171 protein-coding genes, 4 pseudogenes and 2 riboswitches are annotated in these 192118 nt (G+C 58.5%); of the genes and pseudogenes, 67 read left to right on the top strand and 108 right to left on the bottom strand.

The window, feature by feature from the left end; all coding sequences use genetic code 11:
* From CDA56_RS17050 to CDA56_RS17020, 7 genes are all read right to left on the bottom strand, one after another.
* A partial coding sequence (locus CDA56_RS17050; RefSeq protein ID WP_277949467.1) for an ATP-binding protein occupies positions 1–1284 on the bottom strand: 1284 nt, incomplete at its 3' end.
* Between the two features lie 168 nt (positions 1285–1452).
* A complete protein-coding gene (locus tag CDA56_RS17045; RefSeq protein WP_009652130.1) occupies positions 1453–2088 on the bottom strand; it encodes an urea amidolyase associated protein UAAP2 in 636 nt (211 codons plus the stop codon).
* A gap of 10 nt (positions 2089–2098) precedes the next feature.
* Positions 2099–2827, bottom strand: a complete 729-nt coding sequence (locus CDA56_RS17040; RefSeq protein ID WP_014838455.1) for an urea amidolyase associated protein UAAP1 — start codon at positions 2825–2827, stop codon at positions 2099–2101.
* Between the two features lie 4 nt (positions 2828–2831).
* Positions 2832–3608: an ABC transporter ATP-binding protein gene (locus CDA56_RS17035; protein ID WP_009652163.1), complete on the bottom strand. Its 777-nt coding sequence runs from the start codon at positions 3606–3608 to the stop codon at positions 2832–2834.
* Positions 3605–4420, bottom strand: coding sequence for an ABC transporter permease (locus CDA56_RS17030; RefSeq protein WP_009652192.1), 816 nt, complete (start codon positions 4418–4420; stop codon positions 3605–3607). The genes CDA56_RS17035 and CDA56_RS17030 overlap by 4 nt, the downstream gene beginning before the upstream one ends.
* Positions 4421–4444: 24 nt before the next feature.
* Positions 4445–5503, bottom strand: coding sequence for a putative urea ABC transporter substrate-binding protein (locus CDA56_RS17025; RefSeq protein ID WP_014838452.1), 1059 nt, complete (start codon positions 5501–5503; stop codon positions 4445–4447).
* Positions 5504–5560: 57 nt separating this feature from the next.
* Positions 5561–5659: riboswitch (guanidine-I (ykkC/yxkD leader) on the bottom strand.
* 212 nt (positions 5660–5871) lie between these two features.
* Positions 5872–6474, bottom strand: coding sequence for a helix-turn-helix domain-containing protein (locus CDA56_RS17020; protein WP_014229319.1), 603 nt, complete (start codon positions 6472–6474; stop codon positions 5872–5874).
* 43 nt (positions 6475–6517) lie between these two features.
* Here CDA56_RS17020 and CDA56_RS17015 point away from each other — a divergent pair, with 43 nt between their 5' ends.
* Positions 6518–7210: a B3/B4 domain-containing protein gene (locus tag CDA56_RS17015; RefSeq protein ID WP_014229318.1), complete on the top strand. Its 693-nt coding sequence runs from the start codon at positions 6518–6520 to the stop codon at positions 7208–7210.
* Positions 7211–7256: 46 nt separating this feature from the next.
* Here CDA56_RS17015 and CDA56_RS17010 read toward each other — a convergent pair whose 3' ends face one another.
* The 3 genes from CDA56_RS17010 to CDA56_RS17000 form a co-directional block, all read right to left on the bottom strand.
* Positions 7257–7889, bottom strand: a complete 633-nt coding sequence (locus tag CDA56_RS17010; RefSeq protein WP_014229317.1) for a LysE family translocator — start codon at positions 7887–7889, stop codon at positions 7257–7259.
* 20 nt (positions 7890–7909) lie between these two features.
* A riboswitch (ZMP/ZTP riboswitch) is annotated at positions 7910–7988 on the bottom strand.
* A 50-nt stretch (positions 7989–8038) separates the two neighbouring features.
* Positions 8039–8506 carry a DMT family transporter gene (locus CDA56_RS17005; protein WP_064374956.1) on the bottom strand — a complete coding sequence of 156 codons (468 nt, stop codon included), beginning with the start codon at positions 8504–8506 and terminating at the stop codon, positions 8039–8041.
* 9 nt (positions 8507–8515) lie between these two features.
* Entirely contained in the window at positions 8516–8950 is a 435-nt protein-coding gene (locus CDA56_RS17000; RefSeq protein WP_004850792.1) for a DMT family transporter, read from the bottom strand.
* A 99-nt stretch (positions 8951–9049) separates the two neighbouring features.
* On the opposite strand from CDA56_RS17000, the gene CDA56_RS16995 reads away from it, so the two are divergent.
* Both CDA56_RS16995 and katG read left to right on the top strand, forming a co-directional pair.
* Positions 9050–9982, top strand: coding sequence for a LysR family transcriptional regulator (locus tag CDA56_RS16995; RefSeq protein WP_064374955.1), 933 nt, complete (start codon positions 9050–9052; stop codon positions 9980–9982).
* 265 nt (positions 9983–10247) lie between these two features.
* The gene (gene katG / locus CDA56_RS16990; RefSeq protein ID WP_014838449.1) at positions 10248–12431 is read left to right on the top strand and encodes a catalase/peroxidase HPI; all 2184 of its coding nucleotides are present in this window, start codon (positions 10248–10250) and stop codon (positions 12429–12431) included.
* A 50-nt stretch (positions 12432–12481) separates the two neighbouring features.
* Here katG and mgtU read toward each other — a convergent pair whose 3' ends face one another.
* The 5 genes from mgtU to CDA56_RS16970 form a co-directional block, all read right to left on the bottom strand.
* Positions 12482–12568 (bottom strand): magnesium transporter protection protein MgtU, encoded by an 87-nt coding sequence (gene mgtU, locus CDA56_RS31510; RefSeq protein WP_251009858.1) that lies wholly within the window; start codon positions 12566–12568, stop codon positions 12482–12484.
* Positions 12569–12581: 13 nt separating this feature from the next.
* Complete coding sequence (gene mgtR, locus CDA56_RS16985) at positions 12582–12674, bottom strand: protein MgtR (RefSeq protein ID WP_014229313.1); 93 nt, start codon at positions 12672–12674, stop codon at positions 12582–12584.
* 18 nt (positions 12675–12692) lie between these two features.
* A complete protein-coding gene (mgtA, locus tag CDA56_RS16980) occupies positions 12693–15425 on the bottom strand; it encodes a magnesium-translocating P-type ATPase (RefSeq protein ID WP_025108278.1) in 2733 nt (910 codons plus the stop codon).
* 155 nt (positions 15426–15580) lie between these two features.
* Positions 15581–16276, bottom strand: a complete 696-nt coding sequence (locus CDA56_RS16975) for an MgtC family protein (protein ID WP_064374954.1) — start codon at positions 16274–16276, stop codon at positions 15581–15583.
* Positions 16277–16688: 412 nt separating this feature from the next.
* Positions 16689–17201, bottom strand: a complete 513-nt coding sequence (locus CDA56_RS16970; protein WP_048263050.1) for an anti-virulence regulator CigR family protein — start codon at positions 17199–17201, stop codon at positions 16689–16691.
* Between the two features lie 287 nt (positions 17202–17488).
* On the opposite strand from CDA56_RS16970, the gene CDA56_RS16965 reads away from it, so the two are divergent.
* A complete protein-coding gene (locus CDA56_RS16965) occupies positions 17489–18898 on the top strand; it encodes an MFS transporter (protein WP_025108275.1) in 1410 nt (469 codons plus the stop codon).
* Positions 18899–18915: 17 nt separating this feature from the next.
* Here CDA56_RS16965 and CDA56_RS16960 read toward each other — a convergent pair whose 3' ends face one another.
* A complete protein-coding gene (locus CDA56_RS16960; RefSeq protein ID WP_102802867.1) occupies positions 18916–20079 on the bottom strand; it encodes an MFS transporter in 1164 nt (387 codons plus the stop codon).
* Positions 20080–20183: 104 nt separating this feature from the next.
* Here CDA56_RS16960 and CDA56_RS16955 point away from each other — a divergent pair.
* Positions 20184–21083, top strand: a pseudogene (locus CDA56_RS16955) (LysR family transcriptional regulator).
* On the opposite strand, the gene CDA56_RS16950 reads toward CDA56_RS16955, so the two are convergent.
* Positions 21080–21985 (bottom strand): LysR family transcriptional regulator, encoded by a 906-nt coding sequence (locus CDA56_RS16950; RefSeq protein ID WP_014229305.1) that lies wholly within the window; start codon positions 21983–21985, stop codon positions 21080–21082. The pseudogene CDA56_RS16955 and the gene CDA56_RS16950 sit on opposite strands and share 4 nt — an antisense overlap.
* Positions 21986–22141: 156 nt before the next feature.
* Between CDA56_RS16950 and CDA56_RS16945 the strand changes: the two genes are divergently transcribed.
* Together CDA56_RS16945 and CDA56_RS16940 are read left to right on the top strand one after the other, a co-directional pair.
* On the top strand, positions 22142–22942 hold the full coding sequence (locus CDA56_RS16945; RefSeq protein ID WP_103814502.1) for an AraC family transcriptional regulator: 801 nt from the start codon (positions 22142–22144) through the stop codon (positions 22940–22942).
* An 85-nt stretch (positions 22943–23027) separates the two neighbouring features.
* On the top strand, positions 23028–23645 hold the full coding sequence (locus CDA56_RS16940) for a LysE family translocator (protein WP_014229303.1): 618 nt from the start codon (positions 23028–23030) through the stop codon (positions 23643–23645).
* Between the two features lie 44 nt (positions 23646–23689).
* On the opposite strand, the gene CDA56_RS16935 is transcribed toward CDA56_RS16940, so the two are convergent.
* The 7 genes from CDA56_RS16935 to CDA56_RS16905 form a co-directional block, all read right to left on the bottom strand.
* Positions 23690–25990 (bottom strand): FdhF/YdeP family oxidoreductase, encoded by a 2301-nt coding sequence (locus tag CDA56_RS16935; protein WP_102802865.1) that lies wholly within the window; start codon positions 25988–25990, stop codon positions 23690–23692.
* Positions 25991–26182: 192 nt separating this feature from the next.
* Positions 26183–27100 carry a bestrophin family protein gene (locus CDA56_RS16930; protein WP_014229301.1) on the bottom strand — a complete coding sequence of 306 codons (918 nt, stop codon included), beginning with the start codon at positions 27098–27100 and terminating at the stop codon, positions 26183–26185.
* 203 nt (positions 27101–27303) lie between these two features.
* Positions 27304–28212: a cation diffusion facilitator family transporter gene (locus CDA56_RS16925; RefSeq protein ID WP_038424484.1), complete on the bottom strand. Its 909-nt coding sequence runs from the start codon at positions 28210–28212 to the stop codon at positions 27304–27306.
* A gap of 198 nt (positions 28213–28410) precedes the next feature.
* Positions 28411–29280, bottom strand: a complete 870-nt coding sequence (locus CDA56_RS16920) for an oxygenase MpaB family protein (RefSeq protein WP_025108268.1) — start codon at positions 29278–29280, stop codon at positions 28411–28413.
* Between the two features lie 114 nt (positions 29281–29394).
* A complete protein-coding gene (locus tag CDA56_RS16915; RefSeq protein ID WP_004138064.1) occupies positions 29395–29826 on the bottom strand; it encodes an OsmC family protein in 432 nt (143 codons plus the stop codon).
* Positions 29827–29906: 80 nt separating this feature from the next.
* Complete coding sequence (locus CDA56_RS16910) at positions 29907–30386, bottom strand: GNAT family N-acetyltransferase (RefSeq protein ID WP_025108267.1); 480 nt, start codon at positions 30384–30386, stop codon at positions 29907–29909.
* Positions 30386–31288 carry a LysR family transcriptional regulator gene (locus CDA56_RS16905; RefSeq protein WP_102802864.1) on the bottom strand — a complete coding sequence of 301 codons (903 nt, stop codon included), beginning with the start codon at positions 31286–31288 and terminating at the stop codon, positions 30386–30388. The genes CDA56_RS16910 and CDA56_RS16905 overlap by 1 nt, the downstream gene beginning before the upstream one ends.
* A gap of 114 nt (positions 31289–31402) precedes the next feature.
* Between CDA56_RS16905 and CDA56_RS16900 the strand changes: the two genes are divergently transcribed.
* The 4 genes from CDA56_RS16900 to CDA56_RS16885 all read left to right on the top strand — a co-directional run bounded on the left by CDA56_RS16900 (position 31403) and on the right by CDA56_RS16885 (position 36547).
* Positions 31403–32254, top strand: a complete 852-nt coding sequence (locus CDA56_RS16900) for a Vmh family MBL fold metallo-hydrolase (RefSeq protein WP_103814499.1) — start codon at positions 31403–31405, stop codon at positions 32252–32254.
* 236 nt (positions 32255–32490) lie between these two features.
* Positions 32491–32631 (top strand): stationary-phase-induced ribosome-associated protein, encoded by a 141-nt coding sequence (gene sra / locus CDA56_RS16895; RefSeq protein WP_004101955.1) that lies wholly within the window; start codon positions 32491–32493, stop codon positions 32629–32631.
* A gap of 184 nt (positions 32632–32815) precedes the next feature.
* On the top strand, positions 32816–34513 hold the full coding sequence (locus tag CDA56_RS16890) for an NAD-dependent malic enzyme (protein ID WP_049083649.1): 1698 nt from the start codon (positions 32816–32818) through the stop codon (positions 34511–34513).
* Positions 34514–34834: 321 nt separating this feature from the next.
* Positions 34835–36547, top strand: coding sequence for an ABC-F family ATP-binding cassette domain-containing protein (locus CDA56_RS16885; RefSeq protein WP_102802863.1), 1713 nt, complete (start codon positions 34835–34837; stop codon positions 36545–36547).
* Between the two features lie 37 nt (positions 36548–36584).
* Here CDA56_RS16885 and CDA56_RS16880 read toward each other — a convergent pair whose 3' ends face one another.
* Together CDA56_RS16880 and CDA56_RS16875 are read right to left on the bottom strand one after the other, a co-directional pair.
* On the bottom strand, positions 36585–37553 hold the full coding sequence (locus CDA56_RS16880) for a bifunctional helix-turn-helix transcriptional regulator/GNAT family N-acetyltransferase (protein WP_102802862.1): 969 nt from the start codon (positions 37551–37553) through the stop codon (positions 36585–36587).
* Positions 37554–37754: 201 nt separating this feature from the next.
* Positions 37755–38354, bottom strand: a complete 600-nt coding sequence (locus CDA56_RS16875; protein ID WP_014229291.1) for an inorganic diphosphatase — start codon at positions 38352–38354, stop codon at positions 37755–37757.
* Positions 38355–38610: 256 nt separating this feature from the next.
* Here CDA56_RS16875 and adhP point away from each other — a divergent pair, with 256 nt between their 5' ends.
* Positions 38611–39621, top strand: a complete 1011-nt coding sequence (gene adhP, locus CDA56_RS16870; protein WP_004120604.1) for an alcohol dehydrogenase AdhP — start codon at positions 38611–38613, stop codon at positions 39619–39621.
* A 42-nt stretch (positions 39622–39663) separates the two neighbouring features.
* Here the strand turns inward: adhP and CDA56_RS16865 are convergent, their stop codons facing one another.
* Complete coding sequence (locus CDA56_RS16865; RefSeq protein ID WP_025108261.1) at positions 39664–40233, bottom strand: hypothetical protein; 570 nt, start codon at positions 40231–40233, stop codon at positions 39664–39666.
* Positions 40234–40440: 207 nt separating this feature from the next.
* Here CDA56_RS16865 and CDA56_RS16860 point away from each other — a divergent pair, with 207 nt between their 5' ends.
* Genes CDA56_RS16860 through CDA56_RS16835 form a run of 6 tightly spaced genes read left to right on the top strand, consistent with a single transcriptional unit; the run spans position 40441 to position 47554 of the window.
* Complete coding sequence (locus tag CDA56_RS16860; protein WP_025108260.1) at positions 40441–42063, top strand: TIGR04028 family ABC transporter substrate-binding protein; 1623 nt, start codon at positions 40441–40443, stop codon at positions 42061–42063.
* A gap of 10 nt (positions 42064–42073) precedes the next feature.
* Positions 42074–43018 (top strand): ABC transporter permease, encoded by a 945-nt coding sequence (locus tag CDA56_RS16855; RefSeq protein ID WP_102803938.1) that lies wholly within the window; start codon positions 42074–42076, stop codon positions 43016–43018.
* A complete protein-coding gene (locus CDA56_RS16850; protein WP_047723864.1) occupies positions 43015–43866 on the top strand; it encodes an ABC transporter permease in 852 nt (283 codons plus the stop codon). The genes CDA56_RS16855 and CDA56_RS16850 overlap by 4 nt, the downstream gene beginning before the upstream one ends.
* The gene (locus CDA56_RS16845; RefSeq protein ID WP_102803939.1) at positions 43863–45467 is read left to right on the top strand and encodes a dipeptide ABC transporter ATP-binding protein; all 1605 of its coding nucleotides are present in this window, start codon (positions 43863–43865) and stop codon (positions 45465–45467) included. The genes CDA56_RS16850 and CDA56_RS16845 overlap by 4 nt, the downstream gene beginning before the upstream one ends.
* Positions 45464–46453 carry a putative FMN-dependent luciferase-like monooxygenase gene (locus CDA56_RS16840; RefSeq protein WP_102803940.1) on the top strand — a complete coding sequence of 330 codons (990 nt, stop codon included), beginning with the start codon at positions 45464–45466 and terminating at the stop codon, positions 46451–46453. Before CDA56_RS16845 ends, CDA56_RS16840 begins: the two co-directional genes overlap by 4 nt.
* 9 nt (positions 46454–46462) lie before the next feature.
* Positions 46463–47554 (top strand): alkylhydroperoxidase domain protein, encoded by a 1092-nt coding sequence (locus CDA56_RS16835; RefSeq protein ID WP_004850720.1) that lies wholly within the window; start codon positions 46463–46465, stop codon positions 47552–47554.
* A 16-nt stretch (positions 47555–47570) separates the two neighbouring features.
* On the opposite strand, the gene araJ is transcribed toward CDA56_RS16835, so the two are convergent.
* The 4 genes from araJ to fdnG all read right to left on the bottom strand — a co-directional run bounded on the left by araJ (position 47571) and on the right by fdnG (position 53659).
* Positions 47571–48722, bottom strand: coding sequence for an MFS transporter AraJ (gene araJ, locus CDA56_RS16830; RefSeq protein ID WP_102803941.1), 1152 nt, complete (start codon positions 48720–48722; stop codon positions 47571–47573).
* Between the two features lie 344 nt (positions 48723–49066).
* Complete coding sequence (fdnI, locus tag CDA56_RS16820; protein ID WP_004120645.1) at positions 49067–49723, bottom strand: formate dehydrogenase-N subunit gamma; 657 nt, start codon at positions 49721–49723, stop codon at positions 49067–49069.
* Positions 49716–50600 carry a formate dehydrogenase subunit beta gene (fdxH, locus tag CDA56_RS16815; RefSeq protein ID WP_014838425.1) on the bottom strand — a complete coding sequence of 295 codons (885 nt, stop codon included), beginning with the start codon at positions 50598–50600 and terminating at the stop codon, positions 49716–49718. The genes fdnI and fdxH overlap by 8 nt, the downstream gene beginning before the upstream one ends.
* An 11-nt stretch (positions 50601–50611) precedes the next feature.
* Entirely contained in the window at positions 50612–53659 is a 3048-nt protein-coding gene (gene fdnG, locus CDA56_RS16810; RefSeq protein WP_139153608.1) for a formate dehydrogenase-N subunit alpha, read from the bottom strand.
* Positions 53660–53885: 226 nt separating this feature from the next.
* Between fdnG and yddG the strand changes: the two genes are divergently transcribed.
* Entirely contained in the window at positions 53886–54764 is an 879-nt protein-coding gene (gene yddG / locus CDA56_RS16795; protein ID WP_064357529.1) for an aromatic amino acid DMT transporter YddG, read from the top strand.
* Here the strand turns inward: yddG and benD are convergent.
* From benD to CDA56_RS16760, 7 genes are all read right to left on the bottom strand, one after another.
* Complete coding sequence (gene benD, locus CDA56_RS16790) at positions 54761–55534, bottom strand: benzoate diol dehydrogenase BenD (protein WP_025108252.1); 774 nt, start codon at positions 55532–55534, stop codon at positions 54761–54763. The genes yddG and benD overlap by 4 nt on opposite strands.
* 9 nt (positions 55535–55543) lie before the next feature.
* Positions 55544–56560 (bottom strand): benzoate 1,2-dioxygenase electron transfer component BenC, encoded by a 1017-nt coding sequence (gene benC, locus CDA56_RS16785; protein ID WP_047723861.1) that lies wholly within the window; start codon positions 56558–56560, stop codon positions 55544–55546.
* A gap of 9 nt (positions 56561–56569) precedes the next feature.
* Positions 56570–57055 (bottom strand): benzoate 1,2-dioxygenase small subunit, encoded by a 486-nt coding sequence (gene benB, locus CDA56_RS16780; RefSeq protein WP_102803943.1) that lies wholly within the window; start codon positions 57053–57055, stop codon positions 56570–56572.
* Positions 57055–58437 (bottom strand): Rieske 2Fe-2S domain-containing protein, encoded by a 1383-nt coding sequence (locus CDA56_RS16775; protein ID WP_046878380.1) that lies wholly within the window; start codon positions 58435–58437, stop codon positions 57055–57057. Before CDA56_RS16775 ends, benB begins: the two co-directional genes overlap by 1 nt.
* Before the next feature lie 105 nt (positions 58438–58542).
* Complete coding sequence (gene catA, locus CDA56_RS16770; RefSeq protein ID WP_046878381.1) at positions 58543–59469, bottom strand: catechol 1,2-dioxygenase; 927 nt, start codon at positions 59467–59469, stop codon at positions 58543–58545.
* Positions 59470–59539: 70 nt separating this feature from the next.
* Positions 59540–59830 (bottom strand): muconolactone Delta-isomerase, encoded by a 291-nt coding sequence (catC, locus tag CDA56_RS16765; RefSeq protein WP_004101911.1) that lies wholly within the window; start codon positions 59828–59830, stop codon positions 59540–59542.
* 12 nt (positions 59831–59842) lie between these two features.
* Positions 59843–61009, bottom strand: a complete 1167-nt coding sequence (locus tag CDA56_RS16760) for a muconate cycloisomerase family protein (protein ID WP_165795113.1) — start codon at positions 61007–61009, stop codon at positions 59843–59845.
* A gap of 212 nt (positions 61010–61221) precedes the next feature.
* Between CDA56_RS16760 and CDA56_RS16755 the strand changes: the two genes are divergently transcribed.
* Positions 61222–62019, top strand: a complete 798-nt coding sequence (locus tag CDA56_RS16755) for an IclR family transcriptional regulator domain-containing protein (RefSeq protein ID WP_103814495.1) — start codon at positions 61222–61224, stop codon at positions 62017–62019.
* 3 nt (positions 62020–62022) lie between these two features.
* On the opposite strand, the gene CDA56_RS16750 is transcribed toward CDA56_RS16755, so the two are convergent.
* On the bottom strand, positions 62023–63513 hold the full coding sequence (locus tag CDA56_RS16750; RefSeq protein WP_103814493.1) for an MFS transporter: 1491 nt from the start codon (positions 63511–63513) through the stop codon (positions 62023–62025).
* Positions 63514–63631: 118 nt separating this feature from the next.
* Between CDA56_RS16750 and CDA56_RS16745 the strand changes: the two genes are divergently transcribed.
* From CDA56_RS16745 to narI, 6 genes are all read left to right on the top strand, one after another.
* Positions 63632–64207: a TetR family transcriptional regulator gene (locus tag CDA56_RS16745; RefSeq protein ID WP_103814491.1), complete on the top strand. Its 576-nt coding sequence runs from the start codon at positions 63632–63634 to the stop codon at positions 64205–64207.
* Positions 64208–64396: 189 nt separating this feature from the next.
* Complete coding sequence (locus CDA56_RS16740) at positions 64397–65785, top strand: NarK family nitrate/nitrite MFS transporter (RefSeq protein ID WP_103814489.1); 1389 nt, start codon at positions 64397–64399, stop codon at positions 65783–65785.
* Positions 65786–65878: 93 nt separating this feature from the next.
* Positions 65879–69619 carry a nitrate reductase subunit alpha gene (locus CDA56_RS16735; protein WP_103814487.1) on the top strand — a complete coding sequence of 1247 codons (3741 nt, stop codon included), beginning with the start codon at positions 65879–65881 and terminating at the stop codon, positions 69617–69619.
* Entirely contained in the window at positions 69616–71160 is a 1545-nt protein-coding gene (narH, locus tag CDA56_RS16730; protein ID WP_004101903.1) for a nitrate reductase subunit beta, read from the top strand. The genes CDA56_RS16735 and narH overlap by 4 nt, the downstream gene beginning before the upstream one ends.
* Positions 71160–71855: a nitrate reductase molybdenum cofactor assembly chaperone gene (narW, locus tag CDA56_RS16725; RefSeq protein WP_102803946.1), complete on the top strand. Its 696-nt coding sequence runs from the start codon at positions 71160–71162 to the stop codon at positions 71853–71855. The genes narH and narW overlap by 1 nt, the downstream gene beginning before the upstream one ends.
* The gene (narI, locus tag CDA56_RS16720) at positions 71852–72532 is read left to right on the top strand and encodes a respiratory nitrate reductase subunit gamma (RefSeq protein WP_014838419.1); all 681 of its coding nucleotides are present in this window, start codon (positions 71852–71854) and stop codon (positions 72530–72532) included. The genes narW and narI overlap by 4 nt, the downstream gene beginning before the upstream one ends.
* A gap of 148 nt (positions 72533–72680) precedes the next feature.
* Here the strand turns inward: narI and nhoA are convergent, their stop codons facing one another.
* The 4 genes from nhoA to CDA56_RS16700 form a co-directional block, all read right to left on the bottom strand.
* Positions 72681–73526, bottom strand: a complete 846-nt coding sequence (nhoA, locus tag CDA56_RS16715; RefSeq protein WP_014229271.1) for an N-hydroxyarylamine O-acetyltransferase — start codon at positions 73524–73526, stop codon at positions 72681–72683.
* Positions 73527–73602: 76 nt separating this feature from the next.
* A complete protein-coding gene (locus CDA56_RS16710) occupies positions 73603–75258 on the bottom strand; it encodes an ABC transporter permease (protein ID WP_102803947.1) in 1656 nt (551 codons plus the stop codon).
* 280 nt (positions 75259–75538) lie between these two features.
* Positions 75539–76507 (bottom strand): ABC transporter substrate-binding protein, encoded by a 969-nt coding sequence (locus CDA56_RS16705; protein ID WP_102803948.1) that lies wholly within the window; start codon positions 76505–76507, stop codon positions 75539–75541.
* On the bottom strand, positions 76504–77208 hold the full coding sequence (locus tag CDA56_RS16700; protein ID WP_165795117.1) for an ABC transporter ATP-binding protein: 705 nt from the start codon (positions 77206–77208) through the stop codon (positions 76504–76506). Before CDA56_RS16700 ends, CDA56_RS16705 begins: the two co-directional genes overlap by 4 nt.
* Positions 77209–77418: 210 nt before the next feature.
* Between CDA56_RS16700 and CDA56_RS16695 the strand changes: the two genes are divergently transcribed.
* The gene (locus CDA56_RS16695; RefSeq protein ID WP_004850682.1) at positions 77419–78000 is read left to right on the top strand and encodes a flavin reductase family protein; all 582 of its coding nucleotides are present in this window, start codon (positions 77419–77421) and stop codon (positions 77998–78000) included.
* A gap of 145 nt (positions 78001–78145) precedes the next feature.
* Here CDA56_RS16695 and CDA56_RS16690 read toward each other — a convergent pair whose 3' ends face one another.
* Entirely contained in the window at positions 78146–78967 is an 822-nt protein-coding gene (locus CDA56_RS16690; RefSeq protein WP_014229266.1) for a helix-turn-helix domain-containing protein, read from the bottom strand.
* A gap of 203 nt (positions 78968–79170) precedes the next feature.
* Between CDA56_RS16690 and CDA56_RS16685 the strand changes: the two genes are divergently transcribed.
* Genes CDA56_RS16685 through CDA56_RS16675 form a run of 3 tightly spaced genes read left to right on the top strand, consistent with a single transcriptional unit; the run spans position 79171 to position 83800 of the window.
* Complete coding sequence (locus tag CDA56_RS16685) at positions 79171–80742, top strand: alpha-L-rhamnosidase-related protein (RefSeq protein WP_102803949.1); 1572 nt, start codon at positions 79171–79173, stop codon at positions 80740–80742.
* Between the two features lie 26 nt (positions 80743–80768).
* Positions 80769–82151 (top strand): glycoside-pentoside-hexuronide (GPH):cation symporter, encoded by a 1383-nt coding sequence (locus CDA56_RS16680; protein WP_014229264.1) that lies wholly within the window; start codon positions 80769–80771, stop codon positions 82149–82151.
* A 44-nt stretch (positions 82152–82195) separates the two neighbouring features.
* Positions 82196–83800, top strand: a complete 1605-nt coding sequence (locus CDA56_RS16675) for a carbohydrate porin (protein WP_102803950.1) — start codon at positions 82196–82198, stop codon at positions 83798–83800.
* A gap of 126 nt (positions 83801–83926) precedes the next feature.
* Here the strand turns inward: CDA56_RS16675 and pptA are convergent, their stop codons facing one another.
* The 3 genes from pptA to CDA56_RS16660 form a co-directional block, all read right to left on the bottom strand.
* Positions 83927–84154 carry a tautomerase PptA gene (gene pptA / locus CDA56_RS16670; RefSeq protein WP_004850668.1) on the bottom strand — a complete coding sequence of 76 codons (228 nt, stop codon included), beginning with the start codon at positions 84152–84154 and terminating at the stop codon, positions 83927–83929.
* A gap of 69 nt (positions 84155–84223) precedes the next feature.
* Complete coding sequence (locus CDA56_RS16665) at positions 84224–84841, bottom strand: glutathione S-transferase family protein (RefSeq protein ID WP_102803951.1); 618 nt, start codon at positions 84839–84841, stop codon at positions 84224–84226.
* Positions 84842–84966: 125 nt separating this feature from the next.
* Positions 84967–85971: a LacI family DNA-binding transcriptional regulator gene (locus CDA56_RS16660; protein WP_029946962.1), complete on the bottom strand. Its 1005-nt coding sequence runs from the start codon at positions 85969–85971 to the stop codon at positions 84967–84969.
* Positions 85972–86275: 304 nt separating this feature from the next.
* Here CDA56_RS16660 and CDA56_RS16655 point away from each other — a divergent pair, with 304 nt between their 5' ends.
* Together CDA56_RS16655 and CDA56_RS16650 are read left to right on the top strand one after the other, a co-directional pair.
* Positions 86276–87472, top strand: coding sequence for an L-talarate/galactarate dehydratase (locus tag CDA56_RS16655; RefSeq protein ID WP_057174140.1), 1197 nt, complete (start codon positions 86276–86278; stop codon positions 87470–87472).
* Positions 87473–87690: 218 nt separating this feature from the next.
* A complete protein-coding gene (locus CDA56_RS16650; RefSeq protein WP_064357552.1) occupies positions 87691–89001 on the top strand; it encodes an MFS transporter in 1311 nt (436 codons plus the stop codon).
* A gap of 65 nt (positions 89002–89066) precedes the next feature.
* Here CDA56_RS16650 and CDA56_RS16645 read toward each other — a convergent pair whose 3' ends face one another.
* From CDA56_RS16645 to CDA56_RS16600, 8 genes and pseudogenes are all read right to left on the bottom strand, one after another.
* Complete coding sequence (locus CDA56_RS16645) at positions 89067–89960, bottom strand: ABC transporter substrate-binding protein (RefSeq protein WP_029946963.1); 894 nt, start codon at positions 89958–89960, stop codon at positions 89067–89069.
* Positions 89957–90736, bottom strand: coding sequence for an amino acid ABC transporter ATP-binding protein (locus CDA56_RS16640; protein WP_014229256.1), 780 nt, complete (start codon positions 90734–90736; stop codon positions 89957–89959). The genes CDA56_RS16645 and CDA56_RS16640 overlap by 4 nt, the downstream gene beginning before the upstream one ends.
* Entirely contained in the window at positions 90720–91646 is a 927-nt protein-coding gene (locus tag CDA56_RS16635) for an amino acid ABC transporter permease (protein ID WP_014229255.1), read from the bottom strand. The genes CDA56_RS16640 and CDA56_RS16635 overlap by 17 nt, the downstream gene beginning before the upstream one ends.
* Before the next feature lie 9 nt (positions 91647–91655).
* On the bottom strand, positions 91656–92165 hold the full coding sequence (locus tag CDA56_RS16630) for a GNAT family N-acetyltransferase (RefSeq protein ID WP_102803953.1): 510 nt from the start codon (positions 92163–92165) through the stop codon (positions 91656–91658).
* An 11-nt stretch (positions 92166–92176) separates the two neighbouring features.
* A pseudogene (locus tag CDA56_RS31280) lies at positions 92177–94450 on the bottom strand (NtaA/DmoA family FMN-dependent monooxygenase).
* Positions 94451–94480: 30 nt separating this feature from the next.
* A complete protein-coding gene (locus CDA56_RS16615) occupies positions 94481–95602 on the bottom strand; it encodes an amidohydrolase (protein ID WP_049080892.1) in 1122 nt (373 codons plus the stop codon).
* The gene (locus CDA56_RS16610) at positions 95599–96600 is read right to left on the bottom strand and encodes an LLM class flavin-dependent oxidoreductase (RefSeq protein ID WP_102803954.1); all 1002 of its coding nucleotides are present in this window, start codon (positions 96598–96600) and stop codon (positions 95599–95601) included. Before CDA56_RS16610 ends, CDA56_RS16615 begins: the two co-directional genes overlap by 4 nt.
* A 958-nt stretch (positions 96601–97558) precedes the next feature.
* Positions 97559–98098 (bottom strand): AAA family ATPase, encoded by a 540-nt coding sequence (locus CDA56_RS16600; RefSeq protein WP_032749200.1) that lies wholly within the window; start codon positions 98096–98098, stop codon positions 97559–97561.
* A 268-nt stretch (positions 98099–98366) separates the two neighbouring features.
* Here CDA56_RS16600 and ansP point away from each other — a divergent pair, with 268 nt between their 5' ends.
* A complete protein-coding gene (gene ansP / locus CDA56_RS16595) occupies positions 98367–99827 on the top strand; it encodes an L-asparagine permease (protein WP_025107878.1) in 1461 nt (486 codons plus the stop codon).
* A 45-nt stretch (positions 99828–99872) separates the two neighbouring features.
* Here ansP and CDA56_RS16590 read toward each other — a convergent pair whose 3' ends face one another.
* Both CDA56_RS16590 and yncE read right to left on the bottom strand, forming a co-directional pair.
* Entirely contained in the window at positions 99873–100094 is a 222-nt protein-coding gene (locus CDA56_RS16590) for a YgdI/YgdR family lipoprotein (RefSeq protein ID WP_009652277.1), read from the bottom strand.
* 232 nt (positions 100095–100326) lie between these two features.
* Positions 100327–101388: a 7-bladed beta-propeller protein YncE gene (yncE, locus tag CDA56_RS16585; protein ID WP_048262996.1), complete on the bottom strand. Its 1062-nt coding sequence runs from the start codon at positions 101386–101388 to the stop codon at positions 100327–100329.
* Between the two features lie 263 nt (positions 101389–101651).
* On the opposite strand from yncE, the gene pqqU reads away from it, so the two are divergent.
* Positions 101652–103763, top strand: coding sequence for a TonB-dependent receptor PqqU (gene pqqU, locus CDA56_RS16580; RefSeq protein WP_165795105.1), 2112 nt, complete (start codon positions 101652–101654; stop codon positions 103761–103763).
* Positions 103764–103836: 73 nt separating this feature from the next.
* On the opposite strand, the gene CDA56_RS16575 is transcribed toward pqqU, so the two are convergent.
* On the bottom strand, positions 103837–104136 hold the full coding sequence (locus tag CDA56_RS16575; RefSeq protein ID WP_025107880.1) for a DUF406 domain-containing protein: 300 nt from the start codon (positions 104134–104136) through the stop codon (positions 103837–103839).
* A gap of 293 nt (positions 104137–104429) precedes the next feature.
* Here CDA56_RS16575 and rihA point away from each other — a divergent pair, with 293 nt between their 5' ends.
* The gene (gene rihA, locus CDA56_RS16565) at positions 104430–105365 is read left to right on the top strand and encodes a pyrimidine-specific ribonucleoside hydrolase RihA (RefSeq protein ID WP_025107881.1); all 936 of its coding nucleotides are present in this window, start codon (positions 104430–104432) and stop codon (positions 105363–105365) included.
* A 42-nt stretch (positions 105366–105407) separates the two neighbouring features.
* Here rihA and CDA56_RS16560 read toward each other — a convergent pair whose 3' ends face one another.
* The 3 genes from CDA56_RS16560 to CDA56_RS16550 form a co-directional block, all read right to left on the bottom strand.
* A complete protein-coding gene (locus tag CDA56_RS16560) occupies positions 105408–106445 on the bottom strand; it encodes an NADP-dependent oxidoreductase (protein WP_103814202.1) in 1038 nt (345 codons plus the stop codon).
* Between the two features lie 65 nt (positions 106446–106510).
* Positions 106511–107086, bottom strand: a complete 576-nt coding sequence (locus tag CDA56_RS16555; protein ID WP_025107883.1) for a helix-turn-helix domain-containing protein — start codon at positions 107084–107086, stop codon at positions 106511–106513.
* A gap of 162 nt (positions 107087–107248) precedes the next feature.
* Positions 107249–108544, bottom strand: coding sequence for a porin (locus CDA56_RS16550; protein ID WP_102803917.1), 1296 nt, complete (start codon positions 108542–108544; stop codon positions 107249–107251).
* A gap of 511 nt (positions 108545–109055) precedes the next feature.
* Here CDA56_RS16550 and CDA56_RS16545 point away from each other — a divergent pair.
* Entirely contained in the window at positions 109056–109574 is a 519-nt protein-coding gene (locus CDA56_RS16545; protein WP_014838395.1) for a GNAT family N-acetyltransferase, read from the top strand.
* Positions 109571–110020, top strand: a complete 450-nt coding sequence (locus CDA56_RS16540) for a DMT family transporter (protein WP_025107886.1) — start codon at positions 109571–109573, stop codon at positions 110018–110020. The genes CDA56_RS16545 and CDA56_RS16540 overlap by 4 nt, the downstream gene beginning before the upstream one ends.
* Positions 110021–110028: 8 nt before the next feature.
* Here CDA56_RS16540 and CDA56_RS16535 read toward each other — a convergent pair whose 3' ends face one another.
* Complete coding sequence (locus CDA56_RS16535; RefSeq protein WP_014229241.1) at positions 110029–110262, bottom strand: DUF2526 family protein; 234 nt, start codon at positions 110260–110262, stop codon at positions 110029–110031.
* Positions 110263–110279: 17 nt separating this feature from the next.
* A complete protein-coding gene (locus CDA56_RS16530) occupies positions 110280–111878 on the bottom strand; it encodes an ABC transporter substrate-binding protein (protein ID WP_048263602.1) in 1599 nt (532 codons plus the stop codon).
* A gap of 269 nt (positions 111879–112147) precedes the next feature.
* Here CDA56_RS16530 and CDA56_RS16525 point away from each other — a divergent pair, with 269 nt between their 5' ends.
* A complete protein-coding gene (locus tag CDA56_RS16525; protein ID WP_102803919.1) occupies positions 112148–113581 on the top strand; it encodes an aldehyde dehydrogenase in 1434 nt (477 codons plus the stop codon).
* A gap of 3 nt (positions 113582–113584) precedes the next feature.
* On the opposite strand, the pseudogene CDA56_RS16520 reads toward CDA56_RS16525, so the two are convergent.
* The 3 genes and pseudogenes from CDA56_RS16520 to CDA56_RS16510 form a co-directional block, all read right to left on the bottom strand.
* Positions 113585–114840 (bottom strand): annotated as a pseudogene (locus CDA56_RS16520) (putative acyl-CoA thioester hydrolase).
* 80 nt (positions 114841–114920) lie between these two features.
* Positions 114921–115691: an alpha/beta fold hydrolase gene (locus tag CDA56_RS16515; protein ID WP_047723843.1), complete on the bottom strand. Its 771-nt coding sequence runs from the start codon at positions 115689–115691 to the stop codon at positions 114921–114923.
* A gap of 71 nt (positions 115692–115762) precedes the next feature.
* Positions 115763–115936: a GhoT/OrtT family toxin gene (locus CDA56_RS16510; protein ID WP_004850604.1), complete on the bottom strand. Its 174-nt coding sequence runs from the start codon at positions 115934–115936 to the stop codon at positions 115763–115765.
* 197 nt (positions 115937–116133) lie between these two features.
* Here CDA56_RS16510 and yncL point away from each other — a divergent pair, with 197 nt between their 5' ends.
* Positions 116134–116226: a stress response membrane protein YncL gene (yncL, locus tag CDA56_RS16505; RefSeq protein ID WP_004101822.1), complete on the top strand. Its 93-nt coding sequence runs from the start codon at positions 116134–116136 to the stop codon at positions 116224–116226.
* 52 nt (positions 116227–116278) lie between these two features.
* Here the strand turns inward: yncL and CDA56_RS16500 are convergent, their stop codons facing one another.
* The gene (locus tag CDA56_RS16500) at positions 116279–116563 is read right to left on the bottom strand and encodes a hypothetical protein (RefSeq protein WP_014229236.1); all 285 of its coding nucleotides are present in this window, start codon (positions 116561–116563) and stop codon (positions 116279–116281) included.
* Positions 116564–117122: 559 nt separating this feature from the next.
* Here CDA56_RS16500 and CDA56_RS30735 point away from each other — a divergent pair.
* Positions 117123–117245, top strand: coding sequence for a small membrane protein (locus CDA56_RS30735; protein ID WP_139153617.1), 123 nt, complete (start codon positions 117123–117125; stop codon positions 117243–117245).
* 356 nt (positions 117246–117601) lie between these two features.
* Here CDA56_RS30735 and patD read toward each other — a convergent pair whose 3' ends face one another.
* From patD to CDA56_RS16465, 6 genes are all read right to left on the bottom strand, one after another.
* Entirely contained in the window at positions 117602–119029 is a 1428-nt protein-coding gene (gene patD, locus CDA56_RS16495) for an aminobutyraldehyde dehydrogenase (RefSeq protein ID WP_102803921.1), read from the bottom strand.
* Between the two features lie 22 nt (positions 119030–119051).
* Positions 119052–119858 carry an ABC transporter permease gene (locus tag CDA56_RS16490; protein ID WP_014229233.1) on the bottom strand — a complete coding sequence of 269 codons (807 nt, stop codon included), beginning with the start codon at positions 119856–119858 and terminating at the stop codon, positions 119052–119054.
* Positions 119848–120777 (bottom strand): ABC transporter permease, encoded by a 930-nt coding sequence (locus tag CDA56_RS16485; protein WP_042945096.1) that lies wholly within the window; start codon positions 120775–120777, stop codon positions 119848–119850. The genes CDA56_RS16490 and CDA56_RS16485 overlap by 11 nt, the downstream gene beginning before the upstream one ends.
* A 1-nt stretch (position 120778) precedes the next feature.
* Positions 120779–121789, bottom strand: coding sequence for an ABC transporter ATP-binding protein (locus CDA56_RS16480; RefSeq protein ID WP_047723840.1), 1011 nt, complete (start codon positions 121787–121789; stop codon positions 120779–120781).
* 19 nt (positions 121790–121808) lie between these two features.
* Entirely contained in the window at positions 121809–122954 is a 1146-nt protein-coding gene (gene ydcS / locus CDA56_RS16475; protein ID WP_049079816.1) for a putative ABC transporter substrate-binding protein YdcS, read from the bottom strand.
* A 443-nt stretch (positions 122955–123397) separates the two neighbouring features.
* Positions 123398–124810 (bottom strand): aminotransferase-like domain-containing protein, encoded by a 1413-nt coding sequence (locus CDA56_RS16465; RefSeq protein ID WP_004850592.1) that lies wholly within the window; start codon positions 124808–124810, stop codon positions 123398–123400.
* Between the two features lie 784 nt (positions 124811–125594).
* Here CDA56_RS16465 and CDA56_RS16460 point away from each other — a divergent pair.
* From CDA56_RS16460 to CDA56_RS16445, 4 genes are all read left to right on the top strand, one after another.
* Complete coding sequence (locus tag CDA56_RS16460) at positions 125595–126992, top strand: cytochrome ubiquinol oxidase subunit I (protein ID WP_014229228.1); 1398 nt, start codon at positions 125595–125597, stop codon at positions 126990–126992.
* The gene (gene cydB, locus CDA56_RS16455) at positions 126992–128002 is read left to right on the top strand and encodes a cytochrome d ubiquinol oxidase subunit II (protein ID WP_004850589.1); all 1011 of its coding nucleotides are present in this window, start codon (positions 126992–126994) and stop codon (positions 128000–128002) included. Before CDA56_RS16460 ends, cydB begins: the two co-directional genes overlap by 1 nt.
* A complete protein-coding gene (locus CDA56_RS16450; RefSeq protein WP_004850587.1) occupies positions 128002–128127 on the top strand; it encodes a DUF2474 domain-containing protein in 126 nt (41 codons plus the stop codon). Before cydB ends, CDA56_RS16450 begins: the two co-directional genes overlap by 1 nt.
* 169 nt (positions 128128–128296) lie before the next feature.
* Positions 128297–128530, top strand: coding sequence for a DUF2554 family protein (locus CDA56_RS16445; RefSeq protein ID WP_004850586.1), 234 nt, complete (start codon positions 128297–128299; stop codon positions 128528–128530).
* Positions 128531–128541: 11 nt separating this feature from the next.
* Here the strand turns inward: CDA56_RS16445 and CDA56_RS16440 are convergent, their stop codons facing one another.
* A complete protein-coding gene (locus CDA56_RS16440) occupies positions 128542–130506 on the bottom strand; it encodes a peptidase U32 family protein (RefSeq protein ID WP_103814230.1) in 1965 nt (654 codons plus the stop codon).
* Positions 130507–130672: 166 nt separating this feature from the next.
* Positions 130673–131285: pseudogene (locus CDA56_RS16435) on the bottom strand (helix-turn-helix domain-containing protein).
* Positions 131286–131464: 179 nt separating this feature from the next.
* Here CDA56_RS16435 and CDA56_RS16430 point away from each other — a divergent pair.
* Positions 131465–132631 carry a benzoate/H(+) symporter BenE family transporter gene (locus CDA56_RS16430; RefSeq protein ID WP_103814204.1) on the top strand — a complete coding sequence of 389 codons (1167 nt, stop codon included), beginning with the start codon at positions 131465–131467 and terminating at the stop codon, positions 132629–132631.
* Here CDA56_RS16430 and CDA56_RS16425 read toward each other — a convergent pair.
* On the bottom strand, positions 132611–133477 hold the full coding sequence (locus CDA56_RS16425; RefSeq protein WP_049084358.1) for an AraC family transcriptional regulator: 867 nt from the start codon (positions 133475–133477) through the stop codon (positions 132611–132613). The two genes, CDA56_RS16430 and CDA56_RS16425, sit on opposite strands and share 21 nt — an antisense overlap.
* A gap of 182 nt (positions 133478–133659) precedes the next feature.
* Here CDA56_RS16425 and CDA56_RS16420 point away from each other — a divergent pair, with 182 nt between their 5' ends.
* Positions 133660–134577 (top strand): DMT family transporter, encoded by a 918-nt coding sequence (locus CDA56_RS16420; protein WP_048263595.1) that lies wholly within the window; start codon positions 133660–133662, stop codon positions 134575–134577.
* A 75-nt stretch (positions 134578–134652) separates the two neighbouring features.
* Here CDA56_RS16420 and CDA56_RS16415 read toward each other — a convergent pair whose 3' ends face one another.
* Both CDA56_RS16415 and CDA56_RS16410 read right to left on the bottom strand, forming a co-directional pair.
* Positions 134653–135321: a DUF3313 domain-containing protein gene (locus CDA56_RS16415; RefSeq protein ID WP_025107899.1), complete on the bottom strand. Its 669-nt coding sequence runs from the start codon at positions 135319–135321 to the stop codon at positions 134653–134655.
* A 139-nt stretch (positions 135322–135460) separates the two neighbouring features.
* Complete coding sequence (locus CDA56_RS16410) at positions 135461–137053, bottom strand: ABC transporter substrate-binding protein (protein WP_025107900.1); 1593 nt, start codon at positions 137051–137053, stop codon at positions 135461–135463.
* Positions 137054–137166: 113 nt separating this feature from the next.
* Between CDA56_RS16410 and pepT the strand changes: the two genes are divergently transcribed.
* On the top strand, positions 137167–138396 hold the full coding sequence (gene pepT / locus CDA56_RS16405; RefSeq protein WP_032749237.1) for a peptidase T: 1230 nt from the start codon (positions 137167–137169) through the stop codon (positions 138394–138396).
* On the opposite strand, the gene tehB is transcribed toward pepT, so the two are convergent.
* Together tehB and tehA are read right to left on the bottom strand one after the other, a co-directional pair.
* Positions 138393–138989, bottom strand: a complete 597-nt coding sequence (gene tehB, locus CDA56_RS16400) for a tellurite resistance methyltransferase TehB (RefSeq protein WP_049084356.1) — start codon at positions 138987–138989, stop codon at positions 138393–138395. The two genes, pepT and tehB, sit on opposite strands and share 4 nt — an antisense overlap.
* 2 nt (positions 138990–138991) lie before the next feature.
* Positions 138992–139990, bottom strand: a complete 999-nt coding sequence (gene tehA, locus CDA56_RS16395; RefSeq protein WP_046877284.1) for a dicarboxylate transporter/tellurite-resistance protein TehA — start codon at positions 139988–139990, stop codon at positions 138992–138994.
* Between the two features lie 110 nt (positions 139991–140100).
* Between tehA and ydcK the strand changes: the two genes are divergently transcribed.
* Positions 140101–141081 carry a YdcK family protein gene (ydcK, locus tag CDA56_RS16390; RefSeq protein WP_064404823.1) on the top strand — a complete coding sequence of 327 codons (981 nt, stop codon included), beginning with the start codon at positions 140101–140103 and terminating at the stop codon, positions 141079–141081.
* Between the two features lie 123 nt (positions 141082–141204).
* Here ydcK and rimL read toward each other — a convergent pair whose 3' ends face one another.
* From rimL to hglS, 5 genes are all read right to left on the bottom strand, one after another.
* Entirely contained in the window at positions 141205–141789 is a 585-nt protein-coding gene (gene rimL / locus CDA56_RS16385; RefSeq protein ID WP_004850562.1) for a 50S ribosomal protein L7/L12-serine acetyltransferase, read from the bottom strand.
* A 75-nt stretch (positions 141790–141864) separates the two neighbouring features.
* The gene (locus tag CDA56_RS16380) at positions 141865–143520 is read right to left on the bottom strand and encodes a glucan biosynthesis protein D (protein WP_004850560.1); all 1656 of its coding nucleotides are present in this window, start codon (positions 143518–143520) and stop codon (positions 141865–141867) included.
* Positions 143521–143770: 250 nt separating this feature from the next.
* A complete protein-coding gene (gene ycaC / locus CDA56_RS16375; protein ID WP_004850558.1) occupies positions 143771–144394 on the bottom strand; it encodes an isochorismate family cysteine hydrolase YcaC in 624 nt (207 codons plus the stop codon).
* Positions 144395–144567: 173 nt separating this feature from the next.
* Complete coding sequence (locus tag CDA56_RS16370) at positions 144568–146076, bottom strand: carboxylesterase/lipase family protein (RefSeq protein WP_032719017.1); 1509 nt, start codon at positions 146074–146076, stop codon at positions 144568–144570.
* A 42-nt stretch (positions 146077–146118) separates the two neighbouring features.
* Complete coding sequence (gene hglS / locus CDA56_RS16365) at positions 146119–147462, bottom strand: 2-oxoadipate dioxygenase/decarboxylase HglS (protein WP_048263586.1); 1344 nt, start codon at positions 147460–147462, stop codon at positions 146119–146121.
* Between the two features lie 239 nt (positions 147463–147701).
* On the opposite strand from hglS, the gene pcaH reads away from it, so the two are divergent.
* The 5 genes from pcaH to CDA56_RS16340 all read left to right on the top strand — a co-directional run bounded on the left by pcaH (position 147702) and on the right by CDA56_RS16340 (position 153259).
* A complete protein-coding gene (pcaH, locus tag CDA56_RS16360; protein WP_103814206.1) occupies positions 147702–148442 on the top strand; it encodes a protocatechuate 3,4-dioxygenase subunit beta in 741 nt (246 codons plus the stop codon).
* Complete coding sequence (pcaG, locus tag CDA56_RS16355; protein WP_103814208.1) at positions 148439–149059, top strand: protocatechuate 3,4-dioxygenase subunit alpha; 621 nt, start codon at positions 148439–148441, stop codon at positions 149057–149059. Before pcaH ends, pcaG begins: the two co-directional genes overlap by 4 nt.
* Before the next feature lie 172 nt (positions 149060–149231).
* A complete protein-coding gene (locus tag CDA56_RS16350) occupies positions 149232–150155 on the top strand; it encodes a LysR substrate-binding domain-containing protein (protein WP_004850547.1) in 924 nt (307 codons plus the stop codon).
* Positions 150156–150447: 292 nt separating this feature from the next.
* Entirely contained in the window at positions 150448–152820 is a 2373-nt protein-coding gene (locus CDA56_RS16345) for a membrane-bound PQQ-dependent dehydrogenase, glucose/quinate/shikimate family (protein WP_103814210.1), read from the top strand.
* A gap of 163 nt (positions 152821–152983) precedes the next feature.
* The gene (locus CDA56_RS16340; protein ID WP_025107907.1) at positions 152984–153259 is read left to right on the top strand and encodes a hypothetical protein; all 276 of its coding nucleotides are present in this window, start codon (positions 152984–152986) and stop codon (positions 153257–153259) included.
* A 52-nt stretch (positions 153260–153311) separates the two neighbouring features.
* Here CDA56_RS16340 and CDA56_RS16335 read toward each other — a convergent pair whose 3' ends face one another.
* The 3 genes from CDA56_RS16335 to cybB all read right to left on the bottom strand — a co-directional run bounded on the left by CDA56_RS16335 (position 153312) and on the right by cybB (position 155424).
* Positions 153312–154430 (bottom strand): S-(hydroxymethyl)glutathione dehydrogenase/class III alcohol dehydrogenase, encoded by a 1119-nt coding sequence (locus CDA56_RS16335; RefSeq protein ID WP_103814212.1) that lies wholly within the window; start codon positions 154428–154430, stop codon positions 153312–153314.
* 22 nt (positions 154431–154452) lie between these two features.
* On the bottom strand, positions 154453–154728 hold the full coding sequence (locus CDA56_RS16330; protein ID WP_004101746.1) for a metal/formaldehyde-sensitive transcriptional repressor: 276 nt from the start codon (positions 154726–154728) through the stop codon (positions 154453–154455).
* Positions 154729–154896: 168 nt separating this feature from the next.
* Positions 154897–155424, bottom strand: coding sequence for a cytochrome b561 (gene cybB, locus CDA56_RS16325; RefSeq protein ID WP_064375231.1), 528 nt, complete (start codon positions 155422–155424; stop codon positions 154897–154899).
* A 225-nt stretch (positions 155425–155649) separates the two neighbouring features.
* On the opposite strand from cybB, the gene CDA56_RS16320 reads away from it, so the two are divergent.
* Positions 155650–155892, top strand: a complete 243-nt coding sequence (locus CDA56_RS16320) for a DinI family protein (RefSeq protein WP_004101739.1) — start codon at positions 155650–155652, stop codon at positions 155890–155892.
* 21 nt (positions 155893–155913) lie between these two features.
* Positions 155914–156078, top strand: coding sequence for a hypothetical protein (locus CDA56_RS30950; protein ID WP_004850538.1), 165 nt, complete (start codon positions 155914–155916; stop codon positions 156076–156078).
* A gap of 120 nt (positions 156079–156198) precedes the next feature.
* Here the strand turns inward: CDA56_RS30950 and CDA56_RS16315 are convergent, their stop codons facing one another.
* The gene (locus CDA56_RS16315) at positions 156199–156396 is read right to left on the bottom strand and encodes a hypothetical protein (protein ID WP_048263583.1); all 198 of its coding nucleotides are present in this window, start codon (positions 156394–156396) and stop codon (positions 156199–156201) included.
* Positions 156397–156687: 291 nt separating this feature from the next.
* Between CDA56_RS16315 and ydfZ the strand changes: the two genes are divergently transcribed.
* Positions 156688–156891 (top strand): putative selenium delivery protein YdfZ, encoded by a 204-nt coding sequence (ydfZ, locus tag CDA56_RS16310; protein ID WP_004850536.1) that lies wholly within the window; start codon positions 156688–156690, stop codon positions 156889–156891.
* A 65-nt stretch (positions 156892–156956) separates the two neighbouring features.
* Here ydfZ and CDA56_RS16305 read toward each other — a convergent pair whose 3' ends face one another.
* Positions 156957–157928 (bottom strand): GGDEF domain-containing protein, encoded by a 972-nt coding sequence (locus tag CDA56_RS16305; protein ID WP_014229205.1) that lies wholly within the window; start codon positions 157926–157928, stop codon positions 156957–156959.
* A gap of 132 nt (positions 157929–158060) precedes the next feature.
* Complete coding sequence (locus tag CDA56_RS16300; protein ID WP_162557344.1) at positions 158061–158984, bottom strand: LysR family transcriptional regulator; 924 nt, start codon at positions 158982–158984, stop codon at positions 158061–158063.
* An 89-nt stretch (positions 158985–159073) separates the two neighbouring features.
* On the opposite strand from CDA56_RS16300, the gene CDA56_RS16295 reads away from it, so the two are divergent.
* Complete coding sequence (locus CDA56_RS16295; RefSeq protein WP_014838362.1) at positions 159074–159568, top strand: GNAT family N-acetyltransferase; 495 nt, start codon at positions 159074–159076, stop codon at positions 159566–159568.
* 255 nt (positions 159569–159823) lie between these two features.
* Complete coding sequence (gap, locus tag CDA56_RS16290; RefSeq protein WP_004850532.1) at positions 159824–160822, top strand: type I glyceraldehyde-3-phosphate dehydrogenase; 999 nt, start codon at positions 159824–159826, stop codon at positions 160820–160822.
* 165 nt (positions 160823–160987) lie between these two features.
* Here gap and aldA read toward each other — a convergent pair whose 3' ends face one another.
* Both aldA and CDA56_RS16280 read right to left on the bottom strand, forming a co-directional pair.
* The gene (aldA, locus tag CDA56_RS16285) at positions 160988–162427 is read right to left on the bottom strand and encodes an aldehyde dehydrogenase (protein ID WP_032693447.1); all 1440 of its coding nucleotides are present in this window, start codon (positions 162425–162427) and stop codon (positions 160988–160990) included.
* Positions 162428–162698: 271 nt separating this feature from the next.
* Positions 162699–163490, bottom strand: coding sequence for a YdcF family protein (locus CDA56_RS16280; RefSeq protein WP_032749261.1), 792 nt, complete (start codon positions 163488–163490; stop codon positions 162699–162701).
* Positions 163491–163901: 411 nt separating this feature from the next.
* Here CDA56_RS16280 and CDA56_RS16270 point away from each other — a divergent pair, with 411 nt between their 5' ends.
* The 6 genes from CDA56_RS16270 (at position 163902) to CDA56_RS16245 (ending at position 170594) form a co-directional block, all read left to right on the top strand.
* On the top strand, positions 163902–165176 hold the full coding sequence (locus tag CDA56_RS16270) for a Glu/Leu/Phe/Val family dehydrogenase (RefSeq protein ID WP_014229200.1): 1275 nt from the start codon (positions 163902–163904) through the stop codon (positions 165174–165176).
* A 175-nt stretch (positions 165177–165351) separates the two neighbouring features.
* On the top strand, positions 165352–165783 hold the full coding sequence (locus CDA56_RS16265; protein ID WP_014229199.1) for a MarR family winged helix-turn-helix transcriptional regulator: 432 nt from the start codon (positions 165352–165354) through the stop codon (positions 165781–165783).
* A complete protein-coding gene (locus CDA56_RS16260; RefSeq protein ID WP_014229198.1) occupies positions 165783–167435 on the top strand; it encodes an MFS transporter in 1653 nt (550 codons plus the stop codon). Before CDA56_RS16265 ends, CDA56_RS16260 begins: the two co-directional genes overlap by 1 nt.
* 22 nt (positions 167436–167457) lie before the next feature.
* The gene (locus tag CDA56_RS16255; protein ID WP_025107914.1) at positions 167458–168543 is read left to right on the top strand and encodes an HlyD family secretion protein; all 1086 of its coding nucleotides are present in this window, start codon (positions 167458–167460) and stop codon (positions 168541–168543) included.
* Positions 168540–169919 carry an efflux transporter outer membrane subunit gene (locus CDA56_RS16250; RefSeq protein WP_025107915.1) on the top strand — a complete coding sequence of 460 codons (1380 nt, stop codon included), beginning with the start codon at positions 168540–168542 and terminating at the stop codon, positions 169917–169919. The genes CDA56_RS16255 and CDA56_RS16250 overlap by 4 nt, the downstream gene beginning before the upstream one ends.
* Positions 169920–169934: 15 nt before the next feature.
* Entirely contained in the window at positions 169935–170594 is a 660-nt protein-coding gene (locus CDA56_RS16245; protein ID WP_014229195.1) for an O-methyltransferase, read from the top strand.
* Between the two features lie 48 nt (positions 170595–170642).
* Here CDA56_RS16245 and hrpA read toward each other — a convergent pair whose 3' ends face one another.
* On the bottom strand, positions 170643–174545 hold the full coding sequence (gene hrpA, locus CDA56_RS16240; RefSeq protein WP_075912613.1) for an ATP-dependent RNA helicase HrpA: 3903 nt from the start codon (positions 174543–174545) through the stop codon (positions 170643–170645).
* A gap of 204 nt (positions 174546–174749) precedes the next feature.
* On the opposite strand from hrpA, the gene azoR reads away from it, so the two are divergent.
* Positions 174750–175355, top strand: coding sequence for an FMN-dependent NADH-azoreductase (gene azoR, locus CDA56_RS16235; protein WP_014229193.1), 606 nt, complete (start codon positions 174750–174752; stop codon positions 175353–175355).
* Between the two features lie 37 nt (positions 175356–175392).
* On the opposite strand, the gene CDA56_RS16230 is transcribed toward azoR, so the two are convergent.
* From CDA56_RS16230 to paaA, 14 genes are all read right to left on the bottom strand, one after another.
* Positions 175393–175803, bottom strand: a complete 411-nt coding sequence (locus CDA56_RS16230) for a GFA family protein (protein WP_086074107.1) — start codon at positions 175801–175803, stop codon at positions 175393–175395.
* 7 nt (positions 175804–175810) lie between these two features.
* The gene (gene paaY / locus CDA56_RS16225) at positions 175811–176407 is read right to left on the bottom strand and encodes a phenylacetic acid degradation protein PaaY (RefSeq protein WP_014229191.1); all 597 of its coding nucleotides are present in this window, start codon (positions 176405–176407) and stop codon (positions 175811–175813) included.
* Between the two features lie 9 nt (positions 176408–176416).
* Positions 176417–177343 (bottom strand): phenylacetic acid degradation operon negative regulatory protein PaaX, encoded by a 927-nt coding sequence (paaX, locus tag CDA56_RS16220; RefSeq protein ID WP_165795106.1) that lies wholly within the window; start codon positions 177341–177343, stop codon positions 176417–176419.
* 1167 nt (positions 177344–178510) lie between these two features.
* A complete protein-coding gene (gene paaK / locus CDA56_RS16215) occupies positions 178511–179827 on the bottom strand; it encodes a phenylacetate--CoA ligase PaaK (RefSeq protein WP_004850513.1) in 1317 nt (438 codons plus the stop codon).
* Between the two features lie 28 nt (positions 179828–179855).
* Entirely contained in the window at positions 179856–181061 is a 1206-nt protein-coding gene (gene pcaF / locus CDA56_RS16210; RefSeq protein WP_103814214.1) for a 3-oxoadipyl-CoA thiolase, read from the bottom strand.
* The gene (gene paaI, locus CDA56_RS16205; RefSeq protein WP_025107920.1) at positions 181061–181483 is read right to left on the bottom strand and encodes a hydroxyphenylacetyl-CoA thioesterase PaaI; all 423 of its coding nucleotides are present in this window, start codon (positions 181481–181483) and stop codon (positions 181061–181063) included. The genes pcaF and paaI overlap by 1 nt, the downstream gene beginning before the upstream one ends.
* On the bottom strand, positions 181473–182894 hold the full coding sequence (locus CDA56_RS16200) for a 3-hydroxyacyl-CoA dehydrogenase (RefSeq protein ID WP_102803557.1): 1422 nt from the start codon (positions 182892–182894) through the stop codon (positions 181473–181475). The genes paaI and CDA56_RS16200 overlap by 11 nt, the downstream gene beginning before the upstream one ends.
* Positions 182895–182897: 3 nt before the next feature.
* The gene (gene paaG / locus CDA56_RS16195; protein WP_025107922.1) at positions 182898–183686 is read right to left on the bottom strand and encodes a 2-(1,2-epoxy-1,2-dihydrophenyl)acetyl-CoA isomerase PaaG; all 789 of its coding nucleotides are present in this window, start codon (positions 183684–183686) and stop codon (positions 182898–182900) included.
* A gap of 2 nt (positions 183687–183688) precedes the next feature.
* Positions 183689–184456, bottom strand: a complete 768-nt coding sequence (paaF, locus tag CDA56_RS16190) for a 2,3-dehydroadipyl-CoA hydratase PaaF (RefSeq protein WP_025107923.1) — start codon at positions 184454–184456, stop codon at positions 183689–183691.
* Positions 184453–185523 carry a 1,2-phenylacetyl-CoA epoxidase subunit PaaE gene (gene paaE / locus CDA56_RS16185; RefSeq protein ID WP_102803559.1) on the bottom strand — a complete coding sequence of 357 codons (1071 nt, stop codon included), beginning with the start codon at positions 185521–185523 and terminating at the stop codon, positions 184453–184455. The genes paaF and paaE overlap by 4 nt, the downstream gene beginning before the upstream one ends.
* Positions 185524–185530: 7 nt before the next feature.
* Positions 185531–186028, bottom strand: a complete 498-nt coding sequence (paaD, locus tag CDA56_RS16180; protein WP_014229182.1) for a 1,2-phenylacetyl-CoA epoxidase subunit PaaD — start codon at positions 186026–186028, stop codon at positions 185531–185533.
* 12 nt (positions 186029–186040) lie between these two features.
* A complete protein-coding gene (gene paaC / locus CDA56_RS16175; RefSeq protein ID WP_046877270.1) occupies positions 186041–186796 on the bottom strand; it encodes a 1,2-phenylacetyl-CoA epoxidase subunit PaaC in 756 nt (251 codons plus the stop codon).
* 7 nt (positions 186797–186803) lie between these two features.
* Entirely contained in the window at positions 186804–187091 is a 288-nt protein-coding gene (paaB, locus tag CDA56_RS16170) for a 1,2-phenylacetyl-CoA epoxidase subunit PaaB (protein ID WP_004850493.1), read from the bottom strand.
* Positions 187092–187102: 11 nt separating this feature from the next.
* Positions 187103–188032, bottom strand: coding sequence for a 1,2-phenylacetyl-CoA epoxidase subunit PaaA (paaA, locus tag CDA56_RS16165; RefSeq protein ID WP_025107926.1), 930 nt, complete (start codon positions 188030–188032; stop codon positions 187103–187105).
* Between the two features lie 286 nt (positions 188033–188318).
* Here paaA and paaZ point away from each other — a divergent pair, with 286 nt between their 5' ends.
* Together paaZ and CDA56_RS16155 are read left to right on the top strand one after the other, a co-directional pair.
* Complete coding sequence (gene paaZ, locus CDA56_RS16160) at positions 188319–190364, top strand: phenylacetic acid degradation bifunctional protein PaaZ (protein WP_102803560.1); 2046 nt, start codon at positions 188319–188321, stop codon at positions 190362–190364.
* Positions 190365–190554: 190 nt separating this feature from the next.
* Positions 190555–192118: copper amine oxidase (locus CDA56_RS16155; protein WP_104011380.1), on the top strand; the 1564-nt coding region annotated here is incomplete at its 3' end.

Below are 192118 nucleotides of genomic sequence, written 5' to 3'. Positions count from 1 at the left end.
TTGTTGCAGGTACACGCGGTTAGTTTCTACGCCGTACAGGCGGGTCTCCGCCAGCGCCTGCGCCAGGCCGGCGATAGCCTCATCGCGGCTGGGGCGCCAGGCGATCGCTTTCGCCAGCATCGGGTCGAAGAACGGCGGGACTTCGCACCCGGCTTCCACCCAGCGGTCAATACGCAGGGCTGCGCCGTCCGCCGGCGGAAAGAAGACGTCCGTTAACAGGCCGGGAGAAGGCTGGAATTGCCGCCCCGGATCTTCGGCGTAAATTCGCGCCTGGATAGCGTGGCCCTGGGGCCGTAACCCGGCGGCCAGCTCAGGTAGCGGAGGCAGTTCCCCCGCCGCCAGTTCAATCATCCAGCGCACCAGGTCAACGCCCCACACCTGCTCCGTGACGCCGTGTTCGACCTGAAGCCGGGTATTTACCTCGAGGAAATAAAACTGCCGCGCCGCGCTGTCATAGACAAACTCCACCGTCCCGGCGCTGCGGTAGCTCACCGCTTTACCCAACGCGATAGCCGCCGCGCATAGCGCCTGCGCCATCCCGTCAGGCAGATTCGGCGCGGGCGTCTCTTCAATCACTTTCTGGTTACGCCGCTGGACTGAACAGTCGCGCACGCCGAGCGCGATGACCTCTCCCCGCCCGTCGCCGAAGATTTGTACCTCCAGATGGCGGGCGCGTTCGATATATTTTTCGAGAAATACCCCGCCGTCGCTGAAGTTGTTTTGTCCCAGCCGCTGCACCGCGGCAAACGCCTCAATCAGCTCACGGGCGTCGCGACAGACGCGCATGCCAATCCCGCCGCCGCCGGCGGTGCTTTTGAGCATGACCGGATAGCCCACCGCCTCAGCCGCCCGGCAGGCTTCGCCGCTATCGGCCAGCAGCTCGCTGCCTTCCAGCAGCGGCACGCCCTCGGCTTTGGCTAAGGCGCGAGCGGTATGCTTCAGGCCGAAGGTGCGCAGCTGTTGCGGAGTGGGGCCGACAAACGCCACCCCCGCCGCCTCGCAGGCCTCAGCGAAGGCCGCGTTTTCAGACAGAAAGCCGTAGCCGGGGTGGATCGCTTTGGCGCCGCTCTGCTGCGCGGCGGCCAGGATCTTCTCCGTCACCAGATAGGTTTGCGCCGCCGGGCCGTCGCCGAGGCTTAACGCTTCATCCGCGTCGCGGATATGCAGACTACTCAGGTCGGCTTCGGAATAGACGGCGACGCCCTTCACCTGCATCGCGCGCAGGGTGCGCAGAATGCGGCAGGCGATGGCGCCGCGGTTGGCAATCAGTAAGGTATCAAACATAAGCGGAACTCACAGGGTCGCGGGTCGTCCCGCAATAATTCGATGTTCCCCTGAGGTCGTCCCCGGGGTGAACCGGCGCTTAAGGTTTGCGCGTCGGCGTACTGTTCAGGCGGTCTGCGCGGACGGCGAAGAGCCGAAAGGCCAGCAGACGCCAGCGCTGCCAGCGGGTCAGTTCCATACCAGCACCTCGGCGGGCGTGGGGTTCCAGCCGTTGCAGGGATTATTTAACTGCGGACAGTTGGAAATCAGCACCACGGCGTTGCACTCGGCGCGCAGCTCAACGTATTTCCCCGCCGCCGATATCCCGTCCTCAAAGGTCAGACCGCCTTCCGGCGTTACCGGGACGTTCATGAAAAAGTTAATGTTGGCGCCGATATCGCGTTTATGCAGGCGGCCATCGTGCAGGCAGGCGCAGAGGAAATTATCCCGACAGCTGTGCATATAGCGTTTATCCTGGGCGTAGCGCACGGTGTTGCTCTCCTGGGCACAGGCGCCGCCGAGGGTATCGTGGCGACCGCAGGTGTCGGCAACGATGGTCAGCAGTGGATTGCCCAGATTGGAATAGAGTACGCTGCCGGTGGTCAGATAGGCATTGCCCTGGCGGCGCAGCGTGCGCTGCGGATCGTAGCGTTCTCGGGGGTTATCGGCGTTGTAAAACAGGGTATCAATGGCCTGGTTGCCTTCGAGGTCAAGCAGGCGCAGGGTTTGCCCTTTTTGTACCTCAAACAGCCAGGGTTCCCCTGCCGGGATCACATGGCGATAGACGGCATCTTCGGGACGACGGTTACTGGCGATCAGGGTCATCGCAGCCTCCTTACAGGGCAAAAAGTTGGGTGTTGAGGAACGCGCGCTGGTTTTCATCGCGGGTAAAGAGCGCTTCCGCGGCCGCCTGCGCATCGTCAGCCTGGTACCAGCTCAGCTGGATCGGCCGCGGGGCGTACTCAGCGGCAGGGTCCTGAGGATGCGGCAGCGCGGTCAGCACCATGAGGACATCCATCGGCGCAAACAGCTCAACGTAATCTCCGGCGCGGCTGTTGGCGGAAATAAACTGAAAACGGCCATCCTCATCGACGGTGACTTTGCTGAAGAAGTTAACCACCATCAGCAGGTCCTCCAGGCCCAGATCCCATTTACCCATTTCAACCAGCAGGTTATCGACGCCGTTGCGGTAGAAGCCGTTTCGCAGCTCCTGGTAGCGTCCTGCGCCATATTTTTCACGCGTCTCGTCGGCGTTGAGTATCCCGCCGAACGGGTCGTGCCAGCCGCAGCTGTCGGCAACAATCCCGGCCAGAACGCGCCCCATATCGGAGTAGAAACAGTGCCCGGCGGTCAGGCGCGCGGTGTGCTGCCCCTTGAGGGTATCCGGCAGATTCAGGCGCTCACTCTTCTCATGGGGATTCAGCATCATCATGCTGACGTTGGCTCCGCCGTCGATATCGGTCAGGCGCAGGATCTGCCCTTTGCGCAAAATCAGCGAGGTGTGCGCCCCGCCGGGTAGCCGCTCTTCGCGCAGGCTGGGGGATGAGTGAAAAAGTGCGGTCATCAAACTATCTCCTTAATGCGTAAACGTTATTGTCGCTGCCGGTGGTTATCTGCGACATCCGCGCTTCATTGAGCGGAATATCGTAGGTAACGCGCGCCCCCCAGGCGTTGGGCGCCTGCGGATCGATGCGCACTTTGTCGAAAACCAGCAGCCGGGTGCCAAGGTTGAAGCCCTCCGCGAGGTCGTGGGTGACCATAAAAACCGTCATCCGCGTTTCGCTCCACAGCTGGAGCAGCAGCCCGTGCATATCCTTGCGAATACCGGGATCCAGCGCGCCGAAGGGTTCATCAAGCAGCAGTACGCGCGGCTGCATGACGAAAGCCTGGGCGATCGCCAGCCGCTGCTGCATCCCGCCGGAGAGCTGCGCCGGATATTTATTCAGCGCGTGCCCCAGCCCGACTTTCTCCAGCATCCGCTGCGCCCGTTCGCGCGCGTCGCGTTTCCTGCCGGCAAACAGCCGGCCAAACAGCGGTGACGCCGGGAGTTCGAGGCCAATGGCGACGTTATCCAGCACGTTGAGGTGCGGGAAAACCGAATAACGCTGAAACACCACGCCGCGGCTGCGGTCCGGCTCCGCCGCCAGCGGCTGGCCGTCGAGGGTGATTTCCCCGCGAGTCGGCTTTTCCTGGCCGAGCAGCAGGCGTAAAAACGTCGACTTCCCGCAGCCGGACGCGCCGACCATCGAACAGAACTCGCCCTCTTTCACCTGCAAATTGATGCGCTCCAGCACCACGTGGTCGCCGTACTCCTGCCAGATATTTTTTATGTCGATAAAGCTCATGCCCGGCCTCCTTCCGCCCACGGGAAACAGGCTTTGTGCAGCTGGCGCAGCGCCAGATCCATCAGCCATGCCAGCAGGGTTATCCAGATGACGTAAGGAATAATCACGTCCATCGCCATATAGCGGCGGACGAGGAATATGCGATAGCCGAGACCGGCGGTGGCGGAAATGGCCTCGGCGGAGATCAAAAACAGCCATGCGGAGCCCAGCAGCAGGCGCAGGGAGGTTATCAGCCGCGACAGCAGCTGCGGCAGCACTACCCGCAGCACCACCGTCCAGCTATTGGCGCCGAGGGTTTGCGCTTTGATAAACAGCTCCGCCGGGATCTCCCGCGCCCGCTGTTCAAGGTCGCGCGCCAACATCGGCGTAATGCCAATGACGATAAGCATCACTTTTGATAGCTCATCCAGGCCGAAGACGATAAACAGCACCGGCAGGATCGCCAGCGGCGGGATCATCGACACCACGGTCATCAGCGGCGACAGCGCCGCGCGGTACATCGGGAACACGCCGGCGGCGATGCCGATGCCCAGGCCAATCAGCGACGAGAGCGCCAGACCAATCAGCAGGCGGCTCATACTAATCAGCGTGTCGGCCCACAGCAGATACTCGCCGCTGCGTTTATCCGGGGTGAAGGCCATCCGATCGATGGCCGCGATCATCTGCGACAGGCCGGGCAGCAGCTTATCCTGCGGGTTGGCTTCCAGCCGCACCGCCGAACCGATAAACCAGGCGGCGATCATCAGGACGAAGGGCAATAGCATCAGCGTCAGGCGCATACCCTGCCGGGGATAGCGGTTAATGTGGCGCATGGCGTGGACTCCCAAGGTCAATCATTACAGCTGCCCCGCCGCCGCCAGCTTCAGATAGCTGTCGTCAAAGCGCAGTTTGCTGTTGGCGGTATCGCCGACGGTGACGCCGCCGGGGAAGGTCATGCCGATAAAGTCAGCGCTCTGCGCTCCCTCTCCCAGCAGCCCTTTATCAAAAGAGAACTGCGCCACCCGCTGCATGGTTTTTGCCAGCGCCGGCGAGGAGATAAACGTCAGGGTATCGGCAGGCGTCCAGAAGAGATGGGTTGTTTTTAGCTGCGCCCGGTAGCCGGCGAGGTCGGTGCCGGAATCGGCGGCCATTGCGCTTAGCGCCTGCGTATCTCCGGCCTGCATTTTGGCCATCATCTCGAACCAGGCGCCGGTCAGGGCTTTACCCAGCGCCGGGTTATCTTTCAGGGTCTGAGTATTCACCACCATCATGTCGATCAGCTCGCCGGGAACCTGCGAAGAGCTAAAGACCTCCGTGGTTTGCGGCGTCTTTTTGATAACCGAAAGCTGCGGATTCCAGGCCACCGCCGCGCGTACGCCGCTGGTGCCAAAAGCCGAGACGATATCCGCATCCGAGGTATTGACCACTTTGACGTCTTTTTCCTGCAGCCCGGCTTTTTCCAGACCGCGAACCAGCAGGTAGTGCGATACCGAAAGCTCCGGGAGATACACCGCCATGCCTTTCAGATCGCTGAGCTTTTTATCCGCCCCCTTCAGCACCACGCCGTCGTTGCCGTCGGAGTAGCTGCCGGTAATGAGCGCCGTGGTATCAACGCCCCCCGCCGCCGGAATGGTCAGGGCATCCATGTTGGTCATGGTGCAACCGTCAAACTGGCCCGCGGTGTACTGGTTAATGGATTCGATGTAGTCGTTCAGCTGAACGATATTGATTTTGATGCCGTATTTGCTGGCCCATTTATCGATGATCTTTTCGTTGCTGATGGTGCCCCAGGGCATCCATCCGGCATAGATAGTCCAGCAGATGTTGAACTCTTTTTTGACGGCGGCAAACGAGGGGACGCTGGCCAGCAGCGCCAGCGACAGGATAAGAGAGCGGAGGATCGGCGGTGTCTTCATGGTGGACCTCTGGTTAGCACGAGAAACGGGAGCAGCGCGACACCCAACGGTGCTGCTGTCTCCCGGGCTTTTGTCCCGCCGTGTAACCTCGCAGAGGTCGCCAGCTCTCGGACCAGACGTTCACCTGAGTGAACCGGAACCCTAGCCAGCTATTGTGTTATCTCAATTGTCTGTTGCGCTGCCTTCTGAACAGGAGTTTGCAAGGTCTATGCCAGGCGCGCAGCGCGCGTAAAATCAGCCCTACGGCGGCAGGCGCCGCCGCGGCTCCCAAAAATGGGGAGTGATGATGGGGCATTGCATGGATTTGGTGCGTATGGCGTGAAGGCGGCGAGCGGTCGGGACGATAGCCGCTCGCCGGGAAACGCTTGCTAGCGCGCTTTTTCGCTCACCGTCATGGTGAATCGCGCGATCTTATCCCCGGCGTTAGCGTAGCTATGCGGGGCGTCGGTACGCGCGACGGCGGAATCCCCCTCTCGAATCAGATAGACCCCGTCGTTAACCGTCAGGGTTAAGGCGCCCTCGGTCACGAAAAGCAGCTCAGTCGTCCCCTCCCCGTGCCCCGGCGATGTGAACATTTCTCCCGGATTGAGGCTCCACTGCCAGAGCTCAACCATATCCGGACCGCTGGTACCGGCAAGGAGCCGCGCCTTGCCGCCCTGCTCGCCCTGCCACAGCGTGGGAATCTCGCCTTCTGCAATCACCTTTACCGGCGGCGCGGTGGCGACATTGACAAAATCGGCCACGGAAACGCCCAGCGCCGAGGCCAGACGGCACAACAGCGCAATGCTGGGATTGGCCCTGCAGGCTTCAATGTCTACCAGCATACCTTTGCTGACGCCCGCGCGTCGCGACAGCTCATCCAGGGAGATCTTCTTTTCCGCCCGGTAGCGCTTAATGCGCGCCGCAACGGCTTCATTAATCATGGCGGCATCGGCGCCCGCGTCGGTCGTTATATTGACTTTATTGGTCATCGGTCGATATTATGCTTTAAAATGGTCGTTACAGGATTATCCAATGAATAGCGTATTACCGTCAATCAGCCCGCAGGTCTCCGCGCTGGCCCCCGGCTTTCGCGCCCTGAGCATTGATGTCGTTTCCGCCGCCGTACGCGCCCCCCTGGTCGGGTCCGATGCGCTCCGCTCCGCCTGCCAGGCGGTTATCGCCGGCGAGCCGCAGTGGGCGGAGGCGCACCTGCAGGCCTGGAACGAGGTATTCCGCGCCTTTGGCGCAAAACCCAAGCGGACGCCCTGCTCGGCGGAAGCCTTGCGCAGGCGGGTGCTGCGCGATGGCGAGATGGCTGCGATCGATCCCATCGTCGATCTCTATAATGCGGTGAGCCTGCGCTACGCCGTGCCGGTCGGCGGCGAAAACCTGGCGGCTTACGTTGGCGCCCCGCACCTCAAGCTCGCGGACGGCAGCGAACCGTTCGATACCGTCAAAGAGGGGCAGATCGTTCACGAATATCCCGATGCGGGAGAAGTGGTCTGGGGCGACGATCGCGGCGTGACCTGCCGACGCTGGAACTGGCGACAGGGAGTACGTACTCGTCTGAGCGTGGAGAGTCCGCGGATGTGGTTTATTCTTGAAAGCCTGCCGGAAATGCCGCTTAGCGCGCTGCAGGAGGCGGGAGAGATGCTGAGCAACGGCCTGCTGGAGATGATGCCGGAGGCGACGATCCGCTCACAGCTGATAGGGCCAGGGGCCTAAAGCCATTCCCCTGCGCCCGGCAGCGTAGCACCGCCGGGCGCAGCGATTACTTCCGCGCCTCGAAGGCAATTTTCACCGCCATCCCCGCCAGCACCGTCGCCATCAGCCAGCGCTGAAACTGCTGCCATAACGGGCGCCCCGCGAGAAACAGCGACACCTGCCCGGCCATCACCACAATCAGCGCATTAACCGCTACGCTAATGAGCGCCTGCGTCCCTCCCAGCACCAGCGACTGCGCAAGGATGCTGCCGTGTCCGGGAGAGATAAACTGCGGCAGCAGTGAGAGATACATGATGGCGATTTTAGGGTTCGCCAGGTTAGTAATAAAGCCCATCATAAACAGCTTACGGCCGCTATCGGCAGGCAGGTCGCGCACCGCAAAGACCGAGCGCCCGCCGGGCTTCACCGCCTGCCAGGCCAGATAAAGCAGATAGACCACGCCGCTGATGCGCAACGCGTCGTAAGCGTAGGGAACGGCGAAGATCAGTGCGGTAATACCGAAAGCGGCGCACAGCATATAAAACACAAACCCCAGCGCCACCCCGCCGAGGGAGACCAGTCCGGCCCTTCTTCCCTGGCAAATCGAGCGCGAAATCAGATAGATCATATTCGGCCCCGGGGTCAATACCAGGCCAAGGGCAACAAGCGCGAAGGTCAGCAGCGACGGTATCTCAGGCATAGCGTATCTCCGGTAAAGTGATGTGATGCCCAGGCGCGCGGCGGCGATCCCCATGCTCCCCGACAGTTCCTGTCTAAAGCGCCAGTCACAGGGTGACGAACAGTATGACCGCGGTTGGCGATGCGCGACAACTCACCTGAACAGGTGGGCTAACTCTCCTTATCTTCAGCTTTTGCCGCCGCGCTGGAGCGGTAAATAAAGAACAGCGCCAGCCCCAGACAGACGATGGCCCCCAGCCGCCCCGCTGAAAAGGCAATGGCGTCGTTACCCAGCCAGCCAAAATTATCGATCAGCAGACTCATGGCCAGTTGGCCAAAAATCACCGCCACCGTGGCCGTCGCGGTACCGATACGCTGCACCGCCACCACCATAATTACGATATAGGGAACCCCGCAAAATGCGCCCAGCAGCTGCCATTTCGGCACATCCAGCAGCGTTGTCGACTGATGGGGGGCAAAATAAAAAATCAGCAGCGCCGTGATCAAGGCGCCCATCGCAAACGTGAGAAACGCGCTGCGAAATACGCCCACCTGGCTGCCCAAACGGCCATTAATCGCCGCCTGCATACTCAGCATCGCGCCGCCGACCAGCGCCAGCAAAATCATTATGCTACTCATGTTAACTCCTCAGCTTGTGGCGATCAGAATCAGGGCGACGATGATAAACAGCAGCGCGATAACCCGCCGTCCATCGATTTTACGTTTTGCCGAACCAAACAGACCGTAGTGGTCAATCAGCAGGCTTTTGCATACCTGACCGGCCAGAATGCCGATCATCGTCATGGCGATACCGATAACCGGTACGGCAATGGTTAAGATGACGACGTAAATGGGCCCCAGTACGCCCCCGGTAAGCTGCCAGCCCGGTAAGGAGAAGAACGAGGGACCCTGCCTGGGGCCAAACAGCAGCATCAGCAGAAAGGTTAGCGCGCTCCCGACGCTAAAAATGCTGAAGGTGGCCCACAGGTCCCCTACCTGACCGGCAAGCGGCCCGAGTAGTCCGGCTTCCACGGATAACCCCATGCCGCCGGCAATCACAAGAAAAATAAGTAATAACTGCATCGTTGATATCCGATTATTGATTGGGTGGCAGAGCATAAAGCAGCGAAGTAATGTGAAAAACGATACAATCAGGGAAACACTTTTGCGGATATTGCATTAATGAGCGATGCGGGTAATGTAAATTTTCGGGCGCTACAGCTGTTTATCGCCGTCTATGACAGCCAGAGTTTCTCCGTGGTGGCGAGGCGGGAAGGCGTTTCGCCCTCGATGGTGTCGCGCGTCATTCACCAGCTTGAGGATGCGCTCGGCCAGCAGCTCTTTTATCGTAATACCCGGGCGGTGGTTCCCACCGAAGCGGGACGCCTGTTTGCCGAACATGCCAGAGGGCTCGGCGAACGGTTCAGCGTTGCCAGGCGCGACCTGCAGGACCGTCGTCTTGAGCCGGGTGGACTGGTGCGGATCAACGCCCCGGTCTATTTTGGCCAGCGCCATATCGCGCCGTGGCTGCCGGGGCTGACGCAGCGCTATCCACAGATGCAAATTGCGCTGGCGCTGACCGATGATTTTATCGATCCGCACCGCGAAGCGACCGACCTGATTTTCCGCATCGGCAGCCTGCCGGACTCCAGCGTTCATGCCAGAGTACTGGGTATGCAGCATCACTATCTGGTTGCGGCTCCGGACTATCTGCAGCGCTGCGGCACGCCGGAGAAACCGGAAGATCTTTGCCATCACAGCACGCTGGTCTACAGCGGTTCAAATGGACCTAACCGCTGGCTGTTCCGCCTCGCGGAGGGAGAATGGGTTCACTATCCGCAAACGCCGCGGCTGGCATCAAATAACGCCGATGCGCTGCTGACCGCTGCGCTGGGAGGCATGGGGGTGGTGCTCTTTCCCGATTGGATGGTCAATGAAGCCATGGGGGCTGGAAGGCTGGTTCAGCTGATGCCTCACTACAGCGCGGCGATCGGCAGCAGCCCCTCGCCGGTGTCGGCGATCTACCCTCACGCCCGTCATCCTTCGTTAAACGTACGTGCGGTAATAGACTATTTTATCGACGTTTTTGGTACGCCTTTATACTGGCAGCGCTAAGCCGTTTTACGCACTAAAATTGTCGTAACTCAAACAATCGGTCTTCGCTGGCGGGGATGATGTCTTAACGATTCCTTTACGCGTATGTTACGACTATTGTGGTTGAGTCAATACTGAACAATCAATCATTGAACAATGATATATGTTCGGTTTTTACAAAGGCATTGAACGGAAATAACTATTAAATCCGTAGACTCATTCAAATATCGCTTATTGGTAGCAGTGTATATCGTAATGGCATTCACAAAAGCAAACGGAGCCTGATATGAGCACGTCAAACGATCCTTCGAATACCCCGTCGGCAGGGAAATGCCCTTTCCACGCCGAGACGGCGACGCCCACCCAGAGCGCGGGCGGTGGCACCGGCAACCGCGACTGGTGGCCAAATCAACTACGGGTGGATCTGCTGAATCAGCACTCCAATCGTTCAAACCCGCTGGGCGAACACTTTAACTACCGCGAAGAGTTTAAGAAGCTCGACTACTCGGCCCTGAAGGCCGATCTGCGCGCCCTGCTCACCGATTCTCAGGAGTGGTGGCCAGCGGACTGGGGTAGCTATATCGGGCTGTTTATTCGTATGGCGTGGCACGGCGCCGGTACCTATCGTACCGTTGACGGGCGCGGCGGCGCGGGCCGCGGCCAGCAGCGTTTCGCACCGCTCAACTCCTGGCCGGATAACGTCAGCCTCGACAAAGCCCGTCGCCTGCTGTGGCCGGTAAAACAAAAATACGGGCAAAAAATCTCCTGGGCCGACCTCTATATGCTGGCAGGCAACGTGGCGCTGGAAAATGCCGGTTTCCGTACGTTTGGCTTCGGTGCCGGTCGTGAAGACGTTTGGGAACCGGATCTGGACGTCGACTGGGGTAACGAAACCGAATGGCTGGCCCATCGTCATCCGGAAAGCCTGAATCAGCAGGCCATTGGCGCGACCGAAATGGGGCTGATTTACGTCAACCCTGAAGGCCCCAACGCCAGCGGCGACCCGCTCTCCGCCGCCTCCGCGATTCGCGCGACCTTCGGCAATATGGCAATGAATGATGAAGAGATCGTCGCGCTGATCGCCGGCGGTCATACGCTGGGCAAAACCCACGGTTCCGCGGTGACCAGCCACGTTGGCGCAGAGCCGGAAGCGGCGCCGATTGAAGCGCAGGGACTCGGCTGGGCGAACAGCTACGGCAGCGGCGCGGGCGCCGACGCGATCACCTCCGGTCTGGAAGTGGTCTGGACGCAAACGCCGACCCAGTGGAGCAACTACTTCTTCGAAAACCTGTACAAATATGAGTGGGTGCAAACCCGCAGCCCGGCAGGCGCGATTCAGTTCGAAGCGAAAGACGGCCCGGAAATTATTCCAGACCCGTTTAATCCGGAGAAAAAACGCAAGCCGACCATGCTGGTCACCGACCTGACGCTGCGCTTCGACCCGGAGTTCGACAAGATTTCCCGCCGCTTCCTTAACGACCCGCAGGCCTTTAACGAAGCCTTTGCCCGCGCATGGTTTAAACTTATCCACCGCGATATGGGGCCGAAGTCCCGCTACATGGGCCCGGAAGTGCCGAAAGAAGATCTGATCTGGCAAGATCCGCTACCGGCGGCGGTCCACACCCCAACCGCAGAGGATATCGCGACGCTGAAAACCGCTATTGCCGACGCCGGCCTTTCGGTCAGCGAGCTGGTTTCCGTTGCCTGGGCATCGGCCTCCACCTTCCGCGGCGGCGATAAACGCGGCGGCGCCAACGGCGCGCGTCTGGCGCTGGAACCGCAGAAATCCTGGCCGGTAAACGCCATCGCGTCCCGCGTGCTGCCGACCCTGCAGGGGATTCAGCAGGCATCCGGTAAAGCGTCGCTGGCCGATATTATCGTTCTGGCCGGCGTGGTGGGCATTGAGCAGGCTGCCGCGGCGGCGGGCGTTCAGGTTAGCGTTCCCTTCGCCCCTGGCCGCGTCGATGCGCGTCAGGATCAGACCGATGTGGAAGCGATGGATCTGCTGCAGCCGCTGGCCGATGGTTTCCGCAACTATCGTCGCGTTGGCGGCGGCATCTCCACCGAAACGCTGCTGATTGATAAAGCGCAGCAGTTAACGCTGACGGCGCCGGAAATGACGGTACTGGTGGGCGGTCTGCGCGTGCTGGGCGCGAACTTCGACGGCAGCCGACACGGCGTGTTCACCGACCGCGTGGGGGTGTTGAGCAATGATTTCTTCGCTAACCTGCTCGATATGGGGACCGTCTGGAAAGCCGCTGACGAGCACGCTGAGCTGTTTATCGGCCGCGACCGTAAAAGCGGCGAAGAGAAATATACCGCGACCCGCGTTGACCTGGTGTTTGGCTCCAACTCCGTCCTGCGCGCCCTGGCTGAAGTGTATGCCTGCAGCGATGCGCGGCAGAAGTTCGTGAATGACTTCGTTGCCGCATGGACCAAGGTGATGAACCTCGACCGCTTCGATCTGTAATCCTTTCCCCGGCAGAAATGCTAAACCCGGGCCAATGGCCCGGGCTCCTCTTATCTAATCCAGATTGTCAGCAGAATAATGATGGCCGCAATAATCGCCACCTGAATAAAGACTTTATCCAGCGATCCTCTGCGCATCGCGCCCCCTTTTTCAGAACAGGATTTGCCAGATAGCCAGCAACAGCACCAGCAGACCCACCAGGAAAAATATCAGCGCGATGAGGGTGTCCGGAGAACGATTCATCTCTGCGCCTCCTTATCATCAGAACCACTGACCAAAGCGTTTGATATAGAAACGCTTCATGCCCTGCGCGACCAGGCAGTAGCTGAGCAGCGTCGCGATCAGCCACGGGAAGTAGCTCAGCGGCAGCGGCTCCAGCCCGACCATCGCCCCCAGCGGCGAGAACGGAATGTAGATGCCCATCGCCATAATGACCGCGGTGGTGAGCAGCACCGGCAACGTCGCCCGACTCTGGATAAACGGAATTTTCTGCGTTCTCAGCATATGCACCACCAGCGTTTGCGACAGCAGCCCTTCAATAAACCACCCGGACTGGAACAGCGCTTGGGCTTCAACGTGATTCGCCGCAAACACGTACCACATCAGCGCGAAGGTGGTGATATCAAAAATGGACGACGTCGGGCCAATCCACAGCATAAAGCGGCCGATATTTTTCGCATCCCACTTGCGCGGCTTACGCAGGAATTCCTTATCCATCTTGTCCCACGGCAGCGAGAGCTGAGAGAGATCGTACATCAGGTTCTGGATCAGCAGATGAATCGCCAGCATCGGCAGAAACGGAATAAACGCGCTGGCCACCAGTACCGAGAAGACGTTGCCGAAGTTAGAGCTGGCGGTCATATTCAGGTACTTAATGATATTGCCAAAGGTCTCACGCCCTTTGATCACCCCTTCTTCCAGCACCATCAAATCCTTTTCCAGCAGGATGATATCGGATGCCTCTTTGGCGATATCCGCCGCGCTGTCGACGGAAATACCGACGTCCGCATCGCGCAGCGCCGGCGCATCGTTGATGCCATCGCCGAGGAAGCCGACGGTGTGGCCGTTTTTCTGCAGCGTTTTCAGGATGCGCGACTTCTGCAGCGGCGTCAGTTTGGCGAATACCGAACGCGTTTCCACTTCGCGCTCCAGTTCGTTATCCGTCATCGCTTCAATCTGTGCGCCGGTCAGGATACCGTGGGCATCAATCCCCACTTCCAGGCAAATACGCGCCGTGACCACCGGGTTATCGCCGGTCAACACTTTGACCGCCACGCCGTTATCGCGCAGCGCGGTAATCGCTTTTCCCGCGCTCTCCTTCGGCGGATCGAGGAAGGTCAGCATCCCTTCGACCGTCAGCCCCTGCTCATCCGCGGCGCACAGCGGGGTTGTCAGGGCGGAGTCATCCAGCTTGCGGGTCGCGACCAGCAGCACGCGGAAACCCTGGGCGTTGTAATCCTGCGTTTTGGCTAACAGCAGATCGCGGCGGGTTTCATCCAGCGCAACCACGCGGTCGCCTTCGCGCAGATGCGTGGCCACCATCAGCATCTCTTCGACCGCGCCTTTGCAGATCAGGCTTTTATCGCCGTGGCGGACATCTTCCACCGACACCGAGACCCGACGGCGGACAAAATCAAACGGCAGTTCATCAAGCTTTACGAAGCGCTCTTTGGTCGCTGGCGCAATCCGCCCCTCGCCAAAGCGCAGCACCGCCCGGTCCATCAGGTTGCGCGCCCCGCTCTGGCTGCTGCTGTTGAGCCACGCCAGCGTCAGCACCCGGTCGCTCTCGCTGCCGCTGACGTCAAGATGATGCTCAAGAATGATATTGTCCTGCGTCAGCGTGCCGGTTTTATCGGTGCACAGCACGTCCATGGCGCCAAAGTTCTGAATAGCGTTCAGCCGCTTGACGATCACTTTGCGCCGCGACATGGCGATAGCGCCTTTCGCCAGGTTTGAGCTGACGATCATCGGCAGCATTTCCGGCGTCAGGCCCACCGCGACCGCCAGGGCAAACAGCGATGCCTCAACCCAGTCTCCTTTGCTGAAGCCGTTAATCAGCAGCACAATCGGCACCATCACCAGCATAAAACGGATCAGCAGCCAGCTGACGCTGTTTACCCCACGGTCGAACGCCGTCTGGGTGCGCGTACCGACAATGGACTTCGCCAGCGAACCAAACCAGGTGCGGTTTCCGGTAGCCACCACCACCGCCTGCGCCCTGCCGCTGGTCACGTTGGTGCCCATCAGACAGATATTGCCCATCTCCAGCAGGCTTTTATCTTTGTTCGGCTCGGGAAGCCTGTCGCACCCTTTGCCGGACACGCTGGCCAGAACGTCATACTTTTCCACCGGCAGCGATTCGCCGCTAAGTATCGACTGGCTGACGAACAGGTCCCGGGACTCCAGCAGGCGGACATCCGCCGGAACCAGATCCCCCGCAGCCAGGAAGATGATGTCACCGGGCACCAGTTCCTCAATGGCAATCTCCTCCTGCGCTGGCCCCATGTTACCAGGACCGCGACGCAGTACCGTCGCCGTGGTGCGAACCATGGATTTCAGCGCCTGCGCCGCTTTGTTGGTGCGAAACTCCTGCCAGAAACGCAATAACCCGCTCAGGCTGACCATCGTGACGATAATGATAATCCCGGTCAGATCGGTCTCTTCGCCGTTACGCAGCGGTAGCCAGTAATCGGTCACGAAGCTGACGGCGGCCAGCGCCATCAGGACATAGATAAACGGGTTATTGAATGCCTGCAAAAGCTGGATTAGCGCCGGCGGCGCCTGCTCGTGCGCGACTTCATTGCGGCCATATTCATTCAGCCGTTCAAGGGCATCTTCGGTGGTGAGCCCCTGACGGCTGCTGTTGAGCCGCGCCAGCGTATGATCCGGGCTGTTAAATGCCTCGGTTTCAATGGCGAAGCTTTTTTTATGCTGCTTATCATTTTCTGACGCAGACCGGTTTATTTTCCGGTTTTCTATTTTCATGTCAGTCATGATTATTCCTCAAATTTAAGACGTCGTTATCCCTGCATAATTGACTTATGCATAATTCATTTTTACGTTATTAAACGCTTATTACTTTAATTGCCTGGGAATATCCATCATTCCCTCCTTAGATAAATCATTGCCAGAGTAGAATATCAGGGAGGCTAACTCCCCTCGACGCACCAGCGCACTGACGTAATGTTTTCGTCACCGCCAATTCTTGACATAATAAGATCTCGCGCTTTGCGGGAGTCGGTATTACCAACCAGTTCGATGCGGATTTCTTTATGTCCTTGTTCTTTTGCTGCTATCGACACCAGCCCCTGCAAGCTGAGCGTCATATCTTTACTGATATTAAGCAATAGCTGACGAATCGCGTTTTCATGTTCGCTATGACAGATAATATTCAGGACGTAGCATTTTTCTTCTTCTGTCGCGCCGGGGATCTGATTAATTCTCTGCGCCGCTTCGCGCAGTAGAATATTGGCGCACAGGATGATCAGCGTTGCCGCCGCCGCTTGCCAGAACTGGCCTAAGCCACACAGTACGCCAATCGCCGCAGAGCACCACAGGGTTGCCGCGGTATTCAGGCCGCGCACGTTCATGCCTTCCCGCATGATGACCCCGGCGCCGAGAAAACCAATTCCGGAAACCACCTGCGCGGCAATACGTCCCGGACTATCCGGCGATGTGGAGATAGAGCTCAGAATAAAAACCGCCGCGCCGGTGGCGACCAGCGCATTGGTGCGCAGGCCAGCCATCCGCTGACGCCACTGTCTTTCGGCGCCAATCAGCGCGCCCAACAGCATCGCGGCGAGTAAATTTGCGATATAAGGAAACATCAACATAGCTTCCTCCATTTTTGCTGGAAGAATTAACTACGTGCTTTATTAAGCACACGACAAATTGTCGCCAGAGAGGCGATTAACGTCGCGTTGACGGTGGAGGAAATAATGTATTTTTAAACATGAACATGACGATTATCCTCGCAGCCATGCTGCGTTATTTTTTATGGGATGCAATCGTCTGGATGAGGAGATTGCTGCCCGCCGGTTGGCAAGCAGCGCAGAAAAAATAGCGTCAGCTTGCCTTGATGTTTAAGTAAGGGTGACTGTCCAACATATTTCTCCTGTGTGAATTTGTGCTCATTATAGTCATTCAATTATTTGAGTAAAGTTAAAATCTCGCTTTAGTGACGATTTGTTTAGAATGACCTTAATGCGCTAAGCCTGCCCGTCAGGATTAACCCCGGCGCGAACCGGGGTTAATTCACTAGTCAAAGACGCCATTAATTATCGACGTCACGATCGCCGTACTCAGCGCGATCAGCACTAAATCCTGGCCCACCACGCGCCATTCATAGCCAGGATAGTAAGGCAGTTCGTTGAGCATCGATGCCGGAACCGCTTTTTTTGCAATCCCCGGAGGTAAGGGTTTACCGCGAGCCAGATTTTTGGCGATTCCCGGCGGCAGCGACTGATAGCCGGTTAAACCGTAGTTTACCGCCAGCGAACGCGCTCTGGAGAAGCTGATATCAGCGGAGACATGATCGGGTTTGCCGTAGTTTTTTCTCTGCCCCGGATTTCCTTCTTTATGACCCTGGTTGCCCTTATCAACGTTGTTTTTACCGCTATTGCCGTTGTTACCGTTATTGCCATGGTTACCGCTATTACCATGATTACCGCCGCCGTTGCCATTACCCGGGTTGGCGAAAACCGGCGTGGCCATCATTGACAGCGAAAGCGCCGCGGCCAGCGCTGCCTGTAGGACTTTCTTACTGGACATGATTTTTTCCTGAGTGGGAGTACTCGCTTTGAATGTAGGTGAATAACCTGAGCGCAACAATCTCTCGTTATCTTAAATTTATTTCAGGTCAAACTTGGCGGCCCGATGGTGAATTCCTTCACTCTGCGGCCGGGCCACAGGCGAAAACCAGCACACAACGCCAGCCAAACCACATTGGCATTATTTTATTCTGCAAATCTCTCTCCCCCGATGCGATTAAAAATTTAAAACCATTAACAATCAAATAACATTAGCAGGCAAACATTTTATCTGAGGAAAATAATAATATGTCTACCACCCAGGTTCTGGGCGACGCCGCGTTCGCCTCCCCAGGACATCCCCACTCCAGCCTGACCGCTCGCATCGATGCGCTCCCCGCCTCCGTTGGCCTGTGGTCTTTTATCACCCTCCTGGCGCTGGGCGGCTTCTTCGAGCTGTACGATCTTTTTCAGACCGGCTATATCAGCACCGGGCTGCTGGCAGAGGATATTTTCCATACCGGCGAGCAGGGTATCTTCGGTATCTCCGACCAGGCCGCCTTCGCGTCGTCCACCTTTATGGGGCTGTTTATTGGCGCCAGCCTGCTTGCGCCGCTGGCGGATAAGCTGGGCCGCCGCCTGACGTTTATGTTTGCCCTCGCCTGGTACGGCGTATTTTCGCTGATGATGGCCCTGCAAAGCAGCGCTGAAGGGGTTATCTTCTGCCGCTTTCTGGTCGGCGTCGGTCTCGGCATTGAGCTGGTGACCATCGACACCTATTTAAGCGAATGGGTGCCGACGCATCTGCGCAATAAAGCCTTCGCTTTCGCCTTCTTTATTCAGTTTTTATCGGTTCCCGCCGTGGCGCTGATGTCGTGGCTGCTGGTGCCGATTACCCTTTTCGGCCTGACCGGCTGGCGCTGGGTGATCATCTTCGGCGCGCTCTGTTCGCTGATTATCTGGGTTATCCGCAAGAAGCTGCCGGAGTCGGCGCGCTGGCTGGATGAAAAAGGCCGCCACGAGGAAGCCCATAAGGTGATGTGCGAAATGGAACAGCGCTGCGGCGTTTCTCCCTCGCCACGCCACCAGGTTGAGAGGCAGGATAACCCGCGCAGGCTGGGAAGCTTTAAAGCGATCTGGGCGCCGCAGTACCGCAAACGTACGATCATGCTGATGGTAATGAACTTCTTCCAGGCCATCGGCTTCTTTGGCTTCGGCAACTGGCTACCGGCCCTGCTTTCCGGCCAGGGGGCGAGCATCACCCACAGCCTGCTGTATGCGTTCTTTATTACCCTCGCCTATCCGATTGGCTGTCTGTTCTGCACCCGCTTCGTTCATCGTTTTGAAAACAAATGGCAAATTGTGCTTTCCGCGCTGATGACGGTGGTGTTTGGCACCCTGTTTGCCCTGCAGAACAGCCCGGTGCTGCTGGTGATCTGTGGGTTTATGATCACCTGGTCAAACGCCTGGCTGACCATTAGCTATCACGCCTACCAGGCCGAAGTTTTCCCGACCCACATTCGCGCGCGGGCGGTCGGCTTCTGCTACTCCTTTAGCCGGCTGTCGACGGCGATCACCAGCATTTTGATCGGCATTATTTTGCAATACGCCGGTACCCCAGGCGTGATTAGCTTTATCGTCGCCAGCATGCTGATGGTGATGCTGTCGGTGGGCATCTTTGGTCCGAAAACTCGCGGGATCAGCCTGGAGAATATTTGATGGTAGCCGCCGCCGGGTTAGCCGGCGGCGCGCGTGGCTAATCTTTTCTCCTGAACCCGCAGCAGCCACGGCAGCGGCAATGCGCTCAGGGCGCAGAGCAGCAATATCCCCTGCATCGCCCGCTCGCCGTTGCCGTCAACCGAGAGCACCCACGACGAAAGCAGAAAGGCCGCTGCCGTACTTAATGACATCAGGGTATTCTGTAAAAGCGTAAACCCGGACCTGGCGCTATCCGCTGGAAAACGCATTGCCACAGCCGATGAGGCCACCAGACGACAGTAGGCGGCGGCCAGAAACAGCACCATAAACAGTGCGCCGCCGCGGTTGCAGGTAAAAGCGATGCTCAGGCTCAGTATAAACAGCAGACTGGCCAGCAGGCTGATGCGGTAGCCGCTGTAATGCTGGCATAGCTTGCCGGTGAGTTTAGTTGCGCATAGTCCGGCCACGCCTCCGCCGAAAAAGAGCCACGGCAATTCATCGCCGCTGGCCCCCATTTTCACCGTCAGTAACGGTACCAGCAGCGGAATGATTAACATCGGACTGAACTGCGCGAGCGCGTTGCCGGAGGCGTAAAACAGCACCGATGACGACCAGCGCAAACCCGCCTGACGGCTCGCCTCGATGGGTTGCTCCGGCAGCGCCAGTTGTATCAGCGGTAACGCGATTAAGCAGAGTCCGCCGATCGTCGCGGGGGCTATCTGCCAGCCGATTTTTGCACTGAGAAATAGCATCGTCGGCATACCGACAATACTGACCAGCGAGAATGCGGCAATCGTGGAGGCCAATGCCCGCGGGCGCAGATGCGGCGGCATAATGTTGACTAACAGGCTGCTGCCCACGCCCATTGTGGTCCCGCCAACCAGACCGGCAAGAAAACGCCAGAACAACAATCCGTCAAAACGGGTGGTGGTCAGCGTCATCATCGTTAATCCCCCCAACAGGGCCATATTGCAGAGCAAAAAGCGCCGCGGTTTAACGTTACCGACCCATCGCCAGACGCTTACCCCAGCAATGACGGAAGCCAGCGTATAAACGCCGGTGACGTAACCCGCCTGGCTTACCGGCACCTGAAACGTCGGCGCCATCCAGGTAAATAAGGGATTAAAAATCATATATTCAAGGGCGTTGATGAATTGAACAAAGGCCACGATCAACGTTATTCGTACCAGATATCCGGGCATGTAAGACTCCTGACTATGTAATGCGGAGAGTCTAGCGTCTGGCAAAACCGGGCATAAGACGGTAAAAATGACGTTGTTAATTATCAAAATCGGGATAATCGAGAGTGAAAAAATTGGATCTCAACGCCCTGCGGGTCTTCGTCACCGTGGCGGAAAATGGCTCCTTTCGCGCCGGAGCAAAAGCGCTGCAGATGCCCTCATCGAACGTGAGCCGACAGATTTCGCAGCTTGAGGAGAGCCTTCAGCTGCGCCTGATACAGCGCAGTACCCGGCACATGAAGCTGACCCCTGCCGGTCAGACGCTGCTCGCCAGTATGCGCCCGGTGCTGGAGCAACTTGCCGCTACGGAAGCTGAACTGACGCAGCAGCAGGCCGAACCCGAAGGGCCGCTACGCCTGTGTCTTCCGAACGAAATTGGCCCCTAGCTGTTTGCGCCGCTGATGGCGCAATTTGCCATGCGCTACCCAAAAATAATCGTCAGCTGTACCACGAATCTGGCGGGAATGGAGGTGTTAAAAGAGGATGTGGATATTGCGGTGATTATCACCCGCGGCAAAATGGAAGACGCCAGCGTCATTGCGCGCCCGCTCTTTTCGTTTCCCTGCTGCGTGGTTGCTTCTCCGCAGCTGATTGCCAGAACGGGTATGCCGACACACAGCGAGCAATTAACCGCGCAGCCCTGCATTACCACCGTCAGCGCCCTCGCGGGGCAAGCCTGGCAATTTGCCGCGGCGGACGGTAGCTTTAAAAAGGTTAACGTCAACGTGCACTATCGCGTCAACAGCGGCGAAATGGCGCTGCATGCCGCGCTTGCCGGCGTTGGCTTCGCTATTCTGGGGGAGAAACCCTGCCGCCCGTTTATCGATCGCGGTGAACTCCAGGAAGTCACGCTGGAGCTGCCGCCGGCGCCGTTACAGCTCTCCGCCCTCTATCGGGAGCGCCACTTTATGCCCGCCAGAACGCGCGTCTGGCTTGAATTTATCCAGTCGCAGATGGCCAGCTAAGCGCCGTCAGCCGACTGGCGTTCGCTAAAAATCACCTGCGCATCGGCGAAGCATTTTTCCGCCAGCGACGACACCGGCTCTTTGTTGCGCATGATCAGCGCCAGCATCGAGTCGACCTCCGTCTCGGGGATCGGCCTGATTTCCAGATTATCGCTTAGCGCTTCGAGGCCGTTGTTCAGCGGCATAATCGCGCAGCAGATCCCGGCCTGCACCGCCTGGATGATCTGAAACGTGGAGTCGCTTTCAAAAACGTATTTTGGCGCCAGCCCCTTGGCCTTAAAGCTCATCTCAATCGATTCACGGTAGTACATGCCCTTGGTCAGAAAGCCCAGCGGCAGCGCGGCCAGGGTATCCCACTCAGGCGTCGCGTCGGCAAACTGATAATGACGCCTATCGTGCAGCAGCCCCATGCGGGTATTCGGCAGCCAGACCACGTTGAACAGTTGGCTATCGACGTGGTGCAGATAGCAGATCCCCAGATCCAGCTGGTTGCGGCTAACGCCGTCGATAATCTGTTCCGAGGTCATGGACAGCAGACTGAACTGCAGCTCCGGGTATTTATCCGCCAGCGGCTTAATCAGCTGCATCGGATTCAGGCTGGCTAAAGGCACCATCCCGACTCTTAGCTGGCCGACCATCTGCCCGCGACAGATAGCCGCCTCCGCCTCCAGCCCGTCGTGCGCCGCCAGCAGCGCTCGCGCCCAGGCCAGAATACGCTCGCCCTCTGGGGTAAACCCTTCAAACCGCTGCCCGCGCTGAATCAGCGTCAGATTAAGTTCTTCTTCAAGATTGCGGATACGCATCGATAGCGTGGGCTGGGTGATATGGCAGGCCGCCGCGGCCTGGCCGAAATGTCGTGTTCTGTCGAGCGCAATCAGGTACTTAAGCTGTTTAATATCCATTATCATCCACTGTTTGCGCAATCTGCTGGCAGCGCAGCAGGCAAAATGTTAGCTAAATGTTATGTTCTGCGTTGATGAAATTCAAGCACCGGTCGATCGTTGCTCGTCCCGCGTGCCTGAGGCTACACTCATGCTATGCCCCGGCAGGAGAAACCGTTGAAAACTTGCCTTCATAACGTTCAGCAGCACCGGCTCGCCATGCCGGGACTGGAAGCCATGTCGTTAGTCACGGAACAGAGTTTTCCGCGCCATTCCCACGACCAGTTCGGCATCGGGATTTTCACTCAGGGCGCGCAGCGTTCGTGGAGCCATCTGGGCAAAATTGAGGCCGCCGCCGGAAATATCATTATGGTTAATCCGGGGGAGATGCACGACGGTATCCCGCTGAATGGCCCGCGCAGCTGGCAGATGATCTATCTCGATCCCGAGCGGGTTGCCGCTGAATTTCAGGGGGCGATAAAGGCCGAAGATATTCTCCTGCGCCCGGTGGTCGAGGACCCGCAGCTGCGCGGACTGATGCTGCGGCTGTTTAGCGAGATTGTCGCCAGCGCCCCCGAGAATACCGCCGTAGAAGAGGCGCTACTGCTCTGCCTGATGCGGGTGAGCCGATACCATCTCTGCGCACGGCGGCCTGATAAAAGCGGTACCCCCTCCATCGCGCTGGCCAGGCAATATCTCGATGATGCCCCCGAAGAGAAAATCTCTCTCGAGGAGCTTGCTACCCTCTGCGGTCTCAGCCGCTTTCAGCTGATCCGCGGCTTCGCTCGCGAAACCGGCATCACGCCGCACGCTTATCTGGTACAGGCCCGCCTGCGCCTGGCGCGCCGCCTGCTCGCCGAAGGTCACTCCCCCGCCGATACCGCCTTCATGGCCGGCTTTGCCGATCAAAGCCATCTGACCCGCGCGTTTCAAAGGCAGTTCGCCATGACCCCAGGCAGCTATCAGGCGAGCCGCTAGCCGACGCTGTGCAATTTTGTTCAATACCGGCGCGCGGCTTTGCGAAATACTCAGGGCCTCGATTCTCTGCAACAGGAATGACATCATGGCGTTCATCACCCCTGAGTTTCTTTTGACTTCGCTGATTGTGGTCATCGCCCCCGGCACCGGGACGCTTTACACCATTGCCACCGGCCTGGCGGCGGGCAGAGGCATGAGTTTTGCCGCGGCCTTCGGCTGCACGCTGGGCATTATTCCGCATATGCTGGCAGCGATAACCGGGCTGGCGGCTATCCTCCACAGTACCCCCGGCGCCTTCGAGCTGGTGAAGTACGCCGGCGTCGCCTGGCTGCTGTACCTCGCATGGGCCACCCTGACCCAGCGCGGCAGCCTGAACGTGGAGGGCGTCGAGCAACGCAACCCGCGCCAGGTCATCAGCCACGCGATTCTGATTAATTTGCTTAACCCCAAGCTGCCGCTCTTCTTTCTCGCCTTTCTGCCGCAGTTTATCCAGCGCGGCTCGGCTTCGCCGATCGGGGAAATGCTGATCCTGAGCGCCGTTTTTATGCTGATGACGCTGCTGGTTTTTATGCTCTATGGCGCCTTTTCGGCGGCGATGCGCGGATACGTGCTGTCGCGTCCGCGGGTGTTACAGGGGCTGAGAGCCTGCTTTGCCGCCGGTTTTGTCGGGCTGGGGATTAAGCTGATTCTGGCGCAGAGGTAGCGATTTTGCCCACGACGCGACGATCGCCGCGGGCAAACGGCGCTTTAGCGAAGCCCCGCCAGCGCGCGGATCTCTTTCGAGCGCAGCGTTAAACGGACGGGCGCCGATTTATACGACGGCGTGCCGCTCTCTTTATCGAGATAATCCAGAGGGACCAGCACGTTGGCTTCGGGGTAATAGGCGGCAACGGTGCCCGGCGCGATGCTGTAGGCGACCAGCGTGATATCTTCCAACCGCTGATGGTGGCCCGGCAGCGCGGAGCTGATATCCACCCGATCGCCGTGTTCGAATCCCTGCTCAGCCATATCCTGCTCGTTCATAAACAACACGTCGCGACGGCCAAACACGCCGCGGTAGCGGTCGTCCATGGCGTAAATGGTGGTGTTGTACTGATCGTGGCTGCGCAGCGTCACCAGGCGCATCACGTCATGCCCTGCTACCTGCTGGTTTTCGTGCACCCCGTGAAAAACGGAAAACATCGCTTTGCCGGTCGGCGTCGGCCAGATACGCTCCGTCGGCGGCAGCGGCATGCGAAAACCGCCGGGATGGCGAATACGCTGGTTGTACTGGTCAAAGCCGGGAATGGTCTGCTCGATCAGATCGCGAATGCGATCGTAGTCGGCGACCAGCGACAGCCAGTCAACGTTGCTTTCCGGCAGCGTCGCCATGGCCATCCCCGCGACAATCGCCGGCTCCGATCGCAGCTCTGGCGAACCGGGTTTCAGCTTGCCCGACGACGCATGCACCATCGACATCGAATCTTCCACGGTGATCGACTGGCGTCCCGTCTCCTGAATATCGAGTTCGGTTCGGCCAAGGCACGGCAGGATAAAGGTCTCATTGGCCACCAGAAGATGCGAGCGATTCAGCTTGGTGCCAATATGCACGCTCAGATCCAGCCCCCGCATCGCCGGAAAAGCCCGTTCGCTATCCGGCATAGCCACCGCGAAGTTCCCGCCAAGGCAGAGCAGCGCTTTCGATTCGCCGTCGATCATCGCCTGTAGCGCTTTTACCGCATCGTGACCATGCTCCTGCGGCGGCGTAAAACCAAACACCCGCTGCAGGTTGGCGAGAAACGGGGGGCTCGGCTTTTCCGTTATGCCGACGGTACGGTTGCCCTGTACGTTGGAGTGTCCGCGCAGCGGGCAGATCCCGGCCCCCGGCTTGCCGATATTCCCGCGCATCAGCAGCAGGTCGGCTATCAGGCGTACATTAGAGGTGCCCTTATTGTGCTGGGTGATGCCCATACCGTAGGTGATAATCGTGGCGTTAGATTTAGCGTAAGCCGCCGCTACCCGTTCAAGATCGCCGCGCGTCAGGCCGGACTCGCGTTCAATATCCGGCCACGGCGTCGCGTCCACATCCTGCGCAAAGTCGGTAAAGCCCAGCGTATGCTCATCGATAAACGCCCGATCCAGCACCTCGCCCTGCTCTGCTTCCAGCCGGAGCAGCGCCTTCGCGATACCCTTAAGCGCCGCCGCGTCGCCGCCCGCTTTGACCTGGAAATAGGTCGACGCGATGTTGGTTGAGCCGTAGGTCGCCATCTCAATGACGTTCTGCGGATCGGCGAAACGCTCCAGCGCCCGCTCTTTTAGCGGGTTGAAGACGATAATCGGCACCCCCCGGCGCGCCAGTTCGTGCAGCGTGCCCATCATGCGCGGATGGTTGGTTCCGGGATTGTGGCCGATAGAGATAACCAGCTCGGTCTTATCAAAGTCATCGAGGGAGACCGTCCCTTTACCGATGCCGATGGACTGCGGCAGGCCGACGCTGGTCGACTCGTGGCACATATTGGAGCAGTCCGGAAAGTTGTTGGTGCCATATTCGCGGGCAAACAGCTGGAACAGGAAGGCCACTTCGTTAGAGGCGCGCCCGGAGGTATAAAACTCGACTTCATTGGGCTGCAGCGTACGAAGAATGGCGCCGATGTGGGTAAACGCCGCGTCCCATGAGACCGGACGCAGGGTATCGCTGGCCTTATCGTAGGCCAGGGGCTGGGTTAAGCGCCCGTAGCCTTCCAGCTCAAAATCGCTGCGCGCCAGCAGCGACGTCACGGTGTTAGCCGCGAGAAACTCAGCCGTGACCCGTTTACTGGTGGCTTCCCAGGTCACCGCTTTGGCGCCGTTTTCGCAGAACTGAAACGTCGATTTATGCTCTTTGTCGGGCCAGGCGCAGCCGGGACAATCAAAGCCATCCGGCTGATTGGTCCGCAGCAGCGTGGCGGGGGCATCGAGCGCATCCATTTGCGTACGAACGGCGATAGCGGTGGCTTTTAAGGCACCCCAGCCGCCCGCCGGACCATCATAGGGATGGACGCCGGGAACGACGCGTCTTCTGTTACTCATGTTCACTCCTGATGCGCTTTCGGCGGCGTATGGCAGGTGAAACGCCGCACGATCTCTTATCACCCGTTACCAGCCAGGATAACGGGCGTTTTTGTTAACGAAAGCATAACAATCAGGGCGGTGGCTGTATAATCAATGTTATCTATCACGCGTTAGATTTAACTTATTTAACGAATAATAAACATACAAAAATCAGGTCAGATTGTAGTGGCGGTCCGGCGCCAGTTTCTCCGGTAAGGGATGCTGGCCGGTCATATCCAGCAGGTTGCGCTCAATGGTGTTACACATCGCGTTCAGCGGCAAATCGTTGGCAGCGGTACCGAACGGGTCCTCCAGCTCTTCCGCCAGCGAATCCCACGACAGAAAGGTGTAGGAGATAAACACCGACACGAACGGCGTCATATAGTGAAGATCGCCGACCAGCGCAAACGGCAGCAGCGTACAGAACAGATACACGGTGCGCTGCAAAATGAGCGTGTAGGCAAAGGGCACCGGGGTGCTGGCGAGGCGCTCACAGCCGCCCAGGGCGTGCCCCAGCTCATCAAGCTTATTGTCCATCAGGCTGAAGGTGACATCGCCGATCTTCCCTTCTGCGCGCAGGCGCCCAAGCTCATCGCCTGCCAGCAGCAGAATGCGGTTGGTTGGCATCGAACTGGCGAGAATTTCCGCCACGCTTTGCGCCGGCAGCAGACGCGCTAAATCGGCGCTCGGATCCGTCTTGCGCAGCTGATGCTTCAGGCTCCAGCTAAACGCCACCAGGTAGCTCACCAGGCGTTGATGGGCTGCGCTTTCGGCCGGCAGGATATTCTTCAGCTGGCGCACCAGCGTTCTCTGGGCAATCAGCACCGTTCCCCACAAATTGCGCGCTTCAACAAAGCGGTTGTATCCGGCGCTATTGCGAAAGCCAAGAAAAATGGCAATGGCGATCCCCAGCAGGCTAAACGGCGCGACGGTAAGATGGATACCCAGCTGCTCGTACCATTGATAGCTGATGATCGCGATAATCGACATCATCAGGTTAAGCAGCAGGCGAAAGACGATTTTTGACAGCACGGAGCCGTGCCAGTCAAACAAGCGAAGGAACCAGTGTTGTTCTGGCCGGATAATCATTGTTTTACTTCCTGAAGTTTCGAACGAATAATAGATACTTTCTATTATCCGATTGCATTTTTATATTGTTTAAAAACACGACACGGCGGCAGCCGGCTATTTATCAGCGATGAAAGAATAGCCGCTGGATTATGGTCCTTTTTTATTTCACAGGCAATATTATCCGCAGGCTGACAAAGCCCTCAAGCGTTCAGGGGAATAACCTAAGCGATAATCGCGTCGCTATCCGCGCGGCAAGGGTCAATATGAATCATCATATGCAGCACGTTTTGGCTGTTTAGCACCCGCGCGCGGGCCAACAGCGCAATATCGTGCCCTTCCGCCACCGATAAATCTCCCGGCACCTCGATATGTACATCGACCAGGATCCCATCGCCGGCGCGTCGGGTTTTCAGGTCATGCAGCGCCACGACGCCGGGCGTTGCCAGAATAGTGGTGATTATCTGCTGCTCGCTGTCGCTATCCACTGACCGATCCATCAAGTCATGGAGGGCGTCATACGAAAAGGTATAGCCCATGCGGGTGACCAGCGCGCCGACGGCCAGCGCGGCCACCGGATCGAGCCAGGCGAAGCCGGCCAGGTTACCGATGATGCCGACCGCGACCACCACCGACGACGCGGCATCCGAGCGGGCGTGCCAGGCGTTGGCAATCAGCATGGACGACTGAATTTGTTTAGCCGCCCTGAGCATATAGCGGAATAACATCTCTTTGGCGGTCAGCGCGGCGAGCGCCACCCACAGAGCGGTAATATGCACGCTCGGGATAGACGCCGGATGCAGCAGTTTGCCGCAGGCGGACCACAGCATACCCGCGCCAACCAGTAACAGCAGCGCGCCAATCACCAGTGAAGCGCCGTTTTCATAGCGCCGGTGTCCGTAGTGATGATCGCTATCCGAGGGTTTGCCGCTTTTTTTATTGGCCAACAGCACGACGAAATCAGCGACTAAATCGGAAAGAGAATGAATACCATCGGCAATTAATCCCTGCGAACCGGAAAAAACGCCCGCCAGAACCTGGGCGCTGGATAAAAAAAGATTGACCACCACGCTGACCAGCGTCGTTTTACGCGCAACCTGGGCGCGCTGACCATCGTCAGTCATTTTCGCCATGATGACTCCCCCGTAAAAAAAGAAATAACGTACGCGATTTGGCTTAATTTTTCCTGAATAATCCGCCACCGTTAAGAGAATATTTACTTATTTTTATTGCTGTCAAATATATAAATGAGAATAGTTTGTTTTTAAAAAAATAGCCATGACAATAATAGCCATGGCTATATTTTTGGCGTAAAAACGCAGCCTGAATAATTAAAACTGATTCATCCGGCGCATTGCGCAATGATACGCGCCGTTACGCACCGACGCGCGCAGTACGCGGGCGACGCCGTGTACCGCAATTCGTGCGCTGTGCCGCTGCAGCGCGCTCATCGGCAAATTGAGCATCGCCTGCGCCCACGGCGGCAGAAGGTCAATCCCGGCGCGCATCATCATTCGCCCGACGGGCTGACTCAGGCGCCCCGGCAGGCGGGTCGATAGCAGGACGTCGGCAACTTCCTGCGTTCGCTCATCGCAGCGCAGCGTTGGGCGCATATCCTGCAGGTAGTCGGCAACCTGACGCGGCGTTACCGGGATATCCCGAGCGCCAAGGCGGCGGGCAATTTCGGCGGCCTCCTGATAATACTGCTCCTGGCGGGCGGCGCTGACCACGGTCCGCTTGTAGCGCAGGTGCGAGGCCATAAAGCTGCTGCATTCGGCGACATGAACCCAGGTGAGCAGCGCCGGGTCGCTGGCCTGATAGGGCGTGCCGTCTTTATCCTTGCCGCTCACCCGCAGGTGGATCCCCTGCACTTTTGCGATCAGCCGTTCGGCGTCGGCGGTGGTACCAAAGGTGGTGGCGGAAATAAACTGGCTGGTACGGCGCAGGCGGCCAAAGATATCTTCGCGGAAGTTTGAATGATCCCAGACGCCCGCCAGCGCCAGAGGATGCAGCATCTGTAACAGCAGCGCGCTGACGCCGCCGCAGAGCATGGAGGTAAAATCGCCATGAACCTGCCAGATGGCCGACTGCGGACCAAATAGCCCCGGTTCGCCTTTGGGGTGTTCAAAATCGATCTCTTTTAGCGCCATGCCGGTTAAGCCCAGAACCTGAGCTTCAATCATTCCGCGTATGCTGGTCATTACCCACCTGCTCTGTTCCGTGAGCGAGAAAGATAGCATTTATTAACGCCGGGGGCATTTGCCAACGATGGCTTTTAGGGCAGGAGCGCCCGCCGATAGCGGGCGCCAGTGAGCTTATGGATTGAGCTGGTAGTCGAGGCTTATCTCCGCGTTCAGCACCTGCGACACCGGGCAACCGGCTTTGGCTTTTTGAATGATGCCGTCAAACGCATCGGCCTCGATGCCTGGCAGCACAATTTTACTCTGCAGCGCGATTTGGGTGATGGCGAAGCCGCCGCCGGACTTATCCAGCGTCACCACCGCCACGGTATCAATGGAGGTGGCGGTGTAGCCCTCTTCACTCAGCATCAGCGAGAGCGCCATGGAGAAACAGGCGGCATGGGCGGCCCCGATAAGCTCTTCCGGGTTGGTGCCCTTGACGCCTTCGAAACGGGTGTTAAAACCATAAGGCTGCTGGTTCAGCGCGCCGCTCTCGGTCGAGACGGTTCCTTTTCCGCTTTTCAGATCCCCTTCCCAATGCGCCTGACCTTTCTTATGGATTGCCATAATATCGCTCCTTTTTTGATATGAAAGGGTTAAGTATAGAACCCCCTAAGGCATTTGGGCGGCGCGCGGCGTTTTTCAGATCAATCCGTCGGGATATTTTTACTCATATTAACGCCGGTAACGCGGAAACCCGCGGCGTCGTAGAGATGGCGCGCGCGCTGATTATCCCCGGCCACGCGCAGTTTAATTTGGCCGATCCCCTGGCTTTTCAGCGCATGCTCAAAAGCCGCCATCGCTTGTTTACCCAGGCCCTGTCCCTGAAACGCCGGATAAATATAAAAATCGCAGATAAAGGCGGAGCGCATTTCTTCGTCAGGCTTGTACCAGAGATAGCCGACCCGCTTTTCTGCGCCGTCACTGTCATCAAATAAGCAGCATAAAACCTGGCCGCGAGTATTGACGCCGTCGGGCAGATCCGCGGCGATTTCGCGCTGCGCCTGGGCTAACGCGGCCGCCGGCGAGAGCGCGTAATTGGCGGAGATTTCCGCCGCGTAGTCGGGGATAAAGTAGTCGAGATACGCGGGGTACTCCGTATCGCGCATTGGGCGAAGCACTATCATTAAAGGGTTCCTTTTATATCGTGAGTTTGCGCCAGTTTCTGCTGAATCTCACCGAGAAACAGCGGCAGCGCGCTTGGCTGATAGTCCCGTGAAAGGTAAATACCATATACGCTTAGCGCTTTTGGCCGCCAGGCCGGTAAAACCTGTTTCAGCGCCCCGCTGTTGAGCGCCCGCTGCGCCTCCAGCTCCGGCAGCATCGCGATGCCGCAGCCGGCGACCGCCGCCTCCATCAGCAGCGAGGAGATCCCGGCGCTAAGGTTGCCGGAAACCGCCACCGCCACGCTTTCGCCGCTGGCGTCGCTAAACTGCCAGGTCTGGCTGGCAAAATGGCTGTAATGCAGGCAGTTGTGACGAGTGAGATCTTCCGGCGTTTGCAGCGGACCGTTCTGCTGAAGCCAGCGCGGCGACGCGCACAGCACCGAACGACACACGCCAAGGCGGCGGGCGATAGCCCCGGGCTCCGGATTGTCGGTGATCCGAATCGCCACGTCGATCCGTTCGCCGATCAGGCTGACCGGGTGATTATTGATATCCAGCTCAAGGCGCAGCTGCGGATAACGGGCGAGAAAATCGGGGAGCAGCGGCGAAATCAGCTGCATCGCCGTAAAGTGAGCGCAGGCGACGCGCAGCGTCCCGCTGGGGATCGCACGCTCGCTTTGCCCGGCGATCTCATCCGACAGCTGCGTCAGGGTGCGCGTTTTTTGCAGCACCTTTTCCCCCGCAGCCGTGAGCGTCAGTTTGCGAGTTGAGCGATGGACCAGCCGGGTTCCCGCCCACTGCTCCATCTGTTCCAGATAGCGGCTGACCATCGGACGCGACATCCCCAGCGCGCGGGCGGCGGCGCTTAAGCTCCCCAGTTCACAAATGCGCATATACACCTGCGCGGCAATTACCCGATCCATAACTGATTTCCATCTGCACGTTTTATGAAACTCAGCATCTCTTTTTTCAGGAATTTTCGCAAATCATGAAATCCGTACAATAGCGCTCATTCACCTGACCAAGAGAAAACGAATATGAAATTATCTGCCCTTGCTATCGCGACCACGCTGTTCAGCACGTCAGTTCTGGCCGCGCCCCTAACGCTGCAAACCTACAACCCGCAGGAGAACGGCATTTTCGCGGTTAACTCCACCCTCGCCTCCGGCCCGCATGAAGCGGTGCTGTTTGACGCTCAATTCAGCGTCAAAGATGGCGAGAAGCTGGTTGAAATGATTAAGAAAAGCGGTAAAAAACTGACCCGCATCGTGATTACCTCCGGCGATCCGGACTTCTATTTCGGCCTCGAGCCGCTGGTGAAGGCTTTCCCGGATGTCAACGTGGTGGCGACCGCGGAAGTGGTTAAACACATTAACGCCACCAAAGCGGCCAAACTGGCCTACTGGGGCCCGCAGATGAAGGACGGCGCGCCGAAGCAGGTTTACGTCCCGCAAGCGCTGACGGCAAACACCTTCACCATCGACGGCGAAAAGGTTGAGATCCGCCAGCCGCAAAATTATGCCGCCTATGTCTGGATCCCGGCGAATAAAGCCATTCTTGGCGGGACCGGCGTGGCGTGGTGCATGCACGTCTGGACGGCGGATACCCAGAGCGTCGAAAGCCGCCAGCAGTGGATAAGTACGCTCGACGAGATGGCCGCGTTGCATCCGCAGCAGGTGATCCCCGGCCATTACCTGGGGACTCCGCCCGCAGGCGACCGCGCAATTACCTTTACCCGCGATTATCTGACCCAGTTCGAGCAGGCGCTCAACGCGCACAAAGATTCCGCCGGCGTTATCAAGGCGATGAAACAGCGCTGGCCAGGACTCGCGGAAGAGAGTTCGCTGGAACTGAGCGCCAAAGTGAATACCGGCGAAATGAAGTGGTAAGACTGGCTAACGTGCGGGCCTTTCTGCCGGATGGCGGGTGACCTCCTGTCCGGCCGACGAACCGGGGTTCGCTAAAAAGACTGTTCTTAATCTGCCGACTCAACGTTGCTAAACCCGGCAAAATGGGCCACGATGATTATCGCCGCGCTAAAAATGCGCGGCGTACTTAAGGGTTAAATTTCGTCCGACACCCGTCGGGCTTGTCCTTGAAACCGACACAGGATAAAGGAGTAAGAATGAAATCGAACCAACAGGCACGTCATCTTCTTGGTCTGAACTACAAGCTTTCTCAGCAGAAAAAAGTGCTGCTGGAAGGCGATGCGGAAACCACGGTTAACCATGTTCGCGCCACCGGCCGCAAGCGCCGCGGTGGCTAAATTTTCAGCTGAATGATGATAAAAACACCGTCCTCTCCCCGGGATGGTGTTTTTTTAAGACTATCGGCCTCATGTTTACCCTCCTTTGATGTCTTCTGCTTTATACTCTGCCCGCTGCCATTCCCTGCCAGCCCCCCGCCTGTCGCCGCGCCCGGGCTGAAGCGATTATCAAGGAGTTAGTGCGATGCAATTCACTCATAAGAAAAACCGCTCTCTATACATCCCTTACGCCGGCCCCGTGCTGCTTGAATTTCCGCTGCTCAACAAAGGCAGCGCCTTCAGCATGGAAGAGCGCAGCAGCTTCAACCTGCTGGGCCTGCTGCCGGAAGTGGTCGAAACTATCGAAGAACAGGCCGAACGCGCGTGGATCCAGTACCAGGGATTTAAAACCGAGATCGACAAGCACATCTACCTGCGCAATATCCAGGATACCAACGAAACGCTGTTCTACCGCCTGGTCGGCAACCACCTCGACGAAATGATGCCGGTTATCTACACCCCGACCGTCGGCGCCGCCTGTGAACGCTTCTCTGAGATCTATCGTCGCGCCCGCGGCGTGTTTATCTCTTATCAGAACCGCAATAACCTCGACGATATTCTGCAAAACGTACCGAACCACAACGTTAAGGTTATCGTGATGACCGACGGCGAACGTATTCTCGGCCTCGGTGACCAGGGTATCGGCGGGATGGGCATTCCTATCGGCAAACTGTCGCTGTATACCACCTGCGGCGGTATCAGCCCGGCCTACACGCTGCCGGTGGTGCTGGACGTCGGTACCAACAACCAGCAGCTGCTGGACGATCCGCTGTATATGGGCTGGCGCCACCCGCGCATCACCGACGACGAGTACTATCAGTTTGTCGACGACGTTATCCAGGCGATTAAAGCCCGCTGGCCGGACGTACTGCTGCAGTTCGAAGACTTCGCGCAGAAAAACGCCATGCCCCTGCTTAACCGCTATCGCCACGAAGTGTGCTCCTTTAACGATGATATCCAGGGCACCGCTTCGGTCACCGTCGGTACGCTGATCGCCGCCAGCCGCGGCGCGGGCAGCCAGCTGAGCGAGCAGAAAATTGTCTTCCTCGGCGCCGGCTCCGCGGGCTGCGGTATCGCAGAGCAGATCGTCGCGCAAATCCAGCGCGAAGGGTTAAGCGAAGAGGAAGCCCGTAAACGCGTCTTTATGGTTGACCGTTTCGGTCTGCTGACCGACGCCATGCCGAACCTGCTGCCGTTCCAGAGCAAACTGGTGCAAAAGCGTGAGCATCTGCAAACGTGGGACACCACGAATGATGTGCTGTCGCTGCTCGACGTGGTGCGCAACGTCAAACCGGATATCCTGATCGGCGTTTCCGGGCAGCCGGGGCTATTCACCGAAGAGATTATCCGCGAGATGCACAAGCACTGCCCGCGGCCAATCGTGATGCCGCTCTCCAACCCGACCTCCCGGGTGGAAGCCACGCCGCAGAATATCCTCAGCTGGACCGACGGCGCGGCGCTGGTCGCCACCGGCAGCCCGTTTGCCCCGGTCACCCTCAAAGGCAAACAGTACGTTATCGCCCAGTGCAATAACTCCTATATTTTCCCGGGAATTGGCCTCGGCGTTATCGCTTCGGGCGCATCGCGCGTGACCGATGAGATGCTGATGGCCGCCAGCGAAACCCTGGCGAAACATTCGCCGCTGGTGAATAACGGTGAAGGCCCGGTTCTGCCGGAGCTGAAGGATATTCAGAGCGTTTCGCGCGCTATCGCGTTTGCGGTGGGTAAAATCGCCCAGGAACAGGGCGTGGCGGTGAAAACCTCCGCCGAAGCGTTGCTGCAGGCGATCGCCGATAACTTCTGGCAGCCGGAGTACCGGAACTACCGGCGCACGTCGATTTAACCGGTAGATGAGTCATACAGGGGGCCTGCTTTGCAGGCCTTTTTTTATTCTCATCTGGTCAAAACCGCTTTCTCCCTCTACACTGCCAGCACCCATCAACTCACTGAATAAAAAAGGAGGATCCCATGTCGTACTGTGAAATGTTTTTTTCACGTGCATTTGGCGATCGCACCTGCTCAAGCGTTATCGGTATCGTGCTGCGATAACTTCAGCTTGAGCGAAGAAACCATAGACTAACTCCCTTCCCTCGGGCTTACCGGGTTATCGTCAGCGATGTTTGACGAGGCATTCACATGCCTGTAACTCTTGAGTAAGTTCACAATGAGCACATTACTAACTGCACAATCTCTTCATGTTGATACGGCGTTTGGCCCGCTGTTCACAAACCTCTCCTTTACCCTGAAAAAAGGCGACCGTATTGGCCTGATTGGCTATAACGGCTGCGGAAAAAGTACCCTGCTACAGGTGCTGGACGGCACGATCGTGCCCAGTTCGGGCAGCGTGGCGCTGGCCAGTCACTGTCTGATGGCGCGTGTGGAACAGCATCTACCCGATGCGCTGTTAGCGCAGCCCCTGCTGCAGGTGGTACTGGCGAAACTTCCCGCCCCTGAGCGTGAGAGTCAGCGCTGGCAAGCGGAGAGGCTATTGGCAGAGATGGGCTTTACGCCAGATGAGGCCGCGCAGCGGGCGTCAACCCTGAGCGGCGGTCAGCATACCCGGCTACTGCTTGCCAGGGCGCTGATTCAGCAGCCGGATCTCCTGCTGCTGGATGAGCCGGGAAACCACCTCGACCTGCCGACCCTCCTGTGGCTGGAAAGCTTCCTGCAAACCTGGCAGGGGAGCTTCGTTCTGGTGTCGCATGATAATATCTTATTGGATGCTGTAACTAATTCCAGTTGGATCCTGCGCGACAGAACGCTGCACGCCTTCTCCCTGCCCTGCAGCGCCGCCCGCCGGGCGCTGGAAGAGCAGGACGCCAGCGATGCGCAGCGCCATAAAGCCGAGCAAAAGGAGATCGACCGGGTCGCCGCCAGCGCCAAACGGCTGGCTATCTGGGGTCGGACCTATGACAACGAAGATCTCTCCCGCAAAGCCAAGCAGATGGAGAAGCAGGTTCAACGCCTGAAGGAGAGCCAAACCGAGCTGACCATGGGCACCCCCTGGCGGCTGGCGCTCCACGGCGACATGCTGCGGGCGGACCGACTGCTGGAGATGGAACAGCTCCCGGTTCCCCCCGCGCCCGGTCTGCCGGCCCTGTTTACCGCAGGCCTGGCTCGCCTGAAAAGCGGCGATCGGGTGGCGGTGATGGGCCGTAACGGCGGCGGCAAGTCTTCGCTGCTGCGTCTGCTGTGGCGGCAAATGCAGCAGGAAACGACGGAAAGCGGTTTGCGTCTGCACCCGCGGCTGAAGCCGGGTTATTACGACCAGACCCTGCATCAGCTGGCGGATGACGATACCCTTCTCGACGCGCTGGAGCCCTTTGAACCAGGCCCGGATGCGCGCAGGCGGGCGCTAATTTCCGCCGGATTCAGCTGGCCGCGTCACGGGCAAAAGGTCGCCACCTTAAGCGGCGGCGAGCGTTCGCGCCTGCTGTTCGTCGGCCTCTCTCTGGCCCGCTATAGCCTGCTGCTGCTGGATGAGCCCACCAACCATTTAGATATGGATGGCAAAACGGCGCTGGCGGCTACGCTGCGCGACTATCCCGGCGGCCTGCTGCTGGTGAGCCACGATCGCGAGCTCATTAACCGCAGCTGCAATCGCTTCTGGCTTATCGACGAGCGCGGGCTGAGCGAATGGCACAGCAGCGAAGAGGTGTATGAGATTTTGCGCACCGCCGTTCGTCGTCCGGCGACGCAGGCCGCGACGGTGAACAGTAGCGAACCGGAGGAGGACCAGGATGCGCTGCTGGAGCGGTTAGTCACGCTTGAGCAGCTGCTGGCCGACGATCTGGCGCGCAAACCAAAACATCAAAAACCGCAGCTGCAGGCGCAGTGGCGTAAGGAGATAACAACGATTGCGACGTTATTAGGCTAACAGGCGCTCTCCCGGCGCGGCGATCCGCGCCGGGAGATTATTCCGCGCCGGCAGGCGCAACGGGTTTGACCCGACTAAACTGCTGCTCGGTCATCATCCGCCCCCACTGATCCCCCTGCCACGCTTTATCCAGCGTAAAGCCGAAGGATTCATACAGCCTGCGGGCGGCGTTCAGCCCGCTGAAGGTCCACAGCCGCACCGCGGTGAAGTTCTGGCTATCGCAAAAGGCCATCGCTTCATTCAGCAGACGTCGGCCAACACCGCTTCCCCGGCAGCTATCGTCGAGGATAAACCAGCGCAGATGCGCTTCATTATTACCAAGATCCTCGCCGTCAATCGCCACCGATCCGACAATCTGCTCACCCTGAACGGCAAGCCAAACCCGGTTGCACGGTTTCTCAAGACGACCGGAAAACTCCGCTAGCCCGCTGGCCACTTTGCTCTCGAAAAAGTGACCAAATTCATAATGCTTCGCATAGTACTCGCCGTGCATCTGCGTAATGCGGCCAATCATTCCCGGACGATAGCCGGTAACGATATCAATCGCCTTTTTCGCGGCGGTCGCCTCAGCGTCGCGACATTTTTCCAGCGCCCCGGCCCAGGCGGTGAGCCCCTGCGCAACACATTGTTTCTGCTCATCGCTCAGGTGCGCCAGCGCGTTGACAACCCGCATTGCGCCGTAGGCGTTAATTTTATCGACTGTCGCCGCGCCTTTGGCGGTTAACGCAAGCTGCTTGAAGCGCCCGTCGCCGGCGGAGGGTTTTTCCTGGAGCTCGCCGGCGGCCAGTAGTCGGGAAAGCATTCGGCTAACGCTCGATTTATCGAGCCCGAGGATCTGTACCAGCTGCGCGGCGGTCATCGCCCCGCGGAGCGATATTTCCAGTAAGGTGTGCACGGCGGAAGGTGAATAGTCCGTGGCGGCAAGCGTCGCGCTCATAAAGCCCAGCTCTCGCACCATCAGGCGCGACGCGGTACGAATTTCATCAACAAGCGGGAACGTCGTCATGGTCAGGCAGCCTGGTCAACAAATGGTTGCATCATACAACCACCATCCGAACGCGGCTGTCAATGCCCGGGGCTTCCCGGCCGCCCGGCAGGGTTAGCATCATGTCGGGGGTAATCAGCGCTTTCGTAGCGTATTGCCTCACTCTGCGGAGAATAAGGCGAAGAAAAAGCGACAGGCACCGGGCGATGCCTGTTTTTCCGCTTATTGCGGATTTTTCTCTTTCCAGGCATCCCATGCCGCTTTAATTTCCTGCTTCGCGGCGGCGGCATCGTTAAAGCCGTTCAGCTCCACTTTTTTACGCCCTTCCGGCAGCTGTTTGTAAACGCGGAAGAAAGCCTGCAAACGCTCCTGCTCAATTTTCGGCAGATCGCCGATGGTGTTGATGTCATCGTAGGTTGGGTCGATTTTGCTTGCCGGAACGGCAATGATTTTGTCGTCCTTCTCGCCGCCATCAATCATCTTGAGCACGCCAATCGCGCGCAGCTTAATCAGCGTTCCCGGCGCCATCGGCGCGCGGGTATAAAACACCACGTCCAGCGGATCGCCATCCCCTGCCAGGGATTGCGTCAGCGAACCGTAGTTAGCCGGATAGGCCACCGGCATCGACTGAAAACGATCGGCGATCAGAAATCCGGTTTTGGCGTCGGTTTCATATTTGATAATGCCGCCCGCGGGAATTTCGGTCACGGCATAAAACTCTTCAGGGTTGTTTTTCGGCTGCGGGAAATCCAGTACGTTCTGCGCCTGAACGGTAGCGGAAAGCAGAAGGCCTGAGGCAAGGAGTGTTTTTACCAGATGCATTGTCGTGTCGCTCTATCGTTATAAGAAATTGAAAAACAGAACGATAGAGGCCGCAAATGAAGCGTGTATGACGTAACGATGACAGTAATGTGACGCGAATTTCATTAATAAATCTGATTAAAAAATCGGCGCACCAAGCTCACCCCGGCAAGGAATATCTATTATTCCCTTGATTTAATGAATATTTAAGCTAAACCTTAGCATGCGTAAAAAACAAAATTGTGTTAATACGCTTATGTTCAATAAGGAGAACAGAATGAAAGCTGCTGTCGTCACGCAAGATCACCAGGTCAATGTTACGGAAAAAACGCTTCGTCCCCTGCAACATGGCGAAGCCCTTTTAAAAATGGATTGCTGCGGCGTATGTCACACCGACCTGCACGTTAAGAACGGCGACTTTGGCGATAAAACCGGGGTCATTCTGGGCCATGAAGGCGTGGGCGTTGTGCAGCAGGTCGGCCCCGGCGTTCATTCTCTGAAGCCGGGCGATCGCGCCAGCGTGGCGTGGTTCTTCGAAGGCTGCGGGCATTGTGAATATTGTAACAGCGGCAACGAAACGCTGTGTCGCTCGGTGAAAAATGCCGGCTACACCGTGGATGGCGGTATGGCGGAAGAGTGTATCGTCATGGCCGATTATGCGGTCAAAGTGCCGGACGGGCTCGATTCTGCGGCGGCCAGCAGCATCACCTGCGCGGGCGTCACCACCTATAAAGCGGTCAAAGTCTCACATATCAAACCCGGCCAGTGGATTGCCATTTATGGCCTCGGCGGCCTCGGCAATCTGGCGCTGCAGTATGCCAAAAACGTGTTTAACGCCAAAGTCATCGCCCTTGACGTTAATGATGAACAGCTGAAGCTGGCCGCGGAAATGGGCGCGGACCTGACCATCAACTCCCGCAGCGAAGACGCGGCCAAAATTATTCATGAGAAAACCGGCGGCGCGCATGCCGCGGTGGTAACCGCAGTCGCCAAAGCGGCGTTTAACTCAGCGGTGGATGCGGTTCGCGCCGGCGGACGCGTGGTGGCGGTGGGCCTGCCTCCGGAAGCGATGAGCCTGGACATTCCGCGTCTGGTCCTCGACGGTATTGAAGTGGTGGGTTCGCTGGTCGGTACCCGTCAGGACCTGACCGAGGCCTTCCAGTTTGCCGCGGAAGGGAAAGTCGTACCGAAAGTGACCCTGCGTCCGCTGGGCGATATCAACGCCATCTTCAAGGAGATGGAACAGGGACAGATTCGCGGCCGTATGGTCATTGATTTCCGCCGCTAATCTTCGGACCTCTCCCGCTACGGGAGAGGTTTAATTGTCCCTTTACACGCACGGCCCCGTTGCGCAACCGTACATCATCACCAGCGGAAATAGCGGCACCAGCGGAATCAGGGCGATCTCTCCCAGAGGGCTAATGGTCTGCGTTTTATCGTTAATTGACACGACGACGGGTCTGGCAAGGCGATAAGCGTCATCCAGCTCATTGGGATCAACGGTTGACCAGAAACCGGTCGCTTTAAACAGTACGCCAAGATGGTCGTTGTCCAGCGCGGTCGCATGATACTGGGTGGTTAACAGACTTAGCTGACTGGCATCCAGCCTGCGCTTGTCGAGCACCACCAGATATTCCGCAACAACCTCATGCTGTTTCACGACAAAATTCACCCGTACGCCGGATGCGACCTTATTGAAGCGTTCGTAGAAAGTATTATAACGCTGGTACTCCTGCGGCACCCCTTTACGGAAGAATCGATAGCTGTATTTGTTTGAATTGGCAATGATGCCCGACTCAATAGGTTTAACCTTAATAATGGTATCAGTAGAGGGCAAATTGGGTGCGCTGGTACAGCCTGCCAGCACCGTCATCGCCAACATCAGTAAATACTTCAGCATCGTCGCTATCCCTTTATTACGCTGACTATCTCTCAGTCATTAAATTATCCAGCATGAGTTTCAGCTGAAAGGCATGTAAATACCAGCCCCTAAAAATCGAGCCGGGTATAAATGCTTTTTATGCAAATGCTTAGCGCAAATCCTTACTTCCTTTGTTAAAACGCGCGCCCGATGATGGCCAAACAAGAGATAACAAAGGAATTCACCATGCACACCCGTTTTCGCCTGCCCGCGCTGGCGGCATTTTTTTTGAGCGGCGCGTTTTCCGCGTGGGCCGCCGACGCGCCGGTTAAAGGCGGCACGTTAATTTATCTGGAGCAGCAGCCGCATACCAATCTTTATCCCCCGGCCGGAGGCTTTTATCCTAACGGCGGTATTCTTAATCAAATAACCGATAAGCTAACCTGGCAAAATCCAAAAACCTTACAAGTCGAACCGTGGATTGCCGAAAGCTGGAGCGCCAACGCGGATAAAACCGAATATACCTTTAAGATTCGCCCTGGCGTCACCTTTTCTGATGGCACCCCGCTTGACGCCAATGCGGTTGCCAAAAACTTTGATACCTACGGCCTCGGTAATAAAGCGCACCGCCTGCCGGTGTCCGAGGTGATTAATAACTACGATCGCAGCGAAGTCATCGATCCGCTGACGGTTAAGTTCTACTTTAAAAAGCCCTCGCCGGGATTTCTGCAGGGCACCGCGACCATCGGCTCCGGGCTGGTTTCCCTGAGCACCCTGGCGCGAAATTTTGAAGAGCTGGGCGACGCCCGCCATATTATTGGCTCCGGGCCTTTTACGGTTAAAGATGAAAAGCCGGGACGTGAACTCGCTCTGGTCGCACGTCAGGATTATCAATGGGGGCCGAAAAGTCTCGCCCAGCAGGGGCCAGCGAATCTCGACGGCATAACCTATATCGTCACCCCGGAAGATGGCGTACGCGTTGGCGCGCTGCTGGCAGGTCAGGCCGATTTTATTCGCCAGGTGCAGGCCTATGATGAAAAGCAGGCAACCGATCGGGGCTTTAAAATCTATGCCGCCCCGACGCGCGGCGTTAACGACAGCCTGAGCTTCCGCCCGGATAATCCGCTGGTTGCCGACCTGCGCGTTCGTCAGGCGCTGCTGCACGCCACCGACGCCAGACAGGTGGTTGAAACCCTGTTCTCCGCCAACTATCCGCAGGCGACCTCCGTCGTCGCCAGCACCGCGGCCGGATACGTTAACCTCAGCGATAAGCTGGCTTTCGATCCGGCCAAAGCGAAACAGCTACTTGATGAGGCGGGCTGGAAACCGGCCGCCGACGGTATACGGGTCAAAGATGGCCAGCGCCTGGCATTAACCGTCTATGAATCCCTGCCCCAGCCGCAAAACAAAGAGGTACTCCAGCTTGTCGCCCAGCAGTGGCGCCAGGTCGGCGTTGCGCTGGCGGTCAAAGCCGGTGATGCCGGCAGCCGTACGCTGGACAGCCTCGACCCGTTGAAAACGCCGCTTACCGTGTCGGAAGTGGGCCGCGCCGACCCTGACGTGGTGAAAAGCATGTTCTTCCCCGCTAACCGCGACGCGCTGCTGCAAAAAGGCGGCTCCAGCGACAAAGTACAACGCTTCCGCGACGATAAGCTCAACGCGCTGCTGACCGCGATCTCAGCCGAAGTCGAGCCGCAAAAACGCCTCCAGCTCACCGGCGACGCCCAGCGCTACCTGCTGGACAACGCCTACGTGATCCCGATATTTGAAGAGCCGCAGGTCTTTGCCGGCGCGCCGTGGGTGAAAGGCGTCAGTTTTGAAGCGGTAGGCCGTCCGTCGTTCTACGGCGCCTGGCTGGAAAAGCACTAAGGAGCCCGCGATGAGCCACTATCTTCTGCGGCGGTCCGGTCAGGGTTTACTGGTGCTGTGGGCCGCGTTTACCCTCTCCTTCGTCCTGTTACAGGTGCTACCCGGCGATGCGGTACTGATCAAGTTTCAGAATCCGGATCTGGGGCTCAGCCCTGAGCAGATCGCCGAAATGCGCCTCGCCTACGGGGCCGATAGCCCGCTGTGGAGACAGTACTTCCATACGCTGATGGCCATGCTGCGTGGCGATTTTGGCTATTCGCTGCAGGCCGGGCTGCCGGTCAGCGCGCTTATCGCCAGCAACCTGCCGGAAACATTAAGCCTGGCGCTGCCCGCCTTTACTCTGGCGGTGGCGCTGGCCTTCGCCCTCGCCTTCGCCTCACGGCTGCCGGGCCTGCGCTGGCTCAGCAACGCGCTACAATCCCTGCCGGCGCTGTTTATCTCGCTGCCGACGTTCTGGCTCGGCATCGCCCTGATTCAGATTTTCTCCTTTCAGCTGCGCTGGATCCCGGTGATCAATCCCGGGCCGATTGAGGGGCTGATTTTGCCCATTATTGCCGTCGCGGTGCCGATTTCCGCTCCGCTGGCGCAAATCCTGATACGCAGTCTGGATCAGGTCGCCGCGCAGCCGTTTGTCGCCGTTGCCCGCGCCAAAGGCCTGAGCGAAACCGGCGCCCTGTGGCGGCACGTTACCGGCAACGCCCTGCTGCCGGTGCTCAACATCGCCGGTCTGCTGCTGGGGGAACTGATCGCCGGCGCGCTGATTACCGAAACCGTGTTTGGCCGCGGCGGTCTGGGCCTGCTGACGCAGCAGGCCGTTAATAATCAGGATATCGCGGTACTGCAGGCGGTGGTGATGATCTCTGCCCTCGGTTTCGTGCTGATTAATCTGCTGGTCGACCTGCTGATGCCGCTGTTCGACCCGCGCCTGAAAACCGTTATCGGAGGTGCCGTATGAGCCTGGTGGATTACGCAACCGCCGCGCGCCGCCGCACGTCAAACTGGCGTACGCGGCGCGTCCAGCCCGGTCTGCTGCTGGCCTGGGCGGTGATGATCGTTGCCGCGCTGATGGCTATCGCTCCGCAGCTGTTTACCGCCTATAGCCCGCTGGAAGGGTTCCCCGGCGCCCAGCGGCTGGCCCCGCAGGCCGGCCACTGGCTGGGAACCGACCAGCTGGGCCGCGATCTGTGGAGCCGCATCGTCTTCGGCGCCGTTCATTCGCTTTCCGCCGCGCTGGCGGCGGTGGCGATCGGCCTGTTTATCGGTACCGCGCTGGGCACGCTGGCCGGCGCGCTGGCGGGACGCGTGGAGTCGGCAATCATGCGCCTGGTCGACGTGCTGCTGGCGATCCCCTCTTTATTACTGTCGCTGACGGTCATCATTCTGCTCGGTTTCGGCACGCTCAACGCCGCCGTCGCGGTAGGCGCGGCGGCCGTCGCCAGCTTTGCCCGCCTGGCGCGAGCGGAGGTGGTCCGCGTACGCCACAGCGACTTCGTCGAAGCGGCCTACGGCAGCGGCGGCACCTTTTTCGCCGTTTTCTGGCGGCATATTCTGCCCAACTCGCTCACCGCGGTGCTGGCCTTTGCCACCCTCCAGTTCGGCCAGGCCATTCTGGCGCTCTCGACCCTGAGTTTTCTCGGCTACGGCACGCCGCCGCCGGTCCCGGAGTGGGGTCTGCTGATCGCCGAAGGCCGCAACTATCTCTCCACCGCCTGGTGGCTGACCACCCTTCCCGGTATTGCGGTGATTGCGGTCGTGCTCGCCGCCAACCGTATTAGCCGTCAATTTAGCGGAGAACGCCGATGAATGTTTTAAGCGTAGAGCATCTGCGCATCAGCTATCGTTCACAGCGTGAATGGCGCGAGGTCGTGCACGACGTGAGTTTTCAGGTCAAACGCGGCGAAATGCTGGCGTTTGTCGGTGAATCCGGCTCGGGTAAAACCACCACCGCGCAGGCGATTATTGGCCTGCTGGCGGATAACGCGCGCCGGGACAGCGGGCGTATCTTGATTAATGGCGAAGATATCAGCGGCTGGTCCGCTAAACGCCTCGACGGCCTGCGCGGCGCGCGGATTAGCCTGGTGCCTCAGGATCCGGGCAACTCCCTGAATCCGGTGAAAACCATCGGCGCGCAGGTGGGCGAAATCCTGCGTCTGCATCAAAAAAGCAGCGTCGCGGCGCGTAAAGCGCAGGTGCTGGCGCTGCTGACCAAAGTTGGGCTGAGCCACCCGGAACAGCGCATCGATCAATATCCCCACCAGCTTTCAGGCGGTATGAAGCAGCGGGTGCTGATTGCTATCGCGATCGCCCTGAAACCCGACTTAATCATTGCCGATGAGCCCACCAGCGCCCTCGACGTGACGGTACAGAAACGGATCCTCGACCTGCTGGATACGCTGCGCCGGGAGTCCGGCACGGCGGTACTGTTCGTCACCCACGATCTGGCGCTGGCGGCGGAACGCGCCGACCGCCTGCTGGTCTTTCGCCACGGCGAGATTCAGGAACAGGGCGCGACCGGCGATGTCATACGTACGCCGCAGCATACCTATACCCGCCAGCTGCTCAGCGATCTCCAGGGTTCGACGCTGACCATTGCCCCGGCCAGCGGGCGCGTGCTGGCGACCCCGGCGATCCGCGTGGAGGGCATCAGCAAGCGCTTCTCATTAGGCTCCGCGCATTTGCAGGCGCTGGACGCCGTGAGCTTCGAGGTGAAGCGCGGCAGCACCCACGCGCTGGTCGGCGAGTCCGGCTCCGGCAAAACGACGCTTGCGCGGATCCTACTGGGATTCGAAAAGGCCGATAGCGGCCATATCGCTATCGACGGTATCGATGCCGGGCATCTCAGCCGCGAGGCGCTCCGCCAGCTGCGGCGTAAAATTCAGTTCGTTTACCAGAATCCTTTTGCCTCGCTGGACCCGCGGCAAACGCTGTTTGAGATTATCGAAGAGCCGTTAAAAAACTTCGACCGCCTCAACGCCGAAGTGCGGCGCCAGCGCGTCGAAACGGTCGCCGCCCGCGTGGCGCTCGCTCCGGAGCTGCTGTCGCGAACCGCCCGTGAGCTTTCCGGCGGCCAGCGGCAGCGGGTGGCCATCGCCCGCGCCTTAATCCTTGAACCGACGATCCTTGTCCTCGATGAAGCGACTTCGGCGCTGGACGTCACGGTGCAGGCGCAAATTCTCGCGCTGCTGCAGCAGCTTCAGCAGCAGCTGGGGCTGAGCTATCTGTTTATCACTCACGATTTGGCGACGGTGCGCCGTATCGCCCACAGCGTGACGGTGCTGCGGGCGGGCCAGGTGGTTGAACACGGCGACGTCAGCCGACTGTTCAGCGCCCCGCAGCATGACTATACCCGCGAGCTTATCGCCGCGATTCCCCACTTTTCATCCCCGAGCAAGGAGGTTGCATGACGCGTAAACGACTGGGCTTTTTCACCCGTCTGCTGGACCACGCCACGCCTAAAGAGCGCTACCGGCTGGCCACCGAGCAAATTCGCCACGCGGAACGCCTGGGATTCGACAGCGCGTGGATCGCTCAGCACCATTTTCATGAGCACGAAGGCGGCCTGCCGTCGCCGCTGGTCTTTCTCGCCCACGCCGCGGCGCACACCGAGCGCATTCGTCTTGGCACCGCCATTATCACCCTGCCAATGGAAAACCCGCTGCGGGTGGCGGAGGATGCGGCGGTGCTGGATCTGCTCGCCGATGGACGGCTGGAGGTGGGCTTCGGCTCCGGCGGCACCCCCACCTCGTTTTTACCCTTCGGGCTGACGGTGGACCAGCGCAGCGCGGTATTTGCCGAACACCTGCATCTGATTCAAAGCGCCTGGCGCGGGGATTCGCTCTCGCACCCGGATAATCATCTGTACCCTCAGGCACCGCAGCTGGCGGAGCGCATCTGGATTGCCACCTTTTCCATTGAGGGGGCGGTTCGCGCGGCTCAGGCCGGGCACGGGCTGATGCTCTCGCGCACGCAGCCGCGTCCGGCTGGACAGCCCACGCTGCCGCTGGACGCTATCCAGAATCCGATTATTGACGCCTATCTCGCCGCGCTGCCGGCGGGCGTCGAGCCAAGGATCCTCGCCTCGCGGACGGCCTTTGTCGCCGATAGCCAGCAGTATGCACTGCAGGTCGCTGAACCCGGCCTGCGCCAGCAGGCTGCCCAGCATCGCGCCGCAGGTCATGATATTATTGGTGACACTGTCACTGATTTTTTGCCGCAGCTTGACGCGCACGTTGGCGACCCGCAGCACGTCGCCGCTTCGCTGGCCCGCGATAGCGTCCTGCGGCGGGTAACCGATATTTCGTTTCAGGTGCACTCCGTTGAACCCTCGCACCGCGACACGCTTCGTTCCATTGAGCTGATCGCTCAGCATATTGCCCCGCAGATACGATAAGGAGTCACCATGACGCTCAGTCAGGATATATTGGCCGAACTGGCAGAAATTGCCCCCGATTCCGCCTTAGCGGCGGCGCGAGCCGTGCGCGAGGCGGCCACCCGCCATGCTCAGGGAAGTTATGAAACGCTGTTTGGTCAGCAGGATAACGACTTTCCGCTCGACGAGCGTTTTGCCGTGGCCGCGAGGGTGGCGAAGCTGCATGAGAGCGATGCGCTGGCCGCCCACTACGCCGGCTTTGGCATTGCCGACCCCACATCGCCGCGGCTGGCGCCGGCGCTGGCCTTTGCCCGGCTGTTGACCTTTACGCCCGTGGAGGCCACGCCGTCGGCGCTTGAGGCCTTAATCCGCGCCGGATGGAGCCTGCGCGGCATCGTCACCCTCGCCCAGCTTATCGCGTTTGTCAGCTTCCAGAGCCGGCTGGTCGTTGGGCTGCGCCTGCTTAACGGCAAAAATATCCACGTCGCACAAACCCCGACGGTGGCGGGATTCTGGCATACCTCGCCGCAAACCATCAGCGGTAAGAAGGCGCCGGTGCACTTCACCCGCGATGAACTGCACTGGGAGCCCTGGCTGGCGGCTAAACCGCTGGCGGAATTTACCCCCGACGAGCAGGCGCTGCTGGCGAAATTCGGCCACAGCGATTCGCCCTACTTCCGCCTGCTGGCGCGCAACCTGCCGGTGCTGGAGCAGCGTACGTTAACCGACAAAGGGATCTTTTATACTCCCGGCGGCCTGCCGCGCGCTGAGCGCGAGCTGGCGGCAACGGTGGCGAGCAAAATCAACGGCTGTATTTATTGCGCCTCGGTGCATGCGCGCAAAGCGGCACAGCTGGCTAAAGATGAAACGGCGATAGAGACGCTGCTGGCGGTGACGCCGGGAGAGCAGTTAAGCGACGGGCAGACGCCGGGATGGCAGGCGCAGATCGATTTCGCCGCCGCGATTTCCGTTACCCCTCCCGCTTTGTCCGTTGACCACCTTGCCGCCGTCGAGCAACAGGGGCTGGATACCCTCGCCCGACTGGATTTACTGCAATCGGCGGCTTTCTTTGCCTGGGCCAACCGGTTAATGCTGACCCTCGGCGAGCCGTGGCAGGAATAGCTGCCAGCGGGCTTAATCAGGCCAGACGCCGCTGATGGTGGGCATAAATCAGCAGCGAACTGAGCGCAAGAAACGAAAGCAGCGCGGCCGGTAAGGCAACGAAACGCCAGCCAGGACCGGCCGTAATCATCATCCCGCCGAATAGCGCCCCAATGGCGCTGCCGAGATTAAAGGCGATCTGGCCACCCGCCGCGCCCAGCATCTCGCCGCCCTTCGCATTTTGCAGCAGCAGAATTTGCAGCGGTGCCGACAGGGCAAACAGGGCCGCGCAGCAAATAAACGCGAGGGTTAATGCGGCGGCTTTATTCTCACCCACGAGGAACAGAAGTAATAAAGTCACGACAATCACGCCATTCGTCACGGCGGCAATACGTAACGGGCTATAACGGACGGAGACTTTACCGCTGAATAAATTCCCCAGAACCATCCCCAGCCCCGCCAGCAGCATAATGGCTATGATGGCGCTCTCACCAAAACCGGAGACGTTAATCATAAACGGCTTAATATAGCTAAACCACGCGAATACGCCGGCATTGCCGAACATCGTCGCGGCAAAAATTAACCACGGTGCGGGCGATGTTAAAAAATGAAACTGCGAGCGTAAGCGCGTCGTCGGTTTATCAAACAGCGTGGGCACCCACCAGGCGATGGCGACCAGCACGGCGATGTCAAACACCGCAATCGCCAGAAAGGTATAGCGCCAGCTAAACTGATGGCCAAGCCAGGTTCCGGCGGGAACCCCCAGCAAATTTGCGACCGTCATTCCGGCAATCATTCCCGCCACCGCGGCGGTGACCTTCCCCGGCGGCGCAATTTTCGACAGAACGATCGCCCCCACGCCAAAGAAGGCGCCGTGCGGGAAACCGGAGATCAGGCGCCCCAGCGCCAGCATCGAATAGCTGGAAGATAGCGTAAAGATGGCATTGCCGATCACGCACAGCGCCACGAGGAACAGCATCACCGATTTTAACGAAAAGCGGCTGGAGAACAGCGCCATCACCGGCGCGCCGATGACGACGCCAAGCGCATACCAGGAGATCATATTGCCCGCGGCGGGAATAGATATTCCGACGTCACGGGCAATTTCAGGTAATACGCCCATGATGCCAAATTCCGCCATTCCGAGACCAAAAGTGCCAAGCGCTAACGAAAAAATAGTCTTTTTCATACAACTAATCACTTGTTATAAAACATACCGTCGGCATTATTGTGTATTATTAAACGGCAGACCAGATAAAAACGCCGGGTGGCATATTTATCCATAAAACGGCGTGATTATTTCATAGGCTCACTGGCAGATTGATTATTCAGTTCCTGAGGTAAATATTGAATTTGAAACGTTTATGCTTTGTTCGCCGATGATGACAAACCTTAATAATAAGCTGATCAAGCGCGAAGATTTTATCTGTAACTTAAAAAGCGCCAGAGGCGAAGTTATTTCCGCCATTGACGCCCTTGTTACCAATACCTGATCCGCTCCGGCTTCAGCCAGAGCGGGTTGCTCAGTTACGCTTACTTCAGCCCTTCACAGCTCTCTTTCTTCGCTTCCTGACGCTCCACCTCGCGATACCAGCGCGGATGATGCTTCTTCGCCCAGCGGCGACTCACCTTCCCTTCGATCATGCCTTTAATCGATCCCTTCACCCAAAACGCCATATACATGTGGATCAGAATCGCATGAATAAGAATAATCGCCGAGGTCGCGTGAATCAGCAGGCTATAGCGAATAACCTGAATCGGGAAATAGTGGGCAAACCAGGGCCGCCAGATAATCACGCCGGTCACCAGCAGCACAAAAATCATGCTCATGATGGTCCAGAACATCATTTTCTGCCCCGCGTTATATTTCCCTACCCGCGCCACTTTATGCTCGTTGCCTTTCAGTACCTCAATAATGCCCTTGAGCCAGGGGATATCCTGCTTGTCGGGAATATTGTGATGGACAAAGCGCACAAACATAAACATCAGAGCCACGAAAATCAGTACCCCGAAGAACGGATGCAGAATACGCCCCATCTGCGGCGTACCGAAGGTTTCGGTCAGCCACTGCAGCGTCGGGAAGAAAAACGAGATCCCCGATAGCGCCACCAGGAAAAAGCAGATGACCACCGTCCAGTGACAGGCGCGGTCAATAAACTTCGTGCGCACAATCATTTTCGATTTACTCATCATGCTCCTCCTCATCGTCATCCGCTTCTTTATTCGGCCCAATCCCGATGTAGTGATAAATCAGCCCGGCGAAGGTGGCGATAAACCCGACCGCCGAGAGCGGCTTCAGCGCGCCTTTCCACAGGTTGATCGACGTATCGATCTGCGGCTCTTTCGGCAGGTTGTGGTACAGCTCCGGCTGGTCCGCATGATGCAGCACGTACATCACGTGGGTGCCGCCGACGCCCGGCGGGTTATACACCCCGGCATGGGGATAGCCGCGTTTCTTCAGCTTTTCCACGCGCTCGTTGGCCACTTCCAGCATCTCTTTCTTGCTGCCGAAGTGAATCGCGCCGGTTGGGCAGGTTTTCACGCAGGCCGGTTCCTGGCCGACGCTGACCCGGTCAACGCACAGGGTGCACTTATAGACCCGGTTATCCTCTTTATTGAGGCGCGGGACGTTAAAGGGGCACCCGGCGATGCAGTAGCCGCAGCCGATGCAGTTCTCCTGCTGAAAGTCGACGATGCCGTTAGCGTACTGAATAATCGCCCCGGCGGACGGGCACGCCTTCAGGCAGCCCGGGTCCTCGCAGTGCATGCAGCCGTCTTTGCGTATCAGCCACTCCAGCTTGCCGTTCTGTTCGGTTTCGCTAAAGCGCATTACCGTCCAGGATTTGGCGCTCAGATCGGCGGGGTTGTCGTACACCCCGACGCAGTGCCCAACCTCATCGCGGATATCGTTCCACTCGGAACAGGCCACCTGGCAGGCTTTACAGCCTACGCAGGAGGAGACATCGATCAGCTTCGCCACTTCCGCCTTAAAATCCCGCGCGCGCGGCGCGGGCGTGATCGGGTTGGTGGCGGAGCGTTTGATAATGTCCTGGGTTTCCATCGCCATGCATTCGCTCCTTACGCTTTCTCGATGTTGACCAGAAACGCCTTGTACTCCGGCGTTTGCGAGTTGGAATCCCCGACGTTTGGCGTCAGGGTATTGGCGATGTAACCTTTGCGGGCTACCCCTTCAAAACCCCAGTGCAGCGGGATCCCGACGGTTTCTACCTGCTGGCCGTTAACGTTGAGCGTTTGCAGACGACGCGTCACCACCGCTACCGCGCGAATAAAGCCGCGCTTGCTGCTGACCGTCACCCGATCGCCGTTGGCAATCCCCTTCGCTTTCGCCAGACCTTCGCTGATTTCGACAAACTGTTCCGGCTGCGCAATCGCATTGAGCAGCGCATGCTTGGTCCAGGTATGAAAATGCTCGGTCAGGCGATAGGTGGTGCCGACGTACGGGAATTTATCCTTCTTACCTAAACGAAGGGCATCCTCTTCATACAGGCGCACCACCGGGCTGGAGACCACGTTCGGGTGCAGCGGGTTGGTGCCAAGCGGCGTTTCCATCGGCTCGTAGTGTTCCGGGAACGGACCTTCCGCCAGCTTATTCAGGGCAAACAGGCGCCCCAGTCCTTCCGGCTGCATAATAAACGGCCCGGTTTTGCTGCCCGGCGGCGCGGTATTGAAGTCCGGAATATCGTTGCCAACCCACTTGCTGCCGTTCCACTGGATCAGCATCCGCTTCGCATCCCACGGCTTGCCGTTAATATCCGCCGACGCGCGGTTGTACAGCACGCGCCGGTTGAGCGGCCACGCCCATGCCCAGCCGAGCGTGTTGCCGAGGCCTGACGGATCGGCGTTATCGCGGTTGGCCATCTGGTTGCCCTGCTCGGTCCAGCTGCCGGTATAGATCCAGCAGGACGACGCGGTGGTACCGTCATCGCGCAGCAGCGCGAAGCTGTTCAACAGCTGGCCCTTCTTCGCCAGCGGCGCGCCGTTAGCGTCGAAGAGATCCGCCAGCGCGTAGCCGTTGTTCTCTTTCGCGACCTCTTCTGATTCCGGACGATCCGGCTGCTTGTAGTGCCACCCCATCTTCAGCAGCGGCTCGACGCCTTTGCCGCCCTCGGTGCGATACAGCTCGCGCAGACGGTGGTAAATGCCGGCCAGAATTTCGCCGTCGTTGCGCGCTTCGCCCGGCGCGTCCTGGCCTTTCCAGTGCCACTGCAGCCAGCGCCCGGAGTTGGCGATTGAACCATCCTCTTCGGCGAAGCAGGTGGACGGCAGGCGGAACACTTCGGTCTGAATCGCCGCCGGGTCAACATCGTTCGACTCGCCGTGGTTTTGCCAGAAGGTCGACGTTTCGGTTACCAGCGGGTCGATAACCACCATGTACTTCAGCTTGCTCAGGCTGCGGACCACCTTGTTTTTGTCCGGGAACGAAGCCACCGGATTGAAGCCCTGGCAGATATAGCCCGTGACGTTGCCGTTATCCATCATATTGAAATATTTGATAACGTCGTAAGACTGGTCCCATTTCGGCAGCCAGTGGAAGCCCCAGTCGTTCTCTTTTTGCGCCGCGTCGCCGTAGAACGATTTCATCAGGCTGACGAAGAACTTCGGATAGTTGCTCCAGTAGTTCACCTGTTCGGCCAGCGTCGCCTTCGGCGTATTGGCGGCGAGATAGCTTTGCAGATCCGTCTGCTGTTCCGACGGCAGCGTCAGGTAGCCCGGCAGGCTGGTTGAGAGCAGGCCTAAATCGGTTAGCCCCTGAATATTGGAGTGCCCGCGCAGCGCGTTGACGCCGCCGCCCGCCATCCCCATATTGCCGAGCAGCAGCTGAATCATCGCCATGGTACGGATGTTCTGCGCCCCGACGGTATGCTGCGTCCAGCCCAGCGCGTAAAGGAAGGTGGTGGTTCGGTCCGCCGCGCTGGTTGACGCCAGCACTTCGCACACTTTGAGGAAGTCCGCCTTTGGCGTACCGCAGATATTCTCCACCACCTCCGGCGTATAGCGCGAAACGTGCTGCTTCAGCAGGTTCCAGACGCAGCGCGGATGCTGCAGCGTCTCGTCGCGCATGGCGTAGCCGTTTTCGTCGAACTGATAGTTCCACGAAGACTTATCGTACTGACGCTTTTCGGCATCGTAGCCGCTGAACAGGCCATCTTCGAAGGCAAAATCGTCGCGCACCAGCAGGTTGGCGTTGGTGTAGTGTTTAACGTACTCGGCATTGATTTTGTTATTTTCGATCAGGTACAGCAGCACGCCGGACAGGAAGGTAATGTCCGTGCCGGAGCGAATAGGCGCATAGATATCGGCCACCGACGCCGTGCGCGTAAAGCGCGGGTCGACGACAATCAGCGTCGCATCGTTGTTGTTTTTCGCCTCCATCGCCCAGCGGAATCCCACCGGATGGGCTTCGGCGGCGTTACCGCCCATCACCACCACGACGTTAGCGTTTTTGATATCAACCCAGTGGTTGGTCATCGCACCGCGACCAAATGTTGGAGCAAGACTTGCTACCGTTGGTCCGTGTCAGACGCGCGCCTGGTTGTCTACCGCCAGCATGCCGAGGGAGCGCACAAATTTTTGCGTCAGCATGCCGGTTTCATTACTGGCCGCAGAGGCACATAACATCCCGGTGGACAGCCAGCGGTTAACCGTCACGCCCTGTTCGTTCTTTTCAATAAAATTGGCGTCGCGGTCGGCTTTCATCAGTTTGGCGATGCGGGTAAACGCGTCATCCCAGGAGATGCGCTGCCATGTATCCGAACCCGGCGCGCGGTACTGCGGATAGCGCAGGCGGTTGTCGCTATGAACATAGTCAAGCAGCCCCGCGCCTTTCGGGCACAGCGCGCCGCGGCTCACCGGATGATCCGGGTCACCTTCAATGTGGTAAATCGCTTCTTTCGCGTTTTTCGCGCCGTCGCCCAGGCTATACATTAATAGCCCGCAGCCCACGGAGCAGTATGTGCAGGTGTTGCGGATCTCTTTGGCGCGCAGCAATTTGTAATTACGCGCCTGAGCCAGGGCCATTTTGGGCGCAAAACCCAATGCAGCGGCTGTTGTTCCGGCCATACCGCCTGCGCAGATTTTAAAAAACTTTCTGCGGCTGACGTCCATTGTTCCCCTCCATGCGGGATGTTTATTCATTGCGGGAGTGGAAATTAACAGCAATAACCCTGTTTTATTTGCGTCAAATCAATGTCCTGAACCCATGACCCCTTAATAGTCAGCCACGTTGAATTTCGTTACTCCATTGGGATTAAGCGCGGAGGAAAATATCCCCCGGAAGCGAAAAAAAAGTGTTATAAAACCCGACTGCGTTTGAACCAACATCAGGTTAAATATGGAGAAGAAGAGAGCCACGCTCATTGGATTGGCCGCTATCGTCTTGTGGAGCACCATGGTCGGGCTGATTCGTGGCGTAAGCGAAGGGCTTGGTCCGGTGGGCGGCGCGGCGATGATCTACAGCCTGAGCGGCCTTTTGCTGATCTTTACCGTCGGCTTCCCGCAAATACGTCAGATCCCTCGCCCCTATTTACTGGCAGGGAGCCTGCTGTTCGTCAGCTATGAAATTTGCCTGGCGCTGTCGGTCGGATTAGCCGGTAGCCGCCAGCAGGCTATTGAAGTGGGCATGGTTAATTATCTGTGGCCCAGCCTGACGATTTTATTCGCCATTCTGTTTAACGGCCAAAAAAGCAGCTGGTTGGTTATTCCGGGATTATTTCTCGCTTTATTCGGCGTCACCTGGGTATTAGGCGGTGAGCATGGTCTGAATGTAGATGAAATTATCCGCAACGTGGTTTCCAGCCCGCTGAGCTATATTCTGGCGTTCATCGGCGCGTTTATCTGGGCGGCCTACTGCACGGTCACCGCTAAATACGCGAAGGGCAAAAACGGGATTACCCTTTTTGTTCTGCTTACCGCCCTGACCCTGTGGCTAAAGTTCCTGTTCAGCGAACAGCCGCCCATGGTCTTTAGCTGGCCGGTGATAGCCAAACTGATCGCGCTGTCCGTTGCTCTGGGATTAGGCTACGCGGCGTGGAACGTCGGGATCCTGCACGGCAACGTCAGCCTGCTGGCCGCCGCCTCCTACTTTACGCCGGTGCTCTCCTCGGCGCTGGCGGCGGCACTGCTCAGCGCCGCGCTGTCGTGGTCGTTCTGGCAGGGAGCCGGAATGGTGTGCGCCGGCTCCCTGCTTTGCTGGCAGGCGACCCGGCGCTAACCGAGATCGCCGCCGGCGACCGGCAGCGTCACGCCTGTGATATAGCTGGCCTCATCGCTGGCGAGAAACAGGATGGCATTGGCCTGCTCCGCCAGCGTACCGTAGCGATGCATCAGGCTGCTGGCCACCGTCTGATCGACCACCTGCTGATACCACGCCTGCTCCTGCGCCGACGGCAGCTCCTCATTCCGCGGCGTCCGGCGCGCAGGCGCCTCGGTGCCCCCCGGCGCCACGGCGTTAATGCGGATCCCGTTTGCGCTATATTCAAGGGCTAGCGAACGGGTCAGCGCATTAACGCCGCCTTTCGCTGCGGAATAAGGCACCCGATTCACGCCCGCCGTCGCCACCGACGAAATATTAACGATACTGCCTTTGCCCTGCTTCAGCATCCACGGTAGCGCAGCCCGACAGCCCCACAGGGTCGGAAACAGCGAGCGGCGAATCTCCTTCTCTATCTGCTCCGGCTGATATTCCGCGAACGGCCGCGCCCAAATGGTGCCGCCGACGTTGTTAATTAATACATCCAGGTGGCCAAAATGGGCCACGCCGTCGGCAAAAGCCCGCTCGGTGCTTTCCCATTGTTCAAGATCGGCTTCCAGCGCCAGCGCCTGGCTACCGGCGTCGTTCAGCGCCGCCGCCAGTTCATGAACATAGCGAGAGCGGTCAATCAACAGCAGCCGCGCGCCCTCACGCGCCGCTTGCTCTGCGGTCTGTCGGCCAATCCCCTGCGCGGCGCCGGTAATGGCCACAACTTTATGGTTAAATCGCATCGTTGCTCCTTATGCCGCCGCGCTCTGGCTGGCGATAAATTTTTCATACCAGAACCCCGACGGCGAAATTCCTCTCTCGCGCAGCGCCGTGGCTACCGCATTGACCATCGGTGGGGGCCCGCACAGATAGATATCCACATCCCCGTTGTTGAGTATTGCGTCATTAAGATGTTCGGTAACAAAACCGCGCTGTGGGCATTGGCTTTGCGCATCGGCAACCACCGGCAGCCAGCGATACGCGGGAAGCTGACAGGTAAACGCCTCAAGCTCGTCAGTTTTCACCAGATCGCCGTCGCGGGTCACGCCATAGAGCAAGGTGATGGGGCGGGTGCTGCGCTGGCTGGCCAGCGTTTGTAGCATTGATAGCAGCGGCGCTAAGCCGGTGCCCCCCGCCAGCAGTAGCAGCGGACGCTCGCCGCCGCGCAGATAAAAACTGCCCATCGGGCCGCTTAGCGTCAGACGATCGCCGGGGATGGCCCGCTGCGTCAGCCACTGACTCATCAATCCACCGGGCACGTTACGAATCAGGAAGCTCCCCTCACGCGAGCCCGGCAGGGAGCTAAACGAATAGGCGCGAACCTGCGGCGTTCCGGGAACCTGAATATTGATGTACTGACCCGCCAGGAAGTCCAGCGGTTCATCCAGCACGATTGCCAGCTCAATGGCGGTGTCAGACAGGAGATTGACCGCTTTCACCGTCGCGCCCACGCTCGCCAGCGCGGTTTTGCAGCGGGCTGCCGCCGCCGGTACATCAATGACGCAATCGCTGGTTGGCACCATCTGGCAGGTCAGCACCTGGCGCTCTGCGGCTTCCTCTTCGCTGAGCGCCTCTTCAAGAAACTCATCGCCCAGGCCATATTCGCCGCTGACGCAGCGGCACTTGCAGGTGCCGCAAACGCCGTCCGAACAATCCATCGGCAGATTGACCTGCTGACGATAGGCGGCATCGAGAACTTTCTCCCCGGCGTTACACTGAATAAAGCGGGTGATGCCGTCTTCAAAATTGAGCGCAATATTAAAGGTCATAAGTGCCTCTTAAATATGGTAAACGTCAATCACCTGACGGATGTAATCGTTATTCAGGCGCACGGTTTTACGAATGATTTGCGGTTTGCCGGCGTTCTCACTCAGCGTGCAGCAGGTCGAACCAAACCAGGTATCCGTCTGCTGATACCGGTGACAGTAGGTGACCCAGCTGTAGCGTACTTCCATGCCCTGTTCGGTTTCGCCAAGCAGTTCAACGTTGCCGATCATATGGGTGGTGCGCGGTTCCGGGGTGCTGGCCCCTGAGCGCTCGGTTTTGATGCGGTAAACCCGGTCTTCGAGGCCGTCGCGGCTCGGGTAATAGATCAGCGAAATTTCACGCTGAGGATCGCGGGTGAGCTTGTCGTCATCCCCCCAGGCGGGCATCCAGTACACCACCTGTGGACTGTAGCAGTTCAGCCACTCATCCCACAGGCGGTCGTCAAGCAGGCGGGCTTCGTAATAGAGAAACTGGCGAACCTGTTCGAGAGTGAGCATCAGACCACCTCCACGCGTTGTGTGATCGACTGCTCGTAACGCCGCTGCTCTGCTTCCAGCGCCGCCAGCATCACGTTTTGCCAGTGATGATGGTGGGCGATATACAAAGCTTCGTCTTCCGATTTCACGCCGCTCAGCAGCGGCCGCAAGCCGGCCTGCCGGGCGTGTTCGTCCGGACCATCGACCCAATGTAGCGCCCCGCGGCTGAGGTCGCTCCATGCGAGATTTTCCCCGAGATAGCCGCGCTGGCAGGCGCTGAACTCTTCCAGATCGTCAGGCGTTCCCATGCCGCTGACGTTAAAAAAGTCCTCATACTGGCGAATACGCAGCGCCCGCGCCTGGTCAGATTCGCCCTTCGGCGCAAAGCACCAGATGGTGACTTCGGTTTTATCCACCGCGATGGGGCGTATCACGCGGATCTGCGTCGAAAACTGATCCATCAGGTAGACGTTTGGATAGAGGCACAGGTTGCGCGTTTCGTTGACCATCTGCCCGGCGCGAGACTCGCCGAATTCCGCCTGCAGCCGTTCACGATGTTCGTAGACCGGCCGCACTTCCGGGTTCAGCACCCGGGTCCACAGCAGCATATGCCCATTATCAAAGCCGTAACCGCCGCCGACGCTTTTCGACCAGCCGTTTGCGTCTACCGCGTGCGTCCCTTCCGCTTCGTAGTTGCGGCGCGACATGGTGGAAGCGTAGTTCCAGTGGACCACGCTAACGTGATAGCCGTCAGCACCGTTTTCCGCCCCTAGCTTCCAGTTGCCTTCGTATACATAGCTCGACGATCCGTTAAGCACCTCCAGCCCTTCCGGCGCCTGGTCCACGATCAGGTCGATAATTTTGCAGGTTTCGCCCAGGTACGCCTCCAGCGGCTGCACATCGGCATTCAGGCTGCCGAACAGGAAGCCGCGATAGGATTGAAACCTCGGCAGCTTCTTTAAGTCGTGGGAGCCTTCATGCTTGAAAGTCTCCGGGTAACCGCCGGTACTTTCATCTTTGGCTTTTAAAAGCTTGCCGTTATTACTGAACGTCCAGCCGTGAAACGGACAGGTAAATGAACTTTTATTACCGGTTTTGCGACGACATAGCATCGCCCCGCGATGGGCGCAGCTGTTAATTAGCGCATGTAGTTCGTTCTTTTTATCGCGCGTTATTATTACCGGCTGGCGCCCAAGGGTCAGGGTGTAATAATCTCCAGGCTGCGCAATCTGGCTTTCATGAGCAAGGAACAGCCAATTCCCTTCAAAAATATGCTTCATTTCAAAATCAAATAGCTGCGGATCGGTAAATATTGAGCGATGGCAGCGATAAATATGTTTTTCACGATCAACAATTAATGCATTGTTGATTTTATCTTTTAATGTGGTGAACATTTTTTGCATGAGTCGGCCCTCCTGCATAATTCAGGAATAGAAAAACGGTGAAGTCGCAATTTCGCTTTATTCTCCGACCACGGCCTGGCCGGAGAAGAGAATTAACGCCGCGCGTTACTCCTGCGCGCGCAGGCGCGTACCGCGGTGTTCTTCATCGGCGTTAAGCGCTTTACACAGAGTAAAATCAAAGCGCACTTCGGTATGTTCACCTTCCAGCTCACGCCGCTGAATAAGCTCGCGGTCGCTGACTTTTACCGGATCGGCAATCAGGCCGTCGCGGGTAGCGAACGCGAAATCATCCCACAGGTATTTGTCGCCGTTGAGATTGATTTGGCTGGTCAAATGTTTATGACCCGGCGCGGAAACGAAGAAGTGGATATGCGCCGGACGATTACCGTGACGCCCCAGCTGGTCAAGGAGTTTTTGCGTTGGCCCATCCGGCGGGCAGCCGTAGCCGGATGGCAGAATGCTGCGCACGCTATAGCAGCCATCGGCGCCGGTACGAATGCGGCGACGCAGATTATATTCACTCTGGCTTTGATCGAAGAAAGAGTAGTTCCCGAGGGTATTGGCATGCCAGATATCAACGATAGCGTTAGCTACCGGGTGGCCCTGGGTGTCGCGAACCTGGCCATAAAGCCACATCACCTCCCCCGCATCTTTACCATCATCCATGCGGGTATGTCCGTCTGCCAGCGGCGCATTCGCCACGTACAGCGGGCCTTCAATGGTACGAGGGGTGCCGGTTTCCCGCTGCGCTGCGGCATCAATCGCGTCCTGGCGCAGGTCGAGGAAGTGTTCAAGGCCGAGGCCCGCCGCCAGCAGTGCCGCTTCCTGGCGGCCGCCTAATTCATGCAGATAATTCACCGCATGCCAGAACTCTTCTTCAGTGACGTTATAGTCATCAATCAGCGTGCAGAGGTTTTCCAGCAGACGATGAACAATCATTTTAAAACGCTCGTCACCGCCGGTTGCATTTAAACCCGCACTTTCACGCAATAAATGTTGCACAGCATCTTGTTGTACGAATGCATTACTCATAATATTTCTCACTTATCGTTGTAGGATATTCGCCGAATAGTTTCGGCGCGAGGTTAGTTATTATTTTTTATTAACGGTCGTCTTCGCGAATCGAGGAGGGATGACGACAGAGCGCCTCCACGCGAATTTGCATAAAGGGATATAATGGTAGAGCCATTAAAATTTGATGCAGCTCTTCAGCATCTTTCACATCGAAAATACTGACATTGGCGTAAAGGCCGGCGACGCGCCAGATATGTCGCCATTTACCTTCGCGCTGAAGTTGTTGTGAATACTTTTTTTCTCGCTGCTTAATTTCCTCAATTTCGTCGGCAGGAAATCCCAGCGGAATATTCACGGTCATATCGACTTTAAATAGCATAAAAATCCTCCATTATCCTTTGCGGCTATAGAAGCGCAGTTTGTCTTCATCCAGTTCAGCGCCAAGACCCGGCGCTTGCGGTAGCGTCACCTCGCCTTCGGCGAACGTTAGCGGCACGCTGACAATATCGTCCTTCAGCAATAGCGGGCCAAACATCTCGCTGCCCCACTGTAGGGGTAGCGTCGACCAGGCGTGCAGCGAGGCCAGGGTGCCAACGGTCCCCTCAAGCATCGTGCCGCCGTAAAGCCCAATTCCCGCCGCTTGCGCCACCTTCGCCAGCGCCAGCACGCTGTTTGGCCCTCCCGCTTTGGCAATCTTCAGCGCAAAGGCCCCGCTGAATCCCTGCTGCGCCAGGCGATAGCCTTCGTAATGGGTCGCCACCGCTTCATCGGCCAGAATAGCCGCGTCGATGTGATGGCTGAGGCGCACCAGCGCAGCGTTGTCCTGAGCGCTGACCGGCTGCTCAATCAGATCGACCCCCATCGCCGCCAGCTCGCGGCAGCCCTTTGCTGCGACGGTGGCTTCCCACGCCTGATTAACGTCGACGCGGATGCTGGCCCGATCGCCCAGGGCTTCAACAATCGCGCGGGTGTGGCGCAGATCCGTCGCCAGTTCGCGCGCGCCGATTTTTAGCTTAAACGCGCGATGGCGACGCTCCGCCAGCAGCCTTTCCCCCTCGACAATATCTTTCTCGGTATCGCCGCTCGCCAGCGTCCAGAGAACCGGCAGCGAGGTCGTCAGCGCGCCGCCAAGCAGCGCGGAAACCGGCAGGCCAAGCGCCTTACCCTGCGCATCCAGCAGCGCGGTTTCGATCGCTGATTTGGCAAAGGTATTGCCTTTAACCGCGCCGTTCATCCGCGCGGTCAGGACATTCAGATTATCGGCCGCCTGGCCCTTGAGCAGCGGCGTCAGGTAATGATTAATCGCCGACACGATGGCTTCCGGGCTCTCCACGCCGTAGCTCAATCCACCGATGGTAGTGGCTTCGCCAATACCGCAAATCCCGTCCGAACGGGTTATGCGGACGATCGCCAGCGTCTGACAGCCCATCGTGGTCATGGAGAGTTTGTGCGGTCGAATGGTCGGGATATCTACCAGCCAGCTTTCAATACGTTCAATGGTCGCGGTCATCTTTTTTTCCTGGTGATGAAATACATAACTTTTCATACCCCTGTTCATAACGCGGGGTAACGATTCTGTTGACAATAGGTCTGCCCAATCGGGACGGTCAACGGCGATAATCGAAATGTTGTGCGATTATCGACGCGGTTGTTAAATTGGGGTTAATAATGTGATCGACGTGGTAAAACCAGAACAAGGAATCGCCGCGTTTTTCACCCGCGATATAGTGATGCCCCATGAACCTTTATCTTCAATAAAAGAGGGGTTGTATGAGCGAAAAAAAACCAGATACTCTCAGCGCCCGCCAGTCTGAACACGACCCTAACTTTATGCTGTCCCTGGCGCGCGGGCTGGAAGTCCTTAACGCGTTTACCCCGCAGCGGCAGCGCCTGACCATCTCCCAGCTTAGCCAGAAAACGCAGATCTCCCGCGCGGCTGTGCGCCGCTGCCTCTATACCCTCGCTGCGCTGGGTATGGTGCATAGCCCGGATGGTCGCAGCTATGAGCTGCTCCCCCGCGTGCTGGCGGTGGGTCACGCCTACCTGGCCGGAACGCCGCTGGCGAAAGTCGCGCAGGGCGCCCTGGATAATCTGGGCAAAAACCTCGGAGAGTCCTGCTCCGCCGCCACGCTGGACGGCGATAACGTCCTGTATATTGCCAGAGCGGCGGTGAATAACCTGCTCAGCGTGGATATCGGCCGCGGCAGCCGTCTGCCTGCGTGGGCCACGTCGATGGGACGCGTGCTGCTTAGCGCGTTGCCGGAAGAACAGCTTGAAGTGACACTGTCACGAGCCAATCTGATCCGCTATACCCCGTATACGCTATGCGATATGGCGGGTTTACGGCAGGAAATCGCCAGAGTGCGCATGCAGGGCTACGCGCTCGCTGACCGGCAAATTGAGGTGGGATTATGTTCGCTGGCGGTACCGCTGCTCTCCCGCAGCGGCCAGGTGGTGGCGGCGCTTAACGTTGGCGTTCCGGCAGGCTATACCAACGCCGCCGCGCTGAAAGAGAAAGCCCTCGCCCCGCTACGGCGGGCGGCGATGGCGCTTTCTCTTCAGCTGTGAGGGTTAATTCAGCTCAGGCGCTTTTGCCAGACTACGCCAGATGCCGGCCGCCAGCAGCAGAAGCAGGACGCCAGCCGTCGCCAGCACGATGCTGCGCGAATGAATAAACGCCGCCTTCGCCGCTTCAAGCAGGCTTTGCGCCGGTATGGCGGGCAGCGACTGCGCCAGCTTAATCGCCTCGCTGATGGAGGACGACGCCTGCTCCGCCGCCGCGCCCTCGATTCCACCCGGCAGAACAATTGACGAGGTGTAGCTGCGGGTCAGGATCAGGCCAAACAGGGCAATCCCCAGTCCCGCGCCCAGCTCATAGGCCATGGTTTCGATGGCCCCTGCCGCCGCCGCTTTTTCCTTCGGCGCGGCGGCCATTATCGCCGAGCTGGAGGCCAACAGCGCGCTGGCGACGCTGAAGCCCAGCAGCGTCATCAGTCCCCAGGCCTGCCACTGCTGGGTGCTGAAATCGGTCATCGACAGGCCGAGGAAGCTCAGGGCGCTGAGCAGCATTCCGCCGGTGGCGACCTCGCGCAGCCCCAGCCGCGATACCAGCATGCCGGCAATGGGCCCGCTGAAACCGCTCGCCACCATCACCGGCAGCATAAACAGCCCGGCTTCAAAAGGCGTTTTGCTGTGCACAAACTGCAGCTCCTGCGCCATCAGCAGTTCAAAACCCACCAGCGTAATCAGCGCGGTCATCGCCATCATCACGCCGCTTAAAATAATGCGATGGGTAAACAGGCGCATATCGACCATGGGACGCGATGCCGAGAGCTGTTTGCGCACGAACCAGAACAGCATCGCGGCGCCAGATAGTGCCACCAGCCCGGTTAACCACAGCGCCATTTGCCCTTTGAGCGCCGTTTTGGCGCTAAATACCAGCATCAAAATGGCGGCGATCAGGATTAGCGCCTGGAAAAGATTCAGCGGCTGCTCGCGCCGCGCGGGCTGACGCGGCACCACTTTGGCATTAATCGCTATCACCAGCAGGACGATCGGCACGTTGATCAGGAAAACCGATCCCCAGTAAAAATGCTCCAGCAGCATGCCGCCAACCAGCGGACCGAACGCCGCGCCGCCGGAACCGACCGCTGCCCACAGACCAAGCGCCATGTTACGCTGGTGCGCCTGCGAAAAGGTGCTGCGGATCCCGGCCAGGGTCGCAGGCACGATCATCGCCGCCCCCACCGCCAGCAGCGCGCGGGAGGCAATCAGCGTCTCTGCCGTGGGCGAAAACGCCGCCGCCAGCGACGCGGTGCCAAAAATACCGCTGCCGAGCAGCAGCAGCCGTTTAAAGCCGATTTTATCGCCCAATGCGCCCATAGGCAGCACCATACCGGCCATTACCAGCGAATAAATATCAATAATCCACAGCAGCTCGTTACCGCTGGTCCCCAGCGCTACGCTGAGCGTTGGCGCAGCCACGTGGAGAACAGTGGCGTCAATCGCCACCGGAATATAAACCAGCAAAATCGCCATCAGCGTCAACCATTGCCGAGACATACTACTTTCCCTCAACGTTAAAACTGGACAAGCGTCCAGGAAACGGATCCTGCCGGATTGTTGAACGAGTGTCCAACTTTTTGTTACTATCGCCAAAAAAACCGGGGTCACTAACGTTATGAGCTACTTAAATCGCGATGCGCGTCGGGAAGTTATTGTGCTGGCAGCCATGCGCGTAGCGCTTCGTGGCGGGTTTAGCGCTATGACCGTCCGCCAGATTGCCGCCGAAGCCGGCGTCTCCGCCGGTCAGCTGCACCACCATTTCACCTCCGCGGGCGAGCTAAAAGCCCATGCCTTCATACGGTTGATCCGCGAAATGATGGATATGCCGCTGGTCCCCGACGACGCCACGTGGCGTGAACGCCTGTTTTCTATGGTGGGCAGCGACGACGGCAGGCTTGAGCCATACATTCGCCTGTGGCGCGAAGCGCAGCTGCTGGCCGATAGCGACAGTGATATCAAGGGGGCCTATCTGCTCACCATGAACATGTGGCATGAAGAGACCCTGAAGATCATCCGCCAGGGAACCGCTGCCGGTGAGTTTAAGCCAAGGGACGATATGGAAAGCATTGCCTGGCGGCTCATTGCTCTCGTCTGCGGCCTCGACGGTATTTATGCGCTGGGAATGCAGGAAATAGATGATGCCGCCTTCAATCGGCATATCAATTATTCTATCTCGATGGAACTTTTTTAATTTCAAGTTACATTTAGTAACAAATAATCCTGAGCTAATATTCGCGCGTCTTCTTTCGGCGCGCTTTTCTTATCTATTCTTCATTTATTACAACAGATACATCCCCATCCCTGATTTTATTTCTTTTATTAATTTGCTGTTTTACCAGTTTATTCTTTTTTGACGGGTTACTGTTCATTCGAGGGCAATATGCTGAGCAAAGATGAGAAAAAGAATCATTATCTCTTAAAAGAGTGGAAACCAGAAAATGCGGCGTTTTGGGAGAATAAGGGAAAGCAAATAGCGCGCAGAAATCTTTGCATTTCCGTAGGTTGTTTGCTACTCGCCTTTTGCGTCTGGATGCTATTCAGCGCCGTCGCCGTCAATCTCAATAAAGTCGGATTTAATTTCACCACCGATCAGCTCTTTTTATTAACCGCTCTGCCCTCGCTTTCCGGCGCAATATTACGCGTCCCCTACTCCTTTATGGTACCTATATTTGGCGGGCGCTACTGGACGGTATTAAGCACGATTATTCTGGTGGTGCCCTGTATCTGGCTGGGTGTCGCCATTCAAAACCCCGCTACTCCATTCTGGGTATTTATCACCATTGCCCTGCTGTGCGGTTTTGCCGGTGCGAACTTTGCTTCCAGCATGGGAAATATCAGTTTTTTCTTTCCCAAAGCGAAACAGGGCAGCGCGCTGGGTATCAACGGCGGCCTCGGCAATCTCGGCGTCAGCGTGATGCAGATGATCGCGCCGGCGGCGATTTTTCTGCCCATCTTCGCTTTTCTTGGCATCCATGGCGTGCCTCAGGAGGATGGCTCTCTTCTCGCGCTGAGCAACGCCGCCCTCGTCTGGGTTCCGCTGCTGGTGATAGCCACCTTCGCCGCCTGGGTAGGAATGAACGACATCGCCAGCTCAAAGGCTTCGATTCGCGAGCAGCTGCCGGTGCTGAAACGCCCGCATATGTGGCTGCTGAGCCTGCTCTATCTGGCCACCTTTGGCTCGTTTATCGGCTTCTCCGCCGGTTTCGCCATGCTGGCGAAAACGCAGTTCCCTGATGTTAACATCCTTAAGCTGGCCTTCTTCGGGCCGTTTATCGGCGCGCTGGCGCGTTCTTTCGGCGGGATTATATCCGACCGTCTCGGCGGCGTACGCGTCACGCTGGTGAACTTTGTGCTGATGGCGCTGTTTACCGGCCTGCTGTTTCTCACCCTCCCCGGAACCGGCTCCGGCAGCTTTCTCGCCTTTTACGTGGTGTTTATGGGGCTGTTCCTGACCGCCGGTCTCGGCAGCGGTTCCACCTTCCAGATGATCGCCGTGATCTTTCGCCAAATCACCCTCGACAGCGTGAAGAAACGCGGCGGCAGCGACGAACAGGCCCAGCACGAGGCGGTGACCGACACCGCGGCGGCACTCGGCTTTATCTCCGCCATCGGCGCGATTGGCGGCTTCTTTATCCCCAAAGCCTTCGGTACCTCGCTGGCGATGACCGGCTCCCCGGTCGGGGCGATGAAGGTCTTCCTGGTTTTCTACGTGGTTTGCGTGCTGGTGACCTGGCTGGTCTACGGCCGTCGTAAACCGGCAAAGCAATAACGGCATATTCATCGGGTGGCGGCTGACGCCCTATCCGGCCTGGGGATCGTACGGTCTTTTCAGGCCGGACATTATCGGAGCAGGAGGAAGGTCATGAGTAAACTATTGGATCGCTTTCGCTACTTTAAGCAGAAAGGCGAGAGCTTTGCCAACGGCCACGGTCAGGTGTACAACACCAACCGCGACTGGGAAGACAGCTACCGTCAGCGCTGGCAGTTCGACAAAATCGTCCGCTCAACGCACGGCGTGAACTGCACAGGCTCCTGCAGCTGGAAAATTTACGTCAAAAACGGGCTGGTCACCTGGGAAACTCAGCAAACGGACTACCCCCGCACCCGCCCGGACCTGCCCAACCACGAACCCCGCGGCTGCCCGCGCGGCGCAAGCTACTCCTGGTACCTCTACAGCGCTAACCGCCTGAAGTATCCGCTGGCGCGCAAGCGGCTGATTGCCCTATGGCGCGAAGCGCTGGCTCAGCACCCGGACCCGGTGCAGGCGTGGGACAGTATCATGCAGGACCCGGTCAAAACCCTTAGCTACAAGCAGGTACGCGGCAAAGGCGGGTTTATCCGTTCAAGCTGGAAGGAGCTGAACCAGCTGATTGCCGCCGCCAACGTCTGGACCATCAAAAACTACGGCCCGGACCGCGTGGCGGGCTTTTCGCCGATCCCGGCGATGTCGATGGTCTCTTACGCCGCCGGCACCCGGTATCTGTCGCTGCTCGGCGGCACCTGCCTGAGCTTCTACGACTGGTACTGCGACCTTCCCCCCGCCTCGCCAATGACCTGGGGCGAGCAGACCGACGTTCCCGAGTCCGCCGACTGGTACAACTCCAGCTATATTATCGCCTGGGGCTCCAACGTCCCGCAGACCCGAACCCCGGACGCCCACTTCTTTACGGAAGTGCGCTACAAGGGCACCAAAACCATCGCGATTACCCCGGACTTTTCGGAGGTAGCCAAGCTCAGCGACCAGTGGCTGGCGCCGAAACAGGGTACCGACAGCGCGCTGGCCATGGCGATGGGCCACGCGATCCTCAAAACGTTTCACCTTGATAACCCGAGCGATTATTTCCTCAACTACTGCCGCACCTACACCGATATGCCGATGCTGGTGATGCTTGAGCGTCGCGAGGAGGGTTTCTACGTTCCCGGCAGGATGGTCCGCGCCGCCGATCTGGTTGACGGGCTGGGCGAAAGCAATAACCCGGAGTGGAAAACCGTCGCCTATAACAGCGCTGGTGAACTGGTGGCGCCCAACGGTTCGATTGGCTTCCGCTGGGGAGAGAAAGGCAAATGGAACCTTGAACAGCAGGCCGCCGGGCAAGCCATTGAACTCAAACTATCGCTGCTGGATAGCCGTGACGACGTGGTGACGGTGGGCTTTCCCTACTTCGGCGGCAACGAAAACCCGCACTTTCGCAGCATCAAGCAGGATCCGGTGACGCTGCATCAGCTGCCGGTTAAGCAGCTCCCGCTGGCCAACGGTGAATCTGGCCTGGTGGTTAGCGTCTACGATCTGATTCTCGCCAACTACGGACTCGATCGCGGTTTAGACGATCCCAACGCCGCGCAGGACTTCAGTGAGATGAAAGCCTATACCCCGGCGTGGGCCGAACAGATTACCGGCGTCCCGCGCCAGCACATCGAGCAGATCGCCCGTGAATTTGCCGATACCGCGCATAAAACCCACGGACGGTCGATGATTATCCTCGGCGCCGGCGTCAACCACTGGTACCACATGGATATGAACTACCGGGGGATGATCAATATGCTGGTGTTCTGCGGCTGCGTCGGCCGGAGCGGCGGCGGCTGGTCGCACTATGTCGGCCAGGAGAAGCTGCGTCCGCAAACCGGCTGGCTGCCGCTGGCGTTCGCCCTTGACTGGAATCGTCCGCCGCGCCAGATGAACAGCACCTCCTTTTTTTACAATCACGCCAGCCAGTGGCGCTATGAAAAGCTGACCGCCCGGGAGCTGCTGTCGCCGCTGGCCGATGCCAGCCAATTCAGCGGCCATCTGATCGACTTTAACGTTCGCGCCGAGCGCATGGGCTGGCTGCCCTCCGCGCCGCAGCTGGGCGTCAACCCGCTGACCATCAAGGCGCAGGCCGCCGCGGCCGGACTGACTCCCGCCGACTACACCGCCCGGGCGCTGAAGTCCGGCGAGATCCGCTTCGCCTGCGAACAGCCGGATAACGGCAAAAATCATCCGCGTAACCTGTTTATCTGGCGCTCCAACCTGCTGGGCTCTTCCGGCAAGGGCCACGAGTATATGCTCAAATATCTGCTGGGCACCGACAGCGGTATTCAGGGCGATGAGCTGGGCGCCAGCGATGACGTGAAGCCCGAAGAGGTGGAGTGGCAGACCGCGGCCATCGAAGGCAAGCTCGACCTGCTGGTGACGCTCGATTTCCGCATGTCCAGTACCTGCCTGTTCTCCGATATCGTTCTGCCGACCGCCACCTGGTATGAAAAAGACGATATGAACACCTCGGATATGCATCCGTTTATCCACCCGCTCTCCGCCGCCGTTGACCCGGCGTGGGAGGCGAAAAGCGACTGGGAAATTTACAAAGATATCGCCAAAACCTTCTCCGAGGTCTGCGTCGGCCACCTCGATAAAGAGACCGACGTTGTGCTGGTGCCGCTGCAGCACGACTCCCCGGCGGAGCTGTCGCAGCCCTTCGACGTGCTGGACTGGCGGAAAGGGGAATGCGAGCTGACGCCGGGTAAAACCGCGCCGTCGATTGCCGTCGTTGAGCGCGATTATCCGGCGACGTATGAGCGCTTTACCTCCCTCGGGCCGCTGCTCGACAAACTGGGCAACGGCGGTAAAGGCATCACCTGGAACACCCAGAACGAGGTCGACTTCCTCGGCAAGCTTAACTACGTCAAGCTTGACGGCCCGGCCAAAGGTCGTCCGCGCATCGACAGCGCCATTGACGCCTCGGAAGTGATCCTCGCCCTCGCCCCGGAAACCAACGGCCAGGTGGCGGTCAAAGCCTGGCAAGCGCTCGGCGAGTTTACCGGCCGCGAGCATACGCACCTGGCGCTGAATAAAGAGGATGAAAAAATTCGCTTCCGCGATATTCAGGCCCAGCCGCGCAAAATTATCTCCAGCCCGACCTGGTCCGGCCTCGAGAGCGAGCATGTTTCCTACAACGCCGGCTATACCAACGTCCACGAGCTGATCCCCTGGCGCACCCTCTCCGGCCGCCAGCAGCTGTATCAGGATCACCCCTGGATGCGCGCCTTTGGCGAAAGCCTGGTGGTTTATCGTCCGCCCATTGACACCCGCAGCGTCAGCCAGATGAAAGCGATTCCGCCTAACGGCTTCCCGGAAAAAGCGCTCAACTTTCTGACGCCGCACCAGAAATGGGGCATCCACTCCACCTACAGCGAAAACCTGCTGATGCTGACCCTGTCGCGCGGCGGGCCGATCGTGTGGATCAGCGAAACCGACGCTCGCGAGCTGGGTATTGAAGATAACGACTGGATCGAGGCCTTCAACGCCAACGGCGCGCTCACCGCCCGCGCGGTGGTCAGCCAGCGCGTACCGCCGGGGATGACCATGATGTACCACGCGCAGGAGCGCCTGATGAATATTCCGGGCTCGGAAGTCACCGGACGGCGCGGCGGGATCCATAACTCGGTCACCCGCGTGTGCCCGAAACCGACCCATATGATTGGCGGCTACGCCCAGCTGGCTTACGGTTTCAACTACTACGGCACCGTCGGCTCCAACCGCGACGAGTTCATCATGATCCGCAAAATGAAAAATATTGACTGGCTGGATGACGAAGGTCGCGATGGGGTACAGGAGGCGAAAAAATGAAAATACGTTCACAGGTCGGTATGGTTCTCAATCTCGATAAATGCATCGGCTGCCACACCTGTTCCGTCACCTGTAAAAACGTCTGGACCGGACGCGAAGGGATGGAATACGCCTGGTTTAACAACGTCGAAACCAAACCGGGCATTGGCTATCCGAAAAACTGGGAAGATCAGGAGGTGTGGGAAGGCGGCTGGGTGCGCGATGTTAATGGCAAAATACGCCCGCGTCTGGGCGGCAAAATGGGCGTCATCACCAAAATTTTCGCCAATCCGGTGATACCGCAGATCGATGACTACTATGAACCCTTTACCTTTGATTACCAGCATCTGCACAACGCGCCGGAGGGAAAACACCTGCCCACCGCCCGTCCGCGTTCGCTTATCGACGGCAAGCGGATGGATAAAATCATCTGGGGCCCCAACTGGGAAGAGCTGCTCGGCGGCGAGTTTGAAAAGCGCGCCCGCGACCGTAACTTCGACAAGATTCAGAAGGAGATGTACGGCCAGTTTGAAAATACCTTCATGATGTATCTGCCGCGCCTGTGCGAGCACTGCCTGAACCCGAGCTGCGTCGCCACCTGCCCCAGCGGCGCCATCTACAAGCGTGAAGAAGACGGCATCGTGCTGATCGACCAGGACAAATGCCGCGGCTGGCGTCTGTGCATCAGCGGCTGCCCGTACAAAAAAATCTACTTCAACTGGAAAAGCGGCAAATCGGAAAAATGCATCTTCTGCTACCCGCGTATCGAATCCGGGCAGCCCACCGTCTGCTCGGAGACCTGCGTGGGACGTATCCGCTACCTCGGCGTGCTGTTGTACGACGCCGACCGCATTGAAGAGGCTGCCAGCACCGAGCGCGAAACCGACCTCTACGAGCGGCAGTGCGAGGTGTTCCTCAACCCCCACGACCCGGCGGTGATTGAAGAAGCGCTGAAACAGGGGATTCCACAAAACGTGATTGATGCCGCCCAGCGCTCGCCGGTGTACAAAATGGCGATGGACTGGAAGCTGGCGCTGCCGCTGCATCCGGAATACCGCACCCTGCCAATGGTCTGGTACGTGCCGCCGCTGTCGCCGATTCAGTCCTACGCCGACGCCGGCGGTCTGCCGAAAAGCGACGGCGTGCTTCCGGCCATCGAAAGCCTGCGCATTCCGGTGCAGTATCTCGCCAATATGCTCAGCGCGGGCGATACCGGCCCGGTACTGCGCGCGCTGAAGCGCATGATGGCAATGCGTCACTACATGCGCTCGCAAACGGTGGAAGGCGTCACCGATACTCGCGCCATCGAGGAGGTGGGCCTGAGCGTTGAGCAGGTCGAGGAGATGTACCGTTATCTGGCGATCGCCAACTACGAGGACCGCTTCGTGATCCCGACCAGCCACCGCGAAATGGCGCGCGACGCCTTCCCCGAGCGCAACGGCTGCGGCTTTACCTTCGGCGACGGCTGCCACGGCTCCGACACCAAATTCAACCTGTTCAACAGTAGCCGCATTGACGCCATCAACATCACCGAAGTACGCGATAAAGCGGAGGGGGAATAATGCAAATCCTCAAATCGATCGGCCTGCTGATGGAGTATCCGGATGAGTTTCTTTGGCAGTGCAAGGACGAGGTGCTGAGCATGGTGCGTCACGACGCCCCTGTGCTCAACGACTTCGCCGCGGAGATGCTGAATGCCCCGCTGCTGGACAAGCAGGCCGAATGGTGCGAAGTGTTCGACCGGGGCCGCGCTACGTCGCTGCTGCTGTTTGAACATGTGCACGCCGAGTCTCGCGACCGCGGTCAGGCAATGGTCGACCTGCTCGCTCAGTATGAAAAGGCGGGCCTGGTGCTCAACTGTCGCGAACTTCCCGACCACCTGCCGCTGTATCTGGAATACCTCAGCATCCTGCCGGAAAACGAAGCGCGCGAAGGTCTGCAAAACGTCGCGCCGATTCTGGCGCTGCTGGGCGGGCGGCTGAAGCAGCGCGGTGTCCCCTGGTATCAGCTGTTTGACGCCCTGCTGAGCCTCGGCGGGATCCCGCTATCAAGTGACAGTGTCACGCAGCAGGTCAACAACGAGTCCCGCGATGACACCCGGCAGGCGCTGGATGCGGTCTGGGAAGAAGAACAGGTGAAATTTATCGAAGACAACGCCACGGCCTGTGACAGCTCACCGTTACAGCAATATCAACGACGCTTTAGCCAGGACGTGGCGCCGCAGTACGTCGACGTCAGCGCGGGAGGCCCGAAATGATACAGTATCTGAACGTCTTTTTTTACGACATCTACCCCTACATCTGCGCGACGGTCTTTTTTCTCGGCAGCTGGCTGCGCTATGACTACGGCCAGTACACCTGGCGCGCCTCCTCCAGCCAGATGCTGGATAAACGCGGGATGGTGATCTGGTCGAATCTGTTCCATATCGGCATACTCGGCATTTTCTTTGGCCATCTGTTCGGCATGTTAACGCCGCACTGGATGTATGCCTGGTTTTTACCCATTGCGGTCAAGCAGCAGATGGCGATGGTGCTCGGCGGCGTCTGCGGCGTCCTGACGCTGATTGGCGGCGCCGGTTTGCTCTGGCGTCGTCTGACCAACCAGCGCGTTCGCGCCACCTCGACCGCGCCGGATATCATCATCATGAGCATTCTGCTGATTCAGTGCCTGCTCGGGCTGAGCACCATCCCTTTCTCGGCGCAGTATCCGGACGGCAGTGAAATGATGAAGCTGGTGGGCTGGGCGCAGGGCATCGTCACCTTCCGCGGCGGCTCGTCAGAAATGCTCAGCGGCGTGGCCTTTGTTTTCCGCGTGCATCTGGTGCTGGGGATGACGATTTTCCTGCTGTTCCCGTTCACCCGACTGGTTCACGTCTGGAGCGCGCCGTTTGAATATTTCACCCGCCGCTACCAGGTGGTACGTTCAAGACGCTGAACAAAATCCGCAATCATCCCGGGTCGCGGCAAAAACGCCTAACCCGGGCGACAGGCTCGCCCCGTAGCCCGGCTATGCGTAGCGCAAGCCGGGTAACATCCCCGTTTGACCGTCATCCCTTATCCAGCCAACGGCTCCTGTACGATATTTATTTTCCGGCCTCGGGATGGGTATCAAACGCCGCCATCACCGCCGCCAGTTCCGCTTCGCTAAAGCCGTATTTGGCATCATCCACGCCGAGGCCAAAACGCGTTTGCAGCGCCTCATACAGCGCCGGAACGTCCGCTAAATCGAGCTTTTCGACGACATGGTTTTTATCCCAATGGGTAAAGTGGAAATTGGTCAGCGTCATTTTGCCGCCGTCCGGCAAGTGGCGGCACATCAGCAGATGATGGCGGAAGTGCGACTGCGGCCAGTGCGCCGACCAGAAGTTGCCCATCACATAGTCGGAAGCGTACTGGCGACCTAAATCAAAATGGTACATCGACTGCCAGTGTCCGTGATGGCTGAACTGCAGCGCCCACTCTTCCCCTTCGTAAATCAGGCGATATTCGCCGTGCGGGGTGGATTGTTCTATATCCGCCAGCAGCTTAATCGGCGCGGTCAAGGTCTGGCCGCCGAAACCAACGTCGGCAATCCAGCGTTCCCCCTCCACCTCCACCAGCAGCAGCCGATGGGTACGCGGCGGCATATGCGGCGGATTGGCCAGCACCACGCGCCCCAGAAGGCTGCGCACGGTAAAGCCGATCTCGCGCAGCGCTCTCTCCAGCAGGCCGTTTTGCTCGAAGCAGTAGCCGCCGCGACGACCGTGAATCAGCTTCTCTTCGAGGGTGCGATCGTCGAGATGTATCTCTCTGGGCAGCAGCACATCCAGATTTTCAAAGGGGATCGCGCCGTTATGGTGAATATGCAGTTCGCGCAGGGTGTGAAGTGAAACGTCCGGGGTGCCCGTCCAGCCCAGACGAGAAAAATAGGCGCTTAAAAAGGGACTCATCAATGCCTCCAGCAATCGGTGTCCGACATTTATAGCCTGTTTTTCCCGCCTGACCAGCTATTTTGTGCGATCGTATTTATCCGCGCGTGCCCCGCTGCATCAGCGCCAGCGCGCAGAGCATCAGTCCCAGACCGGTAAAGAGCGTCAGCGATGCCATTGCCATTCCCTCTCCCGCCGAGCCCTGCTCAAACTGGCGCCAGATAAACACCGAGACGGTTTGCGTCCCGGCCGGCGCAAGCAGCAACGAGGTCACCAGCTCGCGGGAGGCAACGGCGAACACCATCAGCATCGCCGCCAGCAGCGCGGGAAAGACCAGCGGCAGAACGATCAGTCGCAGCGCCTGCAGTGCCGTTGCGCCGTGCACCCGCGCCGCGGGTTCGAGATTATTGCCAAGCTGACGCAGCGCGCTGCTGACGTAGCGCACCGGCCAGGGCAGCAGCAGACAGCAGTAGGAAAGCAGCAGCATAAACCAGGTATTGTAGGGGGACACCGGCCAGAACGGCTGGTTCCACAGCAGAATCAGCCCGACGCCCACCACCACGCCCGGCAGCGCCGCCGGTAGCAGCGATAGCGCATCAACAAAGGCGCTCCCCTTCATTTTTTGCACCACAACCAGCCAGGCGGCGAGCAGCCCCACCAGGCCGACAACCCCTGCCGAAGCCAGCGCCAGCGAAAGGCTGGTTGCCAGTGCCGACAGCGCGTCGCCCTGCTGAGCAAACAGCGCGGCAAAATGGCGAAGGGTAACGTTGTCAGCGTGGATACCGCCCGACAGCGTGCTCATCAGGCTGGTCAGCACCATCGACGCGCCCGGCATCACCACCGCCAGCCCCCCGACGCCCGCCATCACTAGCACCGCCGGAAGCGTCAGCCAGCCCAACTCCGCCCCGCTATTCTCTCCCGGCTTGCCGGTGACGCTGGTGACCTCTTTATCGCCAGTCAGCCGTTTTTGCAGCCACCAGGCCAGCAGCGCCACCGCGATCAGCAGCAGCGAAAGCAGCGACGCGCCGGGCAGATCGACAGGCCAGTCGGCAAGCTTTTTCTCAATGCCTACGGTCAGCATGACCAGCCCTGCCCGCGACCCCAGGGCCGCCGGAACGCCGTACTCTTCAATGGCCAGGGTAAACGCCAGCAGCATCCCCGCCGCCAGAGCCGGAGAAAGCATCGGCAGCGTGATGTGCCAGAACGCACGCCAGGCGCTGGCGCCGTGCACCCGAGCGACAATCGCCAGCCGCTGACCGCTGGCCAACAGGCTGCGCGAGACGGCAAAGTAGACCACCGGAAAGATATTGAGGGTCATCACCAGCACGATCCCGATGCGGCTAAAAAGCAGATCGTTAAGATCCCAGCCGGTCAGCTGCTGGAGATAGCCATGACTTTGCAGCATCAGCATCCACGACAGCGCGGCAATATAGGGCGGCGTCAGAAACGGGATTAGAAAGAGCAGATCCCACAGCCGCGGCAGCGGGATAGTAAACAATCCCCGCAAGACGCCCAGCGGTAGACCGATGACCACGCTCATCAGCGCCACGCCGCAGGCCACCCACAGGGTACCGCCGAGCATCGTCGGCAGCTGCGGGTCGGCAATCAGCGTTGATACGCCGCTAAACGCGCCGCCCAGCGAACCGGCGCTAAAGTGGGGAAAAATTGCCTGGAGGACAATAAACAGCAGCGGCAATGCCACCAGCACCAGTAGCGCCGCCAGCGTGCCCGCTGAAATCAGTCTCTGTTTCACGGTATTTTCCTGGATACGATCTTACCCGGCTCGCGCTGCGCTTAGCCGGGCTACGTGGTCACAGCCGTCTGCGGTCCGCTAGCCCGGACAGGCGCGCCAGCGCCACCTCCGGGAATGTGCCCGGGCTGATGCCCAGGCGTTGCGTCTTCCCGGCTCGCGCTGCGCTTAGCCGGGCTACGGGTCACAGCCGTCTGCGGTCCGGTAGCCCGGACAGGCGCGCCTGCGCCGCCTCCGGGGAATGTGCCCGAGCCAACTTTCGAAACCCGGGGGAAAAGTCGGTTTACTGGGCGAAAAGCGTATTAAAGCGGGAAAGCACCGCGCTTCGTTCGCTAGTGCCCTCGCCTGCGGTCGGCAGAATTTTCAGCTCGTTGAGCAGCGGGCGCTTCGCCGGAACATCGCTGCGGGCGGGCATAAGCCAGGCGTCGGCGACCAGCGCCTGGCCTTCCGGCGACAGCACATAATCAACGAAGGCTTTTGCGTCGTCAGCATGCTGGCTGGTTTTGAGGATCATCATCGGCCGCGGTGCAATGACCGTGCCGCTGGCCGGGAAAATCACCTTTAGCGATTCGCCCTGATGGATATTGCCGTAAGAGACATAATCAACCGCACCGAATACCGCCGCTTTCGCCCCCTGCATCACCGGCGTTACCGCCTGGGCGTTCGGCCCGCTGACCACCATGCCATTCTTCTTTAACGCATCAAACAGCGCCCAGGCGTTATCGCCCATGCCATTCTGTAACCCGATCAGCAAATCCAGCGACGCGCCGGAAAGCGCCGGGTCCGGCGTCGTCACTTTGTCTTTGAACGCCGCTTCGGTCAGGTCGCGCCACTCTTTCGGCTCCGGGGTGCCGCTTTTGGTATTCCAGACGATCCCCAGGGCCGAAATACCCTGAGCAACGTAATCGGCGGATTTCAGGTTCGCCGGGACCTTATCGGCATTTGCGCTCTGATACGGCAGCAGCCAGCCGCGGTGATGCAAATCTTCCGCCGTATCCCACGAGGCGGAAATCAGCACATCCGCCTGCGGGTTAGCCTGCTCGGCCTCGAGACGCGCCATCACCTTACCGGTGGTGGCCTGGAAAATATTCACCTTAACGCCGGTTTTCTTCTCATAGCCGCTGGCAAGGTTTTTCGCCAGCGAGCCCGGCCCGGCGGTGTAGACGGTGAGCGCCTGGGCGCTGGAGATCGTGGTGGCGGACAACATCATCGCGAGCGCGGCTCCTTTGGTAACGGTGATAACGGTTTTCATACGGATTCCCCTGAGGTTGAAGTCACGGCGCGGACGGCGGCAATGCAGCCCGCAGATAAATGAATAATCTTGTCGGCCAGCAGTTCGGCTTCGCGACGGTCGTGGGTGACGTAGACAGCAGTGATGCCCAGCCGGCGCAGCAGGCGGCTCATTTCGAGGCACAGCGACTCACGCAGCTCGCTGTCGAGATTGGAGAGCGGCTCATCGAACAGCAGCACGCGCGGTTCTGCGACGATGGCGCGGGCCAGCGCAACGCGCTGCTGCTGACCGCCGGAAAGGCCCGACGGTTTGCGGTCGGCGAAGCCGCTGAGACCGACCATCGCCAGCGCCTCCTCGACCCGTTGCTGTCGCTGCTGACGCCCGACGCCGCGCATACGCAGCGGGAAAGCCACGTTCTGCGCCGCCGTCATGTGCGGCCACAGAGCGTAATCCTGAAAGACCATGCCGAGATCGCGCTGCTCCGGCGGCAAGCCCCAGCCGGTTTTCGCCACCAGGCGATCGCCAAAGTGAATGCTGCCGCTGGCGGGTACGGTTAATCCGGCGAGCAGGCGCAGCAGCGTGCTTTTACCGCAGCCAGAAGGCCCCAGCAGCGCAACAATGCTGCCCGCATCGATATGCAGATCGATCTGATTAAGCACGGTGTGGGCGCCGAAGGCGAAAGAAACGCCGTCGAGTTTAATGCTGGTAAGCGCGCGCATTATCGCCCTCCCGTCGGGAAAGCGAGGCTCTGCCCGCGGTCAACATCCGCCGGCGCGCGCTCACCTGAGACAAATTCAGGGGAGCTAACATATTGTTATCCTCTTTGGGACTTAGTGACGCCGACTATAGGGACCCTCGATGACGTATTGATTACATTTTCATTGCGGATTAACGTGTTGTCTGGCATCAGACCCATTTACCAAGGAACGCATATGAGCCGTTTTCGCCACGTGGAACTTCAGTACGCCAGTCGCCTGCTCAACCATGGCCCAACAATTTTGATAACCAGCTATGACGCCCACTCTCAACGCCGCAACGTCATGGCCGCCGCGTGGTCGATGCCGGTGGAGTTCGCTCCGCCGAGGCTGGCCATCGTGGTAGATAAAAGCGCCTGGACGCGGGAAATTATTGAGCGCAACGGCGCATTTGGCATCGTCGTTCCCGGCGTCGAGGCCGCCAGTTGGACCTACGCGGTCGGCAGCATCAGCGGACGCGATGAGGATAAATTTAACGCTTACGGCATCCCGGTCGTGCAAGGTCCGGAGCTGGGCTTGCCGCTGATTGAAGAGAAGTGTCTTGCATGGATGGAGTGCCGACTGCTGCCGGCAACGGCGGCTCAGGAGCAGTACGATACGCTGTTTGGCGAAGTGGTTTCCGCCGCCGCCGATGAGCGCGCGTTCGTCAGCGGACGCTGGCAGTTCGACGACGATAAGATCAATACCCTCCATCATCTCGGCACCGGCAACTTTGTTGCCAGCGGCCGCCACGTCCGCGCCAATACCCCGGAAGAATAGCCCCGCTCGCCTCCGGGGCAATTCTTCACCACCCTGCGCGTCTCTCCCGGGGGCGGCGCACAGCGCCTTGCCCGGGCTACCGGACCGCAGACCGCTGAGGGCGCGTAGCCCGGACAGATGCGCAGCATCGCCTCCGGGAGGTGAACTAGCGCAGCAAACGCCGCCGATCTTCGCTGGGCGTCAGGCCAAAGACCTTTTTATATAAGGTGGTAAAGTGGTTGCTGTTGGCAAAACCGCATAAATAAGCCACTTCGGTAATCGTCATATCGGTCTCGCGTAATTTGACGCGCGCCGAAACTAAGCGCAGACGCTTTAAATAATTATCCGGCGTCAATCCCGTCGCCTCTTTAATATGGCGAAAAGCGGTCCGCGTGGTCAGGTGGAATTTCTCCGCCAGCTGCGGCCAGTTATGTTCTTCAAAACAGTGCTCCTGTAGCCAGGTCAGCAATTTATGCAGCTTATATTTGGTGGTGCTATATTCGGCTTCGGTTTCCGCATGCAGAATCGTCGTCACCAGCTGGAAAAAGGCGGCTTCGCGCAGGGCAATATTTTGCCCCCGCCGCAGCTCGGCAGAAAATATTTTATCTACCAGTTCCTTGCAGATATGGCGGGTATCCGGCGCCAGCCAGCCGTAGCAGGAAGCCTTTCGTGCGGAGAACGTCTGCAATAAGGTGTCGAGAGGCTGTAAATAATGAAATTCTACCAGTGGGTTAATTAATACGTTAATTAACTTAAGCGTTCCCAGCTCATCATAATAGTGAACATCGCCCGGCTGAACGTAAAAAACGTCGCCCTGCTGTATATATAATGGCCGGCCATTAATAACGTGTAAGCCGTGTCCTTCTTCAACGATCACCAGTTCAGCAAACTCGTGACTATGTTCATGGCTATTATCTTCCGGATCGCTGGCGTACATTCCCAGCTTATCCTGCGGATGGGTGAAATAATACTCAACGGTTAGCATCATCGATCGGGTCCAAAACGGCATACGGCGCAGGGGCAAGATAATGCATTTAACCGGCCGCCACGAGCAAGATTTATGGAATTGTGATCGGCGACCCGCTCATCTCATTATCAGTGCCATTTTGCCAGATGCATTGGCATTGCCAGAGTGGTTGCCGCGGGCGGCGGCGTCTTATGCTGCGGACAAATCAACACAGAGGACGCAGTATGTCACAGGCAATTCAGCATAATTCTCAGGTCATGATGACCCGCCACCCGAAATTTTTACGTACCGCCGAGGCGCTCCGGCCCGCGCTGAGTCGTCAGGCACACCCGCCGATCGCGGTAGTCGAAGCCCACGCCGACGCCGCGGCGCTCTTCGGCTGGCGCGCCGAGCCGGTGAGCACCCTGGCCGCGTTTTACCAGCGCGAGCTGAGCAGCGGCGATAGCGTCATTATTGATTTTGGCAGCCACTACGTTGGCTACCTGCATTTTCTCTGCCAGAGCGCCGGGAGTCCGCCGGACGCTCCGGCCCATCTGCAGTTGACCTTCGGCGAAACGCTGAGCGAAGTGTGCGAACCGTTCAGCGACTATCAGGGCTGGCTCAGCAGTAGCTGGCTGCAGCAGCAGGATCTGTGGCTTGATGTCCTGCCCGCCGAAATTGACCTGCCGCGCCGCTACTGCTTCCGCTATCTGAAGGTGGAGGTCAAAGCCGTTTCGCGCAAGTTTCGCCTGCAGTTCACGCAGGTTGAGGTTAACGCGGTCACCTCGGCCAGCGGCGCATGCCCGGCGGCGACAACCTCCGACCCGCAGCTCCGGACCATCGATAACGTTGCCGTGCTGACCCTGCAAAACTGCATGCAGGAAGTGTTTGAAGATGGCCCCAAACGCGACCGCCGCCTGTGGCTCGGCGATTTACGTCTGCAGGCGCTGGTCAACGATGTCACCTTCGCACGCCACGATCTGGTGCGCCGCTGCCTGTACCTTTTTGCCGGGCATACTCGCGAGGACGGCATGGTATCGGCCAACGTGTTCGTGCAGCCGGATGTCATTGCGGACGATACCTTTCTTTTTGATTATTCATTGTTTTTTGTCGACGTCCTCTACAACTATCTGCAAAGCGCGGAGGATATGGCCACGGCCCGCGAGCTGTGGCCCACGGCGCGTCGTCAGGTAGAACTGGCGCTGACCCGCTGCGACGCCTCCGGCGTTGTGCGCGATAGCGACGACTGGTGGGTGTTTATCGACTGGCAGGCGTCGCTGAATAAACAGGCGGCGGCGCAGGGGGTACTGATTTACTGCCTGCAGCGCGCCGTCTGGCTGGCGGAGCGTTTCGAACCTGAGCTGGCCGCAAGCTATCGCCAGCGTTTACAGCAGCTCAAAGCGGCGGCCCTCGATGCGTTATGGGACCCGCAGCAGGGCTTTTACGTCAGCGGCGCCCGGCGGCAGGTCTCCTGGGCATCGCAAATCTGGCTGGTGCTGGCGGAAGTCGGCACGCCGCAGCAGCGCCGGGAGATCATGCGCAACCTGGAGAAAAATCCCCCCGCGGTCGCCATGAACACACCCTACCTGCGTCATCACTATATCGCCGCCCTTCTGCAGTGCGGGCTGCGCGACGAGGCAATTGCGCAGATCAAAGCCTACTGGGGAGCCATGGTCGACTACGGCGCCGATACCTTCTGGGAAATCTTCGACCCGGCGCATCCTGATTTTTCCCCTTATGGCAGCAAACTGATAAACAGTTATTGCCATGCGTGGAGCTGCACCCCGGCCTGGTTTATTCGCCAGTACGGACTTTAACAACAACGATAAGCGAGTGTATTTTTATGGCAGAAACAACCTTTACCCTGTGGCGGCAGCGCCTTGGCTATGGCATCGCCGACCTCTCCTGCAATCTCGTGTGGCAAATGATCTCTCTTTATCTGATGTTCTTTTACACCGACGTGATGGGCCTGCCCGCCTATTACGTTGGCCTGATGTTTCTCGTGACGCGTCTGGTGGATGGCGTTGCCGACGTGCTGATGGGGCTGGTTATCGACAATACCGCCACCCGCTGGGGACGCTGTCGTCCGTATCTGCTTATTGGCGCGATCCCTTTCGGATTGCTGTGTATTCTGGCCTTCTACGTGCCGGATTTCGGCACCACCGGTAAGCTGATCTACGCTTTTGTCACCTATCTGTGCCTGTCGTTTCTCTATACCATCGTCAACATTCCGTTCTGCGCCATGCTGCCATTTCTGACGAACGACTCGCGGGAACGCACCACGCTGTCGGCGGTGCGTATTCTGCTCGGTTCGCTCGGCGCGACCATCGTCGCGGTCGCCACTCTGCCGCTGGTTGGCGCGCTGGGGAAAGGCAATCAGCAGCACGGCTTCTTCTACACGGCGGTGGTTTTCGGCGTTATTGCCACCTTCTTCCTGCTGGTGAGCTTCCGGAACGTTAAGGAAAATATCAGCATTACGCAGGAGCGCATGACCTTAAAACGCGCCTGGGTCAGCCTGCGCGCCAACCGGCCGTGGTTCGTCTTCGCCATCAATATTTTCCTGATGTGGGGCGCGTTTTTCTTCCAGACCGGGGCGCTGGTCTACTTTTTCCATTATTACGTCGGCAATAACGATCTCACGGCGATCGTCGCCGGGATCTCTACCTTCGTGCCTCTGCTGGGTACCCTCACCGTGCCGCTGCTCGCCAGCCGGATGAAAAAGCGCCACGTTTATCTGGTCGCCAGCGCGATCAACCTGGTCGGCATGGGCATGATGATGGCGGCAGGCGTTAACAGCTGGGGCCTGGTTGCCGGTGCGGTGGTGCTATCGCTTGGCGCCGGACAGCGCACGGCAATTTACTTCTCCATGCAGGCCGATCCGGTGGATTACGGGGTGTGGAAAACCGGCATCAATACCGCCGGCATTTTGACCTCTATCAACGGCTTTCTTGGCAAGGTGGCTATGGCGGGCGCGGGCGCTATTACCGGGGTACTGCTCTCATCCGGCGGCTATATCGCCAACCAGGCCCAAAGCGACGGCGCGATGCTGGCGATAAAAGCCTGCTACCTCTATATCCCGGCGCTGCTGATTGTCGCCTCAATGCTGTGGATTGGCCGCTTCTATCGCCTCGACGACCAGTATGAACAGATCCGCGCCGACCTTGATGCCGGACGCCGCGCGCCGTCGGACGCGTCGTCAGTCGCCGGAGAAAACCACGCCCTGTAAGGCGCAGCACACCCTTCATACCTCTGAAAAAAATAAGGATTAATATGCGTATCTCTTTGATTAGCGCGGCGGTTTGCTGCGCCCTTTTTTCGGCTTACGGCGCAAATGCGGCCCCGCTCACCGTCGAACAACGGCTGGCGCTGCTGGAGGCCCGGCTTAATCATGCGGAGCAGGAGGCCGGAGAGGCTAAACGTCGGGCGCAGCAGGCGGAGCTGCGCACCAGCGCGGCAGAACAGCGTGCGGCGGCGGCGGAAAAACAGGTGCAGACGTTAAGCCAGCGCACCGATGCCACGGAGCAAAAGCAGCAGGCTGCCGACAAACAGCTGGCGAAAACCCGCCTTACCGACGGTTTTGAATTTAACGCCTACGCCCGCTCGGGAATGCTGGTCAACAGCCACGGCAAAGGCGCGCGCGGCGGTCCGGGGATCTCGCCGGCCAGTTCGCTCAACGGTGACGCCCACGTTGGCCGTCTCGGCAATGAGAAAGATAACTACGTGGAGCTCAGCTTCGGCAAAAAAATGACCTTCAGCGACGGGTCGTGGGCGCACTTTAAAACCATGCTTGCCGACGGCGCGACCAACCCGGATCCGTGGGTGCAGGATAACGACAGTCACCATCTGAACGTGCGCCAGCTGTACGTCGAGATGGGTAATTTCGCCGATTTTTCCGGGCCATTCAGGAGCGCCTCCATCTGGGCGGGCAAGCGTTTCGACCGCGATAACTTCGATATCCACTTTACCGATAGCGATATTATGTTCCTCGGCGGTACCGGCGGCGGGATCAATGACGTCAACTGGAACAGCACGCTGCACGGCGATTACTCGGTCTATGCGCGCAGCTTTGGCGACCTGGGCAGCGATAACTATCAGGATAACGATATACAGAACCTGATGTTTACCGCCAACCACTTCTGGAACAACTGGCAGCTGATGACCACGGCGATGACCGCCCAGGGTAACGATGACCTGAAAGATACGACGTCGACAACCGGCAGCTACGCCCTGCGCAGCGATAATACGGCGAAAAACGGCTACTACGCGATGCTGGCGTATCACGACAAACAGCGGTTTTATGGCCTGGCGCCGGGCGTTTCGGAGAGCGCCCTGCAGTACGGCGGCGGGCTGGGCGCCGAAGCGCGGCAGCCGGGCAGCGACGGCGATCTTACCGAAAACGCCAAATCTCTGCGCTTTGCGTCATACGGTATTTTGCCGCTGGGGAAAAACTGGCAGCTTGCGCCATCGGTTATCGCCCAGCATAGCGAAGACCGCTATCGCGACGGGGACCGCTACGATTGGGCAACCTTCAACCTGCGGGTATCCCAGGGGATCACCCGCAACTTCGCCCTGCTGTACGAGGCGTCCTGGCAATATATGGACCTGAATCCCAACGGCCGAACCTATCGCTACGACAGCGGCGTGCATCAATACCAGGCGGTGAGCGGCGATTTTTACAAGCTGACCTTCGCCCCGACGTTTAAAGTGGGCGATGTATTGGATATTAAAGCGCGGCCGGAGATACGTTTCTTTGTTACGTGGATGAACTGGGATAAAGATCTGGATCGCTACGCGATCAACGATGATTTCGGCAGTAAAGGCTTTACCGCCGGTGGTAACTGGAACTTTGGCGTGCAGACGGAGATTTGGTTCTAATACAGCAACCCACGCGCTTCTTCCCGGGGGCGGCGCAGAGCGCCTGCCCGGGCTACCGGACCGCAGATCGCCGGGAACGCGTAGCCCGGACAGATGCGCAGCATCGCCTCCGGGAAAGAAACCGGGTTACATGCTATAGCCCGGTTTCTTAATCAACTGTTCCATCTGCGGGGCGATTTCGCTGTCCCACACCTGCTGCCAGTCGCTCGGCTCAACCTGCTTCAGGGCCACGCTCACTGAACTCTCTTTGCTGTTGAGGTGGCGAATCAACACCTCGGTAATATCGGCGGCCAGCGCCGCTTTTTGTTCATCATTCAGGTCGCGGGGAAAACATTTAATATCAACGTGCGGCATAGCAGGCTCCTTTATTGTCTGGACGATAAAACTAGCATAACCCGCGTCATCCGGATCGCTTTTTGTGCTTTAAATCAGCTCGTTGCGGCGCAGAACGGCTTCGAGTTTGGGATGGCGATACACCGCATCCGCCACGGCGAAGAATTTTGGCGTCTGCGCCGCAAACCACTCCCGGCGCGGGCCCCAGGCGCACATCGCCGCAATATAGCAGTCCAGCAGGGTTATCTCCGCCCCCAGCGCATACGGCGCGGCGGCAAGCTGCTCCTCCAGCCACAGATAGAGCGATTTGCGATAGCTGATGCAGCTTTCCCGCAGCTGTTCTGGCGCATCGGCGGCCCAGCGCTCCGGGTAATCCGCAAAGGTAAAGGTGGGATAGACGTTCGCCACCAGCCAGATGAGCAGACGCTGAAAGGCATGCCGCTGCGGCGATCCCGGCGCCGGAGCCAGATCCGGTCGAACGTCGAGGATCATCAGGGCAATCGCCGCGGTTTCGGTCATCACGCTGCCATCTGCAAGCGTCAGGGTCGGCACCTGACACAGCGGGTTGATCTTTTTGAGGCGGTCGCGCTGCGGGCCCGGCTGGTCAAAGCCCTCAACGTTAACAAAATGGTACGGGATATCGGCCAGCGTCAGCATCAGTTCGCTAATTGTTGAGCCCCAGCCGGGTACGCCATAGACGGTGATCATATTCTGCGCCCTCGATGAATTTGCCGCTCAGGAACAGAGCGGCGACGGGTTTAGCAATTTTGCAGTATAGATTTGATTACGCCATGCCGCTATTGAGGCCCCCTCGCACATGCGAAACGGCAGAGCTACGCCGACTCGCGCGCCACCAGGTGAAAGCCGATATCAATAATCGCTTCCCCTTCTTCTCCGCCTTCTATGCGGTCGGCAAGCAGCGTGGCCGCCTGCTCGCCGATGGCATGACGGTCGACGCTGACGGTGGTGATGGCCGGACGGTTGCTGGCGGCGAAGTCCAGATCGCCAAAACCGATCACCGCCAGATCCTGCGGCACGCGCAGCCCCCGGCTTTCGGCTTCCATAATCGCCCCCTGGGCAAGGGTATCGGAGCTGCAGACGATAACGTCAAACTCGCCGCCGGCGAGCAGCTCGGCCAGCCCGCGACGCCCCAGCGCCAGCGATGCCGGAAGCGGCACCTCGACCTGCGGCGCATCGTCAATGCCGTTTTTGGCCAGCCGGGCGCGGAGCCCCTGCTTTCGCAACGTCGCGCGCGCATCGCCGGCCCACAGCAGACCCGGGCGGCGGTAGCCTTTTTCCAGTAGGTACTCGCCAATGGTTTCGCCGACTTTTTCATGCGAAAAACCGACCAGCATATCCAGCGGCGTCGGGGTGAGATCCCAGATTTCCACCACCGGCGTGGCGGCGTTGAGGATCGTCTTCTTCAGCGCCGGGGCGTGCTGAATGCCGGTCAATACCACGCCATCCGGACGCCGGGAGAGTAAGGTTGCTACCAGCTCGGCTTCGGTCTGTCGGCTGTAGCCCGCCACGCACAGCAGCATATGGTAGCCGCGCGCCGCCAGGGTATCGCTCAGCGCCTGGATGGTATCGACAAACATATTGTTATTGATTTGCGGCACCACCACGGCCACCAGCTTGCTGCGCCTGGAGGCCAGGCCGCCGGCCAGCGCGTTAGGGATATAGCCCGTTGCCTGCACCGCCTGCATCACTTTCTCGACCGTTTTTGGCCTCACCAGCTGCGGCGTATTCAGCGCCCGGCTGACCGTCATCGACGACAATCCGGCGCTACGGGCTACGTCATCCAGCGTCGGCGCGCGCGTCGGTTTTCTGCTTTTCACGACTAAGCCCCTGTGTTGAGTCGTTTTCTGTGGGCATTATTGATGATGGCCCGCGCAATTGCCAGCGCTCACCTCGACATCCTCAATAGAATCAAATACCTGAAACACAAAATGTTATCGCTATCATTTTGATTTGTGATTTTTCACAAACCTTTTTGGATCGTGACCTGAGCTGCATAATTTTACCCTTTATAACCGCTAATTGTGATCGTTTGTACAAATTAAAATCACTGTCGTAGCGCCAGGACAATTTCAGGATTAAAAATGTTAGCGCAAACATTTTATCACTAAAAAGGAACTGACTATGACCTCGAGCGCTAATTCCGAGTCCGTGACCTACGCCAAAGCTTCCGGCGTCAAAACCGCCGCTGAAACCGGCGACCGCATTGAACACGTCAAACTGTCGCTGGCCTTTCTGCCGCTGGCGACCCCCGTTAGCGATGCAAAGGTTCTGACCGGTCGGCAAAAACCGCTTACCGAAGTAGCGATCATCATCGCGGAAATCCGCTCCCGGGACGGCTTTGAAGGCGTTGGCTTCAGCTATTCCAAGCGTGCGGGCGGCCAGGGCATTTACGCCCACGCCAAAGAGATCGCCGATAATCTGCTCGGCGAAGACCCGAACGATATCGACAAGATCTACACCAAACTGCTGTGGGCCGGCGCATCCGTTGGCCGCAGCGGTATGGCGGTACAGGCCATCTCCCCTCTTGATATTGCGCTGTGGGATATGAAAGCCAAACGCGCCGGACTACCGCTGGCGAAACTGCTCGGCGCGCACCGCGATTCCGTTCAGTGCTACAACACCTCCGGCGGCTTTCTGCATACGCCGCTGGATCAGGTGTTAAAAAACGTGGCTATCTCCCGTGAGAACGGGATTGGCGGGATTAAGCTGAAGGTCGGTCAGCCGAATACCGCCGAAGATATTCGTCGCCTGACGGCGGTGCGTGAGGTGCTGGGCGATGACTTCCCGCTGATGGTGGACGCCAACCAGCAGTGGGATCGCGAAACCGCCATCCGCATGGGGCGCAAAATGGAGCAGTTCAATCTGATCTGGATTGAAGAGCCCCTTGACGCCTACGATGTTGAAGGCCACGCGCAGCTCGCCGCCGCGCTGGATACGCCGATTGCCACCGGCGAGATGCTGACCAGCTTCCGCGAACATGAGCAGCTTATCCTCGGCAACGCCAGCGACTTTGTCCAGCCGGATGCGCCGCGCGTCGGCGGGATCTCCCCGTTCCTGAAGATTATGGATCTGGCGGCGAAGCACGGTCGCAAGCTGGCCCCGCACTTTGCGATGGAGGTACACCTGCATCTCGCCGCCGCCTACCCGCTCGAGCCGTGGCTGGAGCACTTCGAGTGGCTGAACCCGCTGTTTAACGAACAGCTGGAGCTGCGCGACGGGCGGATGTGGGTTTCCGAACGCCACGGTCTGGGCTTTACCCTGAGCGAACAGGCCCGCCGCTGGACCCAGCAAAGCTGCGAGTTTGGTAAACGCCCTTAACCGAATTCCCCGGATGGCGGCACAAGGGCTAAAGGCTCCGTAGCCCGGGCAAGGCGCGTCAAGCGCCGCCCCCGGGAGAATATCGCGTTTTCCCGGAGGCGATGCGGCGCATCTGTCCGGGCTACCGGTCCGCAGATGACTGAAAACCTGTAGCCCTGCCGGGGAAATACCTCTTATTGACTGTACCCACAATAAACAACCCTGCAAAGGAGTTGAAGATGACTACTCCCTTAAAACGCAGCAACGTGCGTTACGGCATATTACTGTTTTTATTTCTGGCTACCGTATTTAATTATGCCGACCGGGCAACGCTGTCCGTCGTCGCGCCTATTATGAGCAAAGAGCTAGGCTTTGATCCCGAGGCGATGGGGCTGGCCTTTTCAGTTTTTGGTATCTCCTACGTCATTATGCAAATACCCGGCGGCTGGCTGCTGGATAAATATGGTTCGCGGCTGGTCTACGGCTGCGCGCTGATTGGCTGGTCGATCGTCACCATGTTTCAGGGAACGATCTATCTGTTCGCCAGCCCATTGATCGTACTGGTGATTCTGCGCCTGATGATGGGCGCGATTGAAGCCCCCGCCTTCCCCGCTAACAGCCGTCTCAGCGTACAGTGGTTTCCCAACAAAGAGCGCGGGTTCGTCACCTCGGTCTATCAGGCCGCGCAGTATATTTCCCTGGGAATTATTACGCCGCTAATGACGATTATTCTGCATAATTTAAGCTGGCACTACGTATTTTATTATATTGGCGCTATCGGCGTGGTGCTGGGAATATTCTGGCTGGTAAAAGTAAGAGATCCCTCTCATCATCCAAAAATTAACCAACAGGAGCTCGACTATATTCGCGAAGGCGGCGGCGAGCCGGAATTAGGGACGAAAAAAACGCAGCAGAAATTAACCCTCGCGCAGATTAAAAGCGTCTGCGTTAATCGCATGATGATCGGCGTGTATATCGGCCAGTTCTGCGTAACGTCCATTACCTGGTTCTTCCTGACGTGGTTTCCCACCTATCTCTACCAGGCCAAAGGTATGTCGATCCTCAAGGTCGGTTTTGTCGCCAGTATCCCGGCCATTGCCGGATTTATCGGCGGACTGCTCGGTGGGGTATTCTCAGACTGGCTGCTCAAACGCGGCTACAGCCTGACGACCGCCCGCAAGCTGCCGGTGATCTGCGGCATGCTGCTCTCCTGCGTGATTGTCGTCGCCAACTACACCACCTCGGAAGTGGTGGCGATCGCCGCCATGAGCCTGGCCTTCTTTGCTAAAGGTTTCGGTAACCTCGGCTGGTGCGTGCTGAGCGACACCTCGCCGAAGGAAATGCTGGGAATTGCCGGCGGGGTGTTCAACATGTGCGGCAACCTGGCGAGTATTATCACGCCGCTGGTTATCGGCGTGATCCTCGCTAATACCCACTCCTTTGATTACGCCATCCTGTACGTCGGTTCCATGGGCGTGCTGGGCCTGTTCTCCTATCTGTTTATCGTCGGGCCGCTGGATCGTTTGACGCTGACCCCGCGCGCCGCCTGATTTAAAACCCTGGCGAGCATTCGCCTCCGCTGTTTCGCATCACACTCCTGCGAAACAGCGGTTTTTTAGTAGGTTATCCCCGGCGGATTCACTTCCGATTGCGTCACCTCTTCGCCCTGCTCTCCCCAGCGCGCCAGCACTTTCTGATACTCGCCGCGAGCAATCGCGCCGTTCAGCGCCGCCTGCAGCGCCGGAGCCAGGCCGTTGCCCTTTTTGGTCGTGGTGGCAACGTACGCTTTTTTCGGCCCCAGGCCGACGACTTTGGTTTTGCCGCTGAGCGCCGCTTTATAGGCCGCCACCGACTGCGGCCCAAAGAACACGTCCGCGCGACCGGACTGAATATAGAGGTTGCCCGAGGCGTCATCGGTCAGGTAGACCGGCAGCGCGGGTTGCCGCCCGGCGGCTTCGTTTTCGGCGTTCCAGCCGAGCAAAATCCGCTCCTGGTTAGTCCCGGACCCGACGATCACTTTTTTACCCGCGAGATCCGCCGGACCGCTCACGCGGGCGATATCGCTGGTTGATTTCACGGAAAAGGCCAGAGAGTCAACGCGATAGGTGGCAAAATCAAACTTCTCTTTCCGCTGCTCGGTCACCGCAATATTGACCAGCGCGACGTCGTAGCGTCCGGAAGTAATCCCCAGCGGCCAGTCCTCCCAGGCGGTGGGCACCAGCTTTAGCTTCAGCCCGAGGCTGCCGGCCAGCAGCCGGGCAATATCCGGGTCGCTGCCGATACGCGTGCGGTTATCGCTGGCCAACAGCGCCAGCGGCGGCGAATTGAGCGCCGAAATCGCCACCGTTAAGGTACCCGGCTCGACGAAGGCGTAATTTGCCGGGATCTTCGCGATCGCCTGCTCATCGCGGGTCACCGGCAGCGGCTGCTCGTTGGCGCGCAGGTCGATAGCCGCCTGCGATGCCGCAGATAAAGAGAGTAGTGTCAGGGCCAAAAGTCCGTTTCTCATGCCGCTAATACCCTCGATAAGAACTGCCGCGTACGCGGATGCTGCGGTTGGTTCAGCACGGCGTCGCTGCTGCCCTGCTCGACTATCTTGCCGTCGACCATAAACACCACCCGGTCCGCCACCTCTTTCGCAAAACCGATTTCATGGGTGACCACCACCAGCGTGGTGCCGGAGCGCGCCAGCTTTTTAATCACGTCCAGCACTTCCCCCACCAGCTCAGGGTCGAGCGCGGAGGTCGGTTCATCGAACAGCATTACCCGCGGGTTAAGCGCCAGCGCCCGGGCAATAGCGATGCGCTGCTGCTGGCCGCCGGACAGGTGCCGCGACCAGGCGTCGGCTTTATTGCGCAGTCCGACCACGTCCAGCAGTTCATACGCCCGCGCGATCGCCTCTTTGCGGGTCGCCTGCTTATGGGCTATGGGGGCCTCAATCAGATTTTCCAGCACCGTCAGATGCGGGAACAGGTTGAAGTTCTGAAATACGTAGCCGACGTTAACCCGCTGGCGGAGGATCTCTTTCTCTTTCAGCTCGTAGAGCTTGTCGCCTTTACGGCGATAGCCGATATAGTCGCCATCGATCTGAATAAAGCCTTCATCCACGCGCTCCAGATGATTAATCGCCCGCAGCAGCGTCGATTTTCCCGAACCGGACGGCCCGAGGATCACCGTCACCGTGCCGGGTTCGATTTCCAGCGATACGTCATCAAGCGCTTTGTGGCGGCCAAAATATTTGCTGACGCCGGTGATGGAGATATGGCCGTTACGAGAGTTGGGCATGGGCGGACTCCTGGGGTTGTGGGCGACGAATGGACTCAACGCGGCGGCTGCTGCGGGCGCTATTGACCGCCGAGCGGCGTTCGCTGCGGGCCAGTCCTCGCTCGACCAGATACTGGATCAGCGACAGCACGCTGGTGATCGCCAGATACCAGGCGGCGCCGACCATCAGCAGCGGGATCACTTCCTGGGTGCGGTTATAGATCATCTGGATGGTGTAAAACAGCTCCGGCATCGCCAGCACGTAAACCATCGCCGTCCCCTTGGCGAGGCTGATAATTTCGTTAAAGCCCGCCGGTAAAATGGTGCGCAGCGCCTGCGGCAGAATAATGCGCAGGGTCCGACGGCTGGCCGGAAGCCCCAGCGCCGCCGCCGCTTCATACTGCCCGTGATCGACCCCGAGAAAGCCGCCGCGGATAATTTCGGCGGTGTAGGCGCTTTGCACCAGGGTCAGCCCGACAACGGCGGTAGAAAACTGCCCCAGTACGTTGATGGTCTCAAAGCTGGCCCAGCGAATCGCGGTGAACGGAATGCCTATCGCTAGCGTGTCGTAAAGATAGGAGAAGTTGTAGAGAATAATCAGCACCACGATCAGCGGCAGCGAGCGGAACAGCCAGATATAGCCCCAGGCCAGGCTGCTCAGCAGCCATGAACTGGAGAGCCGGGCCAGCGCCAGCAGGCCGCCGAGAATAACGCTCAGCGCCGTCGCCAGCAGGGTCAGCAGCAGCGTCTGCCCGAGACCTTCAAGGATCACCGGGTCAAAGAACCAGCGGGCAAAGACGCGCCACTCCCAGCGCGGGTTAAAGGCGACCGATTGAATCACCACCGCCAGCACCAGCAGCGCCAGCAGCGCGCCTACCGCCCGCAGCGGATAGCGCGCGGGGACAACCTTAATCGTTTCCTGGGTATGCATATTGGCTCCTTAAGCGCTCTGGCTCAGCGCGCTGACCGCCAGCGCTTTCGTAAAGCGCAGTCGACCATCGAACGGCGGCAGGCTGTACTCTTCCGGATCGCGGCTGAGGTCAAACTGCGCCTCGTAGCCCTGGCTCAGGTAGAGCCGCACCGCTTCCGGCTGCCGAAAACCGGTGGTCAGATAGATATGGCTGTAGCCCGCGAGCAGCGCCCGTCGCTCCAGCTCCTGCACCACTTTCGCCGCCAGCCCCTGCTGGCGCAGACGACGATGGGTCCAGATACGTTTGATTTCTGCCGTATGGGAATCTTTCGGTTTGTACGCGCCGGTGGCGATAATTTCCCCTTCGCGCTCCAGCACGATAAACAGCCCCTGCGGCGCCAGATACCATTCAGTCAGCTCGACTTCGGCATCGCGGGAGAAATAGTCGCCGTAGCGCGCGGCGTACTCGCCGAACAGGCCCTCAATAATCGGCTGCAGCTCCGGCGCTTCCGGAGAGACATCGCGGAATAGATCGCTCATCATGCCTCCTGTTAGTCGCCGAGTCCGGCCGGGTTGATTTCCGATTGCGGAATGCTCTCCACGCCTTCCCCCCAGCGGTTCAGCACCTTCGCGTAGTCGCCGCTGCGGATTGCGCCGTTCAGCGCCGTCTGTACCGGTTCTACCAGACCGCTGCCTTTTTTCACCGTCACGGCAATATGCGCCGCCTTCGGCCAGCCGCCGTCAACGCTGCCTACCAGCTTGGTTTTGCCGGTCAGCGCCGCTTTCCACGCGCCGATCACGTTGGGGCCGAAGAAGGCGTCGGCGCGCCCGGACTGCAGCGCCAGGGTCTGGGCGGCGTCGTCTTTGGTGTAGACCGGCGTAAACGGCTTCAGCCCCTTCTTGAGATTCTCGGCGTTCCACGCCAGCAAAATGGCTTCCTGATTGGTGCCGGAGCCGACGATAATCCGCAGCCCGGCAATATCTTCCGCTTTTTCAATTTTGCTCAGCGGACTGGTGCTCTTGACGTAAAAACCCAGCGAATCTTTGCGGTAGGTGGCGAAATCAAACTTCTCTTTGCGCTCTTTGGTCACGGTGATATTGCTGACCGCCGCATCATATTTGCCGGAAGCGACGCCAAGCGGCCAGTCCTCCCACGAGGTGGGTACCACATTCAGCTCCAGCCCGAGGCTGTCGGCCACCAGGCGGGCGATATCCACCTCGCTGCCGAGCAGGGTTTTGTTATCGTCAGAAAACACGGTCAGCGGCGGTGAGTTCAGCGCGGCGACCGCGACCGTTAGCTTACCCGGCACCGCCAGGTGGAGACCTTTCGGCAGCTGCGCGATAGCCTGCGGGTTTTTCGCCGTATGAATCGGCGTTTTGTTGGCGTCGAGGCTCACGCCGGTGCCGTTGATCGTGACGTTCTGCGCCCAGGATGACGCGCTAACGGCCAGCGCCAGCGCCAGTAATAGCGATTTTTTCTGCGTTTTCTGCATAGCGGGTGTTCTCTATTATTGTTTTTGGAATTGATTCACGGGCTCTGCCAGCCCTAAGCTTTCGCGCAGCGTGGTGCCGGGATATTCCCGGCGGAATAGTCCGCGCTGCTGAAGAATCGGTACCACCTGGTCCACAAAGCGCGGGAAGGTATCCGGCGTACCGCCCTGGATAATAAAACCGTCCGTCGCGCGCTGTTCAAACCACTGCTGCAGGCCATCCGCCACCTCTTCAGCGGTTCCGGCAAAGCGCGGTCGCGGGCTGGCCGCCTCCAGCGCCACCTGGCGCAGCGTCAGGCCGCGTTCGCGGGCATTGCGTTTTATCTCGTCGGTGGTGCTGCGAAAGCTGTTCTGCCCGAGGTCGCCGATATCCGGGAACGCCTCATCCAGCGGATACTGAGCAAAGTCGTGATGTTCAAAATAGCGGCCGAGATAATTCAGCGCGTCTTCAATCGACACCAGCGCAGCGGTGGTCTGGTATTGCTGCTCCACATCGTCGGCGCTGTCGCCAACGATGACGCTGACGCCCTGGAAGATATGCAGTTCGCTCTCCCGGCGGCCGTGCGCTGCAAGCTGGCTTTTGACGTCGCGATAAAAGGCCTGCGCCTCCGCCAGCGACTCCTGATGGGTAAAAATAGCGTCTGCGTGGCTGGCGGCTAACTTTTTACCGTCATCGGAGGCGCCCGCCTGAAAGATAATGGGCCGGCCCTGCGGCGTGCGGGCAATATTTAGCGGACCGGCTACTTTAAAGAAATCGCCGTGATGATTAAGCGTGTGCAGCTTGTTTTTATCAAAGAACTGGCCGCTCTCTTTATTACGAATAAACGCGTCCTGCTCCCAGGAGTCCCACAGGCCTTTGACAACCTGCAGATATTCATCGGCAATACGGTAGCGCAGCGCATGATCGGGATGCTGGGCGCGGGAGAAGTTTTTTGCTGAACCTTCCAGCGGCGAGGTGACCACGTTCCAGCCCGCGCGGCCGCCGCTCAGATGATCGAGGCTGGCGAACTGGCGGGCGGTGGTAAAGGGTTCGCTGTAGGAGGTCGACAGGGTACCGACCAGGCCTAAACGCGAAGTTACCGCCGCAAGGGTGGATAATACGGTGAGCGGTTCAAAACGATTTAAAAAATGCGGGATCGATTTTTCATTAATATATAAGCCATCGGCAACAAAAATAAAATCTAGCTTGCCCTCTTCCGCTTTTAACGCCGTCTGCTTGACGAACTCAAAGTTAATACTGGCGTCGGCCAGCGCGGCCGGATGACGCCAGGCCGACATATTTCCCGATGCGCCGTGTAATATAGTACCAATGCGCAGCTGCCGTTGTTCAGACATCGTTAATCCTTAGTCAATGACCCTGAATAATTAAAGTGCTTTTAATGCCTGCTCTGCCAGATCGGCAAAGTAGTGCGCCGCCGGGGCGATTAAACGCTCATCCGGGTTAAACGCCGGATGGTGAAGACCAAATTCGCTGGCGCTGCCGATGCTGACGAACGCGCCGGGAATATGCTGAAGATAAACGGCAAAATCCTCCCCGCCGAGATGGAGATCCGCATGGTGCGTGCGGTAGCCGGACTTATCGGCCACGTCGCTGGCGAAAGCGGCCCAGCGCTCATCATTAACCAGCGCGGTCGGTCCGGCGTACCAGAAGACATCTATCTGCGCGCCGAAGGCGCTGGCGAAGCCGGCGGCAATCTCGCTCACCCGCGCTTTCACCCGCTGCTGGACTTCGCTGCTGTGGGTGCGCAGCGTACCTTCCAGCTCGACGCTTTCCGGCAGGACGTTCCAGGTATTGCCGCCCTGAATCCGCGTGACGCTAAGCACCACGGAATCAAGGGTATTCACTTCGCGGCTGGCGACGCTTTGCAGCAGGGTCACCAGCTGGCTGGCCAGCAGAATGGCGTCCTTCCCTTCATGAGGCCGGGCGGCGTGAGCGCCTTTGCCGGTCACCTTAAACACAAAGCGATCGACGTTGGCGTAAAACGCGCCGCCTCGGGTGGCGAATTCGCCCACCGGCAGACCCGGTTCATTATGCATACCGAAAATGGCGGAAACGCCCTCCAGCACGCCGGCGCGAATCAGGGTTTTCGCGCCGCCGAAGCTCTCCTCCGCCGGCTGGAACAGAATACGGACGCGTCCCGCCAGCTGCGCTTCGCGTTGTTTCAGCAGTAAGGCCGCGCCAAGGATCACGCTGGTATGAATATCATGCCCGCAGGCGTGCATTACGCCGGCATTCAACGAGCGAAACGGCACGCTGGCCGCCTCTTCGATAGGCAGCGCATCGATATCGGCACGCAGGGCTATCACCTTATCGCCGCTGCCCACTTCGGCAACCGCGCCGGTTTTCAGTTCATAAGGCAGCAGGCTGATGCCGCCGCTCTGCAGCCAGTCGCGAATACGTGCGGTGGTGTCGACCTCCTGCAGCGAGAGCTCGGGGTACTGGTGCAGTTCGCGCCGCCAGCGAATTAACTGTTCGGCAAGGCTCATGGCTGCACCTCCGCGCTCAAATGCGCCCGGGCCAGCAGGCGCAGGGAGTTAAGGCGCGCCGCGCCATCGTTAATGGGCGTGTCGATAATAAATTCGTCGATGTTCCAGGCCGACTGCAGGGCATCCAGCTGCGCTTTCACCTGTTCCGGGGTGCCGAACAGCACCGCCGATTCCCGCCGGGTAATGCGCGTCGGCCTGCTGCCCGCCTGACGGGCAAAGGCGGCCGCCTGCGCTTCGCTGCCGACGGTGACCCGCTGGCCGTTTTCCAGCTCAACGCCCCACGTTTCGACGGATTTTGCCAGCTCCGCCGCCGTCGCGGCCTCTTCGGCCACGATGACCTGGACGGCAATAATCGCGTCTCGACGGCTCAGTTCACGCCAGCGGGTTAACACCTCGCGCAGCAGCTGCTTATCGCCGTTGAGATGGGCGGCGAAGACGAAGTTCCAGTCCAGCTGCGCCGCCAGCTGCGCGCTCTCCAGGCTGGCGCCGAGCAGAAAGCCGTCGGCGCGACGCGGCGGGATCGGCGTTGCGCGGACGCTCTCCTCACCGTCGGTTTCGGTCAGCGACAGCCAGTTGTCGAGCTGCGCCAGCTGGTCGGCAAAACGCCCCTTTTGCTGGGGGTCAAGCCCCTGCTGTAACGCGCGAGTGGAGAGCGGCAGTCCGCCAGGGGCTTTGCCCACGCCCAGATCCACGCGGCCCGGAGCGAGGGAAGCCAGCATATTGAAGTTTTCCGCCACTTTATACGGGCTGTAGTGCTGCAGCATGACGCCGCCGGAGCCAACGCGAATCCTGCGGGTCTGGCCGAGGATCCAGGCAATGGCCAGCTCTGGCGACGGACTGGCGAGCTGGTCAGTATTGTGGTGTTCGGCTATCCAGAAGCGATGATAGCCCCAGGCTTCCGCCTGTTGCGCAAGCGTTAATGTACGCGCCAGCGCCTGGGCAGCCGTTTCTCCGGCTGCCAGCGGGCTTTTATCCAGGATACTGATTCGATAAGACATTTCGCAGGCTCATGTGGATTAACATGTCTGCATTATTAGAAGCGCCCGCGGCTGGTGAGAAACAATTTATTTACATTTACTCTGCCGGAAATTAGATATGCGGTGAGGTAACTGCCCCGGAGGCGATGCTGCGCATCTGCCCGGGCTACGCGTCCTCAGCAATCTGTGGGCCTGTAGCCCGGGCAGGAGCTGTGCAAGCCGGGAAGAAGCCGCAGCAATGCCAAGTTACGGCATATTCCCCGGGTTGCGGCGTAAACGCCTTACCCGGGCTACGGATTACCAGCAATCTGTGGCCCGGTAGCCCGGGCAGGAGCTTTGCAAGCCGGGAAGAAGCCGCAGCAATGCCACGTCACGGCATATTCCCCGGGTTGCGGCGTAAACGCCTTACCCGGGCTACGGGTTACCAGCAATCTGCGGTTCGGTAGCCCGGCTAAGCGCAGCGCAAGCCGGGAAGAAGCCGCAGCAATGCCACGTCACGGCATATTCCCCGGGTTGCGGCGTAAACGCCTTACCCGGGCTACGGGTTACCAGCAATCTGCGGTTCGGTAGCCCGGCTAAGCGCAGCGCAAGCCGGGAAGAAGCCGCAGCAATGCCACGTCACGGCATATTCCCCGGGTTGCGGCGTAAACGCCTTACCCGGGCTACGGGTTACCGACAATCTGCGGTCCGGTAGCCCTGTAGCCCGGCTAAGCGCAGCGCAAGCCGGGAAGAAGCCGCAGCAATGCCAAGTTACGGCATATTCCCCGGGTTGCGGCGTAAACGCCTTACCCGGGCTACGGGTTACCAGCAATCTGCGGTTCGGTAGCCCGGCTAAGCGCAGCGCAAGCCGGGAAGAAGCCGCAGCAATGCCACGTCACGGCATATTCCCCGGGTTGCGGCGTAAACGCCTTACCCGGGCTACGGGTTACCGACAATCTGCGGTCCGGTAGCCCGGCTACGCGCAGCGCGAGCCGGGGGATTATCGGCTATTCTGCCGAAGCTCGCGCACCAGCGCCTCGGTCTGCTGCTGGTCGCGTAAACGAACAAAGCGAATGTGTTGATACTGCGGGTCCTGCATATCCGCCAGGTAACGCCGGCGATTGTTGCGCCAGGTTTTCAGCGTCCAGAGAATAATAGAGTCCCGGCTAAAGAAAGAGCGGCGGAAGGTTTCGCAATTGCCGGTGCCGGGCCACAGCTCCTGCCGTCGGCTTGCGCGTGAAGCCGCGCGACGGACCGCCTGGCGGATCGTGCGCCAGAAGCTGTAGTCCACCCATACCACCAGATCCACATCGCGCCATTTTACCGGGCGGCTGCGGTTATAGTTGCCGTCCAGCACCCAGCCGGGCGCGGCGAGCGCGGCGGTGAGTTTGGCGTAGAACTCATCGTCCGGCGTCCCTTGCCACTCGGGCAGCCAGTAGAGCACATCCATTTCAATATAAGGCAGTGACAGTTCCTGAGCCAGCCGACGCGCGAGGGTGGATTTGCCGACGCCGCTGGTCCCTACTACATTGATTTTCATCGTGGTCTCTCGGGCAAAACGCGGGCGGAGAATAATAGCGCAATAACGTTAAAACGATGAGCAAAATTTCCCCATCATGCGCGAACGCCGAAAAGCTTCCGATCTCATTGATATTTAAGCAAGTGCTGTCCGCAAATCTTTTGCGTGCGTCCATTTTCCGATACGTGTAGGATTCTCCGCCATGCTCGCTTATCTCATTCCTCAGAATGATGAGAGAGCCAGCAGCACGAACCACTTCATGGACATTGACAGGAAAATAGCGACATCAATGAATACAAAACACTCTAGCGTGGCGGAGCAGCACGCTGCCAAACGCCACTGGCTGAACTCGCAGGAGTCGGGCTACCACAAGGCGATGGGCAACCGTCAGGTGCAGATGATTGCCATCGGCGGCGCAATTGGTACCGGCCTGTTCCTCGGCGCGGGCGCGCGCCTGCAGATGGCCGGACCGGCCCTGGCGCTGGTTTATCTGGTCTGCGGCCTCTTCTCGTTCTTTATCTTACGCGCGCTGGGCGAGCTGGTGCTTCATCGCCCCTCCAGCGGCAGCTTCGTCTCCTACGCCCGCGAGTTCCTCGGCGAAAAAGCGGCTTACGTTGCGGGCTGGATGTACTTTATCAACTGGGCGATGACCGGGATCGTCGATATCACCGCCGTCGCGCTGTATATGCACTACTGGGGCGCGTTTGGCGACGTTCCGCAGTGGGTCTTCGCCCTCGGCGCGCTGGCGATTGTCGGCACCATGAACATGATCGGCGTGAAATGGTTCGCCGAGATGGAGTTCTGGTTCGCGCTGGTGAAAGTTCTGGCGATCGTCGCGTTTCTGGTGGTCGGGACTATTTTTCTTGGCAGCGGAAAGCCGCTGGATGGCAATGCTACCGGTTTCCACCTGATTACCGATAACGGCGGCCTGTTCCCGCACGGCCTGCTGCCGGCGCTGGTGCTGGTACAGGGGGTGGTGTTCGCCTTCGCCTCTATCGAACTGGTGGGTACCGCCGCTGGCGAGTGTAAAGACCCGCAGACCATGGTGCCGCGCGCCATTAACAGCGTTATCTGGCGTATTGGTCTGTTCTACGTTGGCTCAGTGCTGCTGCTGGTGCTGCTGCTGCCGTGGAATGCCTATCAGGCCGGGCAGAGCCCGTTCGTCACCTTCTTCTCGAAGCTGGGCGTGCCGTATATCGGCAGCGTGATGAATATTGTGGTGTTAACCGCCGCGCTCTCCAGCCTCAACTCCGGCCTCTACTGCACCGGGCGTATTCTGCGCTCCATGTCGATGGGCGGTTCGGCGCCGAAGTTTATGTCGAAAATGAGCCGCCACCACGTGCCCTACGCCGGGATTCTGGCGACGCTGGCGGTGTATGTCGTTGGGGTATTCCTCAACTACCTGGTGCCTTCGCAGGTATTTGAAATTGTCCTTAACGTCGCGTCGCTGGGGATTATCGCTTCATGGGGCTTTATTGTGGTGTGCCAGATGCGCCTGCGTAAGGCGATCAAGGAAGGCAAAGCGGCGGACGTTAGCTTCAAGATGCCGGGTGCGCCTTTTACCTCCTGGCTGACCCTGCTGTTCCTGCTTAGCGTGCTGGTATTAATGGCTTTCGATTATCCGAATGGGACTTATACCATCGGTTCGCTTCCGCTGATTGCCGTTTTGCTGGTCGCCGGCTGGTTTGGCGTGCGCAAGCGCGTGCATGACATTCATAGCACCGCGCCGAATATTGAAAAACAGCAATAAATCACTTTGCGGTTTGCCTCACCGGGCAAACCGCAACCGCACAACTTAATTATCTTCCACCAGCTGAGCCACATCGCTGCTGTTAATCTGGCGCTTATTGCCCGACTCATCAGTATAGCTGGTCATTCCGGTATCTTTATCCAGCTTCGGCTTGCCCTGCGTTACGATAGTCTGCCCGCTTTTTGTCGTCATGACATAGTTTGAGCTACAGCCCGCCAGAAGAGCCAGCATCGCGCCGGCGCAAACAACCATTAATGATTTTTTCATCTTTTCTCCAGGATTAATGCCACCGTCCCGCTTGCGCAGGAAAGCCGTAAGTTTATAGCCATTACATTTATCAGGCTAATAAGTGTTTGTAACAGAGGGTGATATCTGGATGGGTGCGGTTTTCGGGCAGACAGAAAACAGTGCATTTTGTAGGCGCGGTGAGGCGTAATCCGCCACCCGGCTGCAGTGCGAGCACACTGATGGCGGGAGAGGTTGCCCCCTCCCGTCAGGATCACAGCGCGATGCGGATAACGTCATCCGGCTGGGTCGCCTCTTTCTGACGCGTCGACTCCTGCTTCACGCTGACGTACAGCGTTTTACCATCGGCGGAGAGCGTCAGGCTGTTCGGATGAGTCGGCGTTTTGAAGGTCTTGACCACTTTGTAGGTCTTACCATCGATCACGCTCACTTCGCCGGCTTTACGGTGCGTCACGTAGGCTTCATTGCGGGTCGGGTTAAACAGCACGGCCAGGGACTCCGGCGCGGCGATTTTCTCCAGCACTTTGCCATCGCGAATATCGATCACCAGCACTTCCGGCTGTTTACCGTCGGTGATAAAGGCGCGATGTCCGGCAGTATCCAGGCTCAGGTTGAGATAGAAGTGCTCTTTGCCATCATCCTGCAGCTTTTTACGCGACAGGATTTTGTTGCTGGTGCTGTCGATAGTCACCAGTTCCCCGTCGGCATTGGTGGTATAGATACGGTTCGCTTCCGCGTCCAGCGCCAGACCGGTCGCCATTGCGCCAGTATTGGCGATGGTGTCTTTCAGCGTTAGCTTGTCGCCATCCACCACCCAAATCACGCTCTCTTTACCCAGCCCGGTGATGTAGACGGTGTTGGTTTTCTCGTTGACCGCCAGCTCGCGCGGGGCCAGCGGACGTACGGTTTCGCTGCGCTGGCGGGCGTCAAGCACCAGACGCCCTTTCACTTTCCCGGTTTTAGCATCAATGGCGGTGACGGTGCTGTCGGTGGTGTTGCCAAACCACAGGGTCTGAGTGGCGTTATCGATCGTCGCGCCGAAGGGTTTCAGATCGTTATGAATAATCTGCGTGACTTCGAGAGTCGTCGGATCGAGACGGTAAACGATACCGCCTTTATCCAGCGAACGGCTTTGCGAGGTGGCCACCCACAGCGCATTCTCCTGCTGGCTATAGGCCATTTCGTATGCGCCCTTGCCGACGGCTTTGCGCAGCATTTCTTCCGCCGCGTGGGCGCTAAAGCTCCCCGCCAGCAGTAACGAAGTTAACAACAGTGAACGGCGCAGACGCGGCGCGGACAGATGACGTAATGACATGACGACTCCCTTTGATAAAACAAATATTTGCCTGCTCGACAGTGCTTCCGGGGCGCAAAATCATCGCTTTGCGCTCTTCTTTGGAATGCGAATAGTAATCATTATTTATCGCAATGTGGAGCGTTAATTACCCGTAGCGCTCTCGGCATCACGCAATTCTTGCTATTTGTTAACTCAAATTCCGTTAAGTCTTTTCAAAAAATTTACAAAAGAGCTAACATATATACATATGTTCCGTTTGGTTCGTTTTGTGAGTAACTTTGATGAAAATCCTTTCCGTGCGCGCCGCCGCGCTCCCCGCTCTGCTTTTGCCGCTGGTCTCCGCAGGGCCAACCGCTCTCGCCGCTGAACAGACCATGGTGGTTACCGCCGCGCCGTCGGCGGTTTCTGAACTCGATACCCCCGCCGCCGTTAGCGTGGTTAACGGCGATGAGATGCGCCAGGCCGCGCCGCGGGTAAACCTCTCCGAGTCGCTGGGCGCGGTACCGGGACTGCAGGTGCAAAACCGCCAGAACTACGCGCAGGATCTGCAGCTTTCGATTCGCGGCTTCGGGTCCCGCTCCACCTACGGCGTGCGCGGGCTGCGTATTTACGTCGACGGTATCCCGGCCACCATGCCCGATGGCCAGGGGCAAACCTCGAATATTGATATTGGCAGCCTCGATTCGCTCGAGGTGCTGCGCGGGCCTTTTTCCGCCCTGTACGGTAACTCCTCCGGCGGGGTGATCAACGCCACCAGCCAGACCGGAAGCCAGCCGCCCACTATCGAAGCCAGCAGCTACTACGGCAGCTTTGGCACCTGGCATTACGGTATGAAAGCGACCGGCGCGGTGGGCGACGGCAGCCACGCGGGCGACGTCGACTACGTGGTTTCCACCAACCGCTTCACCACCCACGGCTCCCGCGACCATAGCGGCGCGCGTAAGAATCTTGCCAACGCGAAGCTCGGCGTGCGCATCAATGACGTCAGTAAGCTGACCCTGCTGTTCAACAGCGTGGATATTAAAGCTAATGACGCGGGCGGCCTGAGCTACGACGAATGGCAAAATAATCCGCGCCAGTCGCCAAGAGGCGATGAGTACAATACCCGCAAAACCATCAAACAGACCCAGGCCGGTTTACGCTACGAGCGACAGCTGAGCGAGCAGGACGATCTGAGCGTGATGATGTACGCCGGCGAACGTGAAACCACCCAGTATCAATCGATTCCTCGCGCGCCGCAGCTCAAACCCACCCATGCTGGCGGCGTTATCGACCTGACGCGTCACTACCAGGGAATTGATACCCGCTGGACCCACCGCGGCGAGCTGCTGGTGCCGGTCACCTTTACCACCGGTCTTGATTACGAAACCATGAGCGAGCGCCGCAAAGGTTACGAAAACTTTGTTATGAGCGACGGCGCGCCGCAGTACGGTGAAAAGGGAGACCTGCGCCGCAACGAGCGTAACCTGATGTGGAACGTCGATCCCTATCTGCAAACCCAGTGGCAGCTCACCGAGAAACTCTCTCTGGACGCGGGCGTGCGCTACAGCTCAGTTTGGTTCGATTCCAACGATTATTACATTACGCCGGGCAACGCCGATGACAGCGGCGAGGCCAGCTATCATAAATGGCTGCCGGCAGGCTCGCTGAAATATGCGGTAACCGACGCGTGGAACGTCTACGTCTCCGCCGGCCGCGGTTTCGAAACGCCGACCATCAATGAGCTTTCCTATCGCTCCGGCGACCAGGGCGGGCTGAACTTTGGCCTGCAGCCGTCCACCAACGAAACCGTTGAAATTGGCAGCAAGGCGCGTATCGGCAACGGCCTGTTGACCGCCGCGCTGTTCCAGACCGACACCGACAATGAGATTGTCGTCGACACCAGCAGCGGCGGGCGTACCAGCTACAAAAACGCCGGGAAAACCCGTCGCCAGGGGATGGAGCTGGGGCTGGATCAGCAGTTCGGCGAGAGCTGGCGTTTAAAAGCGGCCTGGACCTGGCTGGATGCGACCTATCGTACCAACGTCTGTGATGATGCCAGCTGTAAAGGCAATCGCATTCCGGGGATCGCCCGCAACATGGGCTATGCCTCCTTTGGCTACCAGCCCGAAAAAGGCTGGTACGCGGGCAGCGATATTCGCTATATGAGCGATATTATGGCTAACGATGAGAATACCGCCAAAGCCCCATCCTGGACGGTGGTCGGCCTGACGACCGGCTATAAATGGAGCTACGGCAAAATGGATATGGATCTGTTTGGCCGCGTCGATAACCTGTTCGACCGCAGCTACGCGGGCTCGGTTATCGTTAACGAATCCAACGGCCGCTACTACGAACCGGCGCCGGGCCGTAATTACGGTATCGGTCTAAATCTGGCATGGCGGTTTGAGTAACGCTTAATTGCGGGACCTCAACGGGATCGCTTGCAGGATCCTGTTGAGGGTTAGCCGTGGATGCTCGATGGCGTTAAATCACGTTTCTTAACGACAATTCGAAAATGATCTTTTCCGCCTGGCAGGAGAAGGCAATCGAAGCCTCAAGCTTTGCCTCATCGCCGGCGGCCACGATGGTATAGTCGACCTGCGGCGGCTCGCTGGCGGGCGCGGCGGCCAGGGCACGTTCGCGGACGGCCGCGATGGTGGACTCGGCCTCTTCGCGGCTGGCGAAGTTTTTCTCTACCCGCCAGACGCAGTCCTCATTATCAATAATCGAGCCCACGTCAATGGCGCAGCCTTTGGTACTGCATTTATCTACAACATCTTTCATTGCGGTTACCTCTTGAAGTTTTCTTTAGAATAAGAATCCGTTGGCGGAAAGCAAACCATGAATATTTGTATGGTTGAGTCGTTTTATCATTATAGGCCTCCGCGAGAAGCGACTTTTTGCGCCACCGCATGGCTACCCCCTGATTGCGCAAGGATCAGGCAGATAGATTGGCAAGGCGTCGCGCGATATCGGTGCTCAATCGTGCACGTCATCACACTATCCTGCGCTAAGCCTCGTCTATACCGCTTTACGGCGTTACCCTTGTCACAAAATAACGCCAACAAGGAGCTGCTATGGCACTGCCAGTGATTATCGATTGCGATCCGGGTCATGATGACGCGATTGCCCTCGTTCTTGCCCTCGCCTCACCCGAACTCAATGTTAAAGCCGTCACCTCTTCCGCGGGAAATCAGACCCCGGACAAAACCCTGCGCAACGTCCTGCGGATGCTCACCCTGCTTAAGCGCCCGGATATTCCGGTAGCCGGCGGCGCGCTCAAGCCGTTGATGCGGGAGCTGATTATCGCCGATAACGTGCATGGCGAGAGCGGTCTTGACGGTCCGGCGCTGCCGGAACCGGGCTTTGCCGCCCAGACGTGCACCGCCGTCGAGCTGATGGCCAAAACCCTGCGCGACAGCGCCGAGCCGGTCACCATCGTCGCAACCGGCCCGCAAACCAACGTCGCCCTGCTGCTCAACAGCCACCCTGAACTGCATGCCAAAATTGCCCGCATCGTGATAATGGGCGGTGCGATGGTGCTGGGTAACTGGCAGCCGGCGGTCGAGTTTAATATCTACGTCGACCCGGAAGCGGCGGAGATCGTTTTCCAGTCCGGCATTCCGGTGGTGATGGCCGGGTTAGACGTCACCCATAAAGCGCAAATTCACGTTGAGGATATTGAGCGCTTCCGCCGCATTGGCAACCCGATATCCACCATCGTCGCCGAACTGCTCGACTTCTTCCTTGAGTACCATAAGGATGAGAAATGGGGCTTTGTCGGCGCGCCGCTGCACGACCCGTGCACCATTGCCTGGCTGCTGAAGCCGGAGATGTTTACCACCGTTGAACGCTGGGTCGGCGTGGAAACGCAGGGGAAATATACACAGGGAATGACCGTGGTCGATTTCTACAATCTGACCGGCAGGAAGCCGAACGCAACGGTGATGCTCGATGTCGATCGCCAGGCGTTTGTTGACCTGCTGGCGGAGCGGCTGGCGTTTTACGCGTAAATCATCATAAAACCGGCAGGCGCGATGCCTGCCGGGAAAAAGCTACTCGTCAGGAGAGACGCGAACCACCACTTTACCGAAGTTCTCGCCCTTCAGCAGACCGATGAGCGCCTGCGGCGCGTTCTCCAGGCCGTCAACCACCTGCTCGCGGTATTTGATTTTCCCTGCCTGCACCCAGCGCCCCATCTCCTGCTGGAACTCGGCAATCCGGTGCCCGTAATCCTGGCCGATAATAAAGCCCTGCATACGGATGCGTTTTTTGAGGATTGTCGCCATCAGCAGCGGTAAACGATCCGGGCCGTCGGGCAGCGCGGTGGCATTGTAGCCGCTGACCAGGCCGCAAACCGGCACGCGGGCCGAGGTGTTCAGCAGCGGCAGTACTTCATCAAACACTTTCCCACCGACGTTCTCATAGTAGATATCGATCCCCTGCGGGCAGGCTTCAAGCAGTTTGACGGCGAAATCGGGCGCGCGGTGATCGATGCAGGCGTCGAAGCCGAGGGTTTCTACCGCATAGCGGCACTTCTCGCTGCCGCCCGCGATGCCCACCGTACGGCAGCCTTTCAGCTTCGCAATCTGTCCGACCGTTGCGCCAACCGGCCCGGTGGCGGCGGCGACCACCAGCGTTTCGCCCGCTTTCGGCAGACCAATATCCAGCAGCCCCATATAGGCCGTAAAGCCCGGCATGCCGAGGATCCCTAACGCCCAGGAAGGGTGTTCCGGGCTCTCGCCTAACTTCACCAGCCCGCTGCCGTCGGAGAGTTCATAATCCTGCCAGCCGCCGTAGCCCAGCACCCAGTCGCCGGGCTGATAATCATCATGGTTTGATGTCACGACGCGGCTCACGGTGCCGCCCACCATCACCGCGCCAACGGCGACCGGCGGCGAATAGGAAGGCGCGTCGCTCATCCGCCCGCGCATATAGGGATCTAAAGACAGAAAGACGGTGCGCAGCAGTAGCTGTCCCGGCCCGGGTGAAGCGACCTCACCCTCTTCCAGGCGGAAGTTTTCCCCGGTCGGCTCGCCGTGCGGACGGGATGCCAGCAGCCAGCGGCGGTGGCGTTGCGGATTGAAAGCCATAACAAACTCCTCTTTTGACAAGTCTGTATTGAGGCTAGCTGCTTTCCCGGCTACGCGCATTGACATTATGAGGCAGATTGATTGAGCCGGACCACCAGATAGATGCAGGGCTGCGTGGTTTCATTAATAAAGCGGCAGTCGTTCGGCGGCCCGAGCTCCAGGCAATCCCCCGCCTGCATTTCGTGGCGCGCGTTGCCTTCGAGAAAGACCAGTTCGCCCTGCTGTAGCCAGATGAGCTGCCGGGCCAGCGCATAGGATGACGCGGGCATAGGAACGTCGCTGCCAGCCGGAAGTTCCACCTGCACCAGATCGATAGGCAGGTCGCTACGCGGGGAAACGTGACGCCGAAGATAGTGGCTCTGCGGATCGTGCCACACCGGCTGATGAGCAAAACGCAGCAGCTTGCCTTCCTGCATCTCCGCCCTGGCGATCAGCGTCGACATGCTAATGCCGAAGGCGCCGGAAAGTCGTCCAAGCATCGACGCCGTCGGGCTGCTTTCGCCGCGCTCGATCTTGTGGATCATCGCCCGCGACGCCCCAGCCCGCTCGGCGAGTTCGCTGAGCGACCAGCCGCGGGATTCCCGCTCGATTCGGATGCGTGCGCTGATGCGCTGGTTGAGGTTGTCTTCTATAGTATTCATAACGTGACACTATAGTGTAGCCCTACTGTTTCTACAACCAGACGCCGATAGCGGCGATTATCGTGAAAAGGCCCGACGTAATACACCGCCGGGCAAGGCAGAAAAGGATGCAATCCGTTAACTAAAGCACCCTCAAGACCATAAATGAAAAGAAAATGCCCGTCAGATAAAGACGCGCAGCCCCACTGCGCCGAGATTGTCGTCAATATTCCACGCTTCATTATCGTTGCCCCAGGCTTTTTCGTAGCCGTATTCAAGATAAGTCACCGCGTTTTTCCCCAGCCAGTAATCGGTACCCAATACCGTCGACTGGAAGTGCTGTCCCTCCATCGCATCGCCGCCCTGCGACCAGTTAAAATCAACGTACACGCCCCAGGCCGGGGTGATTTTAAATTGCGAGTCATATTCCAGACCGAGAACCGTTTCCTGGTCATCCCCCTGCTGGTTATTATGTTCGTAATGGCCGCTGGTCGCCGCTGTAACATCATTCACTTTATTGAGGTAATAAGTCACTTCCGCGCCGTTATACCAGGCATGATCGCCAACGCTTGTCGTATATTTCGCGTTCATGCCCATGCTATAAGTATTGCCGTCATAGGCATCGCCGTTATTATCGGTGTAATTAAAACAGTGGCCATTCGGGCCAAAATTCTGGCAGCCGCTGACTGACCCGCTATTTACCGTGTAATTGTTATACGCCACCGCGCTGGAGACGGAGAAGCCGTTATCCCAACGGTACTGCGCGGCAACCGCGGCGCCGCCGTGAACGGTGGCTGAACCATCGCGGTAAGCATCATGCAGGTTCGGCCCATCGCCGTAGGCCGCAAAGCCGATGCTGTCGACGTTGTCATTGCCTTGCCCCATGACGCCAATCGTCATATTTTTATCATTGTAATAATAGATTGCCGCGGAATTAATAATATCCGTCGACATTCCGGTGGTATCATGTTTCGCTTTACCGCCCCAGGCATAAGTCGTATCAATACCCAGCCCCCAGTCCGTGGGAGCATACTGTTTGCCGAAGGTCACCACGCCATAGCGGTCATTGCCAATACCGGCATAAGCCTGCCGGGTATAAACATCATTGCCCTGGTCATCGGTGGCGGAATCTAAACCATGAACGCCGGTCTCATAATAACCGACGGCATAATTACTCAGGCCGTTCAGGTCAAAATTATGCCGCACGGCAACCCCCAGCCGCGAGTCATTATTCTGTATATTATGTTCCTGAGTATGATTAGAGTCCGTTTTGGCCATTAAACGTACGGATCCTAAAATACCGATTGCCGTATCGTCATTGCTCCACAGCGTCTCCCCTTTAGTCTGCGTCGCGGTATAAGCCGGTGCTGCCTGTAGCGCGGTGGTTTCAGCCGCCATAGCTGAATTGCCAGATATAGCCCCCATGGCCATTGCCAATATTGACGGCATTAATTTCTTCATATTTTGTGTACGCGCCATTGCTTCACCCTTGTTAGCAAAATCATTCCCTGCGTATAAATACGCATAATAGTGTAAACAGAATATCGTTATATAAAATCCAACAGAGCCACATTGAATAACTTCTCGACATGCACTCTGCTTAACCGAAATATATCTTCAGGGGTTAGACTAGTTCTATTGGGTGAAAATAAAAAGCGGACTGCCATCACAATGATTTACATCATCACCAATATAATCAAGGAGTTATGATAAAAGTAATTTCTTTTCTGCATGTCAGGAAAATCCAAATCCGGTAAATAAAAATGTAAAATATGACGGCAGATTAACAGTAATATATTTAATAAATCCTCCAATCATGAAATATAAATATGAATGATGTTTCTGCGCAGGCAAGCCAGGGTCGCGCAGTCATCGCACACAACGGACCCGGCCGGCCAGAGGAAAAATTTATGGCTAAAACAGATGACAGCCTTGTGTACATTATTGTAATAATATCGTACTACTATAGTGTACAAGCCTGAGGGTTACCATGAGCATCCGCCATGCCAGCAAAGACGATTGCGCGGCAATCGCTGAAATCTACAACCACGCGGTCGTCCATACCGCCGCCATCTGGAACGACAAAACCGTCGATACCGACAACCGTATTGCCTGGTTCGAAGCCCGGCAGATAGCCGGTTATCCCGTGCTGGTGAGCGAAGAAAACGGGGTGATTACCGGTTACTCCTCCTTCGGCGACTGGCGCGCCTTTGACGGCTTTCGCCACACCGTCGAACATTCCGTCTATGTCCACCCCGATCATCAGGGGAAAGGGCTGGGCCGCAGCCTGCTCGTCGCCCTTATCGCCGAGGCGAAACGGCTGAATAAACACGTCATGGTCGCCGGCATTGAAGCGCAAAACGAGGCTTCATTGCATCTGCATGAAACGCTGGGCTTTATCACCACCGGGCAGATGCCGCAGGTCGGCACGAAATTTGGCCGCTGGCTGGATCTGACCTTTATGCAGCTGCAGCTTGACGATCGCCGCGATCCGGACGGCAGCGCATGAATCAAACGCTGACCCTGGCCTGTTTAATCGCCGCTGGCGTCGGGCTGGTGCTGCAAAACACGCTGATGGTGCGCATTACCCAGTCCGCATCAACCATCCTGATCGCCATGCTGCTTAACTCGCTGGTCGGCATCGTGATTTTCGTGACAATACTGCTGCTTAAGCACGGCGCGGCGGGGTTTCAGGAGCTGGCGGTCAGCGTAAAGTGGTGGACGCTCATTCCCGGTCTGCTGGGCTCGTTCTTTGTCTTTGCCAGCATCAGCGGCTATCAGAACGTCGGGGCGGCAACCACGATTGCGGTATTGATTGCCAGCCAGCTGGTTGGGGGCTTAGTGATAGATCTGATTCGCGCGCACCACGTCCCGCTACGCGCGCTGGTTGGCCCGCTCTGCGGGGCGGTGATGCTGGTTATCGGCGCCTGGCTGGTGGCCAGGCGCCAGTTCTAGCGGCGTAACTAGTGAATCTCGCCGCCGCGGGTCAGCTGCTCCCGGCGAGCTTCCTGCTCCTCGTGCTGCTGGCGGCCGTGGTGGGCGATGGCGTTACGCAAACGCTGCTGCTGAACGTAGCGCTCTTCCCGCCCCAGCCCCGCGTCATCGCTCAGCGCGATCAGCAGTTCATTCATATGGCTAATAACGCTTTCGGCAATCGCGGCGTCCACGCGCGCGACGACCTCATCCAGATGCGACATGCTTCTCTCCTTCCGGCTTAATTGAGTTTAACTTTGGAAAAATCGCTGCCCATCAGGCTCACGCTGTAGCCGCTCACGTTGCTGCGCGTCGCGTAGAAGGTGTTACCGGTCGCCAGGGTGATCCAGGGGGCCTGCTGCTGAAAAATCTCCTGCGCCTGAGCGTAGAGTCCGGCGCGCGCCTGCGGGTCGCTGACCAGGATAGCCTTTTTCACCAGCGCATCGTAGGATTTATCGCACCAGCGGGCAACGTTAGAGCCGGTTTTAATGTTATCGCAGCTTAACAGGGTGCCGGCGAAGTTATCCGGATCGCCATTATCAGACATCCAGCCAAACAGCGCGCTGTCGTGCTCGCCTTTGCGCATGCCGGCGAGGTATTCACCCCATTCATAAGTAACGATTTTGGCTTTGATCCCAACCTTGCTCCAGTCATTTTGAATCATCTCGGCAATACGTCGGGAATTGGGGTTATACGGCCGCTGCACCGGCATCGACCACAGGGTGACCTCGGCCCCTTTTTCCAGCCCGGCCTGCTTAAGGAGATCTTTCGCTTTTTGCGGATCGTAGTCGTAATCAGGCAGATCTTTCTTATAGCCCAGCATATTGGCGGGGATCGGCGATTTCGCGACGCTGCCGGAGTCCAGGAAGACCGCTTTCACGATTGCCTGCTTGTCGGTAGCGTAGTTCAGCGCCTGGCGCACCAGTACGTTATCAAACGGCTTTTTCTCGGTATTAAAGGCCAGATAGCCAACGTTGAGCGCCTCAACCGCATGCAGCGCCAGATCTTTATTGCCCTTAATCACCGGGAACTGTACCGGCGACGGCGCGGGGATAATCTGGCATTCATTGGTTTGCAGCTTCGCAAGCCGCGTCTCAACGTTCGGTGTGATCGAGAAAATCAGGTGTTTGGTCGGCACGTCACCGTCCCAGTAGTGCGGGTTAGCGACATAGCGGATCAGCGAATCCGCTTTATATTGCTGCAGCGCGTAGGGTCCGGTACCAATAGGCCAGGTATCGACATACTCCGGGGTGCCTTTTTTCAGCATCGCATCGGCATATTCGGCAGACAGAATCGACGCAAAATCCATTCCCCAGTCGGCGAGGAACGCCGCGTTCGGCTCGTTCAGCACAAACTGCACGTGATAATCATCGATTTTTTTGACGTCTTTGATCAGCTTATCCAGCCCAACGTCGTGGAAGTATTCGTAATGTCCCTGGGAAACATTATGGTACGGATGGCTGGCATCTTTCTGCCGCAGCACCGAGAACAGCACGTCATCGGCGTTGAAATCACGGGTCGGCTTGAAGTATTTGTTGCTGTTGAACTGCACGCCCTTACGCAGGGTGAAAGTCCAGGTTTTACCGTCCGGGGAGACGCGCCATTCGGTGGCCAGCGAGGGAATCGGCGTATTTTTGACCGGGTCAAAGTTTATCAGGCGGTTATAAAGCACCTGGGAACTGGCGACGAAAGATGGGCCCGAGCTGGCAATCTGCGGGTTGAAAGATTCCGGCGAAGCTTCGGAACAATAGACCAGCGTATCGTTGCCCGCCGCCCAGGCGCCTGCCGCCGGCAGTAGCGCGCTCAACGCCAGCGCAAGAAACGTTTTCCCTGTAGACATGGTTATAAGCCTTATGAATTTGTTATAAGTCCTTTAATAACAGCACAGGAGAATTCAACCGGCAAATAATCAATTGCTATCAGGTTATGCTAAAAACCGCGTTTTCGACGATAAATTCAACATCCTCTCAATTGGCGTCATCGAACTTCTTCATAAATGTGAACCCTGCGCAAAGTTACGAAAAAAGCGGGCGATAACCGCCCGACCGCCACCGCGCGGCGGCGCAACCCGATACACTCGGCAAATCGTAACGCCAGGAGAAGCCAATAATGACAATAACCTGCAATCTGTACACCAACGGCCAGTGGCATGATGCTGAAGGTCAAGCCACCTTTACCCGCGATAATCCGCTCACGCACGAACGCGCCTCCGTTGCCAGCGCCGCCAGCCTGGCGGACGCCCGCCGCTGCGCCGCTGCCGCCGGCGCGGCGTTCCCGCAGTGGCGCGATACGGTACCCGCCGAGCGCCGACGTCTCCTGCTGGAGGCCGCGGAAGAGATGCTGCGCCGTGAGGCGAAATTTATCGCCGCGATGGCGGCGGAAACGGGAGCCACCGCGCACTGGGCCGGTTTTAACGTTCATCTGGCCGCCGATATCCTGCGCGAAGCCGCCGCCCTGACCACGCAAATTGAGGGCCAGGTGATCCCTTCCAACGTGCCGGGAAACCTGGCGTTGGGCATCCGCCAGGGTGCAGGCGTGGTGCTTGGCATGGCGCCGTGGAACGCGCCATTAATCCTCGCGACCCGCGCTATCGCCACGCCGCTGGCCTGTGGAAATACGGTTATCCTCAAAGGCGCGGAGCTTTCACCGGCGACCCAGGGGCTGATTATCGATGCCCTGGCGGCGGCAGGCTTTCCCGCGGGCGTGGTCAATTATCTGACCTGCGCCCCCGCCGACGCGCCTGCGCTGGTGGAGTTACTGATTGCCCACCCCGCCGTACGCCGCATCAATTTCACCGGCTCCACGCCGGTGGGACGGATAATCGCCCGCACCTGCGGCGAACATCTGAAACCCGCGGTGCTGGAACTCGGCGGCAAAGCGCCGCTGCTGGTGCTGGATGACGCCGATCTCGAACAGGCCGCCGCAGGCGCAATTTTTGGCGCATTCGCCAACGCCGGACAAATCTGCATGTCCACCGAGCGCATCATCGTTGACGCGACCGTCGCGGAAGCGTTTGTGGCTCAGATGGCCAGACGCGCCGCCGCCCTGCCCGCCAGCCTGCTCGGCCCGGTGGTGGACATGAAGACCGTCACCCGCTGCAATGCCTTGATAGAGGACGCGCTGGCGAAGGGGGCGCGCCTGCTGGCCGGCGGCCTATCCGATTCGACGCAAATGCGCGCCACCCTGCTTGATGGCGTCACCCGGGAAATGCGCATCTGGCATGAAGAGTCGTTCGGTCCGGTGAAATCGATTATTCGCGTTAAGGACGAAGCCGAAGCGCTGGCCGTCGCCAATGAAAGCGAATATGGCCTCTCGTCGGCGATATACAGCCGGGACAGCGCCAGGGCGTGGAACCTGGCGCAAAATCTGCAAACCGGCATTTGCCACATCAACGGCCCCACCGTACACGACGAAGCGCAAATGCCGTTTGGCGGCTGCAAATCGTCAGGCTACGGCCGCTTTGGCGGACGCGCGGGAATTGCCGAGTTTACCGAGCTACGCTGGATAACGCTGCAAACGGTCCCGCGCGAGCTCCCGTTTTAAGCCTCAGGGCTGCCAGCGGTTATTGAATTCCCACAGGCGATTGAAGGCAACATCATCAAGCTGCCGTTCTGCGGAAGTGTTGCCGCGGAACGGCCGGGCGGTGGTGGCCGCAGCGCCCCAGGGGGAAAGCCGATCGTAGCTTTGATCGATAGTACTGTTGGCAATAAGCACCTGTCCGTTAGCGGTTTTACCCGCTAAATAACCGGTCTTCCCCGCCCCCTGATCCCAGGCGCGACCCAGCTTCGCTTTGAAGCTGCCCTGATAGCCGCCGTCGCCGGTAAAGCGGCTATTCTTCACCAGGAAGCCGTATGGATTATCCGGCAACGTATTTGGCGCAAGCACGTATGCCTCGGGCGAGCGACGCGTTGAGACGGTGTGAAAATGGACGTTATCAAAAACGGCGTTCGCCCGGCCAAAGACGTAGTCCACATCCCCTTCGACGTAGCTGTCTTTCACGTATACCCGGCTGATACGGTCGGTTACCGCCTCATTGCGCCGATTGCTGGTATTTACGTAGAGCGTGTCCTGACGTCCGAGCAGGCGGACGTTCTCCAGCTGCACGCGATCGCCGTCCGTCCGCAGCGCCACGCCCTGATGCGTCCCACCGTCGACGGTATCCAGCAGGCTATTGGCTACGCTGAGATTCAGCAGCTGAAAATCCGCACTTTGCGACCAGACCACCGCCGCGCAGTTGGTGCCTATCGTCTTGCTGGTTCGCCCGGCGCAAAGCGCATACTGATACCATGCCGGATCGCCTTCGCGGTATTGCTGTTGGCTATTTACCCGCTGGCGATAGCGCGCTACCGAGAACTGCGAGTCTATTGCCAGCTCAATTCTCACCTCTTCAGGATTATCTCCGGCGCCGTAGAGGGTTATCGGCGGCGCGCCTTCAGGGATATAGACCGTCTCCCGATAGATGCCCGGTTCGATGCGGATATAGATGCGCGCCTCCTGCGCCCCATGCTGGTCTATTGCCGCGTTAACCGCCTGCTGAATGCGGGTGAACGGCGCTCCCGAGGGTGCCACGCGCCACGCGCTCTCGGTTTGCGGGGGTGAACTGGCGATGGCGACCAGGGGCCATCGGGGGCACTTAACGCGCCGCCTTGCGCAAAATAGCGCTCAATGGTGAAGGTTGCCGCTTCTGCCGCCGTAAGCTGCGGACGGGAGGTGGTCCCGCGCGGAGTTTGCGTCGCGCACCCTTGCAGAAGCAGCGGTGTAAAGAGTAAAGCCGAGATACCCAGGATAGTGATTTTTCGCATTTCACGCTCGCCATGAATAAAAGAAACGATATATCAAAATAAATGAAATGTAGTTTCTTTTTATATGCGGCGATCACGAATCAGGCTTCTGCCTCCATGGCGGAGTAAAAATCGGCGAGCGTACGGGCCAGCGCCGATGGGTTTTCCCACGCCATTGAGTGCCCGGCCTGGGGTATTACCAGCAGCGGGATCCCGGCGGCTTCGCTATCCGTCGCTTCCTGGGCCGGTAGCGAATATTCACCATATATCAGAGCCTTAGGACAGGATAAGTGGATAAAGCGGCTAAACCAGGAGGGATTAACGCCCTTCACCAGGCTGGTCGCGCCGCGCCACACCGCCCAGGGGGCGCTGTTTTGCAGACAGCCGGCCCAAGGCGAAGCGTCGGCGGACAGCATGTCGGCGTAGCCGCGAGCAATAAAGCGTTCTTCAGTTTGTTCGGCGATACGTCTGCTGTACATGCCGCCCCCGGGATAGAGATTAGGCTCGGCCACCAGCAGCGCCCGCACCCGTCCGGCGAGCCGCTCGGCCGCTTCAATCGCGACGCTGCCCCCCATGCTGTGGCCATATAGATAGCAGCGCTCAAGCCCTAAGCGGTCCAGCAGCTCAACCACCACCCCGGCCTGATCGCCAATACGGTAGCCGAAGGACTCGGGTTTATCGCTGTAGCCGAAACCGGGTAAATCGACAAGAATCATTCGCCGCCCGGCCAGCGCCGGGTCGGCGGCAACGCGCGGATAGTCATAGGTCGAGGCGCAGCCCAGGCCGTGGATAAAAACAACAGGGTCGCCGCGACCGGGCAGGTCGAGCCAGCGCACTATAGCGCCAGCCTGTGAAGAGTAAAAACTAAGCATCGAAAAGGCTCCGTGAGTGATGACTGTTTTTTTATACAGTCATAACCAAGAGTGAGCCATCGATTTTTCCTTCAAAACAGGGAGACCAGCAGCGCCATGGGAAAACTGAACGGCCATGTCGCACCAATCAACAGCGCCGCCAGCAGGCGGATCCAGCGGCTCTCTTTCGTTAAGAACCAGCTGATTACCGCGCAGATGAAGCCCATAACTCCGTAAAAAATCAGCATTTTCTGGTATAACGTCATTTTTCTTCTTCCTTCCCTGACTGGCATTTTCGCCGACCGCGATGCCTTTTCGCACCCCCAGAGTGCGTCAGAGATTATGGTATTTTAAAACAGGTAACAGGGTTAATTTCAGAAAAACGCCCGATTCGTCTTTGTCCGATAGCGCAAACTTTGAGCTCGTACTATAAATGTAGAGGCTTATTTATAAAGGTGGCGTTATGGATGTTTCCAGCAAAACCGTCCTTCTGATAAATGTCGGCGCGGCACTTGCGCTTATCGGCCTGTTATCCGTTCGTTTTGGTTGGTTTTAGCGATTTTACTCAGCAATGAAACCTAAAAAAGCAGCCCGTGAAGGCTGCTTTTTTACGATTTGAAAGACCCCGGCTCCGCAGCAGACAGGGTCTTTTGCGCGGTAATCAGCTTCTGGACGTCGGGATTCCAGGCCGGCAAAAGATCGACTTTTTCACTATCCCATGCGGCCGCCATGCAGACCGGTTCCGCGACGCCCTGCTCTTCACAGCCCATAATCTGTTTGGCCGGAAAATTCCCGTAAAGCATCGCCGTGGCGCAGGCCACAAAAAGGAAACACGCTATTTTTTTCAAAACAATATCAACTTCGAAGCAACAAATTGCGCCGAATGTTCGCATGAGCGGCTATAGAAAGTCAAACCTGCGTCCTTTCTCTTATCCACGTCCTGGATATGCGTAATATTTAACATAAATATTACAATTACGCAGAATCTAAAGATTATCGCGTGCGAATAAATTTCACCGGATTTATATTGCCGATCGCAGGCATAATAATTTCATCTGCCGATATCAATAACATGATTATTAATAGGGTTAATGCCGGGCCTTAATATCATCCCGGCACGACCACCTACGCTTAACGGTACAGTGAAAAACAAAGGCGCTTTTCATACCGGTGGGGAATTGTTTACTGTTCTTTATACTCGCCTGGACGCGATGCCGGTATGCGATCATCATTATTAGCAGGTTCCAGGGCAGCCAGGATTGCAGTAGAATGAATCCATAATTAGAAATAATCTATATATCAGTAGATTACAACGAAAGCAAACAGCCAGACATCCCCGCCCGGTTTTAAATGATAAGAAATATCATTTGCGTTATTTAGCACAAAATCATACATTCATAATCACAAGTTATGCGAAGCTTGTTTTTTACTCATTTATTTTTGAGGTGGTACATGTCAGGAATCGCCCTTCTCATTGTGGCGCTTATTTTACTCATTGCTGCAATTTATAATCTTTTTTCCTATGTTCGCGAACGTCGCCAGGCGAGTTTACCGAGCAAAAAAACAAAACGTTAGTCTGATAATCATTTTCGAAAAACCAGATGACCAGATACGTAATAAATTGATGACGCTACGATATCAGGCGCACTCGCAGTAACAAACCCGCAGCGACCGTACAACAAAAAGCCCCTGCATATCATGCAGGGGCTTACGAATCATTATCAATCGTTGCAGTGTCCCGTTAAGGGTGCATCCTGCACCCTGGGCGGTACCAGCCCCATCCGGCGCTTATCTCCGGCACTCATCATGGCTTAGCTCTTGAAGGGGCATGAGAATATTCTCATAAACCAGCGCTTCCGTTTTAGCTTTTTTTGCTATGACTAACTATTAGCAGGGTAATCTGTCCGCTTCGCGATTATCACGAACGCGTCCTATCCGTGCTTAATCATGACGTGCCGGATCGTGGTGTAATCCTCCAGACCATACATCGACATATCCTTGCCGTAGCCCGAAAGCTTCTGCCCGCCGTGCGGCATTTCGCTCACCAGCATGAAATGGGTGTTAACCCAGGTGCAGCCATACTGCAGACGCGCGCTCAGGCGATGCGCCCTGCCGACGTCCCTGGTCCAGACCGACGAAGCCAGACCATACTGCGAATCGTTGGCCCAGTTCAGCGCCTGATCTTCGTCATGAAATGAGGTAATACTGACCACCGGGCCGAAGACCTCGCGCTGGACAATCGCATCTTCCTGCTTCGCTCCCGCCAGCAGCGTCGGCTGATAGTAGTAACCGTTGCCTGGCCCTTTGCTGCCGCCGGTGACCACCTGAATATGCGGTAGCGCGCGGGCGGCATCGACGGCGGCGCAGACTCTGTCCAGATGCGCCTGCGAGCTCAGCGGCCCCAGCTCGGTCGTTTCGTCTTCCGGCGGGCCCATCTTCAGGCTGGCGACCGCGGCGCCGAGTTTTTCCACCAGCTGGTCATAAATTCCGGCCTGGGCGTAAATCCGGCAGGCGGCGGTACAGTCCTGGCCGGCGTTATAGAACCCAAAGGTCCGTACGCCCTCCACCACCGCGTCGATATCCGCGTCATCAAAGACGATAACCGGCGCTTTCCCGCCCAGTTCCATATGCGTACGTTTAATCGACGATGCGGTATGGCCGATGATATGCGCGCCGGTGGCGATCGAACCGGTCAACGACACCATGCGGACTTTCGCGTGAGCGGTCAGCGGATCGCCGACCGTGGCGCCGCGGCCAAACAGCACGTTAAGCACCCCGGCGGGGAAAACGTCTTTTGCCAGCTCACCCAGTTTGAGTGCCGTTAAAGGGGTGATCTCCGAGGGTTTGATCACCACGCAGTTGCCTGCCGCCAGCGCCGGGGCCAGCTTCCATGCCGCCATCATCAGCGGGTAGTTCCAGGGCGCGATGGAGGCCACCACGCCAACCGGGTCGCGGCGAATCATGGAGGTGTGGCCTTCGAGATACTCACCCGCCGCCATGCCCGGCAGACAGCGGGCCGCGCCGGCAAAGAAGCGGAAGACATCGGCGACCGCCGGTAGCTCATCGTTGACCACGCAGTGCAGCGGCTTACCGCAGTTGAGCGATTCAAGCTCAGCCAGCGCCTGCGCATGTTCAGTAATCACGTCCGCCAGCGACAACAGACATTCGGCGCGGAACTTCGGCGTGGTCTGACTCCAGCTAACAAAGGCCCGATCCGCAGCCTCAACCGCAGCGTCTACCTGCGCCGCCGTGGCCTCAGCAATCGACAGGATCTCTTCACCGGTGGCGGGATTAAACACCGGCACGGTCTCGCCTTCTCCAGCCACTAACTTACCGTTAATTAAAAGGTTATTTTGCATAGCATTATCCTGTATCGATATTTTACTTTCCGTTTTCAGCGCTGACGTCGCCGTCACGGGTGAGCCACCAGGCCCCCAGAATCGGCATCATCGTCACCAGCATCACCAGCAGCGCAACCACGTTGGTCACCGGGACATCGCGCGGGCGTCCGAGCTGATTGAGCAGCCAGAGCGGCAGCGTGCGCTCGTGCCCGGCGGTGAACGTGGTGACGATAATTTCATCAAACGACAGGGCAAACGCCAGCATGCCTCCCGCCAGCAGCGCCGAGCCCAAATTGGGCAACACCACATAGCGAAAGGTTTGCCAGCCCGTAGCGCCTAAGTCCATCGACGCCTCTACCAGGCTCCAGGAGGTCCGGCGAAAGCGGGCAATGACGTTGTTAAACACCACAACGACGCAGAACGTCGCATGCCCCACGACGATCGTCAGTAACCCGGGTTCCAGATTGACGGCCTTGAAGGCAGTGAGCAGCGCCAGTCCGGTGATGATGCCGGGCAGTGCTATCGGCAACAGCAGCAGTAGCGAGACGGCGTTCTTGCCAAAAAACGTGCTGCGCCATAGCGCACCTGCAGCCAGCGTGCCAAGTAGCAGAGCGATAGCGGTGGAGAGCGCGGCAATTTTAAGTGACAACGTCACGGAATCGATAATATCCCCGCGCCCCGCCGCCTCGCTAAACCAGCGCAGCGTCAACCCCTGTGGCGGAAAGCTGAAGGCGGCGTCTTCGGTATTAAACGCATAGAGCGCGATAATCAGCAGCGGGAAATGGAGAAAGATCACCCCTCCCCAGGTTGCCACTTTCAGGAGCAGCGGTGCGCGTTCAGAGTGCATCAAACGCTCCCAGACGTTTCACAAACGCCAGATAAAGGGCAATCAGCACGATGGGCACCAGGGTAAACGCCGCCGCCATGGGCATATTGCCAATCGCCCCCTGCTGGGAATAGACCATATTGCCGATAAAGAACCCCGGCGGCCCCACCAGCTGCGGCACGATAAAATCGCCGAGCGTCAGGGAGAAGGTAAAAATCGAGCCTGCGGCAATGCCGGGAATCGCCAGCGGCAGCACCACGTAGCGGAAGGTCTGGCGCGGACGAGCGCCCAGATCGGCGGAGGCCTGAAGCAATGATGGCGGCAGGCGTTCCAGCGCGGCCTGCACCGGCAGGATCATAAACGGCAGCCAGATATAGACGAACACCAGGAAGCGCCCCAGTCCGGACGTCGATAACGTATTGCCGCCGACCGCCGGGATCGTCAGCACCATGCTCAGTACGCTTTCCAGGCCAAGATGGCGCAGGAACCACTGCGCAACGCCATCTTTCGCCAACAGCAGCGTCCATGCATAGGCTTTGACGATATAGCTTGCCCACATCGGCAGCATCACGGCGATGTAGAAAAATGCCTTCATCTTGCCCCGGGTATAGCGGGCCATGTACCAGGCCATAGGCAAGGCCAGAATCGCGCTGGCGACGGTCACCGACAGCGCCATCGTCAGGGTACGGATAATGATGTCGTAGTTCGCCGGGTTAAACAGCGCCTGCAGATTGGCCAGCGTCAGGTCGTGAGTGACCGACATGGTGAAATCGTCGAAGGTGTAAAAGCTTTGCCACAGCAGAGTCAGCAACGATCCCAGATAGACAATGCCAAACCACATGAGCGGGCCAAGCAGAAGCAAAAACAGGGCCAGAGAGGGTTTACGCCAGAACAGCGCGGATACGCGCCCGGTGGTGGCGGACGGAATCGCCATCGTCATATCAGCCTCCGCTCTCCAGCGGCACCATCGCCGCTCGCGACCACGAAGCCAGCACCGTTTGCCCTACCGGCGGCGCGTTTAGCGCGGCATGACCATCACTATTCGCCTGGCTCACCAACAGCTTCTCGCCGTTCGCCAGCTTGAGTTCGACGCGGGTCGCGGCCCCCTGATACTGCACCGCCTGCACAACGCCCTCCGTCTGGATCTCCCCGGCAACGTTCAGCCGGATATGTTCCGGGCGCAGCGACCACGTTCCCGCCATCGCGCACAGCTTGTGCGCCTGCTCGCTGGTGAATACGTTGGCGGTGCCGACAAAGCCGGCCACAAACGCCGTTTTAGGCCGCAAATAGAGGTCCTGGGGCGCATCAACCTGTTCGATTCGCCCATTATTAAACACCGCCACGCGATCGGACATCGACAGGGCTTCGCCCTGATCGTGGGTCACAAAAATAAAGGTAATGCCCAGCGCCTGCTGCAGTTTCTTCAGCTCCAGCTGCATCTGTTCACGCAGTTTTAAATCCAGCGCCCCGAGCGGCTCATCCAGCAGCAGGACGCGCGGCTGATTCACCAGCGCGCGGGCGATCGCCACCCGCTGGCGCTGGCCGCCGGAAAGCTGCGATGGCCTGCGCGCGTGGACAAACGCGAGCGCGACCTTCTCCAGCGCCTCCAGCGCGCGGGCATGCCGCGCTTTCTTACCGACGCCTTTGACCATCAGCCCGTAGGCGACATTATCGAGGACCGACATATGAGGAAACAGCGCGTAATCCTGGAACACCGTATTCACGTCGCGCTGCCACGGCGGCAGTTCGCTGGCCGCTTTACCAAAAATGCGAATGGCGCCGCCCGAAAGCTGTTCAAACCCGGCAATCAGGCGCAGGCAGGTGGTTTTGCCGGAGCCGGAGGGCCCCAGCATGGAGAAAAATTCGCCATCGCGAATGGCGATGCTGACGCCGTCCACCGCCCGCACGTCGCCGTACAGCCGCGAAACATTATCGAACTCTACCGCGTGCATGTTCTTCGCCTCCGGCGACTTAACGACCGCCCATAATCGCAATGTAATCCTGGGTCCAGCGGCTATAGGGAACAAATTTCCCGCCTTCCGCTACCGGCGTTTTCCAGAACGCGATTTTGGCAAATTCGTTGTAACCATTGGTCTCGCAGCCTTTGTCCCCCAGCAGCGCGCTGGCTTTGCACCCCTCGGGTACCACCGGTAGCGAACCAAACCAGGCCGCGACATCCCCCTGCACTTTCGGCGTCAGCGACCAGTTCATCCATTTATAGGCGCAGACCGGGTGTTTCGCGTCGCTATGCAGCATGGTGGTATCCGCCCAGCCGGTGACGCCCTCTTTCGGGAAAACGGTCGCAATCGGCTGACCTTCCGCCTTCAGACCGTTGGCCTGATAGGGCCAGGCGCTGGAGGCCACAACGCCTTCGTTTTTAAAATCGCTCATCTGTACGGTGGTATCGTGCCAGTAGCGATGAATCAGGGCGTGCTGATCGCGCAGCACCTTGAGTACCGCCTGATATTGCGCTTCGGTAAGCTGATAGGGGTCACTGATACCCAGCTGCGGCTGGGTGGCTTTGACGAACAGCGCGGCATCGGCAATATAAATCGGCCCGTCATAGGCCTGCACGCGGCCCAGGTTGGTTTTACCATCCGGCAGGTTTTGTTTGACGAACACCACGCTCCAGCTGTCCGGCGGCGTCGGGAAGGTTTTCGTGTTGTACATTAGCAGGTTCGGCCCCCACTGGTAGGGAGTGCCGTAAACCTTACCGTTGACGTTGAACCACGCGCCTTTTTCCACGCGCGGGTCGAGGGACTTCCAGTTAGCGATCAGCGCGGTGTCAATCGGCTGCACGCGCTTGCCCATAATCAGGCGCAGCGAGGCGTCGCCGGACGCGGTGACCAGGTCATAACCGCCTTTCGCCATCAGGCTGACCATCTCGTCGGACGTGGCGGCGGTTTTGACGTTGACCTGACAGCCGGATTCTTTTTCAAACTGGGTTACCCAGTCGTAGCTTTTATCGGTCTGTCCCCGTTCGATATATCCCGGCCAGGCGATAATATCGAGACGGCCTTCGCCTTTATCGAGAGATGTCGGCGGCTCGGCGGCCTGCGCCGTCAGGCAAACCATACCCAGCACGCAAAGGCTGCCACGGGCAATTTTTTTGCTCATCGGGTCTTACTCCTGTCACAAGAAAATGAGCGGCAGCCATGCCGTAAAAATATCTCCCTTAATAACAGTAGACGGCACGCTATGGCCTCCCGGGGAAATTTATTCAGGTTGTGACAAGGGGCGCATTACGCACAAAACGTGCGACACGGGCTGACTTTGCGGATTATAGACAAGCGGTTAGCGAGTTAATATGACTATGCAAATTTCATATGGTTTACCGCGAAACAATAATAACGGGCATGATATTCAGCCTGCGTCAGCGGCATATTTTTAAGGAAAGTGATAACCGCTGGATATAAACAAAACCCCGGATAAATGAAAAAACCGTTTTCTCTGCCGCCGCGGTTTTTTGCCGGGTGGCGGCCGGACCGGTCAGGGATATTCTGCGCTTGCCCGGGCGCCAATAAACTTCCCCTGCCCGGGCAAGCGGACCGCCATCCCAGCTACGCCAGCATCTCGCGAATCAGTTCGCCCAGCCGCTTAACCCCCTGCTCCTCTCTTTCGCCCCAGCCCCACGCGGTATTAAAGCGAAAAAATGCGGTCCAGCTAGCGGAGGTGGAGAACATTTTCCCCGGCGCAATGCTGATATTATACGCCAGCGCGCGGGCGCTCAGCTCCCCCGCGTCGCTCCCGGCGGGGAGCTCAAGCCAGAGAAAATAGCCGCTGTCGCTATGATGGATTTTCACCTCTGCGGGCAGATGGCGCAGCAGCGCCTGCCAGGCCAGCTGCTTGCGCTCGGCAAGCTGGCGGCGCAAACGCCGCAAATGGGCGTCATAGCGCTTGGTCGAGAGGTAATCCACCAGCGCCAACTGCATGGGTGAACTGGTTGAGAGCGTGCTCATCAGCTGTAGCTGCTGAATGCGTCGGGCGTGCCTGCCCGCCGCCACCCAGCCAATGCGGAACCCGGGGACCAGGCACTTGGAAAAAGAGCTGCAGTGCAGCGTCATATCGTCGCGATCCCAGTACTTTGCCGGCAGCGGTTTCTCGCGGCCGAAATAGAGCTCGCTGTAGACATCATCTTCAATCAGCATCACCTTGTAGCGCGCCAGCAGCGCGACCAGCTGCGTTTTTTTCTCCGCGCTGAGGGTAAAGCCGAGCGGGTTTTGCCCGTTGGTCATCAGCCAGCAGGCTTTAACCGGGTAATTCTGCAACGCCTGCTCCAGCGCGTCGAGGTCAATGCCCTCTTTGACATCGGTCGCCACCGACAGCGCCTTCAGGCGCAGCCTCTCCAGCGCCTGCAGCGCCCCGTAGAAGCAGGGGTTTTCCACAACGACCCAATCGCCCGGTTCAGTAACGGCCTGCAGGCTAAGGTTCAACGCCTCCAGCGCTCCGGCGGTGATGACGATTTCATCCGGCGAGATATTCATTCCCTGCAGCGCGTAGCGGCGGGCAATGGCATGGCGGAGTTCATCATTCCCCGGCGGCAGGTTTTCAATCACGCTCATGGCGGTGGCGGTTTTGCTGACCTGCGCCAGAGAGCGGTTAAGCTGCGGCAGCGGAAACAGGCGCGGATCGGGAAAAGCGGAGGCAAAGGGCAGCATGGACGCCTGACGGCTGGCCTGCAGCACCTCGAAGATGTAGGTATTGATATCAACGGACTCATCGCGCGTCACCTGGGCGGGCGGCTCAGGCTGGCGCTGTTTGATCGGCTGCGGCGCGACATAATAGCCGGACTGCGGGCGGGCAATGATCCGGCCCTGGCTTTCCAGCAGCTGGTAGGCGTGGCTGACGGTCATGAAACTCATCCCGCTGCTGACCACCTGTTCCCGCAGTGAGGGCAGCCGGTCGCCGGGTAACCACACCCCAAGGCCAATCTGTTCGGTAATCTGCTGCGCCAGCTGCTGGTACTTTTTCATATAACAATCCGCAAGAAAATGTCAGCACAATTGTATATCAGTTTATAAAATAGGCCAGTATTTATATACTGACCTATTTACAAAGATTGGCATTGGCGATAGCACGAATTACTTACAGCTAAGCCATTCGTTTATTGCTCATATATCCACCTGATGCAGAATAAACTCAGGTGATTAAACGATAAGCTATTATTTAAAATAGCATAACCATCCCACTAACAACCAGTATCCAGAAAAAAGTCATAATTAACAAAACAGTACATAAGCTACGAAGTCCATTAGTCGACACAATCACATCCTCTGTAAAATATAATCAATAAATACACTATCCAATAACAACCCATAAAATTACGGGTATGTATTAAACATATCCTTAACTCAGCGCTCAAATCAGGCTGAGTTAAAATCCCAGATTAAAACCCACAGCATACGAAACCAGCGTTAATGAAGGCATACGTGCGTGCAGTAAAAACAATCAATTATTTTATTGTAGGATTGATACACAATTTATGAATTATTCAGCACATCTATATTTATAATAGATATATAAATATTGCTTACCCAAAGGAACGTTTAAATGCTGACTTGCAGCCCTAACGTCTAATTAAAATAACTTACTATCCGCGGGTGTGAAATAGCTTGATTTTAGAAAAAAGGATTTATCACAAGATAACCGAAACTCAAATCCATAACTGTTATAGATAAAAACAGGGTTTCTGTTCCTGCTAACCGCCATGGTGGAGGCCTAGAATTGCGCTGAATCAATTTTATTGCGGAGTTCTGCATGTTCGGTCTTGATGCATTCCACCTGGCGCGGATCCAGTTCGCCTTCACCGTGTCATTTCATATCATCTTCCCCGCCATCACCATCGGGTTAGCCAGCTACCTGGCGGTTCTCGAAGGCTTATGGTTAAAAACGAAAAACCCGACCTGGCGCTCGCTCTACCACTTCTGGTCGAAAATTTTCGCCGTCAACTTCGGCATGGGAGTGGTCTCAGGTCTGGTCATGGCCTACCAGTTTGGTACCAACTGGAGCGGATTCTCCGAGTTTGCCGGGAGCATAACCGGCCCGCTGCTGACCTACGAAGTTCTGACCGCCTTCTTCCTTGAAGCCGGATTCCTCGGCGTCATGCTGTTCGGCTGGAACCGCGTCGGGCCGGGCCTGCACTTCTTCGCCACCTGCATGGTGGCGCTGGGGACGATAATCTCCACCTTCTGGATCCTCGCGTCCAATAGCTGGATGCAAACGCCGCAGGGGTTTGAGATCGTCAATGGCCAGGTAGTGCCGGTGGACTGGTTCGCGGTTATCTTTAACCCGTCGTTTCCCTACCGTCTGCTGCATATGTCGGTGGCGGCCTTTCTCAGCAGCGCGCTGTTTGTCGGCGCATCGGCAGCCTGGCACCTGCTGCGCGGCAACAACACGCCCGCCGTTCGCGCGATGTTCTCCATGGCCTTGTGGATGACGCTGATTGTCGCCCCGGTTCAGGCCATGATTGGCGATATGCACGGGTTGAATACGCTCAAGCACCAGCCGGCGAAAATCGCCGCTATCGAGGGTCACTGGGAGAATATCCCCGGAGAACCCACGCCGCTGCTGCTGTTCGGCTGGCCGGATATGCAGCAGGAACGGACGCGCTATGGTCTGGAAATCCCGGCCCTCGGCAGCCTGATCCTCACCCACAGCCTGGATAAACAGGTTCCCGCGCTGAAAGAGTTCGCGGCGGAAGATCGCCCTAACGCCACCATCGTGTTCTGGTCCTTCCGTCTGATGGCCGGCCTCGGCATGCTGATGATCCTGCTCGGCGCGCTGGCCCTGTGGCTGCGCTATCGCGGTCGCCTCTATCACTCCCGACCCTTTTTACGCTTTGCGCTATGGATGGGGCCATCGGGGCTTATCGCTATCCTCGCGGGCTGGGTGACCACCGAGGTGGGCCGCCAGCCGTGGGTCGTCTACGGCGTACAGCGTACCGCAGATGCCGTCTCCGCTCACGGCGACCTGCATATGTCCATCAGTCTGCTGACGTTTATCGTCGTCTACGCTTCGGTATTCGGCGTCGGTTATAGCTATATGCTGCGTCTGATTCGCAAAGGGCCGCAGGACGCTCAGCCGCCTGGCGCCGGTACGCCTGCCCGCCCGCTTTCCGCCGCAACGGACCATGTACAGCAGAAGGAGTCCTGGTAATGGGTATCGATTTATCGGTTATTTGGTTTGTCATCATCGTCTTCGCCACCCTGATGTATATCGTGATGGACGGCTTCGACCTGGGCATTGGCATTTTATTCAGTACCACGCGGGACGCGGCGGATCGCGACGTCATGGTGAACAGCGTCGCGCCGGTCTGGGATGGCAACGAGACCTGGCTGGTGCTCGGCGGCGCGGGCCTGTTTGGCGCTTTTCCGCTGGCCTATGCGGTAATTATCGACGCGCTGGCGATCCCCCTTACCCTGATGCTGATCGGGCTTATTTTCCGCGGCGTCGCTTTTGAATTCCGCTTTAACGCGACGCCATCGCACCGCCCGTTCTGGGATCGCGCCTTTATGGGCGGTTCGATTCTGGCCACCTTCACCCAGGGGATGGTCGTCGGCGCGGTGATCAACGGCTTCGCGGTCAGCGGCCGCAGCTTCAGCGGCGGGATGTTTGACTGGTTTACGCCGTTTACCCTGTTCTGCGGCCTGGGACTGTGCATTGCGTATGCGCTGCTGGGCGCCAGCTGGCTGGTGATGAAGAGCGAGAATGCGCTCCACCGCAATATGCGCGTGACCGCGCGCGGTTTGCTGCTGGCGCTGCTGGCGGTAATTGTCGCCATCAGCATCTGGACCCCGCTGGCGCAGACGGCCATCGCCGAGCGCTGGTTTAGCTTGCCAAATCTCTTCTTCCTGCTGCCGGTACCGCTGCTGGTCGCGGCGATAAGCGCCTGGCTGTGGCGAGCGCTGCGCAACAGCGCCAGCCACCTGCTGCCGTTTGTCCTCACGCTGGGTCTGATCTTTCTCGGCTTTAGCGGGCTGGGAATCAGTATCTGGCCGTATATTATTCCACCGGGCATCACCCTCTGGCAGGCCGCCGCGCCGCCGCAAAGCCAGGGCTTTATGCTGGTTGGCGCGCTGCTTATTCTGCCGGTGATCCTCGGCTACACCTTCTGGAGCTACTACGTTTTTCGCGGCAAAGTTCAACACGGCGAGGGGTATCACTGATGCAACGAGTATGGCTTAAGCGCACGTTATGGATGGTGGTCCTGTGGGGAGGCAGCGTGCTGGCGCTGGCGGCGGTAAGCATGGGATTTCGGCTGCTGATGACGGCCGCCGGGCTGAAGGCCTGATCCGCCCGTCACGTAATGTTATTCGGCCCGATGGCGACACCATCGGGCTTTTTTTCGCCATCCGTCAGGCGATGCTGACAAAGGCTTTTCGCTTCTTTGCCAACCGACGTAATAATCTCACCCAGCCCCTGGCATAGTAGCCCCATTCGCCGATAGCATGGAAAAAGAGATGTTCAGAAGAAGCGTTTCAACATTACTGCTGGCGTGCGCCCTGTTTTCCGGGCACGTGCTGGCCCGCCAGCACGGACACGATTTCTTCCCGGTACAGAGTCTCGAACAGCAGTTACAGCACGAAGCCGATAGCGACGAGCTGCGCAGCCAGGCGGAAGACGCCGCCTCCGACCTGCGCGAGCAGCACCACTGGCAGAATGCGCGGAAACCAAAAATGCATCACTACCAGTAGCGATTTCGTTATCAGGCGCCCTTGCGTTTCGGCAGGGTTTTCATCAGCTCATCGGGACTCACGGACGCCACGATGCTGCCCGGCAGCGGCATTTTCAGGATATGGTTTTTTATCTTACCGACCACGTGCATTTCGCATGGGCGGCAGTCAAACTTCAGCGTCAGCACTTCATCGCCGTGGATCAGCTGCATTGGCGTCGCTTTCCAGCTTTTAATCGAACCTTTGGCCTGTTTCGGACACAGGTTGAAGGCAAAGCGCAGGCAGTGCTTGGTAATCATGACCGGCACGTCGCCCTTCTCTTCATGAGCTTCATAGGCGGCGTCGATCAGCTGAACGCCGTAACGTTGATAAAACTCGCGCGCTTTGTGGTTGTAGACGTTAGCCAGAAACGACAGATGCGTTTCCGGATAGACCGGCGGCGGCACCGAAACCGGCTTGCGGCTGCCGCGCACCACGGCCTTCAGACGCGCATCATCAAGCATTTCCGCCGTTTCACGGCGCAGCTGGTTCAGCAGACTGTTTGGCACGAACAGTGCGCCGGGCAGGTTAATCTCAACGTTGCGCGAATAGTAAAGGGTCTGGCCGAGCTTCGCCACGCCATCGCGCAGGTTCGCCAGCGCTTTCTCCGCCTGGGTCGCCTCGGCAAACTCGCCGTCCAGCGTGTGGGTGACGCTCACGCCCTCTTCGCTGGTCATCGTCAGGACCAGCTGCTCCTGCCAGCCGCTCAGTTCGATATCGACGGCGATGCGGCGCTCGCTGGAGGTTTTCAGCAGCGCCTGCTGCCAGTTATGATCGAGGTTGCGGTTTAACGGCTGATGCGGACGCACTTTGTGTAAATCCGCGGGCATCTCGTTCGGCCATACGTGATAGCGGTTTTCGCCGGTTTTCTCCACCGTGTTGGCGCGAAAGCCGACGATTTCACGTTTGATCATCACGTTCAGGCCGTCGCCGTTGGTCAGCGTTTCGCTCACCTCAACGTCGAGAAAATCTTTACCGACTTTCAGGACTTCCCCCACCGGCAGACCAATAAACTTCGGCGAGTCAAACGCGCCAATATCGCCTTTGCGCGCGTTGACAAAATAGTCGGTGCTGCCGCGATGGAAGGTCTTATCCGTTGACGGAACAAAGAAGTGTTCGGTACGCCCCGCCGAGGCGCGGGCCAGGTCGCCGCGATCGTCAATGATGGCGTCGAGCATCTGGCGATAGTGCGCGGTGATGTTCTTCACATAGCTCATATCTTTGTAGCGGCCTTCAATCTTGAAGGAACGTACCCCGGCATCGATCAGCGCGGCCAGGTTGGCGGTCTGATCGTTGTCTTTCATCGACAGCAGGTGCTTTTCATACGCCACCACGCGGCCCTGGTCATCTTTCAGGGTATAGGGCAGACGGCAGGCCTGCGAGCAGTCGCCGCGGTTGGCGCTGCGCCCGGTCTGAGCATGGGAAATATTGCACTGGCCGGAATAGGCCACGCACAGCGCGCCGTGGATGAAGAACTCAATGGTCGCGTCGGTGTTATCGTAAATCGCTTTGATCTGCTGAAGATTCAGCTCGCGGGCGAGCACGATTTGGCTGAAGCCGACGTCGGAGAGAAATTTCGCTTTCTCAACGCTGCGGATATCGCACTGGGTGCTGGCGTGCAGCTCAATCGGCGGAATATCCAGCTCCATGACCCCCATATCCTGGACAATCAGCGCGTCCACGCCGGTTTCATACAGGTCGGTTATCAGGCGCTGCGCCGGCTCCAGCTCATCATCATGAAGAATGGTGTTCAGGGTCACGAACACTTTCGCGCCGTAGCGATGGGCAAACGGTACCAGACCGGCGATATCGCTCAGGCTGTTGCTGGCGTTGTGGCGCGCGCCAAAGCCCGGCCCGCCGATGTAGACCGCATCCGCGCCGTGTAAAATCGCTTCACGGGCGATCCCGGCATCGCGGGCAGGACTCAGTAGTTCAAGATGATGGTTTTGCAGGCGCATACGCTCGTCGTTATCCATTATAGGGGGTCGAAATGGCGGCTATTGTAGTCAGAACCTGGCGCAGACCAAAACATTTTCCATCGCCGCCGCGGAAGGAATTTTCAGTTTTTAGCAAAGCATTGAAGGAAAAGATATTTCCCAGAAAAAGTGCCTGAGGATAGAGTCATCACGTATTCCGGATTTTCCTCGTCACGTTGTGATTTGTTGTCTCAGTCATTTGCCTGGCCGCGAGTTTACTCGCGGCTTTTTTATTTCGGGTAGTGGATCAGCGAATGAAAATGGGCAGTCTGCCCACCGCTATTGCGATAGGCGTGCGCTAAATCGCCGGCGAAACGCCGCCCTTCCCCTGGCTGCAGCGATTGCCAGCTGTCCTGCAGGCAAAGATCCAGCACGCCGCTAATCACCACCACATGTTCGATAACCCCTTGCTCATGCGGCGTTGACTCACTCAGCGCGCCCGGGGCCAGGGTGATGGAGAAGTGATCGAAGCGCAGCACCGGGTCCCAAGGGAATAGCGGCGTGACCACCATGGCCTGCTGCTGGGGATCAAATGCCGTCGGTTCACCGGCCTCATCGGCAACGATAAAGGCGGAAAACGGCACGTTAAGCCCGGTGGCGATTTTCCATAACGTCGCTACCGTCGGGCTGGATTCGTTGCGTTCAATCTGGCCCAGCATGGCCTTCGACACGCCGGTCTCTTCCGCCAGGCGCGACAGGCTCCAGCCGCGCTGCTGGCGCAGCGTTTTTAACGTTGCCGACAGGTGTTGCGCAATATCCATTCAACCTCCCAATAATATCTGAAGGAATTATACGCACATTCACCTGATTCGACAGAGAATTGACGTATAGCGCTCGCCCGGGCTCCGCTATCCGGGTCTGGCGTTGCCGAAAAGCCAGTTGTGCGTTATAACGCACAATGCTACATTATACCGACCGTTATAACGCACAAGGCATTCCCATGCGCTCTTTCACTCTCCCTTTTCCGAGTCTGCTCGCCGGCTTCGTCGCCGTGCTGGTCGGCTATGCCAGCTCTGCCGCCATTATCTGGCAGGCAGCGGCGGCGGCAGGCGCCGATGCTGCGCAAATCGCCGGCTGGATGACCGCCTTAGGTCTGGGAATGGGCATCAGCACCCTGGCCCTCACCGTATGGCGAAAGGTGCCCATCCTGACGGCCTGGTCAACGCCCGGCGCGGCGCTGCTGGTCAGCGGCCTGCAGGGGGTCACGCTCTCCCAGGCGGTTGGCGTCTTTATTTTTGCCAACGCCTTAATCGTGCTTTGCGGCATCACCGGCATATTTGCCCGGCTCATGAAGATTATTCCCCATTCGCTGGCGGCGGCGATGCTGGCCGGCATATTGCTGCGCTTTGGCATGCAGGCTTTCGCCAGCCTGCAGGCTAATCTGCTGTTATGCGGCAGTATGTTAGCCGTATGGTTACTGTGCAAAGCCTGGCTTCCCCGCTTCGCGGTTGTCGCCGCTCTGCTGACAGGAAGCGCGGTGGCCGGATTGAGCGGAGAAATGACAATGTCACAAATAAGTTTCAGCATTGTCGCCCCTTCCTGGATCGCCCCTGAATTTACGCCAGCGCTGTTGATCAGCGTCGGTATACCGTTTTTCCTCGTCACCATGGCGTCGCAAAATGCCCCCGGCTTCGCCACCCTCCAGGCCTCAGGCTATCGGGTCCCCGCTTCAACGCTTATTGTCGCCACCGGCGGCCTGGCGCTGCTGCTGTCGCCTTTCGGGGTCTACTCGATCTGCATCGCCGCCATTACGGCCGCGATTTGCCAGAGCCCGGAAGCCCATCCGGACCCGCAAAAACGCTGGCTCGCGGCGGCGGCGGCGGGCGTTTTTTATCTGCTGGCGGGGATATTTGGCGGCTCAATCACCTCGTTGATGTCGGCGCTGCCGATAGCGTGGGTCCAGATGCTTGCCGGGCTGGCGCTGCTCGGTACCATCGGCGGCAGCCTGTTTCAGGCATTGAATAATGAGAGTGAGCGCGATGCGGCGGTAGTAACGTTTCTGGTCACCGCCAGCGGCGTGACGCTGGCCGGTATCGGCTCAGCGTTTTGGGGGCTGGTTCTCGGCGGCGTCAGCTACGTTTTGCTGTCAACGCTGCGCCGCGCGTAGCTGCGAGGGCGTCATGCCGGTGGCGCTTTTCACCCGGTTGCTGAAGTGGCTGGCGCTGCTAAAACCGCAGGCCATGGCGATATCGGTTAACGGCAGCCGACTCTGGCTAATCAGCGACTGCGCTTTAACCATCCGGCGCTGCATAACGTACTGATGCGGCGCCATCTTCATCGACTGGCGAAACATCCGCGCAAAATGGTATTCGCTTAACGCCGCTTCCTGCGCCAGATCGGCAAGAGTGAGCGGCTGGTCGAGGTTCTCCTCAATCCATGCCAGCAGATTGCGCAAGACGTGCGGCGCCAGCCCGCCGGTCACCGTCGGTAAACGCCACTGAACGTTCGAATAGTGCTGAATCAGGTGAGTGAGCAGCAGCGTGCTGGCCGAACTCAACGTTAGCTGATTCGCCTGCTGCTGCCAGTCGTTGTCGAGGAGAAACTGGCGGTAGACGGCGGTGATTTTGTCATCGCTGGAAAACGTTTTCTCCTGCAGCGTGAACGAGGCCGGGCTGCGGTCCCAAATCTGCTCGCCTACCCGGCGCAGGTGCTCATCGGTGCAGTAAAGATGCACAAAAGAGAGATCGCCGCGGATATCCCAGGTGCTCTCATCGCCTTTCGGCATCAGGCAAAAACGATCCGGCCCGCCGCCGTTTTTCCAGCCGTGGGGCGTTTTTTGGTAGCTTTCGTAGCCATCGGCAATATAGAGGCTCAGGGTATGGTGGTCACTTTGTACCGTGATGGTATCAAGATTGTTATACCACGCCGCCAGCTGAATACCGGAGTTGAGGTTCACCGTCCCCCGCAGCACGGCATTTTTTTGACGCAATGTTTCGAAAGTCCCGTAAGCCATAGCCTTCACAGTTCAGATTCCGCAGATCGCTAGTCTAAGAAGAGTCGCCGGCAGATACCAGCATTCCCCCGCCGCTAATGAAAAATAAGCGCAAGAATTTGCAAGTCGGCGACAAGCTGATGACAGCGCCGAATTCGCCCGGGCCGCACAATGACCGGTACAACACTCACAGGAGAGACATTTTGAACGCATTACTCTACGGGTTGGTCGTGGTTATCTGGGGCACCACCTGGATTGCTATCTTTTTGCAGCAGGGGCCGGTTGCCGCGCCGGTGTCTATTTTCTGGCGCTTCGCCGTCGCCAGCGTCGCGATGTTGACCATTCTGCTGGTTACCCGCCGCCTGCGCCCGCTGGCCGCGCGCGACCATCTCTTTTGCCTGCTACAGGGCTGCTGCGTTTTCTGCTTTAATTTCTGGTGTTTCTATACCGCCGCCGCGTATATCAATACCGGGCTGGAGTCGGTGATCTTCTCCATGGCGGTGTTGTTTAACGCCATCAATAGCTTTCTCTTCTATCGCCAGCAGCCTCCGGGCCGATTCTGGCTGGCCGCCGCGCTGGGGCTGGCGGGGATCGTGACGCTATTCTGGGATGATTTATGGGCCAGCGGCCTGAACGCCTCGCTCCTGCTGGGTATTGCCCTCAGCGCATTGGGCACCTATGGGTTTTCGCTCGGCAATATGCTCAGCATCCGCCACCAGCGCCGCGGTCTGGAGACGTTGACCACCAACAGCTGGGCCATGCTTTACGGCACCCTGGTCATGGGCGCGATCGCGCTGGTTCGCGGTGATAATTTCGCGCCGCAGTGGACCCTCAGCTATATGGGCGCGCTACTGTATCTCGCCGTGTTTGGCTCGGTGATTGCTTTTGGCGCCTATTTTACGCTGGTGGGGCGAATCGGCGCGGGTAAAGCGGCATACAGCACCCTGCTGTTTCCACTCGTCGCGCTGACCATTTCGACTTTTTATGAAGGTTACGTCTGGCACAGTAGCGCCGTGGCCGGACTGGCGCTGATCCTGGTCGGAAATCTGGTGATGTTCGCTCGCCCGGAGCAGTGGCTGCTGCGGCGCAGGCTGGCCTGGGTTCGCACGGATCGCTGCTGACGCTCGCGCTGCCGTCGAGGAGAAATGAAAAAGGCGCTATCAACCACTAGCGCCTTTATTCACGGCTACGCCTGATTAACGGTTATTGGGGTCGAATTTCACCGCGTCAATCGCCATATCATCAATGACCTGCTTCAGGGTTTCGACGGTGAGCGGCGTATTTTCGTTGGACAGGTTTTTACCTTCGCCCTTACGGACCACTTTGATAACCGGCTTTTTGGTCGCCGCATCAATCAGCTCCCCTTCAAAAAACAGGTTGGTGTCCATGGTACGGTGGCCCGTTGCCGCCTGCGTACCGGCAATAATCATCGCCACCGGAATCACTTCGTAGAACTGCAGCCCTTCTTTGCTGGAATCCACGCCGGTGATGGCGCCGCGGAAGATCAGGCTGCGCTTGCCCGGGGTGGTTGCCAGCGGTTTACGCTCGGAAATAGCCTGTTTCATCTCTTTATTGGTGTAATTCAGGATATCCCTGAGCGCCTTCTCGCCCACCTGGGTGGTGGGTTTTGGTACCGGGTAATAGGTGATCGGGTTATAGACGATATTGTCATAGTTGCTCGGATTGTAATCCGGCGAAATCCAGCGCAGTTCCGGTTTGCCGGACGCCGAGGTGGTTTCTTTTAAGTTAGAGTAATCTTTTAAAAATCCCGAATATTGTTCCGGCTGAGCGATTTTGGATGAGCAGCCGGCCAATGCTAACAGGCCAGCAAGCGCGGCGACTTTAAAAAATAACGGAGTACGCATATAGGTTAATCCCTGTGAATACCATTTATCGGCAAGAGTTATAGCAAATAACAGGGGTAAGTTTTGTGGCAAAAGCGGTGCTACGTCAAGTAGCTGGAAAAAATAAAGCCGCCGTTACCGGCGGGCCGTGATTGGCTGTTTATCTGATATCAACCTGATAAAAAATATGCTTGCCAAAGGGGTCTATTTCGTAGCCTGACACGTTTTTACGCACCGGTTCAAATATTGTCGAGTGGGCAATCATGACTGCCGGCATCTGGTCATGCATCATCTGCTGCGCCTGGCGATAGAGCGCTTCGCGTTTTTGGCGATCGGTTATCGATTTTGCCTCGGCGATAATTTTATCAAACGGCTGATAGCACCATTTTGCCGAGTTTGACCCGCCGTTCGCCGACTGGCAGGTAAAGAGTGGGCCGAAGAAGTTATCCGGATCGCCGGTCGCGGTCGTCCAGCCCATCAGCGCCGCCTGATGTTCGCCATCCTTCACCCGCTTTAAGTATTCACCCCACTCATAGGTTGTGATTTTCGTTTGCACGCCAATTTTCGCCCAGTCGGCCTGGATCATTTCGGCCATGCGTTTGGCGTTCGGGTTATAGGGTCGCTGCACCGGCATCGCCCACAGATCGATGGTAATTGGCCCCGCAACGCCCGATTCCGCCAGCAGCGCTTTGGCTTTCTGCGGGTCGTAGTCATAATCCTTCAGCTGGCTATCCGCGCTCCATACGCCCGGCGGCAGCAGGTTTTTCGCCGCCGTACCGGTACCGTGGAACACCGCTTCAATGATCGCCGGTTTATTGATCGCCATCGCCAGGGCCTGACGCACCTTAACGTTGTCCAGCGGCGCTTTTTGGGTGTTAAACGCCAGGAAACCGGTGTTAAGGCCCGCTTTGCTCATCAGGTTGATCGCGTTGTTCTCTTTCATTCGCGGCAGGTCGGCCGGATTGGGGAACGGCATCACCTGACACTCGTTTTTCTCCAGCTTGGCGTAGCGCACCGAGGCGTCCGGCGTGATACTAAAAATGAGACGATCGATATGCGCCTTCCCCTGCCAGTATTCCGGGAACGCGGTGAAAAGAATTCGGGAATCTTTTTGATATTGCGCGAGTTTGAAAGGTCCGGTACCAATCGGGTCCATATCCACGCGCTCTGGCGTGCCGGCTTTTAGCATCGCATCGGCATATTCCGCCGATAAAATAGAAGCGAAATACCAGGCAAGATCGGCCACAAAGGGCGCTTCGGGATGGGCCAGCGTGAAACGCACCGTATATTCATCAGGCTTATCAATCGCGGTAATTAACTGGCCAAATTCGAGGCTTTCAAAATTGGAGTAATTGCCGCTGGAGATATTATGATAAGGATGGTGAGGATCTTTTTGCCGCATAAACGAAAAAATAACGTCGTCGGCATTAAAATCGCGGCTGGGTTTAAAATATTTATTACTCTGGAATTTAACGCCTTTGCGTAAATGAAAAGTATAAACTTTCCCATCTTCGCTGACTTCCCAGCTTTCGGCGAGGCTCGGCACCAGTTCTGTGGTGCCGGCTTTGAAATCGACCAGTCGGTTATAGACCGGCACCGCGCTGGCGTCCACGCTGGTCCCGGAGGTGTAGAGTTGCGGGTTAAAGTTTTCCGGCGATCCTTCTGAGCAGTAGACCAGCGTTTTTGCGCTAATGGCCGAGCTGGCCGTCAGGGCCGCTAACGCCAGAGCAAGCGTCGTGAATCTGCGTTGCATAGGTTTTCCTTTTTCATTTGTCAGCTAATGAATAGCTTGTTGTTTTCCCTTCCATACATAACACTAAAGCCTGATTGCAAACACCTGAAAACTCGAATAAAGAAGGAATCACTATGTCATCAGCCCTGGCCAGTCAATTAACCCAACGCTTCTTTCGCTACCTGGCGATAACCAGCCAAAGCGACCCGCGAGCCACGACGCTGCCTACCACCGCCGGGCAACACGCGATGGCGCAGGCCCTTGCGGATGAGCTACGCCAGCTGGGGCTGGATGAGATTGTGATTGACGAGCGCGCCACCGTCACGGCGGTGAAAAAGGGCAACGTCGCAGGCGCGCCGCGGATTGGCTTTATTACCCACATCGATACCGTTGACGTCGGTTTGTCGCCGGATATTCATCCACAAATTCTGCGTTTTACTGGTGAAGATCTCTGTTTGAACAGGGATAAAGATATCTGGCTGCGCGTTGCGGAACATCCGGAAATCCTCGCTTATCCCAATGAAGAGATTATTTTCAGCGACGGCACCAGCGTGCTCGGGGCGGATAACAAGTCCGCCGTTACGGTGGTGATGACGGTGCTGGAAAACCTGACGGCGGAACACCGCCACGGCGACATCGTGGTCGCGTTTGTGCCGGATGAAGAAGTGGGCCTGCGCGGCGCGAAGGCGCTGGATCTCGCGCGCTTTGCCGTCGATTTTGCCTGGACCATCGACTGCTGCGAGCTCGGCGAAATCGTCTATGAGAACTTTAACGCCGCCGCGGCGGAGATTCGCTTTACCGGCGTGACCGCTCACCCTATGTCGTCAAAGGGGGTGCTGGTGAACCCGCTGCTGATGGCCACGGATTACATGAGCCATTTCGATCGCCAGCAAACGCCGGAGCATACCGCCGGACGCGAGGGCTACGTTTGGTTCAACGGTATCCAGGGCGATCAGAACAGCACCCTGCTGCAGGCCAGCATTCGCGATTTCGACCTCGAAAGTTTTCATCGCCGTAAGCAGCAAATTAGCGAGGTGGCGCAGAAAATCGCCGCGCAGTATCCGACCGGAAAGGTGGAATTTCACATCAGCGATACCTATAGCAACATCAGCAATGCCATCGGCGAAGACCGCCGCGCCGTTGATCTGATGTTCGAAGCGATGGAAAGCTTAGGCATTACGCCGAAACCGACACCGATGCGCGGCGGCACCGACGGCGCGGCCCTGTCGGCAAAAGGCGTATTAACGCCCAACTTCTTTACCGGCGCGCACAACTTCCACTCGAAATTTGAGTTTCTGCCGCTGCGCGCCTTTGAGGCCTCTTATCAGACCGCATTACAGCTCTGCCTGTTAGCGGCGCGTTAAGCCGGTTTGCGCGCCAGCATCGTGGCGAAACGCAGCTTAATCCGGTTCCCGCTGGCGTCGGTGCGGTGGAGTTCACCGACGTCTTCGTTATATTTGAGTAACGTCCAGCCTTCATAATTATTGCGCAGCTCTCCCGGTTTAAACGCGAACGGGAAGCCGACGCTGCACGGATAATCGTCGGTATCCATAGCCGCAACAATCAGATTGTAGCCGCCGGGTCTGGTGCAGCGCTGCATGTTAGCAATCAGACCCGGGATGGTCTTCGCGTCGAGGAACATCATCACCACGGTCGAAAGAATAAAGTCATACTCGCCGTCAAAGCTGAGGGCGTTAAGGTCCTTAATCGCCGTCCGCAGATTCTCCAGCCTTTCCGCCTGACGAATGCGCTCAAGATTTCCGATGCTGGCCGGATTTTTATCCCACGCGGTGACATCAAACCCGTTGGCCGCGAGGTAGAGGCTATTGCGCCCGTTGCCGCAGCCCAGATCCAGCGCCTTGCCCGGCGCGATCAGGGTGGCGGCGTGCAGCACCTCAGAGTGGGTGCGGGTCATCCCGTATTTATCGGTGAAGTAATTTTCGTCACGAAGCGTCATGGTTAATCCTTATTTTTTAATAATGTGTCGCGCTCAACGCGAATCAGCAGTTTACCGCGCATCAGCAGCAGGAAGGTACGAATCAGCAGCAGCCCGACGATCAGATTGGTGAAGAGAAACAGCGGGAGCGCGAGAGTATGGAAAAAGCCGTCCGGATGCTGATGACCGAGATGCAGGCCGGTGGTCGCCAGCGCGGAGATGCCGAACGAGAAGCTCCAGAACGAGGCGTTAAACGGCTGGCGCAGGTACCACGGCATCAGGCGCAGCATAAACAGCAGCTGCAGCAGACCATAGCCGAACAGCAGCTTAGCGAAGGTATCCGCCTCGCCGCCGTTCACGCTCAGCCAGGCGCTGCACGCCACCAGCGCCGGCGCCAGCTGAATGCCGAGGGCGGTGCGCATGGCCATCGGCAGTTCGCCGTCGCTGCGCAGGCGCTGCAGAATCACCGGTTCAAGGCTAAGCCAGGAGAATAAGCCGGCGCCAAGAAACACCAGACCGGCGTCGGTAAAGCCCAGCGCGCCGCAGGCCATGGCGCTGATAAAGTTATTCGCCACCGTCGGCAGATAGAGACCCGGGGTGGTCGCCTCATTGGGATGCTTCCCCCGCCATAGCCCGGCGCTCTGCCAGGCCGCATAGCTTAGCTGCAGCACTACGCCAATCGCGAATAACACCAGCGAGAGCGGCCGCAGCCAGGGAACAAAGCCGATGGCCACCAGCATGGTCGTCGCCGGAAACAGGCTGACAAAACTGCTGGCCACCGGATGGCGCATCTCCTGCAGTACGCTGTGCGGAAAACGGACCGCCCGGCTGATAAACGCCAGCGCCAGCAGCGCCCAGATGACCGTCGCCGTGACCACCAGACCGTCGCCGACGATCCGGCTCACCGGCCAGATCGTGCTGGCGTAGCGCCAGGCGAAGCCCATGCCGATAATGCCCAGAACCATACCAAAATAGCCCGCCGGGAGATTCAGCACCCGGCTTGTGCCCAGCTTTTTATTCATTTTGTTTAAATTTTCAATTTATCTTAAGTTGCATTCTAAAGGAACCTTCAAAAACGCGCTACGGCGTTTTTTGCTATGTTTATGTTAACCATACGTAATGAGAAAGGCAGATGCGCAAATATTACCTCAGCGAGAAGGTTCGCCAGTTTCACTATGACGCCGACGGAAACAAACATAGCGTCAATCTGCGGCAAATTGTCGCCTTACGCGATTTCGCTGACGTGAAGCGCGGCGATGAAGGCGGCTGGCTGGACAATGAAGCAGCCCTGAGCCACGAAGGCGAGTGCTGGATTTATGACCCAAATAGCGCGGTGTTTGCCGGTGCGAAAATCGAGGGCAATGCCCGCTTAACCGGCGAGTGCATTATCAGCCATGGCGCCATCGTCAGCGATAACGCGCGACTGGACAGCGTGCAGGCAAGCCACTGCGCGCGTATAAGTGACAACGTCACCGTTTCGCGTTCGCAGATTCGGGGTTATTGTCACCTGGCCGACAATGCGCAGATCCTCCCCCACTCGCTTATTATCGCCGCCCAGGGTCTGACCGCCGACAGCGACAAAATCCTGCGCATTTATCAGCGGGCAACGGTCAGCGCTTCGCGCATCGTTCACCAGGCGCAAGTTTACGGCGACGCGTTTGTCGAACACGCGTTTGTTGAGCATCGGGCGGAAATCTTCGATTGCGCGCGGCTGGAGGGTAACGACGAAAACGACGTCTGGGTCTGCGATAACGCGCGAGTTTATGGCCACGCGAGGATTATCGCCGGGCGGGAAGAGGACGCCATCCCCACCCTGCGCTACAGCTCGCAGGTGGCGGAGCACGCGGTGGTCGAAGGCAACTGCCTGCTGAAGCATCGGGTTATGGTCGGCGGGCATGCGCACCTGCGCGGCGGGCCGATTCTGCTGGACGATAGCGTGTTAATTGAAGGGCATGCGGTGATTTGCGGCGATGTGGTGATTGAACATCAGGTGACGATCGGCGACAGGGCGCGAATTGAAGCCAGCGCGGGCGACGCCATTTCGATCAGAGGGGAGAAAGTGATAAACGGCGACGAACTTTTTACCCGCACGCCCATTGTCGGCTTTCTATAACCTTTGCTCCCGACCGCGTGATTTATCAGCTTCAGGCCCCTGCGCGCTGTTCCCCGGGGGGGCGGCGCTCAACGCGCCTTGCCGGGGCTACATCTCAGCGCGGCCCATAGCCCGGGCAAGGCGTCAGCCGCGAGCCGGGAATTGCCCGGTGTCACAATCAATAATGCGCCCGTAGATATTCTGGTCATCGTACGAACCGTTCAGATACTCGGCCTGCTTCAGGCACCCTTCGAGGGTGAAACCGTTACGCAGGGCGACCTGATTGCTTCTCTGGTTTGCTACCCGACATTTAATCACGAAGCGGCGAACCGTCCCGCTGCGGGCAAAAGCGTCCATCAGCGCCTGCAGCGCCTGAGAAAGCAGCCCCTGCCCCTGGTGGCTTTCATCTATCCAGTAGCCGATGTATGCGGTCTTATTGATCGGCTCAATCTGGTTAAACGACAGCACGCCGACGATCTCTTCTCGCAGAAAGAGCAAAAACATTTTGGCGTAACCGCGCTGGTGCAGCATCACGTTGCCCTGCACGTGGCGGCGGGTTTCGTCTTCGTGACTGACGTCAGCGGGCCAGCTCAGCGATTGCTGGAGCCAGCGCTGGTTCTTGATCACCAGCTGATGCAGCTCAGCGACGTGGCTTTCATCCACAGCGCGCAGAGAAAGCGACTCGGTGACGGGGATAGTTTCTCTCGCAGGCGCGTTTTCGTCAGTCATAATGGACTCTGATTAATAGTCTGATTAAAAAACAAACGCCCGCTAAGTTACCTTAACGGGCGGAATAAAGGGCAATTATTTCATTACCCGATCGTCAACATAGTTACGCTTGTCTGGCGCTGGCGGGAAGTACTGATAGAGCCAGGTTTCGCTGATCGCTTCCCCCTGGCAGCGCAGGAACATGCGCATTTCGACCGGGTCGGTCGAATCCGAGGTCGGGTACCAGTCAAACTGGATGCGATAGCCATCAAACGGTTCCACGTAGAGAATTTCTATCTGCTTCGCTTCGCCGCTCGACAGGGTAATCACCGGCTCAATGCCTCTTGGCGCCGCGGCCTTCAGGTCGCCGCCGACAAAATCGATAGCAAAACGACGGGTCCATTTATCCGGGTAGTGCTCACCCGGCGCCCAGCCTTCAGGGAAACCGCCCATTCCGGTGCGCGTGGCCAATACCCGCGCCAGCGGCGAACGGACCGGCGGCTGCGCGCTCCAGTAGAGTCGATAGCGGAAGTCCAGCTCATCCCCTGCTTTAACCGGCTTCTCGGGCTGCCAGAAGCAAACGATATTGTCCAGCGTTTCACCGGTCGTCGGGATCTCCATCAGGTTGACGGCCCCTTTACCCCACTGGTTGCGCGGCTCCACCCACAGGCTCGGGCGCTTGTTGTACCAGCCCATGATGTCCTGATAGTGGGAGAAGTCGCGATCCAGCTGCAGCAGGCCAAAACCGCGCGGATTTTTATCCTGGAAAGCGTTGAACTGCAGCTTTTGCGGGTTGTTCAGCGGGCGGCATACCCACTCGCCGTTGCCCAGCCACATCGACAGGCGGTCGGAGTCGTGGATCTGCGGATGGATAGTGTCGCACATCCGCCGTTCGTTATTGCCGCAGCTGAACATACTGGTCATCGGCGCGATGCCCAGCTGTTTGATGTCTTTACGCGCGTAGATGTGGTTTTCCACATCCATAATCACCTGCGTCTCCTGACAGTTCACCACGAACTTATAGGCGCCGGTGACGCTTGGGCTGTCGAGCAGCGCATAGACGGTAAAGACCGTCGCCCCCGGTTTAACGGTCTCAAACCAGAAAGAGGTGAAGTCAGGAAACTCTTCCGGCGTATCGGTAAAGGTATCGATCGCCAGGCCGCGGGCGGAAAGACCGTACTGGTAAGTGCTGTCCACCGCGCGGAAGTAGCTCGCGCCGAGGAAGGCGACGATATCGCGGCGCGCCAGCTCCGGCGCCTTAAACACGCGGAACCCGGCAAAGCCGAGATCGCTCTGGCCTTCCAGCTGTTTGGTGTCGACGCCGGCGTCATTATATTTAAACAGCTCGGGACGGAAGTGAATTTCCCGCGCCTGCTGGGTTTGTGAATCCAGGGAGAACATCCGTACGCGGCGGCGGAACCCCATCCCGACGTGGAAGAACTGAATATCCAGCTTGCGCTCTTCGATATTACTCCACAGGGAGTGCGCAGCATCATACTGAATGCTGTTGTAGGCCTGCGGGGTCAGGTTTGCCAGGGTTGGCGGCAGATCGCGCGGCGCGCCGCCCCAGGGCTGACGCGCAAGATCGTGGGCCATCGACTGAAGTACGGAATAGTCAAAGCGACGGGTCTGGCCGTCGGCAATTCCCGAGTCCTCGGCGAAGGCCGCTTTCGAGAATAGAGAGGCAACTCCTGACGTTCCGCATACGGCGGCAACAGCCATGGAAGATTTGAGAAAACGTCTGCGGTTCATGCCTGAGAGAGCATCCTTCTTCATATGTGAATTGAGACGCGACGTAACAAACCCATGCGTCGTGAATGTCGCTCACTCTAGACAAAAATGATTGATAATCCAATTGTTGACGGCAGAAATGCGTGAAAAAAATATGTCCACCGGACCAGACCGAATTACCGATATCCGGGGGGCGGCGATGATTTCGCCAACCGGCGGCGTTTCATGCTGAATCAGGAAGCGGCCAGACGAACGCTGGCCGCGCAGGCGATTATTTTTGCTGCAGAAGGTTAAAACTGGTCATCAGGTTGCGATAATCCGGAATATGGTTGGAGAACAGCGTTCCCAGCCCTTCGATATCATTACGCCAGTCGCGGTGTAGTTCACAGGCAACGCCAAACCACGACATCAGCTGTACCCCGGCCTGCGACATACGATCCCAGGCGGCATCGCGGGTAATCGGGTTAAAGGTACCGGAAGCGTCGGTCACCACAAACACCTCAAACCCCTCTTCAATGGCCGAAAGCGCCGGAAAGGCCACGCAAACTTCCGTCACCACCCCGGCAATAATCAGCTGCTTTTTGCCCGTCGCTTTGACTGCCTTAACAAAATCTTCGTTATCCCAGGCGTTAATATTACCCGGGCGCGCGATATAGGGCGCATCGGGGAATTGCGCTTTCAGCTCCGGCACCAGCGGGCCATTGGGGCCGTTCTCAAAGCTGGTGGTTAAGATAGTCGGCAGACCGAAGTACTTCGCCAGGTCGCCAAGGGCAAGGACGTTGTTCTTGAATTTATCGGGATCGATATCGCGTACCAGAGAGAGTAATCCGGTCTGGTGATCGACCAGCAGCACGGCGGCATCACTTTTATCCAGACGAACATACGGTTTGGCCATGGTTTCTTCCTCATTTTAACGTCAGATCTTCCGTCAGAACGCAGGTTCTGCGGATGCAGGGTTAACAGAGCCGATCTTAGTGTAATCGCTGGCTGAGGATTAGCCGCCTAAAGTGGGACGCATTGTTCCATTTGCAGAACGTACCGCGGCAAACGGAGATCTTCCGGACAGCGTTAATCCAGCGTCACATGGTGCTTCATCACCCGCCGAAACAGCGCCAGACGCGCGCGCATAAAACGGTTTTCCACTTTAAAACCGGCCCGCTTGTGCAAACCGATACGCAACAGACGGTCTCGTCCGCGCACGCTGGCGGGCCAGCGCACCGGCCCGGAGAGCTCGTGGCAGCCGTTACCCGCTACACGGGCAAAGCTAGCCCAATAGTCGGCAACCCGGGCGGCAAAGGTCCGGTCGCGATCGTTCGCATACTGTCGCACCGGCTCGGCAAGGTCGAGATTGTCAAAAACGTACGCCACTTCATTACCGTGCCACGCGCCGTGCGGATAGGTTTGGTGTTCCGCCTCGGCAACGTAGTCAAACCAGTAGCGCCAGCACGGTTGCCCTACCCGCTGCTGCGCCTGCATCACCACGTAACCCAGGGTGGTAAAGGCCATATCGCGGCAGACTTCACGCCCTAATGCCTCATCGTCCTTGACGCCGGGATAGAGCAGCTTAATCAAACCGAGACCAAAACGGCGTTCGCGGCGAAGCTTCTGGATCTGCCCGGCGATATCGACGCCAAACACCGCCATGACGCTGGCCTCATCGCTGTTCGAGCCAATCATCACCGGCAGCGGGTGCTGACGCCCGCTAAAAAAAGTCTCCAGCATCGGTTGCGGCAGTACGGCATCGCCAACAATGGGCGCCGGGCCGATGGTAAGCGGTGCGGTCAGCGACCAGAACGCGTCCGCCGGAATCGCCCGCAGCTGTTCGGCGCTGGCCTGCGGTAAAGAGAAGTGCTCCGCGATGAGCTGCCCTTTGGCCAGCGCCTTTTCCCGCGGCAGATCCGGCAAGGTATAGCCGCTCTGAATAATCGCCTTATGGAACAGCCCTCTTGATTTTGGCGAAACCATGAGCGACAGCACGCTGCGCGCCCCGGCGGACTCGCCGAACAGCGTCACGTTGGCCGCATCGCCGCCGAAGGCGTGAATGTTCTCCTGAACCCACTGCAGGGCGGCGATCTGATCGAGCAGCGCAAAATTATAGATGCGCTCCCCCTCTTCTTCCTCCAGCGCCGGATGGGCAAAAAAGCCCAGATGCCCCAGCCGGTAGTTAACCGTGACTACCACTACGTCACGGGACGCTAAGGCTTTACCATCATAGGGCGGTAAGCTTCCCGCGCCGATGGTATAGCCGCCGCCGTGCAGCCAGACCATCACCGGCAGCGGCTGCGCGCGCGAAGCGGGTGACCAGACGTTAAGGTACAGGCAATCCTCGGAAAAGCGGCCGGGATCGCCGCCCCCGAGCTCACGACAGTACTCAATATCCTGCCAGCTGGAGGCCGAGAAACTCTCCGCCCGGCGCACGCCCTGCCAGCGGGCGGCAGGCTGCGGCGCGCGCCAGCGGAGATCGCCGACGGGCGGCGCGGCATAGGGTATACCGCGCCAGATATGCATGTTCTCTTCAGCGGTGCCGGATAGGGTGCCCTGCCGGGTTTTCACCAGCGGGGTAGACGGATTCTGCATGACCTGCTTCCTTTAACGACTCATGCCAGCAGAGTACTGATTTTACAGCAGACCGCAACGTCGTTTACTGCGCTCTTCCGCCTGTTGATAAAGGGCAAACTCATCATAAACCGGACAGCCCAGCGCCTCCTCAAAGGCCTGGCGGCTGGCGTTGCCGTGGCTGCGGGTCTGTATCTCGTTGCCCAGGTTAGACTGAAAAATCCCGGCGGCGCTGACCGGCAAAAAGTCTTCATAAATAATCGGTTGTGCGATGACCCAGCCGCGTTCAATCAGCGGCTGCGGATCGTCGCCCGGACGAAACGCCTGACGGTGCGCTTCGCCGGCGGGCGTCAGGCGATAGCGAAAGTACGCCAGCCCCTGCTGACGCAGCAGGAATTCGCTGTCCGGGAACGGGCTAAACACCTCCTGCAGATGACGCTGATGGGTGAGATTATCTTTGCCTACCCCCGCCTCGCCAAGCAGTCGGTCGTACAGGGCGCGGCCCTTCGGCGTTAAGGCGATACCGCGCTGCTCGATTTCGCCAAAGCGAGCCGTATGCGTGCCTCTATGCTCTCCGGCAAACATCACCGGCTCCTCAAGGGCCTTAAAGCTGGTCTGGCGCAGTAAAATGGGCACATCGCGGCGCGGCGGCCCTTCTATCAACGCTTTTGGCGCGATACCGCACTCGGGCATTAACGCCTGCACCCGGTCAATATCCAGGGTGCGCGGCGTCAGATGATTAATGTGGCAGCCGGGGAAACAGACCACATCGGCAATCAGCCGGTGCTCTTCATGCAGCGCGTGATAGGTTTCCTCATCGACGGTGGCGTGTCGATGCCAGCGAAAGGTTTCCAGCGCCTGTTGCACAAACTCGCGCGCCTCTGCGGCGGTAAACTCCCCTTTCTGTTCATGTAACGCGATCAGTTCACGACAGCGCGACGTGAAGATATCGCGTCGGGAAAGGATATCCGCCGCCCGCTGACGCAAAGCTTCATTGGCGATAAGTTCAAGTCGCAGAAGCGAGGTAAAAACGCGAAACGGATTGCGCGCCAGCGCGGCGTCATCAATGGGGCGAAACGCGGTGGAGTGAACCGGTACGCCGGCCTGCGACAGATCGTAATAGCTGACGGGATACATTCCCATAATGGCAAACATGCGACGCAAGGTCGCCAGTTCCTCCGCCGTACCGACGCGGATCGCGCCGTGGCGTTCAACGTTCAGCCGCGCCAGTTCATCGGCGTTGGCCAGTTGTTCGTGCAGCGTCGGGTTATTCTCCAGTATGGCCAGGTTAACGTCGGCCACCAGCTCCAGTAGCGTCCCGTACTGCGGAACTTCCTGCTGGTACATCGCCGACATCGCCTGCGAAAAGCTTTCCCGAATCTCATCAGCCGTGATGGTGTTCGCCATGATGTCTTACCTCCAGTGAATTCTCCCTGGAGTGTAGGAAAGCTCTCTGCAGACGGCGGGAAGAATTTACAAACTGTGATGCCGGTAGCTGGCCGGTTTATTTTCACCCGCTCACTTCATAACCGTCGGTTATGTTAAACACCCTTTAATTTCACTTTAAATTAACAAAACATTTACACACACTGCGAGTGGCGACATTACAACAACATGCCTCTCTACCGATAATATGGAGTACCCTCATGAACGATAAATGGTCACCGCGCGAGGTCCTGCACCGCGACTACAGCAGCCATCCTCCCGCTTACGCCCCGGGCTATAAAACCAGCGTGCTGCGCTCGCCGCGCAATGCGCTCATTTCCCTGCAGAATTCCCTTTCTGAAATCACCGGACCGGTGTTCAGCAGCGACGATCTCGGCGCGCTCGATAACGACCTGATCCTCAACTACGCCAAAGACGGCCTGCCGATTGGCGAAAGGATAATCGTCCACGGCTACGTTCGCGATGGATTTGGCCGACCAATGAAAAATATGCTGGTCGAAGTCTGGCAGGCCAACGCGGGCGGACGCTACCGGCATAAGAAAGATCAATACCTGGCGCCTATCGACCCGAACTTTGGCGGCTGCGGACGGGTGCTGACCGACGAAAACGGCTACTATTGTTTCCGCACTATCAAGCCCGGCCCCTATCCGTGGCGCAACCAGGTAAGCGACTGGCGTCCGGCGCATATTCACTTTTCGCTCTCCGGCGACGCCTGGGCACAGCGCCTGATCACGCAGATGTATTTCGAAGGCGATCCGCTGATTAAACAGTGTCCTATTGTCAAAACCATCAATAACGATAATGCCATCAGGACATTAATCGCCGAGCTGGATACCCATGCCGCCGTACCGCTGGACTCTCTGGCTTACCGTTTTGATCTCGTGCTGCGCGGCCATCGCGCAACGCTGTTTGAAAACCGCACGCAGGGGGCCGCCCGATGAAAGGTTATTTACCTGAAACCGCGTCACAAACCGCCGGCCCTTATGTGCATATCGGCCTCGCGCCGGACGCCGCCGGTTTCCATATCTTTGAGAAAAATTTTGGCCCGACGCTGACAACAGCAGACACCGAGGGCGAACGTATTACTATCGAAGGCAGAGTCATCGATGGCTCCGGCACGCCGGTGCGCGATGTGCTACTGGAAATCTGGCAGGCCAACGCCGCCGGGCGCTATAACCATCCCGACGACCGACAGCAGGGCAAGAAGCTGGATGCGGCGTTTCGCGGCTGGGGACGCAGCTGCTCGGACTTCACCAGCGGCGTCTGGCGCTTCGAAACCATTAAACCCGGGGCCGTGGTAGGTCGCGATGGGCGCACCATGGCGCCGCACGTCAATCTGTGGGTGGTCGCCCGCGGGATTAATATTGGCCTCAACACGCGGATGTACTTTTCCGACGAGCAGGATGCCAACCAGGTCGACCCGGTGCTGAATCTGATTGAGTGGGAAGTGCGTCGCCAGACCCTCATCGCGCAGCGCGAGGTTCGCGGCGCGGAGATCGTGTATCGCTTCGATATTCACCTGCAGGGCGAAAACGAAACCGTCTTCTTCGATATCTGAGTTTTTTCTTCCTTTTTCCGCCCCTGCCGGTCAGGGGCGACGCTATATGGCAAACTCAATAAAATCAACTTGTAAAATAATAATATAAAATGTTAATAATATTTTGCTATGAAGTTAACAATTTTAATCGCCCTTACTTGTCACTGGGACGCCTCTGTTTTTAACATTGATTATGCAAAAAAATGGTCTTTTCAGTCAGCGCATTCGCTTGCGCCATCTACATACTTTCGTGGCCGTCGCTCAACAGGGAACTCTTGGGCGCGCGGCTGAAACCTTAAATCTGAGTCAACCGGCCTTATCCAAAACGCTAAACGAACTGGAGCAGCTGACCGGTACCCGGCTGTTTGAGCGTGGACGCCTCGGCGCGCAGCTCACGCTGGTCGGCGAACAGTTTCTCACCCACGCGGTTAAAGTGCTCGACGCGCTCAATACCGCGGGACAGGCGCTAAACCGTAAAGAAGGCCTCAACAGCGATATCGTGCGCATCGGGGCGCTCCCCACCGCCGCACTGGGGATCCTGCCCTCGGTGATCGGCCAGTTCCATCAGCAGCAAAAAGATATCACCCTGCAGGTGGCGACCATGAATAACACCATGCTGCTGGCCGGACTAAAATCGGGAGAAATCGATATCGGTATCGGACGGATGTCCGATCCGGAGTTGATGAGCGGGTTGAACTATGAACTGCTGTTTCTCGAATCCCTGAAGCTGGTGGTTCGTCCGGGGCATCCGCTGCTGCAGGAAACGGTTACGCTGAGTCGGGTCATGGAGTGGCCGGTGGTGGTTTCGCCCAAAGGTACGCTGCCGCGACAGAACGCCGAAACCCTGCTGCAAAGCCAGGGCTGCAAAATTCCGTCTGGCTGCATCGAGACGCTGTCGGCTTCCCTGTCGCGCCAGCTCACCGTCGATTACGACTACGTCTGGTTTGTCCCCTCCGGTGCGGTCAAAGACGACCTGCGCCGTGGGCTGCTGGCCGCGCTGCCGGTGCCCACCCAGGGCGCGGGCGAACCGATAGGTATTCTCACCCGGGTGGACGCCACGCTCACCGCGGGAACACAAACCCTGCTGAGCGCCATTCGTAAATCGATGCCCGTCTGATCGCCCTCTCCCCGACCGTTATCCGCGTCGGGGAGATCTGACCGCCTGATTTCCTTTTCGCACCCACCATATTCACCACAATAATCAATTAGTGCGAAATCATTCATTAACAATTGCGTAAATTTCTTTAACAGATCTATCATAGCCACGATTTCACCAAATGGTTCACTCGAAATCAATAACAGTAAAAAAGCTGCTTTTATGAAGGTCAACATCGCTTCATTCAAAAGCCTTCACTTGAGAAATTGATTCATCTGGTTCACGCCTGTTCAGGGGTGGTTAAGGAGAAAAAATGGCAACTGGCAACGCGCCGCGAGGATTCCCCCGGGTCCTGCAGTGGCTTCTCGCCGGGCTGATGCTGATCATCGGCCTGGCTATCGGTATTCTTGGTGCAAAGCTCGCCTCCGTTGGCGGGACCTTCTATTTTGCGATTATGGGCCTGGTGATGGTTATCGCCGCGGTGCTCATTTTCCGCAGCCGTCGCGGCGGTATCATACTGTACGCGATAGCGTTTATCGCCTCGATCGTCTGGGCCATTAGCGATGCCGGCTGGACCTACTGGCCGCTGTTCTCGCGCCTGTTCGCGCTCGGCGTACTGGCCTTCCTTGCCGCGCTGGTCTGGCCGTATCTGTCCCGGCAGCCGGCGAAAAAAGGGCCGGCGTTTGGCCTGGCAGCGGTGCTGGCGGTGGTACTGTTGGTTAGTTTCGGCTGGATGTTTAAATCCCAGCCGCTGGTCAGCGCCAGCGAGGCGGTGCCGGTTAAACCGGTCGCCGCGGGCGAGCAGCAGAAAAACTGGGCGCACTGGGGCAACACCACCCACGGCGACCGTTTCGCCGCCCTCGACCAGATTAACAAACAGAACGTTGACCAGCTGCAGGTTGCCTGGGTCGCCCACACCGGGGATATCCCGCAGAGCAACGGCTCCGGCGCGGAAGACCAGAATACGCCGCTGCAAATTGGCGATACGCTTTACGTCTGTACGCCCTACAGCAAGGTGCTGGCGCTGGATGTCGATAGCGGTAAAGAGAAATGGCGCTATGATTCAAAAGCCACCGCGCCGAACTGGCAGCGCTGCCGCGGCTTAGGCTATTACGAAGAGAGCCAGGCCCAGGTTTCCCCTGCCGTCGACGCGCAGCCGGCCGCCTGCTCCCGCCGCCTGTTCCTGCCAACCACCGACGCCCGTCTGATCGCTATTGATGCCGATAACGGTAAACTGTGCGACGCCTTCGGCGACCACGGTATTGTGGACCTGAGCGTTGGCATGGGGGAAATCAAAGCGGGTTACTACCAGCAGACCTCCACGCCGCTGGTGGCGGGTAACGTGGTCGTGGTTGGCGGTCGCGTGGCGGATAACTTCTCCACCGGCGAGCCCCCGGGAGTCGTTCGCGCCTATGATGTTCATACCGGCAAACTGGTGTGGGCATGGGATCCGGGCAACCCGAACCTGACCGGCGAACCGCCGGCCGGACAGACCTACACCCGCGGTACGCCGAACGTCTGGTCGGCCATGTCCTATGACGCGAAGCTGAATCTGATTTATCTGCCGACCGGTAACGCAACGCCGGACTTCTTTGGCGGCGAACGTACCGCGCTGGACGATAAATACAGTTCCTCCATCGTGGCCGTTGACGCCACGACCGGCCAGGTACGCTGGCATTATCAGACCACCCATCACGATCTCTGGGATTTCGACCTGCCTTCCCAGCCGCTGCTGTACGATCTGCCTGACGGTAAAGGCGGCACCACGCCGGTGCTGGTGCAAACCAGCAAGCAGGGCATGATCTTTATGCTGAACCGCGCCACCGGTGAACCGGTCGCCAAGGTTGAGGAACGTCCAGTCCCGGTGGGCAACGTCAAGGGCGAGCGCTACTCGCCAACCCAGCCCTACTCCGTCGGCATGCCAATGATCGGCAACGAGACGCTGACCGAGTCGGATATGTGGGGCGCGACGCCTGTCGACCTGCTGCTGTGCCGCATCCAGTTTAAAGAGATGCGTCACCAGGGCGTCTTCACCCCGCCGGGCGAGGATCGTTCGCTGCAGTATCCCGGCTCGCTGGGCGGGATGAACTGGGGCAGCGTGTCGGTTGACCCGAATAACAGCCTGATGTTCGTCAATGATATGCGCCTTGGCCTCGCCAACTATATGGTGCCGCGCGCCAAAGTGGCGAAGGACGCCAGCGGTATCGAAATGGGGATTGTGCCGATGGAGGGCACGCCGTTCGGCGCCATGCGCGAACGCTTTCTGTCGCCGCTGGGCATTCCGTGCCAGAAACCACCGTTCGGCACTATGTCAGCGGTCGATCTGAAAACCGGCAAACTGGTGTGGCAGGTTCCGGTGGGCACCGTTGAGGACACCGGCCCGCTGGGGATCCGCATGCATATGCCAATCCCTATCGGTATGCCGACGCTGGGCGCCTCGTTATCAACCCAGTCCGGCCTGCTGTTCTTCGCGGGCACCCAGGACTTCTACCTGCGCGCGTTTGATACCGCCAACGGGAAAGAGATCTGGAAATCGCGTCTGCCGGTCGGCAGCCAGTCCGGCCCGATGACCTACGTATCGCCGAAAACCGGCAAGCAGTACATCATCATCAACGCGGGCGGCGCTCGCCAGTCGCCGGACCGCGGCGATTATATTATCGCCTACGCGCTTCCGCAGCAGAAGTAACCACCAGGGCCCCAAACGGGGCCCTTTTTGCGGCCCGGGAACCGCCCGGTGGCGGCTGGCGTGAAAGCAAAATCATCTTCAGCCCCCTAAGCAAGCCATTTTCATTCAGCTATGTTACTATTGCGAATGGTTATCAATAATAACAACTGAACAAGGATAATGGATGAAAAGTTCACCCTGCCGCCTGCTCGCAGGCACCTTCATGTTAGCCGCCGCCTCGGCTCAGGCGTTAAAAGCCCCGGAAGTGGACCTGCGCGATCCGACGATTTGGGAAGAGAAAGCGGCGTCTCCGCTCACCGCCAGCCCACAGCCCTGCGAGGTGTTCAGCGGCCCGCACTGCGCGGTCTGGGAAGATGAGAAATCGGATATTCAACGTGAACGGGAGCGGCGGGAACAGCGGCGATGGCAGAACGGTTATGAAAACCTGCGGCGGGAGTAATCCCTCTTAAACGATAACCCGGGCATGCCCGGGTTATTTTTCACCAGGAAAATCAATTCTCGCCGAAATGAATGACGGTACGAATGGATTTACCTTCATGCATCAGATCAAACGCTTCGTTGATTTGATCCAGCGGCATACGGTGGGTAATAAACGGATCGAGGCGAATTTTCCCCGCCATCGCCTCTTCAACCATTCCCGGCAGCTGGGTACGCCCTTTCACGCCGCCGAACGCGGAGCCGCGCCAGACGCGCCCGGTGACCAGCTGGAATGGGCGGGTTTTAATCTCCTGGCCCGCGCCGGCAACGCCGATGATGACGCTTTCGCCCCAGCCTTTGTGGCAGCACTCCAGCGCCGCGCGCATCACGTTGACGTTACCGATACACTCGAAGCTAAAGTCGACGCCGCCGTCGGTGAGTTCAACAATCACATCCTGAACCGGCTTATCGTAATCATTCGGGTTGATAAAGTCGGTCGCGCCCATCCCTTTCGCGAGGGTGAATTTTTCCGGGTTGGTATCCACCGCCAGAATGCGCCCGGCTTTCGCCTGTACCGCGCCCTGGATCACCGCCAGGCCGATCCCGCCGAGGCCGAAGACGGCGACGGTATCGCCCTCTTTTACTTTCGCCGTATTGTGCACCGCGCCGATGCCGGTAGTGACGCCGCAGCCCAGCAGGCAGACTTTATCCAGCGGCGCCTGCGGGTTCACTTTTGCCAGCGAAATTTCGGCCACTACGGTGTATTCGCTGAAGGTGCTGGTCCCCATATAGTGATAAATCGGTTCACCGTTATAGGAGAAACGGGTGGTGCCGTCCGGCATCAGGCCTTTACCCTGAGTGGCGCGCACCGCCTGGCAGAGGTTAGTTTTGCCGGATTTACAGAACTTACACTCGCGGCATTCGGCGGTATACAGAGGAATAACGTGGTCGCCCGGCTGCAGGCTGGTCACGCCTTCCCCCACTTCGACGACAATCCCGCCGCCTTCATGGCCCAGTACCGCCGGGAAAACGCCTTCCGGATCGTCGCCTGAGAGGGTAAAGGCATCGGTGTGGCATACGCCGGTATGGGTGATTTTGACCAGCACTTCGCCTTTTTTCGGCGGCGCGACGTCAATCTCAACGATTGAAAGCGGCTGGCCTGGGCCAAACGCGACGGCTGCACGTGATTTCATATCTCTCTTCCTCGTGGTGATTTTATTTTAAATAGGACCGTAGCAGATGCCCGACTTCCGCCATTCTGGCGGCGCGCTGGTCTGGCGTCGTTTCGCCGCTGACCAGTTCATCCTGCAGATGAATTTCAACCATCTCTCCCATCAGGCCGTTGGCGGCGCCGCGAATTGAGGCGATTTGTTGCAGAATGGTCATACAGGGTTCGCCGGATTCCAGCGCCCGCTCGAGCGCTTCAACCTGGCCACGGATGCGCCTTACCCGACTGAGGGCACGCTTTTTATCTTCAGGTGAATGTGGCATGGTGACGCCCTCCATATCATATAGGGGGGTATACTATATTTATTGTTGCCATGAGGCAAATGGCTTCGCCGCTTTAACCGTAGCATAGCGGCGAGAATTTGCGCTTAGCGGAAGTTGAGGCCCCGAAGAATGAGACAAAAAAACCCGCCGAAGCGGGTTTATCGAGGTTTAACGCCTGCGCGGCATCATCCTCAGCAGCGTGTTATCTTTCCAGAAGTAGTGGTGTAACAGCGCCGCCAGCGCGTGCAGGCCAATGATAAAGTAGCCGGTATTGGCCAGCAGCTCGTGCCACGCTTTCAGGGTATCCACCAGCTCAAAGTTGCTTTCCGCCGCGTGCGGCATGATCAGGCCAAACGCGAACCACGGGTTACCGCGGTAGTACATCATGACCATGCCGATGGCCGGCAGCGCGATAAACAGCAGATAGATAACCAGATGCCCCAGATGAGCGAAGCCGGTCATCATCGGCGACGGCTTAGGCACAATTGGCGGCGCCGGGGATTTGAGACGCACCAACAGGCGCACCACCATCAGAACAAAAATAGAAATCCCGCAGGAGACGTGAATCATATTGATGGCGGGTCGCGCGCTGCGGGGGAAAAAGCCCCGCAGCTCCATCGCCGCGTAAGCGCCTATCACTAAAAGAAACACCAGCCAGTGGATGCCAATTTGCAGGCCAGAATATTTATCGCGCATGAGAAACCCTTAATAAAACGGTGATATCGCCAACATAAACACCTTTTATTAAAAATTCATTAACTTTTACGTACTTATAAAAAAACAATTGTCGGTTTCACGCATTTAATGCAAAAGCGGCGAGTTATCCCCGGCGCAGGAATACGGGGAACGTATACCTCGGCCTTGACGCTGTATATAATCACAGTACAATACTCCCTGCTATTATCATCAACGGGATAAAAAATGTTCGTAGAGCTGATTTATGACAAAAGAAATTTCGAGGGATTGGCCGGCGCTAAAGAGATCATTCTTAATGAACTGACGAAGCGAGTGCATCGCATTTTTCCCGATGCCGACGTCCGCGTTAAGCCGATGATGACCCTGGCTTCCATCAATACTGACGCCAGCAAGCACGAGAAGGAGCAGATCAGCCGCGCCGTGCAGGAGATGTTCGAAGAAGCCGATATGTGGATGCAGGAAGATTAACGGACGAGTGTTGAGGAAACGATGAACACTTTCAGCATAATAGCCATCCCCCTCTTTGCCGCAGCGGTGGTGATGTTGACGTTGGGGGCGACCCGGAAAAACCGTGCCTGCGCTATCGTCGGCGGCGTTTTGATGGCCGCGACCGTGGTTAACGCGGTGACCGGCATGGCGCTACAGGGCGGGTAACAGAATGAGTTTTGTCTGGTACATGGCGCTGATATGCATTGTGATAGCGTATCTTATGATGACCTTCCTCCCCGTTTAATCCCGGGTTTTCGCCTACCCGGGCTTCTTCTACCGGCGGGATCATATCCCCTTGCGCACCAGCGTTGCCGCCTGCATAAAAATCTCGTCCTCGACGCCATCCCCCTTCTGTCTGCCCAGCCTCACCAGTTCTTCAACAATGCTTTCCCGGTTGATTGGCCTCTGGCCAGAGACCAGGCCAATAACCGCCGCGCCAATGGCAAGACCAATCAGCCCCGTTTGCTCTTCTTTGTTCTTCATCGTTCCGCTCCGTTATGCCCGAAAAAAGTTTAGCAGCCGCATCAGCGACTGCAACCCGGGCCTCCACGGGGGTTGATACCCGCGGAATCGTCTTCAAAAGCAGTACGGATTCCGGGTCAGGCAAAGCCTGTCTCCGGCTCGTTAGCCCGTTGAGGGACGCTAAAAAGTGTGAAGTTGATCAAAAACAACAAAATGACGGGCCGAGAGGCGTATTGGTATTACGTCCGCGCCGGGGGCAGCCCGGCGCGAGAAGCGATTGTTACCACCCGATGATTAAAAGGAGAAATCAGCATGATCACTTACGATCGTAACCGCAATCCTATTACTAACGGCAGCCAGGTGATGATTAACGGGACGGGTAAAACCGGTAAAATTATCGCTATCCACGCGACGGGCTTAACGCCAGCCCAGCTGCGCCGTAATAAGACAGTCGAAGTGGAAGGGACGGAAGGTAAGTTCGAGCCCGTTGAACTGATCCGCCTTGGTCTCCACTAAGGAAGCGCAAGCCGCCGCGGCATCAGCCAGACGCCGAATATCGGCTGGCGACGCCGGGCGGTTCCCTACCGGCGCTCGGCGCCATGGCTGGTCTTCGCCTGATACATGCGCCGGTCCGCCACCGCAACGATCTCATTGAGGCTATGATGCGTTGCAGGGTCGTATTCAACGCAGCCCCAGGAAAAGGCCAGCTGCCACGGATTGCCCGCCTGTTGATTATACTCAGCAACGTTATTGCTTAGCTGCGCCATCGCGATGCCCGCCGCCTGCTGGGCAGTATTAGCAAGCAGGATAATAAACTCATCTCCGCCCTGCCTGGCAATGATATCCGACTCCCGGAAGGTGGCTTTCATCAAATCAGCCATCGCCGTCAGGGCTTTATCCCCCTGTTCATGACCCCAGGTATCGTTAATCAGCTTAAAGCGATCGAGATCGATAAATACGAGGCTCGCCGGTTCATTGCGCCGCCTGGCCGTCAGCAGCGCGTACTCCGCTAACGACATAAAACCCCGGCGGTTGAACAACCCCGTCAGCTCATCGGCGGTCGCCGCGTCGAGCACCTTGAATTCATCTTCAACGATGGCGGCCAGGTCGCTTAATATTTGTATCTCATGCACGGAAAAGGCGCGCGGCTTGTGGTCCATCAGGCAGAACGCGCCGACCGTCGCGCCGTCAGGCAGCTGTACCGGGTATCCGGCATAAAAGCGGATAAAAGGCGCTTCCGTGACCAGCGGGTTATCGTGAAAGCGCAGATCCTGCTGCAGGTCATTAACGATTAAAGGGTCGGTCTGCAGGATAGTATGCGCGCAGAACGTGATATCCCTCGGCAGGGTATCGACTTCAAGTCCGGCGCAGGATTTAACATGCAGGGTATTTTCTCCCACGAGGCTAACCGACGCCACCGGCAGATCGTAGAGCGTACGCGCAAGCCGGGTCAGGCGATCGAAACGCTCTTCTTTTCCGCTATTAAGTAATCCGGATGCCCGCAGCGATTGCAGGCGACGCAGTTCATCGGGATGGAGTCCGGCTAATTTCAATTTTTCTCTCTTACGTTATCAGGATAGATGACGCTGCGCTTATCACTGAAGCGCGCATCAGGCTGTTAACAGACGATTCACATTTGTTGTCTCATGAGTTAAGCATATTTCGCTGACTCGTCAAACGAGACATCAGGTTCGTTCCGTCGCGGCCCACTCCCTCAGCCTCTCTTTCAGCCACTGGCTCGCGCCGCGCTGCCCGCTCCGCTTGTGGGAATAAATTTTCACTTCAAACGGCGGAACCTCAAACGGTAATTCAAAGACCTTCAGCGTCGCCGCGTCAGTCATTTTTGCCGCGGCAGAGCGCGGTATCGCCATAAGCAGTTCACTTTGCGCAATAATAGCTGGCGCGCTCAGCATAGAGGGGGTTTTGATGGTGATATGCCGCGAGAAGCCCATTTTCGCAAGCTGCACGTCGAGAACGCCCTGGCTTTCATTCCACGGGGTGACTACCAGATGCTGTGCTGCCAGGTAGTCCGTCAGCGTGAGCCGGGATCGCCTGGCGCTGCTTATCGCAACATAATCATCTTTCAGCCAGCAAATCTCATCCAGCTCCGGATGCTCTGCTTCATCCAGCGCGCTAAATCCCAGCGCTAAATCCACCTCGCCGGCCAGCAGTTCCGTCAGCGCCGGGCTGTGCGGCAGATAGCGCAGTTCGAAACGCAGGCCTGGCGCCTGTTGCTGTAGCCTGGGCATCAGCGTCGGGAAAACGCACTGCGCGGTGAAGTCCGTGATCGCTATCTGTAGGCAGTCGGTACTGGCTGAGGCAACAAACTTCGGCTGCGGAGTAAGCTCCTGATCTAAAAACTTGAGCGCCGAAGCGATGGAAGGCGCGAGCTGGGTGGCGTATACGCTGGGGCACATACGATGACCTTCGCGATAGAAAAGCGGGTCGTTGAGCGCGGCGCGCAGTCTGGATAGCGCGTGGCTTAACGCTGATGTGCTCATCGCCAGCTCTTCCGCCGCCAGGCGCACCGAACGATAGCGGTAGACCGCCTCAAATACCGGCAGCAGATTCAAATCAAGACGGCGAAGCGCAGGATGCATAATATTCATCATTGGGTGATTTCATTGCACTTAATTCTTCTAACCTTAACGTTTATGCTTGGCGGTATCAAACTCACGATGGCACAACAGGTACTCCAATGAATATGACCATTCGTCAGGCCCGCCCGGCGGACGCAAAAGCAATTTATGACATGATTTACGAGCTTGCGGTTTATGAAAAAGCGCCGGAGCAGGTGGTCACCACGGTAGATGAAATCCAGGCATCGCTTTTCGCCAGCGACAGCAAAACGGAAGCGCTAATCTGCGAGATTGACAATAAGGTTGCCGGGTACGCGGTGTTCTTCACCAGCTATTCCACCTGGCTCGGTCGAAACGGCATCTATATGGAAGATCTGTACGTCACTCCCGAATTTCGCGGTCGCGGCGCTGGAAAAGCGCTATTGCGAACCATCGCTCAGCTGGCGGTAAAAAGAGAGTGCGGTCGCCTGGAGTGGAGCGTGCTCGACTGGAACCAGCCGGCCATTGATTTTTATCTGAGCATTGGCGCCGTTGCGCAAAGTGAGTGGGTTCGCTATCGCCTTGACGGCGCCGCGCTTGCCGCTTTTGCTGAACGGGGCGGGAACGCCGAATAATCGGCCACCCGGCGGGCCCTTCCCGGGCCCATCTTTTCAACCCCTTGCCAATATGCCCGCGGCGTATAAAGCTGAAACAAAAAATTATTAACCCTTAATGCCCCGTCCACAACCCGCCGAATTTATTCACTTTTCCGTACGCGTTTTTATCAGCATTTAACGGCGCCGGAAAAATCGTTGGTTGCCCTATTCCGCCAGCTGAACTAAGCCTGGAGAAGTTTTCACCTGACAGTTCAACTGACCTGGAGATTCTTCATGAGTAAACTCGGGATTAATGGATTTGGGCGTATTGGACGTTTAGTACTGCGCCGATTACTGGAGGTTAATAGTCCTTTAGAGGTCGTCGCTATCAACGACCTCACCTCCCCCAAGGTACTGGCCTACCTGCTTAAGCATGATTCTAACTACGGACCTTTCCCGTGGAGCGTCGATTTTACTGAAGATGCGCTTATCGTTGACGGCAAAAAAATTACCGTTTATGCCGAAAAAGAGGCTCAGCATATTCCGTGGAAAGCGGTCGGTGCCGAGCTGATCGTCGAGTGTACGGGTTTTTATACCTCCGCGGAAAAAGCGCAAGCTCATCTGACCGCCGGCGCTAAAAAAGTGCTTATCTCCGCGCCCGCTGGCGATATGAAAACCATTGTCTATAACGTTAACGACGACACGCTGGAGGCAAACGATACGATTATTTCCGTGGCCTCCTGCACCACCAACTGCCTGGCGCCGATGGCGAAAGTGCTGAATGACGCCTTTGGTATTAAGGTGGGGACCATGACCACGATTCACGCCTATACCGGTACGCAATCGCTGGTTGACGGCCCCCGCGGCAAAGATCTACGCGCTTCCCGCGCGGCGGCGGAAAATATCATTCCGCATACAACCGGGGCGGCGAAAGCTATCGGGCTGGTTATTCCAGCGCTTAGCGGCAAGCTGAAGGGCCACGCCCAGCGCGTGCCGACGAAAACCGGGTCGGTGACTGAGCTGGTGTCGGTGCTGGAGAAAAAGGTCTCCGCCGAAGAAGTCAATCAGGCGATGAAAAACGCGGCGACGAACAACGAATCATTCGGTTACACCGAAGAGGAGATCGTCTCGTCGGACGTGATTGGCAGCCATTTCGGTTCCATTTATGACGCCACGCAGCTGGAGATTGCCGAGGTTGGCGATCTCCAGCTGGTGAAAACCGTCTCCTGGTACGATAACGAGTATGGCTTCGTTACCCAGCTTATCCGCGTACTGGATAAGTTCGCCAAATAAATCCCGGGGGCGGCTGACGCCTTGCCCAGGCTACAGGTACGTGCGGCCTGCGTTTGGGTAGCCCGGGTAAGGCGTCAGCCGCGACCCGGGAGGCGGTCTGCGGGCTGGGTAGCCCGGACAGATGCGCAGCATCGTCTCCGGGAAGCCCACCGGTTCTCTGCTGACTCAGGCCTGCAGATAGACTACCTGGGTTTGCAGATACTCATTCAGACCATGACGCCCGTCGGCGCCGCCGATGCCCGATTTACGCCATCCGGCATGGAAACCCTGCATCGCTTCGAAGTTCTCGCGGTTAATATAGGTTTCACCAAACTTCAACCCTTTGATCGCCTTCATCGCGACGTTCAAATCGCGGGTATAGATTGACGACGTCAGCCCGTAATCGCTATCGTTGGCCATCGCCAGCGCCTCTTCAAGGGTATCAAACGCCACCACCGGCAGCACCGGACCGAACGTCTCTTCATGCACGATATCCATCTCCTGGCGCACGTCCAGCAGCAGCGTCGGCGGATAGAAATAGCCCTTACCCGTCACCGCTTTCCCACCCAGGACGACGCGCGCGCCCTGGGCCACCGCTTTCGCCACCTTCTGCTCCACGCGCTCCAGCGCGGCGGCGTTAATCAACGGCCCCATTGCGATATCGTCGCGAGACGCCGGATCGCCAAACTGCACCGCCTTCAGCGCTTCGCCCAGACGGTTAACGAAGCGATCGTAAATGCCCTTTTGCACATATACGCGCTCAACGCAGTTACACACCTGCCCGCTATTAATTACGCGAGAATCCACCACTGCCTTAACCGCCAGCTCAAGATCCGCATCGTCCATCACGATAGCGGGCGCTTTACCGCCCAGCTCCAGACACACTTTGGTGATGTTTTTCGCCGCCGCGGCCATAATCTTCTCGCCCGCGGCAACGCTGCCGGTCATGCTGACCATCGCCACTTTCGGATTGCTCGCCAGCTCCTGGCCCACGGTTTCGCCGCGCCCCAGCACCAGGTTAAAGACCCCTTTCGGCAGGCCGATATCATGGACGATTTGCGCAAAAGCGATGGCGTTATTCGGCGTAAATTCACTCGGTTTAATCACGATGGTATTACCGGTAATGAGCGCCGGCGCCAGCTTGCGGGCAATCAGGAAGAACGGAAAATTCCACGGCAGAATGCCGGTGGTCACGCCCAGCGCGCGCTTGAATACCAGAATATTTTCCCCCGGCCGGTCGCTCTGTACAATTTCACCTTCATAACGGCGCGCCCATTCGGCCATATAATCCAGATAATCGGCGGTAAAGGAGACCTCCACCGCGGCCAGCTGCTGTATTTTTCCGCCCTCGGCGACGATCAGCGCGGCGATCTCCTCGGCCCGCTCGCGGATACCGGCAGCGATTTTGCGCAGCCACCCCGCTCGTTCAATCGCCGGCAGGGCTTCCCAGCCAGGCTGCGCGCGCTCAGCGGCCAGAATCGCGCGCCGGGCATCTTCCGCGCTGCCGTCGGGAATACGCGAAAGCAGCGCTTCCGTCGCCGGATTGATCACATCAATCCATGCATCACCGCGGCCGGGTTCAAACTGGCCGTCAATATACATAGGGTGTTGAACGGGTGCTGTCATGGTCTGCTCCTCAGGATTATTGTTTTTAACAGGTGAACTAGATGTTAAAAATTATCGCCCATCAGGCAAAGGGACAGCATGAGCGCTTGTTTTTGTGAGATATTTCATAAAAACGGAGCAATCCGGGGCGTAAAAAATCACAATTCAATAACAGATGATGCCCGTTTGCGATATCGCTAACGCAAACGGGCAGGATGAGAGTTACCGGCTAATAGGTCCTGCGTTCGAAGGGGAAATGCGGGCTGGCTATCATGGCATGCCGCGCCATTCCCTAAGCCAGCTGACGCGCGCTTAGCGCATCGGAGAGCAGGCGGTCGTCGCGCAGCGTCTGCCACGCCTGAGCGATGTGCGGCGGAATATCCACATGAGCGATAAATCCCTTACCCAGGGGGCCGTAGCCCTGCGGGTTATCCGCCAGCCGCGGCAGTTCACCGAGGATTAGCGCCAGATAGCGCCCCACCGGCCACAGACCCGCCTCTTTCCCGCTGAACGTGACGCCGTCACGCCCGTTACACAACACCGGTGAACAGCCCGGCGCGCTGTACCACGTCGGCGCACGCGGGTCGTCTTGCCAGACGCGGGCAAATGTCGCCATCGTTCGCCGCTGCATGGTCGGATCCTGAACCACCACGCCCGTACGGTGCGCAATGCCGTTGTGCTCCAGCATCTGCCGGGTAAAGCGCGCGTTCTCGCCGCAGTTGGTGGAGCGGTCTTCCACCACGATTCGTTGGCGCGGAATCGCCCAGAACTGATGGGCAATGTCGGCCAGAATATGCGCCTCGGCGCGATCGTCTACCGGAATGGTGCGGTAGCGCGGGTCATTCAACACCGACTGGTATAAAAACGAGGTGGAGTGGCCGATACCGCCGCTGATCAGCAGAGGAACGGCGTGATGCGCCGCCAGCCGGCAGGCGAAATCAATGGTCGGGATCACCGCATTGCCTGCCAGCACCACCAGCTCTATTTGCGGATCCTGCGGTAAATCATCCTGCGCCAGCCAGGCCCCCAGCTGGTTCGCCGCGGCCAGTACCGCCTCCGGCAGCGATGGAAAATGCTCTGACATGTTCTCTCCTTTTAGCGTTCTTAGCCTGACATTATCGGCCACCATCTTAGACGGTACAGCGTACTTTGGGGTAATAAAGTGCGAACAGAACACCCACGCCCGTTAAGCAACAAAGTCAACACATATACATAGCGTTTTATTCACTTTTTGAAGAGGGTCAAGATTCTGATAAATAGAGATAAAGGGTCACAACTACGGCTTTAATGCACAAAGGTGCATATTCATCCATTGATGGCCTTGTTTTCCGTTTTTTTATTCATAAAAAGCCGAACCCCAGCCGCAACGACAGCATATTCTGCATTTTTGCCAAATACCGTCCCATTAAATTGGTGATAACATTCTCGTTACAGAGTTTATAGCTGTACCTTTCCACGGTTAACAAAATAATTATCACTGCGAAACAGGACTCTTATGGAAAAGTTATCTTACGCTTCTGAAAGTAGTACATCTCCATGGACCACCTACCTGCGTCAAATCGATCGCGTTGCGCCCTATCTCGGCGATCTCGCCTACTGGATCGAAACCCTGCGCCATCCGAAACGCGCGCTGATCGTTGATATTCCGGTACAAATGGATGATGGCACTATCCGCCACTTCGAAGGCTACCGCGTCCAGCACAACCTCTCGCGTGGACCGGGTAAAGGCGGCGTGCGCTACCATCCGGATGTCGATTTGAATGAAGTGATGGCGCTTTCAGCCTGGATGACCATCAAGTGTGCGGCAGTCAATATTCCCTACGGCGGCGCCAAGGGCGGTATCCGCGTCGACCCGTTCTCATTATCAGAAGGTGAACTGGAACGTTTGACCCGTCGTTATACCAGCGAGATCGGCATTATCATCGGGCCGCAAAAAGATATTCCGGCGCCGGACGTTGGTACCAACGGTAAAGTGATGGCCTGGATGATGGATACTTACTCCATGAACCACGGCACCACCATCACCGGCGTGGTCACCGGCAAGCCTATTCACCTCGGCGGTTCGCTGGGCCGTGAAAAAGCCACCGGCCGCGGCGTATTCGTCACCGGTCGCGAAGTGGCTCGCCGCAGCGGTATCGAAATCGAGGGTGCCAAAGTCGCGCTGCAGGGTTTTGGTAACGTGGGCAGCGAAGCGGCCCGCCTGTTCGCGGGCGTCGGCGCGCGGATTGTGGTGATTCAGGACCACACCGCCACGCTGTATAACGAGGGCGGCATTGATATGGCCGCGCTGACCGCATGGCAGGCGGAGAACAAGCAAATTGCCGGCTTCCCGGGCGCCCGCGAAATTGACAAAGAAGCGTTCTGGACGACGCCGATGGATATTCTGATCCCGGCGGCGCTGGAAGGTCAGATTACGCGCGAGCGCGCGGAAACCCTCAGTTGCAAACTGGTGCTTGAAGGCGCTAACGGCCCGACCTATCCGGAAGCGGACGACGTGCTGGCCGAGCGCGGCATCGTGGTGGTGCCGGACGTTATTTGTAATGCCGGCGGCGTCACCGTGAGCTACTTCGAATGGGTGCAGGATATGGCCAGCTTCTTCTGGAGCGAAGAAGAGATCAACGCCAAAATGGACCGTATCATGACCGATGCGATCGTTCACGTTTACGAAAAAGCGGTGGAAAAAGCGTGCTCTTTACGTACCGCCGCCTATATCGTGGCCTGTGAGCGAATTCTGATGGCGCGTAAAGATCGCGGTATTTATCCGGGATAATCCCCCTTCTCAGCCCGGTTAATGCCGGGCTGAGATCAGAACTCTCTTCCCCCCTCCCAAAGCATCTTCCACAATAAACGCACATACCGTTAACCTGTTTTTATCAATCAGGCTTGAATTCTCGTTCTGGTCAGGCAAAAATCATTAGAGCTCTAACGATATTGCAGACTGACCTATGGATAACCGACAGCTTAACTTTTCCCATCTTTTATATCTGACCGCCCACCACTGGCGCCTGGCGGTCAACCGTCGGCTCAAGGACCTCGGCATGAGCCAGGCCAGCTGGGTCGCCGTTTCCGCCATCGCGCGCAACGAAAAGCCGCTATCGCAAAGCGAGCTGGCCCAGGAGCTCGGCGTCGAAAGCGCAACTCTCGTACCGCTGCTCAACCGGCTGGTCGATCTCGGTCTGGTCGAGCGGGTGAAAACCGAACGCGACAAGCGTAAACGACTGCTGATCGCTACCGCCAAAGGCCTTGAGGTGTATCAGCAGGTGAAAACGGTGGCCGATGATTTGCGGGAGGAGATCCTTACCGCCATTACCCCCGAAGAGCAGCGGCAGACGCAACGGGTACTGGAGAAGCTGCTGCGCGAGGTTGAGAAAAAATAATGCCGCGTCGTCACGCTAATCCCTATGTTCCTCACGACTGGGCCCCGCACGAAAAACCGGCGATCCTCGGCTCGCCGTCGACCCCCATCCACAGTACGCCAAAACGTATTGCCTACGGGATCGTCGGGCTGCTGGTCTGCCTGACGGGCGCGCTCGGCAACGCGGTGGTGACCGCCAATCTTCAGCTGTTACAGGGTACCTTTGCCGCCTGGTCAACCGAGATTGCCTGGCTCCCGGCGGTCTACGTGATGACCAACGTCTCCATCAACCTGCTGCTGGTGAAGTTTCGCCAGCAGTTCGGCCTGCGCGCTTTTACCGAGGGTTTTCTCGTTCTCTACGTGCTGGTGACCTTTTTCCACCTGTTCGTCAACGACCTCAGTTCAGCGCTGATGGTGCGCGCCGCCCACGGCATGGTAGCCGCAGCGCTAAGCTCGCTGGGGATTTATTATCAGGTGCAGGCCTGGCCCGCCCGCCATCGGCTCAAAGCGCTGACCATCGGCATCACCGGTTCATCCCTGGCGATCCCGCTGGCGCGCCTGTTCTCAACCGAGCTGCTGCAAATCGACGAGTGGCGCGGGCTGTACTTCTTTGAGCTGGGGCTGGCGCTGGTGTCGCTGGCCTGCGTGATTGCCCTCAAGCTGCCGCCAAGCGATCGTAAAAAGGTGTTTGAGAAGAAAGACTTCATCACCTTCTTCCTGCTGGCGCCGGGGATGGCGCTGGTCACCGCGGTGCTGTCGCTGGGACGGCTGGACTGGTGGTTTGAAGCGCCGTGGATCGGCTGGGCGCTGGCGGGCGCGGTGGTGCTGATTGTCTCCGCGATTGCCTTTGAGCATAACCGCAGCAACCCGCTGCTCAATATCAAATGGCTCTCCAGCGGCAGTATTCTGCGCCTCGGGCTGATTATGCTGCTGATCCGCATCGTGCTGGCGGAGCAGAATACCGGCGTTATCGGCTGGCTGCAGTACGTCGGTTTGCAGAATGAACAGATGACCAACCTGGCATGGTCAATTTTTGCCGGGATCGTCTGCGGCATCGTCGCCAGTTGCCTGACGCTCAACCCGCAGCGCCTCTACTGGCCCACCGCCACGGCGCTGGCGTTGATTATGGTTGCCTCGCTGCTCGACAGCCAGTCGACGATCCTCACGCGACCGGAGCAGCTGATGTTCAGCCAGTTTCTGCTGGGCTTCGGCAGCGCCTTTTTCCTCGCCCCGGCGATGCTGGCGGGGATTGGCGGCGTCATTGCCGACCAGCGCAACCTGGTGAGCTTCTCGGTGCTGTTCGGCATGAGCCAGAATATCGGCGGCCTGCTGGGTTCCGCTATTCTCGGCACCTTTCAGACCTGGCGGGAGAAGTTTCACTCCAGCCAGCTCGCCGATCAGCTTACCACGCTCAATCCGCTGATTACCGAGCGTTTGCAGCAGTACAGCCAGATGTATCAAAGCCAGATTGGCGACAGCACGTTGCTCAACGTTCAGGCCACCACGCTGCTGCAAAACGCCGCCACCCTGCAGGCCAATATTCTCGCTTACAATGATACCTATCTGCTGACGGCGGCGATTTCAGCCGCCACGCTGGTATGGGTTTTCTGGCGCTTAATAAGATTACGTATTACCGCTCGTATCGCGCTGAAGCGCGCGACGGGAAGCAAATAAAAATTTTCACTCTGGAGTTATTATGAGTCAGCAGGATGCGGCCAAACAGCAGGCCAATACCCGAAATAATATTCGCATCGTCTCTATTTTTACCGCCGCCGCCATTGGCATCGTTGGCGTACTGGTTATTCTCTACGCCTGGCAGCTGCCGCCGTTTACCCGAGAAAGCCAGTTTACCGATAACGCCTACGTTCGCGGGCAAACTACGTTTATCAGCCCGCAGGTCAACGGTTATATCACCGAGGTTAAGGTCCAGGATTTTAATCAGGTAAAAGCCGGCGACGTGCTGTTTCAAATCGACGACCGCATCTATAAGCAGCGCGTCCATCAGGCGGAAGCTCAGCTGGCGATGAAAGAGGCGGCGCTGAAGAACAATCAGCAGCAGCGTAAAAGCGCCGAAGCGGTCATCACCCGTAACGAAGCGGCGCTGCAAAACGCCCGCGCGCAGAATCTGAAAACCCAGGCGGATTTAAAACGCGTTCAGGAGCTGACCGTCGACGGCTCGCTATCGATTCGCGAACGCGATTCCGCCCGCGCCAGCGCGGCGCAGGGCACCGCGGATATCGAGCAGGCCAAAGCAACGCTGGAGATGTCGCGTCAGGATTTGCAATCAACCATCGTTAATCGTGACTCGCTGCTCGCCGACGTCGCCAATGCGAAAGCCGCGCTGGAGCTGGCGCAGATAGACCTGCAAAACACCCGTATTATCGCGCCGACGGACGGTCAGCTTGGGCAAATCTCCGTTCGCCTTGGCGCATACGTGACCGCCGGGACGCATTTGACCTCGCTGGTGCCGCCGCAGCACTGGCTGATCGCTAACCTGAAAGAGACCCAGCTGGCCCAGGTGCGCGTCGGACAGCCGGTGACCTTTACCGTGGATGCGCTGAACAGCGAGAAATTCACCGGTACGGTGCAGAGCATCTCCCCGGCGACCGGCGTGGAGTTCAGCGCTATTTCGCCGGATAACGCCACCGGTAACTTTGTCAAAATCGCCCAGCGCATTCCGGTACGCATCGCCGTTGATGAGGGGCAGAAAAACGGCCAGCGCCTGCGGCCGGGCATGTCGGTGCAGGTCACCATCGATACCCGTGCGGAGGAGCAGCAATGATCCGTCCGCTCGCTCTCGCCGTTATGCTTGCGCTGGCCGGCTGCCAGTCCGCCGACGTTCAACGGGCCGCGCCCGGGCTGCAGATCCCCGCCGCCTGGCGGGCGGATGTCGGCCCCTCCAGCCCGGTTGAGGGCGTGTGGTGGCGCAACTTCCACGACAGTACGCTCAATCTCTACGTTGACCAGGCGCTACGCTACAACAGCGACGTGCTGATAGCCCGCGAACGGGTCAACGAGTACCAGGCGCGGGCTTACGCCGCCGATAGCAGCCTGTTTCCCTCCCTTGACGCCGGATTGACCGGCACCCGCGCGCGGTCACAGTCGGCCGCTACCGGCCTGCCGGTCCACAGTACGGTGTATAAAGGCGCGCTAACCGCCAGCTACGATGTTGATCTCTGGGGAGTAAACCGCAGCGCCGCCAGCGCGGCGCAAGCCAGCCTGGAGGCGCAAAAGGCGGCTGCCGCAGCGGCGAATCTGACCGTCGCCTCTTCGGTAGCGGCCGGCTATATCACCCTGCTCTCGCTGGATGAACAGCTGCGGGTGACGCAGCAAACGTTAAAATCGCGCGAAGATGCCTTCAACCTGGCGAAGCGCCAGTTTGAGACGGGCTATACCTCACGCCTGGAGCTGATGCAGGCGGACTCCGAACTGCGCTCCACGCGCGCGCAAATTCCGCCGCTGCGCCACCAAATCGCCCAGCAGGAAAATGCGCTCAGCCTTCTGCTCGGCGCCAATCCGGACGCCGTTAAGCGCAACGCGTTCGCGCAGCTGTCGCCGCTATCGCTACCTTCCCAGCTGCCGTCAACCCTGCTCAACCGCCGACCGGATATCGTTCAGGCCCAGCGTCAGCTGGTGGCCGCCGACGCCACCCTGGCGTCATCGCAGGCGCAGCTGCTGCCGTCCATTAACCTTACCGCCACCGGCAGCCTGCAGGATCGCACCCTGCCCGACCTGCTGGATAATCCGCTACGCTTATGGAGCCTCGGCGGCAGCATTCTGGCGCCGCTGCTCAACCGCCAGGCGCTGAATGCCCAGGTGGACGTTTCGATGGCCCAGCGCAATCAGGCGCTGTTTAGCTATGAGAAAACGGTACGCGGCGCGTTTAAAGAGGTGAATGACAGTCTCGATGCCATCGGCCGCTACGGCGAGCAGCTGGCGGAGCTGCAGGCGCAGGAGAAGGTGGCCCAGGAGACACTGCGCATCGCGCAAAACCGCTATCGCAACGGCTACTCCTCCTATCTGGACGTGCTGGACGCCCAGCGCACGCTGTTTTCCACCCAGCTCAGCGTGGTACAGGTAAAAAACAACCTGCTGCTGGCGCAAGTTGATTTGTACCGGTCGCTGGGAGGCGGCTGGTCTGATTCATCAGGGATGTAATACGGGAAATCTGACATGCAACAACAGTGGTCGGCAGTAGATAATTATCTCGTGACAGCGTTAATCCCCACCGATCCGCTACTCAGCCAGGTTCTGGAGAATAACCAGCGCGCCGGGCTTCCGGCTATTGACGTTGCCGCTAATCAGGGGCAGTTTCTGGCCCTGCTGGTGCGCATGACGGGCGCCAGACGCATCCTCGAGATTGGCACGCTCGGCGGCTACAGCACCATCTGGATGGCCCGAGAATTGCCCGCCGATGGCGAATTACTTACCCTGGAGGCCGACGCGCATCATGCCGCCGTCGCCCGCGAGAACCTGCGCCTGGCGGGCGTGGACGATCGCGTTGCGGTGCTGGAAGGCCCGGCGCTGGCCAGCCTCGAAACGCTGGGAGAGCGCCCGCCGTTCGATCTCATTTTTATCGATGCGGATAAGCCCAATAATCCCCACTATCTGCGCTGGGCGTTACGCTATTCCCGTCCGGGGACAGTGATTGTGGGCGATAACGTGGTGCGCGATGGCGAAGTGACGAATCCGGATAGCGCGGATGAGCGGGTGCAGGGCGTCAGAGCGTTTATCGACATGATGGGCAGCGACCCGCGACTGACGGTCACGGCCCTGCAAACCGTGGGCAGCAAAGGCTGGGATGGGTTCACCCTCGCGTGGGTGAACGCCTGACGCTATCCGCCCTCCCCGGCAGCCTGCGCCACCGGGGAAAGCTTCGGCCTAGGCCGTAATCTGCTCCATTGCCTGCAGTACCCGCTTGTCGGAAATCGGATACGGCGTGCCGAGCTGCTGGGCGAATAGGCTGACGCGCAGCTCTTCAATCATCCAGCGGATCTCCTGCACGTCGTCATCCTGACGGCGCTGAGGCGGCAGCTTATTCAGCCACTGCTGCCACGCCTGCTGGATGCTCTCCACTTTAAGCATCTGCGCGCGGTCGCGGTGCGGATCGATGGCCATTTTCTCCAGCCGTTTTTCAATCGCCTGCAGATAGCGCAGCGTGTCTCCAAGGCGGCGGAAGCCGTTACCGGTGACGAAACCGCGATACACCAACCCGCTCATCTGCGATTTGATATCCGACAGCCCCAGCGCCATGGTCATATCCACGCGCCCTTTCAGGCGTTTGTTGACGTTAAAGACCGCGGTCAGGATCTGTTCGACCTGTTTGGCAATGTCCACAACCGTCTCGTTCAGCTCGGCGCGCACCTTTTCATGCAGCGCGGTAAAGCCCTCTTCGCTCCATACCGGGCCGCCCGCTTCGTCAATCAGCTTATCCACGCCGCAGGCGATGCAGTCATCGATCAGATCCAGCACTTTACCGTAGGGGTTGAAATAGAGCCCCAGCTTGGCTTTATTCGGCAGCTTTTCGTGCAGATACTTTATCGGCGACGGGATATTCAGCAGCAGCAGGCGGCGCAGGCCGCGCCACATCTCCTGCTGCTGCTCCAGCGGATTATCAAACAGCTTGATGGCCACGCTGTCGCGTTCGTCCACCAGCGCCGGCCAGGCCTTAACTTTGTAGTTGCCGCGCTTCTGCTCGTAGCTCTCCGGAAGCCGGCCAAAGCTCCAGATATGCAGCCCGCTCTGCTCGATACCGTCATCGGCGACCGCGGACAGCGTCTCCTGCACCTTACCTTTCAGCGCATCTTTCAGATCCTGCAGCGAACGCCCTTCCTGCAGCTTCTTGTTTTTCTCGTCCACCACCCGGAAAGTGATTTTCAGGTGATCGGGCACCTGATCCCATTGCCAGGCCTCGCGGTCGATAGTCACGCCGGTCATCCGCCGCAGCTCGCGCTCCAGTGAATCCAGCAGCGGCAGCTCCAGCGGCGTCGCGCGACCGAGAAATGCTTCCGCGTAGTTTGGCGCCGGGACAAAATTGCGGCGCACCGGCTTCGGCAGCGATTTAATCAGGGCGATAACCAGCTCCCGGCGCAGCCCCGGGATCTGCCACTCAAACCCGGCCTCTTCCACCTGGTTGAGCAGCGGCAGCGGAATATGCACCGTCACGCCGTCGGCGTCGGCGCCCGGCTCGAACTGATAGGTCAGACGCAGCTTGAGGTTGCCCTGATGCCAGAAGTTCGGATAGTCGAGCTTGCTGACCTGCTCCGCGCCTTCCTTAATCAGCATGCTCTTTTCAAAGTTGAGCAGATCCGGCGTCTCGCGGCTGGCCTGCTTCCACCATTTATCAAAGTGGCGCGCGGAGATGACGTCATGGCTGATGCGCTGGTCGTAGAACTCAAACAGCGTTTCGTCATCGACGAGAATGTCGCGACGGCGCGATTTATGCTCCAGCTCTTCAATTTCGTTGCGCAGCTTCAGGTTTTCGCGGAAGAAAGCGTGGCGAGTCTGCCAGTCGCCCTCCACCAGCGCGTGGCGGATAAACAGTTCGCGGCACAGCGCCGGGTCAATCTGGCTGTAGTTGACCTTGCGGGCAGCGACAATCGGCAGGCCGTAAACGGTCACCTTCTCCGTCGCCATCACCGCGCCCTGCCCGCGCTCCCAGTGGGGTTCGCTGTACGAGCGTTTGATCAGATGCTGCGCCACCGGCTCGACCCACTCCGGCTCAATGCGCGCGGCGATGCGCCCCCACAGGCGGCTGGTTTCCACCAGTTCGGCGACCATCGTCCATTTCGGCGGCTTTTTAAACAGCCCCGATCCGGGGAAGATGGAGAAGCGGGCGTTGCGCGCGCCGGTAAACTCCTGCTTGTCGGCGTCTTTCATACCGATGTGCGACAGCAGACCGGTCAGCAGCGCGGTGTGAATTTCGCGATACTCCGCCGGCTCGCTATTGACCGGCAGGCCGAGCTCTTTGACCACCTGACGCAGCTGGGTGTAGATATCCTGCCACTCGCGCACGCGCAGGTAGTTGAGAAAATCGACCCGGCACTGGCGGCGGAACTGGTTCGAGGAGAGCGCTTTTTGCTGCTCGCCCAGGTAGTTCCACAGGTTGACGAACGCCAGGAAGTCGGACTCTTTGTCGTGGAAGCGGCGGTGTTTCTCGTCGGACGCCTGCTGCTTGTCCATTGGCCGCTCGCGCGGATCCTGAATAGAGAGCGCCGAGGTGATAATCATCGCCTCGCGCACGCAGCCGTGTTTTTGCGCTTCCAGCACCATGCGCGCCAGACGCGGGTCCACCGGTAGCTGGCTCAGCTGGCGGCCCATCGGCGTCAGCTTATAGGCGGTCTGCTGTTCGTCGGTGGTAATCGCTCCCAGCTCTTCCAGCAGGCGCACGCCGTCCTGAATATTGCGTTTGTCCGGCGCTTCAACGAACGGGAACGCGGCAATATCGCCGAGCCCGAGCGCGGTCATTTGCAGAATAACCGACGCCAGGTTGGTGCGCAGAATCTCCGGGTCGGTAAACTCCGGACGCGACAGGAAGTCGTCTTCAGAATAAAGACGAATACAGATCCCTTCGGAGACGCGGCCGCAGCGGCCCTTACGCTGGTTAGCCGACGCCTGGGAAACCGGCTCAATCGGCAGGCGCTGTACTTTGGTCCGGAAGCTGTAGCGGCTGATACGCGCGGTGCCTGGATCGATAACGTACTTGATGCCCGGCACGGTCAGCGAGGTTTCCGCGACGTTGGTGGCCAGCACTATCCGCCGCCCGCTGTGGGCCTGGAACACGCGATTCTGTTCGCTGTTGGACAGTCGCGCATACAGCGGCAGCACTTCGGTATGGCGCAGATTCAGCTTATTGAGCGCATCGGCGGTATCGCGAATTTCGCGCTCGCCGCTCATAAAAATGAGGATATCGCCGGGGCTTTCACGCCCGAGCTCATCAACGGCGTCGAAAATCGCCTGCAGTTGATCGCGCTCGGTGTCGTCGGCGTCTTCAACGATGGGTCGATAGCGCACTTCTACCGGGTAAGTGCGCCCGGACACTTCGATAATCGGGGCGTTGTTAAAGTGGCGCGAGAAGCGTTCCGGATCGATGGTCGCCGAGGTGATAATAATTTTCAGATCCGGGCGACGGGGCAGCAGTTCCCGCAAATAACCGAGCAGGAAGTCGATATTGAGGCTGCGTTCGTGCGCTTCATCGATAATGATGGTGTCATACTGCATCAGCAGCCGGTCCTGCTGGATTTCCGCCAGCAGAATACCGTCGGTCATCAGCTTAACCATGGTGTTATCGCTGACGTGGTCGCTAAAGCGAACTTTATAGCCGATGCAGCCGCCGGGCTCCGTTTGCAGCTCTTCGGCGATACGGTTGGCGACGGTACGCGCGGCCAGGCGACGCGGCTGCGTATGGCCAATTAAGCCTTTAACGCCGCGCCCCAGCTCCATACAAATTTTTGGCAGCTGGGTGGTTTTCCCCGACCCGGTTTCCCCCGCCACAATCACCACCTGGTGATCGCGAACGGCTTCGAGAATCTCCTGTTTTTTCTGGCTAACCGGCAGGTTTTCCGGATAAGCGATCGCCGGCCGCGCGGCTTCGCGCAGCAGGACTCTCCCTGCCGCCTGTTCAATTTCTTGCGCCATCTCCTGAAGAATGGCCTGTTGGGCATCAGGATTTTTAACCTTCTTCACGCCGTGCAGGCGACGGGCGAAGCGCGACTTATCGCGCAGCATCAGGCCATCAAGCCGTTCAAAGAGCGATGAGAAGGTCATTTTTTGTTGTTCTGTCATAGCGTTATCGGGCAGCGCACTGCCGGGAAAAATCTCTTTTGAAGTATTGCGTTAGAGTACCACATCCGCGCATTTCGTGCCTTGTTCAAAAAAACTGAATACAGAGTTCGATTTATTGCGCTTTCTCTGTGGCATGATTGTGAATAGAGTGTCAACAAGCACCAGGGCATCGGCCCGTCAATCACATTAAAAAAGGAAACACCCATGAGCAAAGTATTAGTTCTGAAATCCAGTATTCTGGCAGGGTACTCGCAATCTGGTCAGCTGTCCGACTATTTTGTTGAACAATGGCGTGAAAAGCACGCGGAAGACGTTATCACCGTGCGCGACCTGGCTGCAAACCCAATTCCGGTACTGGACGGCGAGCTGGTTGGCGCTCTGCGTCCGAGCGACGCGCCGCTGACGCCGCGTCAGCAGGAAGCGCTGGCGCTTTCTGACGAACTGATCGCTGAACTGCAGGCGAACGATGTGATTGTTATCGCGGCGCCGATGTACAACTTCAACATCCCGACCCAGTTGAAAAACTACTTCGACCTGGTGGCGCGCGCTGGCGTGACCTTCCGCTACACCGAGAAAGGGCCGGAAGGTCTGGTGAAAGGTAAACGTGCGGTTGTCGTCACCAGCCGCGGCGGTATCCATAAAGATACCCCGACCGATCTGGTGACCCCTTACCTCTCCACCTTCCTCGGCTTTATCGGCATTACCGATGTGAACTTCGTGTTTGCTGAAGGCATCGCCTACGGCCCGGAAGTCGCAGCGAAAGCGCAGTCTGATGCAAAAGCCGCTATCGACAGCGTTGTAGCCGCATAAGAGTTGACTCCTCCCGCTTCCCGGCGGGAGGAGAGTTTCATTTTTTCTCGTAGCGCAAATACCCCACTACGCCACCGCCGCCATCTTTCGGATGATTCACGCCGTCGTTGACCTCCACGCAGGGAAAATCGAAGGGCGACACGCCGTCAATGCAGGCCACATTCACGCCGTACTGCTGCGGGTTTGAACGCCGCTGATGAAAGGTGTAGATCCCGCATACCGAGCAGAAAAAGTGCACGGCTTGACCGGTATTAAAACGATACTCCGTGAGCTTATCCCGTCCGCGCACCACCTCTATTCCTGAAAGCGGCGCGGAGACCGCAACCGCCCCACGCATCCGGCAATATGAACAGTTACAGCGGCGAACGGTGTTGAAGCCATCGCTGAGCTCAACGGTAAACGCCACCGCGCCGCAGTGGCACTGAGCGGATAATTTCTCTGCCATGATTTTCCCCTCAGGATGATGATTTCGGCCGCAAATTCTCGTCAAAGATCAGCCGCTTTCTGTCCGGCTCTGCTTCTTTGAGCGGTTCCACCTGATGCAGCGTCTGTTTGCAGCGCTCCACCAGCACCTGATACTCCCGCGTCCCCTGCTTCTTCCAGGCCAGCTCCTGTTCGCTTAATGTACGAATGGCTTTTGCCGGACTGCCGACAATCAGATGGTTGGCGGGCATTTCGGCGTTGGCTTTCACAAAGGCCGAAGCGCCGACGATGCTGTTTTCCCCAATCCTGGCCCCGTCAATAATCACCGCGCTCATCCCCACCAGCGCGTTGCGGCCGATGGTGCAGCCGTGCAGAATCGCGCCGTGGCCGATATGCCCCTCTTCTTCCACCACCGTATCCTGGCCGGGAAAGCCGTGCATCACGCAGTTATCCTGGATGTTAGCGCCATCTTTCACCACGATACGGCCAAAATCGCCGCGCAGGCTGGCGTTAGGGCCGACGTAGACCCCTTTGCCGAGGATCACGTCGCCAATCAGCACGGCGGTGGGATGAACATAGCTTTCGTCCGGTACAACCGGCGTCATACCGTCAATCTGATAAATGGGCATGGTGCCTCCTTATACGCCCGACAGCCCGCCGAAGCGCTGGAAATAGAGCGGCCCCGGCGCGGGAAGTTCCCCCACCGAGCTTTCGCCCTTCTCGCCGACAAACGCCAGCGCGCCGGGCGCAACGCGTTGATAAATATTGATGCACAGCTGGCGCGCGGTTTGTCCGGCCCAGTGCGCGGGGAGCAGTTCTTCGGGCAGCAGCGGATCTTTCAGCACCACCCGGCGATAGAAGTGAATCAGCAGGAGCTGAATTTGAAAGCAGCGTTCAGGCGTCAGCTCCGCGGGCTCGCAGTCGCGAAGCAGCGGCAGCAGCGGTCGAAACAGGGCGATAAACGTTTCATACATCGCGTTCTGCTCGGTAAGATGCCAGCACTCTTCAACGCGAGCGCGCAGCGCCGCCCGGGAGAGCGCCAGCGGGGAATGCGCTTCGAAGCAGATAACGTTTTCCGCTACGCCCGCTTCGTGCAGCAGAGATTGCACGTCCGCCAGCTTCTGCGATGGCGAAGCCAGCAGGCTCGGCGCCAGCGCGCCAAATCCCTGCCACAGCAGCTGTTTTTTGACTTCCGCCAGAGTGCTCTTCTCCAGCCCTTCCGACAGCAGCAGTAGCCAGGTACCGTCCCACTCCGGGGCGCTGGCGCGATAGATTTTATGCTCCGCCCGGCGGGTCAGGCGCAGGCCTTTGTCGCTGAGGCGGTAGAAGCTGCGGCGGCCAATGCGCACCACATCGAGCCACTCTTCTTTATTCAGGCGGAACAGCGCGGTACGCACGAATCGTTCGCCGAATCCGAGCCCTTCCAGCAGCGCCGCCACGCTGCCGAGCCAGACCTCTCCGCCGCGCTGGAGCAAGGCGTCGCCGTATAAAGAAGCAATAAGCGAGGTCCCGCTAATGGGCATCGCGGCGACGGCCTGTTGAATAAAGGTGTCGAGTTTACTCATCTGATTCATTCTGTTGTGATTTTTGTCCTTTTTGAATCATAGCACAGGAAATCCCGGAGGCGGTGCTGGCGCACCTGTCCGGGCGACCGGCCCGCAGACGACGGTGAATACGTAGCCCGGCTAAGCGCAGCGCGAGCCGGGAACAGGCCGAGCTGATACATCAACCCCGGCACACTCCCCGGGTCGCGGCGTAAACGCCTTACCCGGGCTACCGGCCCACAGAAGACGGTGAATTTGTAGCCCGGCTAAGCGCAGCGCGAGCCGGGAAGAAGCTGAGCTGATACATCAACCCCGGCACACTCCCCGGGTCGCGGCGTAAACGCCTTACCCGGGCTACCGGACCGCAGACGACGGTGAATACGTAGCCCGGCTAAGCGCAGCGCGAGCCGGGAAGAGGCAGAGCTGATACATCAGCCCCGGCACACTCCCCGGGTCGCGGCGTAAACGCCTTACCCGGGCTACCGCCCCGCAGACGGCGGTGAATTCGTAGCCCGGCTAAGCGCAGCGCGAGCCGGGAAGAAACTGAGCTGATACATCAACCCCGGCACACTCCCCGGGTCGCGGCGTAAACGCCTTACCCGGGCTACCGCTACCGGCCCGCAGACGACGGTGAACACGTAGCCCGGCTAAGCGCAGCGCGAGCCGGGAAGAGGCCGAGCTGATACATCAGCCCCGGCACACTCCCCGGGTCGCGGCGTAAACGCCTTACCCGGGCTACCGGCCCACAGAAGACGGTGAATTTGTAGCCCGGCTAAGCGCAGCGCGAGCCGGGAAGAAGCTGAGCTGATACATCAACCCCGGCACACTCCCCGGGTCGCGGCGTAAACGCCTTACCCGGGCTACCGGACCGCAGACGACGGTGAATACGTAGCCCGGCTAAGCGCAGCGCGAGCCGGGAAGAGGCAGAGCTGATACATCAGCCCCGGCACACTCCCCGGGTCGCGGCGTAAACGCCTTACCCGGGCTACCGCCCCGCAGACGGCGGTGAATTCGTAGCCCGGCTAAGCGCAGCGCGAGCCGGGAACAGGCCGAGCTGATACATCAGCCCCGGCACATTCCCCGGGTCGCGGCGTAAACGCCTTACCCGGGCTACCACTGTCCAGGCTACGGGAGTTGCGGCATCGGGTAGCCCGGACAGGCGCAATGCGCCGCCTCCGGGAGAATGCGTTATCCGTTAGCAGCCACCTTGCGCAGATCGAACACGCGGCAGGCCTTACCCTCGGAGCGCGGAATGCTGCCGCAGTTAACAATGCTGATATCGGTCGAAATCCCCACCATCGACTTGATCCGGTGGCGCAGCTGGTGGCAAATCTGACAGCGCTGCTCGTGGTTCAGCGCCAGACCGCTCTCTTTTAGCTCCACGCGCACCGAAAGTGAATCAAGATGGCCCCGGCGGTTGACTTCCAGCTGATAGTGCGGCGCCAGATGTTCGAACTTGAGGATCTCCTCTTCCAGCTGCGACGGGAAGACGTTCACGCCGCGGATAATCAGCATATCGTCGCTGCGCCCGCTGATGCGATCCATCCGGCGCATGGTGCGGGCGGTGCCCGGCAGCAGTCGCGTCAGGTCGCGGGTGCGGTAGCGGATCACCGGCAGCGCTTCTTTGGTCAGGGTGGTGAACAGCAGCTCGCCGTGTTCGCCGTCCGCCAGCGGCGTACCGGTGTCCGGATTCACCACTTCAGGGTAGAAGTGATCCTCCCAGATCGTCGGACCGTCGGCGGTTTCCAGACACTCCATCGCCACCCCCGGCCCCATCACCTCCGACAGGCCATAGATATCCAGCGCCGAAATCCCCAGACGACGCTCGATTTCCGCCCGCATCGCATGGGTCCACGGCTCCGCGCCGAACACGCCCACCCGCAGGGAGCAGCCGCTGGCGTCGCCGCCCATCTGGCGCTCCAGCTCTTCAATCAGGTTCAGGCAATAGGACGGCGTCACCATAATCATATCCGGCTTAAAATCGCGGATCAGCTGCGCCTGTTTTTCAGTCTGCCCGCCGGACATGGGAATGACCGTCGCGCCTAAACGCTCCGCGCCGTAGTGGGCACCCAGCCCGCCGGTAAACAGACCATAGCCGTAGGCAACATGAATCTTGTCTTTTGCCGTCCCGCCCGCCGCGCGCAGGGAGCGGGCGACAATATTGGCCCAGTTATCAATATCGTTTTGCGTATAGCCCACCACCGTCGGCTTGCCGGTGGTGCCCGAAGACGCGTGGATACGCACCACCTGCTCCATCGGCACCGCAAAGGTATCAAAGGGGTAGTTGTCGCGCAGATCCTGCTTGGTGGTGCAGGGAAACTTGCTCAGATCGCTCAGTTCGTGAAAATCGTCAGGATGAATGCCCGCCGCGTCAAATTTACGGCGATACATCGGCACGTTCTCATACGCATGCTTAAGGGTCCACTTCAGACGCTGGGTTTGCAGGGCCTGTAGCTCGTCGCGCGATGCGGTTTCAATCGGGTCTAATTGAGTTATCGTTGTCATTTTGTAGGGTACTCGCAGGTAGATTCGCTCACACTCGCTCAAGGATCATGGCAATGCCCTGACCCACGCCAATACACATCGTACACAGCGCATAGCGCCCGCCGCGGCGCTGCAGCTCCAGGCTGGCGCTTAATGCCAGCCGGGCGCCGCTCATTCCCAACGGATGGCCTAAGGCGATGGTGCCGCCGTTGGGGTTAACATGCGGGGCATCATCCTCCAGCCCCAGCTGTCTGAGCACGCCCAGCGCCTGGGCGGCGAAGGCTTCATTCAGCTCAATCAGATCCATATCGTTTATACTCGGCCCGGCGCGCTCCAGCGCTTTACGTACCGCCGGTACCGGTCCAAGCCCCATCAGCTTCGGCTCGACGCCCGCCGTCGCCATCGCCACAATACGCGCCCGCGGCGTCAGCCCCTGGACGATGGCCTGCTGCGAGCTGGCGATAATCAGCGCCGCGGCGCCGTCGTTGACGCCGGAGGCATTACCCGCGGTCACTACGCCACCCTGACGGAACGGCGTTTTTAGCCGCGAAAGCTGTTCAATGGTGGTGTCCGCCCGCGGATGCTCGTCGTCGCGCACGACGTTTACCGCTCCTTTCCTGTCGACAACGTTTACCGGTACGATCTCCTGCGCCAGAATGCCGTCGCGCTGGGCCTGAGCCGTCCGCTGCTGGCTGCGGAAAGCGAAAGCGTCCTGATCGGCGCGGCTGATATTTAACAATTCAGCTACATTCTCCGCCGTTTCCGGCATGCTGTCAGTGCCAAATCGCTGCTGCATGAGCGGGTTCACAAAACGCCAGCCGATGGTGGTATCAAACAGCTCGGCCTGGCGCTGCCAGGGGGCGCTGGCTTTGGCCATCACAAACGGTGCGCGCGACATGGACTCGACGCCGCCGGCGATCATCAGATCCGCCTCTCCGGCTTTGATGGCGCGTGCGGCGAAGCCGATAGCGTCGAGACCGGAGCCGCACAGACGGTTAATGGTGGTGCCGGGTACGGTGTGCGGATAGCCCGCCAGCAGCGTCGCCATATGGGCCACGTTGCGGTTGTCTTCGCCGGCCTGGTTGGCGCAGCCGAGAATCACATCATCAATCGATGCCGGATCGAACTTCGGGTTACGGCTCAGCAGTTCGCGCAGCGGGATGGCGGCGAGGTCGTCGGCGCGCACGCTGGCCAGCGCCCCGCCGTAGCGGCCAATCGGCGTGCGGATCCCGTCACAAATAAAGGCGTCGCGCATCAGACTTCTCCTGTGATTGTGCCGCCGATGCGGTGCGATTTACCGCGGAACAGAGCGACAACTTTTTGCTGTTGGTTAACAATTTCTATGTCATAGACCCCGGTCAGCTTGCCCTGATGCTTAACTCTCGCCGTCGCGGTCAGCAGCTCGCCGACAAAGGCCGGACGCAGAAAATCGATGCTCGCCGCCGACGCGACCGCCGCCAGCCCCTGGCTGTTGCAGGCGTAGGCGAATGCGGTATCGGCGAGCGAAAACAGCTGTCCGCCGTGGCAGGTATGGTGGCCGTTGAGCATGTTCGGGGTGATCGCCATGGTCATCTGCGCGTAGCCCTGGTCCATCTCGATAATTTCAATTCCCAGCGCTTTCGCACAGTTATCGTTCTCGTACATCGCGCGGGCGTTATGCCAGGCTTCATTGCTCATGATGTCTCTCCATCAGCGCCTTCTGGCGCAGCAGGGAACAGGGGCGATAGCGCTCTTCGCCGTAGTGCTGCTGCAGGTTTTCCAGCAGCCGCAGCACCCGGCCCCAGCCAAGTGATTCACCCCACACCAGCGGGCCGCGCGGGTAGTTGACGCCCAGACGCATGGCGGTATCGATATCCTCCGCGCTGGCGACGCCCTTCTGCAGCGCGTCCAGCGCTTCGTTAATCAGCATCGCCACCGTCCGCCACACCAGCAGGCCGGGATAGTCGGCGATCTGCAGCACCTTTTTGCCCTGCTGCTGAAAATAGAAAGTCGCTTTATCGATCGCCGCCTGAGAGGTGGTTTCCGCGCTGGCCAGCACCACCGTATCGCCTGCGCTATGGTCGTAGACCACCACCGGGCGGCCGTGCTGAAGGCTTAACGCCAGGGCGGTTTCACCGGTCGTTTCCAGCAGCAGCACCTCGTCCAGCTCGGTGACAACGTCACGTTTTATGCGCTTTGCTGCGCGTTCTGCCGATACGGCGGCCAGCGCCAGCTCAGGCTGCGCTTCGCCAGGCCAGCAGTAGACCCCCTGCCCGCTCTTTTTACCCAGCCGTCCGGCCAGCGCCAGCTCCTGCTGCAGCAGCGACGGCAGATAGCGGCGGTCCTGCCAGAAGGCGTTAAATACCGAACAGGTCACCGCAAAGTTGACGTCCTGGCCAATCAGGTCGGTCAGCGCCAGCGGCCCCATGGGAAAACCGCCGCCGTCGCGCAGGGCGGCATCAATCACCTCCGGCGCGGCGACCTGCTCCTCCAGCGCTCGCCACGCTTCGGCATAAAAAGGTCGCGCCACGCGGTTGACGATAAAGCCGGGCGTAGAGCGGCAGCGAACCGGCTGTTTTCCCCAGTCGCTGACCCGCTGGCAGAGTTGTTCAACGACTTCCGCCGAGGTGGCCAGGCCGCTGACCACTTCCACCAGCTTCATTACCGGGGCCGGGTTAAAGAAGTGCAGCCCGGCGACCCGCTCCGGGTGTTTTATTCCCGCGGCGATGGCGGTGATCGATATCGACGACGTGTTGCTGACCAGCAGCGTTGACGGGGAGCAGATTTCGGCCAGCTGTCTGAACAGCGCTTTTTTCACGTCCAGGCGCTCGGAGGCAGCCTCAATAACCAACTCCGCACGGGCTAAAGCGCTCAGATCCTCAGCCGGTGCCAGACGCGACAGCAGCGCCCCGGCCTTTTCCGCCGCCAGCTTGCCGCGGCTGACGCGGGAGGCCAGCCGCTGGCGAATCCCGTCGATGGCGCGAACCACCGCCTCAGGGGCGATGTCGTAAATCAGTACCGGATGCCCGGCGGCGGCGGCCACTTCGGCAATGCCGGCGCCCATGGTGCCGCTGCCTATCACCGCGACGGTAGGTAACGTTGTGCTCATCGGCTATTTCCCGCTGAAGTGAGGTGGACGCTTCGCCAGAAAAGCGCTGACGCCTTCGCGATAGTCGGCGCTGCGTCCGGCCAGGCGCTGGTAGTCGCGCTCCAGGTCAAGCTGCTGGTCCAGGGTCTGGGTTTCCGCCAGCCGCAGCGCGTTTTTAATCAGCCCGAGGCCATAGGTCGGCTGGGCGGCCAGGTGCCGGGCCAGCGCCAGGCTGGTGTCTTTCAGCTCGGCGTCATCCACCACCTGCCAGATCATCCCCCACTGCGCCGCCTGCTCCGCGCTCAGGCTATCGCCCAGCAGCGCCAGCCCCATCGCGCGCGCGCGCCCCGCCACGCGCGGCAGAAACCAGCTGCCGCCGCAGTCCGGCACCAGACCAAGCTTGCTGAACGCCATAACGAACTTCGCTGAACGCGCCGCCAGCACGATATCGCAGCCCATCGCCAGCGTAGCCCCCGCGCCCGCCGCGACGCCGTTCACCGCGCAAATCACCGGTTTCGGCAGCGCCGCCAGACGGCGCACCAGGGGGTTGTAGAAACGCTCAACCGAGAGCCCGAGATCCGGAGCCGGCCCGCTGGGGTCGACGTTACGGTCATTTAAATCCTGCCCGGCGCAAAAACCGCGCCCCGCGCCGGTCACCAGCAGGCAGCGTATGCTGTCGTCGCGTTCGGCCTGTTTCAGGCACGCCGCCAGCTGCTGGTGCATCAGGTCGTTAAAACTGTTCAGACGGTCCGGGCGATTAAGGGTAATCGTCATCACGCCCTGTTCCACTTCGCTGAGAATGAAAGCTTCCACGATTAGCGTCCTTTAAATTCCGCAGTACGTTTATGTAAAAAGGCGTCGATGCCTTCGCGGCGATCTTCGGTCGCGCTCAGCAAAGTAAACAGCTGGCGCTCCTGCTGAAGCCCGGCCTGCAGGCTCACCTCCTGCGACAGCCGCAAAGCCTGCTTAGCCGCGCGCAGCGCCAGCGGCGAGTGGCGAGCCACGGTTGCCGCCAGGCCGAGCGCGTATTCATCGGTGAGCGCTGGCGGATAAACCTCGCATACCAGCCCCGCCCGCTGCGCCTGATGGGCATCAATGCTTTCGCCGCTCAAGACCATCCGGCTGGCCAGCGCCTTACCGACGGAGCGGATCAGGCGCTGGGTCCCGCCCGCGCCCGGCATCATGCCGAGGGTGATTTCCGGCAGGCCGAAGCGGGCGTTATCGCCGGCGACAATCAGATCGCAGAGCAGCGCCAGCTCGCATCCGGCGCCGAGGGCATAGCCGTTAACCGAAGCGATCAGCGGTTTACTGAAGGCGTCGATACGCGCCCACAGCCGCGGGCGAATATCATCGAGCGTGGCGGGCAGATCTTTTTCCGCCATTTCGTTCAGGTCAGCCCCTGCGGCAAAGAAGCGTTCGTTACCGCTGATGACGCAGACGCCGACCGACGGGTCCAGCGCCGCCGCGTCGAGCACGTCGGCGATCTGCGTCAGCAGCGCGTTATTCAAAGCGTTGCGCGCCTGCGGGCGATTTAGCGTCAGCTGCAGTACGCGCGCGTGACGAGCAATGAACAGTTCGCTCATGCCATCCCCCGCGCGTCAAAGTCGACAACCACATCGTCGCTGGTGGGCAGCGCCTGACAGCTCAGCACGTAGCCCGCCGCCAGTTCGTCGGCTTCAAGGCTGTAGTTAGCGGCCATCGCCACCTCGCCGCGCAGCACTTTGCATTTACAGGTGGCGCAGACGCCCCCCTTGCAGGCAAACGGCAGGTCCGCCCCCTGGCGCAGCGCGGCGTCAAGAATGCTGTCATCCTCCGCGCTCAGGGCAATGATTCGGTCGCGGCCGTCCTGACGAATCGTGACCGCGCGGCCCTCCGCCTGGACGCCGGTAGCCCGCCTGGCGCGGCTGTCCGGGGTATTAAAACGTTCCAGATGAATCGCGTCCTCCGGTATGCCCAGCTCGCGCAGGGCGATCTCCGCTTCATCCATCATCGCCGCCGGGCCGCAGATAAAGGCGTGCTCGAAGCGGCTGAAGTCCAGCAGATGGGCGGCCAGTTCGCGCAGCTTGTCGCCGTTGATGCGCCCCTGCAGCAGATCGCTGTCCATCGACTCCTGGCTGAACAGGTGTACCACCTGCAGACGCTGCGGATAGCGGTCTTTCAGGTCGGCCAGCGCCTGACGGAACATCATGCTGTGGCTGCTGCGGTTGCCGTAAACCAGCGTGAAGCGGCTGTCGACTTCGGTGGCGAGGGTGGCGTCGATAATCGCCATCATCGGCGTAATGCCGGAGCCGGCGGCAATCGCCAGGTAGTCAGCGCAACGCCCGGCCTGCGGCTGGTAGCCGAAATGTCCCTGCGGCACCATCACGTCCAGCGCCATGCCTTGCTGAATGTCGCTCTGGGCATAGCGCGAGAAGCGCCCGCCGGCGATGGCCTTCACCGCCACGCTGATTTCACCCGGCGAGCGGCTGCGGCAAATGGAGTAGCAGCGCCTGAGCTCTTCCCCGCCAAGGCGCGCTTTCAGGGTCAGATGCTGGCCCGGACGGAAGGCGTATGCATTACGCAGCGCGTCGGGAATGGCAAAGGTGATGGTGACCGCATCGCGGGTTTCCGGCTCCACTTTCGCCACGGTAAGCGAATGAAATGTCGTCATCGCAACCTCAAATACATTTAAAGTAATCAAAGGGTTCCCGGCAGCTGTCGCAGCGATACAGCGCTTTGCAGGCCGTGGAACCGAATTCGCTAATCAGCGAGGTGTGGCGGCTGCCGCAGCGCGGGCAGACCACGTCCTCCGGCATGTGGGCATGGCAGGCATGGCCCTGCGGCGGACTGATGCCGTACTGGCGCAGGCGTTCACGCGCGTCCGGCCCCATCCAGTCGGTGGTCCACGGCGGGTCAAGCTGCAGCACGATATGCACCGGCGCGTAGCCGTTTTCCGTCATTGCCGCGCGGATTTCTCCCAGCAGATGTTCGGTGGCCGGGCAGCCCGAATAGGTTGGCGTGAAGCCAATCACCCAGCCATCGCCGCGGCGCTCCACGCTGCGCACCAGGCCGAGGTCGGTAATGGTCAGCACCGGCACTTCCGGATCGGCAATGGCGCCTAACAGATCCCAGACGGCGTGGACCTCCGGGGGCGCGATATCAACAAGACGTTGCATAATTCCCCCCTGCTACCACTGCTGGCCGGGATAGGCGCGCTGTAAATACTGCATCTCCGCCAGCAGCGGCCCGAGATGTTCGCTGTGCAGCCCCTGCTTACCGCCGCTGCGGAAAGCCGCTTCTTGCGGGATCTGCAAACCGGCGTCGATCAGCGCCGTGTGCACCGCGTTCTGCCATTCGGCCTGCAGTTCGCGGGGGTCGACGGCGATGCCCTGCGCACTCAGCTCAATTTCCAGCTCATCGGCCTGGAACAGCTCGCCGGTAAAGCGCCACAGGTTATCCACCGCGCTCTGCATTCTCTGGGCGGAAAGCGCCGTGCCGTTGCCCAGACGCTCCAGCCAGCCGCGGCTAAAGCGCTGGTGGTAGCGCACCTCTTTCAGCGCCCTGGCGGCGATGGCGGCAAGCTGCGCATCGCGACTGCCGACCAGGCGGCCGAACAGCGCCACGTGCCAGACATCGATGAAAAACTGGCGAGCGAGGGTGTCGGCGAAGTTGCCGTTTGGCTGCTCCGCCAGCAGTAAATTGCAAAACTGGCGCTCGTCGCGGCCAAAGGCCAGGGTATCTTCATCGCCGCTGCCGGTCAGTTCGGCGGCGTAGCTGAGGAAATGGCGCGCCTGCCCCAGCAGGTCGAGGCCGATATTGGCCAGCGCCAGATCGATCTCCAGCTCCGGCGCGTGGCCGCACCACTCGCCCAGACGCTGGGCCAGCACCAGGCCGTTATCGCCAAGGCGCAGAGCATAAGCGGCAACGGGGTTATCGTTTTTCATCGTGGCCTCACATATGTTCCATGCCGTCGGGCACGGTGTAGAAGGTGGGATGACGATAGACTTTGCTCTCCGCCGGGTCGAAAAATGCGCCGCGCTCTTCGGGCTGCGAGGCGACGATTTCGCTGGCCTTCACCACCCAAATCGAACAGCCTTCGCTGCGGCGGGTATAGGCATCGCGGGCGTTTTCCAGCGCCATCTGGTCATCGGCGGCGTGCAGACTGCCGACGTGGCGGTGCGACAGTCCCTGTTTGCTGCGAACGAACACTTCATATAACGGCCAGTAGTTTTTGCTCATCTTCATTCTCCTTACGCGGCGTCGCGAGCCTGCTGTTTTTGCGCATGCGCCAGCGCGGCTTCCCGCACCCACGCGCCCTCTTCCCATGCCTTGCGTTTAGCGCCCAGGCGTTCGTGGTTGCAGATCCCGCGTCCGGCAATCACTTCGTTAAATTCGTGCCAGTCGATGGCGCCAAAGCGGTAGTGGCCGCTGGTTTCATCCAGCCGCAAATCCGGGTCGGGTACGGTCATGCCGAGGATTTCCACCTGCGGAATGGTGTTATCGACAAAGCGCTGGCGCAGTTCGTCGTTCGAGTGGAGCTTGATTTTCCACGCCATGCTGCGGGCGCTGTTTGGCGAGTTATCGTCACCCGGGCCGAACATCATCAGCGCCGGCCACCAGAAACGGTTGATGGCGTCCTGCAGCATCTGCCGCTGCGCGTCGCTGCCCTGCGCCAGCGCCATGCAGGCTTCAAACCCCTGGCGCTGGTGAAAGCTCTCCTCTTTGCAGATCTTGACCATTGCCCGGGCGTAGGGTCCGTAGGAGGTGCGACACAGCGCCACCTGATTGACGATGGCCGCGCCGTCCACCAGCCAGCCAATCACGCCGATATCCGCCCAGCTCAGGGTCGGGTAGTTAAAAATGGAGGAGTACTTCATCTTGCCGTCGAGCATCTTCTGATACAGGTCTTCGCGGGCGCAGCCGAGGGTTTCCGCCGCGCTGTAGAGGTACAGGCCATGCCCGGCTTCATCCTGCACTTTCGCCAGCAGAATCGCTTTGCGCCTAAGGGTCGGCGCGCGAGTGATCCAGTTGCCTTCCGGCAACATGCCGACGATTTCCGAGTGCGCGTGCTGACCAATCTGGCGGATCAGCGTTTTGCGGTAGGCTTCCGGCATCCAGTCCTGCGGTTCGATGGCCGTCTCCTGCGCGATGCGCTGGTCAAAGCGTTGTTCTTCTGTCACGTCATCACCTTTATGATTCCAATAAATTCGATTAAAAATAATTTTCGAATCACTTTGTTTTATAAAAGTTACATTCAGGTTAAATAAAACCACAAATTTTGTTTGTTCTTTTTGTGATAGCGACCGCAAAAGCTTTTGTAAAAATCCTTATTAACAGGGTATTAAGTGAATAACGCAGAACATCACCGATCACAATGTTAATAAATTATTAAATGTGAGCTTGATTTTTATGATTCACCAAAGAACTATTTATAGATATTTCACGTAACACATCTGGAGATAAACCATGCAGCAGTTAGCCAGCTACTTGTCCGGCGCGTGGCAGACCGGCCGGGGCCACGCGCGTACCATCCATCACGCCATCAGCGGCGAAGCGCTATGGGAAGTCACCAGCGCGGGTCTGGATATGGCGCAGGCGCGACGCTTCGCGATTGAGCGCGGCGGCAAAGCGCTGGGGGCGATGAGCTTTATTGAGCGCAGCGCGATGCTGAAGGCGCTCGCCAGATATTTGCTGGAGCAGAAGGCAGAGCTGTACGCGATCTCCGCCGAAACCGGCGCCACCCGCGCCGATAGCTGGGTAGATATCGAAGGGGGCATTGGCACTCTTTTCACCTACGCCGGTCTCGGCAGCCGCGAGCTGCCGGACGATACCCTGTGGCCGGAAGATGAGCCGATCCCGCTGTCAAAACAGGGAGGCTTCGCCGCCCGCCACGTGCTGACCTCAAAATCCGGCGTGGCGGTGCATATCAACGCCTTTAACTTCCCCTGCTGGGGCATGCTGGAAAAGCTGGCGCCCACCTGGCTTGCCGGTATGCCCGCCATCGTCAAACCGGCTACCGCCACCGCGCAGCTGACGCAGGCGATGGTCAAAATGATTGTTGATAGTGGGCTGGTGCCGGAGGGGGCAATCAGCCTGATCTGCGGCGGCGCGGGCGATCTGCTCGACCATCTCGATAGCCAGGACGTTGTCACCTTTACCGGCTCGGCCCGTACCGGACAGCAGCTGCGGGTGCATCCCAACCTGGTCGCGAAGTCCATTCCCTTCACCATGGAAGCGGATTCGCTGAACTGCTGCGTACTCGGTGACGACGTCACGCCGGCGCAGCCGGAGTTCGCGCTATTTATTCGCGAAGTGGTACGAGAGATGACGGCGAAGGCCGGGCAAAAGTGCACCGCCATCCGGCGTATTATCGTGCCGCAGGCGCAGGTGAAAGCGGTGAGCGACGCGCTGATTGCGCGCCTGCAAAAAGTGGTGGTCGGCGACCCGGCGCAGGAAGGCGTGAAGATGGGCGCGCTGGTCAACCACGAACAGCGTCAGGACGTGCAGGATAACGTCAACCGTCTGGTGGCCGCTGGATGTGACGTGCTGCTGGGGGGCCAGGCCGATTTCAGCGCCGCCGGCGCCTTCTTCCCGCCAACGCTGCTGTACTGCCCGCAGCCGGACGAGACCCCGGCGGTACACGCTATTGAAGCGTTTGGTCCCGTCGCCACCCTGATGCCGTATCAGAACGTTGAGCACGCCATGACCCTGGCGCGGGCCGGCGAAGGTAGCCTGGCCGGAACCCTGGTGACCGCCAGCGGCGAACTGGCGCGGGCGTTTATTCTCGGCGCCGCCCGCGCCCACGGGCGTATTCAGATACTGAACGAAGAGTCTTCCGCAGAGTCCACCGGCCACGGCTCCCCGCTGCCGCAGCTGGTACACGGCGGCCCGGGGCGCGCCGGCGGCGGCGAAGAGCTGGGCGGCCTGCGGGCGGTGAAGCACTATATGCAGCGCACCGCGGTTCAGGGCAGCCCGACGATGCTCGCCGCCATTGGGCAGCAGTGGGTGCGCGGCGCGCAGGTAGTGGAAGACCGCATTCACCCTTTCCGTAAATATTTCGAGGAGATCCAGCCGGGCGACAGCCTGCTGACGCCGCGCCGCACCCTGGCCGAGGCGGATATCGTCAACTTCGCCTGTCTGAGCGGCGATCACTTTTACGCTCATATGGATAAGATTGCCGCCGCGGAGTCGATTTTCGGCGAGCGCGTGGTGCACGGCTATTTCCTGATTTCCGCCGCTGCCGGGCTATTTGTTGACGCCGGGGTCGGCCCGGTGATCGCCAACTACGGAATGGAAAATCTGCGCTTTATCGAGCCGGTGAAGCCGGGGGATACCATCCAGGTACGCCTGACCTGCAAACGCAAAACGATGAAACGCCAGCGCAGCGCGGAGGAGAAAGCGACCGGCGTCGTCGAGTGGGCGGTAGAGATTTTTAACCAGCACCAGCAGGCGGTCGCGCTCTACTCCATCCTGACCCTGGTGGCCCGCCAGCAGGGGGATTTTGCGGAGTAAATATTAGAAATTCGCCCATCTTTATCGCCATCTTCATGCCTCTGCGGAGGCATTTTTTGTAACTGGCAAAACTGACAAACAACCTGGCATAAGCAGGCAAACGCCCCGGCGCTGACCGCTGTTAGGTTAACGATACACAAGCCGACATTCGCAGCGGCACTGCACAACACAACAATAAGGTGAGGTCTCAATGGCGATTCTTTCTCCCCGCAAAACGGCTCTGGCGTTGGCTGTCGCTCTGTCTTGCGCCTGGCAAAGCCCGGCGTTCGCCCACGGTGGCGAAGCCCATATGGTCCCGATGGACAAAACCCTGCAGGATTTTGGCGCGGACGTTCAGTGGGATGACTACGCGCAGATGTTTACCCTGATTAAAGACGGCGCTTACGTAAAGGTAAAACCGGGGGCGAAAACGGCCATCGTCAATGGTAAAACCCTGGAGCTGCAGGTGCCGGTAGTGATGAAAGACGGCAAAGCGTGGGTTTCTGACACCTTTATTAACGACGTTTTTCAGTCCGGTCTTGACCAGACCTTCCAGGTGGAAAAACGTCCGCATCCGCTGAACTCGCTGTCAGCGGCGGAAATCAGCGCAGCGGTCGCTATCGTTAAAGCCGCGGCGGATTTCAAACCCAATACCCGATTCACCGAGATCTCCCTGCGCGAGCCGGATAAAAAAGCGGTGTGGGATTTTGCCCTCAACGGTACGCCGGTCAACGCCCCGCGCGCTGCCGACGTGATCATGCTCGACGGCAAGCACGTTATTGAGGCGGTGGTGGATTTACAGAATAAAAAAGTGCTTTCATGGACGCCGATTAAAGACGCCCACGGCATGGTGCTGCTGGATGATTTCGCCAGCGTGCAGAACATCATCAACGCCAGCAGCGAATTTGCCGAAGTGTTAAAAAAACACGGCATCGACGACCCGAGCAAGGTGATTACCACCCCGCTAACCGTCGGCTACTTCGACGGCAAAGATGGCCTCAAGCAGGACGCGCGGCTGCTGAAAGTGGTCAGCTATCTTGACGTTGGCGACGGTAACTACTGGGCACACCCGATTGAAAACCTGGTAGCAGTGGTCGACCTTGAGCAGAAGAAGATCATCAAAATCGAAGAGGGGCCGACGATCCCGGTGCCGATGGCGGCCCGCCCCTATGATGGTCGCGACCGCGTTGCGCCAAAGATTAAACCGCTGGATATCATTGAGCCAGAGGGCAAAAACTACACCATTACCGGCGATATGATCCACTGGCAAAACTGGGATTTCCACCTGCGCATGAACTCCCGCGTTGGGCCGATTCTCTCCACCGTGACATATAACGATAACGGCAAGAAACGTCAGGTGATGTATGAAGGTTCGCTGGGCGGGATGATCGTGCCCTACGGCGACCCGGACGTGGGTTGGTATTTTAAAGCCTATCTGGACTCCGGCGACTACGGCATGGGCACCCTGACATCGCCTATCGTGCGCGGCAAGGACGCGCCGTCCAACGCGGTCCTGCTGGATGAAACCATCGCCGACTATACCGGCACGCCCACGACCATCCCGCGCGCAATCGCCATCTTCGAACGCTACGCCGGGCCGGAGTATAAGCATCAGGAGATGGGCAAGCCAAACGTCAGTACCGAGCGCCGCGAGCTGGTGGTGCGCTGGATCAGCACCGTCGGCAACTACGACTATATTTTTGACTGGGTATTCCACGAAAACGGCACCATCGGCATTGATGCCGGGGCAACCGGCATCGAAGCGGTGAAAGGCG

The sequence above is a fragment of the Klebsiella michiganensis genome (genome assembly GCF_002925905.1).
In the GTDB taxonomy this organism is placed as follows: Bacteria; Pseudomonadota; Gammaproteobacteria; order Enterobacterales; family Enterobacteriaceae; genus Klebsiella; species Klebsiella michiganensis.
Note: the sequence above shows the minus strand (reverse complement) of the source record. Positions and strands in the feature narration are given on the sequence as shown.

What these genes read in the sequence shown, in the direction of transcription:
- pcaG (WP_103814208.1), top strand. Translation starts at nt 148,439, where the DNA reads ATGAAAGGTTATTTACCTGAAACCGCGTCACAAACCGCCGGCCCTTAT.
- CDA56_RS16450 (WP_004850587.1), top strand. Translation starts at nt 128,002, where the DNA reads ATGCAACGAGTATGGCTTAAGCGCACGTTATGGATGGTGGTCCTGTGG.
- CDA56_RS16200 (WP_102803557.1), bottom strand. Translation starts at nt 182,894, where the DNA reads ATGAGCACAACGTTACCTACCGTCGCGGTGATAGGCAGCGGCACCATG.
- CDA56_RS16410 (WP_025107900.1), bottom strand. Translation starts at nt 137,053, where the DNA reads ATGCAACGCAGATTCACGACGCTTGCTCTGGCGTTAGCGGCCCTGACG.
- CDA56_RS16995 (WP_064374955.1), top strand. Translation starts at nt 9,050, where the DNA reads ATGAGCGATGCGGGTAATGTAAATTTTCGGGCGCTACAGCTGTTTATC.
- CDA56_RS16380 (WP_004850560.1), bottom strand. Translation starts at nt 143,520, where the DNA reads ATGAACCGCAGACGTTTTCTCAAATCTTCCATGGCTGTTGCCGCCGTA.
- CDA56_RS16525 (WP_102803919.1), top strand. Translation starts at nt 112,148, where the DNA reads ATGACAATAACCTGCAATCTGTACACCAACGGCCAGTGGCATGATGCT.
- narH (WP_004101903.1), top strand. Translation starts at nt 69,616, where the DNA reads ATGAAAATACGTTCACAGGTCGGTATGGTTCTCAATCTCGATAAATGC.
- CDA56_RS16775 (WP_046878380.1), bottom strand. Translation starts at nt 58,437, where the DNA reads ATGCAAAAAATGTTCACCACATTAAAAGATAAAATCAACAATGCATTA.
- CDA56_RS16330 (WP_004101746.1), bottom strand. Translation starts at nt 154,728, where the DNA reads ATGCCACATTCACCTGAAGATAAAAAGCGTGCCCTCAGTCGGGTAAGG.
- CDA56_RS16860 (WP_025108260.1), top strand. Translation starts at nt 40,441, where the DNA reads ATGCACACCCGTTTTCGCCTGCCCGCGCTGGCGGCATTTTTTTTGAGC.
- CDA56_RS16650 (WP_064357552.1), top strand. Translation starts at nt 87,691, where the DNA reads ATGACTACTCCCTTAAAACGCAGCAACGTGCGTTACGGCATATTACTG.
- CDA56_RS17010 (WP_014229317.1), bottom strand. Translation starts at nt 7,889, where the DNA reads ATGCCTGAGATACCGTCGCTGCTGACCTTCGCGCTTGTTGCCCTTGGC.
- sra (WP_004101955.1), top strand. Translation starts at nt 32,491, where the DNA reads ATGAAATCGAACCAACAGGCACGTCATCTTCTTGGTCTGAACTACAAG.
- paaB (WP_004850493.1), bottom strand. Translation starts at nt 187,091, where the DNA reads ATGAGCAAAAACTACTGGCCGTTATATGAAGTGTTCGTTCGCAGCAAA.
- CDA56_RS16415 (WP_025107899.1), bottom strand. Translation starts at nt 135,321, where the DNA reads ATGCGTACTCCGTTATTTTTTAAAGTCGCCGCGCTTGCTGGCCTGTTA.
- catC (WP_004101911.1), bottom strand. Translation starts at nt 59,830, where the DNA reads ATGCTATTTAAAGTCGATATGACCGTGAATATTCCGCTGGGATTTCCT.
- CDA56_RS16300 (WP_162557344.1), bottom strand. Translation starts at nt 158,984, where the DNA reads ATGAATATTATGCATCCTGCGCTTCGCCGTCTTGATTTGAATCTGCTG.
- CDA56_RS16320 (WP_004101739.1), top strand. Translation starts at nt 155,650, where the DNA reads ATGTTCGTAGAGCTGATTTATGACAAAAGAAATTTCGAGGGATTGGCC.
- CDA56_RS16245 (WP_014229195.1), top strand. Translation starts at nt 169,935, where the DNA reads ATGCAACAACAGTGGTCGGCAGTAGATAATTATCTCGTGACAGCGTTA.
- CDA56_RS16440 (WP_103814230.1), bottom strand. Translation starts at nt 130,506, where the DNA reads ATGCGCCTGCAAAACCATCATCTTGAACTACTGAGTCCTGCCCGCGAT.
- patD (WP_102803921.1), bottom strand. Translation starts at nt 119,029, where the DNA reads ATGCAAAATAACCTTTTAATTAACGGTAAGTTAGTGGCTGGAGAAGGC.
- CDA56_RS16610 (WP_102803954.1), bottom strand. Translation starts at nt 96,600, where the DNA reads ATGTCTTATCGAATCAGTATCCTGGATAAAAGCCCGCTGGCAGCCGGA.
- CDA56_RS16835 (WP_004850720.1), top strand. Translation starts at nt 46,463, where the DNA reads ATGACGCTCAGTCAGGATATATTGGCCGAACTGGCAGAAATTGCCCCC.
- CDA56_RS16750 (WP_103814493.1), bottom strand. Translation starts at nt 63,513, where the DNA reads ATGTCTCGGCAATGGTTGACGCTGATGGCGATTTTGCTGGTTTATATT.
- CDA56_RS16970 (WP_048263050.1), bottom strand. Translation starts at nt 17,201, where the DNA reads ATGTCCAGTAAGAAAGTCCTACAGGCAGCGCTGGCCGCGGCGCTTTCG.
- CDA56_RS16840 (WP_102803940.1), top strand. Translation starts at nt 45,464, where the DNA reads ATGACGCGTAAACGACTGGGCTTTTTCACCCGTCTGCTGGACCACGCC.
- CDA56_RS16910 (WP_025108267.1), bottom strand. Translation starts at nt 30,386, where the DNA reads ATGATAGTGCTTCGCCCAATGCGCGATACGGAGTACCCCGCGTATCTC.
- katG (WP_014838449.1), top strand. Translation starts at nt 10,248, where the DNA reads ATGAGCACGTCAAACGATCCTTCGAATACCCCGTCGGCAGGGAAATGC.
- yncL (WP_004101822.1), top strand. Translation starts at nt 116,134, where the DNA reads ATGGATGTTTCCAGCAAAACCGTCCTTCTGATAAATGTCGGCGCGGCA.
- CDA56_RS16740 (WP_103814489.1), top strand. Translation starts at nt 64,397, where the DNA reads ATGCTGAGCAAAGATGAGAAAAAGAATCATTATCTCTTAAAAGAGTGG.
- CDA56_RS16690 (WP_014229266.1), bottom strand. Translation starts at nt 78,967, where the DNA reads ATGATGCTAACCGTTGAGTATTATTTCACCCATCCGCAGGATAAGCTG.
- CDA56_RS17035 (WP_009652163.1), bottom strand. Translation starts at nt 3,608, where the DNA reads ATGAGCTTTATCGACATAAAAAATATCTGGCAGGAGTACGGCGACCAC.
- CDA56_RS17005 (WP_064374956.1), bottom strand. Translation starts at nt 8,506, where the DNA reads ATGAGTAGCATAATGATTTTGCTGGCGCTGGTCGGCGGCGCGATGCTG.
- CDA56_RS16935 (WP_102802865.1), bottom strand. Translation starts at nt 25,990, where the DNA reads ATGAGTAACAGAAGACGCGTCGTTCCCGGCGTCCATCCCTATGATGGT.
- ydfZ (WP_004850536.1), top strand. Translation starts at nt 156,688, where the DNA reads ATGATCACTTACGATCGTAACCGCAATCCTATTACTAACGGCAGCCAG.
- CDA56_RS16485 (WP_042945096.1), bottom strand. Translation starts at nt 120,777, where the DNA reads ATGACGATGGCGATTCCGTCCGCCACCACCGGGCGCGTATCCGCGCTG.
- narW (WP_102803946.1), top strand. Translation starts at nt 71,160, where the DNA reads ATGCAAATCCTCAAATCGATCGGCCTGCTGATGGAGTATCCGGATGAG.
- CDA56_RS16920 (WP_025108268.1), bottom strand. Translation starts at nt 29,280, where the DNA reads ATGACCAGCATACGCGGAATGATTGAAGCTCAGGTTCTGGGCTTAACC.
- benC (WP_047723861.1), bottom strand. Translation starts at nt 56,560, where the DNA reads ATGACCTTTAATATTGCGCTCAATTTTGAAGACGGCATCACCCGCTTT.
- ansP (WP_025107878.1), top strand. Translation starts at nt 98,367, where the DNA reads ATGAATACAAAACACTCTAGCGTGGCGGAGCAGCACGCTGCCAAACGC.
- mgtU (WP_251009858.1), bottom strand. Translation starts at nt 12,568, where the DNA reads ATGCGCAGAGGATCGCTGGATAAAGTCTTTATTCAGGTGGCGATTATT.
- benD (WP_025108252.1), bottom strand. Translation starts at nt 55,534, where the DNA reads ATGCGATTTAACCATAAAGTTGTGGCCATTACCGGCGCCGCGCAGGGG.
- CDA56_RS16875 (WP_014229291.1), bottom strand. Translation starts at nt 38,354, where the DNA reads ATGCATCTGGTAAAAACACTCCTTGCCTCAGGCCTTCTGCTTTCCGCT.
- CDA56_RS16265 (WP_014229199.1), top strand. Translation starts at nt 165,352, where the DNA reads ATGGATAACCGACAGCTTAACTTTTCCCATCTTTTATATCTGACCGCC.
- pcaH (WP_103814206.1), top strand. Translation starts at nt 147,702, where the DNA reads ATGAACGATAAATGGTCACCGCGCGAGGTCCTGCACCGCGACTACAGC.
- CDA56_RS16655 (WP_057174140.1), top strand. Translation starts at nt 86,276, where the DNA reads ATGACCTCGAGCGCTAATTCCGAGTCCGTGACCTACGCCAAAGCTTCC.
- CDA56_RS16645 (WP_029946963.1), bottom strand. Translation starts at nt 89,960, where the DNA reads ATGAGAAACGGACTTTTGGCCCTGACACTACTCTCTTTATCTGCGGCA.
- CDA56_RS16370 (WP_032719017.1), bottom strand. Translation starts at nt 146,076, where the DNA reads ATGCAGAATCCGTCTACCCCGCTGGTGAAAACCCGGCAGGGCACCCTA.
- CDA56_RS16975 (WP_064374954.1), bottom strand. Translation starts at nt 16,276, where the DNA reads ATGGAGGAAGCTATGTTGATGTTTCCTTATATCGCAAATTTACTCGCC.
- CDA56_RS16575 (WP_025107880.1), bottom strand. Translation starts at nt 104,136, where the DNA reads ATGAAAGATGTTGTAGATAAATGCAGTACCAAAGGCTGCGCCATTGAC.
- CDA56_RS16345 (WP_103814210.1), top strand. Translation starts at nt 150,448, where the DNA reads ATGGCAACTGGCAACGCGCCGCGAGGATTCCCCCGGGTCCTGCAGTGG.
- paaK (WP_004850513.1), bottom strand. Translation starts at nt 179,827, where the DNA reads ATGACAACGATAACTCAATTAGACCCGATTGAAACCGCATCGCGCGAC.
- CDA56_RS16695 (WP_004850682.1), top strand. Translation starts at nt 77,419, where the DNA reads ATGAGCCGTTTTCGCCACGTGGAACTTCAGTACGCCAGTCGCCTGCTC.
- CDA56_RS16280 (WP_032749261.1), bottom strand. Translation starts at nt 163,490, where the DNA reads ATGTCAGAGCATTTTCCATCGCTGCCGGAGGCGGTACTGGCCGCGGCG.
- CDA56_RS17015 (WP_014229318.1), top strand. Translation starts at nt 6,518, where the DNA reads ATGAATAGCGTATTACCGTCAATCAGCCCGCAGGTCTCCGCGCTGGCC.
- CDA56_RS17020 (WP_014229319.1), bottom strand. Translation starts at nt 6,474, where the DNA reads ATGACCAATAAAGTCAATATAACGACCGACGCGGGCGCCGATGCCGCC.
- CDA56_RS16675 (WP_102803950.1), top strand. Translation starts at nt 82,196, where the DNA reads ATGCGTATCTCTTTGATTAGCGCGGCGGTTTGCTGCGCCCTTTTTTCG.
- catA (WP_046878381.1), bottom strand. Translation starts at nt 59,469, where the DNA reads ATGAGTAATGCATTCGTACAACAAGATGCTGTGCAACATTTATTGCGT.
- CDA56_RS16760 (WP_165795113.1), bottom strand. Translation starts at nt 61,009, where the DNA reads ATGAACAGGGGTATGAAAAGTTATGTATTTCATCACCAGGAAAAAAAG.
- pepT (WP_032749237.1), top strand. Translation starts at nt 137,167, where the DNA reads ATGTCATCAGCCCTGGCCAGTCAATTAACCCAACGCTTCTTTCGCTAC.
- CDA56_RS16260 (WP_014229198.1), top strand. Translation starts at nt 165,783, where the DNA reads ATGCCGCGTCGTCACGCTAATCCCTATGTTCCTCACGACTGGGCCCCG.
- azoR (WP_014229193.1), top strand. Translation starts at nt 174,750, where the DNA reads ATGAGCAAAGTATTAGTTCTGAAATCCAGTATTCTGGCAGGGTACTCG.
- CDA56_RS16250 (WP_025107915.1), top strand. Translation starts at nt 168,540, where the DNA reads ATGATCCGTCCGCTCGCTCTCGCCGTTATGCTTGCGCTGGCCGGCTGC.
- CDA56_RS16755 (WP_103814495.1), top strand. Translation starts at nt 61,222, where the DNA reads ATGAGCGAAAAAAAACCAGATACTCTCAGCGCCCGCCAGTCTGAACAC.
- CDA56_RS17000 (WP_004850792.1), bottom strand. Translation starts at nt 8,950, where the DNA reads ATGCAGTTATTACTTATTTTTCTTGTGATTGCCGGCGGCATGGGGTTA.
- CDA56_RS16480 (WP_047723840.1), bottom strand. Translation starts at nt 121,789, where the DNA reads ATGCACGCGGTAGAGTTCGATAATGTTTCGCGGCTGTACGGCGACGTG.
- cydB (WP_004850589.1), top strand. Translation starts at nt 126,992, where the DNA reads ATGGGTATCGATTTATCGGTTATTTGGTTTGTCATCATCGTCTTCGCC.
- rihA (WP_025107881.1), top strand. Translation starts at nt 104,430, where the DNA reads ATGGCACTGCCAGTGATTATCGATTGCGATCCGGGTCATGATGACGCG.
- mgtA (WP_025108278.1), bottom strand. Translation starts at nt 15,425, where the DNA reads ATGACTGACATGAAAATAGAAAACCGGAAAATAAACCGGTCTGCGTCA.
- CDA56_RS16295 (WP_014838362.1), top strand. Translation starts at nt 159,074, where the DNA reads ATGAATATGACCATTCGTCAGGCCCGCCCGGCGGACGCAAAAGCAATT.
- CDA56_RS16855 (WP_102803938.1), top strand. Translation starts at nt 42,074, where the DNA reads ATGAGCCACTATCTTCTGCGGCGGTCCGGTCAGGGTTTACTGGTGCTG.
- fdxH (WP_014838425.1), bottom strand. Translation starts at nt 50,600, where the DNA reads ATGGCGATGGAAACCCAGGACATTATCAAACGCTCCGCCACCAACCCG.
- yddG (WP_064357529.1), top strand. Translation starts at nt 53,886, where the DNA reads ATGGAGAAGAAGAGAGCCACGCTCATTGGATTGGCCGCTATCGTCTTG.
- CDA56_RS16600 (WP_032749200.1), bottom strand. Translation starts at nt 98,098, where the DNA reads ATGAAAATCAATGTAGTAGGGACCAGCGGCGTCGGCAAATCCACCCTC.
- CDA56_RS16425 (WP_049084358.1), bottom strand. Translation starts at nt 133,477, where the DNA reads ATGGCTTACGGGACTTTCGAAACATTGCGTCAAAAAAATGCCGTGCTG.
- araJ (WP_102803941.1), bottom strand. Translation starts at nt 48,722, where the DNA reads ATGAAAAAGACTATTTTTTCGTTAGCGCTTGGCACTTTTGGTCTCGGA.
- CDA56_RS16550 (WP_102803917.1), bottom strand. Translation starts at nt 108,544, where the DNA reads ATGGCGCGTACACAAAATATGAAGAAATTAATGCCGTCAATATTGGCA.
- CDA56_RS16735 (WP_103814487.1), top strand. Translation starts at nt 65,879, where the DNA reads ATGAGTAAACTATTGGATCGCTTTCGCTACTTTAAGCAGAAAGGCGAG.
- CDA56_RS16960 (WP_102802867.1), bottom strand. Translation starts at nt 20,079, where the DNA reads ATGCCCGGATATCTGGTACGAATAACGTTGATCGTGGCCTTTGTTCAA.
- CDA56_RS16880 (WP_102802862.1), bottom strand. Translation starts at nt 37,553, where the DNA reads ATGACGACGTTCCCGCTTGTTGATGAAATTCGTACCGCGTCGCGCCTG.
- aldA (WP_032693447.1), bottom strand. Translation starts at nt 162,427, where the DNA reads ATGACAGCACCCGTTCAACACCCTATGTATATTGACGGCCAGTTTGAA.
- nhoA (WP_014229271.1), bottom strand. Translation starts at nt 73,526, where the DNA reads ATGAGTCCCTTTTTAAGCGCCTATTTTTCTCGTCTGGGCTGGACGGGC.
- CDA56_RS17045 (WP_009652130.1), bottom strand. Translation starts at nt 2,088, where the DNA reads ATGACCCTGATCGCCAGTAACCGTCGTCCCGAAGATGCCGTCTATCGC.
- CDA56_RS16510 (WP_004850604.1), bottom strand. Translation starts at nt 115,936, where the DNA reads ATGACGTTATACCAGAAAATGCTGATTTTTTACGGAGTTATGGGCTTC.
- CDA56_RS30950 (WP_004850538.1), top strand. Translation starts at nt 155,914, where the DNA reads ATGAACACTTTCAGCATAATAGCCATCCCCCTCTTTGCCGCAGCGGTG.
- CDA56_RS16270 (WP_014229200.1), top strand. Translation starts at nt 163,902, where the DNA reads ATGGAAAAGTTATCTTACGCTTCTGAAAGTAGTACATCTCCATGGACC.
- CDA56_RS16950 (WP_014229305.1), bottom strand. Translation starts at nt 21,985, where the DNA reads ATGGATATTAAACAGCTTAAGTACCTGATTGCGCTCGACAGAACACGA.
- benB (WP_102803943.1), bottom strand. Translation starts at nt 57,055, where the DNA reads ATGCTCACTCTCGAACAGGTTCGCCAGTTTCTCTATTACGAAGCCCGC.
- CDA56_RS16850 (WP_047723864.1), top strand. Translation starts at nt 43,015, where the DNA reads ATGAGCCTGGTGGATTACGCAACCGCCGCGCGCCGCCGCACGTCAAAC.
- CDA56_RS16255 (WP_025107914.1), top strand. Translation starts at nt 167,458, where the DNA reads ATGAGTCAGCAGGATGCGGCCAAACAGCAGGCCAATACCCGAAATAAT.
- CDA56_RS16865 (WP_025108261.1), bottom strand. Translation starts at nt 40,233, where the DNA reads ATGCTGAAGTATTTACTGATGTTGGCGATGACGGTGCTGGCAGGCTGT.
- CDA56_RS17025 (WP_014838452.1), bottom strand. Translation starts at nt 5,503, where the DNA reads ATGAAGACACCGCCGATCCTCCGCTCTCTTATCCTGTCGCTGGCGCTG.
- CDA56_RS16490 (WP_014229233.1), bottom strand. Translation starts at nt 119,858, where the DNA reads ATGCACTCTGAACGCGCACCGCTGCTCCTGAAAGTGGCAACCTGGGGA.
- paaD (WP_014229182.1), bottom strand. Translation starts at nt 186,028, where the DNA reads ATGCAACGTCTTGTTGATATCGCGCCCCCGGAGGTCCACGCCGTCTGG.
- CDA56_RS16590 (WP_009652277.1), bottom strand. Translation starts at nt 100,094, where the DNA reads ATGAAAAAATCATTAATGGTTGTTTGCGCCGGCGCGATGCTGGCTCTT.
- CDA56_RS16925 (WP_038424484.1), bottom strand. Translation starts at nt 28,212, where the DNA reads ATGGCGAAAATGACTGACGATGGTCAGCGCGCCCAGGTTGCGCGTAAA.
- CDA56_RS16665 (WP_102803951.1), bottom strand. Translation starts at nt 84,841, where the DNA reads ATGATCACCGTCTATGGCGTACCCGGCTGGGGCTCAACAATTAGCGAA.
- CDA56_RS16630 (WP_102803953.1), bottom strand. Translation starts at nt 92,165, where the DNA reads ATGAGCGATCTATTCCGCGATGTCTCTCCGGAAGCGCCGGAGCTGCAG.
- CDA56_RS16465 (WP_004850592.1), bottom strand. Translation starts at nt 124,810, where the DNA reads ATGAAAAAGTACCAGCAGCTGGCGCAGCAGATTACCGAACAGATTGGC.
- CDA56_RS16460 (WP_014229228.1), top strand. Translation starts at nt 125,595, where the DNA reads ATGTTCGGTCTTGATGCATTCCACCTGGCGCGGATCCAGTTCGCCTTC.
- rimL (WP_004850562.1), bottom strand. Translation starts at nt 141,789, where the DNA reads ATGACTGACGAAAACGCGCCTGCGAGAGAAACTATCCCCGTCACCGAG.
- tehA (WP_046877284.1), bottom strand. Translation starts at nt 139,990, where the DNA reads ATGAATAAAAAGCTGGGCACAAGCCGGGTGCTGAATCTCCCGGCGGGC.
- CDA56_RS16900 (WP_103814499.1), top strand. Translation starts at nt 31,403, where the DNA reads ATGAAATTATCTGCCCTTGCTATCGCGACCACGCTGTTCAGCACGTCA.
- CDA56_RS16890 (WP_049083649.1), top strand. Translation starts at nt 32,816, where the DNA reads ATGCAATTCACTCATAAGAAAAACCGCTCTCTATACATCCCTTACGCC.
- CDA56_RS17030 (WP_009652192.1), bottom strand. Translation starts at nt 4,420, where the DNA reads ATGCGCCACATTAACCGCTATCCCCGGCAGGGTATGCGCCTGACGCTG.
- CDA56_RS16545 (WP_014838395.1), top strand. Translation starts at nt 109,056, where the DNA reads ATGAGCATCCGCCATGCCAGCAAAGACGATTGCGCGGCAATCGCTGAA.
- paaE (WP_102803559.1), bottom strand. Translation starts at nt 185,523, where the DNA reads ATGACGACATTTCATTCGCTTACCGTGGCGAAAGTGGAGCCGGAAACC.
- CDA56_RS16905 (WP_102802864.1), bottom strand. Translation starts at nt 31,288, where the DNA reads ATGGATCGGGTAATTGCCGCGCAGGTGTATATGCGCATTTGTGAACTG.
- paaF (WP_025107923.1), bottom strand. Translation starts at nt 184,456, where the DNA reads ATGAGCGAACTGTTCATTGCTCGTCACGCGCGCGTACTGCAGCTGACG.
- CDA56_RS16340 (WP_025107907.1), top strand. Translation starts at nt 152,984, where the DNA reads ATGAAAAGTTCACCCTGCCGCCTGCTCGCAGGCACCTTCATGTTAGCC.
- CDA56_RS16430 (WP_103814204.1), top strand. Translation starts at nt 131,465, where the DNA reads ATGCGCTCTTTCACTCTCCCTTTTCCGAGTCTGCTCGCCGGCTTCGTC.
- paaZ (WP_102803560.1), top strand. Translation starts at nt 188,319, where the DNA reads ATGCAGCAGTTAGCCAGCTACTTGTCCGGCGCGTGGCAGACCGGCCGG.
- ydcS (WP_049079816.1), bottom strand. Translation starts at nt 122,954, where the DNA reads ATGAGCAAAAAAATTGCCCGTGGCAGCCTTTGCGTGCTGGGTATGGTT.
- CDA56_RS16930 (WP_014229301.1), bottom strand. Translation starts at nt 27,100, where the DNA reads ATGATTATCCGGCCAGAACAACACTGGTTCCTTCGCTTGTTTGACTGG.
- tehB (WP_049084356.1), bottom strand. Translation starts at nt 138,989, where the DNA reads ATGACGCTTCGTGACGAAAATTACTTCACCGATAAATACGGGATGACC.
- CDA56_RS16350 (WP_004850547.1), top strand. Translation starts at nt 149,232, where the DNA reads ATGCAAAAAAATGGTCTTTTCAGTCAGCGCATTCGCTTGCGCCATCTA.
- CDA56_RS17040 (WP_014838455.1), bottom strand. Translation starts at nt 2,827, where the DNA reads ATGACCGCACTTTTTCACTCATCCCCCAGCCTGCGCGAAGAGCGGCTA.
- pptA (WP_004850668.1), bottom strand. Translation starts at nt 84,154, where the DNA reads ATGCCGCACGTTGATATTAAATGTTTTCCCCGCGACCTGAATGATGAA.
- pqqU (WP_165795105.1), top strand. Translation starts at nt 101,652, where the DNA reads ATGAAAATCCTTTCCGTGCGCGCCGCCGCGCTCCCCGCTCTGCTTTTG.
- CDA56_RS16615 (WP_049080892.1), bottom strand. Translation starts at nt 95,602, where the DNA reads ATGAGCCTTGCCGAACAGTTAATTCGCTGGCGGCGCGAACTGCACCAG.
- CDA56_RS16635 (WP_014229255.1), bottom strand. Translation starts at nt 91,646, where the DNA reads ATGCATACCCAGGAAACGATTAAGGTTGTCCCCGCGCGCTATCCGCTG.
- pcaF (WP_103814214.1), bottom strand. Translation starts at nt 181,061, where the DNA reads ATGCGCGACGCCTTTATTTGTGACGGGATCCGCACGCCGATTGGCCGC.
- CDA56_RS16515 (WP_047723843.1), bottom strand. Translation starts at nt 115,691, where the DNA reads ATGCTTAGTTTTTACTCTTCACAGGCTGGCGCTATAGTGCGCTGGCTC.
- cybB (WP_064375231.1), bottom strand. Translation starts at nt 155,424, where the DNA reads ATGCGCGATAAATATTCTGGCCTGCAAATTGGCATCCACTGGCTGGTG.
- CDA56_RS16540 (WP_025107886.1), top strand. Translation starts at nt 109,571, where the DNA reads ATGAATCAAACGCTGACCCTGGCCTGTTTAATCGCCGCTGGCGTCGGG.
- CDA56_RS16500 (WP_014229236.1), bottom strand. Translation starts at nt 116,563, where the DNA reads ATGCGAACATTCGGCGCAATTTGTTGCTTCGAAGTTGATATTGTTTTG.
- ycaC (WP_004850558.1), bottom strand. Translation starts at nt 144,394, where the DNA reads ATGGCCAAACCGTATGTTCGTCTGGATAAAAGTGATGCCGCCGTGCTG.
- CDA56_RS16745 (WP_103814491.1), top strand. Translation starts at nt 63,632, where the DNA reads ATGAGCTACTTAAATCGCGATGCGCGTCGGGAAGTTATTGTGCTGGCA.
- yncE (WP_048262996.1), bottom strand. Translation starts at nt 101,388, where the DNA reads ATGTCATTACGTCATCTGTCCGCGCCGCGTCTGCGCCGTTCACTGTTG.
- CDA56_RS30735 (WP_139153617.1), top strand. Translation starts at nt 117,123, where the DNA reads ATGTCAGGAATCGCCCTTCTCATTGTGGCGCTTATTTTACTCATTGCT.
- ydcK (WP_064404823.1), top strand. Translation starts at nt 140,101, where the DNA reads ATGCGCAAATATTACCTCAGCGAGAAGGTTCGCCAGTTTCACTATGAC.
- narI (WP_014838419.1), top strand. Translation starts at nt 71,852, where the DNA reads ATGATACAGTATCTGAACGTCTTTTTTTACGACATCTACCCCTACATC.
- CDA56_RS16535 (WP_014229241.1), bottom strand. Translation starts at nt 110,262, where the DNA reads ATGTCGCATCTGGATGAGGTCGTCGCGCGCGTGGACGCCGCGATTGCC.
- paaC (WP_046877270.1), bottom strand. Translation starts at nt 186,796, where the DNA reads ATGAAAAACGATAACCCCGTTGCCGCTTATGCTCTGCGCCTTGGCGAT.
- gap (WP_004850532.1), top strand. Translation starts at nt 159,824, where the DNA reads ATGAGTAAACTCGGGATTAATGGATTTGGGCGTATTGGACGTTTAGTA.
- paaI (WP_025107920.1), bottom strand. Translation starts at nt 181,483, where the DNA reads ATGAGCAATGAAGCCTGGCATAACGCCCGCGCGATGTACGAGAACGAT.
- CDA56_RS16940 (WP_014229303.1), top strand. Translation starts at nt 23,028, where the DNA reads ATGGCGTTCATCACCCCTGAGTTTCTTTTGACTTCGCTGATTGTGGTC.
- CDA56_RS16335 (WP_103814212.1), bottom strand. Translation starts at nt 154,430, where the DNA reads ATGAAATCACGTGCAGCCGTCGCGTTTGGCCCAGGCCAGCCGCTTTCA.
- CDA56_RS16965 (WP_025108275.1), top strand. Translation starts at nt 17,489, where the DNA reads ATGTCTACCACCCAGGTTCTGGGCGACGCCGCGTTCGCCTCCCCAGGA.
- paaY (WP_014229191.1), bottom strand. Translation starts at nt 176,407, where the DNA reads ATGCCCATTTATCAGATTGACGGTATGACGCCGGTTGTACCGGACGAA.
- CDA56_RS16445 (WP_004850586.1), top strand. Translation starts at nt 128,297, where the DNA reads ATGTTCAGAAGAAGCGTTTCAACATTACTGCTGGCGTGCGCCCTGTTT.
- CDA56_RS16845 (WP_102803939.1), top strand. Translation starts at nt 43,863, where the DNA reads ATGAATGTTTTAAGCGTAGAGCATCTGCGCATCAGCTATCGTTCACAG.
- CDA56_RS16915 (WP_004138064.1), bottom strand. Translation starts at nt 29,826, where the DNA reads ATGGCAATCCATAAGAAAGGTCAGGCGCATTGGGAAGGGGATCTGAAA.
- CDA56_RS16315 (WP_048263583.1), bottom strand. Translation starts at nt 156,396, where the DNA reads ATGAAGAACAAAGAAGAGCAAACGGGGCTGATTGGTCTTGCCATTGGC.
- CDA56_RS16640 (WP_014229256.1), bottom strand. Translation starts at nt 90,736, where the DNA reads ATGCCCAACTCTCGTAACGGCCATATCTCCATCACCGGCGTCAGCAAA.
- CDA56_RS16705 (WP_102803948.1), bottom strand. Translation starts at nt 76,507, where the DNA reads ATGAAAACCGTTATCACCGTTACCAAAGGAGCCGCGCTCGCGATGATG.
- hglS (WP_048263586.1), bottom strand. Translation starts at nt 147,462, where the DNA reads ATGGCGAACACCATCACGGCTGATGAGATTCGGGAAAGCTTTTCGCAG.
- CDA56_RS16680 (WP_014229264.1), top strand. Translation starts at nt 80,769, where the DNA reads ATGGCAGAAACAACCTTTACCCTGTGGCGGCAGCGCCTTGGCTATGGC.
- CDA56_RS16555 (WP_025107883.1), bottom strand. Translation starts at nt 107,086, where the DNA reads ATGAATACTATAGAAGACAACCTCAACCAGCGCATCAGCGCACGCATC.
- hrpA (WP_075912613.1), bottom strand. Translation starts at nt 174,545, where the DNA reads ATGACAGAACAACAAAAAATGACCTTCTCATCGCTCTTTGAACGGCTT.
- CDA56_RS16685 (WP_102803949.1), top strand. Translation starts at nt 79,171, where the DNA reads ATGTCACAGGCAATTCAGCATAATTCTCAGGTCATGATGACCCGCCAC.
- CDA56_RS16885 (WP_102802863.1), top strand. Translation starts at nt 34,835, where the DNA reads ATGAGCACATTACTAACTGCACAATCTCTTCATGTTGATACGGCGTTT.
- mgtR (WP_014229313.1), bottom strand. Translation starts at nt 12,674, where the DNA reads ATGAATCGTTCTCCGGACACCCTCATCGCGCTGATATTTTTCCTGGTG.
- fdnI (WP_004120645.1), bottom strand. Translation starts at nt 49,723, where the DNA reads ATGAGTAAATCGAAAATGATTGTGCGCACGAAGTTTATTGACCGCGCC.
- CDA56_RS16560 (WP_103814202.1), bottom strand. Translation starts at nt 106,445, where the DNA reads ATGGCTTTCAATCCGCAACGCCACCGCCGCTGGCTGCTGGCATCCCGT.
- paaX (WP_165795106.1), bottom strand. Translation starts at nt 177,343, where the DNA reads ATGAGTAAACTCGACACCTTTATTCAACAGGCCGTCGCCGCGATGCCC.
- adhP (WP_004120604.1), top strand. Translation starts at nt 38,611, where the DNA reads ATGAAAGCTGCTGTCGTCACGCAAGATCACCAGGTCAATGTTACGGAA.
- CDA56_RS16530 (WP_048263602.1), bottom strand. Translation starts at nt 111,878, where the DNA reads ATGTCTACAGGGAAAACGTTTCTTGCGCTGGCGTTGAGCGCGCTACTG.